146 protein-coding genes, 2 tRNA genes, 3 pseudogenes and 1 riboswitch are annotated in these 178,566 nt (G+C 70.2%); of the genes and pseudogenes, 62 read left to right on the forward strand and 89 right to left on the reverse strand.

The window, feature by feature from the left end; all coding sequences use genetic code 11:
• Positions 1 to 425: 425 nt before the first annotated feature.
• Positions 426 to 1,433 (reverse strand): stage II sporulation protein M, encoded by a 1,008-nt coding sequence (locus JOC24_RS25615; protein ID WP_205022754.1) that lies wholly within the window; start codon positions 1,431 to 1,433, stop codon positions 426 to 428.
• 123 nt (positions 1,434 to 1,556) lie between these two features.
• Here JOC24_RS25615 and JOC24_RS25620 point away from each other — a divergent pair, with 123 nt between their 5' ends.
• Positions 1,557 to 2,498, forward strand: a complete 942-nt coding sequence (locus JOC24_RS25620) for an RDD family protein (protein ID WP_205022887.1) — start codon at positions 1,557 to 1,559, stop codon at positions 2,496 to 2,498.
• A gap of 130 nt (positions 2,499 to 2,628) precedes the next feature.
• Here the strand turns inward: JOC24_RS25620 and JOC24_RS25625 are convergent, their stop codons facing one another.
• The 9 genes from JOC24_RS25625 to JOC24_RS25665 form a co-directional block, all read right to left on the reverse strand.
• On the reverse strand, positions 2,629 to 3,288 hold the full coding sequence (locus tag JOC24_RS25625; protein ID WP_205022755.1) for a hypothetical protein: 660 nt from the start codon (positions 3,286 to 3,288) through the stop codon (positions 2,629 to 2,631).
• A gap of 124 nt (positions 3,289 to 3,412) precedes the next feature.
• Positions 3,413 to 4,870, reverse strand: coding sequence for an adenosylhomocysteinase (gene ahcY, locus JOC24_RS25630; RefSeq protein WP_205022756.1), 1,458 nt, complete (start codon positions 4,868 to 4,870; stop codon positions 3,413 to 3,415).
• A gap of 262 nt (positions 4,871 to 5,132) precedes the next feature.
• Positions 5,133 to 6,128 (reverse strand): cation diffusion facilitator family transporter, encoded by a 996-nt coding sequence (locus JOC24_RS25635; protein ID WP_205022757.1) that lies wholly within the window; start codon positions 6,126 to 6,128, stop codon positions 5,133 to 5,135.
• Between the two features lie 86 nt (positions 6,129 to 6,214).
• A complete protein-coding gene (gene manA / locus JOC24_RS25640) occupies positions 6,215 to 7,393 on the reverse strand; it encodes a mannose-6-phosphate isomerase, class I (protein ID WP_205022758.1) in 1,179 nt (392 codons plus the stop codon).
• A 56-nt stretch (positions 7,394 to 7,449) separates the two neighbouring features.
• On the reverse strand, positions 7,450 to 8,589 hold the full coding sequence (locus JOC24_RS25645; RefSeq protein WP_205022759.1) for an SIS domain-containing protein: 1,140 nt from the start codon (positions 8,587 to 8,589) through the stop codon (positions 7,450 to 7,452).
• 40 nt (positions 8,590 to 8,629) lie between these two features.
• A complete protein-coding gene (locus JOC24_RS25650; RefSeq protein WP_015577430.1) occupies positions 8,630 to 8,812 on the reverse strand; it encodes a Trm112 family protein in 183 nt (60 codons plus the stop codon).
• Between the two features lie 482 nt (positions 8,813 to 9,294).
• Entirely contained in the window at positions 9,295 to 10,662 is a 1,368-nt protein-coding gene (locus JOC24_RS25655) for a phosphomannomutase/phosphoglucomutase (protein WP_205022760.1), read from the reverse strand.
• A 62-nt stretch (positions 10,663 to 10,724) separates the two neighbouring features.
• On the reverse strand, positions 10,725 to 12,341 hold the full coding sequence (locus tag JOC24_RS25660; RefSeq protein ID WP_205022761.1) for an L-lactate permease: 1,617 nt from the start codon (positions 12,339 to 12,341) through the stop codon (positions 10,725 to 10,727).
• A 207-nt stretch (positions 12,342 to 12,548) separates the two neighbouring features.
• Positions 12,549 to 12,920, reverse strand: a complete 372-nt coding sequence (locus JOC24_RS25665; RefSeq protein WP_205022762.1) for a DUF3499 domain-containing protein — start codon at positions 12,918 to 12,920, stop codon at positions 12,549 to 12,551.
• Between the two features lie 319 nt (positions 12,921 to 13,239).
• Between JOC24_RS25665 and JOC24_RS25670 the strand changes: the two genes are divergently transcribed.
• Positions 13,240 to 13,668 carry a metallopeptidase family protein gene (locus tag JOC24_RS25670; RefSeq protein ID WP_205022888.1) on the forward strand — a complete coding sequence of 143 codons (429 nt, stop codon included), beginning with the start codon at positions 13,240 to 13,242 and terminating at the stop codon, positions 13,666 to 13,668.
• Between the two features lie 21 nt (positions 13,669 to 13,689).
• On the opposite strand, the gene JOC24_RS25675 is transcribed toward JOC24_RS25670, so the two are convergent.
• The 3 genes from JOC24_RS25675 to JOC24_RS25685 all read right to left on the reverse strand — a co-directional run bounded on the left by JOC24_RS25675 (position 13,690) and on the right by JOC24_RS25685 (position 19,516).
• Positions 13,690 to 15,219 (reverse strand): DUF5719 family protein, encoded by a 1,530-nt coding sequence (locus JOC24_RS25675; RefSeq protein WP_205022763.1) that lies wholly within the window; start codon positions 15,217 to 15,219, stop codon positions 13,690 to 13,692.
• Positions 15,216 to 18,974, reverse strand: a complete 3,759-nt coding sequence (locus JOC24_RS25680) for a glycosyltransferase (protein WP_205022764.1) — start codon at positions 18,972 to 18,974, stop codon at positions 15,216 to 15,218. The genes JOC24_RS25675 and JOC24_RS25680 overlap by 4 nt, the downstream gene beginning before the upstream one ends.
• Positions 18,975 to 19,252: 278 nt before the next feature.
• Entirely contained in the window at positions 19,253 to 19,516 is a 264-nt protein-coding gene (locus tag JOC24_RS25685; protein WP_031093859.1) for a WhiB family transcriptional regulator, read from the reverse strand.
• 654 nt (positions 19,517 to 20,170) lie between these two features.
• Between JOC24_RS25685 and JOC24_RS25690 the strand changes: the two genes are divergently transcribed.
• The 3 genes from JOC24_RS25690 (at position 20,171) to JOC24_RS25700 (ending at position 23,086) form a co-directional block, all read left to right on the forward strand.
• A complete protein-coding gene (locus JOC24_RS25690) occupies positions 20,171 to 20,710 on the forward strand; it encodes a cysteine dioxygenase (protein WP_205022765.1) in 540 nt (179 codons plus the stop codon).
• 100 nt (positions 20,711 to 20,810) lie between these two features.
• Entirely contained in the window at positions 20,811 to 21,767 is a 957-nt protein-coding gene (cofD, locus tag JOC24_RS25695) for a 2-phospho-L-lactate transferase (protein WP_205022766.1), read from the forward strand.
• A complete protein-coding gene (locus tag JOC24_RS25700; protein WP_205022767.1) occupies positions 21,764 to 23,086 on the forward strand; it encodes a coenzyme F420-0:L-glutamate ligase in 1,323 nt (440 codons plus the stop codon). Before cofD ends, JOC24_RS25700 begins: the two co-directional genes overlap by 4 nt.
• Before the next feature lie 9 nt (positions 23,087 to 23,095).
• Here the strand turns inward: JOC24_RS25700 and JOC24_RS25705 are convergent, their stop codons facing one another.
• The 3 genes from JOC24_RS25705 to JOC24_RS25715 form a co-directional block, all read right to left on the reverse strand.
• On the reverse strand, positions 23,096 to 24,094 hold the full coding sequence (locus tag JOC24_RS25705; protein ID WP_205022768.1) for a DNA-3-methyladenine glycosylase family protein: 999 nt from the start codon (positions 24,092 to 24,094) through the stop codon (positions 23,096 to 23,098).
• A gap of 145 nt (positions 24,095 to 24,239) precedes the next feature.
• Positions 24,240 to 25,331, reverse strand: a complete 1,092-nt coding sequence (locus JOC24_RS25710) for a mannose-1-phosphate guanylyltransferase (protein WP_205022769.1) — start codon at positions 25,329 to 25,331, stop codon at positions 24,240 to 24,242.
• 78 nt (positions 25,332 to 25,409) lie between these two features.
• On the reverse strand, positions 25,410 to 26,849 hold the full coding sequence (locus JOC24_RS25715; protein WP_205022770.1) for a peptidoglycan recognition protein family protein: 1,440 nt from the start codon (positions 26,847 to 26,849) through the stop codon (positions 25,410 to 25,412).
• Positions 26,850 to 26,986: 137 nt separating this feature from the next.
• On the opposite strand from JOC24_RS25715, the gene JOC24_RS25720 reads away from it, so the two are divergent.
• The 4 genes from JOC24_RS25720 (at position 26,987) to JOC24_RS25735 (ending at position 32,966) form a co-directional block, all read left to right on the forward strand.
• Complete coding sequence (locus JOC24_RS25720) at positions 26,987 to 27,739, forward strand: TIGR03089 family protein (protein ID WP_205022771.1); 753 nt, start codon at positions 26,987 to 26,989, stop codon at positions 27,737 to 27,739.
• Between the two features lie 186 nt (positions 27,740 to 27,925).
• A complete protein-coding gene (locus JOC24_RS25725; RefSeq protein WP_205022772.1) occupies positions 27,926 to 29,299 on the forward strand; it encodes an LCP family protein in 1,374 nt (457 codons plus the stop codon).
• 240 nt (positions 29,300 to 29,539) lie between these two features.
• Positions 29,540 to 31,240, forward strand: coding sequence for an LCP family protein (locus tag JOC24_RS25730; protein ID WP_205022773.1), 1,701 nt, complete (start codon positions 29,540 to 29,542; stop codon positions 31,238 to 31,240).
• A 64-nt stretch (positions 31,241 to 31,304) separates the two neighbouring features.
• The gene (locus JOC24_RS25735; protein WP_239580999.1) at positions 31,305 to 32,966 is read left to right on the forward strand and encodes an LCP family protein; all 1,662 of its coding nucleotides are present in this window, start codon (positions 31,305 to 31,307) and stop codon (positions 32,964 to 32,966) included.
• A 76-nt stretch (positions 32,967 to 33,042) separates the two neighbouring features.
• Here JOC24_RS25735 and JOC24_RS25740 read toward each other — a convergent pair whose 3' ends face one another.
• A complete protein-coding gene (locus tag JOC24_RS25740) occupies positions 33,043 to 34,065 on the reverse strand; it encodes a glycosyltransferase family 2 protein (RefSeq protein WP_205022775.1) in 1,023 nt (340 codons plus the stop codon).
• Between the two features lie 322 nt (positions 34,066 to 34,387).
• On the opposite strand from JOC24_RS25740, the gene JOC24_RS25745 reads away from it, so the two are divergent.
• Positions 34,388 to 35,752: an LCP family protein gene (locus JOC24_RS25745; protein WP_205022776.1), complete on the forward strand. Its 1,365-nt coding sequence runs from the start codon at positions 34,388 to 34,390 to the stop codon at positions 35,750 to 35,752.
• Between the two features lie 116 nt (positions 35,753 to 35,868).
• Here JOC24_RS25745 and JOC24_RS25750 read toward each other — a convergent pair whose 3' ends face one another.
• Positions 35,869 to 36,417: an acyl-CoA thioesterase gene (locus JOC24_RS25750; protein WP_205022777.1), complete on the reverse strand. Its 549-nt coding sequence runs from the start codon at positions 36,415 to 36,417 to the stop codon at positions 35,869 to 35,871.
• 119 nt (positions 36,418 to 36,536) lie between these two features.
• On the opposite strand from JOC24_RS25750, the gene JOC24_RS25755 reads away from it, so the two are divergent.
• The 3 genes from JOC24_RS25755 (at position 36,537) to JOC24_RS25765 (ending at position 45,365) form a co-directional block, all read left to right on the forward strand.
• Positions 36,537 to 37,805 carry an LCP family protein gene (locus JOC24_RS25755; protein ID WP_205022778.1) on the forward strand — a complete coding sequence of 423 codons (1,269 nt, stop codon included), beginning with the start codon at positions 36,537 to 36,539 and terminating at the stop codon, positions 37,803 to 37,805.
• A 148-nt stretch (positions 37,806 to 37,953) separates the two neighbouring features.
• On the forward strand, positions 37,954 to 41,196 hold the full coding sequence (gene drmD, locus JOC24_RS25760; RefSeq protein ID WP_205022779.1) for a DISARM system SNF2-like helicase DrmD: 3,243 nt from the start codon (positions 37,954 to 37,956) through the stop codon (positions 41,194 to 41,196).
• Positions 41,196 to 45,365, forward strand: a complete 4,170-nt coding sequence (locus JOC24_RS25765; protein ID WP_205022780.1) for an Eco57I restriction-modification methylase domain-containing protein — start codon at positions 41,196 to 41,198, stop codon at positions 45,363 to 45,365. Before drmD ends, JOC24_RS25765 begins: the two co-directional genes overlap by 1 nt.
• A gap of 52 nt (positions 45,366 to 45,417) precedes the next feature.
• Here the strand turns inward: JOC24_RS25765 and JOC24_RS25770 are convergent, their stop codons facing one another.
• Entirely contained in the window at positions 45,418 to 45,627 is a 210-nt protein-coding gene (locus JOC24_RS25770) for a DUF397 domain-containing protein (RefSeq protein ID WP_205022781.1), read from the reverse strand.
• Positions 45,624 to 46,502, reverse strand: coding sequence for a helix-turn-helix domain-containing protein (locus tag JOC24_RS25775; protein ID WP_205022782.1), 879 nt, complete (start codon positions 46,500 to 46,502; stop codon positions 45,624 to 45,626). Before JOC24_RS25775 ends, JOC24_RS25770 begins: the two co-directional genes overlap by 4 nt.
• A 163-nt stretch (positions 46,503 to 46,665) precedes the next feature.
• Between JOC24_RS25775 and JOC24_RS25780 the strand changes: the two genes are divergently transcribed.
• From JOC24_RS25780 to JOC24_RS25790, 3 genes are all read left to right on the forward strand, one after another.
• Positions 46,666 to 47,091 carry an ATP-binding protein gene (locus tag JOC24_RS25780; RefSeq protein WP_205022783.1) on the forward strand — a complete coding sequence of 142 codons (426 nt, stop codon included), beginning with the start codon at positions 46,666 to 46,668 and terminating at the stop codon, positions 47,089 to 47,091.
• A 282-nt stretch (positions 47,092 to 47,373) separates the two neighbouring features.
• Positions 47,374 to 48,435 (forward strand): helix-turn-helix domain-containing protein, encoded by a 1,062-nt coding sequence (locus JOC24_RS25785; RefSeq protein ID WP_205022784.1) that lies wholly within the window; start codon positions 47,374 to 47,376, stop codon positions 48,433 to 48,435.
• Positions 48,436 to 48,473: 38 nt separating this feature from the next.
• Positions 48,474 to 49,346 (forward strand): hypothetical protein, encoded by an 873-nt coding sequence (locus JOC24_RS25790; protein WP_205022785.1) that lies wholly within the window; start codon positions 48,474 to 48,476, stop codon positions 49,344 to 49,346.
• 199 nt (positions 49,347 to 49,545) lie between these two features.
• Here JOC24_RS25790 and JOC24_RS25795 read toward each other — a convergent pair whose 3' ends face one another.
• The 5 genes from JOC24_RS25795 to JOC24_RS25815 all read right to left on the reverse strand — a co-directional run bounded on the left by JOC24_RS25795 (position 49,546) and on the right by JOC24_RS25815 (position 54,629).
• Positions 49,546 to 50,391, reverse strand: a complete 846-nt coding sequence (locus JOC24_RS25795; protein WP_205022786.1) for a hypothetical protein — start codon at positions 50,389 to 50,391, stop codon at positions 49,546 to 49,548.
• 128 nt (positions 50,392 to 50,519) lie between these two features.
• Complete coding sequence (locus JOC24_RS25800) at positions 50,520 to 52,277, reverse strand: alpha/beta hydrolase (protein WP_205022787.1); 1,758 nt, start codon at positions 52,275 to 52,277, stop codon at positions 50,520 to 50,522.
• On the reverse strand, positions 52,274 to 52,717 hold the full coding sequence (locus JOC24_RS25805) for a hypothetical protein (protein ID WP_205022788.1): 444 nt from the start codon (positions 52,715 to 52,717) through the stop codon (positions 52,274 to 52,276). Before JOC24_RS25805 ends, JOC24_RS25800 begins: the two co-directional genes overlap by 4 nt.
• A gap of 77 nt (positions 52,718 to 52,794) precedes the next feature.
• Positions 52,795 to 53,958, reverse strand: coding sequence for a hypothetical protein (locus JOC24_RS25810; protein WP_205022789.1), 1,164 nt, complete (start codon positions 53,956 to 53,958; stop codon positions 52,795 to 52,797).
• Complete coding sequence (locus JOC24_RS25815) at positions 53,955 to 54,629, reverse strand: DUF4365 domain-containing protein (RefSeq protein WP_205022790.1); 675 nt, start codon at positions 54,627 to 54,629, stop codon at positions 53,955 to 53,957. The genes JOC24_RS25810 and JOC24_RS25815 overlap by 4 nt, the downstream gene beginning before the upstream one ends.
• Before the next feature lie 134 nt (positions 54,630 to 54,763).
• On the opposite strand from JOC24_RS25815, the gene drmA reads away from it, so the two are divergent.
• Genes drmA through drmC form a run of 3 tightly spaced genes read left to right on the forward strand, consistent with a single transcriptional unit; the run spans position 54,764 to position 60,977 of the window.
• Positions 54,764 to 58,378, forward strand: coding sequence for a DISARM system helicase DrmA (gene drmA / locus JOC24_RS25820; protein WP_205022791.1), 3,615 nt, complete (start codon positions 54,764 to 54,766; stop codon positions 58,376 to 58,378).
• A complete protein-coding gene (drmB, locus tag JOC24_RS25825) occupies positions 58,375 to 60,237 on the forward strand; it encodes a DUF1998 domain-containing protein (RefSeq protein WP_205022792.1) in 1,863 nt (620 codons plus the stop codon). The genes drmA and drmB overlap by 4 nt, the downstream gene beginning before the upstream one ends.
• Entirely contained in the window at positions 60,234 to 60,977 is a 744-nt protein-coding gene (drmC, locus tag JOC24_RS25830; RefSeq protein WP_205022793.1) for a DISARM system phospholipase D-like protein DrmC, read from the forward strand. Before drmB ends, drmC begins: the two co-directional genes overlap by 4 nt.
• Before the next feature lie 303 nt (positions 60,978 to 61,280).
• Here the strand turns inward: drmC and JOC24_RS25835 are convergent, their stop codons facing one another.
• Complete coding sequence (locus JOC24_RS25835; protein ID WP_205022794.1) at positions 61,281 to 62,063, reverse strand: isoprenyl transferase; 783 nt, start codon at positions 62,061 to 62,063, stop codon at positions 61,281 to 61,283.
• A gap of 173 nt (positions 62,064 to 62,236) precedes the next feature.
• Positions 62,237 to 63,394, reverse strand: coding sequence for an acyl-CoA dehydrogenase (locus tag JOC24_RS25840; protein WP_205022889.1), 1,158 nt, complete (start codon positions 63,392 to 63,394; stop codon positions 62,237 to 62,239).
• A gap of 186 nt (positions 63,395 to 63,580) precedes the next feature.
• Between JOC24_RS25840 and JOC24_RS25845 the strand changes: the two genes are divergently transcribed.
• The gene (locus JOC24_RS25845; RefSeq protein ID WP_205022795.1) at positions 63,581 to 64,924 is read left to right on the forward strand and encodes a UDP-glucose dehydrogenase family protein; all 1,344 of its coding nucleotides are present in this window, start codon (positions 63,581 to 63,583) and stop codon (positions 64,922 to 64,924) included.
• 31 nt (positions 64,925 to 64,955) lie between these two features.
• Here JOC24_RS25845 and JOC24_RS25850 read toward each other — a convergent pair whose 3' ends face one another.
• Positions 64,956 to 65,480, reverse strand: coding sequence for a CGNR zinc finger domain-containing protein (locus JOC24_RS25850; protein ID WP_205022796.1), 525 nt, complete (start codon positions 65,478 to 65,480; stop codon positions 64,956 to 64,958).
• Positions 65,481 to 65,605: 125 nt separating this feature from the next.
• On the opposite strand from JOC24_RS25850, the gene JOC24_RS25855 reads away from it, so the two are divergent.
• Positions 65,606 to 65,968, forward strand: coding sequence for a VOC family protein (locus JOC24_RS25855; protein ID WP_205022797.1), 363 nt, complete (start codon positions 65,606 to 65,608; stop codon positions 65,966 to 65,968).
• Between the two features lie 78 nt (positions 65,969 to 66,046).
• Here the strand turns inward: JOC24_RS25855 and JOC24_RS25860 are convergent, their stop codons facing one another.
• The 3 genes from JOC24_RS25860 to JOC24_RS25870 are packed head-to-tail and all read right to left on the reverse strand — an operon-like array spanning position 66,047 to position 68,941.
• Complete coding sequence (locus tag JOC24_RS25860) at positions 66,047 to 67,249, reverse strand: dipeptidase (RefSeq protein ID WP_205022798.1); 1,203 nt, start codon at positions 67,247 to 67,249, stop codon at positions 66,047 to 66,049.
• A 7-nt stretch (positions 67,250 to 67,256) separates the two neighbouring features.
• On the reverse strand, positions 67,257 to 67,793 hold the full coding sequence (gene purE / locus JOC24_RS25865) for a 5-(carboxyamino)imidazole ribonucleotide mutase (protein ID WP_205022799.1): 537 nt from the start codon (positions 67,791 to 67,793) through the stop codon (positions 67,257 to 67,259).
• Positions 67,790 to 68,941 carry a 5-(carboxyamino)imidazole ribonucleotide synthase gene (locus JOC24_RS25870; protein ID WP_205022800.1) on the reverse strand — a complete coding sequence of 384 codons (1,152 nt, stop codon included), beginning with the start codon at positions 68,939 to 68,941 and terminating at the stop codon, positions 67,790 to 67,792. Before JOC24_RS25870 ends, purE begins: the two co-directional genes overlap by 4 nt.
• A gap of 167 nt (positions 68,942 to 69,108) precedes the next feature.
• On the opposite strand from JOC24_RS25870, the gene JOC24_RS25875 reads away from it, so the two are divergent.
• Complete coding sequence (locus JOC24_RS25875) at positions 69,109 to 69,627, forward strand: GtrA family protein (protein ID WP_205022801.1); 519 nt, start codon at positions 69,109 to 69,111, stop codon at positions 69,625 to 69,627.
• Positions 69,628 to 69,737: 110 nt separating this feature from the next.
• Here JOC24_RS25875 and JOC24_RS25880 read toward each other — a convergent pair whose 3' ends face one another.
• Both JOC24_RS25880 and JOC24_RS25885 read right to left on the reverse strand, forming a co-directional pair.
• The gene (locus tag JOC24_RS25880) at positions 69,738 to 71,006 is read right to left on the reverse strand and encodes an ATP-binding protein (protein ID WP_205022802.1); all 1,269 of its coding nucleotides are present in this window, start codon (positions 71,004 to 71,006) and stop codon (positions 69,738 to 69,740) included.
• 14 nt (positions 71,007 to 71,020) lie between these two features.
• On the reverse strand, positions 71,021 to 71,698 hold the full coding sequence (locus tag JOC24_RS25885) for a response regulator transcription factor (RefSeq protein ID WP_099177243.1): 678 nt from the start codon (positions 71,696 to 71,698) through the stop codon (positions 71,021 to 71,023).
• Between the two features lie 488 nt (positions 71,699 to 72,186).
• On the opposite strand from JOC24_RS25885, the gene JOC24_RS25890 reads away from it, so the two are divergent.
• Complete coding sequence (locus tag JOC24_RS25890; protein ID WP_205022803.1) at positions 72,187 to 73,677, forward strand: oligopeptide:H+ symporter; 1,491 nt, start codon at positions 72,187 to 72,189, stop codon at positions 73,675 to 73,677.
• Positions 73,678 to 73,769: 92 nt separating this feature from the next.
• Here the strand turns inward: JOC24_RS25890 and JOC24_RS25895 are convergent, their stop codons facing one another.
• Together JOC24_RS25895 and JOC24_RS25900 are read right to left on the reverse strand one after the other, a co-directional pair.
• Positions 73,770 to 74,261: an ATP-binding protein gene (locus JOC24_RS25895; protein WP_205022804.1), complete on the reverse strand. Its 492-nt coding sequence runs from the start codon at positions 74,259 to 74,261 to the stop codon at positions 73,770 to 73,772.
• A 201-nt stretch (positions 74,262 to 74,462) separates the two neighbouring features.
• A complete protein-coding gene (locus JOC24_RS25900; RefSeq protein WP_205022805.1) occupies positions 74,463 to 74,831 on the reverse strand; it encodes an STAS domain-containing protein in 369 nt (122 codons plus the stop codon).
• A gap of 293 nt (positions 74,832 to 75,124) precedes the next feature.
• Here JOC24_RS25900 and JOC24_RS25905 point away from each other — a divergent pair, with 293 nt between their 5' ends.
• On the forward strand, positions 75,125 to 76,108 hold the full coding sequence (locus JOC24_RS25905) for an RNA polymerase sigma factor SigF (protein WP_205022806.1): 984 nt from the start codon (positions 75,125 to 75,127) through the stop codon (positions 76,106 to 76,108).
• A gap of 84 nt (positions 76,109 to 76,192) precedes the next feature.
• Here the strand turns inward: JOC24_RS25905 and hutI are convergent, their stop codons facing one another.
• The 4 genes from hutI to hutU form a co-directional block, all read right to left on the reverse strand.
• On the reverse strand, positions 76,193 to 77,374 hold the full coding sequence (hutI, locus tag JOC24_RS25910) for an imidazolonepropionase (protein WP_205022807.1): 1,182 nt from the start codon (positions 77,372 to 77,374) through the stop codon (positions 76,193 to 76,195).
• 138 nt (positions 77,375 to 77,512) lie between these two features.
• A complete protein-coding gene (locus JOC24_RS25915; RefSeq protein WP_205022808.1) occupies positions 77,513 to 78,883 on the reverse strand; it encodes a formimidoylglutamate deiminase in 1,371 nt (456 codons plus the stop codon).
• Positions 78,874 to 80,097 carry an allantoate amidohydrolase gene (locus JOC24_RS25920; RefSeq protein WP_205022890.1) on the reverse strand — a complete coding sequence of 408 codons (1,224 nt, stop codon included), beginning with the start codon at positions 80,095 to 80,097 and terminating at the stop codon, positions 78,874 to 78,876. Before JOC24_RS25920 ends, JOC24_RS25915 begins: the two co-directional genes overlap by 10 nt.
• A 92-nt stretch (positions 80,098 to 80,189) precedes the next feature.
• Positions 80,190 to 81,854: a urocanate hydratase gene (hutU, locus tag JOC24_RS25925; RefSeq protein WP_205022809.1), complete on the reverse strand. Its 1,665-nt coding sequence runs from the start codon at positions 81,852 to 81,854 to the stop codon at positions 80,190 to 80,192.
• A gap of 326 nt (positions 81,855 to 82,180) precedes the next feature.
• Here hutU and JOC24_RS25930 point away from each other — a divergent pair, with 326 nt between their 5' ends.
• The 4 genes from JOC24_RS25930 (at position 82,181) to JOC24_RS25945 (ending at position 84,391) form a co-directional block, all read left to right on the forward strand.
• On the forward strand, positions 82,181 to 82,585 hold the full coding sequence (locus tag JOC24_RS25930) for a hypothetical protein (protein ID WP_205022810.1): 405 nt from the start codon (positions 82,181 to 82,183) through the stop codon (positions 82,583 to 82,585).
• A complete protein-coding gene (locus tag JOC24_RS25935; protein WP_205022811.1) occupies positions 82,582 to 83,388 on the forward strand; it encodes a helix-turn-helix domain-containing protein in 807 nt (268 codons plus the stop codon). The genes JOC24_RS25930 and JOC24_RS25935 overlap by 4 nt, the downstream gene beginning before the upstream one ends.
• A gap of 38 nt (positions 83,389 to 83,426) precedes the next feature.
• The gene (locus tag JOC24_RS25940) at positions 83,427 to 83,891 is read left to right on the forward strand and encodes a roadblock/LC7 domain-containing protein (protein WP_205022812.1); all 465 of its coding nucleotides are present in this window, start codon (positions 83,427 to 83,429) and stop codon (positions 83,889 to 83,891) included.
• A 125-nt stretch (positions 83,892 to 84,016) separates the two neighbouring features.
• A complete protein-coding gene (locus JOC24_RS25945) occupies positions 84,017 to 84,391 on the forward strand; it encodes a hypothetical protein (RefSeq protein ID WP_205022813.1) in 375 nt (124 codons plus the stop codon).
• Between the two features lie 159 nt (positions 84,392 to 84,550).
• Here JOC24_RS25945 and JOC24_RS25950 read toward each other — a convergent pair whose 3' ends face one another.
• Positions 84,551 to 85,399 carry a MurR/RpiR family transcriptional regulator gene (locus JOC24_RS25950; protein WP_205022814.1) on the reverse strand — a complete coding sequence of 283 codons (849 nt, stop codon included), beginning with the start codon at positions 85,397 to 85,399 and terminating at the stop codon, positions 84,551 to 84,553.
• A gap of 178 nt (positions 85,400 to 85,577) precedes the next feature.
• Between JOC24_RS25950 and JOC24_RS25955 the strand changes: the two genes are divergently transcribed.
• Complete coding sequence (locus JOC24_RS25955) at positions 85,578 to 86,159, forward strand: thioredoxin domain-containing protein (RefSeq protein ID WP_205022815.1); 582 nt, start codon at positions 85,578 to 85,580, stop codon at positions 86,157 to 86,159.
• Positions 86,160 to 86,185: 26 nt separating this feature from the next.
• Here the strand turns inward: JOC24_RS25955 and JOC24_RS25960 are convergent, their stop codons facing one another.
• Entirely contained in the window at positions 86,186 to 86,983 is a 798-nt protein-coding gene (locus tag JOC24_RS25960) for an SAM-dependent methyltransferase (protein WP_205022816.1), read from the reverse strand.
• A 111-nt stretch (positions 86,984 to 87,094) separates the two neighbouring features.
• On the reverse strand, positions 87,095 to 87,898 hold the full coding sequence (locus tag JOC24_RS25965; RefSeq protein ID WP_205022817.1) for a maleylpyruvate isomerase family mycothiol-dependent enzyme: 804 nt from the start codon (positions 87,896 to 87,898) through the stop codon (positions 87,095 to 87,097).
• Between the two features lie 126 nt (positions 87,899 to 88,024).
• On the opposite strand from JOC24_RS25965, the gene JOC24_RS25970 reads away from it, so the two are divergent.
• Positions 88,025 to 88,459 (forward strand): hypothetical protein, encoded by a 435-nt coding sequence (locus JOC24_RS25970; RefSeq protein ID WP_205022818.1) that lies wholly within the window; start codon positions 88,025 to 88,027, stop codon positions 88,457 to 88,459.
• 301 nt (positions 88,460 to 88,760) lie between these two features.
• Here JOC24_RS25970 and JOC24_RS25975 read toward each other — a convergent pair whose 3' ends face one another.
• The gene (locus tag JOC24_RS25975) at positions 88,761 to 90,164 is read right to left on the reverse strand and encodes a cystathionine beta-synthase (RefSeq protein ID WP_205022819.1); all 1,404 of its coding nucleotides are present in this window, start codon (positions 90,162 to 90,164) and stop codon (positions 88,761 to 88,763) included.
• A gap of 155 nt (positions 90,165 to 90,319) precedes the next feature.
• On the opposite strand from JOC24_RS25975, the gene JOC24_RS25980 reads away from it, so the two are divergent.
• The 3 genes from JOC24_RS25980 (at position 90,320) to JOC24_RS25990 (ending at position 93,920) form a co-directional block, all read left to right on the forward strand.
• Positions 90,320 to 91,363 (forward strand): SGNH/GDSL hydrolase family protein, encoded by a 1,044-nt coding sequence (locus tag JOC24_RS25980; protein ID WP_205022891.1) that lies wholly within the window; start codon positions 90,320 to 90,322, stop codon positions 91,361 to 91,363.
• Positions 91,364 to 91,523: 160 nt separating this feature from the next.
• Positions 91,524 to 92,744 carry an acetyl-CoA C-acetyltransferase gene (locus JOC24_RS25985; protein WP_205022820.1) on the forward strand — a complete coding sequence of 407 codons (1,221 nt, stop codon included), beginning with the start codon at positions 91,524 to 91,526 and terminating at the stop codon, positions 92,742 to 92,744.
• Between the two features lie 336 nt (positions 92,745 to 93,080).
• Complete coding sequence (locus JOC24_RS25990; protein WP_239580990.1) at positions 93,081 to 93,920, forward strand: hypothetical protein; 840 nt, start codon at positions 93,081 to 93,083, stop codon at positions 93,918 to 93,920.
• On the opposite strand, the gene JOC24_RS25995 is transcribed toward JOC24_RS25990, so the two are convergent.
• Positions 93,917 to 94,246 carry a hypothetical protein gene (locus JOC24_RS25995; RefSeq protein WP_205022822.1) on the reverse strand — a complete coding sequence of 110 codons (330 nt, stop codon included), beginning with the start codon at positions 94,244 to 94,246 and terminating at the stop codon, positions 93,917 to 93,919. The genes JOC24_RS25990 and JOC24_RS25995 overlap by 4 nt on opposite strands.
• Before the next feature lie 100 nt (positions 94,247 to 94,346).
• Here JOC24_RS25995 and JOC24_RS26000 point away from each other — a divergent pair, with 100 nt between their 5' ends.
• Positions 94,347 to 94,577: a DUF4287 domain-containing protein gene (locus tag JOC24_RS26000; protein WP_205022823.1), complete on the forward strand. Its 231-nt coding sequence runs from the start codon at positions 94,347 to 94,349 to the stop codon at positions 94,575 to 94,577.
• Positions 94,578 to 94,658: 81 nt separating this feature from the next.
• On the opposite strand, the gene JOC24_RS26005 is transcribed toward JOC24_RS26000, so the two are convergent.
• The 8 genes from JOC24_RS26005 to JOC24_RS26040 form a co-directional block, all read right to left on the reverse strand.
• Positions 94,659 to 95,546: a Bax inhibitor-1/YccA family protein gene (locus JOC24_RS26005; protein WP_205022824.1), complete on the reverse strand. Its 888-nt coding sequence runs from the start codon at positions 95,544 to 95,546 to the stop codon at positions 94,659 to 94,661.
• Positions 95,547 to 95,841: 295 nt separating this feature from the next.
• A tRNA-Leu gene (locus JOC24_RS26010) sits at positions 95,842 to 95,925 on the reverse strand.
• Positions 95,926 to 96,176: 251 nt separating this feature from the next.
• On the reverse strand, positions 96,177 to 98,582 hold the full coding sequence (locus tag JOC24_RS26015) for a glycoside hydrolase family 2 protein (RefSeq protein WP_205022825.1): 2,406 nt from the start codon (positions 98,580 to 98,582) through the stop codon (positions 96,177 to 96,179).
• A complete protein-coding gene (locus tag JOC24_RS26020; protein WP_205022826.1) occupies positions 98,579 to 99,472 on the reverse strand; it encodes an ATP-binding cassette domain-containing protein in 894 nt (297 codons plus the stop codon). Before JOC24_RS26020 ends, JOC24_RS26015 begins: the two co-directional genes overlap by 4 nt.
• Entirely contained in the window at positions 99,472 to 100,416 is a 945-nt protein-coding gene (locus tag JOC24_RS26025) for an ABC transporter ATP-binding protein (RefSeq protein ID WP_205022827.1), read from the reverse strand. The genes JOC24_RS26020 and JOC24_RS26025 overlap by 1 nt, the downstream gene beginning before the upstream one ends.
• Positions 100,417 to 100,420: 4 nt before the next feature.
• The gene (locus JOC24_RS26030; RefSeq protein WP_205022828.1) at positions 100,421 to 101,311 is read right to left on the reverse strand and encodes an ABC transporter permease; all 891 of its coding nucleotides are present in this window, start codon (positions 101,309 to 101,311) and stop codon (positions 100,421 to 100,423) included.
• Positions 101,308 to 102,360: an ABC transporter permease gene (locus JOC24_RS26035; protein ID WP_307792758.1), complete on the reverse strand. Its 1,053-nt coding sequence runs from the start codon at positions 102,358 to 102,360 to the stop codon at positions 101,308 to 101,310. Before JOC24_RS26035 ends, JOC24_RS26030 begins: the two co-directional genes overlap by 4 nt.
• A gap of 27 nt (positions 102,361 to 102,387) precedes the next feature.
• Entirely contained in the window at positions 102,388 to 104,121 is a 1,734-nt protein-coding gene (locus tag JOC24_RS26040; RefSeq protein WP_205022829.1) for an ABC transporter substrate-binding protein, read from the reverse strand.
• 222 nt (positions 104,122 to 104,343) lie between these two features.
• On the opposite strand from JOC24_RS26040, the gene JOC24_RS26045 reads away from it, so the two are divergent.
• The 3 genes from JOC24_RS26045 to JOC24_RS26055 all read left to right on the forward strand — a co-directional run bounded on the left by JOC24_RS26045 (position 104,344) and on the right by JOC24_RS26055 (position 108,897).
• Positions 104,344 to 105,363 carry a LacI family DNA-binding transcriptional regulator gene (locus tag JOC24_RS26045; RefSeq protein ID WP_205022830.1) on the forward strand — a complete coding sequence of 340 codons (1,020 nt, stop codon included), beginning with the start codon at positions 104,344 to 104,346 and terminating at the stop codon, positions 105,361 to 105,363.
• Between the two features lie 125 nt (positions 105,364 to 105,488).
• On the forward strand, positions 105,489 to 106,301 hold the full coding sequence (locus tag JOC24_RS26050) for an ABC transporter ATP-binding protein (RefSeq protein WP_239580991.1): 813 nt from the start codon (positions 105,489 to 105,491) through the stop codon (positions 106,299 to 106,301).
• 58 nt (positions 106,302 to 106,359) lie between these two features.
• Positions 106,360 to 108,897, forward strand: coding sequence for an ABC transporter permease (locus JOC24_RS26055; protein ID WP_205022832.1), 2,538 nt, complete (start codon positions 106,360 to 106,362; stop codon positions 108,895 to 108,897).
• Between the two features lie 60 nt (positions 108,898 to 108,957).
• On the opposite strand, the gene JOC24_RS26060 is transcribed toward JOC24_RS26055, so the two are convergent.
• The 14 genes from JOC24_RS26060 to JOC24_RS26125 all read right to left on the reverse strand — a co-directional run bounded on the left by JOC24_RS26060 (position 108,958) and on the right by JOC24_RS26125 (position 126,000).
• Complete coding sequence (locus JOC24_RS26060; RefSeq protein ID WP_205022833.1) at positions 108,958 to 110,262, reverse strand: SAM-dependent methyltransferase; 1,305 nt, start codon at positions 110,260 to 110,262, stop codon at positions 108,958 to 108,960.
• 300 nt (positions 110,263 to 110,562) lie between these two features.
• The gene (locus JOC24_RS26065) at positions 110,563 to 111,966 is read right to left on the reverse strand and encodes an NAD(P)/FAD-dependent oxidoreductase (protein WP_205022834.1); all 1,404 of its coding nucleotides are present in this window, start codon (positions 111,964 to 111,966) and stop codon (positions 110,563 to 110,565) included.
• A 448-nt stretch (positions 111,967 to 112,414) separates the two neighbouring features.
• Positions 112,415 to 113,356, reverse strand: coding sequence for a Ppx/GppA phosphatase family protein (locus JOC24_RS26070; protein WP_205022835.1), 942 nt, complete (start codon positions 113,354 to 113,356; stop codon positions 112,415 to 112,417).
• Positions 113,357 to 113,390: 34 nt separating this feature from the next.
• Positions 113,391 to 113,933, reverse strand: a complete 543-nt coding sequence (locus tag JOC24_RS26075) for a DUF501 domain-containing protein (protein WP_205022893.1) — start codon at positions 113,931 to 113,933, stop codon at positions 113,391 to 113,393.
• A 94-nt stretch (positions 113,934 to 114,027) separates the two neighbouring features.
• Positions 114,028 to 114,498 carry an FtsB family cell division protein gene (locus tag JOC24_RS26080; protein ID WP_205022836.1) on the reverse strand — a complete coding sequence of 157 codons (471 nt, stop codon included), beginning with the start codon at positions 114,496 to 114,498 and terminating at the stop codon, positions 114,028 to 114,030.
• A 93-nt stretch (positions 114,499 to 114,591) separates the two neighbouring features.
• Positions 114,592 to 115,878 carry a phosphopyruvate hydratase gene (gene eno / locus JOC24_RS26085; RefSeq protein WP_014155837.1) on the reverse strand — a complete coding sequence of 429 codons (1,287 nt, stop codon included), beginning with the start codon at positions 115,876 to 115,878 and terminating at the stop codon, positions 114,592 to 114,594.
• A 313-nt stretch (positions 115,879 to 116,191) separates the two neighbouring features.
• Positions 116,192 to 116,884 carry a LysM peptidoglycan-binding domain-containing protein gene (locus JOC24_RS26090; RefSeq protein ID WP_205022837.1) on the reverse strand — a complete coding sequence of 231 codons (693 nt, stop codon included), beginning with the start codon at positions 116,882 to 116,884 and terminating at the stop codon, positions 116,192 to 116,194.
• Positions 116,885 to 117,056: riboswitch (cyclic di-AMP (ydaO/yuaA leader) on the reverse strand.
• A gap of 290 nt (positions 117,057 to 117,346) precedes the next feature.
• The gene (locus tag JOC24_RS26095) at positions 117,347 to 118,348 is read right to left on the reverse strand and encodes a LysM peptidoglycan-binding domain-containing protein (RefSeq protein ID WP_205022838.1); all 1,002 of its coding nucleotides are present in this window, start codon (positions 118,346 to 118,348) and stop codon (positions 117,347 to 117,349) included.
• A gap of 105 nt (positions 118,349 to 118,453) precedes the next feature.
• The gene (locus JOC24_RS26100; RefSeq protein ID WP_205022839.1) at positions 118,454 to 119,749 is read right to left on the reverse strand and encodes a cytochrome P450 family protein; all 1,296 of its coding nucleotides are present in this window, start codon (positions 119,747 to 119,749) and stop codon (positions 118,454 to 118,456) included.
• Positions 119,746 to 120,732: a nucleoside triphosphate pyrophosphohydrolase gene (locus JOC24_RS26105; RefSeq protein ID WP_205022840.1), complete on the reverse strand. Its 987-nt coding sequence runs from the start codon at positions 120,730 to 120,732 to the stop codon at positions 119,746 to 119,748. The genes JOC24_RS26100 and JOC24_RS26105 overlap by 4 nt, the downstream gene beginning before the upstream one ends.
• 29 nt (positions 120,733 to 120,761) lie before the next feature.
• The gene (locus tag JOC24_RS26110; protein ID WP_205022841.1) at positions 120,762 to 121,418 is read right to left on the reverse strand and encodes a SurA N-terminal domain-containing protein; all 657 of its coding nucleotides are present in this window, start codon (positions 121,416 to 121,418) and stop codon (positions 120,762 to 120,764) included.
• Between the two features lie 171 nt (positions 121,419 to 121,589).
• A complete protein-coding gene (locus JOC24_RS26115; protein WP_205022842.1) occupies positions 121,590 to 123,146 on the reverse strand; it encodes a serine/threonine-protein kinase in 1,557 nt (518 codons plus the stop codon).
• Positions 123,143 to 123,793 (reverse strand): hypothetical protein, encoded by a 651-nt coding sequence (locus JOC24_RS26120; RefSeq protein ID WP_205022843.1) that lies wholly within the window; start codon positions 123,791 to 123,793, stop codon positions 123,143 to 123,145. The genes JOC24_RS26115 and JOC24_RS26120 overlap by 4 nt, the downstream gene beginning before the upstream one ends.
• Before the next feature lie 98 nt (positions 123,794 to 123,891).
• Entirely contained in the window at positions 123,892 to 126,000 is a 2,109-nt protein-coding gene (locus JOC24_RS26125; RefSeq protein WP_205022844.1) for an N-6 DNA methylase, read from the reverse strand.
• A gap of 191 nt (positions 126,001 to 126,191) precedes the next feature.
• On the opposite strand from JOC24_RS26125, the gene JOC24_RS26130 reads away from it, so the two are divergent.
• On the forward strand, positions 126,192 to 127,007 hold the full coding sequence (locus JOC24_RS26130; RefSeq protein ID WP_205022845.1) for a DUF4352 domain-containing protein: 816 nt from the start codon (positions 126,192 to 126,194) through the stop codon (positions 127,005 to 127,007).
• Between the two features lie 235 nt (positions 127,008 to 127,242).
• Here the strand turns inward: JOC24_RS26130 and JOC24_RS26135 are convergent, their stop codons facing one another.
• Together JOC24_RS26135 and JOC24_RS26140 are read right to left on the reverse strand one after the other, a co-directional pair.
• On the reverse strand, positions 127,243 to 127,569 hold the full coding sequence (locus JOC24_RS26135; RefSeq protein ID WP_205022846.1) for a hypothetical protein: 327 nt from the start codon (positions 127,567 to 127,569) through the stop codon (positions 127,243 to 127,245).
• Positions 127,570 to 127,602: 33 nt separating this feature from the next.
• Positions 127,603 to 128,076: pseudogene (locus tag JOC24_RS26140) on the reverse strand (HNH endonuclease family protein); the annotation flags it as partial.
• Between the two features lie 91 nt (positions 128,077 to 128,167).
• Here JOC24_RS26140 and JOC24_RS26145 point away from each other — a divergent pair.
• The 3 genes from JOC24_RS26145 (at position 128,168) to JOC24_RS26155 (ending at position 132,113) form a co-directional block, all read left to right on the forward strand.
• Positions 128,168 to 129,322, forward strand: a complete 1,155-nt coding sequence (locus JOC24_RS26145) for a tyrosine-type recombinase/integrase (protein ID WP_205022847.1) — start codon at positions 128,168 to 128,170, stop codon at positions 129,320 to 129,322.
• 119 nt (positions 129,323 to 129,441) lie between these two features.
• A complete protein-coding gene (locus JOC24_RS26150) occupies positions 129,442 to 131,520 on the forward strand; it encodes a tyrosine-type recombinase/integrase (RefSeq protein WP_205022848.1) in 2,079 nt (692 codons plus the stop codon).
• On the forward strand, positions 131,517 to 132,113 hold the full coding sequence (locus JOC24_RS26155; protein WP_205022849.1) for a DUF6262 family protein: 597 nt from the start codon (positions 131,517 to 131,519) through the stop codon (positions 132,111 to 132,113). The genes JOC24_RS26150 and JOC24_RS26155 overlap by 4 nt, the downstream gene beginning before the upstream one ends.
• A 34-nt stretch (positions 132,114 to 132,147) precedes the next feature.
• Here JOC24_RS26155 and JOC24_RS26160 read toward each other — a convergent pair whose 3' ends face one another.
• The 4 genes and pseudogenes from JOC24_RS26160 to JOC24_RS26175 form a co-directional block, all read right to left on the reverse strand.
• Positions 132,148 to 133,500 (reverse strand): tetratricopeptide repeat protein, encoded by a 1,353-nt coding sequence (locus tag JOC24_RS26160; RefSeq protein WP_205022850.1) that lies wholly within the window; start codon positions 133,498 to 133,500, stop codon positions 132,148 to 132,150.
• A 74-nt stretch (positions 133,501 to 133,574) separates the two neighbouring features.
• Complete coding sequence (locus JOC24_RS26165) at positions 133,575 to 134,345, reverse strand: HNH endonuclease family protein (RefSeq protein ID WP_205022851.1); 771 nt, start codon at positions 134,343 to 134,345, stop codon at positions 133,575 to 133,577.
• A gap of 82 nt (positions 134,346 to 134,427) precedes the next feature.
• Positions 134,428 to 134,643 (reverse strand): annotated as a pseudogene (locus JOC24_RS26170) (hypothetical protein); the annotation flags it as partial.
• Positions 134,644 to 134,806: 163 nt separating this feature from the next.
• Positions 134,807 to 135,673 (reverse strand): SCO6745 family protein, encoded by an 867-nt coding sequence (locus JOC24_RS26175; RefSeq protein WP_205022852.1) that lies wholly within the window; start codon positions 135,671 to 135,673, stop codon positions 134,807 to 134,809.
• Positions 135,674 to 135,778: 105 nt separating this feature from the next.
• Here JOC24_RS26175 and JOC24_RS26180 point away from each other — a divergent pair, with 105 nt between their 5' ends.
• Positions 135,779 to 136,360, forward strand: coding sequence for a TetR/AcrR family transcriptional regulator (locus tag JOC24_RS26180; RefSeq protein ID WP_205022853.1), 582 nt, complete (start codon positions 135,779 to 135,781; stop codon positions 136,358 to 136,360).
• Here the strand turns inward: JOC24_RS26180 and mfd are convergent.
• The gene (gene mfd / locus JOC24_RS26185; protein ID WP_205022854.1) at positions 136,338 to 139,868 is read right to left on the reverse strand and encodes a transcription-repair coupling factor; all 3,531 of its coding nucleotides are present in this window, start codon (positions 139,866 to 139,868) and stop codon (positions 136,338 to 136,340) included. The two genes, JOC24_RS26180 and mfd, sit on opposite strands and share 23 nt — an antisense overlap.
• Positions 139,869 to 140,050: 182 nt before the next feature.
• Here mfd and JOC24_RS26190 point away from each other — a divergent pair, with 182 nt between their 5' ends.
• The gene (locus JOC24_RS26190) at positions 140,051 to 140,293 is read left to right on the forward strand and encodes a type II toxin-antitoxin system Phd/YefM family antitoxin (protein WP_205022855.1); all 243 of its coding nucleotides are present in this window, start codon (positions 140,051 to 140,053) and stop codon (positions 140,291 to 140,293) included.
• Positions 140,293 to 140,667, forward strand: coding sequence for a type II toxin-antitoxin system VapC family toxin (locus tag JOC24_RS26195; protein ID WP_205022856.1), 375 nt, complete (start codon positions 140,293 to 140,295; stop codon positions 140,665 to 140,667). The genes JOC24_RS26190 and JOC24_RS26195 overlap by 1 nt, the downstream gene beginning before the upstream one ends.
• A gap of 84 nt (positions 140,668 to 140,751) precedes the next feature.
• On the opposite strand, the gene JOC24_RS26200 is transcribed toward JOC24_RS26195, so the two are convergent.
• Together JOC24_RS26200 and JOC24_RS26205 are read right to left on the reverse strand one after the other, a co-directional pair.
• Entirely contained in the window at positions 140,752 to 143,331 is a 2,580-nt protein-coding gene (locus JOC24_RS26200) for an ABC transporter permease (protein ID WP_205022857.1), read from the reverse strand.
• Complete coding sequence (locus JOC24_RS26205) at positions 143,328 to 144,116, reverse strand: ABC transporter ATP-binding protein (protein ID WP_205022858.1); 789 nt, start codon at positions 144,114 to 144,116, stop codon at positions 143,328 to 143,330. Before JOC24_RS26205 ends, JOC24_RS26200 begins: the two co-directional genes overlap by 4 nt.
• A 338-nt stretch (positions 144,117 to 144,454) precedes the next feature.
• On the opposite strand from JOC24_RS26205, the gene JOC24_RS26210 reads away from it, so the two are divergent.
• Complete coding sequence (locus JOC24_RS26210) at positions 144,455 to 146,071, forward strand: MFS transporter (protein WP_205022859.1); 1,617 nt, start codon at positions 144,455 to 144,457, stop codon at positions 146,069 to 146,071.
• 24 nt (positions 146,072 to 146,095) lie between these two features.
• Here JOC24_RS26210 and JOC24_RS26215 read toward each other — a convergent pair whose 3' ends face one another.
• The gene (locus tag JOC24_RS26215; protein WP_205022860.1) at positions 146,096 to 146,716 is read right to left on the reverse strand and encodes an XRE family transcriptional regulator; all 621 of its coding nucleotides are present in this window, start codon (positions 146,714 to 146,716) and stop codon (positions 146,096 to 146,098) included.
• Between the two features lie 333 nt (positions 146,717 to 147,049).
• Between JOC24_RS26215 and JOC24_RS26220 the strand changes: the two genes are divergently transcribed.
• A complete protein-coding gene (locus JOC24_RS26220) occupies positions 147,050 to 148,495 on the forward strand; it encodes an NCS2 family permease (RefSeq protein ID WP_205022861.1) in 1,446 nt (481 codons plus the stop codon).
• Between the two features lie 308 nt (positions 148,496 to 148,803).
• On the opposite strand, the gene JOC24_RS26225 is transcribed toward JOC24_RS26220, so the two are convergent.
• The 3 genes from JOC24_RS26225 to JOC24_RS26235 all read right to left on the reverse strand — a co-directional run bounded on the left by JOC24_RS26225 (position 148,804) and on the right by JOC24_RS26235 (position 153,395).
• Positions 148,804 to 149,700: a cellulose-binding protein gene (locus JOC24_RS26225; RefSeq protein ID WP_205022862.1), complete on the reverse strand. Its 897-nt coding sequence runs from the start codon at positions 149,698 to 149,700 to the stop codon at positions 148,804 to 148,806.
• Positions 149,701 to 149,904: 204 nt separating this feature from the next.
• Positions 149,905 to 152,412, reverse strand: coding sequence for an SUKH-4 family immunity protein (locus JOC24_RS26230; protein WP_374104525.1), 2,508 nt, complete (start codon positions 152,410 to 152,412; stop codon positions 149,905 to 149,907).
• Positions 152,413 to 152,417: 5 nt separating this feature from the next.
• On the reverse strand, positions 152,418 to 153,395 hold the full coding sequence (locus tag JOC24_RS26235; RefSeq protein WP_205022864.1) for an SMI1/KNR4 family protein: 978 nt from the start codon (positions 153,393 to 153,395) through the stop codon (positions 152,418 to 152,420).
• Between the two features lie 237 nt (positions 153,396 to 153,632).
• On the opposite strand from JOC24_RS26235, the gene JOC24_RS26240 reads away from it, so the two are divergent.
• Together JOC24_RS26240 and JOC24_RS26245 are read left to right on the forward strand one after the other, a co-directional pair.
• Positions 153,633 to 154,154: a YwqJ-related putative deaminase gene (locus JOC24_RS26240; RefSeq protein WP_205022865.1), complete on the forward strand. Its 522-nt coding sequence runs from the start codon at positions 153,633 to 153,635 to the stop codon at positions 154,152 to 154,154.
• A 10-nt stretch (positions 154,155 to 154,164) separates the two neighbouring features.
• Positions 154,165 to 154,683: an SUKH-3 domain-containing protein gene (locus tag JOC24_RS26245; RefSeq protein ID WP_205022866.1), complete on the forward strand. Its 519-nt coding sequence runs from the start codon at positions 154,165 to 154,167 to the stop codon at positions 154,681 to 154,683.
• 6 nt (positions 154,684 to 154,689) lie between these two features.
• On the opposite strand, the gene JOC24_RS26250 is transcribed toward JOC24_RS26245, so the two are convergent.
• Positions 154,690 to 156,006, reverse strand: coding sequence for a sensor histidine kinase (locus JOC24_RS26250; protein ID WP_205022867.1), 1,317 nt, complete (start codon positions 156,004 to 156,006; stop codon positions 154,690 to 154,692).
• Between the two features lie 155 nt (positions 156,007 to 156,161).
• Here JOC24_RS26250 and JOC24_RS26255 point away from each other — a divergent pair, with 155 nt between their 5' ends.
• The 7 genes from JOC24_RS26255 (at position 156,162) to JOC24_RS26285 (ending at position 161,864) form a co-directional block, all read left to right on the forward strand.
• Positions 156,162 to 157,034 carry a hypothetical protein gene (locus JOC24_RS26255; RefSeq protein ID WP_205022868.1) on the forward strand — a complete coding sequence of 291 codons (873 nt, stop codon included), beginning with the start codon at positions 156,162 to 156,164 and terminating at the stop codon, positions 157,032 to 157,034.
• 12 nt (positions 157,035 to 157,046) lie between these two features.
• Positions 157,047 to 157,117: transfer RNA gene (locus JOC24_RS26260), tRNA-Gln, on the forward strand.
• A gap of 162 nt (positions 157,118 to 157,279) precedes the next feature.
• The gene (gene glmU / locus JOC24_RS26265; protein ID WP_374104526.1) at positions 157,280 to 158,713 is read left to right on the forward strand and encodes a bifunctional UDP-N-acetylglucosamine diphosphorylase/glucosamine-1-phosphate N-acetyltransferase GlmU; all 1,434 of its coding nucleotides are present in this window, start codon (positions 157,280 to 157,282) and stop codon (positions 158,711 to 158,713) included.
• 119 nt (positions 158,714 to 158,832) lie between these two features.
• Positions 158,833 to 159,810, forward strand: coding sequence for a ribose-phosphate diphosphokinase (locus JOC24_RS26270; protein WP_031098642.1), 978 nt, complete (start codon positions 158,833 to 158,835; stop codon positions 159,808 to 159,810).
• A gap of 216 nt (positions 159,811 to 160,026) precedes the next feature.
• Positions 160,027 to 160,614, forward strand: coding sequence for a 50S ribosomal protein L25/general stress protein Ctc (locus JOC24_RS26275; RefSeq protein WP_205022870.1), 588 nt, complete (start codon positions 160,027 to 160,029; stop codon positions 160,612 to 160,614).
• 110 nt (positions 160,615 to 160,724) lie between these two features.
• Complete coding sequence (gene pth / locus JOC24_RS26280; RefSeq protein WP_205022871.1) at positions 160,725 to 161,318, forward strand: aminoacyl-tRNA hydrolase; 594 nt, start codon at positions 160,725 to 160,727, stop codon at positions 161,316 to 161,318.
• Positions 161,319 to 161,393: 75 nt separating this feature from the next.
• Positions 161,394 to 161,864, forward strand: a complete 471-nt coding sequence (locus tag JOC24_RS26285) for a hypothetical protein (RefSeq protein WP_205022872.1) — start codon at positions 161,394 to 161,396, stop codon at positions 161,862 to 161,864.
• A gap of 34 nt (positions 161,865 to 161,898) precedes the next feature.
• Here JOC24_RS26285 and ppc read toward each other — a convergent pair whose 3' ends face one another.
• Positions 161,899 to 164,628 carry a phosphoenolpyruvate carboxylase gene (ppc, locus tag JOC24_RS26290; protein WP_205022873.1) on the reverse strand — a complete coding sequence of 910 codons (2,730 nt, stop codon included), beginning with the start codon at positions 164,626 to 164,628 and terminating at the stop codon, positions 161,899 to 161,901.
• A gap of 327 nt (positions 164,629 to 164,955) precedes the next feature.
• Between ppc and JOC24_RS26295 the strand changes: the two genes are divergently transcribed.
• From JOC24_RS26295 to JOC24_RS26305, 3 genes are all read left to right on the forward strand, one after another.
• On the forward strand, positions 164,956 to 165,942 hold the full coding sequence (locus tag JOC24_RS26295) for an acyl-CoA desaturase (RefSeq protein ID WP_205022874.1): 987 nt from the start codon (positions 164,956 to 164,958) through the stop codon (positions 165,940 to 165,942).
• The gene (locus JOC24_RS26300; protein ID WP_205022875.1) at positions 165,939 to 166,625 is read left to right on the forward strand and encodes a TetR/AcrR family transcriptional regulator; all 687 of its coding nucleotides are present in this window, start codon (positions 165,939 to 165,941) and stop codon (positions 166,623 to 166,625) included. Before JOC24_RS26295 ends, JOC24_RS26300 begins: the two co-directional genes overlap by 4 nt.
• 101 nt (positions 166,626 to 166,726) lie before the next feature.
• Positions 166,727 to 167,329: a Uma2 family endonuclease gene (locus JOC24_RS26305; protein ID WP_205022894.1), complete on the forward strand. Its 603-nt coding sequence runs from the start codon at positions 166,727 to 166,729 to the stop codon at positions 167,327 to 167,329.
• 3 nt (positions 167,330 to 167,332) lie between these two features.
• Here the strand turns inward: JOC24_RS26305 and JOC24_RS26310 are convergent, their stop codons facing one another.
• On the reverse strand, positions 167,333 to 167,698 hold the full coding sequence (locus JOC24_RS26310; RefSeq protein ID WP_205022876.1) for a VOC family protein: 366 nt from the start codon (positions 167,696 to 167,698) through the stop codon (positions 167,333 to 167,335).
• Entirely contained in the window at positions 167,695 to 168,501 is an 807-nt protein-coding gene (locus JOC24_RS26315) for a trans-aconitate 2-methyltransferase (protein WP_205022877.1), read from the reverse strand. Before JOC24_RS26315 ends, JOC24_RS26310 begins: the two co-directional genes overlap by 4 nt.
• Positions 168,502 to 168,589: 88 nt before the next feature.
• Here JOC24_RS26315 and JOC24_RS26320 point away from each other — a divergent pair, with 88 nt between their 5' ends.
• Positions 168,590 to 169,087 (forward strand): MarR family winged helix-turn-helix transcriptional regulator, encoded by a 498-nt coding sequence (locus tag JOC24_RS26320; RefSeq protein ID WP_205022878.1) that lies wholly within the window; start codon positions 168,590 to 168,592, stop codon positions 169,085 to 169,087.
• Here the strand turns inward: JOC24_RS26320 and JOC24_RS26325 are convergent.
• Positions 169,046 to 169,846: a response regulator transcription factor gene (locus JOC24_RS26325; protein ID WP_205022879.1), complete on the reverse strand. Its 801-nt coding sequence runs from the start codon at positions 169,844 to 169,846 to the stop codon at positions 169,046 to 169,048. The genes JOC24_RS26320 and JOC24_RS26325 overlap by 42 nt on opposite strands.
• Positions 169,847 to 170,116: 270 nt before the next feature.
• On the opposite strand from JOC24_RS26325, the pseudogene JOC24_RS26330 reads away from it, so the two are divergent.
• Positions 170,117 to 170,554: pseudogene (locus JOC24_RS26330) on the forward strand (GNAT family N-acetyltransferase); the annotation flags it as partial.
• Here the strand turns inward: JOC24_RS26330 and galK are convergent.
• Genes galK through galT form a run of 3 tightly spaced genes read right to left on the reverse strand, consistent with a single transcriptional unit; the run spans position 170,544 to position 173,736 of the window.
• On the reverse strand, positions 170,544 to 171,719 hold the full coding sequence (galK, locus tag JOC24_RS26335; RefSeq protein WP_205022881.1) for a galactokinase: 1,176 nt from the start codon (positions 171,717 to 171,719) through the stop codon (positions 170,544 to 170,546). The pseudogene JOC24_RS26330 and the gene galK overlap by 11 nt on opposite strands.
• On the reverse strand, positions 171,716 to 172,696 hold the full coding sequence (gene galE, locus JOC24_RS26340; protein WP_205022882.1) for a UDP-glucose 4-epimerase GalE: 981 nt from the start codon (positions 172,694 to 172,696) through the stop codon (positions 171,716 to 171,718). Before galE ends, galK begins: the two co-directional genes overlap by 4 nt.
• Positions 172,693 to 173,736, reverse strand: a complete 1,044-nt coding sequence (gene galT / locus JOC24_RS26345; protein ID WP_205022883.1) for a galactose-1-phosphate uridylyltransferase — start codon at positions 173,734 to 173,736, stop codon at positions 172,693 to 172,695. The genes galE and galT overlap by 4 nt, the downstream gene beginning before the upstream one ends.
• 237 nt (positions 173,737 to 173,973) lie before the next feature.
• On the opposite strand from galT, the gene JOC24_RS26350 reads away from it, so the two are divergent.
• Both JOC24_RS26350 and JOC24_RS26355 read left to right on the forward strand, forming a co-directional pair.
• On the forward strand, positions 173,974 to 175,644 hold the full coding sequence (locus JOC24_RS26350) for a sodium:solute symporter family protein (protein ID WP_205022884.1): 1,671 nt from the start codon (positions 173,974 to 173,976) through the stop codon (positions 175,642 to 175,644).
• 15 nt (positions 175,645 to 175,659) lie between these two features.
• Positions 175,660 to 175,947: a hypothetical protein gene (locus tag JOC24_RS26355; protein WP_205022885.1), complete on the forward strand. Its 288-nt coding sequence runs from the start codon at positions 175,660 to 175,662 to the stop codon at positions 175,945 to 175,947.
• Between the two features lie 35 nt (positions 175,948 to 175,982).
• Here JOC24_RS26355 and JOC24_RS26360 read toward each other — a convergent pair whose 3' ends face one another.
• Positions 175,983 to 176,675 (reverse strand): helix-turn-helix transcriptional regulator, encoded by a 693-nt coding sequence (locus tag JOC24_RS26360; protein WP_205022895.1) that lies wholly within the window; start codon positions 176,673 to 176,675, stop codon positions 175,983 to 175,985.
• Between the two features lie 246 nt (positions 176,676 to 176,921).
• Positions 176,922 to 178,566: outer membrane protein assembly factor BamB family protein (locus JOC24_RS26365; RefSeq protein WP_205022886.1), on the reverse strand; the 1,645-nt coding region annotated here is incomplete at its 5' end.

Raw genomic sequence — 178,566 nt, forward strand, 5'->3', positions numbered from 1 at the left:
ACTCTATCAGACTCTTTCGTGTCCGATTCCCGGCCGAAGCGGGATGCTGCTTTTTCGCTTTCCAGTTCTTCGCTTTCGCGTTTCCCTTTCCGGCGGTTCCGACTTTACCAGACTCTTTTCCGTACCGTTTCCGGCCCGAATTTGATTCCGGCGACCTGTGGAGTGGTCTTTGCCTTTCGGCTGACTCGACTTTATCAGAAGCAATTCGGCCGAAGCGAACCCGGCGTTTTGCTTGAAGAGAAGAATCGATCGGCTCTGCGAGGAGCGCGTCCTCTGCACGAGCGAGATGAACTTTAGACGTTCACGAGCGAGCTGTCCAGCTCGTTCTAACCGTTAAAATCTACCTCTCCACGCGAACTGTGTCAACAGTTTTTGTGGGCGACGAGCAGACTAGCAGCTCAGCGGCCTCACTCGCACATCGGCTCTCAGGCCGCGGTGGGAAGCTCTGCGCTTCGCTCCTCAGGTGCCAGATCTCCGGTGTCGCCGGCGCGCGCGGCCCGGCCCCCGAGAACGTAGACGTAGGCGAGAAAGGCCAGCTCAGCCAGGATGCCGATGGTGATACGGGCCCAGGTGGGGAGGCCCGACGGGGTGACGAAGCCTTCGATGACACCGGAGACGAACAGGACCAGCGCCAGGCCGATGGCCATGCCTATCGCGGCTCGGCCCTGCTGGGCGAGGGCCGAACGCCGGGTGTGGGGGCCGGGGTCGATGACCGTCCAGCCGAGGCGGAGGCCGGTGCCCGCCGCGACGAAGACAGCGGTGAGTTCGAGCAGACCGTGCGGGAGGACGAGCCCGAGGAAGGTGTCCAGCCGGCCGGCCGAGGACATCAGGCCTATGCCGACAGCGAGGTTCAGCACGTTGACGAAGAGGATCCAGATCACCGGTATGCAGAGGAAGGCCCCCAGCACCAGACACATGGCTGCCGCCTGGGCGTTGTTCGTCCAGACCTGAGCGGCGAACGAGGCGGCGGGGTGGCTGGAGTAGTACGTCTCGTACTCCCCGCCGGGCCGGGTCAGCGCGCGGAGGTCCTCCGGTGCGGCGATGGACGCCTGGACCTCGGGGTGTGTACCGATCCACCAGCCGATGACGGCCGCGAGCAGCGTGGAGAGCACAGCAGTCGGAATCCACCAGTGCCGCGAGCGGTAGACGGCGGCCGGGAACCCGGCGGTCAGGAATCCTGCGGCGTCGCGCCACGAAGCGCGGCGGGTACCCGTCACGGTGGAGCGAGCGCGGGCCACGAGCTGCGTGAGACGTGCGACCAGCATGGGGTCCGGGGCGCTGGACTGGATCAGGGACAGGTGTGTGGCGGTGCGCTGGTAAAGGGCGACCAGTTCGTCCGCCTCGTCGCCTGTCAGGCTGCGTCCGCGACGCAGGAGGTGGTCCAGGCGGTCCCACTCGATGCGGTGGGTGGTCACGAAGACGTCGAGATCCATGGTCGGCTGCTGCTCCAGGCATGGGTGCGTACGGGTCCGTACTACGGCGGCGCGCTGCGGGGTCAGCTTGGCAGACTGTGGTGCCCGGGGGCAGGGAAGGGCGGCGACGAGGGGTGGCTGGCGATGAGTGAGCTCGTGACAGGGGAAGCGGTCGTACTGGGGTTGCAGCCGGCGAGGCTGCCCAGCCGGGCGTTGGCTGTGGCTATCGACCTCGCGGTGCTTCTGACCGTTTTCGTGCTGCTGTCCATCGGTCTGGCCGTGGCTGCCGTGACGCTCGACGAGGCCGCGGTCGCCGCGATCTCCGTCGCCTCGTTCCTTCTGGTGCTGGTGGGCGGGCCGGTGGCGGTCGAGACGCTCAGTCATGGCCGTTCGCTCGGAAAGCTTGCCTGCGGGCTCCGAGTGGTACGCGACGACGGCGGGCCGATCCGGTTCCGGCACGCGCTCGTGCGTGGGGCGATGGGGGTGGTCGAGATCCTGGGGACGTTCGGAGTGGTGGGCTGTATCGCCTCGTTGGTGTCAGCCCGTGGCCGCCGGCTCGGCGACGTGTTCGCGGGAACCCTCGTCGTGCGTGAGCGGGTGCCGGCCGGGCGGGCGCTCGCGGTACCGCCTCCTCCTCCCTGGCTCGTGGGCCGCTTCGCCCAGCTGGATCTTTCGGGCGTCCCCGAGGGTCTCTGGCTGGCCGTACGGCAATACCTGACCCGCATGAACCAACTCGACGTCACGGTGCGTGGATCCATGGCCGAGCGGCTGTCCTCGGACCTCGCCGCGCACACCGGCGTTCCGGTGCCCCAGGGGGTGCCGGCGGCCGCCTACCTGGCCGCAGTGGTGAACGAGCGCCAGGCCCGGGATGCCCGGCGGGTGGCCGCGGCAGCGGTCCGCGGCGGGCAGGTACCGGCGCCCTCACCTGTATCCATGGATCGCGAGTTCTCGGGTCACCACGAGCTCTCCGGTCATCGGCCGGCGGAGGGACGGACGGGAGAGGCCGGCACATCGGCGTCGGCTGCCACCGCCATGGACACGGGCACAGCCGCGCCGCGGACGACAGGGTTCGCCCCACCTTCCTGAGCTCCAGTCCCTGAACCCGCACCTTCCTGAGCCCTCACCCGGCACAGCCCGGGCCGCTCGGGCCTCGGGAGCCCAAGCCTCTTGAACCACCGACGTCCGAGGTCCGGGTCCGGCCCGCGTCCTCAGGTCGTCAGGAGGCTTCGGTGCGGCGGGGCATGGCTGAGGGCGGCGATTCGAGGTGCTCGAGCTCGATCCCCGGCGCCGCGAGCACCACGTCGCCCGCGATGTGCACGGCGTACTGATCACCGGTGTCCAGTGCCGTGACCTGGTACTCGTCCACGATCAGAGGCCCGTTGTCAGTGGCGTGCGCTTCACTGTTCAGCAGCGACCAGGACTGGTCGACGGTACGGGGGGCGAGAACCGGGTCCGTGAAGGTGACCAGACGGACACGGGTCGCGGAAGAAGTGGGGGGATCGGAGGGAGCGGGGGAATCAGGAGTGAGGCGCAGGAGCCGGGCGGTGGCGACGAGGAAAGCGGGGGATGTGCCGGAGAAGGTGTGGGCGCGGACGTTGCCTTCGGTGGCGTGAGCGCCGGTGGGATCGGTTCGCACCCAGGTGACCCCGTCCAGGGCGGCACCGCGGATCTGCCAGCTCGCGGCGTGCAGTTCGAGGCGGATGGGGCGGCCGAGCTCGTCCAGAGCCAGATCGACGGAACCCAGGTGGGCGCCCGAAGGGGCCGTGGTCTGGGAGACGTAGCGCCAGCCCGAGGGGCCGGGCGCGCAGTGAAAGTGTTCTTCGCCGAGGGGGGTGTGGTCGTGGACATCGTGGAGCGAATAACGGCCGCGGGGCATGGGGTCCTTCGGGTTCCTCGAGCTGTGCGGGTGAGGTACGGCGCAGGCCCCCGACACGGGGGTGCGGGGGCCTGCGCTCCGACCTGCTGCTGAGGACTGCGCCGGCCGGTGGCCGACGGTCGGCTCAGTAGCGGTAGAGGTCGGACTTGTACGGGCCCTCGACCGGGACACCGATGTAGTCGGCCTGCTCCTGGCGCAGGGTCGTGAGCTTCACGCCCAGCGCGTCGAGGTGAAGGCGCGCGACCTTCTCGTCCAGGTGCTTCGGCAGCACGTAGACATCGGTGGGGTACGCCTCGGGCTTCGTGAACAGCTCGATCTGGGCCAGGGTCTGGTCCGCGAACGAGTTGGACATGACGAACGAGGGGTGACCGGTGGCGTTGCCGAGGTTCAGGAGACGACCCTCGGACAGCACGATCAGGACCTTGCCGTCGGCGAACGTCCAGGTGTGGACCTGCGGCTTGACCTCGTCCTTGACGACGCCGTCGATCTTCGCCAGGCCGGCCATGTCGATCTCGTTGTCGAAGTGACCGATGTTGCCGACGATGGCCTGGTGCTTCATCCGGGCCATGTCGGAGGCCATGATGATGTCCTTGTTGCCCGTCGTCGTGACGAAGATGTCCGCGGTCTCCACCACGTCGTCCAGCGTCGTGACCTGGTAGCCGTCCATCGCGGCCTGCAGGGCGCAGATCGGGTCGACCTCGGTGATGATCACCCGGGCGCCCTGGCCACGGAGGGACTCCGCACAGCCCTTGCCCACGTCGCCGTAGCCGCAGACGACGGCGGTCTTGCCGCCGATCAGGACGTCGGTGGCGCGGTTGATGCCGTCGATCAGCGAGTGACGGCAGCCGTACTTGTTGTCGAACTTCGACTTGGTGACAGCGTCGTTGACGTTGATCGCCGGGAAAAGGAGGGTGCCGTCGCGGTGCATCTCGTAGAGCCGGTGGACACCGGTGGTGGTCTCCTCGGTCACGCCGCGGATCTCGGACGCCAGCTGGGTCCACTTCTGCGGGGACTCGCCGAGGGTGCGGTTCAGCAGGGTGAGGATGTAGGCGTACTCCTCGCTGTCCGCGGTGGACGGGTCCGGAGCTTCGCCGGCCTTCTCGAACTCGACGCCCTTGTGGACGAGGAGGGTGGCGTCACCACCGTCGTCGAGGATCATGTTCGGGCCGCCGGTGGGGGTGTTCGGCCAGGTCAGAGCCTGCTCCGTGCACCACCAGTACTCCTCCAGGCTCTCGCCCTTCCAGGCGAAGACCGGGACGCCGGCGGGGGTGTCGGGGGTGCCGGTCGGACCGACCGCGATGGCGGCGGCGGCGTGGTCCTGCGTGGAGAAGATGTTGCAGGAGGCCCAGCGGACCTCGGCGCCCAGCGCGACGAGGGTCTCGATGAGTACAGCGGTCTGCACCGTCATGTGCAGCGAACCGGTGACCCGGGCGCCGGCCAGCGGCTGCGTGGCGGCGTACTCCTTGCGGATCGACATCAGGCCGGGCATCTCGTGCTCGGCGAGGGTGATCTCCTTGCGCCCGAAGGCGGCGAGGGAGAGGTCTGCGACCTTGAAGTCCTGGCGATTGGCGGCCGTCGTCATAACGGGCTGCTCCTCGTAGTGGGTCGAGGGTGGGCTGGCTGGCTCTGCGGCGATCACGGGCACACGAATGCCCGGGCGATCCGCAGTGCAGTCCGTCGGAGGCCCTCTCTCCCTCGGCCGGCCCGCTTCCGCGAACCGATCGACCGCCATCAGCAGCGACGTCTGGTACTTCCCCGAATCTACACCGAACGGCCCAGTGAGCCCCAGCCCGCCTGTGCGGCGGCGTGGGTCACAGGGCCGTTCGGGGCTGATCCTCAGCAGGTCAGTGGCCGGATCCGGCCGGTACGCCGTCGGGGGACGCGGGGCCGCCCGGGGCCTTGCCGGGGTTGCTGCCGGCCGCCGCGGCTGCCTCGTCGTAGATGTCGGGTTCGAGGTAGATGACCCGGGCGATCGGGACCGCCTCACGGATCCGGTTCTCGGCGGCGTTGATCGCGTCCGCGACCTCGGCGGCGGACTCCTCGGCACGCACCGCGATCTTGGCTGCGACCAGAAGCTCTTCCGGACCGAGGTGGAGCGTGCGCATGTGGATGACGCGGGTGACGGTGTCCCCGTCGACCACCGAGGCGTGGATCTTCTCGACGTCCTCGATACCGGCCGCCTCACCGAGCAGCAGTGACTTCGTCTCGGCGGCGAGGACGATCGCGATCACGATCAGCAGGATGCCGATGCACAGGGTGCCGATGCCGTCCCACACCCCGTTGCCGGTGCCCAGTGCGAGGCCGACGCCTCCGAGAGCCAGGATCAGGCCGACGAGCGCGCCGAGGTCCTCGAGGAGGACGACCGGGAGCTCGGGTGCCTTGGCCCGGCGGACGAACTGCGTCCAGGTCAGCTTGCCGCGGGTCTGGTTGGACTCCGCGATGGCCGTACGGAAGGAGAAGCCCTCGGCGATGATCGCGAAGACCAGCACGCCGACAGGCCAGTACCAGGCCTCGATCTCGTGCGGGTCCTTGATCTTCTCGTAGCCCTCGTAGATGGCGAACATGCCGCCGACGGAGAACAGGACGATGGAGACGAGAAAGGCGTAGATGTAGCGCTCGCGCCCGTAGCCGAAGGGGTGCTGCGGGGTCGCCTCGCGCTTGGCCTTCTTGCCGCCGAGCAGCAGGAGTCCCTGGTTGCCCGAGTCCGCCAGTGAGTGGACGCTCTCCGCCAGCATCGACGACGAGCCACTGAAGAGGAACGCCACGAATTTGGCCACTGCGATCGCGAGGTTGGCGGCGAGTGCCGCCACGATCGCCTTGGTTCCGCCTGACGCGCTCATGAGTGCCTGGTGTCCCTTCCTCGGTGCTGCGGCACGGGCGCCGCTCACGGCCGGACATTGTTGCAGCCGCTGGTGCGGACCGTACGTCAGACCACCACGGTCGCGCGGAACAGTGTTCCCGTACCGGCCACTTCGACCGTTTCGTCCGCGGGGACGAACACGGATTCGCCGGGAGCGAGGCCGGTCTCCCCCACCCGCGGGGCACCTGCGGTGCAGAGCAGGATCTGCGGGGTGGCGGCTGTGAGGTCGGCGGGGGCGCCGCCGGACGGCAGGACGTAGCGCGACAGCCGGAATTCGTCGACCGGCGTCTCGTACAGCTCCTCGCCGGACGGTGACGCCTCCGGGCGCAGGATGCCGGGCTCGGTGGCTTCGAAGCGGACGATGCGCAGCAGTTCGGGGACGTCGACGTGCTTCGGGGTGAGGCCGCAGCGCAGCACGTTGTCGGAGTTGGCCATGATCTCGACACCCAGGCCGCCGAGGTAGGCGTGCGGCACACCTGCTCCGAGGAACATGGCCTCGCCGGGCTGGAGTTGGACGTAGTTCAGCAGCATGGCCGCGATGACGCCCGGGTCGCCGGGGTAGTGGTGGGCGATCTGGGCGTACGGGGCGTGGGCACCGCCGAGCCGCTCTGCGGCCGTGGTGGCGTCGGCGACGGTGTGTGCCATCTCGTCGGGGTCCGCGGTGAGGATCGCCGTGAGGACCTCTCGCAGCGCCCCGTCCTCGGGACGCGCGCGGAGCAGGTCCACGTAGGGCTTGAGGGAGTCGACGCCGAGGGCCGCTATCAGGTCGGCGGCCTCGGCGGGCCGGCGGAACCCGCACAGCCCGTCGAAGGGCGTGAGCGCGCAGATCAGCTCGGGCTTGTGGTTGGCGTCCTTGTAGGTGCGGTGCGGCGCGTCCACGGGGACGCCCCGGCGCTCCTCGTCCGCGTATCCCTCCTGCGCCTGCGTGAGGTCGGGGTGCACCTGGAGGGACAGCGGGGCGCCCGCGGCGAGCAGCTTGAGCAGGAAGGGGAGGCGGGGGCCGAAGGCGCGGACCGCGGCGGGTCCGAGTTCTCGCTCGGGGTCGGCCGCGATGACGTCCGTGAGGGGCCGCTCCCCCGGTCCGCTCGGTCCGGCCGGGCGGGTCAGCCGTGAAGGGGCTCCCGGGTGGGCTCCCATCCACATCTCGGCTTGCGGTTCGCCGGTCGGGGCTGTGCCGAGCAGCTCGGGGATGGCCGTGGTGGAACCCCAGGCGTAGGGGCGCACGGTGTTGGAGAGCCGGTCCATGGAGATGAGTCCTCGTGGGATGCGCGGGGCGTGGGTGCCCAGGGGCGAGTGGGCGGTCAGGTCCGGTTGTCGGAGGCCAGGGAGGCGTAGACGGCCGCGAAATCCGTGACCGCGAGGAGTTCGGCGAGGGCTTCGAGCTCGCTGCTGCCCTCCTCCGGTTCGAGTTCGCTGATGGCCGTGTCGTGGCTCAGGGCCAGCTCACGGGCGGCCGGGCTCGCGGTCAGGCCGCCGGCGGGCCGGTCGCGGAGCAGGACGACCCGGGCCCGCATGGCCTCGGGCTCGTCCACCCGGTCCCGGAAGAAGTCGTCGGGGTCGGCTCCCGCGGCGAACGCTCCGGCGAGCAGCCCCCCGTGGGAGGGCAGCGCCTGCGGGAGCTCGGCCACGAGCGCCGGGCGCCCGGCGAGCTCGGCCAGGACGGCGGCGAACCGGCGCCCGACGGGGCCGGCCGCGTCGCCCTCCGTCCAGACGAGGGGCAGGCTGTCGGCGAGCTCCGCGGCGAGGGTCTTGGCCGGGTTGCTGTACGTGGCGATGGCGGGTCCGCAGCGCTCGGCGGTGCGGTCGAGCCGGTCTGCGACCTTCTGCAGCTTGTCCGGGGGCGCGTCGATCAGGCCCACCCGGTCGAGCAGGGCGAGCAGCGGGGTGAGCAGCGCCCAGAGCGTGCCGGGTCCGGCCGCCGAGGTCTCGGCGTCGTACTCGCCGTGCGGAGCGGCCGCCATGGGTACGACGAGTCCATGGACCCCGTCGACGGCCTTGCGCAGCGGGGACCGGACGGGTGCGACGGCGACGACGGTGCAGCCGCGGCGGTACGCCTGCTCGGCGAGCAGCGCGAGGCCGGGTTCCGAACCGTCGGCCGTCGCGATGAGCAGCAGATCCACGGAGCCGGCCCAGCCGGGCAGCGTCCAGCGCAGCGCTCCCGCGGCTGCGGCGACCCCGGTGGGGCGGATCGCGGTGACGGGTGCGGAGGCCCCCGCGAGGGCCCCGATCAGGTCGGCGACGCCTGACGCGGCGGTGCCGGGTCCCGCGACGAGGACGGCGCGGGGCCGGCCTTCGGGGGCCAGGGCCCCTATTCCCGCCTCGGCGGCGTGCCGGGCGGCGGTGCGGACGCGGGCCCCGGCCTCGGCGGCGCCGCGCAGCAGATCCCGCCGGTCGGCTCGGGCCAGGGCGTCCGGTGCGTCGAGCAGCGACTCGTCGAGCATGGTGGTGGGCCTCCGATCACCGTGCTGATCAGGGTGCGGGTTACGCGGGGCGGCGTGCCTCGTCGACCAGGAGCACCGGGATACCGTCCCGGACCGGGTAGGCGAGCCCGCAGTCCGTGCCGGTGCAGACCAGCTCGGGGCTTTCGGCCGCGGACCGGTCGTCGAGCCCGGCGTGGCAGGCCGGGCAGGCGAGGATCTCCAGGAGGCCGGCTTCGAGCGGCATGGGGTGGGTCCCTTCGGGCATGCGGTGCGGATCCGGTCCGGACCCGGTGTGGGTCCGCCCAGCTTGGAGCGTGGTCAGCCTACCGCCGGGCCGGTTCGGTCGCGGCCCGGCGGGCCCCGCCCGACGGCGCATGCGTCGGTGGCATGCACGCGGCGGACACCGCGGGCGGTACGGACGGTGCGGGTACTAACGGTGCGGGTACTACAAACACCGCAGGCTCTGCGGGGACACCGTAGGCACTACAGACACGGCGGACACTGCCGAAGCAGCAAGGCACCTTGGACCCTGCCGAGCACAACAGGCACTGCACGCACAACAGGCACTGCACGCACAGCACGCGCGGCAGGCACAGCAGCCACAGCAAGCGCTGCGGGCCACAGCAGGCACCCTGGGCAGCGCGGGCGCATCGGGCCGCGCACGCAGGTCGCATGACCCGGGCATGCCCGGGCGCCCACGGTGCGTCTGCCCGCGGTGCCCGGCGGTCAGGCGCGGACGAGGGCGAGGACCTCGTCGCGTACCGCGGTCATGGTCTTCTCGTCCCGTGCCTCGACGTTCAGCCGCAGCAGCGGTTCGGTGTTGGAGGCGCGGAGGTTGAACCACCAGTCGTCGCCGGTCACCGTGAGCCCGTCGAGTTCGTCGAACCGCACGTCGTCGCGGCCGTCGTACGCCGCCCTGATCGCGGCGAGGCTGTCCGCCTGGTCGGCGACGGTGGAGTTGATCTCCCCGGAGCCCGCGTAGCGGTCGTACCGGTCGAGGAGCCCGGAGAGCGGGCCGTCCTGGCCGCCGAGCGCGGCCAGGACGTGGAGGGCGGCGAGCATGCCCGTGTCCGCGTTCCAGAAATCACGGAAGTAGTAGTGCGCGGAGTGCTCGCCTCCGAAGATCGCGCCGTGCTCGGCCATCTCGGCCTTGATGAAGGAGTGGCCGACGCGGGTGCGGACGGGGGTCCCGCCGTTCTCGTGTACGACTTCGGGGACCGACCAGGAGGTGATCAGGTTGTGGATGACGGTGCCCTTGCCGCCGTTGCGGGCCAGTTCGCGGGCGGCGACCAGAGCCGTGATCGCGGAGGGGGAGACGCCTTCACCCCGCTCGTCGACGACGAAGCAGCGGTCCGCGTCACCGTCGAACGCGAGGCCGAGGTCGGCACCCTCTGCCAGGACGCGGGCCTGGAGGTCGACGATGTTCTTCGGGTCCAGAGGGTTGGCCTCGTGGTTGGGGAAGGTCCCGTCGAGCTCGAAGTACATGGGTACGAGGTCGAGGGGGAGGCCCTCGAAGACGGTGGGGACGGTGTGGCCGCCCATGCCGTTGCCCGCGTCCACGACGACCTTGAGCGGCCGGATACCGGAGAGGCCGACGAGGCCCAGGAGGTGTGCGGCGTAGTCGGAGAGGGTGTCCCGCTCGGTGACCCTGCCCGGGGTGGTGACGGCGGTGGCGGGCAGACCGTGCTCCGACCACTGCTCGACCAGCGTGCGGATCTCGGTCAGACCGGTGTCCTGCCCCACGGGCGCGGCACCGGCGCGGCACAGCTTGATGCCGTTGTACCGCGCCGGGTTGTGCGAGGCGGTGAACATCGCGCCGGGCAGGTCCAGAGCCCCGGACGCGTAGTACAGCTGGTCCGTCGAGCAGAGCCCGATGAGGGTCACGTCGGCGCCGCGTGCCGTCGCCCCGCGGGCGAAGGCGGCGGCCAGACCGGGTGAGGACGGCCGCATGTCGTGCCCGATCACGATCGCGTCCACGTCGGTGACCTGGACGAAGGCCGCGCCGAAGAGTTCGGCGAGCGGCTCGTCCCACTGGTCGGGCACGACTCCGCGCACGTCGTACGCCTTCACGAGCTGCGACAGGTCAGCAACCACGGCCGGTCCTCCTGGGGGTCTTTACGGACCGCCCAAACTACCCGGCGGCCCGGGGACGCCCGTCAGGGGAGCATCCAGCCCAGCACGGCCGTGCTCTGCGCCATGACCACCAGGCACATCACCAGCAGCAGGCCGAGACTCCAGGGCAGGACCTTGCGCAGCAGATCCCCTTCCCGCCCGGCGAGCCCGACGGCGGCGCAGGCGATCGTCAGGTTCTGCGGGGAGATCATCTTGCCCAGCACTCCCCCGGAGCTGTTCGCGGCCGCGAGCAGCTCGGGCGAGAGGCCGGACTCCCGTGCGGCGGAGACCTGGAGTGCGCCGAAGAGAGCGTTGGCCGAGGTGTCGGAGCCGGACACGGCGACGCCGAACCAGCCGAGCACCGGCGAGAGGAAGGCGAGACCCGCCCCGGCCGCGGCGACGAACTGGCCGATGGTGGCGGCCTGTCCGGAGAGGTTCATGACGTAGGCGAGGGCGAGCACGGACGTCACGGTGAGGATGGCGTAGCGAAGTTCGTGCACGGTGGCCGCCCACTCCCGGGCCGCGGTGCCGGCCCGTACCCCGAGCACGACGGCGGTGACCAGGCCGGCGAGGAGGACGAGGGTGCCGCCCGTGCCGAGGAGCGGAAGGGTGAACACGTTCGCGCCGACCGGTTCGCCGTCGGGCCCCGCGACGTCGAGGAACGGCCAGTCGAAGACCTGCGTGGCCTCGGCCAGCAGCCGCTTGACGGGCGGGATCTGGGCGACGGAGAAGACCGCGACGATGAGTGCGTACGGGGCGTAGGCGCGCAACACCTCGCGGCGCGGATCCTCGACGTCCAGGTCCTCGCTCCGCGCACCCGTCAGGACGGCAGCGCGTACGGGTTCGTCGGCGGGCCTGCGGGCGCCGGGAAGGGCGATCAGCGCACCCGCGCCCACCAGCGCCGCCGCGATGTCCGCGAGTTGGGCGGAGAGGAAGTTGGACGCGGCGAACTGCGCGACCGCGAAGGCGACTCCGCAGACGAGCGCGGGCAGCCAGGTCTCCCGCAGTCCCCGCCTGCCGTCGACGAGGAAGACCAGGATCAGCGGGACGACGAGCGCGAGCAGCGGCGTCTGGCGGCCGACGACCGTGGCGACGTCGTCGAGCGGGAGTCCGGTGACCTGGGCGAGCGTCACCACGGGTGTGCCCATGGCGCCGAAGGCGACGGGCGCGGTGTTCGCGACCAGGGACACGACGGCCGCCTTCACCGGGTCGAAGCCGAGCGCGACGAGCATGACCGAGCAGATCGCGACGGGCGCTCCGAAGCCGGCCAGCGCTTCCAGGAGCGCGCCGAAGCAGAAGGCGATGACCAGAGCCTGGATGCGTGGGTCGTCGGAGATCCGGCCGAAGGAGCGGCGCAGGATGTCGAAGTGTTCGGTGCGGACGGTCATCCTGTACACCCAGAGGGCGTTGACGACGATCCACATGATGGGGAAGAGCCCGAAGAGGACGCCCTGTGCCCCTGCGGACAGGGTCTGCCCGACGGGCATGCCGAACGCGAGCCAGCCGACCAGCACGGCGACGGCGAGGCCGATGAGCCCGGCGCGGTGGGCCTTCATGCGGATGGCGCCGAGCAGAACCAGGACGGTCACCAGCGGCAAGGAAGCGACAAGAGCGGACAGGACGAGCGAATCGGCTACGGGTTCGAGTTGCTGGACAAACACACAGGCCTCCCCGGATTCCGTGATGCGGAAGCGATCTCTCACGGGTGGGGGAATGGTCGTGTCCGCGACAAGCCACCGTCAATGCTCCGCACCGGAAAACTTCTTCCGGACGCGGACCGGGCGCAGACCGGTCACGGACCCCTCACGAACCGGACGGAGGCCGGGCGGAGTGGGTGACGGGCGAGACCCGACGGGGCGGAAGGTGTGTCAGGAGTCCGGGGAGCGCAGCACCCGGAGATGCCCCCGGCGCGCGACCTCGACCGGGTCGGCCGCCCGCGGTCCTCTACCGCTTTGCTGCCGGTCCTGAGGTCTGGCAGCCTCTCGCACGGCGTTGGCGAGCGCTTCGAGGTCGTCGCCGCTCGGGCGCGTGGGGGCGGACGGGTCGGAGAGCCGGACGACCTCCCAGCCGCGTGGCGCGGTGAGCCGCTCACCGTGCTCGGCGCAGAGGTCGTAGCAGTGGGGCTCGGCATAGGTGGCGAGCGGGCCGAGGACCGCGGTCGAGTCGGCATAGACGTACGTCAGTGTCGCGACGGCGGGACGGCCGCACGCGGTTCGCGAACAGCGACGTACAGGGCTCACGATGTTGGACGGTACCGCACTCTTGAGCGGGCTGCGACGACTCTCCCCCGGCTCACCCCCTCGTGTCGCCCCCGGACCGGTCCCGTGCGACGGTCGCGCAACCCTTCCGACCAGGGCCGCAGCCGGGACACGCCGGTGCGTACGGGCCCGGTCGTGGTGGCCGGGGAGGACACAACCGGTCATTCGGCGGAGCTTCAACGATCGGACCAAGGGCAGGAAACGGACTCTCCCCGGCCGCGATGTTCATCTTGGGACATCCGGCGGACCTGCGGAGAAGCCGTGATCGACCGGGCCCGAGGAGGGCTACGCTGCGTCGGTGATGGACAGTCCCGTACCGCCCCACCCGTCCGAGCCGCGGCCCCGGCGCCGTGACCGCCATGGCCGCGGCATGCGCGGACCGGTCGCACCGCCCCAGGTGCCGCTGTCCGTCAGCAGGGCCGAGAGCTTCCGCGATCTCGTCCAGGACTCCGTGGAGCGACTGGAGCGTCGCTGGCCGCAGCTGACGGATGTCGACTTCCTGGTGCTCGACGTGCCGGGTTCGCTCGAGGAGACCGTGCCGCTGGGGCGCGCACTGTCGGCGGCGAAGGGGCAGCCCGCGCAGATCGTCGTCTACCGGCGCCCCATCGAGATCCGTACCAAGAGCCGCGACGAGCGCGCTCTGCTGGTGCACGAGGTCGTGGTGGAGCAGGTCGCGGAGCTGCTCGGCCTCTCGCCGGAGTCGGTCGACCCGCGCTACGGGCAGGACTGAGGCCGCCCGCGGCGCCGGGCCTCAGTCGTCCAGGACCGACAGGTCCTGTTCCGCCGCCGGCACCTCGACCGCGCCCCCGTCATCCGGCATCGTCTGCACGGTGAACATGTCGACCCCGCCTTCCGTGAGCTGGAGCGTGCGGGAGGCGTACACCGGGCCGCCCGACTCGGTCTCCACCGTCAGGGCGTAGCCGCCCTTGAGGCCGGCCGGGGTCTCGGGCGTGAACTGGAGCGTCGTACCGCCCTTGACCGTGTACGTCTTGACGGTCGCCTCGCCGCCCCCACTGCCCGCCGACGCCGTGACCTTGACCTCGGCCGTTGCGCCCGGGGCTGCCAGGGAGAGCATCGAGCCCTTCGCCCGGTTGTCGGCCACGCTCGCCCGTTCGCCCACGGGGCCGGTCGCCGGGATGAAGGCGATCTCCTGCTTGGCCCCGGTGCCGCGCACCACACGCAGCGCGGCGACGACCGGCGTCCCGCTGCCGTCGGCGGGGGACAGCCGGATCGAACCGGGCTCCCCCCGTGTGACGTTCTTGAGGTCGACACTCGCGGTCATCTGCGACTTGATGTGCAGGGTGTCGTTCCCCGCCGGTGAGAACGCCCCGCCCTTGCCCAGGAGCTGGATCTTCACGTCGGCGTCGTCCTCCCCCGGGGCGAAGGCGACCAGGCGTACGGAGGTGGCGTCGGCCGGGATCCCGGGCAGGATCTGGGTGGCCGCCGGGTCCTCGGAGGAGGCCAGCCAGTCGCTGCCCACCTCGTCCTCGGCGGCGCTCACGGCCGCGCCGACGCGTCCCGTCCGGGTGGTGACGTGGACGGTCACGTTCTCGGCGGCCTCGTCGGTCAGGGTCGAGATCAGCATGGGGACGCTCGACCTCGCGGGGACCTTGATGCCCTCCCCCACATCGGACTCGAGGGGGCCCTCGGCGCCGTACAGCTCGATGTCGGCGACGGCGGCGGTGTCGTCGGGGTTGGTCAGGTGGACGTAGTCCTGACGAGCCTCCCCGGTGCTCGCGCCCGGAAACCAGAAGTCCGTGTCGGGGGCGGTGCAGCTGACGCCGAGCAGGCCACGGGCACCGCCCGCGGCGGCCGTCGTGGTTTGCTGGGCGGTCCAGCCGGGAGCGAACCTCCCGGTGGCGGTGCCGACCAGGGCGGGGGCGCCGGCGTCGGAGGTGTCGGCGGTGGCGGGCCGGCCCAGGTCCTTGAGGGACACGACGGGCTTGCCGTCCGCCGCCTTCTCCTTGTCCTTGGCGTCCTTCCCGTCCTTCTCCTTGTCCGCCGAGGCGTCTTCGGCGGACAGGGTGTCGGCCGGCTTCAGCTCTGCGGCACCGGCTTCTCCGCCGCCCTTCCCCGCCGGGGTGAAGGACGTGTACGTGGTATCCGCCAGGTCGGACGTGCTCGGCGCCGGGCAGAGCAGGCTGGAGCGCTCGACCGGAAGCCGGGCAGCGGCCTTCGCCTGGACCGGGCCCTCGTCGCCGGGCGCGGTGAGCGCGGCGAAACCGGTGACGGCGGCGAGGGCGACGACGCCCGCGATGAGGGACAGGGGGGTGGACTTCACTCGGACTCGCCTCGCGATGCGTTGCCGTTGCCGTTCGGCCACGGGCCCTGGCCCGGGGTCGCGTTCTCGTCGTGCCCGTCATGCCCTTCGTACGGGGCGGCTTCGCCCGTCCCCGTGGCGTAGGGCTGCTGTTGGGCGTAGCCGTACGGGTCGTAGGCGCCCTGCTGCTGGTACGGGTCCTGCTGGTAGGGATCGGCCTGGTAGTACTGGCCGGCGTCCTGCCCGCCCTGGTACTGGCCGTAGTCGGTGCCCTGGTACTGCTGCGCGCCCCACTCCCCGTAGTTCTCCTGCGGCACCGGCGCGTACGTACCCGTGCCGTCCTGGCCCGTCTGCACCGACGCGTACGGATCGGCGCTCTGCTGCGCCGGGATGTACTCCCCCGGCGACTGCCCCGGAACGCCGGGGGCCGCCTCGCCGGGTCCGGTCGGCGCGCCGTCCTCCCCGTACGCCGCGACTGCGGGGTCGTCGCCCGCGGCCACCGCTTCCGCCTGGGCGGCCGCGCGCAGCCTGCGTGCCCGGCGGCCCTCCCCTGCGACCGGCTCGGCCGCCACGGCCTCGGTCTCCTCGGGCAGGTCGTCGTCGATCTCCCGACGGCGGCCCGGCAGGGCGAGCACGACCAGGACGACGCAGAGTGCCACCTGCGTCCAGACCCAGGCGGTGTGGGTGACGGGGGTGTCGTAGGTGAGGTCCAGCGTGCCGCCCTCGGTGGGCAGTTCGAAGCCCTGCGCCCAGCCGTCCACGGTCTTCGGGGTCAGCGCCCGGCCGTTCAGTGTGGCCTGCCAGCCCGGGTCGGCCACGTCCGCGACGCGCAGCACCCGGCCCGCGTCACCCTCGGGAATCTCGGTGTGGGCCTCGACGGAGAGCGATCCGACCGGGACGGGCTCGGCGCCCGCACCGGAGGGGACGATCGCCAGACGGGAGACCTGGCGGTCGACCCGCCACAGAGCGCTGCCGTCCAGCTGGCTGAGCCGGCTCAGGCCCGGGGTCGAGTCCAGCACCCGGCCCATCTGCCGGGGCGCCCCGTCCCGTACGAGGACGTAGCGGATGGCGAAGCCGCTGAGCTGGCTGCCCTGGTCCGCGCCGGAGCCCGCGACCAGGTTGGCGACGACCTTGTCGAGGTGGCTGTTGCTGCCCCCCGCCTCGGTCAGTTCGGCGTCGCCCAGACGGGCGCCGGACCCCCGGACCAGGCTGTAGGAGACTGCGGCCGGGGACGTGCCCCCGAGCACCAGGGTGCGGGCCTGGTCACGGGTGCTGCTCTCCTCCGCGACGAAGGCGGGCACCTGCACGGGGTCGCGGCGCTCCACCGGGCCGGCGGCACCGCCGATCATCCAGCTCGCCGCGGCCAGGACCGGGGCGAGCCCGGCGGCCAGGGCGATCAGCGCGGCGACCGGCTGGCGCCAGCCGAAGCTCAGCGCGGCGACCCGCACCCGGGCGCCGTCCGCGCCGAGCAGTGCGGCGGCGAGCAGCGCGATGCCGTAGACGAGGGTGGCGGGCCCGGCCCAGGTGGAGCCGTTGGAGATGCCCGCGAAGACCAGGGAGACGAGGACGACGACCCAGGCGGCACGGATCGCGAACTGCCGCTCCCCGCGCAGCAGTGCGGCCAGCGCCGCCAGCACGATGCCCAGCAGGAGGACGCCGCCGGCGGCCTTGGGGCCTCCGGGGCTGATACCGAGCAGGTCGAGGGCCGACGCCGTACCCGTACCGATGTCGAGCCCCGCCTCCTTCAGGAAACCGGACGGGCTGGTCAGCAAGGACAGTGACCAGGGAGCGAGGACCAGGATCGGGGTGCCGGCCGTAGCCAGGAAGCGCAGTCCGTACGCGGCGATGTCGCTCCGGCGCAGCACGAGTACGCCGATGCCGAGCACCACCGCGAGCGGCCACACGACCGGTGTGAAGGCCGTCGTGAAGGTGAGCAGCAGGGTGTACGCCCAGGTGGCGCGCCAGCTGCCGCGTGCGGTGGAGCCGTCGCCCCGCAGCCCGTGCGCGGCGACGGCCGCGCGGGCGATCAGCGGCAGCAGGACGGCCAGGACGGCCGTGCCGAGGCGCCCGGTGGCCAGCGCTCCGGTGGCCGCGGGCAGGAAGGCGTACGCGACGCTCGCCCAGGCCCGCAGGAGCCTGGACTCGATCAGCGGCCGTGAGGCGAAGTACGCGGTGAGCCCGGCCAGCGGGACCGAGCAGACGAGCAGAAGGGTGAGCGCGAAGCCCGTGGAACCGAGGAACAGCGCCGCCAGTGCGGCGATCACACCGAGGTAGGGCGGTGCAACCTGGGTTCCGCCGGTCCCGACGGGGTGCCAGCCGTCCGCGTAGCGCCCCCAGAGGTCGGAGACGTCCGCGGGGGCGGGCAGCAGTGCGCCACCCGCGAGGGCGCCGCCGGACAGGAGACCCCGACAGGCCACCAGCGAGATGATGAGGAGGAGAGCGAAGAGCACCGGGCCGGGCTTGCGTCCGACCTTCTTGAGCCGCGCGAACTGTTCGATCTCCAGGAAGTCGGCGTCGTCGCCGCCGGGCCCGGACTCGACCGCTCCGTGCCGTGAGCCGCCGGAGTCGGATTCGGTGCGGTTGCCGAAGTTGCCCGCGACCTGTTCGACGGTGGCGCGGACCGTGGCGCCGGGCGGCGGGAAGAGCGATCGCAGCTCTGCCGCGTCCACCACTCCTCTGCCGCGCGCGCGGCGCGCGGCGATGATCCTCCCGGGACGCAACAGGGTGCCGAAGAGCCCGGCTACCTCGTCGAGCGCCTGTCCCGGCACCTTGCCGACCAGGTAGGCGAGGGTGCGCAGCAGGGTGCCGACGACAAGGCGGAACAGGGCCCACGGCAGTTGCTTGCCCCGGGCGTTGACGAGCATCGTGTAGACGGCGCCCGCCTTGTCGACGCGGTGCGGGCTGGTGACCGAACGCCCGGCGCAGTCGATGGGGCGGCGTTCCCGGGCGGAGGCCTCCGCGTGCCGCAGGACCGCGTCGGGCGCGACGAGCACCCGGTGGCCGGCCATGTGGGCGCGCCAGCAGAGGTCGACGTCGTCACGCATCAGCGGGAGCCGGCGGTCGAAGCCGCCGAGCTCCTCCCAGACGTCGCGGCGGACCAGCATTCCGGCCGAGGAGACCGAGAGCACCGTACGGACCTGGTCGTGCTGGCCCTGGTCCTGCTCACGGCGGTCCAGTCCGGTCCAGCGGCGTCCGCTGTTGGCGATGGAGACGCCGACCTCGAGGAGTTGCTTGCGGTCGTACCAGCCTCGCAGCTTGGGTCCGACGATCGCGGCGTGCTTGTCGTTGTCGACGACGCGGAGCATCTCGGCGAGCGCGTCCGGCTCGGGGGCGCTGTCGTCGTGCAGCAGCCAGAGCCACTGGACGGGTTCGCCGTGCGGGAGCTCCGGCAGGTCGTAGGCGTCGTCACGCCAGCTCCGGGTGACCGGGTCCCAGCCGCTGGGGCGCTTCAGGTACGGCAGGTCGTCGGGGGTGAGGACCCCTGCGCTGCGGGTGGCCTCCTCGACGGCGGTGCCGAAGCTCGTACGCCGCGCCAGGTGGAGGACGCGCTCACCGCCGAGTGCCTCGGTGACCAGACGGGCGGAGTCGTCGGCGCTGCCGGTGTCGGCGGCGACGACGTTCTGCACGGGGCGCTCCTGCCCCAGCAGTCCGGCGAGCACGCGGGGCAGCCAGCGTGCGCCGTCGTGCGAGACGAGCACGGCGGTGACGACGTGCCGGGGGAACTCTGGGGCGGCGGCGGCCTCGTTCGGCGCCGGCGAGTGGCTGTGCACGGACATCGGGGTAGGGGCCCTCCGGCCGGGTCCGGAGGGGGGTCCCCCCGGGGGCTGCATCGGTGTACACGCGCGCCCCGGCGGGGCGTTGACGCGTCTCTCGGACGGGGCCCCACACTAACGGTACGGATGTCCGCCCCGCGCCGAGCGGTTGACCGGCGGGAACCGGAGGCGGCCGAAGGCGACGGAGACGGCCCGGCACAGCGATGGCCCGGGGGCCGCACCCTTGCGTACAGGATGCGGCCCCCGGGCCGAGACGTCTGAGGCGCCCGGAGGGCACGGCGTCAGATGGCCGCCTTCTTCAGACGGCGCCGCTCGCGCTCGGAGAGACCGCCCCAGATCCCGAACCGCTCGTCGTTGTTGAGGGCGTACTCGAGGCATTCCGAGCGGACTTCGCAGGCGAGACAGACCTTCTTGGCCTCGCGGGTGGAGCCGCCCTTCTCGGGAAAGAAGGACTCGGGGTCGGTCTGGGCGCACAGCGCGCGCTCCTGCCAGCCGAGTTCCTCGTCCGCGTCCTCGACCAGCAGTTGCTGGAACAGCTCGGTCATGTGCGCCCCTCGTCTGTCTCGTGCGTCCCCGTGATGCGGCCGTTACCGCTGCGGCCGAACGACACGAGTGAAATTACAAGTGTGTAGCTTCGGGCCAGTCAAGCGGAGATCTGCTATTGACCCCGGTATTCACCCTTCGGAACCAAGCGTAAGCGGAAAGTGTCCAAATCACCAAAAATCTGACATATGCCACCGGTGTCGCCCACTGCCACTTCTCATCGAGTGAGACGAGCGAGGCCGTCCGGATGTTTCGATTCGATCACTGAAGCGACCAAGATCACAGTAGGGTCACGAGCCCTCAACCACGTTTACGGACACAGTTGATGCGCCACCTTGCCTCTCCGGTGGCCGCTAAAACCTTTCTTCACCATCAGCAACCGGATGGAGTGAAACAATGCCGCCAAATCGGGCATCGGGTTGACAGGAGACGGACCGAACCGGTCTTCTTGGCCGTATGCACGCGACCGCAGCGACGTACACGACCCACAGCCGTGGGTTCCGTACGGCTGTCCAGGCCCGCTGTTGCTGTTCCAGCTGTCACAGCTGTTGAAGCCCTGACGCTCCAGCTCTGATCCAGCTCCGTTTCACCGCATTTCGGTCTCCGCGTCACCACCCCCCGCACGCGCATCCACCTGCCGAGGAACCACCGCACCCATGAACAGCGACAGCGACCTTTCGATCGCCGGCGACATCCTTGAGGTCCAGCACCTTCTGCAGCCGGCCAGCCCCCATCCCTCCACCGTGGCCGGGTTCGTCGGACTCGCCCGCTCCATCGCCGCCGACCGCGCCCGGTGGGCCCCGCTCGTCCGGTACGACACCACCACCCGCTGGTACCACCGGTTGCAGACCGTTCCCCAGGCTCACGGCTCCGATCGAGCCGGGGAGGCCCCGATCGGCTACGAGGTGTGGCTGCTCAGCTGGGTCCCCGGACAGGGCAGCGGACTCCACGACCACGGACTCTCGTCCGGCGTACTCACAGTCCTGGAGGGCGAGTTGACCGAACGCACGGCGCGCGGCGCGCAGTCACTGGGTCCGGGCGCCCAGCGCGTCTTCGCCCCCGGCTACGTCCACGAGGTCGTCAACGACTCCCTGGAACCCGCCGTCAGCCTGCACGTCTACTTCCCCGGCCTCACCGACATGCCGATGCACTCGGCACAGTGCGCTCCCGCCGTCCAGGACGTCGTACCGGCCTGACCGCCGACAACCACGCCGCGACCAGGCTCCGCCCGACAGACCCACCCGTCGCCCACCACCACCCCCACAAGGATCAGGCTCCGCCTGACAGACTGTTGGTATGCGCATTGTGGTTCTGGCCGGCGGTATCGGTGGTGCTCGTTTCCTGCGTGGCCTCAAACAGGCCGCGCCCGACGCGGACATCACGGTGATCGGCAACACCGGCGACGACATCCATCTGTTCGGACTGAAGGTCTGTCCCGACCTCGACACCGTGATGTACACCCTCGGCGGTGGCATCAACGAGGAGCAGGGCTGGGGACGTACCGACGAGAGCTTCCGGGTCAAGGACGAACTCGCCGCCTACGGCGTGGGTCCCGAGTGGTTCGGTCTCGGCGACCGTGACTTCGCGACCCACATCGTCCGTACGCAGATGCTCGGCGCGGGTTATCCGCTGAGCGCGGTCACCGAGGCGCTGTGCGCGCGGTGGAAGCCGGGGGTCCGGCTGATCCCGATGTCCGACGACCGGGTCGAGACGCACGTGGCGGTGGACGTCGACGGCGAGAGCAGGGCCGTGCACTTCCAGGAGTACTGGGTGAAGATGCGCGCCTCCGTGGCCGCGCAGGCCGTGGTACCCGTGGGAGCGGAACAGGCCAAGCCCGCGCCGGGCGTCCTCGAGGCCATCGCCGAGGCCGACGTCATCGTCTTCCCGCCGTCGAACCCCGTCGTGTCGGTGGGCACCATCCTCGCCGTGCCGGGCATCCGGGAGGCGATCGCCGAGGCCGGGGTCCCCGTCGTCGGGCTCTCCCCCATCGTCGGCGACGCGCCTGTGCGGGGCATGGCCGACAAGGTGCTCGCCGCGGTGGGCGTCGAGTCCACCGCCGCCGCGGTCGCCCGGCACTACGGTTCGGGCCTGCTCGACGGGTGGCTCGTCGACACCGTGGACGCCGGAGTGGTCGACGAGGTCGAGGCGGCCGGCATCCGCTGCCGCGCCGTACCGCTGATGATGAGGGACGTGGACGTCACCGCGGAGATGGCCCGGCAGGCCCTGGCGCTGGCGGAAGAGGTACGCGCATGAGCGGCGGACCGGCCGACGGTGCGCCCTCCTACCGGGTGTGGGCACTGCCCGGGATGCCCGAGGTCCGGGAGGGCGACGACCTCGCGAAGCTGATCGCAGCCACGGAGCCGGGTCTGGTGGACGGCGATGTCCTGCTGGTCACCTCGAAGATCGTCTCCAAGGCGGAGGGCCGGATCGTGGAGGCCACGGACCGGGAGGCGGCGATCGACGCCGAGACCGTGCGGGTGGTCGCCCGGCGCGGGACGCTCAGGATCGTGGAGAACCGTCAGGGCCTCGTCATGGCCGCTGCCGGGGTCGACGCCTCGAACACCCCGGCCGGGACGGTCCTGCTGCTGCCCGAGGACCCGGACGCCTCGGCGCGACTGATCCGGGACGGGCTGCGGGACACACTGGGGGTCGAGGTCGGGGTCGTGGTCACCGACACCTTCGGCCGCCCCTGGCGCAACGGCCTGACGGACGTCGCGATCGGCGCCGCGGGCGTCAGGGTCCTCGACGACCTGCGGGGCGGTACCGACGGCCACGGCAACCCGCTGAGCGCCACCGTCGTGGCCACCGCCGACGAACTGGCTTCGGCCGGTGACCTGGTGAAGGGCAAGGTGTCCGGACTACCGGTCGCCGTCGTGCGAGGGCTCCCCCATGTGGTGGCGGTCGCGTCCGAGGACCAGGGCGCCCGGGCGATGGTGCGGGTCGCGGCCGACGACATGTTCCGGCTGGGTACGTCCGAAGCGGTACGGGAAGCACTGAACCTCCGCCGCACGGTGAGGGAGTTCACGGACGAGCCGGTGGACCCCGGAGCCGTACGGCGTGCGGTGGCGGCGGCGGTGACGGCCCCGGCGCCCCACCACACGACCCCCTGGCGCTTCGTCCTGCTGGAGTCGGCACCGGCACGTCACCGGCTGCTCGACGCCATGCGGGACGCGTGGATCGCGGATCTGCGCGCGGACGGACGCAGCGAGGAGTCGGTCGCCAAGCGGGTACGGCGGGGCGACGTCCTGCGCAACGCTCCTTACCTGGCGGTGCCGTGCCTGGTGATGGACGGCTCGCACACCTACGGGGACGAGCGCCGGGACACCGCGGAGCGCGAGATGTTCGTGGTCGCGGCAGGCGCGGGCGTACAGAACTTCCTGGTGGCGCTGGCGGGTGAGCGGCTCGGCTCGGCGTGGGTGTCCTCGACGATGTTCTGCCGGTCCGTGGTGCGTGAGGTGCTGGACCTGCCGGACTCCTGGGATCCGCTGGGCGCGGTGGCCGTGGGGCACCCGAAGGGGACACCGCCGGCGAGGGCCGCCCGGGACGCGGGGGCGTTCATCGCGGTGCGCTGAGGCGGACGGCTACAACCGGGCGATGTCGCGCGGCGTCATCTTGGGGGCCCGACGGGACGGGGTCCGACCCGACAGCATGATCAGCCGGGTCGCGCGGTGGCGCTGGCCCTCGTACGGCGCGAGGAGCGCCAGCATCTCCTCGTCGTCGGCGTTCCTGTCGCCCGCGAGCGCGTGGCCGACGATGCCCGGCAGGTGAAGGTCGCCGACGGTCACCGCGTCCGCCGCGCCGTTCGAGCGCTGCAGGGTCTCCGCCGCGGTCCACGGGCCGATGCCCGGGATCAGCTGCAGCCGTTCCATCGCCGCGGTGAGCTCCATCGCGGCGGCTTCCTCCATGCGCCGGGCCACCCGGACCGCGCGCAGGATCGTGGCGGAGCGCTTCGCGTCCACGCCCGCGCGGTGCCACTCCCAGGACGGGATCAGCGACCAGGTCCTGGCGTCCGGCATGACGTACAGGCCGTGCGAGCCGAACGCCGCGTCGCTGGGACCGGGGGCGGGGGTGCCGTAGGTGCGGAGCAGCAGCCGCCAGGCGCGGTAGGCCTCGTCGGTGGTGACCTTCTGTTCCAGGATCGACGGGATCAGCGACTCCATGACCAGCCCGGTGCGCAGCAGGCGCAGACCGGGCCGGCTGTGCTGGGTCAGGGCGAGCAGCCGGTGGCGCGGGCGGAAGTCCTCCGGCACGTCGTCGGCGCCGAGCAGTGCCGGGAGCCCGTCCAGCAGCCACTGCGCGCCCGGCCCCCAGGCCGCGGCCGAGACCTGGCGGTCGGCGGACGCCGAGACGCGCAGGGTGCCGGGGCCGGCCGGGGTGCGGGTCGCCCGCCAGTGGGTTCCGTCGGGCAGCGCCCGGTAGGCGGGGTCCGCCGGACCCCGGCGCAGCGGGCTCAGCACGAGCCGCAGATCGACCGGGCCCGGTGGAGTCCAGATCCGGGTCAGTGCCGGGGCGGACACGTCCGCGGCCACCGGCTCCTGGCGGGGCACGGCGGTGGTGCGGGGTACGAAGCGTCCTGCCACGGGTGAGGTCCTCGGTCGTCGGGGGTGCCTGTCGAGGGTAATACCGACGCGGACCGACCACCGGCCGAAGCCGTCCCCGCAGAGGCCGGGACGGTCCCCCACCGGCCGGTGTGGACCGCTCACCGGCCGGTGGGGGGGGGACCGTTCACTGGTCGGACGAGAAGCGGACCGAGGCGTCCGGGAGGATCGCGCCGCACCAGACGCGGATGCCGTCGCGCAGTTCGTTGTCGGCGCCGACCCGGGCTCCGTCGCCGATGACCGCACCCGTGAGGACCGAACGGCTGCCGATGCGGGCGCCCGCTCCGACCAGCGAGTCGGTGATGACCGCGCCCGGTTCGACGACGGCGCCGTCCAGCACGGTGGAGCCCGAGATCCTGGCGCCCTCGCCGATCAGGGCGCCCTCGCCGACGACCGTGCCGCCGGTGAGCTTGGCGTCGGCGGCCACGGAGGCGGTGGGCAGGACGAGCCGGTCACCGCAGCGGCCGGGGACCGCGGGGGACGGGGCGCGGCCCAGGACCAGGTCGGCCGAGCCGCGGACGAACGCCTGCGGGGTGCCGAGGTCCAGCCAGTAGGTGGAGTCCACCATGCCCTGGAGATGGGCGCCGGAGGCCAGCAGCCCCGGGAAGGTCTCGCGCTCCACGGAGACCGGCCGGTCGGCGGGAATCGTGTCGATGACCGACCGCCGGAAGACGTACGCCCCCGCGTTGATCTGGTCGGTGACTATCTCCTCGGGTGTCTGCGGCTTCTCCAGGAAGGCGGTCACCCGGCCCGTGTCGTCCGTGGGCACGAGCCCGAAGGCGCGCGGGTCCTCCACCCTGGTCAGGTGCAGGGAGACGTCCGCTCCGGAGGTGGCGTGCGCCGCGACCAGGGCCCGGATGTCGAGGCCGGTGAGGATGTCCCCGTTGAACACGATGACGGGTTCGTCCGGGCCGGAGACCAGGCGCGACGCCACGTTCCTGATGGCCCCGCCGGTACCGAGGGGTTCGTCCTCGGTGACGTACTCGATGGAGAGGCCGAGCGACGAACCGTCACCGAAGTACGGCTCGAATACCTCCGCCAGGTAGGACGTCGCGAGCACGATGTGCTCCACCCCGGCCGCCCGGGCACGCGCCAGTTGGTGCGTGAGGAACGGCACCCCCGCCGCCGGGACCATCGGCTTGGGGGTGTGCACCGTGAGCGGACGCAGCCGGGTGCCCTTGCCACCGACCAGGAGGATCGCTTCTTTTGCCTCTGTCACAGCACTGTCTCTGCTTCCTGCTGGGGCCGGGCCTCGTTTCGGCTGGCCAGTGTATGCAGACCGTTCGGAGCCTCCCGGTCAGCGGCCCTGCAGCTTCGCCGAACTGGTGCGGGCGGTGCCGAGCTTCTTGTAGAGACGGATTCCGGGGCATTCGGTTGCGAACCCGTCGCGGTGCCCGGAGATGACGTTGAGTCTGGCCTTCGCGCCCTTCTTGTACTTTCCGCTGCCGCCGGAGACGAGCGTGACCTTTCCCTTGGGATTACGGCCGAACAGGCCGAGCTTCCAGGCGGTGAGCTTGGCGATCGCCGTGACCGCGGCGGCGGGCGGGTTCTTCGAGCTGTACGTCCCGAGTACCGCGATGCCCATGCTGTTCGAGTTGAACCCGAGGGTGTGGGCCCCGAGGACCGGCTTCGTCACGCCCCCCGCCCTCCCTTCGTAGATCTTTCCGCACTTGTCGACGGCGAAGTTGTAGCCGAAGTCGCGCCAGCCGCTGCTCTTGACGTGGTAGCGGTAGATGCTGCGCAGGACGGAGGGCGCCTGGGCGCAGGTGTAGTTGTTGCCGGTGGCGCTGTGGTGCACGAAGGCGGCCTTGACGGTCGAGGTGTAGGCGAAGGCGCGCTCCCGCAGGCTCTCGTCGGCGCCCCAGCCCTTGCGCGTGACGATCCCCGGGCGCGGTCCCACGAAGGGCTTGGCTCCCGCCCCGACGACCGCCTGCTCCTCCGACTCGGCCTTGCTCAGAGCGGTGATCTCGGTGGCGCCCAGCGGGGCGAGGTCGGCGTTGACCGCGGAGCTCTCGGCCGCGGCCATGGTGAGACCGGCGGACTCCGGGAGCACGGCCGTCGCGGGCGTCGCGCTGCCGGCCGACGAGGTACCGGCGGTGACGGCGGACGAGGTGCCGGGGGCCGGGGTGCCCTCGGCGCGCGGTTCCACGGGGTCCTCGCCCGGGTCGACGAGTTCCACCTGGAGGCCCGCGGGGAGGGGGGAGGTGTCGGGGGCGCCGCTTCGCGGTCCCGCGTTCTCGGAACGTACGCGCACCTCGACGCCGTCGGAGTCGCCGACCCAGAGGGGGGCGGTGGAGCCTCGCACCCTGCCCGAATCGCGTTCGGGGGTGCCGGGGTCGGCGGCGTGGTCGGTGTTGTGGGTCTCCAGTGACTGCCACCCGGACCACTTGGCGGTGCCGGTCGCGCGGGTGCGGACCTGGACGGTGCCGTGCAGTTCGGCGTCGGCGTCGTCCCAGACAACGCCCACGAGCGAGAAGCGGTGCGCGTCACGCCGGAGCAGCCCTCGTGCGGCCGGAGGCGTCATGGACTCGGTGGGTCTACCGGTGGCCCGGGGGGTCGCGTCGGCGAGTGGCCGAAGCGGCAGGGACTGGGTCGAACCCGCGGGTTCGGCGGGGGCGGCCGCGGGCGCCTGTGCGACCGGGGAGAGGGCGGGGGCGGCGGGGGCGGGTGCGGCGAGCGGGAGGGTGAGTGCCGTCGCACAGGTGACGCCGATCGAAGTTGCAAGAAGTGCACGCATATAGGAAATCTTTGACAGAGTCCGGCAATCCCGGCTACTGGAGTAAAGCCGCTCCAGCTGACGCACCGTCTGCCGAACCGGTGTACGGGGCACCCGTCACCCCGGCCGGGCCGCGGGCGCCGCGTACCCTTGCGCGGATGAACGCCAGTGATCGCACCCCGGCCGACCTGCTGCGATCCGCGCTCGCCGCGGACCCCGCCCGCCCCCTCGTCACCTTCTACGACGACGCAACCGGAGAGCGCGTCGAACTGTCGGTGGCCACCTTCGCCAATTGGGTGGCCAAGACCGCCAATCTGCTCCAGGGCGACCTGGCCGCCGAGCCGGGTGACCGGCTCGCCCTGCTGCTCCCGGCCCACTGGCAGTCGGCCGTCTGGCTCCTCGCCTGCTCGTCGGTGGGCGTCGTCGCCGAGGTGCAGGGCGACCCGGCGGCGGCCGATCTGGTCGTGAGCGGGCCGGACACGCTCGACCGGGCCCGCGCCTGCCGCGGCGAGCGGGTCGCGCTGGCCCTGCGGCCCATGGGAGGCCGGTTCCCGCAGCCGCCCGAGGGGTTCGCGGACTACGCGGTGGAGGTGCCGGGCCAGGGCGACCGTTTCGCGCCGTACGCCCCGGTGGACCCGGGTGCACCCGCGCTGACCGTCGGCGGTGCCGGCCTGACGGCGGACCAGCTGGTGGCACGGGCCCGCGAGGACGCGGCCGGTCTGGGACTCGGCCCGGGCTCCAGGCTGCTGACGGGCCGTACGTACGACACCTGGGAGGGTCTGTCCGCCGGGCTCTTCGCGCCGCTGGCGGCCGGGGGCTCCGTGGTCCTGTGCCGTCACATGGACCACCTGGACGGCAGCGGTCTGGCCAAACGCGTCGAGAGCGAGCGGATCACCGCCACCGCGGTATGACAAGCACCCCGAGGGCCACTCGTCCGGCCCATGGCGGGCCGAGCCCCCGGGACTGAGCTCCGACGGCGGTACATGATCGTGCGGTACGGAGCACCGCCGGGAACGTCGTCCGGATGCACAACCAAGCGTGAGGTTCAGCCGTCTACTTCTGCGACCGGCGGCCCATCGCGCCGCCGAACGTGAAGGATGGACGCAGACGTGAGCGACAGTCCCGGCACCCCGTCCGAGCCGGACCGCCCGGAACCCCCGGCCGGGGGCGGGCCGGACGGGCCGCGGGACGTATCCGGTTCGGCCCCCCGGGACGACGCCCCCGCCGGGGCACCGGGGGCCGACGGCAACGGACCGGAGCCCGGGGCCGACGGCGGCTCCGCGCCCGGGACCTGGGGTGAGCGGCCCGAGCGCGGAGCTGGGGACGGCGGGCGCCACTGGCTCCGCTGGGGCGCTCTCGCCGCCTCGTTCCTCGTGCTGGTCGCGGCCGGGGCCGGCTGGTGGCTGTACAAGAAGCTCGACGGCAACATCACGACCGACACGAGCGCCGCGGCCGAGCTCAAGGCGTACGAGAAGGAGCGACCGCTGCCGATCGCGCGGGACGCCAGGAACATCCTGCTCATCGGCTCCGACACCCGCTCCGGGGAGAACAGCGCCTACGGGCGTGACGACGGTGGCAGCCAGCGCTCGGACACCACGATCCTCCTGCACCTCGCGGCCGACCGCCGGAGCGCGACGGCGGTGTCGATCCCACGCGACCTGATGGCCGAGATCCCGAGCTGTCACACGGACGACGGCAAAACGACGAAGAAGCAGTTCGCCCAGTTCAACTGGGCCTTCGAGCTCGGCGGCACGGCCTGCACGATCCGTACGGTCGAGAAGATGACGGGCATCCGCGTCGACCACCACATGGTGATCGACTTCAACGGCTTCAAGGACATGGTCGACGCCGTGGACGGTGTCGAGGTGTGCCTCAAGGAGCCGGTCGACGACGACGACGCCCATCTCAAGCTCCCCGCGGGGCGCCAGAAACTCGACGGCGAGGAAGCCCTGGGGTACGTACGGGCCCGCAAGTCGATCGGCGACGGCAGCGACACCGAGCGCATGGACCGTCAGCAGAAGTTCCTGGGGGCCCTCGTCAACAAGATGCAGAGCAACGGCGTGCTGCTGAACCCGACACGGCTCTACCCGGTGCTGGACGCGGCGACCAAGTCGCTGACCACGGACCCGGGCCTGGACTCGCTGAGGGACCTGTACGACCTCGTGCGCGGCATGCGGAACGTGCCGACCGAGAAGGTGCAGTTCCTGACCGTGCCCCGGACGGCGTACCACCTCGACCCGAACCGCGACGAACTCGTGCAGCCGGACGCGGAAAGGCTGTTCACCCAGCTGCGCAAGGACGAGCCCGTCGCGGTCGTCCCCCCCGACACGAACGACGCCGGGGATGCACAGGCGGATCACAGCTCCGAGACGGATCCGTCCGGCGGGAAGCCCGGCGACACGGACGGAAGTCCGACCCCCGCCCCCACCTATTCGGGGTCGAATGCGGCGGACGACCTGTGCGGCTCGTAAAACAATTGCCAAGCCATGGACGGCAATCGGAGCGGAATAGGCGTAATGCCCGGTTGTAAGGAGCGTGGAATGTGTCACGCGCGCCCCCTGTGGCCTATTCCGCCGGATAGTGTGACGCGATCCGGTGCTCACGGCCATCAGGCCGCGCCTGGCCATCAGGCCGCGCACGGCCGGAACGAGCCATCGAGCGCCCTGAAGGGGGCGCGCCTCGCGTGGCACCGACGGAGGATTCAGGCAACCGTGGACGCGCATAGCCGTGGGCGGGCGGACGAGACCGATCCCGCCGACCAGTGGGTGCTCAACCAGCAGACCGGCAATTACGAATTGCGACCGAACCACTCCGGAGGAGAGTCGCCCGGTCCTTCCCGCACACCGCGCCGGTCCGGTGGCCGGGGTGAATTCGTGACGCCCCCCGGCGAGGTGCCCGCCCAGCGGGCCCGCCGTCCCGCCGGGAACGGCCGCGGCCACGGGTCGCCGGACGCCCGCCGGGGCCGCGTGCAGCCGAAGTCGCGCCGGCGGAAGGCCCTGCTGGTGTCCGGCGGAGTCATGGCCTTCGTGATCGTCGCGGGAACGGCGGGGGCCTACGCGCTCTACCAGAAGCTCAACGGCAACCTCGACACCGTCGACGTCGGTGACGCGGGCAGCAAGAACATCGCGTCCGACGGTCCGCTCAACATCCTGATCATCGGCACGGACAAGCGAACCGGCGAGGGCAACGAGGGCTACGGCGACAAGGGCAGCACGGGCCACGCCGACACCAACATCCTCTTCCACGTCTCCGCCGACCGCACCAACGCCACGGCGATGAGCATCCCCCGGGATCTGATGACGGACATCCCGGACTGCGCCACCAGGCAGGCGGACGGTTCGGAGAAGGTCGTACCCGGCTCGCGGAACGTGCGTTTCAACGTCAGCCTCGGCCAGGAGGGGCGCGACCCGGGCTGCACGATGCGCACGGTCAAGAAGATCACCGGTCTGTCGGTCGACCACTTCATGATGGTCGACTTCAACGCGGTCAAGACGCTCTCCACGGCCGTCGGCGGCGTCGAGGTCTGCCTGGACAAGGCGGTCAAGGACCCCGACTCGCACCTCGACCTTCCGGCGGGCGTGTCCACCGTCGAGGGGGAGGACGCGCTGGCCTTCGTCCGCACCCGGCACAGTTTCGGGAACCAGAGCGACCTCGACCGGATCAAGGTCCAGCAGCAGTTCATCGGCTCGATGATCCGCCGGATGAAGTCCGACGACACACTGACCGACCCGGGCAAGCTCTACGATCTCGCCGACGCGGCGACCAAGGCGCTCACCGTCGACTCCGGCATCGGGTCGATCAAGAAGCTGACGTCGCTCGGCCAGGAACTCGGCAGGATCGACACCAAGAACATCACCTTCGTCACCATGCCGGTGAAGGACAACCCGGCCGAACCGACGCCGGTCACCGTGGTCGTGGATCCGCGGAAGTCGCGGCAGCTCTTCGCGCTGATGCGCTCCGACACCTCCCTCACGGAGGTGAAGAAGAAGGAGAAGGCGGAGAAGAGCAAGCGGGAAGCGGTCCTCGATGGCAGCAGGGCCGAGGCCGCGGACATCCGTGTCGACGTCCTCAACGGCGGGGACATCGCCGGTGCGGCGAGCGCGACCGTCACCTGGCTGCAGAACGAACAGGGTGTCCCGCAGGCGGCGAACAAGGCGAACGCCCCGGCGAAGATCGAGAAGACGACGCTGGCGTACGCGCCGGGGCAGGCGGACCGGGCCCGCACCCTCGCGGACATCATGGGGCTGCCCGCCTCCGCGCTCAAGCAGGGAACAGCCGGCACCGGGCTTCAGGCGATGGTGCTGACCCTGGGAGCGGACTACGAGGGCGTGGGGGTGCCCCTCACCGGTTCGGCGGAGGCGCCGGAAGACATGCAGAGAGCAAGCGCCGACAAGGCGGAATGCGCGAAGTGACGACGGGTCGTCGCGCCACAGCGGAATTCTGAGGAGCAGGGGGGTCCTGGTGGGACGGAGCAGCATGCGCGGGGAGGGGACACGGGCGCGCGGCAGGCACGACGGGCCGCCGGGCGACGGCGGCGACGCGTCGGCCGCCCGGGCCGGGCAAAGCGGTCACGGCCGGCGGGAGCGGTCCGCCGCGCCGGAGGGCGGACATCCCCCCTCCGGACCCAACCGTCGTGCCCGGAGGGCGGCCGCGGGCGGAAAGCGACGCGTACTGCGCTGGGTGGCTTCCGTGCTCGCGCTGCTGATACTCGGCACCGGCGGCGCCGGTTACCTGTACTACAAGCACCTCAACGGCAACATCAGGAAAGAGGATCTGACTCTCGGCGACAAGGAGATGGCCGACCACAAGGCCAACGCCGCCGGACAGACACCCCTCAACATCCTGCTCATCGGATCGGACGCCCGGGACTCCAAGGCCAACCAGAAGTTGGGCGGCGCGAAGGAGACCTTCGGAGGCACGCCGCTCGCCGATGTGCAGATGCTGCTCCACCTGTCCGCGGACCGCAGCAACATCTCGGTCATCAGCATGCCGCGCGACACCATGCTGAAGATGCCCAAGTGCACCGACCCCGACACCGGTGACGTCTACCGGGCCAGCACGGTCGACGTGCAGACCAACGAGAGCCTGGGGCGCGGCGGCCCGGGGTGCACGGTGGCCGCCTGGTACGAGCTCACCGGCATCACCATCGACCACTTCATGATGATCGACTTCGCGGGCGTGGTCTCCATGGCCGACGCGGTCGGCGGCGTCCCGGTCTGTGTCGACGCCAACATCTACTCGCACACCAGCCAGGGCAAGGGGTCCGGGCTGAAGCTGAAGGAGGGCACCACCTCCGTCAAGGGCAAGCAGGCCCTCCAGTGGCTGCGCACCCGCTACGGCTTCGAGGACAACACCGACCTCGGCCGGACCAAGGCCCAGCACCAGTACCTGAACTCGATGGTCCGCGAGCTGCGCAAGGGCACCAAGCTGAGCGACCCCGGAAAGCTGATGGACCTCGCCGAGGCGGCCACCAGCGCGCTGACGGTCGACAAGGGCCTCGACACGGTCAAGAAGCTGTACGACCTGGCCGAGGAGCTCAAGAAGGCCCCGACCGACCGCATCACCATGACGACCATGCCGAACGTCTACGGCACGGGGCAGTTCAGCGGTCGGGTGTACCCCAAGGCCGACGAGGCGGAGCAGGTCTTCCGGATGATCCGCGAGGACATCCCGCTGGACGGCAAGGCGTCAAAGCGCAAGACGCCCGTCGTCGCGGACCGGGCCGCCCCGGACGCCGAGATAGCGGTCAGCGTGCGCAACGCGACCTCCACGGACGCCCTCGGCCCGGCCCAGGGCCGGGCGAGCACGGTCAAGGACCTGCTCACGGAGGCGGGCTTCGCCAGGGCCTCGGTCGACTCGCAGAACGTCGAACCGGTAGCCAGAACCGGCGTCCTGTATCCCAGCGCTGACCTGGAGGGAGACGCGCAGGCGGTCGCGAAGGCGCTCGGGATCCCGGTGTCCCAGGTGAAGAAGTCGACCGACGTCTCGGGCGTCGTCCTGTCCGTGGGAGCCGACTGGCGCAAGGACGAGGCGTACCCGGCCAAGGCCGCGGAGGAGAAGACGCCGGACTCGGCGAACCCGCTGAACGGCGCGGACGAGAAGGCCTGCATGAAGGTCAACCCGGGCTTCACCTTCTGACGCACGTGGAGGGGGAGGGCCCCGCCGGCGACGGCGGGGCCCTCCCCCTCCACGTAGGACTCCGTGTGTGCGGCGGTCAGACCGTCTGCTCCCGGACGGCCGGACGACGGCTGGCGATGACCTTCTTCGCCAGCGAACGGGGGCTGGTCAGGAAGCCGTATCCCCACGACATGTGCATGGTGGCCAGGGCCACCGGGATCTGCGCCCGCGCCTTCAGCGACAGGCCCTTCCCGGCCGGCAGCGAGCCGGCGACGATCGCCGCGGCGTACCCGACCGGCACGACGAACGCCCACGGGGTGACGGCGGCACCCACGACGATTCCGGCCGCTATCGCGCAGACGGCGGCCGGCGGGGCCAGGTAGCGCAGGTTGATCGAGCCGGAGTGGTAGCGGGCCACGACGTGGCGCCAGCGGCCGTACTCTTTGTACTGCTTGGAGAGGGCCCGGACGCTGGGCCGCGGGCGGTACTGCACCTTCAGCTCCGGCGAGAACCAGATCAGGCCGCCGGCCTCGCGGATGCGGAAGTTGAGCTCCCAGTCCTGGGCGCGGACGAACTCCACGTTGTAGCCCTCGGCGCGCTCGAGCGCCTCGCGGCGGAAGACCCCCAGATACACGGTCTCGGCCGGGCCCGCCTTCCCTCCGGTGTGGAAGGCCGCGTTGCCGACGCCGATCTTCGACGTCATCGCGGCGGCGACGGCGTCCTCCCAGGCGTTCTCGCCCTCGGCGTGCATGATGCCGCCGACGTTCTGCGCGCCGGTCTCCTCCAGGAGCCGCACGGCGGTCGCGATGTAGTTCGGCGAAAGCATGCCGTGGCCGTCCACCCGTACCACGATCGGGTGATGTGACGCCTTGATCGCGGCGTTGAGCGCGGCGGGGGTGCGGCCGGTCGGGTTGGGGACGGTGTGGACCCGGGAGTCCTCCCGGACCAGCTCGGCAGCGATTTCGTCCGTACGGTCGTTCGAGGGGCCGAGGGCGATCACCACCTCCATCTCACCGGCGTACTCCTGCTCCAGGATGTGCCGGACCGAGTTCCTGAGATGGCGTTCCTCGTTGAGCACCGGCATGATCACGGAGACGGCGGGGTACTGCGCGGCAGACATGTGGTCCTCGGGGGTCCTCGGGGGTCCTCGGGGGATTTCGCACCCCGGGAGGCGGCGTGATTCGGCCGCCACGTTACCGCGAACGGGGGACAGCGGCGCGCGCCGCCGTACCTCATCCCGGTCCGCAGATCGTATGGGCCTACCGTGCGAAAGTCCTACTCGCACCGCGGAGGTGTCCCTCGTGCCCACGCCGCACCGATCGCCCCGTCCCCCACACCCCCGCACCGCTCCCCCGCAGCGCAGAGCTCCTCGGCAGCCCGCGTCCGGCGACCGGAAACGCAGCCGGGCCGGCAGCGGGCGGAAGCCGCCGCCCCGGTGGGGCATGCGGGTCGTCACCGGGCTGTCCGTGCTGGTGCTCGGCGCCGGCGGGATCGGCCATGCCGTCGTGAGCGGTCTGGAGACGGGGATCGACCGGGTCGACCCGTTCAAGGACATGAAGAACCGCCCCCGCGGCGGCCACGGCATGAACTTCCTGCTCGTCGGTACCGACGGCCGCGACAGGATCAGTCCGGAGGAGAAGAAGAAGTACAAGCTGGGCGGCGCCCCCTGCCACTGCACAGACACCCTGATGCTCGTGCACCTCTCCGCCGACAAGCAGCGGGCCAGCGTCATCAGCCTGCCGCGTGACAGCTACGCCGAGCTCCCCGCCCACACCGACGGCACCACCGGCAAGGAGCACTCCCCGCACCCGGTGAAGCTGAACGCCGCCTACGCCGAGGGCGGGCCTCAGCTCACGGTGCGGACCGTCGAGCAGATGACGGGCGTCAAGATCGACCACTACCTGGAGGTCGACTTCACCAGCTTCATGAAGACGGTCGACACCCTGGGCGGGGTGGAGATCTGCACCGCCAAGCCGCTCAAGGACTCCTACACGGGACTGAACCTGGCGGCAGGCACCCACAGGCTCGACGGCGGGCAGGCCCTCCAGTACGTGCGCTCCCGGCATCTCGACGGGGCGGCCGACCTGGGCCGGATGCAGCGCCAGCAGAAGTTCATGGCCGCGCTGATCAAGCAGACGACCAGCAGCGGTGTCCTGATGAACCCCATGAGATTCCATCAGGTGGCCACGTCGATGCTCGAGTCGGTCCGCGCCGACAAGGGCTTCGGGACGGAACAGATGCTCGGGCTCGGCAAGGCCCTGCGCGGCTTCACCCCTGCCTCGTCCGAGTTCGCCTCCGTCCCCTTGGAGGAGAAGGGTTTCCAGGTCAAGGGGATCGGCTCCACGGTGAAGTGGGACGCCGTGAAGTCGAAGAAGATGTTCCAGGCGCTGCGCGAGGACAGATCGCTCGCCCCGCACCAGCCGAAGCAGCCCGAGGCGACGCTCGTCGACGTGGCCCCGGAGCAGATCCGGGTGCAGGTCTACAACGGGACGCCTAGGGACGGGCTCGGCCAGGACGTCGACGCGGCGCTGCGCGGAACCGGTTTCGACACCACCCGCGCCCCGCTGAACGGCGGACCGAAGGATCTCCGACGGACGCTGGTCAGCTACGACCCGCGCTGGGACCGGTCGGCGAAATCCCTGGCCACCGCACTGCCCGGGTGCGAGTTGAAAGCGGTGCAGGGGCAGGGCGGGACGATGAAGGTCACGGCGGGCTCGGACTTCACCAAGGTGCAGCGGGTGAAGGCCGAGGATCCGCAGCGCGGCGAGTTCGGCACCGTGACGGGCGACCAGGTGGTCTGCCCCTGACGGTCCGTGGGGCGGCGTCGTCGGTGGGAGGTTACGGACATCATCGTGCCCGGTATGCACCACTTTGACAGTCCGTAACCGTCCACCGGTCGAATCGATCGGGATCGGGACGGCCCTCAGTCGTCGATGCCCTCGGCGGCACGCCGCTCACGCAGCTCCTTGATGGCACGCCGCCTGGCGAGGCGGTGCGTGCGCCGGATCTGCGCCTCCTGGTAGCGGCGCTTGTCACGCTCGGTCTCCGGGGCCACCTGCGGTACGCGGCGCGGCTTGCCCTCCTCGTCGACCGCCGCGAACACCAGATAGGCACTCCCGACCTGCTGCGCCGGGGTCGACTCGTTCCACCGCTCCGCCATGACGCGGACGCCGACCTCCATCGAGGAGCGGCCGGTCCAGTTCACCTGGGCTCGGACGTGAACAAGGTCACCGACGCGCACCGGCTCCAGGAAGACCATCTCGTCCATGGAGGCCGTCACGGCCGGGCCACCGGAGTGCCGGCCCGCGACCGCCCCCGCCGCGTCATCGACCAGCTTCATGATCACACCGCCGTGCACCGTACCCAGGAGGTTGGTGTCGTTGCCGGTCATGATGTGGCTGAGGGTGGTCCGGGAGGCCGAGGTCGGCTTGACCGGAACATCACCCTCCGGTGTCTGGGGCTGATCTGTCATGCCGTCCACCTTATGCGGGGGCTTGCACCCGTCCGCATTGCATCAGCTTCGCAACAGCCGTGCCCCGATCTCCCGTACACCCTGTAAGAGGCACTGGTCGAGACGGCACACTGGTCGGCATGAGCGATTGGCCCGAAGGACGCAACGGCGGACCCGACGAGCGCTACGGACGTGGCAGTGCGAGCCCGCGGCCCGAGAGCGCCCGCGCCATGCCGCACGTCCGGCGGCGCCCCGCGCCGCCGCAGTCCCCGCCCCACATCCCGCCCCAGCAGGGCCAGGGGTACGGCGGTCACGGCGAGGCCCCCGGCTACGACAGCGGCTACAACACGGGCCAGGTCTACGGCGGCGGCGGTCAGGGTGGCGGCGGCCGTGGCGGTGACAGCGGTTACGTCCAGCCCCGCCCCGCCCCGAACTGGGGCCGGCGCCTCAAGGTCGGCACCCTGACCCTCGTGGTCGCGCTGCTCGCGGTCTCCATCGGCACGTACTTCTGGGCCGACGGCAAGCTCAAGCGCGAGGTCGACCTCTCCAAGGTCATCGAGCGCCCCTCCGAGGGCGACGGCACGAACTACCTGATCGTGGGCTCCGACAGCCGCGAGGGCATGACGGCCGAGGACAAGAAGAAGCTGCACACCGGCTCCGCCGAGGGCAAGCGGACCGACTCGATGATGATCCTGCACGACGGCTCCAACGGCCCGACGATGATCTCCCTGCCCCGCGACTCCAACGTCGAGATCCCCAGCTTCGTCGGTTCCGAGTCCGGCAAGAAGTTCGTGGGGACGGGCCGCACGACGAAGCTGAACGCCGCGTACGCCGAGGACGGCCCGGAGCTGCTGGTCCGCACCGTCGAGTTCAACACCGGGCTGCGCATCGACCACTACGTCGAGATCGGCTTCGGCGGCTTCGCCAACATCGTGGACGCCATCGGCGGCGTCGAGATGGACATCCCCAAGGCGTTCAAGGACAAGAAGTCCGGCGCCGACTTCCAGGCCGGCAAGCAGACGCTGAACGGCGAGCAGTCCCTCGCCTTCGTCCGCACCCGGTACGCGTTCGCCGGCAGCGACCTGGACCGCACGAAGAACCAGCAGAAGTTCCTCGCGGCCCTGGCCTCCCAGACGGCGACCCCGTCGACGATCCTCAACCCGTTCAAGCTCTACCCGACGATGGGCGCCGGCCTGGACACGCTGGTCGTGGACAAGGACATGTCGCTCTGGTCGCTCGGCAACATGTTCTTCGCGATGAAGGGCGTCACGGGCGGCGAGGGCACGTCGATGAACATCCCGCTCTCGGGCCAGAGCGTGAACGGCAACCTGGTCTGGGACAAGGACAAGGTCAAGCAGCTCGTGGAGCAGCTGAAGAACGACGAGAAGGTCACGGTCAAGGGCAGCTGACCGGCGGTACGCACAGGATCCGGACGGTCCGCCGTCCGGATCTTCCTGTTTCTCCAGCGCGTCTGTTTTTGCCCTCTAAGCTTCCCCGGAGGGGTCGGCTACGCAGCGTTTCTCGCGCAGCCGTGAGACGAGATCAGGGGTGCCATCGATGACGGACGTGACCGTAGGGGCAGCACAGCCCGAAGCCGACATCGACGGGGAACCGACCGTGCCCGCCCACGGTCAGCTCGTCACCGTGCGGAACCGCCCCTGGGTCGTCACGGAGGTCTCCCGCTCCGCCGTCTCCTCCGAGGACCCGGCCCGTACGGCGGGAGCTTCGGCACCGCATCTGGTAGCCCTGGTCTCCGTCGAGGACGATGCCCGGGACGAGGAGCTCCGGGTCGTGTGGGAGCTGGAGCAGGGCGCGGTGGTCCACCAGCAGTACGAACTGCCCTCCCCGGCCGCCGGCATCGATGCCCCCGACCGTCTGGACGCGTTCCTCGACGCGGTGCGCTGGGGCGCGATCGCGTCAGCCGACAAGACCGCCCTTCAGGCACCCTTCCGGTCCGGTGCCGAGATCCAGGACTACCAGCTGGCGCCCGTCGTCCGTGCCCTCTCCATGCCGCGTACGAACCTGCTGATCGCGGACGACGTCGGTCTCGGTAAGACCATCGAGGCCGGCCTGGTCATGCAGGAGCTGATGCTCCGCCACCGGGCCCGCACGATGCTGATCGTCTGTCCTTCCGGTCTGACCCTGCAGTGGCAGGACGAGATGCGGGACAAGTTCGGCCTGGACTTCCGCATCGTCAACAGCGCGCTGCTCAGGGAGCTCCGCCGCACGCACGGCCCGTACACCAACCCCTGGACCCACTATCCGCGGCTGATCGTCTCGGTGGACTGGCTGAAGCGTGACCGGCCGCTGCGCATGTTGCGGGAGGTCCTGCCGCACCTTCCCGAGTACCCGCGCGCCTTCGACATGCTCGTCGTCGACGAGGTGCACACCTGCGCACCGTCCGGGACCGGCCGGTACGCCGTCGATTCGCAGCGTACGAACGCGATCCGCACCCTCGCGCCGCACTGCGAGCACCGTCTCTTCCTCTCCGCGACCCCGCACAACGGCTTCCTGGAGTCGTTCACCGCCCTCCTGGAGCTCCTGGACGACCACCGTTTCGCCCGTGGGGTGAAGCCCTCCGACGAGCAGTTGCGCCGCGTCATGGTGCGGCGTCTCAAGTCGGAGCTACCGAAGACGTGGGACGGCAAGGCGCGCTTTCCGGAGCGGGTGCCGCACGCCCTTGAGGTGCGGTACGCGGACGAGGCGCGCGCCGCGTACGCGAAGCTGTCGGCCTACGCGCGCTCCCGCCGCGAGGCCGGTGACGGCGCTGCCGCCCGCACGGCCTCGGACTTCGTGACGACCCTGCTCAAGAAGCGGTTCCTCTCCTCCCCCAAGGCTTTCGCCGAGACGATCGACGTCCACCTGGAGACGATGACGAAGGGGCCGAAGGCCGAGCAGGCCCCGAGCGAGAAGGTGCTGCGTCCGCTCATCGAGCGGGTGGAGGAGACCGCGGAGAGCGACGAGGACCACGCCGAGGCGGCCGAGCGGGCGCTGACCGCGGTGCGCCAGGCCTCGCGCACGCTGTCCACCGCCGAGCACACCCAGCTGAAGGAGCTGTCGGTGTGGGCGCGTACGGCCACCAAGCGGCCGGACGCCAAGTTCGTCGCCCTGCGCGGCTGGCTCGACTCCATCGTCTGCAAGAACGGTCCGGCCGGGGACTGGGAGCCGGACCGGGTGATCATCTTCACCGAGTACCGCGACACCCAGCGCTGGCTCTTCGACCGGCTGATCGCCGCCGGATACCCGGCGGACCGGATTGCCCAGCTGTACGGCGGCCAGAAGCCGGACGAGCGCGAGCACATCAAGACGGTCTTCCAGGAGGACCCGTCCCTTTCGCCGGTCCGCATCCTGCTCGCCACGGACGCCGCCAGTGAGGGCATCAACCTCCAGGCCCACTGCCACCGGCTCCTGCACTGGGAGATCCCGTGGAATCCCAACCGCCTGGAGCAGCGCAACGGCCGTATCGACCGGCACGGGCAGCGGGCGGACCAGGTGGACGTCTTCCACTTCGTCCCCGAGGGCTGGCAGGGGTTCAGCGCGGCCGAAGACGACGACCCGAACTCCCGGCACGAGGACGGCACCCTGGAGGACGAGCTCCACTTCCTGGCCGTCGCCGCACGCAAGACGGAGCAGATCCGCGAGGACCTCGGCAGTGCCGGTGAGGTGATCGCCGCGCAGGTCGAGCAGAAGATGCTGGGCCGGCGCTCCGACTGGACCACGGCCGACGCCGAGATCAGCAGGCGCTCGGGGCAGGCCGTCCTCAAGGTGGACCGGGACCTCGCCAAGGAGCTGGAGAAGCTGGTGGCGGAGCTCGCCGGCAGCCGCGACACCCTGCACCTCACGCCCGAGACCGTGGAACGCGTCGTGCGAACGGGCCTTCAGCTCGCGCACCGCAAGGACCTCACCGAGATCCCCGACCCCGCGGGCGGCGACTCCCCCGCGCGCTGCTTCCGGCTCCCCGAGCTCCCCGGCGCCTGGGCGCACGCCCGCAACGACGGGCTGCGCCATCCGCTGACCGGCCGGGAGCGCCCGGTGGTCTTCGACGAGCGGGACGCCCGCCGGCGCACGGACGTGGTCCTGCTGCACCTGGGCCACCGCCTCGTCCAGATGTGTCTGCGGCTGCTTCGCGCCGAGCTGTGGTCGGACGGCCGGAGAGCAAAGCTGTCCCGGGTCACCGCCCGCGTGGTCCCGGGTGATCTGCTGCGTACGCCCGCCGTCGTCGCCCATGGCCGGGTGGTCATCTCCGGTCGTGGCGGCACCCGCCTCCACGAGGAGATCATTACCGCCGGGGGTGCGATCACCGGCGGCAAGCTGGAGACCGCACGGCAGGAGGAGCTGGATGCCTGGCTCGCCGCCGCGTCCGAGGAACTGCCCGCAGCGGACGTGACCGACCGGCTCACCGAGCTCTGGCCGGACCAGCTGAGGGACCGGCTCTCCCGTGCCCTGCGCAACCGTGCCCACACCAGGTTCCGCTCGGTGGAGAAGCTCCTCGCCACCCGGTGCGAGGAGGAGGTGGAGGGCGTACGCAAGGTCCTCGCCGAGCTGGAGCGCTCCATCCGTGACCGCCTCGACGATCACGGATACTGGGAGCAGGGCTCGCTCTTCGACATCGACGACGAGCGCCGCCAGCTCCGCGCCGACCGCGAGGCGCTGGCCGAGCGCCGGGACGCCATCCCCGCGCTGGTCGAGTCCGAGACGCAGGCGCTCCGCAGCCGCTGGGCCGACCCGACGCCCCGCTGGTTCCCCGTCTCCGTCACCTTCCTCGTCCCGTCCGCCCTCGCTCGTGGAGACCGTCGCTGATGCCCCCCGCCAACCGCCGCGCCCCCGTGACGGGACACATCCCCACGCCTGCCGAGCAGCATGAGGAGTGGCTGCGGCTGCTCCGCCCGGACGGTCCGTTCGTCTCGCTGCCGGTTCTGACCGACGTGTTCCCGCAGGGCCTGGACACCGTGCCGCCGGAGACCGTACGGCGGATGCGCCAGGCCTGGGAGGAGGTGCAGGAGGACCCGGCCCTGCTGCGTCATGGCTGGGAGCGGCTGATCCTCGGCGAGCTGCTGGGCTGGACGCCGGGCCTGCGCGAGGGTGCGGCGCTGCCGGAGTCCGTGAGGGCCGGTGCGAACACTCCCGACGCGGTGCTGGTCGGACCGGGCCCGGACGGCTTCTCGGCGCGTGTCCTGTTCTTCCGGACCCCGGAGTGGGGCGGTTCACTGACCCGCGCGAAGGGCGAAACCCCCTCCCTCGTGGACCGGGCCGCGGACCTCGCCCGCTGGCGGGACGTCCCGCTCTCCGTGGCCACCAACGGACGGGAGTGGGCGCTGGTCCACGCCCGCCCCAAGGAGGCCACCACCGTCGCCGTCTTCGACGCCGACCTGTGGCTGGAGGAGCCCCTGCTTCTGCGGGCCTTCGCGAGCCTCCTGCACGTCCGCCGCGCCGCCCTCCCTGCCCTGGACGCCCAGGGTGCGCACACCTTCTCGCTCGCCGCACTGTTCGCCCGGACGGCCGCCCAGCAGGCGGACGTCACCGACACACTCGGCAAGCAGGTCCGCGCGGCCGTCGCGCTGCTGGTGGCCGAGCTGTCCCGCCTGGACCGCGAGGCGAACGGCGAACTGCTCGCCGACGTCGACGCCAAGCCCCTGTACGACAGTGCGCTGACCGTCATGATGCGGCTGGTCTTCCTCCTCTGCGCGGAGGAGCAGCGGCTGCTTCCCTCCGACATCCGCCTCTACGCGAAGTCGTACGCCGTCGCCCCGCTGCACGAGGCCCTGGACGCCGAGCGCTCCCTCCACGGCGGCGAGCTCGGCGACCGCCGGGCTTCCGCCTGGCCGCAGCTGCTCGCCGTCTTCGGAGCGATCCACGGCGGTTCGACCCATGACGAGCTGTGGATTCCGGCGTACGGGGGTTCACTCTTCGATCCGTCCCGATTCCCGTGGCTGGCGGGGGCGAAGGTCACCGACCGGGTCGTGCACAAGATCCTCGACGCGCTCCTCGTCCTGCGCCGCAAGGGCAAGGGCCGCGAGGCCATGTCCTACAAGGGCCTGGACGTCGAGCAGATCGGCCATGTCTACGAGGGTCTACTGGAGTACGGCTGCGAGCGCGCGCACCAGCCGTACGTGGGCGTGGTCCTCGGCCGTGACGGGCAGTACGAGGCGGTGCTGCCGCTGGCCGAGCTGGAGGAGTGGCAGGCGGCCGGGTCGATCGAGCGTGAACTGAAGGAGGCGACGGGCGTCACGTCCGTCGCGCAGGTCCGCAAGGCCCTGGACAAGGCGGGGACCGTCACCGCCGAGCTGCACGCCTCGGCGGGCAACGACGACGAACTGGCGGCGCGCATCGCCCCGTTCGCCGGCCTGGTCGGCGACGACCTGCGCGGCGAGCCGATGGTGTTCCCGGCCGGCTCCATGGTGATGGTCCGCTCCGGCAACCGCCGCAACACGGGGACGCACTACACCCCGAAGAAGCTCGCGGAGGAGGTCGTCGAGCACACGCTCGCGCCGCTGTGCTTCTCCCCGGGCCCGGCCGAGGGTGCAGCCGTCGGCGTGTGGAAGGCGAAGCCGGCCGAGGAGCTGCTGAAGCTGCGGGTGCTGGACCCGGCGATGGGCTCCGGCGCGTTCCTGGTCTCGGCCTGCCGGTATCTCTCGGACCGGGTGGTGGACGCCTGGCTGCGGGACGGCCTGCCGAACGAGGTCCGCCGCGATGTGGGCGAGGACGACCGGGACGAACTGCTGCGGGTGGCACGTCGGCTGGTGGCCGACCGGTGCCTGTACGGGGTGGACCGGGACCCGATGGCGGTGGAGCTGGCCAAGCTGTCGCTGTGGCTGGTCACGCTGGCGAAGGGGCGGCCGTTCTCGTTCCTGGACCACGCGCTGCGCAGTGGGGACTCACTGGTCGGCGTCATCGACGTGGAGCAGATCAAGGCGTTCCATCTGGAGTCGGGCGCACGCCAGTTGAGCCCGGAGGTGTCGCGGGCGTTGGACATCACGGAGACGGTGCTCTCGGAGGCAGCGGCGCTGCGTCGGGAGATCGAGGCGACGCCGGTCCACGACATCCGGAGTGTCCACGCGAAGACGGAGAAGCTGCGGAAGGCGGAGGCGCTGTCCGAGCAGTTGCGGCTGGCGGCCGACGCGGTGGTGGGCGCGGCCCTGGCGGCGGAGGGCATCTCCGACGAGGAGGCGTCCGACCTGACCGGTGAGGAGAAGGTGGGCGGCAAGCGAGGCGCTGCACAGTTCCGGGACGCGAAGGAGAGCGCGAAGGAGCGGGCCTACAACGACCGGCTGGAGTCGGTCGCGGGGCTGGTGGCGACGGCGCTGGAGAAGGAGCGGGCCGATGACAGCCCCGGGACCGGGTGGTCGTACGAGGGCCAGCAGGCGCGGGAGGTGGTGGATCGGTGGCTGAAGGGCGAACGGGCCGCTGCGGTGAGGCCGTTGCACTGGCCGCTGGAGTTCCCGGAGATCATGGGGGTGGGGGGCGCGTCGGGGTTCGACGCGATCGTGGGGAACCCGCCGTTCATCGGGGGCAAGAAGCTCACGGGAGCGCTGGGAACTGACTACCGGGAGTACTTGGTCAACCGGCTGGCCGGCGGAACTCGGGGGCACGCTGATCTGTGCGCGTACTTCTTGCTGCGGAATCTCGCACTGGCTCCGGGGCGCCGAACGGGGATCATCGCTACGAACACCATTGCTCAGGGGGATACGCGGGAGGTTGGGCTGGATCGGGCCGCAGATGCTGGGTGGGCGGTTTACCGGGCAATCAAGTCGAAGCCTTGGCCGGGAACGGCCGCGTTGGAGGTGTCGCTACTGTGGCTGGGGCGCCCAGACGGGAGCGAGGTCCGGGTGCTTGACGAAGGCCCCGTGAGAGGGATCACCACAGGGTTGGACCCGCAGTCACGAGTTGCTGGCAGGCCTCACCGATTGGTCGCAAACGCGGACCAGTCCTACCAGGGTTCGATCGTCCTTGGGAAGGGATTCATCCTTCAACCTGAGACCGCCCTTGCCCTGATCGAGAAGGACCCGCGCAACAGGGACGTGCTCTTCCCCTATCTCAACGGGGAGGACCTGAACTCGCGACCGGACTACTCGGCCAGCCGGTGGGTGATCAACTTCCACGACTGGTCAGAAGAGACGGCGGCGAGCTATCCGGACGTGTTCGCTATTGCCGAACGAGAAGTGAAGCCGGTCCGGCAGCGAGTCAAGGAGAACGGCACTTACGTACTGCGCAAGCCACTTCCGCATCGCTGGTGGCAATACGCGGACAAGCGACCCGCCTTGGTCAAGGCAACTACTGAATTGACGCAGGTAATTGTGATCGCGCGAGTCAGCAAGACCGGTATCCCTGTGCGCATCCCAACCTGCCAAGTAACAAGCGAGCAGATCATCTCGTTCCCTACCGACAACTCGGCGCAGCTCGCGATCTTGTCAAGCTCCATGCACTACTGGTGGGCCCTTCGGTACTCAGGGGACATGCGCGGCGATCTCCGCTACGCCCCCTCCGACGTGTTCGAAACCTTCCCGCGCCCGCGCGAGACTGCCCGCCTGACCGCAGCGGGAGCGTCGCTAGAGAAGGCTCAGCGCGATGCCATGGCCTCCCGCGCCATCGGCTTGACCAAGCTCTACAACCTGGTTCACTCCGAGGCCGAGCAAGCAAGCGACATAGACGCTGTCCGCGCCGCTCACATCGAAGTGGACGCGGCCGCCGCCGAGGCCTACAGGTGGGGCGGTCTTACTCTGGTGCACGGAGTTCAGGAGACTCCGCGCGGCCCTCGGTTCACCCTCACGCCTGCCCTCCAGACCGAGGTCCTGGACCGCCTCCTGGAGCTGAACCACACTCGTTACCAGGAGGAGCAGAAGGCTGGTCTCCACGTGCCCGGGGCCAGAAAGAAGTCCGCTCCGAAGCGAAAGCCCGCAGCGAAACCGGATCCAACGCCCGACGAAGGCTTCCAGGACGGCTTGTTCGCCCAGCCCGGAGGACTCTTCTGACAACACTGCGGCCCCCGCTGCCGGGCTCAAGCTCGGCAGGGGCGTGAGCTGTTCAGCTCCCAGCCGCGTACGCCACGAAGTCAGCCCATGCAGTCGCCCCGAACCTCGCTCGTGGGCCCGGCACGTTCTTGGAGTCACGCACGTGCACCATGCCCGTGGCAGTCGCGACCTCGACGCAGTCGCCTTCGTTGCCGTCGCTGCTGTAGCTGCTCTTGACCCAGGTCAACTCAGAAACGTTTTGCGTGGAAGCCCTGCGGATCATGTCTCTCCCAGCATTTGCTCGATGAGGGCCAGGGTCTCTCGGGGCGTGAGAGCTTCGGCCCGGATGATGCCATACCGCAACTCAAGGATACGGAGCTGCTTCGGATCGGTCACCCTGCGCCCGTTGAAGGCCCCGTGCGACCATCCCACCGCCGAACCGTCCTTGAACTTCAACACTCGGATGTCCCCGTCCATGCCGGGGTGCGCCTCGCGATGCGTAGGCATCACTTGCAGAGTGACACTGCGCAACTGACCGATTGCCAGCAAGCGTTCAAGCTGTCGCTGCCACTCCATCGTGCCCCCAATGGGCCGCCTGAGTGCCGACTCCTCCTGCACGAAACTCATTGCAGGCCCAGGCGATCGCTCGAAGATCGACTGGCGCGCGATGCGTGCGGCCACCATCCGCTCCACCTCGTCCTGCGAGTACGGGGGCTGCCGAGCCGCGAACAGCGCACGCGCATGGCCCGGGGTCTGCAACAGCCCATGCAGACCGTGCGCCGCGTAGGCCGCGATCTCGACCGACTTGGCTTCCACGCCCGCCAAGTCCCGCACCTTCTTCGGGTAACGGATCTGCGCCACATCCTGCTTCATCGCAGCGATCTTGCCGCCCGCGCCGCACACCTCGTCCGCCCTGTCCAAAAACTCCGGCCGAGGAATCCGCCGCCCGCCCTCCACCTTGTAGACCAGGTCCTCCCCGTACCCGATGGCGGCCCCGAACTCGCCGGCCCGCATCCCGGCCGCCTCCCGCCAGGCCTTGATCTGGCGGCCCACCGCAGCGACCACTGCCACCCCCGACTCGTCGTCCGGGTCGACGTCCCAGCCGGGCTCGTCCGCTCCGCCGTCCCCGTGCTCCGTACCGACCCCATCCACGCTCATCCGTACCCCACTTCCGACGCGCATGCCGTTCCTGCTCAACCCTGGTCGTCCCCAGCACGTCACCCCGGACAGCCGGGACAGCACTGGACAAGCGCTGGACAATGACCGTACGTAAGCGCCCTGTCACTGTTCACGGTACGCACGCGCGGCCACGCTGAGTGACGTGACCCAAGAAATCACCCGAACCGAACATTCCGCTCCCACCAGGCAGTTCACCGTGCTGCTCTCCTCCACCCGCCGGGCCGCCAGGCTCGCGCGCCTCCTCACCACGGCACATCTGGGCGACTGGGGGCTCCCCACGGAGTCGGCCGCGCACATCGTCGCCGAGCTGGCCGCGAACGCCATGCTTCACGGCCGCGTACCGGGCCGGGACTTCCGACTGAGCCTCGCGGTCCACGACGACAGGCTTCTGCGCATCGCGGTGACCGACACCCTGGGCGAGCGGCTACCGCTCCTGGCACCACCAGTCGAGGACGCGGAATTCGGGCGCGGCCTGCTGATCGTCGAGGCGCTCGCGGACCGCTGGGGCGTGGACGTCGGGCCCGTCCCGCGCAAGACGGTCTGGGCCGAACTCGACCTCGTACCGTGACCGCCGCCACCGGGTCGCGGAAACCCACGACCCGGTGGGCCGCGACGCGGTGCCCCACGACGCATAAAGCTTTGAAGTACCTGGAGAAATTACCTTCCCCACCCCAACCCGACCCGGCCCGCTCCCACTCACTCGCGCGGGTGACATAGGGCAACTGAGCTGGATTTGGGGTGGCTTGCCAGGCATATGCTCACCCCGACCACCACAGACATGAGACGGCCCCCGGCCGGGACTGCGAATCCCGATCGAGGGCCTGACCACCGAGGAAGAAGACGCTTCCCGATGGATACCCAGCAGATTACCGCGCCCCCGTGCGCCCGGCCCGTTGCCGCCAGGGGCCCCGCGCCGTCGTCCGGCGTCGTCCACGTCAACGTCCGGCACACCGGCGGCTTCACCGTCATCGGCAACCACCTGGCCCAGCACCGCGGCCTCTCCCTCGTCGCGATCGGCCTGGCCGCGCACATCCAGTCGCTGCCCGCCGGGGCAAGGATCGGCATCAAGCGCCTCGCCGAGCGCTTCCCGGAGAGCGAGACCCGTATCGCCGCCGCCCTGCGGGAGTTGGAGGCGACGGGTTACCTGCACCGCAGCCGCTTACGCCTCGCCGACGGCCGCGTCGTGACGCGCACGGTCTCGTACAACCAGCCCGGCGCGGACTCACCCGCTGCCACACCCCGGCCGCAGACCAGGCCCAGGCCATCCGCGCCTCCGCCGCACGCGGCCCGTCCGAGCGAGCCCGTCCACGCACCCGAGCCGCCCCGGGCACTCCCAGAACCCGCAGGAGCCTGTTCCCCCGGTCAAGCTCCGAAGCCGCCCGCAACTCTCCCGGTCACCACGCCCCAGCCGGAACCCGCAGCACCTGCCACACCCGCACCGCAAACGCAGCCCGCCCCCGTCCTCGTACCGCCTCCGACCGCACGCATCGCCCCACCCCCGCCGCTGCCCCAGCCCCAGGCGCCCACACAAGAGCTCCAGCGGGCGGCCTCCTCGCTCCTCGCCGACCTGCGCCGCCACTCACCCCAACTCACGCTCTCCGAGCACGACATCAACATCCTCGCCCCCGGTGTCGCGGTCTGGCTCGAACGTGACGCCCACCCCGACACCATCCGCCACGCCCTCACCCACGACCTGCCGGTCCCGCTCAGGCATCCGGCGAAGCTCATGCGCCACCGCATCACCGCGCTCCTGCCGCCCCCGCTCCCCGGAGCCCAGGACCTCGCGCCACCCGCCCGCCCCGGCGCGCTCGTCATCCCGCTCCAGAACTGCGACCGCTGCGACCGCGCCTTCCGCTCCCGCCATCCCGGCCACTGCCGCGACTGCCGCACCGACCTTCCAGCAGCCGCTTGACCAGCAGTTACACCAATCCACGATCCGAATGGGCCTTCATGGTCAGCTCACCCCACGAAGCGATGCATCGCATCTTCCAGGAACACCCGAGCCTCTTCTCCCGCCTCTCCGAAGTCCTCGGCATCGACACCGGACCATGCTCCTCGGCCGATGTCATGCCCACAGACCTCACCGAGAGCCAACCGCTGGAGCGCCGCGTCGACACCCTCCTACGCATCGAGACGGAGACCGGCAGCCCCTTCCTCCTCGCCATCGAGGCCCAGGGCAGGAAGGACCCCGAGAAGCCCGCGACCTGGGCCTACTACTACACGCACCTGCTGAACAAGTACCGCATGCGGACTCTGCTCCTGGTCGTCTGCCAGAACCGTTCCACCGCCGAATGGGCCGCACGCCCCACTCACTTCGGAAGCCCGGAACACGCGGTCATCACACTGCGTCCTCTGGTCGTGGGGCCGCACAACATGCCGGTGATCACCGAGGTGGCCGCAGCCCGCAAGGACCCGGCGTTCACCACACTCGCCCTCATCACACACGCCGACGATCCGGACATCGGTGCCATACTGAAAACACTGTCGACCGCCCTGCGGGACACACCGGAAGCCATCGCGAACCCGCTCGTAGAACTCACCGCACAAGGCCTGGGCAACCGCCCCGCCGCACGACAATGGAGGAACCTGGTGGCCGTGGACCTCTCCTTCTACACCTCACCCCTCTCCGAGGAGATCCGGGACGAAGGCCGGGCAAAGGGTCGGGCCGAAGACATTCTGCGGCTGCTCGAACTGCGCGGCGTCGCCATTCCCGACGAGGCGCGAGAGAAGATTGCCGACTGCGACGACCTGCACCTCCTGGACCGGTGGTTCAGCCGCGCCGTCACCGCCACCACCGCGGAGGACGTCTTCACCGAGGAGTAGGCCGATCCGGTGGCCGCACACGCTCCCAGGCCCACCGGTAGGTCCGTCACCCCGACGAACCCGGCGAGGTGCGACGGCGAGCAAGAGCAGCGGCCCGGAAGCCGAGCGCGGAGCACTGCGCTTCCAGTGGGGCCACGCGCTTCTGAACCCGGTCGAGAGGGCAGTGTCATGCCGGCCGCACGTGGCGGCCAGGCCCGTCCTACTGACCGTTCCCTCGCATGTAGGGAGGCGGCCACTCACGTTCCCACGCGGCGGAAATTCTGATGACGGCGTCTCCGCGGTTCCGCGTCACCCCGGCCCCCGCCTCATGGTCGTCCGGTGTCCGGGCTACCACAGCGTCGCCATCCTGCGCCGCCTCCTCTGCGATCGGCTCCCGCACCTGCCAACCGCGCTCCCCCAACAACCGCGCCATGTCCCGGAAGGCTCGCTCCGCGGACGGAGCGTCCTCGCATGTGTACGTCCACTGGTGATCGGCGTAGCACGAACCATCCTGCAGACGCACAAGAATGGTCGGCTCTTCGCCGGAAGGTCGTCCGCCGGCGAGACTGTCCAGAATCTGGCTGGAAACGGAGCGTACTCCGCTCATTGCTTCCTGCCGCTCCTGCAGCTCGGCATCGGTCCGGGGAGCCGGATAGCCCAGGGACGAGGACACCGGTTCCTCGTCCCAGAAGCAGGGGGAGGTGACGCCGACGCTCAGTTGGCCGCCCAGCCCCATCGCCACCTGCATGAGGAAATCGTCCGGCTTGCTTCGCAAATTGGCAGCGACCACTCGCCGTTCGTAGTCCGGCGCGGCATCAACGACGTGGCCGGCCTCCTTCCAGTTCCCGAAGACCTTGCGGACGACATCTTTTGCCTCCTCGCGAGGAATTCCCTTGAGCCAGTAGTTTCGCGTCAGGGTGACGCGGTCCTCGGATCCACCGTCACTGGGTTCCTGACAGGACTTCACGCCCCCACCGAATGACTCAAGAGTCGGCTCAGGACTCACTCCGCGAATCGCTTCCCGGATCAGTGACTCAGCGGTGCGCTCCGCCTGATTCATATCCATTTTCGCACCTCCGTTCTGAGAAGTGGAACCGCTCGATTCATTGCGCCCTGCCGATTCGCCTCCACTTGCCCCGCACCCGACTGCAAGGAAAGAGAGACTGACGAGAAGACAGAGTAGACGCCCAGCCTTCACTGCGATTCCGCTCCACTCATCGGATACTCACCATTCACGATCAGCGCCATATTCTTCAGGGATTCGGAGTTCTCGTCCCAGTACAGGCTGTGCGCAGCGAACGGGGGCCACTTGCTTCCGTCTTGCACACCGAACTGCTGCCCGCCAAAACGCGGATCCGTGGGATCGACCCCGAAAGGCCGTTCGCCCCAACTCCACGGGTTGTAGACGGACCGCGCCGGAAGGCTCGCCACCAGGTCGTTCCGAGATTTCCCCGCCCACACGTTCTCGGGCGGAATGTTGAGGTCAGCAGCGTGATCCACTCCGACTCCCGGACTGCCCACGAATATAACGGCATCGACGGGCGGAGTCTCATCCCCGGAAAGCATCTTCCCAGAAACAAGCGACCCATAGCTGTGCCCCAGCAGGGTGTCATTTGCGGGCGCCCCTTGATGCGAGACCTGCAACCCGTCCAGAAAGTCGTTGAGGACCGGCGACCCCTGATTCGCCAAATCCTCTTTGGCTACCGCTACCGGATTCTGCGGGGCGTCATATCCGAGCCACATCAGCGAGGCGTACTTCTTGTCCGGATCACCCAGCGCAATCGACTGACTGTAAAGACTCTCGGCTCTCTCGATATCACTTCCGATCGTTTCGAGCTTTGTGTTCATGCCAGGCACATACGTCGTCACGTTATCCGCCTCATCGGGGTTTCCGACAGAGACAATGGCGTGCCCATTCTTCTCGGTATCGATACCGAGAAGATACAGCTCCGGAATGCTCTTCTCACCTGTGGAGTCGAGGTGCTGCTGCACCTGGTTCAAGCCGGCCAATTTCTTGTCGATATCTCTGATCTTACTCGCGATGGAACTACTCGCGTATCGGCCGTCCGGGGAGATCATGTCTCGCATCAAAACTAATCGCTCGCGTTCCATCTCCCACCGGGCAGTGGAAGCACGCAAGGTGTACCGATTCCCCTCGTCGCGGATCTCCGAAGGTAGCCCGTCGAGCGTCCCGACCGTGGCAAGATTGAGTGAAACGTAATCACTCCTTTGTTCCTCGGTAAGCCCGTCCCACCACTTGGCGTTCTCTTCGGGAGTCCCCTCCTTGGGCGGTTCGAGAATGAGGTTCAGGTAGTCTTCAGCACCCTTGAGTGTGCTCCTCATGTCATGCCGAGTGTTGATCCAGTCGCGATCAGACACCGTGAGGTCGTCATCCGCTTCGAGGTTCTTCAGCTTCGCCGACCACTTCGTATCCACCTCCGTGGCCTCCTTGACGGCCTCGGAGATGCGGTTGGCATAGGTTTGGGCCGCATTGTGATTCGGATTGATCCCCGGCCCCTGTACCAGTGGCGTGCCACCCGACACGATGCCGCCAGGGATACTCACGCTTCCTGGCTGCCCGTTCCAGGCCGCGTAACTGATCGAACCGTCGTCCCGAACCTGTAGGTGCGCATCCGTCGCATCACCTACCGCCAGATCAAGCTTGACTTTTGCCAGCCGCAACTCCAGAGCGAACGCATTGAGTGCGGCACTGATCAAGCCGCACTCGACCTGTGCGTACTGGAAATTCTTGGACAACTCCCGCAGCTGCCTGACAGCTGCGTCCAGAGCTTCCCCTCGGAGGGACTTCTGCATCCCGGGAATCACCTGGTTGTAAAGATCGTCCTTGGCCTGGCTGGCCATGCTGCCGGCCTTGCGGTATCCGTCCGCCGCGTTCTCGAAATCAGAGGGCTTGAGAGCTTTGAGGGTTGCGTAGTCCACAGCCAGGATCACCGCACCTGACTGTCGCGGCCGTCATCATCGGTATCCTTGTACTTTTTGGCCAACCCATCGAATGCGGCGCGAATCGCGTCGTCGTTCTTGAATTGGTCGTTTCCTGTTTTCTCCAAAAGACCTTGCAGAGCACCGCATCGGTCACGCACTCGCGTGAGGTACTCACTCCAGGACTGGTAGACGTCTTTCTGCGCTGCACCGCTCAGTACATCAGCGTTGACCGCGGTACCCGTCTGTTCCTGCTTCAGGGCCGACAGGACCTTCTGGACGTTCCCCGACAGTTTGCCGACGCCCTCACCCGCTCGCGTCCACGAAGCCTTGCTCGACTGAACTCCCCCAAGGCCGCCACCGGGGTCCTCGGACACCTGGTTGAGCCGCATCTGCACCGAATGCCTCTCAGTTACCTCGGCCTTGAGCTCTTCCCACTCGTCCCACGCCATCCCCGCACCCCTTGAAGTATCTGCGCCCCCGAGCCCTGACGACCCAGGGGGCACCCGTGCACCAATTCCGCAAGCACTCACTCGGACACACGTCGCACGACGAACGACCGGATGTTCTCCAGACGCGCAGCGTTGCCCAAGGCGGTCAGATCCCCTTGCACCAGCACCTCGTCCCCCCGGCGATGCGCCTCGGCGGCCTTGCTGTATTCGTGCTGGTCAAGCGTCATCCTGACCCGGCGTAGTCGGCCTCTGTCCCGGTCCTCGAAGGATCCGGCAACGGTCACGGCTCCTGGCCCATGGGGAAGCTCCCGGTGCAGACGCACCACCGAGCCATGCAGGGTCATGCCCCGATTCCCCAGCCGGGCCCGTAGGTCCTTGGCCCCGGCGTCCAACGCGGTGAGTTGCGGGCGGGCCAGCCTGATGCGCTCGGTCGGGCGCTCCATCGGCAGATCGGAGGACCAGGTGAAGTCGAGGGAGAAGCCCGGCCCTTCGTCTCCGCCGATCCGGACCAGGGCCTCGCAGAGATTCGCCGACAGGCCGCCGGGAACGTAGGGCGCGAAGTCGGCCACCGCATCGTCGCGCAGGCTGGTCTCGGCTGCCTCCCGAGCGCAGACGAGCGCCGCGTACAGCCTCCTCGAGACCCGCCTGGCAAAGGGCTCACTACGGGTATCGTCGTCGAACAGATAGCCCTGGGCGGGAAGTTCGGGAAGCGGCGTGTGAACCGCGACCACATAACTGCCCACCCTGGTCTGGTCGAGCCTCACCGTAGCCACATGATCCTTGACCAGCTGTGGCTTCTGGGCCGGCTGTACCGGCTGCGGCTCGGGGGACGCCTCGGCAGCCGCAGCAGACGTCATCAGGTCCTTCAGCCCCGCAAGGGCGGGTACCACTTCGGTCAAAGGGACGGTGCCTGCGGGGCCGGGCGGAGTGAGCCGGAGGAACTGCCAGTCCGCAGACGGCAGCGACATCTCGCGCAGGACGTCGGCCGGGCTGCGAGCCTCCACCACGGACAGGGTTTCCACGAGGTCGGCGACCCGGTCTGCGTAGTCGCGTGGCGTCCGGTCCAACGGGACCAGCACCTCATACGGTTCGCCCGAGTCACCGGTGACGGGCAGCACCCACAGTTGGCCACGCCCGTAGTTCCGCGAGGGGGACCAGCCACGTCCGCGCAGATAGCGAAGCAGGGAGGTCGTGGCCAGGTCCTTCGCCCGGCTGAACTCGGCCTCGGAGATCGCAATCATGAAACCCCCAGCTTCTCTTGGAACTCAGGGCCGAAGAGATCGTGCAAGGTCTCCGTCGTCAGCAGATTGGCCTTCGGGACGGACACCGTCAGGCTGTTGTTCCTGGGCCGGTCCGTGAGGTCGTTGTCATGGAAGCAGGCCCAATAGGCGGCATGCCGGAGGAGCAGGCCCTCGTGGGTCGCCTCGACCCACTCACCGGGATCCTCCGGCACGACGACGAGGAACAGGAAACGCGGCACATAGAAGTCCCGTCCGGACAACAGGTTGTAGTTGTGCACACGCAGCGGATAACGCCAGGATTCACCGGTTTCGTCCGGCCGGTTCCAGCACTTCACCTGGGCGTGGATCTGAGGGAACTTCCTTGTGCCGCCCCGCCCCGGGTAGGTCAGTTCCCAGTCGATGCCCAAACGGTCGCGTGAACTGGACACGTTGAGATTCGCCGCCGTGGCGAGCGCTCGGACGAACTGCTCGCCGAAATCGCCCTTGTGGTTGGTGTCACCCATGGCAACAGGCTCAAGCCAGGGCTCGGTCGGCGCACCCGCCGCCGCGGCAGGTTCCGTGGGATGGGGGAGCGCTGCGGATGCCGGGGTGCCCGTCGCATCCCACTCGCCGGAATCCCCTTGCACCGGCACGCCGTAGTAGTGACGACGTGCCGCCGGACGCTCGTTCATCCACACCCCCATGTCGCGCTCGGCTCCGACCGGTCGCACAGAGTATCCGTGGCCCCCGACGACCCGAAACGGTGTGATCGGATTCCGGCCCGATTCACCTCCCTGTGTCAGCGGCCGCGCCTATCGTGAGCGGGGTGAGCCAGCGACCCGAATCTCCGTCCCGGACCGGCAGCACGAACGCCGGGCCCGTCCTCGACGCACCCAGTCCGCAGAAGCTTCGCGACGAGCTCGCAGATCTGGTGGTCACGGACCTGCTCGGACCGATCGGGGGTCCGGAGGAAGAGCTCAAGGGCAATCCCGCCGAGCACTACATCATCGGGCGCCTGGCGCCTGGCGGCGTCGTCGTGGGCGGAGAGACACGGCTGTCCGGCATGCCTGTGGAGCCGGCCCAGGTCGACGAAGCTCCCCTTGCCGGCGTACCGGACGCCGAGGAGGGTGATCCGGATCCAGCCTCGCCCAACGTCCCCAGCCTCCAGCCGTCCAGCCTCGGGCTCACGTTCCGCGTCGACGGGGACGTGGACGAACTGCAAGTGCACTGTTCCTGGGCCCAGTACAAGCCTGGCCCGTCCAAGGACCCCGAATACACCGGCAACCGCGCCGTCTGGCACCGGACGGCACATACGGGAACCGTGCCCGTGAAGCTGCTCGCCGACGGCACGATCGAGACGCGGGAAGTGCTGCCCGAGGCGTTTCCCGGGGTAGTGGTCCGCGGTCGAGCCCGGATGTATGAGGGCGATCGACTCATTTCGATCTTCCTCGTCAACGCCCAGGACGTGCAGGGCGGTTCGCGCAACTGGTTGTTCCAGGCCGAGCTCACGGTCAGCGGGCCACCTGGTAGCGCCCCCTTCCTTCCCCGTCGTGCCACGGTGCGCTCCGGCAGCGATCCCGCGGAGCGCGCGGAGCGACGCTCGCTTGCCATGGGGTACCGCTTCCTCCCCGAGTTCGCGGTCGGTCACGGCACGGGGGTGCACTCCGAACCCAGCCAGGACGACCCGATGCGGGCTTCGGTGATCACGACCGCCGCAGCGCCGAGCTACGAGATCCCCCACACCGACGTACCCGACCCACTCGGCCCACAGGACAAGGACCTGGTCGAACTACAGGGCCTCGTCCTCGACATGCAGGTCCTCTCCGAACTCTCCTCCGACGCGTTGCACGGCGCTCTGCTTCCTCTCGTGGACGGATACCGCGCCTGGATCGAGCGGACCCGCCAGGACATCGATAACCCCGAGGCCCGGCTCGAAGGGTTCGAGGTCGAAGCCCGTCAGAACCTCGGACGTGCCGCAGAGGCCGCCGACCGCATCGAGGCGGGAATCCGGCTGCTCCACGACGGTCCGGGCCTGGACGCGTTCCGGTTCGCCAACCGGGCCATGTGGCAGCAGCGCGTCCACACGATCGCTGCGGCCGACCGGCGGCGTGACCCCGACCTGCCCCTCGACGCCGCGGTGCTCGCCGCCGATCAGCCCCGGAACCGGAGCTGGCGCCCGTTCCAGCTGGCATTCATCCTGCTCAACCTCCCCTCCCTCGCCGACCCGGGCCACTCCGAGCGCACCGACGAGGGGAGGGCGGCCCTCGCCGATCTCCTGTGGTTCCCCACCGGTGGTGGCAAGACGGAGGCGTATCTCGGCCTCACCGCGTTCACCCTGGCCATACGCCGCAGGCTGCCCGACCTGGGCGGGCTGGACGCCGAACACGGTGTGGCCGTCCTCATGCGCTACACGCTGCGGCTGCTCACCATTCAGCAGTTCCAGCGCGCGGCCGCCCTCATCTGCGCCTGCGAGACGATCCGCCGGACGGACCCCACTCTGTGGGGCACCGTCCCCTTCCGGATCGGCCTGTGGGTCGGCGGAAGCGTCACCCCGAACAACACCGACCAGGCGAGCACCTGGCTCAAGGACCGCCGCAAGGACAAGGGACGCGGCCGGCGCAGCCGCTCCGGATCACCGCATCAGCTCACCAGCTGCCCCTGGTGCGGCACCAAGATGGACGCCGGCCGGGACATCACCGTCGACACCACTCTGCGCCGGACCTTCATCACGTGTCCCGATGTCTTCGCCTGCCCGTTCGGAGACGGTGCCTTCGGTGTTCCCGCCGACGAACGCGGGCTTCCCGTCCTGGTAGTCGACGAGGAGATCTACCGGCTGCCTCCCAGCCTCGTCATCGCCACGGTCGACAAGTTCGCCCAGCTCCCGTGGAAGGGCGAGACCCAGACGCTGTTCGGCCAGGTCTCCAAGCGCTGCACCCGCCACGGTTACGTCACGGCCGATGCCGCGGACAGCGAATGGGAGCGCCACAGCCATCCCGCACACCCCCACCACCCGGCCGCCACGACGATCGAGGTCTCCCGGGTGCGCCCGCCGGACCTCATCGTCCAGGACGAGCTCCACCTGATCTCCGGCCCCCTCGGCTCCCTGACCGGGCTCTACGAGGCCGCGATCGACCGACTAGCCAGTTGGGACGTCGAGCCGGGGCGGACCGTAAGGCCCAAGGTCATCGCCTCCACCGCCACGGTGCGCCGGGCCGAACGCCAGATCAACGACCTGTTCAGCCGCCGGACCGCAGTCTTCCCACCCCCCGGACTGAGTGCGGACGACAACTTCTTCGCCCGCCGCCGGGACACCAAGGACAAGCCCGGCCGCCGCTACGTCGGCATCTGCGCGCAAGGAGTACGGACCAAGTCCGTGGCGATCCGGGTGTATGTCGCCCAGCTCGCCGCGGCCGAGCTGCTCCACAAGCGATACGGACACACCGACCTCACCGACCCGTACATGACACTCGTCGGCTACTTCAACAGCCTCCGCGACCTGGGCGGCATGCGCCGGCTGGTGGAGGACGACATCTCCACCCGGCTCACCCGCGCCGACAGGCGCAGCCTCGCCACCCGCTACATCGGCGAACCCGCCGAGCTCACCTCACGGATGTCCTCGGACGCCATCCCCGACATCCTCGAGAAGCTCGAACTCACCTTCACTGGTACGAGGAAGAGGGGCGCGGCACGCCCCATCGACGTGTTGCTCGCCACCAACATGATCGCCGTCGGAGTCGACGTCTCACGGCTCGGTGCAATGGTGGTCAACAACCAGCCCAAGTCCACGGCCGAGTACATCCAGGCCACCAGCCGAGTGGGCCGCCGCGCCCCGGGGTTGGTCTTCACCGTCCTCAACTGGGCCCGCCCTCGCGACCTGTCCCACTACGAGACGTTCGAGTCCTTCCACGCCACCATCTATCAGCACGTGGAAGCACTCTCCGTCACACCGTTCGCGGACCGCGCCCTCGACCGGGGCCTCACCGGGGTACTGACATCCCTGGTCCGCAACCTGAAGCAGCAGTACAACGGCAACCGGGGAGCCCAGTCCTTCGACATCCGCGGCGAACTCGCCGACCACGTCGTGCGCTCCCTCCAACGGCGTGCCGAGGACGTCACGGACACCACGCACACGGCGCAGGAGCTCGTCCTACGCCTCAAGCAGAGACTCGACCACTGGGATCACCGGCGCAAAGCCCCCGGTGCCGTCCTCGGCTACACCACCGTCTCGCGCCAGGCCGACGTCACCTCACTGCTCAAGAAGCCCGACGGCACTCGATGGCAGCTCATGACCTGTCCCACCTCGCTCCGTGAGGTGGAACCGCCTGTGCAGCTCATGTTCGTCGGTGATGTCGGACAGGACCCGGTCACCGAACCGCCGTTCGTGCCGCGTCCCGCGAACGACACCTCCGACAGCACCGAGACACTCTGGGGACAGCCGTGAGCACACCGTCCAACGGAGCACTGCGGGTGGGCGAGCTCCGCCCGAGCCAGCTGCTGCACACCTACGGGGTGGGAGCGGTGGCGGACCTGCCCAATCTCTCCACCATGATCCTGGGCCTGGACCACTGGGAGCTCGTACAGGCCACGCAGCTCACCGAGGACCGCCTACTCGCCGCCGTCCGCAGACGCCTGGGATCCCAGGTCACGACTCTGCGGACCCCGCCGCAGATGCAGGAGTCTTCCGACCCCTTCGGGGAATGGACCCGCGTGGGTGTCCCGGTGGCGCTCTTCCCTCGGTGGCTGCGCTGTTCACGTGAGCAGTGCAACCAACTGTCGCCCGCCTCCTCCGGGCTGTTCGAGCTCGAAGAGCACGTCTACCGCCCCGAGAACACCCGCTACGTCCACACCTGCTTCGGCACCGGCCGCCGACGGCCCACTGCCGTCCCCGCCCGGTTCCTGATCGCCTGTCCTGACGGGCACATGGACGACTTCCCCTGGCAGTACTTCGTCCACCGAGGTGGTAAATCCGCGCACGACTGCACGCTCAGTCTCGTCGAACGCGGCACCACAGGTGAGGCCGCCAACATCTTCGTGCAGTGCTCCTGCCCGAACGTAGCCGACCGCTCCATGGCGGAGGCCATGGGCAAGCGCGGTGAGAAGGAACTGCCCGCGTGTCGGGGCCACCACCCCCACCTGGGTACCTTCGAAGCGTGCAGCGAGAAGGTGCGCACGATCGCGCTCGGTGCCACCAACAGCTGGTTCGCATCGCAGCTGAGGGTTTTCAGCCTGCCCAGGGCCGATGAACCACTGACTCAGGCCGTGCGTGAGCATTGGAGGCTGCTGGCCCCTCTCGCCCCCGTCCCCGCCGAGGCCGCCAAGATGCTCCTTCCCACTCAGTCGTGCTGGCCGATGCTGGAGGAGTACGGGGTGGACAGGGTGTGGAAGGCGGTCACCGATGAGGCTGCCTCCGCAGCCGCGCCCTCGGGTGGTCCCGTCCCCGACGACGAGGGCTTCGATCTGGCGACACCCGAATGGGAGGCGTTCACCGCACCGCACCGCTACGAACTCCCCGACTTCACCACTGAGCCCGAGAAGGTTCCCGCCACCGCAGCCCCGTGGCTGGAGCGGGTCATCCTCGTCCACCGCCTGCGCGAAGTCTCCGCACTCACCGGCTTCACCCGGATCGACGCCCCGGAATGGCTTCCGCTGGACCATGACGACGATCCGGTCGTCAAGGCTGCGTCTCTCTCCAAGGAACCTCCTACCTGGGTGCCCTGCGCAGAGCTGCGGGGGGAAGGGGTGTTTCTCGCCTTCCGGGAAGAGCGGCTGGAGGAGTGGGAGAAGCGGCCCGACGTCCTCGCCCGCGAGAAGGTCCTCAAGGCCGCACACGTGACGTGGTGTCTGGCGCGCGGACTCGATCCCCAGTGGCCCGGCATCCGCTACGTACTCCTCCATACGTTCGCCCACGTCCTGATACGAGGGTTCGCCCTGGAATGCGGCTACGGCGCGTCCGGAATCGCGGAGCGGGTGTACGCCCGCTCCGGCAAGAACCCCATGGCGGGCATCCTTCTCTACACGGCAGCCCCGGACAGCGAGGGCACCCTGGGAGGCCTCGTCTCACTCGGGCGGAGGGACAGGCTCGGACCCGTCATGGAACAGGCTGTCGAAGAAGCACGGCTCTGCAGCTCGGACCCCATGTGTGCCGAGCACGACCCTCGCGTCCACGGGCGCCTGCACGGGGCGGCCTGCCACGCCTGTCTCTTCGCCGCCGAGACGTCGTGCGAACGCGGTAACCACTACCTGGACCGTGCTCTCCTCGTGGCGACCCTCGCGGGAGACCTCGGCGCGTTCCTGTCGTGACCGACCGGCTGCCGGAACTTCTCGCGGCGCTCGGCAAACGTCTTCCAGCGGCCCAACTGACGGACCTCTGTGCCTGTCTACGTGCTGCTGACGGCCCGAGCGACTCCCTCCTGGACCGCTGGTCCGCGGACCACCCGGCAGCCGGCCTTCCCGCAGAGCTGAACGCGATCAGGGAAGGGTGGAGGGATGGAGCACCTCCCCTCCCCGGGGCGGCACTCGCGCTGTCCCTGGCCGTCGCTGCAGCGGCCGCGTCAGGCAACGTGCCGCCCACGGAGCTCGTCGTGAGCGGCCCGACGAGCTCCGCCATTCCCATCCGCCTCACCAGCGGCATAGCGATCGACGTCATACGCTCGTCGCGAACCTCACTGCTCATCGCCAGCTTTGCCGCCTACGGCATCGCCGAAATCGTGACAGAGCTTCGAGCTGCTGCTGGGCGCAACGTTCGAATCGACCTGATCCTCGAGGAGTCGACCTCGTCAGCTCAGGCATTCGCTCCTCTAGGAGACCGCGTCCGGATCTGGCATCGTGCGCACAACTCCGCACGCAGCACTCTGCACGCCAAAGTGATTGCCGCCGACCGCCACACCGCGCTCCTGGGGAGCGCCAACATGACCGGGCGTGCACTGAGCGACAATGTCGAGATCGGTGTCATCCTGCGGGACCCGGCAGTGGTCGGCCGGCTGGTCGACCACCTCCACTGGCTCACCGGCCCAGAGGCCCGCTATCTGCGACGAGGGTGACACAGGACGGGTACGCCGTGGTCTCCAGGACGTCCGCCTTACCGTCACAGAACTGCCAGACCGCCGTCCTCGACGTCGAGAGCCCATCCAGCTCCTTCAGCCCTGGGCGAGAGTGGCTTTGCTTGAGTTGGGACCCCAGATCGCCGCGCTGTCCGAGGTCTGTCGCAACGGAACTGGTCGACGAGGGCGTTCACCCCCCTGAACGGGCACGGTGAACACGAGCAACAGCCCGTTGTTCTCGAAGGCCCCACCCCCGTCACGAGTGAGGGGCCTCGGGCGTTCCGGTCGGCGCCGGCACCGCCGTCACTTGCCGAACCGGCGCTGCCGTCCCGCGTACGAGCGGATCGCGCGCAGGAAGTCCACGCGGCGGAACGCCGGCCAGTAGCAGTCCACCCAGTGCATCTCCGCGTAGGCGGACTGCCAGAGCAGGAAGCCCGACAGTCGCTGCTCGCCGGACGTCCGGATGATGAAGTCGGTGTGGTCGGCGGTCGGCGAGTACAGGTGCCGGGAGATGTCGTCGATGTCGAACCGCTCGGCCAGCTCGGCGGGGTCGCCGCCGGCCGCGATGTGCGCCGCGAAGGCGCTCTTGACCGCGTCGACGATCTCCCGCCGTCCGCCGTAGCCGATCGCGATGTCCACCTTGAGTCCGGTGCGCCCGGCCGTCGTGGCGGTGGCGTCCTTGAGGACCTCGGCGGTGGCGCCGGGCAGCAGGTCGAGCGAGCCGATCACCTGGACCTCCCAGGGACGGCCGGCGGCCGTGATGTCCTGGACGGTCTCCTTGATGATCTCGATCAGTGGACCGAGCTGTTCGGCGGGGCGTCCGAGGTTGTCGTCGGACAGCATGAACAGGGTCACGCGCTCGATTCCGGCGGCCGTGCACCAGTCCAGGAACTCGGTCGCCTTGGCGCCGCCGGCCCGGTACCCCTCACGGAGGTCCGTGTGGCCCGCCTGGCGGGCCCAGCGCCGGTTGCCGTCGAGCATGACCCCGACGTGCTGCGGGCGTGGCAGCCCCACCAGCGTGGAGGCGAGTCGGCGCTCGTACACCGCCTCTATGGGCCGTCTGAGGAACAGCGGGAGCAGCTTCACGAACCAACTCCATCACGTCGCGGTCAGCCTCCGCGGACCTTACCAGCGGCGTACGGCGCGCTCCCACCGAGCCCCGACCGCCGTGCCCCACAGGCCACTTGGCACCCGCCGCACCCATGGGTACGGCCCCCGGCTCGAGGCCGGGGGCCGTCGCACGCACAGCGAGGTGGCGATTACGGCAGGTTGCGGGCCATGACGATCCGCTGGACCTGGTTCGTGCCCTCGTAGATCTGCGTGATCTTGGCGTCGCGCATCATGCGCTCCACCGGGTAGTCCCGCGTGTAGCCGTAGCCGCCGAGCAGCTGGACGGCGTCCGTGGTGACCTCCATCGCGACGTCGGAGGCGAAGCACTTGGCCGCGGCACCGAAGAAGGTCAGGTCGCCGTCGAGGCGCTCGGACTTGGCGGCCGCCGAGTAGGTGAGCTGACGGGCGGCCTCCAGCTTCATCGCCATGTCGGCGAGCATGAACTGGATGCCCTGGAAGTCGCCGATCGGCTTGCCGAACTGCTTGCGCTCCTGGACGTAGCCCTTGGCGTAGTCGAGGGCGCCCTGGGCGATGCCGAGCGCCTGGGCCGCGATCGTGATTCGGGTGTGGTCCAGGGTCTTCATCGCCGTGGCGAAGCCGGTGCCCTCCTCGCCGATCATGCGGTCGGCGGGGATGCGGACGTTGTCGAGGTAGACCTCGCGCGTCGGGGAGCCCTTGATGCCGAGCTTCTTCTCCGGGGCACCGAAGGAGACGCCCTCGTCGGACTTCTCCACGACGAACGCCGAGATGCCCTTGGAGCGCTTCTCCGGGTCCGTCACGGCCATGACCGTGTAGTACTCGGACTCGCCCGCGTTGGTGATCCAGCGCTTCACACCGTTGAGGACCCAGAAGTCACCGTCGCGGACGGCCTTGGTCTTCATGCCCGCCGCGTCCGAGCCGGCGTCGGGCTCGGAGAGGGCGTACGAGAACATCGCGTCGCCCTTGGCGAGCGGGCCCAGGTACTTCTTCTTGAGGTCCTCGGAGCCGGAGAGGATCACCGGGAGCGAGCCCAGCTTGTTCACGGCCGGGATGAGGGAGGAGGACGCGCAGACACGGGCCACCTCCTCGATCACGATGACCGTGGCGAGCGCGTCGGCGCCCGCGCCGCCGTACTCCTCCGGGACGTGGACCGCGTGCAGGTCCGAGGCGACCAGTGCGTCCAGGGCCTCCCGCGGGAAGCGGGCCTCCTCGTCCACCGCGGCGGCGTGCGGGGCGATCTTCGCCTCGGCGAGCGAACGGATCGTCTCGCGGAGCATGTCGTGCTCCTCGGCCGGACGGTACAGGTCGAAATCGGTCGAACCCGCCAAGACGCTCACTCCCCAAGAATGCTAACTACCGTTAAGTAACCCAATTTTAGTGTCACCGGCGGGCGGAGGCATACGGGCGGGGCACGTGAGCTTGCCGACAGCCGCGGAAGCCGTCTCGGAACAGGTGCTCCGCAGGCCCCGGATATGCTCGGTCCGCACGTCTGTCCGCATCGTTCAGGAGCACCCATGGCCCTCAGGATCACCGTGATCGGCACCGGCTACCTCGGCGCCACCCATGCCGCGGCCATGGCGGAACTCGGCTTCGAAGTCCTCGGGCTCGACGTCGTGCCCGAGAAGGTCGAGATGCTCTCGGCCGGGCGGGTGCCGATGTACGAGCCGGGGCTCGAGGAGATCCTGCAGAAGCACGTCGCGGGCATCGAGGGGTCCACCGGGCGGCTGCGGTTCACCACCTCCTGGGAGGAGGTCGGCGCGTTCGGCGATGTGCACTTCGTCTGCGTGAACACTCCTCAGAAGCACGGCGAGTACGCCTGCGACATGAGTTACGTCGACAGCGCCTTCGCGTCGCTGGCCCCACAGCTGACCCGTCCCGCCCTGGTCGTGGGCAAGTCCACCGTCCCGGTGGGCTCCGCCGCCCGGCTGGCGGCGCGGCTCACCGAGCTGGCCCCGGTGGGTACGGGCGCCGAGCTGGCCTGGAACCCCGAGTTCCTGCGCGAGGGCTTCGCGGTGAAGGACACGCTGCACCCGGACCGGATCGTCGTCGGCGTGGAGAGCGAGCGGGCCGAGAAGCTGCTGCGCGAGGTCTACGCGGGCCCGATCACCGAGGGGTCGCCCTTCGTCGTGACGGACTTCCCCACCGCCGAGCTGGTGAAGACCTCCGCCAACTCCTTCCTCGCGACCAAGATCTCCTTCATCAACGCCATGGCCGAGGTCTGCGAGGCCGCCGACGGCGACGTCGTGAAGCTCGCGGAGGCGATCGGCCACGACGAGCGCATCGGGAAGAAGTTCCTGCGGGCCGGGATCGGCTTCGGCGGGGGCTGCCTGCCCAAGGACATCCGGGCCTTCATGGCGCGCGCCGGTGAGCTGGGCGCGGACCAGGCGCTGACCTTCCTGCGGGAGGTCGACTCCATCAACATGCGCCGGCGCGGTCACATGGTGGAGCTGGCCCGCGAGGCCGTGGGCGGCGGGTCGTTCCTGGGCACGCGCGTCGCAGTGCTGGGCGCCACCTTCAAGCCGGACTCGGACGACGTACGCGACTCCCCGGCCCTGAACGTCGCCGGGCAGATCCACCTCCAGGGCGGCCAGGTCACCGTCTTCGACCCGAAGGGCATGGACAACGCCCGCCGCCTCTTCCCGACGCTCGGTTACGCGGACACGGCGCTGGACGCGGTGCGCGGCGCGGACGTGGTGCTGCACCTGACGGAGTGGCGCGAATTCCGGGAGCTGGACGCGGCGTCGCTGGGTGAGGCCGCGGGGAAGCGGATCATCCTGGACGGCCGCAACGCGCTCGACCCGACCGTGTGGCGCGAAGCCGGGTGGACGTACCGGGCGATGGGCCGCCCGAAGGCCTGACGCGCCAGGGCCGCGGCCGGACGGATCCGACTCAGCCCGCTTCCGTGTCCTGCCGGGCCCGGTACATACGCATCTTGGCGCGGGCTCCGCACACCGACATGGAGCACCAGCGGCGGCGCCCCGCCGGGCTGCGGTCGTAGTACGCCCAACGACAGTCCTCGGCCTCGCACGCCTTGAGCCGTGCCCAGGTGCCGTCGGCCGCGGCCTCGGCGACGGCCGCGGCGACCCGGGCCGTCAGCCCCGGAGACTCGGCGACCGGACGCAGCGCGGCGCCACCGGCGGCGTCCACGGCGACCCGGAGCGGTGCGGCGGCGAGGAGCCGGTCGAGCGGGGGCGCCGCCGAGCCCTCCGGCGGGCGGTGTCCGGCGTGCGTGAGGCAGACCGCGCGCAGCGCCTCGCGCAGTATTCGCGCTTCCGCCACGTCGGCCTCGGTCAGACCGAAGGCCGCGCGCCCTTCCTCCGTACCGAGGGTGTCCGCGCCGGTCTCCACGTCCAGCGTGTTGACCAGGCTCTCCATCAAGGCGAGTCCCCCGGGGGCAGCCGCCTTCTCATTCATGCTTGCGAGGTTACCGCCTTTGCGGGAGCATGCAGTAACCGTTACCTGTTGAGAGCCTGAGCCGGTAACAGGGTGGCGGCGGTCCGCCGCTCCCCGTCGCGGTTCCGATCCGAGAAGGAGACGTCATGACCGTCGCCAAGCTGGGTACCGTCGTCCTGGACTGCCCCGACCCCGTCGCCCTGGCCGGTTTCTACGCCCAGGTGCTCGGCGGCAGGACCGAGGACAGCGGCGAGGGCTGGGTCGACCTGAAGACGGACGACGGCACGGCGCTGGCCTTCCAGGCCGCGCCCGGTCACGTACCGCCGCAGTGGCCGCGGGCCGAGGCCCCGCAGCAGTTCCATCTCGACCTGACGGTGGAGGACCTGGACGCGGCGGAGCGGGAGGTGCTGTCCCTGGGGGCGACGCTGCTGGAGGCGGGCGAGCCGTCACGCGCCTGGCGCGTGTACGCCGACCCCGCGGGGCACCCGTTCTGTCTGTGCGCCTGCTGAGGACCGGTCCACGCAAGCGGCGGGGCGGCAGGGGCCGTGTCAGCCCCCGCCGCCCCGCCGCCCGGTCCGGTCAAGACGTCAGCGCAGCGGCCCGTCCAGCTCGCCGATCGTCGCGTGGGACGGACCGACACGCGCGCTCAGGTCGCGGGACACCGCTTCCGCTTCACGCAGGACCCGCACGGCGTTCTGCCACGTCAGCTTGGCCACGTCGGTGTCCGACCAGCCGCGCGTGAGAAGCTCCGCGATCAGGTACGGGTAGCCCGAGACGTCCTCCAGCTCCAGCGGGAGGAACGCCGTGCCGTCGTAGTCGCCGCCGATGCCGATGTGGTCGATCCCGGCGATCTCGCGCATGTGGTCGAGGTGGTCCGCGATCGTCGCCACCGTGGCCATCGGGCGCGGGTTGAGCGCTTCGAAGTCCGCGTGGATCCGCATGGCGGCCGGAGTCGTGTCCAGGTGGTGCAGGCCGTGTTCCCGCATGTTGCGGTCGGCGGCGAGCGTCCACTCGACGGCCGCCGGCAGGACGAACTTCGGTACGAAGGTCGCCATGGCCAGGCCGCCGTTGGCGGCGAGCATCCGCAGCACGTCGTCGGGGATGTTGCGCGGGTGGTCGCAGACCGCCCGGGACGAGGAGTGCGAGAAGATCACGGGCGCAACGGAGGTGGCGAGCGCGTCACGCATCGTGGTGGCAGCCACGTGCGAGAGGTCGACCAGCATCCCGACGCGGTTCATCTCGCGTACGACCTCACGGCCGAACTCCGACAGGCCGCCGACGCGCGGGGAGTCGGTCGCCGAGTCCGCCCAGTCGGTGTTGTCGTTGTGCGTGAGCGTCATGTAGCGGACGCCCAGGGTGTGCAGCGCCCGCAGGGTGGCGAGGGAGTTGTTGACCGAGTGGCCGCCCTCGGCCCCCATCAGGGAGGCGATACGGCCCTCGGCACGGGCCTTCTCCATGTCGTCGGCGGTCAGTGCGCGCCGCAGGTCGTCCGGGTAGCGGGCCAGCATCTCGCCGACCACGTCGATCTGCTCCAGCGTGGCGCTGACCGCGTCGTCGCCGGTCAGCCGGGTGGAGACGTAGACGGACCAGAACTGCGCGCCGACACCGCCGACGCGCAGCCGCGGGATGTCGGTGTGCAGGATGCCGGTCTGGTCCCGGGAGATGTCGCGGGCGTCGAGGTCGTAGCCGACCTGCTCGCGAAGGGCCCAGGGAAGGTCGTTGTGGCCGTCGACGACGGGGTGGGCGGCCAGGAGGAGGCGGGCCCGGTCGAGATTCCGAGGACTGGTCACGGGGCGCCTACTTCCCGAAGCCGAAGGAGTCCGCACCCTGGGTCTTGGCGCGCAGGCGCTTGCCCTTCTCCGTCGCCTGGTCCTTGAGCTCCTGCTGGAAGTCCTTCATCCGCGTGAGCAGCTCGCCGTCGTGGGCGGCGAGGATACGGGCGGCGAGCAGACCGGCGTTACGGGCGCCGCCGACGGAGACCGTGGCGACGGGGACCCCGGCCGGCATCTGGACGATGGACAGCAGGCTGTCCATTCCGTCGAGGTACTTCAGCGGCACGGGGACGCCGATCACGGGGAGCGGGGTGACGGAGGCGAGCATGCCGGGCAGGTGTGCCGCTCCGCCCGCTCCCGCGATGATCGCCTTCAGGCCGCGGTCCGCCGCCGACTCGCCGTACGCGATCATCTCGTGCGGCATGCGGTGGGCGGAGACGACGTCGACCTCGTAGGGGATCTCGAACTCGCCGAGGGCCTTCGCGGCCGCTTCCATCACGGGCCAGTCGGAGTCGGAACCCATGACGATGCCGATGACGGGGGCGGAACCTGGTGCGGTCATTCGGTGATCGTTCCTCGCAGGTAGTCGGCCGCGTGCCGGGCGCGCTCCCGCACGTCCGCCAGATCGTCGCCGTAGGTGTTGACGTGGCCCACCTTGCGGCCGGGCTTCACGTCCTTGCCGTACATGTGGATCTTGAGCTGCGGGTCACGGGCCATGCAGTGCAGATACGCCTGGTACATGTCCGGGTAGTCGCCGCCGAGGACGTTGGACATGACCGTCCAGGTGGCGCGCGGACGGGGGTCACCGAGCGGGAGGTCGAGGACGGCCCGCACGTGGTTGGCGAACTGCGAGGTGACCGCGCCGTCCTGGGTCCAGTGCCCGGAGTTGTGCGGACGCATCGCGAGCTCGTTGACGAGGATGCCGGGCTCCCCGTCGGGTCCCCGCGTCTCGAAGAGCTCGACCGCGAGGTGGCCCACCACACCGAGTTCGGCGGCGATCCGCAGGGCCAGCTGCTGGGCTTCGCCGGCGAGGCGTTCGTCGAGGTCGGGCGCCGGGGCGATGACGGTGTCGCAGACACCGTCGACCTGGATGGACTCGACGACCGGGTAGGCGACGGCCTGGCCGTGCGGCGAGCGGACGATGTTGGCCGCCAGCTCGCGGGTGAAGTCGACCTTCTCCTCGGCGAGGACGGGGACACCGGCCCGGAAGGGCTCGGCGGCGTCCGCCTCGGAGCGGACCACCCAGACGCCCTTTCCGTCGTAGCCGCCGCGGACCGTCTTGAGGATCACGGGGAAGCCCCCCACCTCGTCGGCGAAGGCGGCGGCGTCGGCCGCGTCCTTCACGATGCGGTGGCGGGGACAGGGCGCGCCGATCTCCGTCAGCCTGGCGCGCATCACCCCCTTGTCCTGGGCGTGCACGAGGGCGTCGGGGCCCGGGCGGACGGGAATTCCGTCCGCCTCCAGAGCCCGCAGGTGCTCGGTCGGCACGTGCTCGTGATCGAAGGTGATCACGTCGCAGCCGCGTGCGAAGGCGCGCAGTGTCTCCAGGTCGCGGTAGTCGCCGACGACGACTTCGCCGACCACCTGGGCGGCCGAATCCTGGGGGGTGTCACTGAGGAGCTTGAATTTCAGGCCGAGGGGAATACCCGCCTCGTGGGTCATTCGGGCGAGCTGGCCGCCGCCGACCATGCCGACTACAGGAAACGTCACCTGTCCAGGGTATCGGGCGTGCGGGGGCTCCCCTCTCCCGCCGGTCCCCGGCAGCTCCCAGGGGCCGGGCTCATCACGTGGTCGGGCAGGCACACGGGCATCGCACGGGAGGGCTGGTTAGCATGGCCGGGTTGACGAAACCGACCGGACGGGGCTGAGCGATCACCATGAGCGAACGGGGCGCACTGCGGACCCGGCTTGAGCTGCTGGCCCGGGAGGTCGCCAAGTTCGGCGCGGTCGGCGCACTCGGGCTGGTCGTCAACATGGTCGTCTCCAACCTGATCTGGCGCACCACGGAGATCCCTGTGGTGAGGGCCGGGCTGATGGGGACGGTCGTCGCCATCCTCTTCAACTACGTCGGCTTCCGTTACTGGACCTACCGGGACCGCGACAAGACCGGCCGGACGCGGGAACTGATGCTGTTCCTGCTGTTCAGCGCCGTCGGCGCGGTGATCGAGACCGGCGTGCTCTACGTGGCGACGTACGGCTTCGGGTGGAACAGCCCGGTCCAGAGCAACGTCTTCAAGATCGTCGGAATCGGCATCGCCACACTGTTCCGCTTCTGGTCGTACCGCACCTGGGTGTTCAGGGCGCTGCCGGCCAAGGAGGCCGTGCTCAGCGCGGAACGGTTTCTGGAACAGCGGCGACCCTCCGACGAGGTAGCGCCCGGCCCTGTGCCCCGCTGACGCCGGGCGCACCGGCCGTACGGATCACCTGAGGCCGGCGATCCCTTCGGCGCACCGGCCGTAGGGATCCCTGACGCCCGTCGGACCCGGCCGTACGTGGCCCCGGGCACTCAGCGCACCGGCCGTACGGATTCCCTGCGGTTCGGCGCGACCCGGCTGAGGAAGAGGGCGAAGACCGGTGGCTGCTGCTGGAGCAGTTCGAGCCGGCCGCCGTCGGCCTCGGCGAGGTCCCTGGCCACGGCGAGTCCGATCCCGGTGGAGTTGCGGCCGCTGATGGTGCGCTCGAAGATCCGCGCCCCGAGGTCGGCGGGGACTCCCGGTCCCTCGTCCGTGACCTCGACGACGACCTGGTTGCCGGTGACGCGGGTACGCAGCGCGACCGTGCCGCCACCGTGCATCAGTGAGTTCTCGATCAGCGCGGCGAGCACCTGGGCGACGGCGCCCGGGGTGCCGACGGCCTCCAGTCCGTGCTTGCCGGAGCAGACGACGGCGCGGCCGGCGCTGCGGTAGGCCGGGCGCCACTCCTCGATCTGCTGCTTGACGACCTCGTCGAGGTCGAAGACGACGGCGGAGCCGGTGCGCGGGTCGCGGGAGTTCGTCAGCAGCCGCTGCACCACGTCCGTGAGCCGCTCGACCTGGGTGAGCGCGATGTTCGCCTCCTCCTTCACCGTCTCCGGGTCGTCGGTGACGGAGATCTCCTCGATCCGCATGGAGAGGGCGGTCAGAGGTGTGCGGAGCTGGTGCGAGGCGTCCGCGGCGAGGCGCCGCTCAGCGGTCAGCATCCGGGCGATCCGCTCGGCCGAGGAGTCCAGGACATCGGCGACCCGGTCCAGCTCCGTCACCCCGTACCGCTTGTGCCGGGGGCGCGGGTCGCCCGATCCGAGGCGTTCGGCGGTCTCGGCGAGGTCGGTGAGCGGGGAGGTCAGCCGGTCGGCCTGGCGTACGGCGAGGAGCACCGCGGAGATGATGGCGAGCAGCGCCACCGCGCCGATGATCAGCAGGGTCCGGCCGACCTCACGGGTCACGGCCGAGCGGGACTCCTCGACGGTGACCTTCTCGCCCTGCTCCCCCGTCTCCGTGGCGCGGGTGACGTCGCTGTCCGTGGGACGCTCGCCGACCTCGATGGGGGACCGCCCGGGGATCTCGACCCGGGCGTAGCGGCTCGGGTCCACCTGCTCGGCGAGGACCTGCGGGGTGATCCGTTCGGCGCCGAGCAGCCGGCTCTCGACGACGCTGATCAGCCGGAAGGCCTCGGCGTCGACGCTCTCCTGGGCGCTGTTGCTGATGGTGCGGGTCTCGACGATGACGAGGGAGACGCCGAAGACGGCGATCACGACGAGCACCACGGCGAGCGTGGAGTTGATCAGTCGACGGCGCATGAGTGTTCTGTACGTCAGCTCTTCTCGAACCGGAAGCCGACGCCCCGGACGGTGGCGATGTAGCGCGGATTGGCCGCGTCGTCGCCGAGCTTCTTGCGGAGCCAGGAGATGTGCATGTCGAGCGTCTTGGTGGAGGACCACCAGGTGGTGTCCCAGACCTCACGCATCAGCTGGTCGCGGGTGACGACCCGGCCGGCGTCCCGCACGAGCACCCGCAGCAGGTCGAACTCCTTGGCGGTGAGCTGGAGTTCCTCGTCCCCCATCCACGCCCGGTGCGACTCGACGTCGATCCTCACGCCGTGCGTGGCGGGCTGCGGCGCCGGCTCCGTGGCGCCGCGGCGCAGGAGGGCCCGGACCCGGGCGAGGAGTTCGGCGAGGCGGAAGGGCTTGGTGACGTAGTCGTCGGCCCCGGCGTCCAGGCCGACCACGGTGTCGACCTCGTCGGCCCGGGCGGTGAGCACCAGGATCGGCACCGCGTGGCCGTCGGCCCGCAGCCGCCTGGCGACCTCCAGGCCGTCCATGCCGGGCAGCCCCAGGTCGAGGACGACCAGGTCGATGCCTCCCTGGAGTCCGGCGTCGAGTGCGGTCGGGCCGTCCTCGCGGACCTCGACCTCGTAACCCTCACGACGCAGGGCGCGGGCCAGTGGCTCCGAGATGGAAGCGTCGTCCTCGGCGAGCAGTACACGGGTCATGCAGTGATGGTAGTCCGCGCGGGCCTGCCGGGGTGAAGCACTGGTCAGGCCCTGCGGGTCAGGGCCACGAATCGGTCATCCTCCTTCGAATATGCGAACGTGGTTCCACGTACACCTGTGATCCATGTCTCAAGTCCTTCCATATCCCCGCGTGTCGTGTCGTATGGTTGCTCGACGCCTGTTGCACCACCGAAGGACCTTTGGGCAGCTTTTCGCGCCAAGGGTCTCTTTTGTGTACGGGTCGGTTCCCGCCGGCCCCGATCAGTGAATGACCTGTGGGCCGGGCCCGGAACGCGAGAACGCGCGCCGGGCGTGGATCCCGGAGCGGTCTGTCCCACGACCCCGCCCCCGAACTCCTCACGGAGCGGGTGGCCGGATCGGATCCCCTCGAGGCGTCAGGGGTGGGGCGCGTCCGCCCGGTGCCGGCCACCCCCCACCGGGCGCGTACGGCTCACGAGGCGGCGCGTCCCGACCAGCAAGGATCGACCATGGCGTCCAGCCTGACGAAGGACTCGGCCAGTACTCCTGGTTCGGAGAAGACCTTCTTCGGCCACCCCCGCGGCCTGGCCACTCTCTTCATGACGGAGATGTGGGAGCGCTTCAGCTACTACGGCATGCGCGCCCTCCTCCCGCTCTACCTGATCGCTCCCAACGGGCTTCACATGAACCCCGCCACGGCCACGGCGATCTACTCGGTCTACCTGTCGCTGGTGTACCTGCTCGCCATGCCCGGCGGCTGGTTCGGCGACCGCGTCTGGGGCCCCCGCAAGACCGTCGCCATCGCGGGCGGCGTCATCATGCTCGGCCACCTGACGCTGGCGCTGCCCGCCGAGGGCACCTTCTTCGCCGGGCTCGGCCTGGTGGCCATCGGCTCCGGTCTGCTGAAGTCGAACATCTCGACGATGGTCGGCCACCTCTACGACGGCCCGGACGACCCGCGCCGTGACGGTGGCTTCACGATCTTCTACATGGGCATCAACATGGGTGCCTTCGCGGCGCCTCTGGTGATCGGCACCGTGGGCGAGAACGTCAACTGGCACCTCGGCTTCGCCCTGGCGGCGGTCGGCATGGGACTCGGCGTCGTCCAGTTCCTGCTCGGCACCCGCCACCTGAACGAGCGCAGCCTCGTCGTGCCGAAGCCGCTCTCCGCCGACGAGCGCGCGTCCACGCTGCGCAAGTCGATGATCTGGCTGGGCATCGCGGCCGTCTTCTACATCGGCACCGTCGTCACCGGCGTCTACACGCTGAACTGGCTGCTGGTCCCGATCACGATCGCCGGCCTGGTCATCCCGGTCATGGTCCTGACGCGCATCAAGCGCGACAAGGAGCTCAGCGAGACCGAGCAGAAGAAGATGTCCGGCTACATCTGGTTCTTCGTGGCCGCCGCCATCTTCTGGATGATCTACGACCAGGGCGGTTCGACCCTGGCGATCTTCGCCGACTCCTCGGCGGAGAACTCGGTCCTCGGCTGGAACTTCCCGGTCTCCTGGTACCAGTCGGTCAACCCGGTCCTGATCATGGCGCTGGCCCCGGTCTTCGCCGCCTTCTGGATGGCGCTGAACCGGCGGGGCAAGGAGCCGAGCACGGTCGTGAAGTTCAGCTCCGGCCTGGTGCTGGTCGGTGCGTCGTTCTTCCTCTTCCTGGCGCCGCTGACCATCGCGGGCGACGGCCACAAGGCCGCCGCGATGTGGCTGGTCGCGATCTACTTCGTCCAGACGGTCGGCGAGCTGACGCTGTCCCCGGTCGGCCTGTCGGTCACCACGAAGATGGCCCCGGCCAAGTACGCCAGCCAGATGATGGGTGTCTGGTTCCTGGCCGTGACCGCCGGTGACTGCACCACGGGCCTGCTGTCCCTCGCGGGTGTCGAGCTCAACGGCACCGGGGTGGTGGCACTCCAGGCCGCGCTCGCGGTCGCCGCGGGTGTCGCGATCTTCATGTACCGCGGCAAGGTCAAGACGCTCATGGGCAACGTCCGCTGACACGGACGCCGCCTCCACGACTCAGGCCCCGCACCGGTGACCGGTGCGGGGCCTGAGTCGTACGCGTGGAGGGACGTGCGCGGAGCCGAAGGCTACGCGGGCGCCGCGAGCTCCGCCCAGACGGTCTTGCCGGGCTGCTCGGGCGTACGCGACACACCCCAGTCGAGGCAGAGCCGCTGCACGATGAACATGCCGTGCCCGCCGGGACGCCCCGCGCGGTGCGGGGTACGCGGCGCCGGCTGTCCCGCACCGCCGTCGACGACCTCAACCCGGAGCTTCTTGGACAGGAGGGCGATCCGGAGCTCCTCGGGTCCGTCCGCGTGCAGGCAGGCGTTCGTGACGAGCTCGGAGACGACCAGCAGGACGTCCTCTGCCGCCGCCCGCCGGTCGGCGCCCGACGCGGGCAGCCAGCCCCAGTCGTGGAGTGCCTGCCGGGCGAAGTCGCGGGCCGTCGGCACGATGCCGCTGGCCTCTCTCAGCGAGAGCGTGCGCCACTGCCGTTCAGCGGGCACGGCAGGGGCGGGGCCCGTACCGTCCGGCTCGCGGCCGAGGTCGCCCGGCGGATGCTGCCGGGTGGTGCCCATCAGCGCTTCACCTCACCGATTCACCGTGTGTTGCCATCGAACAGATATTGATCAGATACAGAGCGTGAGGGCTTCACGACCTCGACGGGGTGTCTCCTGCCCGGCGGATCGGTGACGACACCCACTTCGTTCACGCCATGAGCGTGACTCGCGCGATAGACGGGGTCCCGGGGCTTCGGATGCGCCCGGGAGACGCCGCTGTCAGCTGTTCAGCGCCTCGTCGAGCGAGGCGTGGACGGTGAAGACCGCCTCCGCCCCCGTGATCTCGAAGACGCGCGCCACCACGGGCTGCATTCCGGCCAGGTGAACCCCGCCGCCCGCGGCCTCCGCCCTCAGGCGGGCACCGAGCAGCACGTTGAGCCCGGTGGAATCACAGAAGTCGAGTCGCGAGCAGTCGACCACCAGGCGTGTACGCCCTTCGTCGACCGCGCTCTCCAGAGGCTCGCGCAGCAGATCTGCGGTGTGGTGATCCAGCTCACCCACCGGCGTCACGACTTCACTTCGGCCCTCGGTCCGGACGTCGACCTGAAGCCGACCCCGGTTCGCGCTGCCGACCGTCCCGCGGTCCATGCCCGTCCCTCTTCGCCGTCCGTCACTACCCGCGCCCCTGGTGTGCGCGGCATCATCGTGGCTACCCCCGACGTGGATGAAACATTACGCGTTTCCCTCGCCACACGGTAGTCGAAGAACTCCACAAACCGGACATACAGGCCGATTTGGCGCTTGTAACTCGTGGCTGGAAGCGGGTAAGGGTAGAAGAGACATCTGCACCAGGAATTGCGATCGGCTTCGGAGGCGCCGCTTCACCGCAGGAACACTTATGGGCATCGGCAGCCATATGCCGAGAACGATGGAGGAGAACCATGTCACCCCGGCTCGACGTATCGCGTACCCACATCGCGACGTCGGCATGTCCTCAGGGACCGACCGATTCCGACTCCGCTGCCGCGATCGCCGTACCCGGCCCGCGCACCAGCACCGGCACCACCACCGACCCGACCTCCGACGACCACCTTCCGAGCGAGGGGTTCGAGGGTCTCGAAGAACTCCCCGAGATCCCTCCCTACGCCGAGGTCGGCGCGGTGGACGCCAGGGCCCTGTCGAAGACGCTCTTCGCGCGGCTCGAAGCCCTCGACGAGGGCACCCACGAGTACGCGTACGTCCGCAACACGCTCGTCGAGCTCAATCTGGCCCTGGTCAAGTTCGCCGCCGCGCGGTTCCGCTCACGCAGCGAGCCCATGGAGGACATCGTCCAGGTCGGCACCATCGGCCTGATCAAGGCGATCGACCGCTTCGAGCTCAGCCGGGGCGTGGAGTTCCCGACGTTCGCGATGCCCACCATCGTCGGCGAGATCAAGCGCTTCTTCCGTGACACCAGCTGGTCCGTCCGCGTCCCGCGCAGGCTGCAGGAGCTTCGGCTGGACCTCGCCAAGGCGGGTGACGAGCTGGCCCAGAAGCTGGACCGCGCGCCCACCGTCGTCGAACTCGCCGAGCGCCTCGGCCTCAGCAGGGACGAGGTCGTCGAGGGCATGGCCGCGAGCAACGCGTACACCGCGAGCTCGCTGGACGCCAAGCCCGAGGACCACGGCGACGGCGGCGAGGCCGCCCTCGCGGACCGCCTCGGCTACGAGGACCACGGCATCGAGGGCATCGAGTACGTCGAGTCCCTCAAGCCGCTCATCGCCTCGCTCCCCCTGCGCGACCGCACGATCCTCTCCATGCGCTTCGTCTCCAACATGACGCAGTCGGAGATCGGCGAGGAGCTCGGCATCTCGCAGATGCACGTGTCCCGGCTCCTGTCCCGGACTCTGGTCAAGCTCAGGAAGGGCCTGACCGTGGAGGAGTGACCCGGCGTCACCGGCATTCCCGGTACCCCCTTGCGGAAGGACCTGCCCAGGCCGACGGGCGGGTCCTTCCGCGTTGCCGACCTGTCACACGGCCCTCCTCCCGCCCCGCCACACCGCGCCGACGAGCGGGACTCCGGGCCGGTAGGCGAGGTGGACGTGGCTCGGCGCGTCGAGGATCACCAGGTCGGCGCGGGCACCGGGGGTGATGCGTCCGATGTCGGAGCGGCGCAGCGCGGCGGCACCTCCGGCGGTGGCGGACCACACCGCTTCGTCGGGCGTCATGCCCATGTCCCGTACGGCGAGGGCGATGCAGAAAGGCATGGAGGAGGTGAAGGAGGAGCCCGGGTTGCAGTCCGTGGACAGCGCCACCGTGGCGCCCGCGCCCAGGAGCCGGCGGGCGTCGGGCCAGGCCGCGCGGGTGGAGAACTCGGCGCCGGGAAGGAGGGTGGCGACGGTGCGGCCCTGGCCGAGCGCGTCGAGGTCGGCGTCGTCGAGGTGCGTGCAGTGGTCGGCGGACGCCGCGTCCAGCTCGACGGCGAGCCGGACCCCGGGGCCGTGGCCGAGCTGGTTGGCGTGGACGCGGGGGTGCAGGCCCCTGGCCAGACCCGCGGTGAGGACCGTGCGCGCCTGGTCCTCGTCGAAGGCCCCCCGCTCGCAGAAGACGTCGATCCAACGCGCGTACGGGGCACAGGCGTCGAGCATCGGCCCCGTGACGAGGTCCACGTAGGCGGAGGGGTCGTCGGCATGCTCGGGGGACACGATGTGGGCGCCTAGGAAGGTGACCTCGTCGGTGTGCCGGGCGGCGATGCGCAGGGACCGTGCCTCGTCCTCGACGGTGAGGCCGTAGCCGGACTTGGTCTCGAAGGTGGTGGTGCCCTGCCGGAGCGCCTCGGCCAGATAGCGGGCGACGTTGGCGGAGAGCTCCTCGTCGGAGGCGGCCCGGGTGGCGGCCACGGTCGTGCGGATGCCGCCTGCGGAGTAAGGGCGTCCGGACATACGGGCGTTGAACTCGGCGGTGCGGTCACCCGCGAACACCAGGTGGGAGTGGGAGTCCACGAAGCCGGGGATCACGGCGCGGCCGCCCGCGTCGACGGCGTTGTCGGTGGCGGGTGCTCTGCCGGATTCACCGGTCCAGACGACGTGGTCGCCCTCGATGACGACGGCCGCGTCCCGGATCAGGCCCAGGGGGGTCCCGTCGCCGAGGGAGGGGTCGTTGGTGACCAGGTTCGCGATGTGGGTGATGGCGGTCGTGGCTGTCGTCGTCATCCGAGCACAGCTTTCGTCGGGTTCGCCCGGCTGGACTGCCGGGGGTGTCGGCCGGGGGTCTTCGTCCGGCGAGGGGAGACGGCCGGGTCTCCGGGGCGTGGCCGGGCAGGGGTTCCGGTGCCGGGTCCCGCCGGCCGCTCAGCCCTGCAGGGCGGCGACGGCCGAGGCGAGCGCTCCGGGCACGTCCTCGATCCGGGTGTGCCGGCCGTCCCGGACGATGTGCCGGCCCGCCACCACGGTGTGCCGCACATCGGCTGCGGTGGCGGCGAACACGGCCGCTTCGGCTGCCAGCCGCGGCACCGGCCCGGCCGTTCTGACCGAGTCCAGCGCGACGGTGGCGAGATCGGCGGGCGCGCCCGGCTCGAGCACGCCCGCGTCCGGCCGGCCGAGCGCGGCGTGGCCCTGGGCGGAAGCGGCCCTGAGCAGGGCCCCCGCCGTCCAGTGACCGCGCACATGGGTGCGCAGGCGTTCGTTGAGCTCCATCGCCCGGGCCTCCTCGAAGAGGTCGATCACGGCGTGGCTGTCGCTGCCCAGCGAGAGGGGGGAACCCGCGCCCTGCAGCGCGGTGGCGGGCCCGATGCCGTCGGCGAGGTCGCGTTCGGTGGTGGGGCACATGCAGGTACCCGTCCGGGAGGAGCCGAGCAGTTCGATGTCCTCGGCCGTGAGGTGTGTGTTGTGGATGCCGGTGGTGTGCGGGCCGAGCACCCCGTGGTCGGCGAGGAGCCGGGCGGGGGTGCGGCCGTGGGCGGCGAGGCAGGCGTCGTTCTCCGCGGTCTGCTCGGAGAGGTGCACGTGGAGCGGGGCGGTCCGCTCCCGGGCCCACCGCGCGACGGTGGAGAGCTGCCCGGCCGGGACGGCGCGGACGGAATGGATCGCGGCGCCGATCACCACCAGGTCGCCGTCGCCCTTGAGGCGGGAGGCGCGCTCGGCCCAGGCGTCCGCGGTGGTGTCGGAGAAGCGCAGCTGGTGCCGGCTCGGCTTCTCCCCGAACCCGGCGGCCAGATAGGCGGTGTCGAGCAGGGTGATGCGGATGCCGGCCTCGGCCGCGGCGGCGATGAGTGCCTCGCCCATGGCGTTCGGGTCGTCGTAGGGAGTACCGCCGGGCGCGTGGTGCAGGTAGTGGAATTCGCCCACCGCCGTGATGCCCGCCAGTGCCATCTCGGCGTACGTGGCGCGCGCCAGGTCGTAGTAGGTGTCGGGGGTGAGACGGGCGGCCGTCCGGTACATCAGCTCGCGCCATGTCCAGAAGGTGCCGGAGCCCACCTGGACAGTGGAGCGCAGCGCGCGGTGGAAGGCGTGCGAGTGGGTGTTGGCCAGTCCGGGGACGGTCAGCCCGTGCAGCGCGGTGGCGCCGGGCGGCGGCGCGTCGATGCCCGTCCGGACACCGGCGATGCGCCCGCCGGCCACGTCCAGGAGGACGCCCGGCTCGACGTGGGTGCCGAGCCAGGCGTGCGACATCCAGTAGGTCGCGGTGACCGGTGTGCCCGTCGGTTGCGTCGTCAGCTGCACGCGAGACCTTCCAGTACGTCGGCGAGTGCCCTCACCCCGGCCACGCAGTCGTCCTCGGCGGCGTGCTCGGCGGGTGAGTGCGAGATCCCGGTGGGGTTCCGTACGAACAGCATGGCGGTCGGCACGGAAGCGGACAAAATACCCGCGTCGTGTCCTGCCCCCGTGCCGAGCAGGGGCACGGTGCGCCCGCCACGGTCAGCGCCGCCACCGCCCCGCTCCTCCAGCATCAGGCGGATCTCGTCCCGCAGTGCGTGCTGGAAGTCCACCACCGGTGTGAACGACTCGCGTACGACGTCGATATCGATACCGGCCCGCTCGGCGTGCTCCCGCGCGGCCCGCTCGACACCGCTCACGACGGCGTCGAGAGCGGCCTGGTCGGGTGCCCGGGAGTCGAGCCAGCCCCGCACGAGGGAGGGGATCGCGTTGACCCCGTTCGGCTCGACGGCGATCTTGCCGAAGGTCGCGAGGCCTCCGGCGAGCTCCGCCTCACGACGGGCCGCGAGCACGGTCTCGGCGTAGGTGAGCATCGGGTCCCGCCGGTCGGCCAGCCGCGTGGTGCCGGCGTGGTTGGCCTCGCCCCGGAAATCGAACCGCCACCGGCCGTGCGGCCAGATGGCCGAGGCGACCCCGACCGGGTCACCGCTCAGGTCGAGGGCGCGCCCCTGCTCCACATGGAGCTCGACGAACGCACCGATCCGGGCGAGGCGTTCGGGATCCGGCCCGATGGCGTCGGGGTCGTGTCCCGCGGCCTCCATGGCCTGCGGCAGCGAGACGCCGTCCGCGTCGCGGAGCCGGTGCGCGTCCTCGACGCCCAGTCGGCCCGCGGCGAGCCGCGAGCCGACGCAGGCGAGCCCGAAGCGCGCCCCCTCCTCGTCCCCGAAGTTGACGATGGCGAAGGGCTTGTCGAACTCCGCTCCCCTGCGGCGGAGTTCGTCGAGGGCCGCGAAGGAGGACACCACACCGAGCGGACCGTCGAAGGCGCCACCGTCGGGCACGGAGTCGAGATGGGAGCCGGTGACCACGGCGTCCCCGGCAAGCGGATCGCCCAGCCAGGCCCACTGGTTGCCGTTGCGGTCGGTCTCGTGGACGAGCCCGCGCGTCTCGGCCTGGGCGCGGAACCACTCCCGGCACTCCTGGTCGGCACCGGTCCAGGCGTACCGGCGGTAGCCGCCGCTGCCCGCGTCACGGCCGAGCGGTCCGAGGCCGCGCCACATCGCGTCGAAGGACTCGGTCTCGCCGGGCCGGCGCGAGGCATCCGCTCCCCTGCCCGACACGGACGTGCCCGGACCGTCGTCCACCGCGCCGGTCAACGGACTTCGTCCTCCGCCATCGGGACCCGCACGCCCTTGTCCGAGGCGACGGACTCCGCGATGTCGTAACCCGCGTCCACATGCCGGATCACGCCCATCCCGGGGTCGTTCGTCAGCACCCGCCGGATCTTCTCCCCCGCGAGCGCCGTGCCGTCCGCGACCGAGACCTGCCCCGCGTGGATCGAACGCCCCATTCCGACACCGCCCCCGTGGTGCAGCGACACCCAGGACGCGCCCGAGGCCACGTTGACCATGGCGTTGAGCAGCGGCCAGTCCGCGATCGCGTCCGAGCCGTCCAGCATGGCCTCGGTCTCGCGGTAGGGCGAGGCGACCGACCCGCAGTCCAGGTGGTCACGCCCGATGGCCAGGGGCGCGGCGAGCTCCCCGCTCGCCACCATGTCGTTGAACCGCTCACCGGCCCGGTCGCGTTCGCCGTAGCCGAGCCAGCAGATCCGGGCCGGCAGCCCCTGGAAGTGGACCCGCTCCCCCGCCATCCTGATCCAGCGGTGCAGCGATTCGTTCTCGGGAAAGAGATCGAGCAGGGCCTTGTCCGTCTTGTGGATGTCCGAGGCCTCGCCCGACAGAGCCGCCCACCGGAAGGGGCCCTTGCCCTCACAGAAGAGCGGCCGGATGTAGGCGGGCACGAAGCCCGGGAAGTCGAACGCCCGCGCGTATCCGGCGAGCTGGGCCTCGCCCCGGATCGAGTTGCCGTAGTCGAAGACCTCGGCCCCCGCGTCCATGAAGCCGACCATCGCCTCGACGTGCGCGGCCATCGACTCGCGGGCGCGCAGGGTGAAGTCGGCGGGCTTCTCGGCCGCGTAGGAGGCCATGTCGTCGAAGTCGACGCCGACGGGCAGATAGGCGAGAGGGTCGTGGGCGCTGGTCTGGTCGGTGACGATGTCGACGGGTGCGCCCTCGGCGAGCATCCGGGGCAGCAGCTCCGCGGCGTTGCCGAGCAGGCCGATGGAGAGCGGGCGCCGCGCGTCGCGGGCCTCGACCGCCAACTGGAGCGCGTGTTCGAGGGAGTCGGCCCGCACGTCCAGGAAGCGGTGCTCGATCCGGCGCTCGATGGCGCGCGGGTCGCAGTCGACGCAGAGGGCGACGCCGTCGTTCATCGTGACGGCCAGCGGCTGGGCGCCGCCCATGCCGCCGAGCCCGGCCGTCAGCGTGATGGTCCCCGCCAGTGTCCCGCCGAACCGCTTCGCGGCGACCGCGGCGAAGGTCTCGTAGGTGCCCTGGAGGATGCCCTGGGTCCCGATGTAGATCCAGGAACCCGCGGTCATCTGCCCGTACATGGTGAGCCCGAGGGCCTCCAGGCGGCGGAACTCCTCCCAGTTCGCCCAGTCGCCGACCAGGTTGGAGTTGGCGATCAGGACGCGCGGCGCCCATTCGTGGGTCTGCATGACGCCGACCGGCCGCCCGGACTGGACGAGCATCGTCTCGTCCTGCTTGAGCGTCCGGAGGGTGCGGACCATGGCGTCGAAGGACCGCCAGTCGCGGGCGGCCTTGCCCGTGCCGCCGTAGACGACGAGTTTGTCGGGGTGTTCGGCGACCTCGGGGTCGAGGTTGTTCTGCAGCATGCGGAGGGCGGCTTCCTGCTGCCATCCCAGGGCGCTCAGTTCCGTACCGCGCGGTGCCCGTACGGGGCGGGGTCCTGACATGGGGGATGCCTCCTCGCGTCTGTGACTCTCCTATTCACATCCTGGACGCCTGAATACTCCTAGTCAACAGGCTCGCCCGGGTCCGGCCCCGGGCGAGCCGTCGGCCGACGACCGCAAGCGGCTCCGCGGCGGACGAGGACGGGCAGGAGACGGCCGTGGACGGACGGCCGCCGGACATGTTCCGGCCCGTTCCGCGCACCCACCTGCCGCCCTTTACACGGCCGGCCGCATGTACCTGTGGAAAATGCCAGAACTCCCACCAGGCGCGCACACGTTGCGTAGCCTCTCCATTACATCCGTACACCACGTCGGGAGGGGAGTCCGAGTTGCCCGGAATCGACGAGTGCCTGGTCGAGGTCATGAGGCTGCCCGGTGCCCGGGGTGCCGCAGTCGTCGACTGGACCAGCGGTCTCGCGCTCGGCACCATCGGCGAGTCGCCCAACGGCGATCACGAGGCGACTGCCGCCGAGACGGCGGAGGTGGCGAGGATGGCCGCCGAACAACCCGTGTTCGCCCAGGCGGACGCGCCCACCGGCGCACCGGGCCCACCCGCCCCGGCCGTCGAGGACGTCATCGTCACCACAGCTCCCGGGTACCACATCCTCCGCTTCGTCCGGACGGACTTCGACAGCAGCGTCTTCCTCCACCTCTGGCTGGACCGCGCGGAAGGCAACCTCGCCCTGGCACGCATACGGCTCGGCGAGATGGCGGAGCGGCTGGTCCTGGCATGAGCCCCTCCGTCACCGCCCGGCCCGGCTTACCCGAACAGGCGACGCCCTCACCGATGTTGCAGCGGCTCGCGGCGGAGCGCGCGACCGGCGCGCTGATGCGCGACCGCGGCACCCTGTATCTGGCCGACGGCCAGGTCGTCCACGCGGAGAGCCCCGCGACCCCCGGGATCGACGTCCTGCTCACCACGGGCGGGGCCCTGCGCTCCGAGGGCTGGTGGGACGCGGTCGCCCAGGCGGGTGCCGGACAGCGGGTCGGCCGTTACCTCGTGGACAGCGGCCGGGTCCCCGGCGGCGCGCTGGAGCTCTGTCACCTGGGCGCCTTGTACGACGCGGCCTTCTTCGCACTGGCCCCCACGCACACACCGGCCCGCTTCCGCTACGGGGTCTCGCACTGGATCGGCCCCGTCCGGCCCGTGCCCGTCCACTCCGTCCAGCGCGAGACGCTCCGGCGCCGGGAGCTCCTGGACCGGATCTGGCCGGACGCGCTCACCGACAGCGCGCCGCTCGCCCCCACCACCCACCGGGTGGACGCCCCGGTCCCCCCACGCCAGCGCCGTGTCCTGGATCTGGTGAACGGCGAGCGCACGGCGACGGACATCGCCCAGGAGCTGGGCCGCTCGGCCTTCCACACCCTGGTCGACCTGCGCCGGCTGACCGCCGCCGGACTGGTCGAAGCGGTCCGCCCGGCAGCCGCCGGGTCCGCGTCGGCGTCCGGGCGGAGCCGCATCGCACTGCCCGAGGTCACGGCCGACCCCGACGTCGACCTGTTGCGCCGGCTCAGAGACGCATTGGAGGCACTGTGATACGCGCGCTCAGACAGCGTGCCGGGAGGAGACAGCTGATGGTGCCCGAGGCAGAGGTACAGGATGTCCTCGACGAGCTCCAGCGGTTACGCGCCCGGGTTCCGCTCCTGACCGGCGCACTGGCCGCCAGCACCGACGGCCTGGTCGTCGCCCACGACACCCCGGGGATCGAAGCCGAGGGAGTAGCCGCGCTGACAGCCGCCGCGCTCGGTGTCTCCATCCGAATGGCCGACGCCACCGGACGAGGGGACTTCCGTGAACTCCTGATCCGCGGCGAGAACGGCTACATCGCCACCTACGCGGCGGGCTCCTCCGCCGTCCTCACACTGCTCGCCGAGGACCGGATCAACGTGGGCCGCCTCCACCTCGAAGGACGTCGCGCGGGCGCACGCATCGGCGAAGTGGTCGATGCCGCACAGACCGACGCCGACCGCCCCGTGCCGCCGCCACGCACGCCGCAGTCCCGGGCCCTGCCCCGCCGCACCACACCGGATCCCACGTGACACCCGCATCCGGCGACGCGTCCGCCACGAGCGGACAGCGCACCGGCCGGCAGCGCACCACCCAGCAACGGACGACCCAGCAACGGACCGGCCACCGGGCCGGCCAGGGAAAGGAAACGAGCACTATGGGCAACACCGAAACGTCACTGAAGAACGCGATGGCGTCGATCGAGGGCACCGTCGGTGTCGCACTCGTCGACTACACCAGCGGCATGGCTCTGGGCACGCTCGGCGGAGGCAAGGAGTTCAACCTGGAGGTCGCGGCGGCCGGCAACACCGACGTCGTCCGGGCGAAGCTCCGGACCATGGAGCATCTCGGCATCAAGGACGAGATCGAGGACATCCTGATCACCCTCGGCACCCAGTACCACCTGATCAGGCTGCTCAAGACCCGTGGCGGCAACGGCCTGTTCCTCTACCTCGTACTGGACGGCGGCAGAGCCAACCTCGCGATGGCGCGCCACCAGCTGCGGAAGATCGAAGCGGAGCTGGAGGTCTGACCCGGAGTGCTCACCGGCGGTGACGCCGCGCCCGACGGGTGCGGCGTCCCGCCATGGGGCCGGTGGTCCGGCATGCCCACCCGCTTGCCCGTGGGCCGGCCCGCTCCACCCGCTCGGCAGGGCCCGGCCCGGACGTCCTCCAGGCCACCACGACCGCTGCTACTCGACGAACAGCCCCCGCGCGGCGGCCCTCGCGTCGAACTCCTCGAGCCGGGCCTGCGCCTCGGGCAGTCCGTCGCACATGGCCTCCAGCAGCGCCCGCCCCAGCAGCATCGGCGCACACGCGGTGTCGAAGGCCAGCCCGGTCCCCACCGCGGCCGGGATCAGCAGATCGCTGTGGGCCGCCACCGGGGCGAACGCCGAGTCGGCCACGGTCACGACAATCAGCCCCTGCTCCCGCGCGTATGCCAGCGCGTCCACGGCCTCACGCGGGTGCCGCGGCAGTGCGAAGCACATCAGGGCACTCGCGCCCGCCCGCCTGGCAGCGTCGATGCGGTCGTGCAGCATGCTGCCGCCCTCGTCGACGACCCTTACGTCCGGGTGCACCTTGGCCGCGAAGTACCCGAACCCCCGGGCCTGCGAGGACGCGGCCCGCAGCCCGAGGACGAGCAGGGGCCTGGACCCGGCGAGCAGCCGTCCGGCCCGCTCCACCGGGGACGGGTCGGCGAGCAGTTCGGACAGCTGCCGCAGATTCTCGATCTCGGCCCGCACCGCCTGCTGGTACTCGTTGAGACTGTCCTCCACGCCGCCCCCGCCGGCCGCTCCGGCAGGCGTCACCTCCCGCAGGTGTCTGCGCAGCGCGGGGTACCCGTCGAAGCCGAGCGCCACGGCGAAGCGGGTGACGGACGGCTGGCTGACCCCGGCCAGCTCGGCCAGCTCCACACTCGACAGGAACGGGGCGTCGGCGGCCCGCCGCACCATGGAGTGGGCGATCCGCCGCTGGGTGGGCGTGAGCCGCCGCCCCTCGAAGAGCCGCTGCAACCGCGCAGCCGGGCTGCTCCCGCTCATGCTGTCCCCTCCAGGGATCCGTCAGATCTGTCGGACCGGTCCGTCACCGAGGAATCCATTCAGCCAGTCGGCGGTCTGCATGTCCATATACAGCCCACGGTCCGGACACGGCCGCCGCCGGCGTGCCGGGCGGGCTCCTCGCATTGCGGGACCGCGCTCCCCTGCCGACCCTGGGATCATGATCCCAGCCAATACGAGAGGGCCGGGCGGCGTCATCGTCCGCTACGGCGACACCGATGCCGCGCACGTGCTGAGCGTCTACGCCGATCTGCGGTGCCCCTACTGCAAGCGCATGGAGCTGGGCCTCGGAGCCGTGATGGAGCGCGCCGCCGACGAGGGCAGATTCGCCGTGGACCACCATTTCGGCACGTTCATCGACGACTCCTCGGGCGGCAGCGGCTCCCTGGAGGCGCTGGCCGCGCTGGGAGCCGCAGCCGACGAGGGGCAGAAGCCGTTCATGCTCTTCCTGCGGGCGCTGTACGCCGATCAGCCCAGCGAGGACGTCGACGCCTTCGCCGACCGGGACTTCCTGCTCCGGCTGGCCGGCGAGGTCGAGGCGCTGCACACCGACGCCTTCCGGCAGAAGGTCATGGAGCGCACCTATCTGCCCTGGGCGGCACAGGTGGCGGCGGCGTTCGAAGCGAGCGGTGTGCGGTCCACGCCCACGGTCCTCATCGACCGGGCCCCGGTCCCCGTCATCAACTCCCTGGGATACGCGGTCACGCCCGAGGCGTTCCTCGCCGAGGTGACTGCCGGGTGAGGGCCCGGTGAGCGCTGGGCCGGCCGTCAGGCCTTGCGCGCGACCCCGCTGAACATGGCCACCTCGTCCGGCAGGCCGCCGCCGTCCGGCTCGGCGCGCCACCGGCTGCACGAGACCACTCCGGGCTCGAGGAGCTCCAGACCGTCGAAGAACCGGTTGATGTCGGCGGGCGTCCGCTGCGTCAGCCTGGGCGTGCCGTTCTCGTTCCAGAACGCGACGGCCGCGTCCACGTCGGGCATCGACGGGTCGGTGATCGTGTGGGAGAGGACGAGGTGGCTCCCGGACGGCAGGGCGTCCATGAGCCGGCGGACGAGACCGTACGCCTGGTCGTCGTCCTCGATGAAGATGACCACGCCGAGCAGGACGAGGGCGACCGGTCGGCTGAGGTCCAGGGTCTTCGCCGCGTGCTCCAGGATGACGTCGACGTTGCGCAGGTCCTCGTCGAGGTAGTCGGTCCTGCCCTCCGGCGTACTGGTGAGCAGCGCGCGCGCGTGGGCGAGCACCAGCGGGTCGTTGTCGACGTAGACGATGCGGGACTCCGGCGCCAGCCGCTGGGCGACCTCGTGGGTGTTGTCCGCCGTCGGCAGGCCGGTGCCTATGTCGAGGAACTGCCGGATCCCGAGGTCTGCGACCAGATGGCGCACCGCCCGTCCGAGGAACAGCCGGTCCGCCTGCGCGTAGTCGCCGATGCCCGGGTGCAGCGTACGGATGTGGTCACCGGCCGCCTGGTCGACCGGGTAGTTGTCCTTGCCGCCCAGCCAGTAGTTCCAGATCCGGGCGGTGTGCGGCTGCGACGTGTTGATCCGGTCCGCCTGTGCGGGCACTGGTCCTCCTGGGGGAGTCGAGCTGGGCGCATCGTCAACACGCAGCCTACAGAGCCTTGTTACGCCTGCCGGGCCAGGCCGGGGCAGCTCGACGCGGTGTGCCGGCGGTCGTCAGAACATGACACGGGCGGCCAGCAGGGCGGCCTGGGCCGTCGGCTCGCCCTCCAGCTCCGGACGGCCCCGTGCGGGCCGCCCCGACAGGTGCCTGGCGAAGTCGACCGCGTCCGCGTGGAGAGTGGCCGCCGGGGTGCCGATGCCCAGCAGACGGCGCCCGCCCGCCGGCCCGTGGAGGTCGATCTCCGCCGCGGGACCCGTCCAGGCGAGGGCCAGGTCCAGCACCACCTGGTCCACGATCTCCCGGTCGTGCCCGTCGAGGACCGGCTCGGCCCCGGTGGCGTCCGCGAGGTCCATGCGGTGCATCCAGGTGTCCCGGACCACGAGGACGTTGCCGAGGTAGTCCACCGAGTCGTCGGGCAGGGCCTTCGCCTCCGGGTAGAGCAGACTCAGCCGTGTCCTGCGCCGGACCGGTGCGGGCACACGGCGCAGGGCGATCAGGCCCTGGGGCGCGAAGTGGGCCAGTGCTCCGATCAGTTCCCTCCCCGGGACGGCCTGCCGGTCCTCGATCTGAACCTCGTTGTGCCCGTCGAGCCGGCCGAGATGCGGGTGGGTCCGCGCGGCCCGCCGGATCCGGCGCACGGCGACCCAGGGGCGCGGCAGTTCCTCGTACTGGCCGACGGTGTGGGCGAGCATGTCCCGGACCGTCCAGCCGGTGCAGACGGTCGGGCGCCGCCAGTCCTCGTCGGAGAGCTCACGGAACGTCGAGAGCGTCGCCCGCAGCTCCGCCTCGTTGACCCGGCGCGCCCTCACCCCGTACGTGCGGGGGATGGCGCGGGCGGACGTCGTCGTGGTGGCCATGGGCGCCTCCCGTCTTCCGGCAACAACGCTACGCCGACGGGGCACGGCCCGCCCTGCGCGGGAGCCCCCGAAACAGGGGGGCTGACCCCACTGACGCGGGCGTCCGGGGTTCGTAATGTGAGGCGCATGGAAGCCCGTGACCCTGAGCTCAGGCGAGAGCTGGACGCCACCCTGAAGGCCCGCAGCGAGCTGGGGCCGGAGTACGAGTCCGCGCTCATCGACTCGTTCCTGGAGAAGGTCGACCAGCGGCTGGCCGGGACGCACGACCGGGGGACGCACGACCGGCGGGCGAGGCGGCACCTCGCCGAGCGTCGGACGGCCGCCGCCTGGGACGGTCAGCGGCCCGCCGGGCCGGACGGGACCTTCGGGGAGCGCTTCGGCTTCGGGGCCGTATCGCTGGTCCTGGCCATCCCCCTGTCCGCGATCGGCGTCGCGAACGCCGGGATCGACGGGCTCGTGGTGGCCTGGCTGGGGATCTTCGGCGTGAACGCCGTGCACTCCGCACGCGTGTGGCCGTGGACCGGGAGGAGGCGGCGGACCTCGCCCCACCGGGACGACTGAGACGGACGGCAACGGCAGGAACGCCCGCACGGGTGAATAGTCGCGGGGACCGCCGCACCCCCGGTCGCCCGGGGGGCGGGACGACGGCGGTCCCCGCGAGGGACGCGGTCCCCGGGTCAGGGCCGGGTGCCGCGTCCGGGCGACGGTGGAGGTCCGGGAGCCGCTCCGTAGTCCGTGTCGCCGTATGTGGTGCCGGCGGGTTTCCCTGCCGACACCCATCACTCTGCCGGAGCCGTGTTAAGCCGGTGCTGCGTCGACGTGTCGCGCTCGTACCGTTTTCGCGAAGCCCCGGGAACCGTGCTCACTGCTTGGGTGCGGCGTCCTTCGCCAGGAAGGCCAGCAGGTCCTGCCTGCTCACGACGCCCGTGGGCTTGCCCTCGACGAGGACGATCGCCGCGTCGGCACCGTTCGTACCGCCGAGCACGGCCATCAGGTCCTCGACCGGCTCACCGGAACCGACCTGCGGCAGCGGGGCCGACATGTGTTTCTCCAGCGGGTCGGTCAGTGTGGCCCGCTGGGTGAACAGCGCGTCCAGGAGCTCACGCTCCACGACGGAGCCGATGACCTCGGCGGCCATCACGTCGGGGTGCCCGGCGCCCGGCTTCACGATCGGCATCTGGGAGACGCCGTACTCCCGCAGGACGTCGATGGCCTCGCCTACCGTCTCCTCGGGGTGCATGTGGACGAGTGAGGGCAGCGGCCCCTCCTTGAAGTCGAGGACGGCGCCGACCCGCGCGGACGGGCCGGTGTCCTCGAGGAAGCCGTAGTCGGCCATCCACTCGTCGTTGAAGATCTTGCTCATGTAGCCGCGGCCGCTGTCCGGCAGCAGGACGACCACCACGTCCTCGGGACCGAGGCGCTTGGCGACCTCGAGGGCCGCGACGACCGCCATGCCGCAGGAACCGCCGACGAGCAGCCCCTCCTCCTTGGCGAGGCGCCGCGTCATCTGGAAGGAGTCCTTGTCCGAGACCGCGACGATCTCGTCCGTGACCGTGCGGTCGTAGGCGCTCGGCCAGAAGTCCTCGCCGACGCCCTCCACGAGGTACGGACGTCCGGAACCGCCGGAGTAGACGGAGCCCTCCGGGTCGGCGCCGATGACCTGCACGCGGTTCTCGCTGACCTCCTTGAGGTAGCGGCCGGTGCCACTGATGGTGCCGCCCGTGCCGACGCCGGCGACGAAGTGGGTGATCCGCCCCTCCGTCTGCTTCCAGAGCTCGGGGCCCGTCGTCTCGTAGTGCGAGCGCGGGTTGTTGGGGTTGGAGTACTGGTCGGGCTTCCAGGCCCCCGGTGTCTCTCGGACCAGGCGGTCGGAGACGTTGTAGTACGAGTCCGGGTGGTCCGGGTCAACGGCCGTCGGGCAGACGACGACCTCCGCGCCGTACGCGCGCAGCACGTTGATCTTGTCCGTGGACACCTTGTCCGGGCAGACGAAGATGCACTTGTAGCCCTTCTGCTGGGCGACGATGGCCAGGCCGACGCCCGTGTTGCCGCTGGTCGGCTCCACGATCGTGCCGCCGGGCAGGAGCTCACCGCTCTCCTCGGCCGCCTCGATCATGCGCAGCGCGATGCGGTCCTTGACCGACCCGCCGGGGTTGAAGTACTCGACCTTGGCCAGGACCGTCGCCTGAATGCCTGCCGACACATTGCGCAGCCTGACCAGCGGGGTGTTGCCGACAAGACTGATCATCGAATCGTGGAATTGCACCGTGTACTCCGGGGTCTCCGAGATGGTCAGGCAAGAGTATGCGTACGGGCAGGAGATTGGACGAAGCGATTGAGTAACGCCCTCCACGGGGCAGGTAGTGCTGTGTACGGCTGTACGGCACGGAGGAGGTGGACCGGACTGTGTCGAGAGCGAGGGTGGCACGGCGGATCGCAGCGGGTGCGGCCTACGGGGGCGGCAGCGTCGGGCTGATCGGGGCCGCGACCGTGGGTCTGGTACTGGCCGAGGTGCAGTTGGCGAAACGGCAGGTGGGCGGCGGCAAGGCACCGGTCCCGCCGAGCGCCGACGGACGGTACGGGGTGGCCTTCGCCGGCCCTTCGCACCCGCTGCGCTTCGTGATGCTGGGTGACTCCACGGCGGCGGGCCAGGGCGTGCGCAGGGCCGGACAGACGCCGGGGGCGCTGCTGGCGTCCGGGCTGGCCGCGGTCGCCGAGAGGCCGGTGGATCTTCGGAACGTGGCCCTGCCCGGTGCCCGCTCGGACGACCTGGAGCGGCAGGTGTCCGTGGTGCTGGCGGATCCCTCGGGGGTGCCGGACGTCTGCGTGATCATGATCGGCGCGAACGACGTGACCAACCGGATGCCCGCGACACTGTCGGTGCGCTGTCTGGGCACGGCCGTACGGAGGCTGCGCACGGCCGGCGCGGAGGTGGTCGTCGGCACCTGCCCGGACCTGGGCACGATCGAGCCGGTCTACCAGCCCCTGCGGTGGCTCGCCAGGCGGGTGAGCCGGCAGCTGGCCGCGGCCCAGACGATCGGCGCGGTGGAACAGGGCGGACGGACGGTCTCGCTGGGCGACCTGCTCGGCCCCGAATTCGAGGCGAACCCCCGGGAGCTCTTCGGCCCCGACAACTACCACCCGTCGGCCGAGGGGTACGCGACCGCCTCGATGGCCATGCTGCCGACCCTGTGCGCGTCCCTCGGCCTGTGGCCGGAGTCCGACCGGCTGGACGGCTCGCGCCGCGAGGGCATGCTGCCGGTCGCGAAGGCGGCGTCCAGGGCGGCCCGGGAGGCGGGCACCGAGGTGACGGCGGCGCGCGCCCCATGGGCTCTGCTCAAGCACCGCAGGCGCCGGCGCCTGCCCGCCCATACGGAACCGGTGCCGCACGAGGACGGCGGAACGGACACGGACGGCGGACCGGTGCGCGGACACGGGTCCGGGGCGACGTGGCGGCGGGCATGACCGTGATCCCCCACCGCCGGAGGAACAATGCGGGCGACTGAGCGGTTGCTTAGAAAAGAGGTCCGCATCACATCACCTGTTGGGTGACCTCAGCTATACGTCCGGGTAACTTCCAAAGCAGCCCAGCCTTCCTGCCTTCCAGCCCTCATGGAGCCGCGTGATGCCCGAAGCCGTGATCGTCTCTGCTGCCCGTTCGCCGATCGGCCGGGCCTTCAAGGGGTCCCTCAAGGACCTGCGCGCGGACGACCTGACCGCGACCATCATCCAGACCGCGCTGGCCAAGGTCCCCGAGCTGGACCCCAGGGACATCGACGACCTGATGCTCGGCTGCGGCCTCCCCGGCGGCGAGCAGGGCAACAACCTGGGCCGCGTCATCGCCGTACAGATGGGGATGGACCACCTTCCCGGTTGCACGGTCACGCGCTACTGCTCGTCCTCGCTCCAGACCAGCCGCATGGCGCTGCACGCCATCAAGGCAGGCGAGGGTGACGTGTTCATCTCCGCCGGTGTCGAGATGGTGTCCCGGTTCGCGAAGGGCAACTCCGACAGCCTGCCGGACACGCACAACCCGCTGTTCGCCGACGCCGAGGCCCGCACGGCGGCCCGTGCCGAGGAGTCCGGGACGAGCTGGACCGACCCGCGCGAGGAGGGCCTGGTCCCCGACGCGTACATCTCAATGGGGCAGACCGCCGAGAACCTCGCCCGGATCAAGGGCGTCACCCGCCAGGACATGGACGAGTTCGGCGTGCGGTCGCAGAACCTCGCCGAGGAAGCCCTCAAGAACGGCTTCTGGGAGCGCGAGATCACTCCCGTGACCACGCCGGACGGCACGGTCGTCTCCAAGGACGACGGCCCCCGCGCGGGCGTCACCCTGGAGGGCGTGCAGGGCCTGAAGCCCGCGTTCCGCCCCGACGGGCTCGTCACCGCGGCCAACTGCTGCCCGCTCAACGACGGCGCCGCCGCGCTCGTGATCATGTCGGACACCAAGGCGCGTGAGCTGGGCCTGACCCCGCTGGCCCGGATCGTCTCGACCGGCGTCTCCGGCCTGTCCCCCGAGATCATGGGCTACGGGCCGGTCGAGGCCAGCAAGCAGGCGCTGAAGCGCGCCGGGCTGACCATCGACGACATCGATCTGGCCGAGCTCAACGAGGCGTTCGCCGCCCAGGTCATCCCGTCCTACCGGGACCTCGGCCTGCCGCTCGACAAGGTCAACGTCAACGGCGGCGCGATCGCCGTGGGCCACCCCTTCGGGATGACGGGCGCCCGCATCACCGGCACGCTGATCAACAGCCTGCAGTTCCACGACAAGCAGTTCGGCCTCGAGACGATGTGCGTGGGCGGCGGCCAGGGCATGGCCATGGTCATCGAGCGGCTGAGCTGAGCCGTAGCGGAGGGCAGGGGGACCCCCGGCCGAAGGCCGGAGGAGAGCCGCCCGAGGTGGACGCCCTTCCGGGCACGGCACCCGCCCCTCCCTCCCGCGCGAGGGCCCGCTCGAACCGGCCCGAGGTCCGATCGTGACCGAATCTCCCCCAGGATGTGATCTGCATCCCGGGGGAGAGTTGTTTTCGCAGGTCACACCAGCCACAAGACTAAACACCGGGCCCAAAGTCCTGTCCAATTCGTGACGTAATGCACTGACAGCAGGTGTCGGCACAGGACAAGCTGATGTAGGAAGTCGGGGGTGTCGATTGAAACCGGGAGTATGTCAGTGAGCGCCATGCCGTTTGCCCTGTTGCTGACCACCGCCGCTGCCACGGCCGTCGGCGCCGCCGCTCTGCACGCTGCTCACGGGCTGCGCAAGCAGGTCGCCGCCCTGCGCACGGAGCTGGCGGAAGGACGGAGCCTCCACGCATCCGTGCCCGAACAGCAGAACCGGAGCTCCGGGACACCCGCCGAGGAGATACGCGCGGCGGTCGCCGACGCGCTCGCCGAGGAGCGGGAGCGTGAACTCGCCGAGGCCCGCGCCTTCTGGGCGGCCCAGGAGGCGCGCGACGCCGCCGACGCCCCGTCACTGCTGGGCGGGCTCGGCGACGAAGTCCCGTTCTTCATGCCCCGGCAGGCGGACTTCGCCGGCCTGGAGGCGATGGACCTCGAAGCCACCGAGGCCCTGGACGAGCTGGCGGAGCTGGCCGAACTCACCGACCTGCCCGAGGTGGTCGAGTACGCGGAGTTCGCCGAGGACTCCCCCGAGCTGGCCGCGGCCCGCCGCCGCCACCCGTCGCACCCGGACTTCGTCCCCGCACAGGCACCCGTGGTCACCGACCATGAGCGTACCGTGAACCGCCTGGAGCGGCTCGCCGATACCGCCACGGAACTCACGGACGTGCGCCCCGGCCCCCTCGGGACGCTCGATGTGTACGTCTTCGCCGACGGCACCACGCTCTGCATGACCCCGGGCCACCGGGAGACCGCCGAGCGGCTCGCGGACTCGCTGCGCTCCGGTGAACAGCCGGTACTGCTGGGCGGTTCCGGGGTCTCCGGCGCCTACGCGCTGACGTTCTCGTGCGGCAGGGAGAACGTCTACATACTCGCCGACCGCGTCATCGCCTCGTTCTAGCGCGGCCCGGGTGCGAACGCCCGACCCGCCGCCTCCTCGACACGACGCACGGCCTCGTCCAGCTCCTGGGACGAGGCCGTTTCCAGTGCCACGGCCAGGTCCCGGCCAGCGACCGCGAGCTGGTCACCGACGGCGAATATCCCGACGTCCGGCATGATCCTCGGCTCCCGGTCCGGCGCTTCGGCGCGCTGGGCCCGGGCGGACAGCTCCCTGGCCGTCACCAGGGCCTCTGCGGCCACGCCGCGCTGCAGCCGGCTCTGCGGAGTGCTCCGCAGGCGGTCGGCGAATCGGTCCACGGCGGCGATCAGGGGGGTCGTATCGAGCACGCCGTGACCCTACGCGCCCCCACCGGATGGTTGCCAACGCCGCGGTGCTCGGGCACGGTGTCGGGAAGGAACAGCAACGCGTACTGCGTCGGAGGCGCCGATGTCTCAAGTCTTCTCCGAAGAAACCCATCGCAACCTGCTCTCCCGGATCCCCCACTGCACCGGTCGCGACATCGCGGACTGGCTCCGCACCGTCGACGAAGGCCCCTCTCTCTTCCGCTTCGAGGAGAAGGTCAGCTGGCTGCGCAGCGAACACGACCTCACCTACGGCCACGCCAAGGCGATCATCCATGAGTACGACCTGAGACGGGCCGCCCGCAAGCTCATCTGAGGACGGCCCCCTCCCCGCGACATACGGAACGGCCCGCAGGCAGGGCCTGAGGGCCGTTCCGTCGTCGTCGCGCCTACGGGGTCAGTCGTCCCCGTTGAGGATGGAGAGCAGACGCAGCATCTCCAGGTAGATCCACACCAGGGTCATGGTGAGGCCGAAGGCCGCCAGCCATGCCTCCTCACGCGGTGCGCCGAAGTTGACGCCGTCCTCGACCTGCTTGAAGTCCAGGGCCAGGAAGCACGCACCGAGGATGATGCCGATGACGCCGAAGAGGATGCCGAGGCCGCCGCTGCGGAAGCCCAGGCCGTCACCGCCGCCGAACACGGAGAACAGCAGGTTGACCATCATCAGGAGCACGAAGCCCATGGCCGCGGCCATCACGAAGCCGTAGAAACGGCGCGTGACGCGGATCCAGCGCATCTTGTACGCGATGAGGACACCGGCGAAGACACACATGGTGCCCATCACCGCCTGCATCACCGTGCCGGGGCCGATGTAGGTGCTGACCGCGCTGGAGATCACTCCGAGGAAGACACCCTCGAAGGCCGCGTACGCGAGGATGATCGCCGGCGAGGCCTTGCGCTTGAACGACTGGATCATCGCGAAGACGAACGCCACCAGGGCGGCGCCGATGGCGATGCCGTACGACTTGCCGAGATTGGCCTCGTCGACCGGCAGCAGGGCCCAGGAGAGCGCGGCGGTGAGCACCACGGTGCCCAGCGTCATCGCCGTACGCGTGACGACGTCGTCGATCGTCATCGCACCGGAGCGCGCCGGCGCCTGCGGGGCGCCGTACTGGGTGTCCTGCTGGGCGTAGGGGTTCGTGGCGTACGGGTTGGCGGCGGTGCCCTGCGCGTACGGGTTGGCACCCGCTGCGGGGGCCCCGGCCTGCGGCACCGCGTTGAAGCCCGCGTGGCCGTTGTCGCGGCTGAACCCCCGTCGCGAGAAGACCGGGTTGCTGCTCCTCATTTCACTCCTCCATGGCCACCGTGCGCGGCCTTGCGTCAAGAGTAATGGGTAGGCAAAACAATCACCCTAGTGCCAGAGGAGGATCTTTACGGAAGCCTGAGGCCCCGGAGCCTCGGCACGGGTACCAGACCCTCGTACCCCCGGGGCGGCCCGGTGAAAAGCCGGCCGGGCCGCCGGGAGCAGCCGACGTACGGCAGGATCTCGTCACCCGCCGTGTTCGTCTCATGAGTGACATCGTGTCTCGGAACGGCTTCCGCTCCTCCGGGCCTCACGCACCCACGCCCCTGCGAGCGCGTGCCCGGAGCCGGACTCGAACCGGCACGCCCCCGAGGAGGCAGCGAGGTTTAAGCTCGCCGTGTCTGCATTCCACCACCCGGGCGTGGGCGCGCGGCTCCGCGTTTGGCACATGACCCTATCCGTGGGTCTCCCTCGAACAGCGGAACATCCACTCGATGTTGTCTTATTTTATTGATCGTGTGAGGGTCCGTCAGACACCTGCCACCGCATCAGCACAAGCCCTGCCCGGCCGAGGGGGACGAACCGCGGCAAACGGGAATGACGGAAACTCGACGCACCGGTACGGCCCCCCGCGCCATGGGTCGCGCCACCGCTCGCCAGGGCTCCGCCACCTCATCCGTCGACGGTGTCGTTGACGCAGCGCAGGACGGGCCGTGAGCCCAGCGCCCCGGGGTCCTTCAACACCGCTCCCGTGACGTGGAAGGCGGCGCTCTCGCCGGGCAGCAGGGTGACGAGCATGTCGTCGACCTCCGCCGCCGGATCCAGTCGGTCGGGGAAGAGCGCGAGGTCGCGCAGCAGCGTCCGCGCGGTCACCGTGACCCGGTAGCCGATCCCGGATTCGTCACCCTGGGTGACCGCGACGTCGTACAGCGCCGGCGGCAGCGCGAGACGGGTGTCCTCCTCGTAGAACTCGACCGTCCGCAGCTCGCCCAGCTCCGCCACCAGCACCTCGCGGGTGCTCTCGTCCGGCTCGGCCACCGAGGGGGGCAGGGGCACCCGGGTGACCCCGCGGGCAGCGGTGCCCACCGCGACGGTCTCCTCGGCCAGGACGGCACCGTCCAGGGAGCGCCGGGTCAGCCGCAGCGTGCCCTCCCAGAGGCGGGGGGAGTCGTTCACCAGGTGCAGGGCGCCGTCCCGTACCGCCATGAGCCGGTCCGCGTACGCCCTGCGCAGGGCGTACCAGAGCGGCTTGCGGCGGCCGTCACCGTCCACCGCCGACCAGGACACGACCGGCCAGCAGTCGTTGAGCTGCCACACGATCGCGCCCGTGCAGTACGGGCCGTGCGAGCGGAAGTGGCGGATGCCGAAGGCGACCGCGCGGGCCTGGTTGAGCTGGGTGAGCCAGTGCCAGTCGTCGAAGGACGCGGGCTGCGGGAGATGGTCGCCCAGGCCGCGCAGCAGCTTCGCGTCGCCGTCCTCCGCCTTCTGGTGACGGGAGACCAGCGGGGCGTCCTGACGCAGCGGACCGCTGACGGCGCGGCGCAGGGTGGCATACGCGGGCGGGCCCTGGAAGCCGAACTCCGCCACGAAGCGGTGCGCGGTGTCGGCGTAGTGCGTGTAGTCGACCCGGTTCCACACGTCCCACAGGTGGACCGTGCCCAGGGCCGGGTCGTTCGGGGGCAGTTCCGGGGAACCGGAGTAGGGCGACCCCGGCCAGTAGGGACGGGTGGGGTCGGTCTCGGCGCACAGGGCGGGCAGGAGTTCGTGGTAGTAGCCGTGGCCCCAGGTGCGGCCCTCCAGCTTCTCCTGCCAGCCCCAGTCGGCGTGGCCCTCCAGGTTCTCGTTGTTGCCGCACCACAGCACCAGCGAGGGGTGCGGGGCGAGCCGGACGAGGTTCTCGCGGGCCTCCGCGGCCACCTCGTCGTACAGCGGCTGCTCCTCCGGGTAGGCGGCGCAGGCGAACGGGAAGTCCTGCCAGACCAGCAGCCCCTTCTCATCGGCCAGCTCGTAGAAGTCGTCGCTCTCGTAGAGCCCGCCGCCCCAGACGCGGACCAGGTTGACGCCCGCGGCGACCGCCTGGTCGAGACGGTCGGAGACCCGCTGCCGGGTGACCCGCGCCGGGAAGCAGTCGTCGGGGATCCAGTTCACCCCGCGTACGAAGACGGGCTCGTCGTTGACGGAGACGCGGAATGCCTCGCGCTCCAGGCCGACGCCCCGGAAGCCCGTCCTGCCGTTCCACGCGTCGTCGCCGAGGCGCACCGTGACGTCGTACAGCGGCTGCTCGCCGTGGCTGTGCGGCCACCACCGCGCGGCTCCGGGGACGGAGAGGGTGACGGCGCCGCGGTCCTGGCCGGCCGGGACGGTGAACACGGCGCGTTCCCCGGCCACCTCCACCGAAGCCTCCAGGGGCCCGCCCGCTGACCGGTCGGCATCGAGGGTCAGCGAGAGACGCGGCACCCCGTCCCCGTCGAGGTCGGCGAGGACCTTCACCTCGGCGATGCGGGGACCGGTCCAGGACTCCAGCGCGACCGGCCGCCAGATGCCGGAGGTGACCAGGGTCGGGCCCCAGTCCCAGCCGAAGTTGCAGGCCATCTTGCGGATGAAGGCGTACGGCTCGGTGTAGGCGCCGGGCCGGTCGCCGAGCTTGTCGCGGAGCGCCTCGGCGTAGGTGTAGGGGGCGGTGAAGCGCACGACGAGGGTGTTGGCGCCCTCGCGCAGGAGCGGCCGGACGGGGAAGCGGTGGCTGCGGTGCTGGTTGGCGGTGGAGCCGATCTCGGTGCCGTTGAGCAGGATCGTGGCGACGGTGTCGAGGCCGCCGAAGCACAGGTCGGTGAACTCGTGACCGTCGGCCGACCACACGAAGTCCGTGCGGTAGGTCCAGTCGGTGCGGCCGATCCAGCCGAGCCGGGTCTCGTTGTCGTCGAGGTAGGGGTCGTCGATCAGTCCGGCGGCCATCAGGTCGGTGTGTACACAGCCCGGCACGGAGGCCGGGACACCGTCCGGGGGGAGCCCCACCGGCACGGGGCCGTCGGCGAGGAGCGTCCAGCCTTCGTGCACGGGCAGGTGGCGAGGGGTCACGCTGAGGTCCTTCCGCAGTCGGGCAGTCCGGCGCAGGCGACGAAGTGGTCGGGCTCGGTCTCGTACAGGTCGGTGTCCCGCGCGTCCCCCTCGTGGTAGGCGCAAGCCTCCACGGGTTCGGCGGACGTCCAGGGTTCGTTCAGCCGGGGCACCGCGGCCAGGAGCGTGCGGGTGTAGGGGTGGAGGGGGTTGCCGAAAACCTTCTGCGTGTCGCCGCGTTCGACGACACGGCCGTTCCGCAGCACCACCGTCTTCTCGGCGAGATAGGTGCCGAGCGAGAGGTCGTGGGTGATGTAGAGGACGCCGAGGCCGCGTTCCTTGAGACCGGCGAGGAGGTTGAGCACGTCGATGCGGGTGGAGGCGTCGAGCATGCTGGTGATCTCGTCGGCCACCAGGAAGCGCAGGTCGAGCAGGAGGGCGCGGGCGATGAGCAGGCGCTGGAGCTGTCCACCGCTGAGCTGGTGCGGGTAGCGGCCGAGCACCTGCCCGGGGTCCAGGCGTACGTCGCGCACAGCCTTCTCCACGCGCCCGGCCCACTCCTTGTCGGAGACGCCCGGGTGGTAGCCGCGGCGCACCAGCGCGAAGACGCGGTCGGCCTTGAAGACGGGGTTGTAGCAGCTGAAGGGGTCCTGGAAGACGCCCTGGACGCGGCGGTAGAAGTCCTTGCCGGGCCGGACCTGTTCGCCGTCCAGGGTGAGGCTGCCGGAGCTGACCTGGGTCAGGCCCAGCACCATGCGGCCGATGGTGGACTTGCCGCTGCCGCTCTCGCCGATGAGGGAGACCAGTTCGCCGGGCGCCGCCTCGAAGGACACCTGGTTCACCGCGGTGACGGAGCCGCCGCCGAAGGCGCCGGCCCTGAAGGTCTTGGTGACACGGTCGAGGGTCAGCATCAGGCCGCCTTCCAGCATGCGACGGTGTGGCGGGGGGCTATCTCGACGACCGGCGGTTCCTCGGCGCACCGGGCGTCGGCGAGGGGACAGCGGTCGCGGAAGCGGCAGCCGGCCGGTGGATTCAGCAGGGAGGGTGGGGAGCCCTCGATGCCGCTGAGCGGCTTGTCCTTGTAGCGGGCGCCCACCTGGGGCAGCGAGCCGATCAGCATCTTGGTGTACGGGTGGCGGGGCCCGTTCGTCAGGACCTTCGTGGGGGCCTTCTCGGCGAGCTTGCCGGCGTACATCACCATGATCGAGTCGGCGATGTGCGAGGTGAGCCCGAGGTCATGGGTCACGAAGATCATGCTGGTGACCAGGCCCTTGTCGCGGAGCCCCGTGAGGGCGCCCACGACGGCCTGCTGGTTGGAGACGTCCAGTGCCGACGTGACCTCGTCGGCGATGAGGACGGACGGGTCGAGCAGCGTGGAGATCACCATGACGGTGCGCTGCTTCATGCCGCCGGACAGCTCGATCGGGTAGCGGTCCAGGACGCCGGGCTCCAGGCCGACCAGTGCGAGCCGCCGGTGGAGTTCGTCCGTGTCGACGGTGACGCCGCGCGAGGCGAGTAGCTCGCGGATCATGCGTCCGAAACGGCGGGTCGGGTTGAGCGCACTCATCGAGTACTGGGGGACGAGCGAGATCTTGTGGAAACGGTAGGCGTTCATCGCCCGGTCGTCGGACAGCGGCAGGTCGTCGCCGTCCAGCGTCACGGTGCCGCCGACGTGCCGCATCCGGCCGTCGAGGCGGATGAGGGACTTGCCCAGGGTGGTCTTGCCGCAGCCGGACTCGCCCGCCAGGCCCAGGATCTCGCCGTCCGCCAGGTCGAAGCCGACGCCGTCCAGGGCCCGGACCTCGCCGCGCAGCGTGCGGTAGTGGACCCGCAGGTCGTTGACGGTCAGGGTCATGCGCTCACGACTCCCTCAGCTTCGGGTTGAAGACCTCGTCGAGGCCCACGTTGGCGACGTAGAGCGCGCCGACGATCGCGGTGATCCCGGCGCCAGGGGGGACGAACCACCACCACATGCCGAGTTGGAGCGCGCTCCACTGCTGCGCGCTCTGCAGCATCAGGCCGAGCGAGACGCCCTCGGTCGGGCCGAGACCGATGAAGTCCAGCGACGAGGCGATCAGGATGGACCCGCCGAAGAGCAGGATGAACGTCATGAAGAGGTACGAACTCATGTTGGGCGCGATCTCGCGGAAGACGATCCGCCAGGTGCCGCTCCCGCTGAGCCGGGCCAGGTCCACGAACTCCCGGGTGCGCAGCGAGAACGTCTGCGCCCTGATCGCCCGCGCCGCCCAGGGCCACGAGGTCAGGCCGATGAAAAGACCCTGCACGGCGACGCTGCGCACCCCCATGTAGGCGTTGATGATCAGCAGGACGGCGAGGGCGGGGATCACCAGGACGACGTTGGTGAGCATGTTGAGGATCTCGTCGACGACTCCGCCCCGGTAGCCGGCGAGGAAGCCGACGACCATGGCGATGACGGCGGCGATGGCTCCGCCGACGACGCCCACCAGGAAGGTGGCGCGCAGCCCGTGTACGAACTGCGCGTACACGTCCTGCCCGAAGGTCGTGGTCCCCATCCAGTACGTGCCGTCCGGCGCGGACGCCTGCGGGCCCACGTATTCGTTGGGGTTGCCGTTGTCGAGCAGCATCGGGCCTACGACGCCGACCGCCAGCAGGATCGCGACCAGGGTCACGCCGATGATCAGCTTGGGGTTGCGCACCGCGTAGTGCAGCGACTCGCGGCCCGCTCGGGCCACGGGCGCCTCGGGTGCCGCGTCCGGCAGTGTGCTCATGACGTGCCTCCTGCCATGCCCGTACGGGTGCGGGGATCGACGACGACGTACACGATGTCGATGAGGAAGTTGGCGATCAGTACGCCGATGACGATGAACAGGAACGCCCCCTGGAGCAGGAAGAAGTCCTGGTTCTGGATCGCGGCCAGGATCAGTGAGCCGAGCCCCGGATAGGCGAAGACGATCTCGGTGACGAGCGCTCCGGCGACCAGCACCCCCAACTGGAGGGCGAGGCCGGTGATCTGGGGCAGGACCGCGTTGCGGAACGCGTAGCGGCGGATGAGGCGCTGCGGTGCGCCGAGGGCGGAGAGATAGGAGGAGTAGTCGGACTCCAGCTCATAGATGATCATGTTGCGCATGCCGATGGCCCAGCCTCCGAGGGCGACCAGGAACAGCGAGAGGAACGGCAGCACCCAGTGGTGCAGCGCGTCCAGCGCGAAGTCGGCGCTCCAGCCGGGCTGGATGTCCAGGCTGTAGCCCCCCGATATGGGGAACCAGCCGGCCTTGGCACCCAGCGCCCAGGCGAGGATGACGGCGATCCACATGTAGGGCATGGCGGTCAGCAGATAGCCGGCCGGCAGCACGGTGTTGTCGAGGACCTTGCGGCGGGCTGACAGCGCACCGATCCAGTTGCCGACGAACCAGCTGAGCAGGACGGCCGGGATCATCAGCCCGAGCGTGTACGGGAGCGCGCCGAGCAGGACGTCGCCGACGGGCGTGGGGAAGACGAAGATGGAGATCCCGAAATCGCCCTGGAGCAGCGCGCCCCAGAAGTGCCCGTACTGCTGCCACAGGGGTTCGTCGAAGCCGAACAGGTCGTTGTAGTAGGTGCGCATCGCCTCGGCGGCCTCCGGCTGGGAGACCCGGGCACGGGCGACCATGGCGGAGACGGGGTCACCGGGCATGAAACGCGGGATCATCCAGTTGACGGTGACGGCGACGACGAAGGTCAGTGCGTAGACGACGAGTTTGCGGGCGAAATAGCGGCGCAAGGGTGCTCCCCTGGTGGAGAGCCCCGCCGTGCGCGCACGGTCAGGTGGTGCGCGCACGGCGGGGCGGTCATGGAGTCGGCGGCGTCACTTGGCGGGCTTCAGCTGCGTGAGCGTCTCGAAGCCGCCCATCTCCAGCCAGTTGCGCCACAGGGCGGGTGCCGTCTTCGGGGCTCCGGGGGCGCTCGACGGCCAGTTCGTCCAGGTGCCGGAGGTGGACTGCGACCAGAGGCCGTTGTACCAGAGCGGGATGATGGGCATCTCGGTCAGCTGGATGTCCTGGATCTTCGAGACGGCGGCCTTCATGCCCGCGGTGTCGTCGGTCCTGACCCCGCCGAGTTCCTGCACCAGCTTCCATGCCTCCTCGTTCTCGTAGCGCCCGAAGTTCACCGTGTTCTGCTGCTTCTGGACCGGCAGCTGGAACATGTACTCGTAGTACGTCCACGGGGTGTTGGACAGCTGGCGCTCGTTGTTGATGACGAGGTCGAACTCACCCTTGCCGCGCTGCTCGCCCAGGGCGTTCTGGTCCGGGAACTCGGTGCTGACCTTGATGCCCGCGTCCTTGGCCCCGGCGGCGATGACCTTGGCCGCTTCCATCCAGTCGGTCCAGCCCGAGGGCACGGCAAGCTTCAGGGCGAGGGCGGAGCCGTCCTTGTTCTCGACGAAGCCGTCGCCGTCCTTGTCCACGTAACCGGCGTCCGCGAGCTCCTTCTTCGCCGCGGCGGCGTCGTGCGTGAAGCCCTTCTCCTCGATGAGGGCCTTGTCGTCGAACTGCTCCCACTGCGGCAGCAGACCGGACGGGGAGGCCGGCTTGACCAGGTCGCCGTACACGCCCTTGACGATCTTGCCGGTGTCGACGGACGCGGCGAGGGCCCGGCGGAAGGCGGCGTCGTCCATCGGCTTCCTGGTGGTGTTGGGCACCAGCCAGGCGGTGTTGGCCGAGAGCATGTAGGGGGCCTCGTCGTAGTACGACACGACCTTCTTGCTCTTGATCAGCGAGGACGCGCCGGGCAGGAAGTTGTTGCTGAGGTCCAGCTGGCCCTGGCCCAGCTGGCCGATGACCACTTCGTTGCTCGGGTTGGAGACGTCGACGATGTAGCGGGGGGCCGGCGTCATGCCGAGTGCCTTCGTTCCCCACCAGTCGTCGCGCCGCTCCCAGACGACCCGGTCCTGGGACTTGCTCTTCAGCTTGTACGCTCCGGTGCCGACCGGCTTGTCGTTGACGCCGTTGAGGACGTCCTCGTCGGTGCGCGAGCCCCAGACGTGCTCGGGGACGATCGGCTGGCCGTAGAGGATGTAGTCCCACTCCTGGTAGCGGGCCTCCTCGAAGGTGAAGCGGACCGTGGTGTCGTCCACCGCCTTCGCGTCGGAGAGCCAGCTCCACAGCGAGTGGAAGGCGGAGGCCTCGATCTTGCCGAGACCGTAGGAGTACGCCACGTCCTTGGCGGTCAGCGGCTTGCCGTCGGCCCAGGTGATGCCCTGGCGCAGCTTCAGCTCGTACGTCTTGTCATCGGTCCAGCTGCCCGACTCCGCGAGCCAGGGAGTCAGCTCGCCCTCGTTCGGATCGAAGTGGAACAGGGTCTCGTAGACCAGGCCCTTGGTGCCGGTCGCGTGGTCCCAGTTGCGCAGCGGGTTGTAGTTGGCCGGAGGCCCCCACTGGGTGCCGGTCGTGTAGAGCGTCTCGTTGCGCGGCAGCGATCCGCCCTTGCCGGCCGGGCCGCCGGTGCCGCCCGTCCCGGAGCCGCCCCCCGTGCACGCGGTCGCGGCGAGTGTGAACACGGCGAGAGCGGTCGTGACCCGCAGCCGGGTACGCGTACCCATAGCCCCTCCTTTTCCCCGCCGTCCCTGCCGAGCGGAGTTACTGAACCGGGTAAGTGCCCGTGAAGGTATGGGCGCCTCCGGGTGAAGTCAAGAGAGCGGGAGCGCTCCCATGCCTCTTTCTGCGAGGAGTTGCCGAGAGGTCTGGACCACGAAGAGGAAGACGGAGGTCAGGGGCCTGCGGCTAGGATGTGTCACGAACACGAACCGGTTAAGCGAGGTCCCATGCCCAAGCACCGCCCCACGATCGCCGACATCGCGCGCCGCGCCGGGGTGTCGAAGGTCGCGGTGTCGTACGCGTTGAACGACCGCCCCGGGGTCTCCCCCGCCACCCGCGCCTCCATCAAGGCCATCGCGGTGGAGATCGGCTGGCGGCCCAACAGCGCGGCCCGCGCCCTCACCCACGCCCGGGCCGACACCGTGGGACTCGCACTGTCCCGGCCGGCCAGGATGCTCGGGGTCGAGCCGTTCTTCATGGAACTGATCAGCGGCATCGAGACCGAACTGTCCGCCCGGGGCTGTGCCCTCCTGCTCCAGGTCGTCACCGACCCGGCACAGGAGTTGGAGATGTACCGCCGCTGGTGGGGCGAGGGCCGGGTGGACGGGGTGTTCCTCGCCGACGTCCGCTGCCCCGATCCGCGCATCGAGGGCATCGCCGAGCTGGGCATGCCGGCCGTCGTCATCGGCCACCCCTCGGCCGCCGGTCCGCTCACCCCGGTGTGGTCGGACGACTCGGCGGCACTGCGGGACACCCTGACGTACCTGGCCGCGCTCGGCCACCGCTCCGTCGCCCGGGTCGCCGGGCTGCCCGAGCTGGCCCACACCCGGCTGCGCGACCGCGCCCAGCGCGAGATCAGCGCCGAACTCGGCCTGGACGAACCGGTGGTGGTGCACACCGACTACTCCGGCGAGGAGGGCGCGCACGCCACCCGGCGGCTCATCAGCTCGGCCGCGCGGCCGACCGCCGTCATCTACGACAACGACATCATGGCCGTCGCCGGGCTCTCGGTCGCCCAGGAGATGGGCCTGGACGTGCCCGCCGACCTCTCGCTCGTCGCCTGGGACGACTCCCAGCTCTCCCGCGTCGTACGTCCCCCGCTGACCGCGCTGAGCAGGGACATCCCCGCGTACGGCACCCATGCCGCCCGCACCCTGCTGACCATGGTGGCCGAGGGCTCGGCTCCCGGATTCGAGGACGCGGCGGCCCGCCTGGTGCCCCGCGGATCCACCGCCCGGCCCCGCTGACCGACCGGCGGGACTCGGGGTCGGCCTCCTCCCTCAGGACTACGCGGCCGCCCGGCGGGTGCGACTCAAGAGGGCCCCGGGAACGGGCACGAGGGCTGACGACCCGGGACCGTACGGCGGCGAGGATGGAGGAGTCCCCACGCACCCTCGTCCGAACCAGGAGTCCCCCTGTGACCACCACCACCGTCCACCGCACCACCGCGGTCGCCGCCCGCGCCACGGAGCTGTCGAAGGTCTACGGCCAGGGTGAGACCCAGGTCGTCGCCCTCGACCGGGTGACCGTGGACTTCCCGCAGGGGGAATTCACCGCGATCATGGGCCCCTCGGGTTCCGGCAAGTCCACGCTGATGCACTGCGTGGCCGGTCTCGACAGCTTCAGCAGCGGCTCCGTGCGCATCGGCGACACCGAACTGGGGACGCTGAAGGACAAGCAGCTCACGCAGCTGCGCCGGGACAAGATCGGCTTCATCTTCCAGGCCTTCAACCTGCTGCCGACGCTGACCGCGCTGGAGAACATCACCCTGCCGATGGACATCGCGGGCCGCAAGCCCGACGCCGCCTGGCTCCAGAAGGTCATCGACATGGTGGGCCTCTCCGAGCGGCTGAAGCACCGCCCCACGGAGCTCTCCGGCGGACAGCAGCAGCGCGTCGCCGTCGCCCGCGCCCTGGCATCGCAGCCGGAGATCATCTTCGGTGACGAGCCGACCGGGAACCTCGACTCCCGCTCCGGCGCCGAGGTCCTCGGCTTCCTGCGCAACTCGGTGCGTGAGCTCGGCCAGACCGTCGTGATGGTGACCCACGACCCGGTGGCAGCCTCGTACGCGGACCGCGTGGTCTTCCTCGCGGACGGCGCGGTCGTCGACCAGATGATCCACCCCACCGCGGACGGGGTCCTCGACCGGATGAAGGCGTTCGACGCGAAGGGCCGCACCAGCTGACGCGGCGTCCGCCGCATCACCCGTCCCCCTTCCGGAACCCATCCCAGGACACACAGACATGTTCCGTACCGCCCTGCGCAATGTGCTCGCGCACAAGGCCAGGCTGCTGATGACCGTGCTCGCCGTCATGCTCGGCGTAGCGTTCGTCTCCGGCACCCTCGTCTTCACCGACACCCTCGGCAACGCCTTCCGTAACCAGTCGGCCAAGAGCTACGACGACGTCGCCGTGGCCGTCAAGACCTGGGCCCAGCGCGGCGACGACCAGGCCGACGGCATCGACGAGGCCACGCTCGAGAAGATCCAGGACCTCGACGGGGTGGCCGGGGCCACCGGCCGCGTCTCCGGGTTCGCCGGCGTCGCCGACACCGGCGGCAAGCTCATCGGCGACGGCTGGTCCAACACCGGATCCAACTTCTCCCCCGGGTCCGGCGGCAAGGACCCGCAGTACACGTTCGCCGACGGCTCGGGGCCGGTGGAGGCCGGCCAGGTCGCCCTCGACAAGGAGACCGCCGCCAAGGGCGAGTACCGCGTGGGCAAGCCGGTGCGGGTCGCGACGAACGGGCCGGTGAAGGAGTACACCCTCTCCGGGATCTTCACCACCGAGGACGGCGCCGTGAACGCGGGCGGCAGCCTCGTCCTCTTCGACACCGAGGTCGCCCAGAAGCTGTACCTGAAGCCCGGCGAGTTCAGCGACGTCACCGTGGCCGCCACGGCGGGAACGTCCGACCAGAAGCTGCTGGACGCCGTGAAGCCCCTCATCCCCGAGACCGCCGAGGCCAAGACGGGCGCGGACCTCGCGGACGAGGAGGCGAAGATGACCGAGTCCGGTCTCAAGAGCCTCAACGCGATGCTGCTCGCCTTCGCGGCCATCGCGCTCTTCGTCGGCGTGTTCCTGATCGCCAACACCTTCACCATGCTGATCGCCCAGCGCACCAAGGAACTCGCCCTGATGCGCGCCGTCGGCGCCTCCCGCAGGCAGGTCAAGCGGGCCATCCTGCTCGAAGCCGGTGTGGTCGGCCTGGTCGCCTCGGTGATCGGCTTCGCGCTCGGTGTCGCCCTCGCGGTGGGCCTGCGCTCCGCGATGGGCATGTTCGGCGGGAAGATCCCGGCCGGTCCGCTGGTCGTCTCCCCCACCGCGGTCGTCTCCGCATTCGCCGTCGGCGTGCTGATCACCGTGTTCGCCGCGTGGCTGCCCGCCCGCCGGGCCGCGAAGATCCCGCCGGTGGCGGCGATGAGCAGCGTGCACGCGGTGGCCACGACCAAGTCGCTGGTCGTACGGAACTCCTTCGGCGCCGTGCTCACCCTCCTCGGTTCCGCCCTGATCGTGGCCGGTGCCGCCCAGGGCGACGAGAACGGCCGGTGGCTCCTCGGTGGCGGAGCCTTCCTCGCCCTCGTCGGTGTCATCGTGCTCATCCCGCTGCTCTCCCGGCCGGTGATCGCCCTGGCGCGCCCGCTGCTGCGGAAGCTCTTCGGGGTCTCCGGCAAGCTGGCCGCGCAGAACGCGGTCCGCAATCCGCGCCGCACCGGGGCCACCGCCTCCGCCCTCGCGATCGGGCTGACCCTGGTCACCGGTATCTCCGTGCTCGGTGTCACGCTCGGCCAGGCCATCGACAAGATGACGACGGACAACATCCGGGCCGACTACATGGTCTCGATGGCCAGCGGGGACTCGCTCGACGAGTCGGCGCTCACCGCGCTGCGCAAGGCCGACGGCGTCGCGGCGGCCTCCCCGCAGCGGTCCGTGTGGCTCACCGTCGGCGGCAAGGGCGAGGAAGGCGTCTCGGCCTCCGGCGTCACCCCGGGAGACGTCGAGAAGGTCTTCGACCTCAAGACGGTCTCCGGGTCGCTGTCCTCGCTGAAGGACGGCGAGATCGTGGTCGACCGCAAGACCGCGAAGTCGCACGGCTGGAAGACCGGCGACAGTGTCCCCGTGACGTTCCAGGACGAGAAGAAGGAGACCCTGAAGGTCGGGGCGCTCTACGAGGGCAACGAGTTCCTCTCCCCGGTCCTGATCTCCGAGACCGTCGTCACCCCGCACGAGAGCGCCGCCGACATCCGCGAGGTGTGGCTGACCATGGAGGGCGGCCAGAGCGACGCGAACGAGGCGGCCGTGGTCAAGGCACTCGGTGACAACCCCGCGATGAGCATCATGGACCGCCAGGGCATCCGGGACATGTTCGGCGGGTTCATCAACACCGCGCTGAACATCATGTACGGGCTGCTGGCGATGGCCCTGGTGATCGCCGTACTCGGAGTGGTCAACACGCTGGCCATGTCGGTCTTCGAACGCCAGCAGGAGATCGGCATGCTGCGCGCGATCGGTCTGGACCGGCGCAGGGTCAAGCGCATGATCCGGCTGGAGGCCGTCGTCATCTCGCTCTTCGGAGCGGTGATCGGAGTCGCCCTCGGAACGTTCATCGGCTGGGCGATCGGAAAGAGCCTGTCCGCCGACATCCCCGGCTACGCGTTGGTCATCCCGTGGGACCGGCTCGCGCTCTTCCTGGTGCTGGCCGGGCTCGTGGGGGTGCTGGCCTCGCTGTGGCCGGCCCGCAGCGGCGCGAAGCTGAACATGCTGACCGCGATCAAGACGGAGTAGCCGTCCGCGGGAGGGGCCGGTATCCGCGGTGGCGGGTACCGGCCCTTCCGCGTTCCCAAATCAGCCGTTCGCGGACGCCGTCCATTCACGGGCCCTCAGCGGCATGGCCGCCGCGCCGTCCTCCCGCGGACGCACCGCGAGGATCTGGTTGACACCGATCTTGTTGTGCTCGAAGGAGAGAGCGGAGGCGGCCATGTAGAGCCGCCACACTCTGGCGCGTCCGGGCGAGGTGGCCCGCACGGCCTCCTTCCAGTCCTTCTCCAGGTTGGTCACCCACCGGCGCAGGGTCAGTGCGTAGTGCTCACGGATCGCCTCGACGTCCCGGGTCTCGAAGCCGGCCTCCTCCAAAGTGGCGACGGTGCGGCCCACCGGGGCGAGTTCGCCGTCGGGGAAGACGTAGGCGTCGATGAAGTCGTCGACGTGGTAGGCCGACTCGTCCTTCTCGGGGCGGCGGGCGATCTGGTGGTTGAGCAGCCGGCCGCCGGGCTTGAGGAGGGCGTAGAGGTCGTCGGCGTACTCGCGGAAGCGCACCGAGCCGACGTGCTCGGCCATGCCGATCGAGGAGACCGCGTCGTACGGGCCGTCCCTGACGTCCCGGTAGTCCTGGACCCTGATCTCGATCCGGTCGGTGAGGCCTTCCTCGGCGATGCGCTTGCGTGCGAAGGCGGCCTGTTCGGCGGAGAGGGTCACCCCGGTGACCCGGGCACCGAACTCACGGGCGGCGTGGATGGCCATGGAGCCCCAGCCGCAGCCGACGTCGAGGAGGCGGTCGCCCTCCTTGATCGCGAGCTTGCGGCAGACGAGGTCGAGCTTGTCGCGCTGGGCCTCCTCGAGGGTGGCACCGTCCTGCCAGTAGGCGCAGGAGTAGACCATGGACGGGCCGAGGACCAACGCGTAGAAGTCGTTGCCCACGTCGTAGTGGTGGCTGATGGCTTCCTTGTCCCGGCGCCTGGTGTGGAGCGTGCCGGCGCGGCGGCGGATCTCCTCGGTGGGCGGGGGCGGCGGGGGCCAGGGGCCGGCCAGTCGCAGGAGGCCGCCGGCGAATGCCCGTACCTTCGGGTCGCGGACGGGGTGGACACGGTCCTTCGCGTCGGCGCCGCGTTCCCAGAGCAGCGAGGCCAGGGCGTCGAGGGCGGCGTACAGGTCTCCGTCGACGTCGATCTCGCCGGCCACCCAGGACCGGGCCAGGCCCAGTTCGCCCGGCTTCCAGAGCAGTCGGCGCAGGGCACGGCGGTGACGCAGGACGAGAGTGGGCGCACCCGGCGGCCCCGACTCGCTGCCGTCCCAGGCCCGGATCCGGACCGGCAGGGGCTCTCCCAGCAACTCTGCGGCGAGCGCGGTCAGCCGCGATGCGGCGTCGGCCATGGTGCACACCTCCGTGGTGGTGTTTCCGAACGTGCCTAAATTCGCATATACGCATCCGAACCGGGCCGCGACACCTCGGGGCCACGGCGAGGTACACCGGCGTCAACACCCCACCGCACCCACGCCATCCCTCTCGGGGGCAACGGAACGGCAAAATACCTGCACTAGCCATCTAGTTGCGGAGGGCCGGACCGCCGCGAGAGGGCACGGACCGCAGTACGGAGTCCCGCAGGTCCGGGTACGCCGAAGGGGCCGTCCGCACCACGGATGGCGGACGACCCCTTCGGTGACGTACAGGCGCTAGGAGGCGCTCGCCTTCTCGCCGGACTTGCTCTTGTCGCCGTCGGCCATGGCCGCGACGGGCGCGGGGCTCGGCTTGGCGGCCTCGTAGAACTCCTCGCGCGGAGTCTCCATGGCGCCGAGCGAGACGACCTCGCGCTTCAGGAACATCGCCAGCGTCCAGTCGGCGAAGATCCGGATCTTGCGGTTCCAGGTCGGCATGGCCATGCCGTGGTAGCCGCGGTGCATGTACCAGGCGAGACGGCCCTTGACCTTGATCTTCACCTTGCCCATGACGATCATCGCGACGCCCTTGTGCAGGCCGAGACCGGCGACCGCACCCTTGTTGGCGTGGCTGTACTCCTTCTGCGGGAAGCCCCGCATGCCGGAGATGACGTTGTCACCGAGGACCTTGGCCTGACGCAGCGCGTGCTGGGCGTTGGGCGGGCACCAGGCGTTCGGGTTGCCGGCGCGGCGGCCGACCATGTCCGGCACCTGGGCGTTGTCGCCCGCGGCCCAGATGTAGTCGGTGCCCTGCACCTGGAGCTTCTCGGAGGTGTCCACGTGACCACGCGGGCCGAGCGGCAGGCCGAAGCGGGCCAGCGCCGGGTTCGGCTTCACGCCGGCCGTCCACACGATCGTGCTGGAGTCGACCTCGAGGCCGTTCTTCAGCACCACGTGGCCGTCGACGCAGGAGTCCATGGAGGTCGAGAGGTAGACCTCGACACCACGGCTCTCCAGGTGCTCCTTGCCGTACGCGCCCAGCTTCGGGCCGACCTCGGGAAGGATCTTGTCGGCGGCGTCGACCAGGATGAAGCGCATGTCCTCGCGCTTCACGCTCGTGTAGTACTTGGCCGCGTCGCGCGCCATGTCCTCGACCTCACCGATGGTCTCCGCACCGGCGAAGCCGCCGCCCACGAAGACGAACGTCAGCGCCTTGCGGCGGACGTCCTCATCGGTCGTCGAGTCGGCCTTGTCCAGCTGCTCGAGGACGTGGTTGCGCAGACCGATGGACTCCTCGATGCCCTTCATACCGATGCCCTGCTCGGCGAGGCCGGGGATCGGGAAGGTACGGGAGACCGCGCCCATCGCGATGACCAGGTAGTCGAAGGGCAGCTCGTAGGCCTCGCCGACGAGCGGCGCGACCGTGGCGACCTTGCGGTCCTGGTCGATGGTCGTGACACGGCCGGTGAGAACCTCTGCCTTGGGCAGCACGCGTCGCAGCGGGACGACGACATGCCGAGGCGAGATGCTGCCGGCAGCAGCTTCGGGGAGGAAGGGCTGGTACGTCATGTACGAGCGCGGGTCGACGACCGTGACGGTCGCCTCTCCATACCGCATCTTCTTCAGAATGCGACGAGCTGCGTACAGGCCTACGTACCCACCGCCTACAACGAGGATCCTGGGACGCTCCGTGGTGCTCATGCCATCGAGTATCCACCCCCCTCGGGGGGCATGCTCGTGAGCCCCTTCACAAGGTATCCGCCGCCCTCTGCTACACTTCGCCGCCCGCGTGACCGAGGTCATGGTCCGAGTGGGGAACCACGAACCCCTGGCGAACGTTGTTCACCACTTGTGAGCTGGCCCTTGAGCAGCCATCCGGGACGAACCACCGTCCCGGGACACGTCCCCGCCACACCCCCGAAACGCCCCGGCGCCCCCCTCGCGCGCAGCCGCGGGCGTCCCGCACGGCCCCTCGGAGGCAGAACTTCGCCCGGTGGGGCCGAATTCCTTGTGAAGAAGTTCACGAAGTTCGCCGCGGCGTCTCGCGCAAGGCCCCTCCGAACGGGTCCGGAGGGGCCTTGCGCGGGCTCAAAGGTGCAGGCGGGAATGCGTTTGAGCGACGTCTCACCGCGCCCCGACCGCGCTGTGATCAGGCGGTCGACCAGGCGATCCCGTCGAGGATGTCGTGCTCGCTGACGACGACCTCACGGGCCCCCGACCGTTCCATCACGGCGAGCAGGACGAGGGCGCCGGACGCGATCACGTCGATCCGGCCCGGGTGCATCGCGGGGATCGCCGCGCGCTCCTCGTGCGTCGAGGCGAGCAGCCGTTCGGTGATCTCCCGGACCAGCTCGAGCGAGACCCTGGAGTGGTGGATCGCCTCGGTGTCGTACTCCTCCAGCCCGAGCGCGATCGCGGCCACGGTCGTGACCGTCCCGGCGAGGCCGACGAGCGTCGCGGCCGAGGAGATCGGCACGGTCGCCTCGGCCAGGTCCAGGGCGGCGCCGATGTCCGCACGTATCGCGGCGATCCGCTCGGGCGTGGGCGGGTCCACGACCACCCCGTCCTGGACCAGGTGACGCTCGGTCATGCGTACGCAGCCCATGTCCACGGACCGGGCGGCGCGGACACGGTCGTCACCGACGACGAACTCGGTGGAGCCGCCGCCGATGTCCACGACGAGGTACGGCTTCTCCAGGTGGTCGCTGCCCACCAGTTCCTTCGTGGCGCCGTCGAAGGAGAGCTGCGCCTCCTGGTCGCCCGTGATGACCTCCGGCTCGACGCCCAGGATGTCCAGGACCCCCCGGACGAAGGTGTCGCTGTTCTCCGCGTCGCGGGAGGCGGACGTGGCGACGAACCGGATCCGCTCGGCTCCGAGCTCCTCGATCGCGGCCGCGTACTCACGGCAGGCCTCGAAGGTGCGCTCGAGCGCCTCGGGGGCCAGCCGGCCGGTCCGGTCGACGCCCTGGCCGAGCCGGACGATCCGCATCCGGCGGTCGAGCTCGGTGAAGCCACCTCCGGCGGGGTCCACGTCCGCGACGAGCAGGCGGATGGAGTTGGTACCGCAGTCGATGGCGGCAACGCGGGTCATGGGGCTCCTGTGGTTGTACGTGTTCCGCGCGGGGTCAGGACGCGTCGGGTCCGGCGTCGGAGCCGCACGGGGTGACGCACGGCCCCTTGGCCCACCACTCCGGCAGCATCGCGATCGCCTCGTCGCCCAGCGGGTTCACCCCGGGGCCGGCGGCCAGCGAGTGGCCGACCAGGACGTGCAGGCACTTGACGCGGTCCGGCATGCCGCCCGCGCTCGGGAAGCCCTCAAGCACCTCGATGGCGTCGCGGCGCGCGACGTAGTCCTCGTGCGCGGCGCGGTAGGCGGCGGCCAGCTCCGGATCCGTCGTGAGCCGCTCGGTCATCTCCTTCATGACCCCGTTGGCCTCCAGCGTGCCGATCGCGGACGCGGCACGCGGGCAGGTCAGGTAGTACGTCGTCGGGAACGGCGTGCCGTCCTCCAGACGGGGCTGCGTCTCGACCACGTCCGGGTTGCCGCACGGGCAGCGGTGCGCGATGGCGCGAAGCCCGCGCGGCGGCCGGCCGAGCTGGAGCTCGAACGCGGCGATGTCCGCGTCGGTCGGCGTGGTGGATTCGGTCTGCGGAGGGGGCGTGTCCATGCCTGCCTTGAATGTCATCGGTCGGACTGTATGAATCGGTTCGGGAACGGAGCACTGCGGGTGCGCCGGATCCCGGACCGCTGCGGGGAGGGGGTCATTCGCGGTCGGCGCTGTCGACGCCGTCCCAGAGGTTCGAGTGCCAGGGCCGCCCCGTCGCCCCCGGCTCACCCCGGCGCACCTCGGCCGCGTCCGGGTCGACCACCGTATAGCCGGTCTCGCCGGGCAGCACGTAGTGCAGGTGCTGGCGCGCGAGACGGCGGATGTACGCGTCGTCCTTGAGCCGCGCCTTCTCGTCCCGCAGCTCCTCGGTCCGCTCGCGGGCCTCCTGCGACAGCCTCTCCTGTTCCGCGATCTGGTCGCGCTGGGAGACGTACTGCCGCATGGGGTACGCGAGGGCGACCACCAGGGAGCAGACGATCAGAGCGAGGAACGCGGCCCGGCCGGTGAGCCGGGAGCGACGAGCCTGACGGCGGTTCTGGGACCGGTAGACGCGGGCCGCCGTCTGCTCACCGAGCAGTCGCAGCCTGGTCGCGGTGGAGAACCGGTCGCGGTCCTTCCCGGCCATGTCTCACGCCTCCCCGTTACGCACGTCCGTCCCCGCACACGGTACGGGACCGGATGCGGGGACGGACGGAGGCTGTGCTCCGGACTCGGGCCGTCAGCCCTCGAAGCGGAACCGCGGGAACGCCGAACGCCCGGCGTACACCGCGGCGTCGTCGAGGATCTCCTCGATGCGCAGCAGCTGGTTGTACTTGGCGACGCGGTCCGAGCGGGCCGGTGCACCGGTCTTGATCTGACCGCAGTTCACCGCGACGGCGAGGTCGGCGATGGTGACGTCCTCGGTCTCGCCCGAGCGGTGGGACATCATGCACTTGAAGCCGTTGCGCTGGGCCAGCTCGACGGCGTCCAGGGTCTCGGTCAGCGAACCGATCTGGTTGACCTTGACGAGCAGGGCGTTGGCCGAGCCCTCCTCGATGCCGCGGGCGAGGCGCTCGGGGTTGGTGACGAACAGGTCGTCACCGACGATCTGCACCTTGGAGCCGAGCTTGTCGGTGATGACCTTCCAGCCCGCCCAGTCGTCCTCGTACAGCGGGTCCTCGATGGAGACCAGCGGGTAAGCGGAGACGAGCTCCTCGTAGTACTCGGTCATCTCGGCGGCCGAGCGGGACTTGCCCTCGAACTCGTAGACGCCGTCCTTGTAGAACTCGGACGCGGCGACGTCGAGCGCGAGCGCGATGTCGCGGCCCGGGACGTAACCGGCCTCCTTGACGGCCTCGAGGATGAGGTCGAGGGCGGCGCGGTTGGACTCGAGGTTGGGGGCGAAGCCGCCCTCGTCACCGAGACCGGTGGACAGGCCCTTGGTCTTCAGGACCTTCTTCAGCGTGTGGTAGATCTCCGCACCCCAGCGCAGGGCCTCGGAGAACGACTCGGCGCCGATCGGCGCGATCATGAACTCCTGGATGTCCACGTTGGAGTCGGCGTGCGAGCCGCCGTTCAGGATGTTCATCATCGGAACGGGCAGCAGGTGCGCGTTCGGGCCGCCGAGGTAGCGGAACAGCGGGAGGTCGGAGGCCTCGGACGCGGCGTGCGCCACGGCCAGCGAGACACCGAGGATGGCGTTGGCGCCGAGGGAGCCCTTGTTCTCGGTCGCGTCCAGGTCGAACATCGCCTGGTCGATGAGGCGCTGCTCGGTGGCGTCGTAGCCGACGAGCTCCGGGCCGATCTGCTCGATCACGGCGAGGACGGCCTTCTCGACGCCCTTGCCCTGGTAGCGGTTGGGGTCACCGTCGCGAAGCTCAATGGCCTCGAACGCACCGGTGGAGGCGCCGGACGGAACAGCAGCACGTCCCGTGCTGCCGTCGTCGAGGCCAACCTCGACCTCGACCGTGGGGTTGCCCCGGGAGTCGAGGATTTCCCTGGCTACGACGACGTCGATGGACGGCACGAGGCATCTCCTTCTGGGATCTGACACTGGTTGTGCAGGGTCACTGTGGCCTTGCGCCACGAGCCTAACCGGCTCGGCCCGCTCCGTCGGCCGTCCGCCCGTCACCTGGGACGAAAAAGGACCCAAGGACCTGCATAACGGGCGAAGCAGCAGAATCTTACTGGCAAGTAACCACAACAGTTGAACGCTCACCCCCCGCCGGCGAGCCTGCCGCGCACTCGACCGCGGGGTCCGGACACGACTCCGGCCCGGCGTGCGGGGGGTCAGCACGCCGGGCCGGGCCTCCGGGGCGGGAGGAGGAAACGACCCCGGACTACTTCAGGTGGAGCTGCTGACCCGGGAAGATCAGGTCGGCCTCGTCGACGATGTCGTCGTTCAGCTCGAACAGCTTCTCCCAGCCGCCCTTGACCTTCTTCGCGTCAGCGATCTTGCTGAGGGTGTCGCCGGACTTGACCTTGTACTCACCGTCACCCTTCTCGACCTTGTCGCCGGTCGGGGTGGTGACCGTCTCCTTGGGAGCCGTGCGCTTCTCACTGCGCGTGGTGGGCTGCTCGGCCTTGCGCTCCGGCGCGGCCTGCGGGGCCGTGTCGCCGTTCTTCTCCGAGCCGGTGTCGACACCCGGGTCCACGCCGTCGTTCGTCAGGCCGCCGGCACCGGCGCAGGCCCAGGCACCGGGGCCCTGCAGGTCGAGGAGCTTCTCGGCGGCGGCTATCTGCTGGTCCTTGCTGGCCAGGTCGGCGCGGGCGGCGTACTGCGTGCCGCCGGCGGCCGCCCAGCTGGACTGCGAGAACTGCAGGCCGCCGTAGTAGCCGTTGCCGGTGTTGATGGACCAGTTGCCGCCGGACTCGCACTGGGCGACGGCGTCCCAGGTCTCGACGGAGGCGGCCGAGGCGCCGGTCGCTCCCATGAGCGGTACGGCCACGGCGGCACCGGTGACGCCGGCCAGGGTCGCGATGCGGACGGCCTTGGACGGGCGACGGTGCTTGCCCTTGCTGGAAAGCAGCATGGTTCTCCTCACCGACGCCTACGAGGTGAGCTGTCGGGTTCGGGCCTGTGAGTTGCCCGGACGCCCGCTCCCGCGGACATCTTCACCCCTAGCCGTCCCTTCGCCCGTCTCTCGACGACCGGGTCCGGCGCTTACCTGGGTCCCCCGCTCCTGCCTACGGCGCTTTACGCGTCGGTCCCCTTCGTCCGACGGCAGGATTCGGCGTGACGGTCGAAGGTGCCCGCGGTGCGAGCGGCTCCGACCGTAAACACACGCAACCCCCACATTCAAAGATGGACATAACGGCTAATCAGCGCGTAACGGTCCGGGACTTGTGCGCGTTTTCGCAGGTCGGAGCCAATATGGACGGATCGGGCGGACCAGGCGCGCCAGTTGAAGCAAAGAGACCCATGTCTCACTTACGCATAAGTGGACATAGGCCTCTGAACTGCCCCTGCATTCGGGGCGTTTTCCCGCTTTTGATCAGTTGGCGGCGGCGGTCTCCGCCTGGGCGGCGGGGGCATCCGCCCCGAGGCCGAGGTCCAGGCTCTGGCCGGGAAGGATCAGGTCCGGGTCGGAACCCAGCTCACCCTTGTTGGCCTCGTAGAGCGCGGTCCAGCCACCGGGGAGCTCCTGCGAGTCCGCGATCGCCCAGAGGTTGTCGCCCGTGCGGACGGTGTACGTCCCCTCGGCTCCCTGGCGCGCCTCGGAGTCGCCGCGCGACGCGTGCCGGCCGGACTCGCGCCCGTCCTCCAGGTCCGTCCCGGCACTCGCCTCCGGAGCCGGGGTGCCGCGGTGCTTCCCGCCCTTGGCCTTGTCACCCTTCGAGGCGCCGCCCTTCGCCGCGCCGGACGCCCCGGACGCCTCGGACGCCTCGGGGGACGGAGTGGCGGACGGCGCCGCGTCGGTGCTGCCCGCGTCGTCGCTCGCGTCCGCCGTGTCGCCGGTGGCCTTGCCCTTGGACTCGCCCTTCGGGTTCGCGTCGTCCTTCGAGTCCGCGTCGTCCGTCGATCCGGCCGGATCCGACGCCTCGGAGGAGGGGGTCTCGGTAGCCGTTTCGGAGGGCTCCGCCGACGTCTCGTCGCCCGGATCGACACCCGGCAGCGCGCCGTCCAGGGCGAGCCCGGAGATCACCGCGCAACTGGCCCACGCCTGCGGCCCCTTGTCGTCCAGCACCTTCTCCGCGACCGCTATCTGCTGCGAGCGGCTGGCCAGGTCCGCGCGGGACGCGTACGCCGTACCGCCGTAGGCCGACCACGTCTCCTGCGAGAACTGCAGGCCGCCGTAGTAGCCGTTGCCGAGGTCGGCACTCCACATGCCACCGCTCTCGCATTCGGCGACCCGGTCCCAGGTCGTGGCCTCTGTGGCCTGCGCGCCGCCCGCTCCGAGCAGCGGGATGGCGATGGCCGACCCCGTGACGCCTGCGGCGACGACGATGGCGGGTGCCTGACGAGGGCGACGGTGTCTGCCGTTCGCGGAGCCCATGGGATTGCCTTCCGTGTGACTGACATGTGACGGGTGAGTCGAACGGTGAACCTAGCCCTACTCGAACGTGTGTCACAAGTCGATGCAGCGGAGATCACGCGAAAGTCACAGAGTTGACAGGCTGTCACCTTTTTCGTCCGGGCGTCCCGGACCGAACTCCACCGGAAGCGTGCGCAGTCCGCGCATGATGAGCCCGCCGCGCCATCGCAAATCGGCAGGTTCCGCAGCGAGCCGCAGGTCGGGGAGGCGCCGCAGCAGTGTCGCCAGCGCCACCCGGCCCTCCAGCCGGGCCAGCGGCGCACCCACGCAGTAGTGGATGCCGTGGCCGTAGCCGAGGTGCTGGTTGTCACTCCTGGCGAGATCCAGGGTGTCCGCATCCTGGAATCTCTCCGGATCACGATCGGCGGCGGCCAGCACCACGAGAACGGGGTCCCCCACCGCGATGTCCTGTCCCCCCAAGGACACGGGCTCGGTGGCGTAGCGCCAGGTCGCGAGCTCCACCGGGCCGTCGTAGCGCAGCAACTCCTCGATGCCCGTCGCGAGCAGATCCGTCTCCCCCGCCGCCAGGGAGCGCTCCAGGCGTTCGCGCTGGGGCGGGTTGCGCAGCAGGGCGTAGGTGCCGTTGCCGATGAGATTCACCGTCGTCTCGAAACCGGCGAACAGGAGGATGAAGGCCATGGCCGCGGCCTCGTTCTCGCTGAGGTGCTCGCCGTGGTCGCTCGCCCGGATCAGTCCCGAGATCAGGTCGTCGCCGGGGTTCTCCCTCTTGCGGTGGATGAGTTCGGCGAGATAGCCGCGCATCTTCTTGACCGACCTGGCGACCCCGCCGCGCGGCCCCCCGCCGTGCCGGATCATCATGCCCGCCCAGTCGCGGAAGTCGTCCTGGTCCTCGCGCGGTACACCCAGCAGGTCGCAGATCGCGTAGATGGGGAGCGGGAAGGCGAAGTCGTGGATGAGGTCCGCCTTCCCCTCCTCGATGAAACTGTCGATGAGGCGGTCCGTGAGTTCCTGCACGCGCGGCGCGAACTCCGCGACCCGGCGCGGGGTGAACGCCTTGGACACGAGCCGGCGCAGCCGGGTGTGGTCCGGTGGATCGATGTTCAGCAGATGCGTCATCAGCTCCGCCTGACGCTCCCCCGGAATGCCCGTCCGGCCCTTGGCGTTCGCGGACCCCGCGTGGTGGGCGGGGTTCTTGGAGAGCCGGGTGTCCGCGAGTGCCTGTCTGGCATCGGCGTACCGGGTCACCAGCCAGGCCTCGACGCCGCTGGGCAGCGCCGTGCGGTGCACCGGGCTGTGCTCGCGGAGCCACGCGTAGGCCGGGTAGGGGTCGGTGGCGAACTCCCAGGTGAAGAGTTCGGGCGCTGCGTCGGGCGCGGAGGACGTGTCGGGGCTGTCGTTCACTCCTCGACGCTATCCGGAGTGGTACCGAGCCCCTCCGCCGCCCGGATCGCGTCCCGGTAGGCGCGGGCGGCGGCCCGCAGGGCGGCCTCCGGGTCGGTGCCGTCCTGTTCGGCCCGTACGGCGAGGGCGAGCAGGCGGTACCCCACCCCGTCGCCCTCGGGGAGCGCGGCGTCGAGGTCCGCGGCGCGGGCCCGGCTTCCGAGCTTGGCCGCCAGTGCCAGGCCGGGCTGGCCGAGCGGCACCCCGTCGGTGACCGATTCGCGCTGCTTCTCGATCGCCTTCGTCCGCAGCCAGTGCGCGTGGACGTCCTCCGGGGTCTCGGCGGTCTCGTCGCCGAACACGTGGGGATGCCGGTGGATCAGCTTCTCGACGATCGTGGCCGCGACGTCGTCGATGCCGAACGGCTCCTCCTGGTCCTCCTGCGCGATGCGCGCGTGGAAGACGACCTGGAGCAGGACGTCGCCGAGCTCCTCGCGCAGTTCCCCGCGGTCGCCGTCCTCGATGGCCTCGACCAGTTCGTACGCCTCCTCGATGGCGTACTTCGCGAGGCTCCTGTGTGTCTTCTGCGAGGTCCACGGGCATTCGCGCCTGATCCGGTCCATGACCTGGACCAGGTCCAGGAGCCGGGCGCCGGGCAGGTCGTACGAACCGGGCAGCAGCTCCAGGTCCGGCATCTGCACCCGGCCCGAACCACCGAGCCGGGCCAGGCCGTCGGTGAGCGGCTGGTTTCCCTCGCCGCCCACCAGCACCACCACGGTGCGGCCGCCCGCGCAGTCGTCCACCAGTTCCTCGGCCGACGGCGCGGTGTGGTCGACGACGACCCCCGCCTCCCCCAGATAGGGCAGCTGCGGATGGTCCCGCTCGGCGCACAGCACCCGGTCGGCGGCGTGCAGCGTCTGCCACGCGGGCCAGGACAGCAGACCGGGAGCGACCCGGTGGCTGGCGGTGAGCAGGACGATACGACCGGGGTCTTCAGCGTTCACACCCCGAACCTACCCGTGGAGGGGCCGGGTCAGGCGCCGGCCTCGGGGTCCTGGCCCCGCACGGGGGTGACCTGGGTGATCCACGGGGCCTTGTACGTGCTGAGCTGGACCTTCTGGTTGTCCCAGCTGCCGTAGCGCGGGTTGACGTCGATGCGGAGCGCCTTCGACGCCTCGGTGAGGGACTGCCCCACGGCCTTCACCCCTGCGGGGCTCTGCAGGTCGGCACCGAGCGCCCGGGCCAGCTTCTGGAGCTGTACCTCCTGGCGCAGGCTCGCCTCGATCTGGCCGGGCGCCACCCAGCGCTGCTCCAGCATCAGCGTCCGCACTCCCTCGTCGCCTCCGGACTGCGCGGAGGCGTCACTGCGGATCTGCTGGACCTCCTTGCGGCTGACGCTCACCCCTGCGTCCTTCGCGGCCCGGTCCAGGACCCGCCCGAAGATCAGGCCGGACAGCTTGACCCGGTTCAGCTGGCCCGACTTCGCCACCAGTTCAGCGGACTGCTCCGACTCCTGCTGCGCACTGCGTACGTCGGCCGCCTCCGCCTGGACCGTGGCCACGTCGATCCTGTCGCCGCCGACCACGGCCGCGGCACCGGGATGGGCCTCGCTGCCACAGGCGGACAGGAGCGGCACCGCGACGAGCGTTGCGGCGGAAAGGGCGAGCGCGGTGCGACGACGGCGGTGCAAAGGGAGCCTCCCGGGGAGAGTTTGTGCATCAGTGCACAAAGCCTTGCGGTGATCGATGTTAGGCAGTGGACGTGATTCGGGCCACTGCTTCGACCAACGATTTCCGGACGGGTCAGTGTGGGGTACGGGACGAAATCCCTTCCGGCTCGCCCATTTCGGCCCTCCCCGGCCTCACATCGAGCCGCGTACGTCCTGGTGGTGGGTCAGTTGCCTGCGGAGCTCGGTGGGGAGCGGGTGGTGCGGACCGTAGGTGCGCTCCGTGTCGTGGAGAAGGGCCTGCAACTGTGCGCGGCCCGCCGTGTGGTCGCCCACGCCCAGCAGGAGGTGGCCGATCCGGTGGCGGATGTCGAAGGCCCGGCCGGGGCCCACGGAGGTCGCGTAGCCGTTGTCGTAGTAGGGGAGGACGGCGCGGTACTCGGCGAGCGCGGCGGCCGCCTCGCCGAGCTGCTCCAGGCACAGCGCGGCGTCGTAACGGAACTGCAGGGTCTGGGAGTCGGCGGGGCCGGCTGCCGCCGCACGGTCGTCGGCGAGGCGGCGGAGCTCGGGGAGAGCGCGGCGGTACTGGCCGTCGTCCATCAGCGTGGCCGCGTACTGCTTGCGCAGGATCCGTACGACCGGTGAGTGCTCGCCGTGCTCCTGGGCGGCGGCGGGCAGGATTCCCCCGAGGATGTCGACGGCCTGGGTGATGCGGCCCTCGCCGAGCAGCCGCTTCACGTCGTCGACGGCCTGCGCGACGTTCGGCCGGGACGGCGGCTGCTGGGCCGGGGCGGGTGCCTGCTGGGCGGGGACGGGCGCCGGCGCCGGGACCGTCGCCCGGTCGGGCCAGGGCGCCTGTGGGCGGAGGAAGGGGCGGGTCGGGTCGAGGGGCCCGGACGGTGTTCCGCCCGCGGGCAGCAGGGGCCGCAGCGACTCGTAGACCTCCTGGGCGGAGGCGGGGCGGTCCTGCGGATCCTTGGAGAGCAGCCGCAGGACGAGTGCTTCGAGTGCCTCGGGGACCTCGGGCCTGAGATGACGGACCGGGAGGGGCGGCTCGTAGAGGTGGCGGTGCAGGACGCCCAGGGCGGTGGACCCGGCGAACGGCACGTTCCCGCTGAGCAGTTCGTGCAGCAGGACACCGAGGGCGTACAGGTCGGTGTAGGGGCCGACGGCGCCGCCCATCGCCTGCTCGGGAGCCATGTAGGCCGGTGAACCGATGGGTGACCCCGTGTGCGTCAGGCGGGTGGTGTCGGTGTCCATGACGGAGGCGATGCCGAGATCGAGCACCGTGAGGGTGCCGTCGGGTTTCACCATCGCGTTACGCGGCTTGAGGTCGCGGTGGACGATCGGCACGGCGTGGACCGCGGAAAGCACCGCGCACAGCTGGGCGGCGATCGCCACGGCCCAGGGCCACGGATAGGGGTCGTGCTCGGCGAGGTGGTCGGCGAGGTCGGCGCCCTCGACGTACTGCATGACGAGGTAGAGGTCGTCGCCGTCGCTCCCCGCGTCGTGCACGGTGACCAGGCCCGGGTGGTCGACCTGTGCGGTGACCCTGCACTCACGGACGAACCGGCGGCGCAGATCCTCCGCGGCCACACTGTCGGAGGGGCCGGCGACCCGGTCGGGGCGCAGGAGCTTCACCGCGACCCTGCGGTCGAGGCGCTGGTCGTACGCCGTCCAGACCTGCCCCATGCCTCCCTGGCCGAGAATCGTCGCCAGCTCGTAACGACCGGCGATGACACGTCCGTTCACCTGCTGTCCCCCTCCTTACGGAGGTAGTCGCTCAACTCGTCGAGCTCGGCACGCACCTGGTCGAGGCGCTGGGGGGCGGCGGGAGCGGCCGGCGTGGCAGGGCCCGGTGCGGAGGACGGGGGTGGTGTGGCAGCGGGACTCCGCTGCGGGGCGGGCGGGTAACCGTAGGACGGGGGCGCCGGGGTCGCGGTCCGGCCCGAGGCGTACCCGGGGGACGGGAACGCCGCCGGGTGCTGCCCTGCGTACGGACCCGCGTACGGCCCCGCGTAGGAACTCCCCTGCGGAACGCCGTACGGGCCGAAGTGCCGTATCTCCGTGTACAGGTAGTAGGTGACCGTGCCGACGAAGACGACCAGCATCCAGGACAGCATGATGATCGCCTGCCCGTCCGTCATCGTCTCCTCCTCCGGTGGCAGCGAGCCGAGGTAGGCGACCAGTCCGGCGTTCAGCGCCAGCACGAGGCCGAACAGCCACCAGTCGCGCTGCTTACGGGTGACGATCGCCAGTCGCAGCATGGCCGCCCAGGCGAGGAATCCACAGCTCAGCAGGGTGAGCGCCACGAAGACCACGCGCAGCGTGACGAGCGTGGACGAGGACGGACGACGCGTCGGCCGCTGCTGCTCCGGCGGATAGCCGTAGCCGTGCATGTGCTGCTCCCGGAGGGCGTGGATCGGACGTGTGCAGTGAGCGTATACACCGACACGGACAACCGGCTCCAGGTTGTGCACAACCGTTGTGCTTCACGTCACTCCGGAGCGACCGACCCGTCCGTGAGCCCGTCGTACATCCCCTGCACCAGCTGCCCGCCGAGCCGCCCCGCCGAGCGCAGTGCGTCCTCGAACGCGGCGAGGGCGCTGAACTGCTCGCCGTATCGGCGCTGTTCAGCCAGCGGCAGGCGCGGCACCTGGAGGCGTCGGGCGTCGAGCCGTGCCGCGGTGGAGGCGTAGCTGCTGGCCTGCCGGTTGTTGGCGGTGCCGCGCAGGAATCCGGCGAGGAACCAGGGGTCCAGGGCCGCCGGGTCGGGACGGAGCAGCTGGAGGTTGCGGCCGAGGGCGGCACCGGCGGTGGCGTCGTCGACGACCCTGGCGACCGAACCGCCTCCGACCACGGGCACGATGACGTCTCCGGCTTCGAGGAGGAGCGGTTCGCCCTCGGGGGGCGCGGCCGGTGCGTGGGGTGTACCGCTGGGGGCCGTGCCGGCGAGCACGTCGTGCTCGGTGAGGACCGGCACCGTTCCGTCGCCTGCCCCGGAACCGGTCCGCAGGTGAAGGGCGCCGGCTCGCGCGAGTTCACCGACCGTGGTGAAGGGCCGCCTGACCGGTTCGCGGGCCGCCGCGGGCGGTGGCGTGAGCCGGGCGGTCAGCTTCAGGGTGTCGTCCAGCCGCTCCCGTACGCGGACGAGTTCGGCCGCGCCGCCGCCCGCGGCCGGGGGCGGCAGATGGCGGGCCGGGGCCAGGTCCACGTCGTCGTCGAGGAGTTCGATGACGGGGACGGCCCGGCTGGTACCCGGGTGTTCCTCGACGGGATCACGGCGCCCCGGCACGTCGAACGGGGTCCATGCGTCGAGCACCGCGGCGCGCACCGCCGGCCAGTCCAGCCGGTCCCGGCCGGACGTGACGCCTGCGGCCTCGGGCCCCGCCGTGTCGACGAAGAGCAGTTCGGGCGCCGGGGGCTGCTCGGCGCCCGGTTTGCGGAGGATCCAGATGTGGAGCGGGATTCCGTACGGGGGTGCGGCGCCGGCCGGGAGCGCGATGACGGCTCGGAGGGCACCTCGGCGCAGCAGGTCCGCGCGGATCCGGCGTCCCGAACGGCGGGAGGCCGCGGTGGGGGGCATCAGCACCACGGCTGTCCCGCCCTCGCGGATGCGGGCGAGGGAGTGCTGCACCCAGGCGAGTTCGGACTCGGTGCGGGCGGGGAAGCCGTACTCCCAGCGCGGGTCGTAGGCCAGCTCGTCGTGGCCCCAGTCCCGCTCGTTGAACGGCGGGTGGCAGAGCACCGCGTCCGCGGCGAGCTCGGGGAACGCGTCTGCGCGCAGGGTGTCGCCGGCACGCACCGCCAGCGTGGGTCCGCCGGCTTCGCCGCCCTCGGGGCCGAGCGCGAGACGGAGCGCGGTGAGCGCCGCCAGGTCCGGATCGGCCTCCTGTGCGTACAGGGCCGTGGGCCGGCTGACGGCGCGCAGCAGGGCGCCGGTCCCGGCGGCGGGGTCGAGGACCGTGCGGGAGCCGCGCCTGCCGGTCCGCCGGGCGGCGTCTAGGGCCGGCTGCGCGAGGTCGGCCATGAGCGTGGCGAGGCCGGGGGGTGTGAGCGTGTACTGGCGTGGGTTGGCGTCCAGTTGGCGGCCGAAGAGGAAGTCGAAGGCCTGCCGGGCGCCGGTCTCCGCCGCCAGTTCGGCCGCGGCGCGCAGCAGCGGGACGGACGGCAGGAGAGCGGACGCCGTGGGTGTGGGGACCGCGTGCTCCGTTCCGAAGCGGTCGGCGAGCACGTGGTCCACGGCTCCCGGCAGCACGCCGGCCATCCGCGCGTCGGAGGCGGCGGTGATCTCCAGCCAGGCGGTGGGCCTGTCACGGACGAGCAGCAGGGCGCAGCCCGTGTGGATCAGTGCGGTCACGGCACCGTCGGGATGGCCCGCCAACTGCTGCCAGACCCGCTCGCGCAGCGGTACCTCGGCGAGTTTGCCCTGTTCACGCAACCACTGTTCGACCTCGGGGAGCGCGAAGGAGGGGCTGGCCTCGGTCCCCCCGACGGGTTTCGGGAATCCGGCGTGCCGACGGCGCCAGTTGCTGACGGCGGCGCGGCCCACACCGGCGAGTCTGGCGATCTCGGCCGCGGTCACCTCTGTCGAGTCATCCGGCACTGGCCTTCTCCCGTTCCACGCGCATCGGTGTCGCCTGCTGTGTGTGGGTGAGCATACCGATTCCGCGAGCTTTCCGGTTCACACAAATATCTGTGTTGACTCGGTTCACAGCACCTGTTCTTATTGACCCACCGCACACCGCTTCGGCGGACAGCCCGTTCACACCTCGTTCTTCCCGGAAGGGCACAGCCATGTCCCAGTACACCCAGCCCCAGCAGCCGTACGCCCCCGCACAGACACCGGGTTCGCGCCCCGCCCGCAACGGCCTCGGCACCTCCGCCCTCGTCCTCGGCATCATCGGGACGGTGTCGGGGCTCATCCCCTTCTTCTTCTGGCTCGCCGGAATCCTCGGTCTCATCGCACTGATCCTGGGCCTGGCCGGGCGGGGCCGCGCCAAGCGCGGCGAGGCCACCAACAAGGGTGTGACGACGTTCGGCGCCGTCCTCGGCCTGGTCGCGCTGGTCCTGTCGGTGGTCGGGGCCGTCCTGACCTTCAAGGCGGTGGACGACGTGGTGACCGACATCAACAAGGCGGTCGCGGACAGCTCGGCCTCCGCGAAGCCGGCGGCCGACGGCGGGGCGGCCGGAGGGACCGCCGGCGACGCCGAGGACAAGGACGACATCCTGAGAGAGGGTGACTCCGCCGCGTACGACGACGGCCTGGAGGTCACCGTGAACGCCCCGGCCGCCTACACCGCCGACGAGTTCGCCGTCGGCCACACCAAGGGCAACAGCGCCTACACGGTCTCGGTCGTCATCGAGAACAAGGGCAAGGAGAAGTTCGACGCGGCGCTCGTCACCGTCGACGCCCGCGCGGGCAAGGACGGCGTGAACGCCGAGCAGATCTTCGACGGCACGGTCGGCGAAGGCTTCACGGGCACCGTCCTGCCGGGGAAGAAGATCACGGCGAAGTACGCCTTCGACGCCCCTGCCGACGCCAAGAACCTGACCGTCGAGGTCGCCCCCGGCTTCGAGTGGGACGCGAGCCAGTGGGAGCTGAAGCTCTGAGGGGCACCGCCCCCTCCCGGACCGTGACCCCCGGCCTCACGCACCTGCCCCCGCACCGGTCGTCCCCAGGCAGGGACCGACGGTACGGGGACGGGTGCGCCCGTACGTTCCGGGCCGGGCGGCGGTCGGGCATCTCCTCGAGCGCCACGGCCGGCTCCGGCCGCCCGGCAGGTGTCGCGATCTGCGGGTCCACGCGGTCACGGTACGCACCGCCCCGGCCGACGCACTCCCCTGTTCACACGACCGAACCGACGGCGACCGCCCACACGGGCCAGAGCGTGAGCAGCACACCGGCCGTCCAGTACGTGCCCCGCGACAGCGCGGCCCGGCGCTGCACCCAGTCGTTGGCCAGCCACCAGATGATCCCGAACACCGCCACCACGGGCACGACGATCACCAGCCACAGCTGCATGCCGTCGTTCTCGGTCGGTTCACGGGAGGTCCAGCCGGCATCCGCGAGCGGCCCGTTCGACAGGTAGTACCAGATCAGGAACATCGGAACGACGCCGGGAACCCCGAGCAGCAGATTCATCCCCGCAGCCGTCAGCCGCCACTTCCACATGCGCCCAGTATCCACACCCCGGTACGGGCGCCGTCAACGCGTGGGTGCCTCGGTCGGGCTGCCGCCCGTGGGCAGCTTCTCGGCGGGACAGGCGGACAGCACCTTGCGCATGGCCTCCCGCTCGGCCGTCGTCACCCAGAGCCCGTACTTGCTCTTCACCGACACCTGCCCCGCAACGTACGTGCATCGGTAGTCCTTGTTGGGAGGCAGCCAGGTCGCGGTGTCCCCGTCCCCCTTGCGGCGGTTGGTGGACGAGTCGGCCGCCACGAGGTTCAGCGGGTCGTTGGCGAACGCCCGCCTCTTGCCCTCACTCCACTGCTGGGCGCCCTTCTGCCAGGCGTCGGAGAGGGCGACGAGATGGTCTATGTCCACCTTGCTGCGTCCGCGTTCGAAGGCGATGCGGGTCCCGGTGTACGGATCGGGGTCCAGCACACCGCTGAGCACCTTGCAGCCGTCGGCGTCCCGGGAGACGTCGTCGAGCTGGTCGGCGAGTATGTCGTCGCGGGTTATCTGCATGCCCTTGTTCCCTGTGAGAGACATGAGTGACAGCCGTGTCCTCTCGTTGTACCTCGCCGTTATCAGTCATACCAAGAGGCACATGAGCGACATGCTCAGACAAGGGGAGGAATCGGCGATGCTGCGCACGGAGAAGGCTGTCTCACCCACCACGGGAGAGGTCACCTGGTTACTCGTCGACGAGGAAACCTACCGGCCTCATCCCGAGGTACGGGAGTTCTCGCTCTACCTGCGGGGCGCCGGACGCTCGCCGCAGACGCAGCGCGCCTACATCCCCCGGATCGGGCGCTTCCTCAACTGGTGCGCCGGACGGGCTACCGACTGGAAAACCGCCGGCCTCGGCGACATGACAAGGTTCAAGTTCCATATCGAGCGAACACCCTCCCGGCAGGGGCAGTTGCCCTCGGGGAGGACCGTCAATGCCGTTCTGACCGCTGTCTGCGAGTTCCTGCGGTTCTGCGCCGTCCAAGGTCATGTGGAGCATGAGGTCGCCGCACGCCTGAGTGAACCGCGCTTCCTGACCTCGCCGCCGAGCGGCTTCGACCCGGGGGAAGGCGGCCAGCACCTCGTGATCAAAGCTCGCGTCCTGAAGGCGCCGGAGATCGAGACAGCACCCGCAATTCTCACCCATCTCCAGGTCAGGGAGGTGATGGAGACAGCCCGCTCAGCCCGGGATCGGCTGCTCCTAACGGTGCTCGTCGAAGGGGGCCTGCGGATCGGCGAGGCTCTCGGCCTGCGACGGGAGGACATGCACCTGTTGCCCGACTCGACGCATCTGGGCTGCCGTACGGGAGGCGCGCATCTCCATGTCCGCCCCAGGCAGGACAACGTGAACGGCGCACGAGCGAAGGCAGGCCGCCATCGGATGGTGCCACTGGCTGAAGTTGCCGTGCACAGGTACCGCGCCCATCTCTCGGAGCGGGAGAACGTGCCCGAAGCCGTCAGCTGCGACTACGTGTTCGTGAACCTCGCCGGGCCGTACGCGGGCAGGCCGATGACGTACTCCAATGCCAAGCAGATCGTCGAGCGGATTGGAAAGCGCTGCGGCTTCCGCGCCCGTCCACACATGATGCGGCACACCGCAGCAACGCGCTGGATTCGCTGCGGAGTCTCACCAGACGTCGTCCAGACGCTGCTGGGCCATGCCTCATCAGCGAGCACCGCTGTCTATCTGCACGCCCAGGACGAGGAGCTCCGAGCTGCCGTCGAGCGTGTCTCGCCGGAGGCGATCCGATGAGGCAGGGGGCCGGCTCGGCTGTCGTCGCGCTGCCACTCCAGGCGGATACGTCCTGGGCTTCGTGGCTCGCGGAACGCCTGGTGCCCGGGTGGCGAGCGTCCGAGTGGGACGAGGGCTCAATGCTATTCACCGCAGTCCCCGGCAACCCCGCGACCAGCGTATTCATCTGCAGGGTGGCGGCGTGCTCCACGCACGTCGCCCATAACGGCGGCCGCTGCAGCGCCTGCATCAGAGCACGCTGGTCGCGGGCGAACCCGTCCGACTTCGACACAACCTACGTACCCGACACCGCACGCCGTCGCCCCAATGTCTCGACCGGGTCCCTCCCTGGAGTTTCCCAGTTCTCGCTCAGCGAAGTCCCCGCGGCCGTACGGCGGGAGATCCAGTACGGGATTCAGCAACGCGACGCCGCGGGGATCAACCTCGTGCCCCAGCGTGTCCGGCGTATGGTCGCCGCTCTCCCCTCCCCATTGCCGACGCTCCTGGATCTGGACGAGTCGTTCGTACGAGAGCTGCCGGCAGAACTCGCGGGGATGCTGAACGGGATCCTCCAACACGTCCGACGTGCGCGCTTGGAGTACGCGGGCACCGATCCGACATCGGGGGATGTCTGGGAATGCTCCCTTGTGGGACTCGCCGCCGGTCCAGGGCGCACGTACACGGCCATGCACGGCGTGATCGACTTCCGTCCGGTCCGCCAGCCATGGCTGCGTGAACTGGTGAAGGACTACGGCCGTGCGGTGCGCCCCAATGTCATCGAGTTCCGGCAAACCGTGTACGCCACGACGCTCGCCTCAGCCGCGCTGACCGATCGCCCCTACGGTGATACACCGGAGAGGCTGTCGATGGCGGACATGAGCGCCGTGGTGGACGCGTTCCGCATCGCCAAGCGTCCGGATAACGGTCGCGACTACTCAACGAGCCACCGGCGGTCGCTGCTGCGCCTATGGCGTGCGTTCCTCGAGTACGCACGACAGGCCGGGATGATGGACCACATTCCCGGCGGCTTCGCGCTGAACCCGAAATTCCACACCATCGCTGCGGTCGAGATCTCCGAGGACGAGATCGGCCGCGCCATCCCGGAACATGTCATCTCACAGCTCGACGCTCACATCGAACTGCTCGGCACATCGACAGCGTACGAAAGCGGTGGCTGGACTGCCGCGGACTTCGCGCGGATGTACCAGGTTGCTTACAAGGTCCTTCGAGACACCGGTCGGCGCCCTGGCGAGGTCACTAGCCTGCGCCGCGACTGTGTGCAGTGGATCGACGGCAAACCGACTCTGATCTACGACAACCACAAGCGACGCCGACACGGCCGCCGCTTGCCCATCACCGAGGCGACGGCCCAGGAGATCGAGTCCTGGCAGAAGGCGCTTCAGCGGTTGCCACCGGTACCTGCATGCGAGCAGTGGTTGTTCCCGTCACCAGGTCAGCGCAACCGGCCCCGGCGTGGTCACCTCACCCCTGCGCAGTTCTGCAACAGGATCTTCCGTGCCTGGGTCGACGAGGTCATTCCCGTGCTCGCTGATGAGCGCCTCGGCGACGACGGTGAGTCTCTCCCCTACGACCGCACCCAGATCGTGCCGTACGGATTCCGGCACGCCTACGCCCAACGCCACGCGGACGCGGGTACTCGCCCCGATGTCCTCCGGGAACTCATGGATCACCGGTCGCTGGACGTCACCATGGGGTACTACAAGGTCTCCCTCAGCCGAAAACAGGAAGCCGTACGGACGGTCGCGGCGCTCGCCGTCGACCGGAACGGGGAATCCCGTGGCTTCAGCGACCCACTGGCCTACGAAGTGGAGAGCGTCGGAGTTCCGTACGGCGGCTGCACCGAACCGAGCAACGTCAAGGCCGGAGGCGGGCACTGCCGCATCCGCTTCCAGTGCGCGGGCTGCGACTTCTACCGGCCCGACCCCTCCTACCTGCCGACCATGGAACAGCAGATCGCGGACCTGCGTGCCGACAAGGAGGCCGCTTTGGCGATGGAAGCCGCGGACTGGGTCGTGCGCAATCTCGACGACCAGATCCGCGCGTACTCGAAGTCGGCCGACGAGATGCGGAGGAAGCTCGAAGCGCTGCCTGCCGAGCAGCGCGCGGTCGTCGAATCCGCCTCGCGCGAGCTGCGCAAGGCCCGCTCCGCAGCAGCCTTCGTCCCCTTGCAGGCACTGACGACGCGGAGCCCAGAATGAAAAGTCCTGCCGCTTCCGGCAGTAATGACCGGAACTCACGGGTCGAGCGCCTGCGCGCCAGCCGTGCCAAGGACAGCGAGGACAAGACCAAGCGCGCGCTCGATGCAGTGAACGGCCTTCTCCGCTCGGGACGACGCATCACCGTCAGCCAGGTGGCGCGGGACGCGGCGGTGTCCACGTGGTTCGTCTACAACCAGCCCCAGGTGCACCAGGCCGTTCAGAACGGCATCACCGCCCAGCAAGGGCAGGTACAGGGCGCCCCCGTTCCAGCGGCGCGACAGGTGTCTCCTGCCGGGCTGCAGACGGACCTCGCCCTGGCGCGTGAAGAAATCAAGGAGCTCAAGAGGGAACGCGACCGTCTCCAGAACCGGGTCCGGCTCTCTCTCGGTGCCGAGTTGGACGAGGTGGACCGAAACGAGCTGGTCGAACGGGTGCAACAGCTGGAACAACGGAACACGGTTCTGAGGCAGGAACTGTCGGAGGCCAGGGACAGGATCCTCGCTCTGGAGGGCCGGCTGCGGGAGACGGAAGACGATCTCACGGCCGCGCGCGCCGGTCTCCGCCGTGCGATGCGAGCCGTGCCGTCTCAGTAACCCGTGCCGAACCACCACACGGCAGACTGTCCGTTCAGAATGGGGGATCGTTGAAGAGCGAGCCGGTCCAGACAGGTGAGACCGGCGCGGAATCGCGCTGCTGAAGGAGTACGCCGGCGTCGTTGACGCGCCCCAGTTCAATGAGATGGCCGGCAAGGTCGCTTCTGTTCGCGGGGACGTGCTGTTCGAGAACGGCGACAGCCTCCTCGATGCGTCCGGCGCCGGCGAGCAGCTCGGCGATGTGCGGCGCAGCGTACGAGGTGCCTCCCTCGGAGTGGGAGCGGGCCTGTGCGACCGCTACGTCGACGCCGGCGCGGGCGGCGATCAGCGGCAACCGTATCCAGTACAGATCCCAGGCCTCCTCGCGCCCACGGGCGGCGGCGAGAGCGTCAAGGAGCGCCAGGCCGTCCTCGGGACGGCCTTGGTCGAGGCACAGGCTGGCCCACGTATGCAGGATCCAGTCGTCCCCGTTATGAGCCTCGGCCAGCTCCCGCAGCACATCGACGGCTTCGCCCCCTCGGCCATGCCGTGCCAGGAGCTCCGCCAGTCGCACCGTGCCGTGGCACCGGAAGTCCTGCGAGCCGCCCGACTGCCGGTACACGGCGATCGCGCCTTCCACGTCATGTCGCTCCTCCAGCACCTCGGCCAAGCGCTGCGCAGCGTGACCGTGGCACTCGGTCACCGCGTACGCGCGAAGTTCCTCGATCCGATCGTGTCTCGCCAGCAAGTCGGCCAGCTGATCCCGGTTGTTGACGGATGTGATGTGCCGGGTGTGCAGCAGGGCGATCGCTTCGTCGACGCTGCCACTGCGTTCGCGGATCGTGGCAAGCAGCCCGATGGCGCTGTCGGGGTCCAGGCCGCTGCAGCACCACGGGCTGTCACACTGGTGCTGGTCGGGGATCCGGGCAGCCAGCAGCGCGGCGACGGCTTCGTCCCGGCCTGTTCCTTCGGCGATGTCGACCAGAGCGGCGGCAAGAAGCGAGTCCTCGATTCCGGCGCTCAGCCGAGTGATCGCCTCGTCCGTATGCCCGTGCCGGGCCAGCAGGCGCGCGAAGAACTCCAGCCGGAGTCCTCCCGTACTCGCATACGGGCGGGACAGCGCGATCGCCTCCTCTGCCCGCCCCCAGCTCTCCAGCAGTTCCGCCTGGGTCTGGGCTGCCGGCCACCAGCCCGTGGCAACGTAGGGAGCGAGCACCTCCAACGCCTGACTTTGCCGACCCTGGTCACCGGTCAGCCGCGCCCATGCCCGCGCGCAGAACCATTCCCCACAACGGGCCTGGACCTCCACCTCGTCATCGTGGCCGAGCTCAAGAAGCCTGGTGACCAGGAACGGAGGGATGCAGCCGGACAATGTCCGGGCCTGACGGTCGAGATCGGCAGCGTCCATGATTGCGCACCTTAACCACCCGGTCCGACAGGAACCCCGCAGCCCACGGGGCCAGGACAGTCATCGGGATGCTGTCAGCCCTGGCACTGCTTCAGCATCGTCGCCCTATCTGCCGTTGTCACCGGGAGCTCGTACTTGTCGGCGACCTGAGCGAACCGCACCACGTAAGAGCACCGAATTCTCTTGTTCGGCGGCAACCAGGACGCAGGCCCCGAGTCACGCTTCGCCGAGTTGGCGCGCCCCTCGACAGGAAGCAGATTGAGCACGTCGTTCGCCAGTTGCTTGCGCTTGCTCTCCGGCCATCGGGCGGCGCCCATCTGCCAGCTGTAGGAGAGAGGAACCACGTGGTCTATCTGCACCTCGGTGGCCTTCGCCTTCTTCCAAGCGATGTCCTTGCCGGTGTACGGGTCATACAGGTCCATCGCAACAACCACGCAGTCGGAACCTGAACGGAACTGCACGTGCCGCCCATGGAGTTTCAACAAGTCGTTCCGCGTGTCACAACCATTTCTCGCCAGCGGAACCCCGTCCGCCGTGTCCATCCACGCATAGCCGAACTCGTCCCTTTCGTAGCCCGTCTTCGGTCCACGACCCTTTGTGGCAAGTCCTTGGATGAGCTTGCGTGCGTTGACCTTGTCCGCTTCCGACGTGAGCGCGGCGAGCCCCGGCTTCGTCCCGTCGGGATTCGTCATCGGGCTCACCGCCTGGCCGGCAGCTGTGTCCGGTCCGGGTCCTGCGGAGCTTCCACCCGGCTCCAGGCCATCACAGCCCGTAAGGAGAGCGGCGGCAACGGCAACCGTAAGGAAGGCCCCCTTCCTACGAGTCGACAAGGTCCTGTGACTCATGTGCCTCTCGCTACGCACAGCCGACCACACCCTGCATACGCTGCGAGAACAGTCCCATCGCAGCGCGAAGCATAGAGATAACGCGGGTGCCGCAGCCGTTGCGGTCGGTGTCGACCCATGCAGATCCGAACTCGTCACGGTCGTAACCGGTCTTCGGGGCCCGGCCCTTGACCGTGAGGCCCTCGGCCGCCTGCAGCGCGCTGCCGCCGGGCGCCGGTGCCGCCTCGGAACGCGTGGGGTCCGGCAGTTCGTCGAGGGAGTCGCACCCGGTCAGGGCCAGAGAACCCGTCAGGGCCACGGTCACCAGGGCGAGGAGGCGGTTTCGGGGGCTCGCTGCGTCGATAGGCTTCACAGCGGACCAGATTAGGCGCAGGTCCGGCACCACGGCACGGGTGTCTCCACCCGTCGCGACCCGGCCGGCCCGTCCCTTCCCGCTCCGGCGTCCCCGCGGCCCCGTCGGCTCACACCTTCCCGATGCCCAGCGTCGTCTCGGACGGGAGCAGCCCCGAGCCGATCACGTCCACCCACAGCGGTCCCAGCAACTCCACGAGCCGGTCCCGCTCCCCGGGACCGAGCGCCCGCCAGGGCTCCGCCGCACTCTCGTCCGTACGTCGTTCCACCTCCGCGCGCAGCGCGCGGCCCGCGAGCGTGGCCGCCCCGTCCTCCTCCAGCAGCCCCCTCGCGGCCAGCCGGGCACGGGCCGACTCCCACTCCTCGCCGCTCCAGCCCCGGCTCGCGAACACCTCCGGTCGGGCGGCGCCGACGGCCGCGAAGGAGACCAGCGACTCCACCGGGTCGAGGCCCGCCGCGACAAGCGCCGCCACATGACCGTCCCCCCGGTGCTCCCGCAGGATCGTCGCCGCGTGCCAGAGCGCCAGGTGCGGCGCCTCGGGCCAGGGCAGGGCGGCAACGGCCCCGGCGAGGGGCCGCCCGGTCACGTCCGCCGCCGACGCCGCCCGCCGGGCCAGCTCCGCGGCCTCGGCCAGCTCGGGGCCGTGCACCCGGTCCCCGAACAGCGCCCGGTACGCCCGGTCCACCGCTTTCGCCCTGGCCCCGAGCACCGCGTCCGGGGAGGCCACGGACCAGACGGCCGGCACGTACGCGTCGATCATCCGAGGGCTGAAGCTGTGAAATGTCCCGGCCACCCGGTCCGCGCCCACCGCCCCGAGCGGCGCGGCACGCCAGGCGAAGTAGCTCGGCCACCGCTCGTCCGTGGCGTATCCCAGCGCGGCGGCCTCCTCGAAGGTCTCCGGCGCGTAGTACACGACGGCGTGCAAGGGCTCCAGCAGGTGCCACATCTGACGCACGCGACCCCATTCGTCGGACATCTCCCGACCTCCCGCTCCCCGGTCAATCTTGTCACTGACTAGATGTTCAGAGTGCGCCACTCCCTCGAACTTGTCAATGACTAGATTCCGCGTACCGTACGCCCTATGACCAGCGAACGCGCCTACCACCACGGTGACCTGCGAAGGGCCCTGCTCACCGCCGCCCTCGACGTCATCACCCAGGACGGCCCGGACACCCTGTCCCTGCGCGACCTGGCACGCCGCGCGGGCGTCTCGCACGCCGCACCGGCCCATCACTTCAAGGACCGCACCGGCCTGCTCACCGCCGTGGCCGCCGAGGGCTACGGCCTGTTCGCCGACGCCCTGGCCGGCGCCCCGGACCTACGGGAGCGCGGCGTCGCCTACGTGCGCTTCGCCGCAGAGCACCCCGCGCACTTCCAGGTCATGTTCCGCCCCGAACTGCACCGCGCCCAGGACGTGGCCCTGCTCGCCGCGAAGGACCGCGCCACCGAAGAACTGCGCGCGGGTGTCGACGGACTCCCCGGCACGGGCGACGACAACGCCAGGACGGCCGGCATCGCGGCCTGGTCCCTCGCCCACGGCTTCGCCACCCTGCTGCTCACCGGCAATCTGGACGGGCCCGTCGACGGCCGGGACCCCGCGGAGTTGTTCCGGTCCGTCGCCGGATTCCTCTCCAGCCCTCCTACGACCCCAGAATCGTCGTGAGGAACTCCCCGGTCCACGACAGGAGTTCGCGCCCCACCACGGGCTTCCCGCCGATCCGGCCGGCCGTCGGCCGAGGCACGAGGATCTGGTGGGCCGCCGGCTTGAAGATCGTCTTCGGATGGAGCCGCTTCAGCCGCAGCTCCTGCGACTCCCGCAGCTCCACGGGCGCGAAGCGGATGTTCGGCCCCTGCAGCACGATCTCGCCCACCCCGCAGGCCCGGGCCAGCATCCGAAGGCCCGCCACCAGCAGGAGGTTCTCCACCGGCTCCGGCAGCTTGCCGTAGCGGTCGGTGAGCTCCTCGCGCACCGCCCGGATGTCCTCCTCCGAGTTCGCGGAGGCGATGGCGCGGTACGCCTGCAGCCGCAGCCGCTCCCCCGGCGCGTAGTCGTGCGGGACGTGCGCGTCGACCGGGAGCTCGATCTTGACCTCCAGCGGCGGCTCCTCCTCGACCCCGCCGTCCACCGCCGCCCGGTAGTCCGCCACCGCCTCGCCGACCATCCGGATGTACAGGTCGAAGCCGACACCGGCGATGTGCCCCGACTGCTCGCCGCCGAGCAGGTTTCCCGCGCCGCGGATCTCCAGGTCCTTCATCGCCACGTACATGCCCGCACCCATCTCGGTGTGCTGGGCGATGGTCGCCAGACGCTCGTGCGCGGTCTCCGTCAGCGGCTTCTCCGGCGGGTACAGGAAGTAGGAGTAACCCCGGTCCCGGCCACGGCCCACACGACCGCGCAGCTGGTGCAGCTGCGAGAGACCGAAGTTATCGCCGCGCTCCACGATCAGCGTGTTGGCGTTGGAGATGTCGATGCCGGACTCGACGATCGTCGTGGAGACCAGCACGTCGAACCTCTTCTCCCAGAAGTCGACGACGACCTGCTCCAGCCGGCTCTCCCCCATCTGCCCGTGCGCCGTCGCGATCCGCGCCTCCGGAACGATCTCGCGCAGCCGCGCCGCGGCCCGGTCGATGGACTCGACCCGGTTGTGGATGTAGAACACCTGGCCCTCACGCAGGAGTTCACGCCGCACCGCCGCGCCGATCTGCTTCTCCTCGTACGGGCCGACGAAGGTGAGGACGGGGTGCCGCTCCTCGGGGGGCGTCGTGATCGTCGACATCTCGCGGATGCCCGTGACGGCCATCTCGAGCGTACGGGGGATGGGCGTCGCCGACATCGTCAGCACGTCCACGTTGGCCCGGAGCTTCTTCAGCTGCTCCTTGTGCTCGACACCGAAGCGCTGCTCCTCGTCGACGATGACCAGGCCCAGGTCCTTGAACTTCGTCTCCGACGAGAACAGCCGGTGCGTGCCGATGACCAGGTCCACGGACCCGTCCTTCAGCCCCTCCAGCGTCGCCTTCGACTCGGTGTCCGACTGGAAGCGGCTCAGCGCCCGGACGTTGACGGGGAACTGCGCGTACCGCTCGGTGAACGTGCCGAAGTGCTGCTGGACCAGGAGCGTCGTGGGCACCAGCACCGCGACCTGCTTGCCGTCCTGGACCGCCTTGAAGGCCGCGCGCACCGCGATCTCCGTCTTGCCGTAACCGACGTCGCCGCAGATCAGCCGGTCCATGGGGACGGACTTCTCCATGTCCTCCTTCACCTCGGCGATCGTGGACAGCTGGTCGGGGGTCTCCGCGTACGGGAAGGCGTCCTCCAGCTCGCGCTGCCACGGGGTGTCCGGGGCGAAGGCGTGGCCGGGCGCGGCCATCCGCGCCGAGTACAGCTTGATCAGGTCGGCGGCGATCTCCTTGACCGCCTTCTTGGCGCGCTGCTTGGTCTTCGTCCAGTCGGCGCCCCCGAGCCGGTGCAGGGTCGGGGCCTCGCCGCCGACGTACTTGGTGACCTGCTCCAGCTGGTCGGTCGGGATGTACAGCCGGTCGCCGGGCTGTCCTCGCTTGGCGGGGGCGTACTCGACCAGGAGGTACTCACGGGTCGCGCCCTGCACCGTGCGCTGCACCATCTCGATGTAGCGGCCCACCCCGTGCTGTTCGTGGACGATGTAGTCGCCCGCCTGGAGGGTCAGCGGATCGACGGACTTACGGCGGCGGGCCGGCATCCGGCCCAGGTCCTTGCTGGCGGTGCGCTGCCCGGTCAGGTCCGTCTCGGTGAGCACGGCCAGCTTCAGCGCCGGGTCGACGAAGCCGTGGTCGATGGCTCCGCACGAGACGTGGACGAGCGACGGTGTGATCTCGGCCAGGTGCTGGTCGAGGCGGGCCGGGATGCCCTCGCCCCCCAGCACCTCGACCGTGCGGGAGGCGGGGCCCTGCCCCTCGGTGACGTACACCGTGCGCCAGCCGTCGGCCAGCCACCCCTTGGTGTCGGCGAGCGCCCGGGCGGTGTCGCCCCGGTAGGCCTCCGGGGCGTGCATCCCGAGCTTGAGGGTGTCCCCGTCCAGTTCCTCGTCGGCGGCGAACGGGGAGGTGGACCACCACATCATGCCCAGCTCACGGGCCCGGTCCCGGACATCGGCGATGCCCCACAGGGAGGCCGCGCCGACGTCGATGGGGGCCACGCCGCCGCCCGCCGTGGCCGCCCAGGACGCCTGGAGGAACTCCTGGCTGGTCGCGACCAGGTCCGCCGCCCGGGTACGCACCCGCTCCGGGTCGCAGACCAGCGCCATCGACCCCTTCGGCAGGACGTCGAGCAGCAGCTCCATCTCGTCCACGAGCACCGGGGCCAGCGACTCCATGCCCTCGACGGCGATCCCCTCGGCGATCTTCCCCAGCAGCTCACCCAGCTCCGGGTGCGCCTCGGCAAGGGCCGCCGCCCGGGTTCGTACGTCCTCGGTGAGCAGCAGCTCGCGGCAGGGCGGGGCCCACAGCCCGTGTTCGGCGACCTCCAGGGACCGCTGGTCGGCGATCTTGAAATAGCGGATCTCCTCGACGTCGTCGCCCCAGAACTCCACCCGGAGGGGGTGTTCCTCGGTCGGCGGGAAGACGTCCAGGATCCCGCCGCGCACGGCGAACTCCCCGCGCTTCTCGACCAGCTCGACGCGGGCGTACGCCGCTGCCGCGAGCGCGTCCACGACCTCGCCCAGATCGGCGGTCCGCCCGCTGCTCAGCGCGACGGGCTCCAGGTCGCCCAGGCCCTTGACCTGCGGCTGGAGCACGGAACGCACAGGTGCGACGACCACGCTGACCGGCCCGGTCTCCGGGTCGTCCTGTCGGGGGTGAGCCAGCCGGCGCAGCACGGCGAGGCGACGGCCCACGGTGTCCGAGCGGGGTGAGAGCCGCTCGTGGGGCAGGGTCTCCCAGGAGGGGAACTCCGCCACGGTGTCGGGGGGCAGCAGGGTGCGCAGCGCGGCGGCCAGGTCCTCGGCCTCGCGGCCGGTCGCGGTGACGGCCAGCACGGTGCGCCCGGCCTCGCGGGCCAGCGCGGCCACCGCGAAGGGGCGTGCGGCGGGCGGGCCGACCAGGTCGACGTGGGCCCGGTGGCCGTCGGATGCGGCCTTCACCGCTTCGGAGAGCGCCGGGTCGGTGACGACGACGTCCAGCAGACCGTGCAGGCTCATGAAGGGTTCCGTCCGGTGGGGCGAGTGAGCAACGCGAAGGACCCGACACGTGGGACGGGCCGGGGTCTCCAGCGTACGACGCCGGTGTGTCACCCGCGCGAGGGAACGCCGTTGTCCGTACGGCGGCAGCGGGGCTAGCCTTAGTCCAGCAGCTAGTCCACCCTTGGTCCGAGCGAGGCGTCATGGAAGCAGCCCGGCAGTACAACGTGCACGAGGCCAAGACACACTTCTCACGCATACTGCAACAGGTCGAGACCGGCGAGGAGGTCGTGATCAGCCGGGCCGGGGAGCCCATCGCGAAGGTCGTGCCCCTTCATCCGAAGGTACGGCGGACCGGTCGTGGATCCCTCCGGGGACGGATCCACATCCCCGACGACTTCGACGAGCTTCCGGACGACATCGCCGACGCCTTCGGGATGCGCTGATGCGCCTCCTGCTCGACACCCACATCGCCCTGTGGTGGCTCGACGACTCCCCTGAGCTCTCCGACGAGCTGAAGGACCTCATCGACACGGAGCCCGCCGTCTACCTCAGTGCCGCGACTCCGTGGGAGATCGCCATCAAGCAGTCGGCCGGAAAGTTGGCTGGTCCCGATGACCTGGCCGAGCGGGTCCGCGACTGCCAGCTGACCAGTCTCGCGGTCACCGCTGGGCACGGCGTCAAGGCGGGCCGCCTCCCCCCGCTCCACCGTGATCCCTTCGACCGCGTCCTCGTCGCCCAGGCCCAGACCGAAGGGCTGACGATCGTCACCCGCGACAAGTGGATCCCCCAGTACGACGTACCGGTCATGCACGCCTGAACCGACAGCCGAACGAACGCGGTCCGGCCCCGGGCGCTCGGAGGAGCGCCCGGGGCCGGACCGGTCAACCTACGTCCGACACCGTCACCCGTCCGTGGCGATCGCGTTGAGGACGTTCATCCGGCCGGCCCGGAAGGCCGGGACCAGTGCGGCGAACAGTCCGACGAAGGCCGAGGCGACGAACACCGTGATGATCGTCGGCCACGGGATCTCCAGGACGCCGAGCCCCTCCAGGGCCAGCAGCTTCTGGGCCGAGGTGCCCCAGCCCATGCCCAGGCCGAGTCCGAGCAGCGCGCCGAACAGGGCGATCACCACGGACTCCAGCCGGATCATGCGACGCAGCTGGCGTCGGGAGAGGCCGATCGCACGCATCAGGCCGATCTCCCGGGTCCGCTCGACGACCGACAGGGCGAGGGTGTTCACCACACCGAGCACCGCCACGACGATCGCCAGGGCGAGCAGCCCGTACACGATGTTCAGCAGCTGACCGACCTGGTCCTTCAGGTCCTCCTTGAAGTCGGCCTGGTTCTGCACCTTGTACTGCGGGTAGGCGGCGAGCTCGCTCTTGAGGGCGGCGTACGCCTCCTTCTCCTTGCCGTCCTGCGCCGAGGCGAACATGATCATGTTCGTGGGCATCCTGTCGGCGGGGACGTAGCGCTCGGCGGTCGTGGTGTTGATGTACATCGCTCCCTGGTCGACGGTCGTGTCGTCCGAGGTGATCGCCGCGACCTCCAGCTTCGCGGTCTCGCCGGCCTTGAACGCGACGGTGATCTCGTCCCCCGCCTCGATCCCGTGCAGCGCGGCGTAGTCCGAGCCGACCGACATGGCGTTCTCGCCGTACGCCTTCGCCAGGTCGCCGGCCACGGTCGTGCGCCGCAGGTCCTGCGGGTAGGTCGGGTCGGCGGCGGTGACGTGCTCGTCGACGGTCGAGCCGTCGGGGTTGGTGAGCTTCGCGGCGAGGACCTTGTAGTCGGTGACGTGCTCGATGCCCGGCACCTTCCTGATGGCCGCCGCGGCCTGCGGCACGATCAGCTGGCCGGTGTTCGACTGGACGATGAAGTCCGTGCCGACCGACTTGTCCAGCTCGTCGGTGGCCGAGGCCACCATGGAGGAGCCGACGACCGAGAGGCACGCCACCAGCGCCAGGCCGATCATCAGGGCGGCACCGGTCGCTCCCGTACGCCGAGGGTTGCGGAGCGCGTTGCGCTCCGCCAGGCGTCCGACGGGGCCGAACAGCCGCAGGACGACGAGGCCGAGGCCCCGCACGACCGCACCGGCGAGCAGCGGGCCGATCACGATGAAGCCGATCAGGGTGAGGACCACGCCGATGCCCAGGTAGAGCGAGCCCTCGCTCGCGTCGTCGACCCGGGTCGTCGCCCACAGACCCGCGGCACCGGCCCCGGTGAGGAACAGACCCAGCACAGCCCGGACCCAGCCGGACCTGGCGTCCGCCGGGGTGCCGGCGTCACGCAGGGCGGCCATCGGGGAGACCTTGCCCGCCCGGCGGGCCGGAACGTACGCGGCGAGGACGGTGACGACGATGCCGAGCGCCAGCCCGATCGCCGGGGTCGTCCAGGCGATCGTGAGGTCCTTGGTGGACAGTTCCATGCCGATGGCGCCCATGAGCTTCATCAGCCCCACGGCGAGGCCGATGCCGGCGGCGACACCCAGGACCGATCCGACGATGCCCAGCAGGACCGCCTCGACGAGCACGGACCGGTTGACCTGCTTGCGGCTGGAGCCGATGGCCCGCATCAGGCCGATCTCCCGGGTGCGCTGGGCGACCAGCATCGAGAAGGTGTTGACGATCAGGAAGATGCCGACGAGGAAGGCGATCCCGGCGAAGCCGAGCATCGCGTACTTCATGACGTCCAGGAAGGAGCCCATCGAGTCCTTGTTCGCGGCGGCGGCCTCCTTCTGCGTCTGCACCTTGTACGCCGCCGAACCGCCCAGGGCCGAGGCGACGTCCTTCTTCAACTCGGCGTCCCCGACACCCGCTTCCGCGGTGACCGAGATGTGTGAGAAGACGTCGGGAGCACCCAGCAGCTTCTGCTGCGCGGTGGTGGTGTCGAGGTAGACGATGGCGGCGCCGGGGTTCGTGACGGTGAACGCCGCGATACCGGTGATCTTCGCCCTGATGTCACCGGTGACGGCGATGGTGCGCACCTCGTCACCGAGCTTCAGGCCGTGCTTCCCGGCCGTGTCCGCGTCGATCATCGCTTCGGTGGGACCGCGCGGGGCGTGGCCGGAGGTGATCTCCATGGACCGCAGGTCGTTCTCGGTCCAGTTGGCCGCGATGGTCGGGGCACCGGTGTCCGAGCCGAGGTTCCTGTCGCGGCCGTCGACGAGCGTGACGGCCATGCTGATGACCGCGCCCTCGGCCTTCCTCACCCCGCCCACACCTGCGACCTCGGCCACGAGCGACGCCGGCAGCGCCTCGGGCCTGCCGTTCTCCGGGACGTCGTCGGTCTCGGCCGTCCTCGGGCTGACCGTGACGTCGGCGGAGGTCGCCGCGAAGAGCTTGTCGAAGGTGGTGTTCATCGTGTCCGTGAAGACGAGCGTGCCGCTCACGAACGCCACCGACAGCAGGACGGCGACGGCGGAGAGCGCCATCCGCCCCTTGTGCGCGAGGAAGTTGCGCATCGAGGTCTTCCACACCGTCATGACGTCCGCCCGCGCGCGTCGAAGTCCTTCATGCGGTCCAGGACCTGCTCGGCCGTCGGGTTCTTCATCTCGTCGACGATGGAACCGTCCGCGAGGTAGAGGACCCGGTCCGCGTAGGAGGCGGCCACCGGGTCGTGGGTGACCATGACGATGGTCTGGCCGAGCTCGTCGACCGACTTGCGGAGGAAGGACAGCACCTCGGCGCCGGCCCGGGAGTCCAGGTTCCCCGTGGGCTCGTCACCGAAGATGATCTCGGGGCGGGCGGCGAGCGCCCGGGCCACCGCGACGCGCTGCTGCTGACCGCCGGAGAGCTGGGTGGGCCGGTGCTTCAGCCGCTCGGAGAGGCCGACGGTCTCCACGACCTGTCGCAGCCATCCCTCGTCGGGTCTGCGGCCCGCGATGTCCATCGGCAGCGTGATGTTCTCGAGGGCGTTGAGCGTCGGGAGGAGGTTGAACGCCTGGAAGATGAAACCGATGCGGTCCCGGCGCAGCTGTGTGAGCTTCTTGTCCTTGAGGCCCGTGATCTCGGTCTCGGCGAGGTGGATCTGCCCCGAGGTCACCGTGTCCAGGCCGGCCAGACAGTGCATCAGGGTCGACTTGCCGGACCCGGACGGACCCATGATCGCCGTGAACTGCCCGCGGACGATGTCCACGTCGACGTGGTCGAGTGCCACGACCCGGGTCTCGCCCGCCCCGTACGCCTTGACGACCTGCCGCGCCCGCGCAGCTACGGCCGTACGCCCTCCAGTGTCCCCGTGCCTGGGAATGGTTACAGCCGTTGTCACGGTTTTTCTCCTATGTCGGTCGATGCGCGGACGTCTCTGTGTACGTTCCGAGTCTCGGATGGGAAGGGGGTCCGGCGCGCTGGTGCCCGGCGCAGTCTTCGAGGGGGGTTTCCCCCACCCCGTTCCCTGTGGCCGGCCGCATCGGCGGTGCGGTAACACGCTATGGAAAGGGACACACCCGTCACGTCCTCCGGCGGGAGGAACGGCCCCCGGGCACAACTCCGTAGCTCCCCCTAAGGGTCCAAGCCCCAAGGGCGAGACCCGAGTAGGGGTCTCACGCCTCGGCCCGCGGTTCCCGCGGGACCGCGGGTGGTGGGACAGTGACCCCCAAGAAATAGATGCATAGGGAAGGGACCCCTGTGGGCGGCACGAACGGCACCGGCGGCATGGACAGCCCCGAAGCGGTGCACGGGGCAACTCCCCCCGTGGCGGCCCCGGACACCGACCGCGCCCGCCGCCCGGTCGCCGCGGCCCTCATGCTCGGCATGGGCCTCGCCGCCATCGACGGGACGATCGTCGCCACCGCCGTCCCCCAGATCGTCGGCGACCTGGGCGGCTTCTCCGTCTTCTCCTGGCTCTTCTCCGGCTACCTGCTCGCCGTGACCGTCACCCTGCCGGTGTACGGGAAACTCTCCGACACCTTCGGCCGCAAGCCCGTCCTGATCGCCGGCATCGTCCTCTTCCTGGCCGGCTCCCTGCTCTGTGCCACCGCCTGGAACATGGCGGCCCTCATCGCCTTCCGCGTCGTCCAGGGCCTGGGCGGCGGCGCTCTCCAGGGCACGGTGCAGACCATCGCCGCCGACCTGTACCCGCTCAGGGAACGGCCCAGGATCCAGGCGAAACTGTCCACCGTCTGGGCCACCTCCGCCGTGGCGGGGCCCGCTGTCGGCGGGCTTCTCGCCGCGTACGCCGACTGGCGCTGGATCTTCCTGATCAACCTGCCGGTCGGTGCCGTCGCCCTCTGGCTGGTGGTCCGTCACCTCCATGAACCCGCCCGGCCGCGCCCCGCCGCCCGCCCCCGCATCGACTGGGCGGGCGCCCTCGCGGTCTTCGCCACCGGCGCGCTCCTGCTGACCGCACTCGTCCAGGGCGGCGTCGCGTGGCCCTGGCTGTCCGTGCCCTCACTCGGACTGCTGGGGGCCGCCGCCGCACTCGCCGGCCTGACCGTCGTGATCGAGCGCCGCGCCGCCGAACCCGTCATCCCCGGCTGGGTCTGGCGGCGCCGCACCATCGCCTCGGTCAACCTCGCCCTCGGTGCGATGGGACTGCTGATGGTCGCGCCGACCGTGTTCCTCCCGACGTACGCCCAGTCGGTCCTCGGACTCGGCCCTATCGCCGCCGGGTTCGTCCTGTCGGTGATGACCCTGAGCTGGCCCGTCGCCGCCGCCCTCTCCGACCGGGTCTACAACCGCATCGGCTTCCGCCGCACCGCCATCATCGGCATGTCGGGGGCCCTGCTGGCCCTGCTCTGCTTCCCCCTGCTGCCCTACCCCGGCGCCGCCTGGCAGCCCGCCCTGCTCATGCTGCTGCTCGGCGCGACGCTCGGCCTCTTCCAGCTCCCGCTGATCATCGGCGTACAGTCGACGGTCGGCTGGACCGAGCGGGGTACGACGACGGCGTCCGTGCTCTTCTGCCGTCAGGTCGGCCAGAGCGTGGGGGCCGCCCTCTTCGGCGCCGTCGCCAACGGGGTGCTCGCCTCCCGGCTGGCCGACGCCCCCGTGCCGGGACTGCCGGGCGACCTGGACGCCGTGTCCCGCGCGCTGGAGGACCCCGCGGCCCTCTCCGCCGCGGCGACGAACCACCTGCGGCGTGCCGTCGACACCGCCACCGACCATGTCTTCACCGGTGCGGCCGTGGCGGCCGGACTGGCCCTGCTGGTCCTGGTCTTCGTCGCCCCGCGCCGCTTCCCGGTGCTGGCCGAGCACGAGGACACCGCCCCGGCCCCCAGAGGCTGAACCGGCCCCTCCCCGCCCGGGCGGTCACGCCTGATCCGGGAGCCGGTCCCAGAAGTGGTCGACGATGTCGTCGAGGTAGCGCCGCCCGTCCTCGCCGGAAGCGGTGCTGCCACCGGCCCGGCTGAGCGTGGCAGCCATGAGCGCCTGGTACTCGTGGTACATGGAGTCCAGCGGGTCGTGCAGCGCCTTGCGCTCCACGGAGATGAGCTTGGCTATCGCGCGGACGTGGGCCTGCCACCGCGTGGTGACGGCCTCGGTGAGCATGCGTGCGAGTTCGTCCTCCAGCCCGGTGACGGCGACGAAGTCACGCGGGGGCAGCCTGAGCACACTGCCGAGTTTCGCGGACTGCCTCTTGTCCCCGCTCCACCGGCCGGCCTCCTCCATGCGGACGTAGGCGTCCAGTGGCACACCGGTGCCGCGGGCGACGTCCTCGGCGGCGACCCCCTGGGCGATGCGGTGCTCGCGCAACGTCCGCGGACGTCCCATCAGTTCTCGGGGATGGCACCACAACGCCCCCGCCAGAGCCGCCAGCTCACCCGCACTGGGCAGAACGGTGCCGCCTTCCCAGGCGGCGACGTGCTCAGGCGTGACGTAGGCCGTTCCGAAGGAGGCCCGCATGCCGTAGGCGACGTGACCGTGGGCCATCCCGAGCTTCTCACGCAGGGCTCGGGCAGCACGCGCATTGAAAGGGAGTGGTGGGTGCACGCACAGAACGTAAGGGGAGTGTGACTGGAAAGCCATGGTCGCTGTCGCCTGCATCACGGTTTGACGCAATAGATCACCGGCGATTCCGTAGGAACCGACAGGCAGATTTCGTCCCGTAACTCGCTTTCCAAACAGGGCACTTGATGGTCACACCTCGGCACGTATGATCCGCTCCCAAGGTGCCGCATGTGTGTTCGCACAACTGCCTGCAAGCCATACCGGGCAGCGGCGGTTCCCCGTCCCCCATCGACCGCAGGCCCAGGAGACGTCGTCATGCACCCCAGCAAGACCAGCCCGGCCGAGATACCACCGACCAGATCCGGTGGCGCGCTCGACAGGTTCTTCCGCATCACCGAACGCGGATCGACCTATGGCCGGGAAGTACGTGGTGGATTCGCCACCTTCTTCACCATGGCGTACATCCTCGTGCTCAACCCGATCATCCTCGGTGGCGCGGAGGACAAGTTCGGCAACCAGCTGGACACCGTCCAACTGGTGACCGCCACCGCCCTGGTGGCCGCGGTGATGACCCTGATCATGGGCGTGGGCGGCAACCTCCCGCTCGCCCTGGCCGCGGGCCTCGGCATCAACGCCGTCGTCGCCTACCAGGTCGCCCCCCTGATGGCCTGGGACGACGCGATGGGCCTCATCGTGCTCGAGGGCCTGCTGATCTGCGCACTGGTGGCGACCGGCCTGCGCGAAGCGATCATGTACGCCATCCCGCAAGCCCTCAAGCAGGCCATCAGCGTCGGCATCGGCCTCTTCATCGCCTTCATCGGCTTCGTCGACGCCGGATTCGTCACCCGCATCCCGGACGCAGCGGGCACCACCGTGCCCGTCCAGCTCGGCACCGGCGCCCTCACCGGCTGGCCCATGCTCGTCTTCTGCCTCGGCGTGATCCTCACGGTCGTGCTGCTCGCCCGCCAGGTCAAGGGCGCCATCCTCATCAGCATCGTCCTGATGACCGTCCTGTCCATCGTCGTCAACCAGCTCGCCGAGGTCAGGTCCTGGGGCCTGACCGCCCCCTCGGTCCCCGACTCCCCCGTCGCCGCACCCGACTTCGGGCTGCTCGGCCAGTTCGACCTGTTCGGCTCGTTCGGGCAGATCAGCGTCCTGACCGTCGTCCTGCTGATCTTCACCCTCATCCTGTCGGACTTCTTCGACACGATGGGCACCGTCGTCGGCGTCACCGCCGAGGCCGGACTCCTCGACGAACGGGGCCAGGTCCCCGGCCTCGGCCGCGTCCTGCTCATCGACGGTGCGGCCGCCGTGGCCGGCGGCGCCGCCTCCTCCTCGTCCGCCACCACCTACATCGAGTCCGCGGCGGGCGTCGGCGAAGGCGCCCGTACCGGCTTCGCCAACCTCATCACCGGTGGCCTGTTCGCCCTGGCCCTCTTCTTCACCCCGGTCCTGACCATCGTGCCGATGCAGGCCGCCTCCCCCGCGCTCGTCGCGGTCGGATTCCTGATGATGACGCAGGTCAAGCACATCGACTGGGACCGCTACGAACTCGCCGTCCCCGCGTTCCTCACCATCGTCGTCATGCCGTTCACCTACTCCATCACCAACGGCATCGGCGCCGGCTTCATCGCCTACGTGATCATCAAGGCGTGCCTGGGCAAGGCCCGGGAAGTCCACTGGCTCCTCTGGGCCACCGCGGTGCTCTTCCTCGTCTACTTCGCGATCGACCCGCTGGAACAGCTCCTCGGGATCAAGTAGCACGAAGACCCGCCGCCGACGCGGTCCCCGGGGTGCGAACCACACCGCTCCGGGGGACCGCCGTCGCGGGCACCACCCGCCGGGGCGCGGTCGCGTCGTGCGCTCCGACTCCACGCCATCGAGCGCGCCCGGACCCCCACGGCTCGCCCCATGGCCGGGCCCCACGGCAGGGGACGCGGCAGACCGCAGCACACCGCACGAAGACCCGCGGGACCCGGTGAGGATCCGCTAAGCGCGGGGCCCGGGCCGCCGACGGCCCGGCACCCGACGTACGCATCGGCCCCGACGCCACACCCCGGGGCCGAGAGCTACTCCACCGGACCCGCCACCTCGCGCCCCGTCAGCGTCGCCAGCGAACTACGCACATGCGCCATGTGCGCCTGCACCTCCTCGCGACCCTCCTCGTGCTCCCGCAGGACACGCTCCGTCTCCCGCACCACACGCTCCTCCGCCGTCCTCGCCCCCGACACCAACTCCGCGGCCCGCGCCTCCGCGTCCTCCTGCCCGTGCCGGGCCGCCTCCTCCGTCTCCGCAAGCTCCCGCCGCGCCCGCGCGAGCAGCGCCTCCCCGCGCGCCGTCAGCTCCGCCTCACGCTCCGCCGCGGCAGCCTCCGCCCCGGCGATCTCCGCGTCCGCCGCCTTGCTCCGCTCGGCATGCTCCTGCTCCTGATGCGCCAGCACCCCCGCCGTACGGCGACGCGTCCCTTCCATCTCCGCCTCCGCGGCCCCACGCACCTCACCCGCATCCTGCCGCGCCTCGGCCACCAGCGCCGCGGCCGCGACCCGCGCCGCCGCCAGCTCCTCCTCCGCACGCGCCTCCGCCGCGGCACGCACCTCCCCCGCCCGCGCACGCGCCGCCTCGCGGGCCTCCCGGCCCGCCGCGTCCGCCGCGTCACCCAGCGACTGAGCCTCCTCCAGCGCCGCACCCCGCGCGGCCTCCGCCTCGGCCTCGGCCAGAGCCAGGATCTGCTGCGCCCGCTCCCCCAGCGACTGATACGTCTGCGGCGCGAGCGAGGCCACCACCTCACCCAGCCGCGCCGACTCCTCCGCCAGCTCCTGGGCCAACCCGGTCAGCCGCGAGAGGCGCTCCAGAGCCCCGTCCCGCTCCGCCGACAGCGAGGCCACCACGCGGTCCACCTGCTCAGGGCGGTAACCACGCCCCCGCGAGCCGACAAAACCGTGCGCGGACACCGGTCCACCACTCATCCCTGAAGCCCTCTTCCCGCTCTCCGACTCCCCGACCATGAAGCAATAAGCCAAGGATGCGGCAATTCGCCCGGAAGTCGGAATCGATCAGTTGCTTTCAGGACGGAAGCGACCCGCATCACAGAACCTGACACAAAAGGCGCCCACCCCCACCAGGGGACGAGCGCCTCTCGCACACAACAGATCAGACCCGATCCGAACGGATCACAGCAGTCCGTCCCACATCTGCTCCAGCAGAACCGACCACCAGCCGTCCGGCGAAGCGAGCGCCGCCGGATCGACAGCCACCAGCTGCGCCTGGAAATCGACCGTCCACCGGCCCGCCTGCTCCGGATTCAACCCGAACCGCAACCGCCACATCCGGCCCAGCAACGCCATCGACCGCACGAACTCGGGCAGCCCCGTGTTCACGAACTGCGGCGGCACCGGCTGACCACCGGGCCCCGCCTCCACCGGAACAGCCACGATGTTCGCCGTCCCGTACTGCACACAGATGGCCCGGCCGAAGTCCGAACCCATCACCAGATACGAACCCGCGTCCGACGCCGGCTGCACCTGCCGCTGCGCCGCAAGCTCCGCCAGCGTGGGCACCACCGGATGCCCCGGCTGCGCCCAGAAGAACGGCCCGAAGTCAGCCGGCAGACCCGCCCACACCAGCGTCCGCGCCACCACCTCGGGCACACCCTGACGCGACACCGCCCGCTGATCGAAACGCAGCACACCAGGACCGAACGCCCCGTGCAACTCCTCCGCCAGCGCCTCCGGCGGCAACACCGCCGCGGGCGGCATCTGCGGCAAAGGCGCCCGCACCGGAGCCGGCCGCGCCGGACCGTCCGCCACCTGATGCAGCTCACCCTGATGCGTCAGCAGATGCTGCATGCCCTGCTGCCGACTCGCGTGATCCGTACCGTACGGCGCCACACTCGTGATCCTGACCTGCGGCCACGTCTCCCGGATCATCCGAGCGCAGTAACCACCCGGAAGCTCGCACGACTCCAGCTCCGTGTGCAGCTCGATCACCTGCTGCGGCGGCACGTTCATCGCACGCAGCTCATGCAGCATCTGCCACTCCGGATGCGGAGTACCCGGCGCCGAACGCCGGATCAGCTGCTGCTCACTGCCGTCGGCCGCGCGGAAACGCAGCACGGCCTGGTACCCCGGACCGACCGTCGGCCGGCCCGTCGCCTGCTGCGGATAGCCGTACGCCCCGGGAGGCGGCGGAGTGTGCGGACCCTGACCCGGCATACCGGGCGGACCAGGAGGCCCAGGAGGACCGGGCGGAGGCGTCGCACCGAGACCGACCTGCCCCGGAGCCGCCAGCATCGTCGCGGCGTGGTGCACCCCGCCCCCAGGAGGAGGGGTCGCGCCCGGAGGCGGACCGGGAGGACCGGGCGGACCGGGCGGAGGCATGGAGCCGGGCGGAGCCGGCGGCGCCATACCCGGAGCACCAGGAGGCCCGGGAGGAGCCGGAGGGCCGGGCGGGCCCGGAGGACGCGGCGCGTTCGGGCCACCGATGCTCGCATCGGCGAACATCGTCGCGGCGTGATGCATCCCGCCCCCCGGAGGCGGCGTCGAACCGGGAGGACCCGGCGGCCCGGGAGGGGCAGGCGGCGCGGGCGGTCGCGGCGCACCCGGAAGGCCCTGCTGCGAGAACTGCGTCGGCGCGTACCCGCCCACCGGCGCACCCGGACCCGCAGGCGGCGGTGTCGCCCCCGGTACACCCGGCGCCCCGGGCGGCGGCGGAGTAGCCGACCCCGCCCCCCGAGCACCCCGCGGCGGCACGACGGCCTTGCTCGTCGCCGCGTCCGCGATGTCCCCGGCCCCCGGCGCGGCAGGAGCCCCAGCGGAAGCAACACCCGGCGGCGGCGGCGCCAGCGGGTCAAGCCCCGGACGGACCGCGGTCGGCGGCAGCTGACTGCCGCCCGACATCAACGCCGTGGGCGCCTCCGCGGAAACGACCGGCGGCCGAGCCCCGTCATCGTCCGACCCCGAAATCGGCGGCGCGAACACCGTCGCGGGCAACGGCACCGCACCCTCGTCCGCCCCGGCATTGGTATCCGTACCCGCCCAGGGAGTCCCCCCGGCCGGCACCCCGTCGTTCGCCGTCGGCTCATGATCCCCCTGCCCACCGGCAGCAGGCCACGCGGCACCCGAATCCGGGGACTCCGACGCCGAAGCCGAAGGAGAGGGGGAAAGCGGAGCGGGACCGGAGGACGACGACTCGGGCGGCACAGCGGACGCGCCGGAGGAGGCGGACCCAGCAGACTCCGCGCTCCCGGCAGAAGAAGCGGACCCTGCAGAAGAGGACGACGACCCGTCCGCCTCCGCACGCCTGTCCGGAATCCCCAACTTGTCAGCCGCCTCCTGCAACCACTCCGGCGGAGTCAGCAGGAACGACGTCTGATTCAGATCAATGCGCTCCGGCGGCTCCGGAGCAGCACCCGCCTCCGCGGACGCCCCGTAGTCCTCCTCGTACCGCCGTATCACCTCACCCACCGGCAGCCCCGGCCACAACGTGGCCTCACCACTGTCCCGGGCGATCACCAGCCGCTGACGGCCCCCGTCGGAACGAGGACCCTCCGCACGGTCCTCGGCCCACACCACGAAACCCAGCTCGAACTCACGGACCCGGACCTCACGGTGCTGATACGCCGGCACATCACCGTTGACCCACTCATCCGCACGCTCCTGCGCCTGCGCGAACGTCACCACTCCGCTCACCCCTCCACCGGGACGGCCCGCGCGAAGCCACCGTCCACCATCAGGTTCGCCACCGTCTCCAGCTCCGGCGGATTCCCCGCGAGACGCTGAAGGAAAGCATCGAAATCCTCACCGCACGGCAACAGGAGCCGGTCGACCCGCTCCTGCACACCCCAGCCGTCCTGATCCCGCGCGTCGTCGTACGCACAGAACCACACCGACCCCACACCGGTGCCACGCACCTTCACCGCCAGGATCCCGCCCTGGACGAAACCCACACCCAGGAAATCCTTCGTGAAGTGATCACGCAGACACTTGTTGACGTAGACCAGATCGTTCACAGCCGCTTCCTCACGCACCGTGAAGAACGGCTGTTCGACCAGCAGACCCAGCTCCGCGTCCAGCGCCGCACCCACCGGAGCCGAACCACCCGCCGCCTTCAGGAACGACCGGTACGCACCCGGAAGCCGGTACCCCAGGTCCTCCTCGACGCCCAGGACCTGCTGCTCACCCACCGCCACAGAACCCTTCGGCAGCCGGAAGTGAGCCGGCCGGGTCTCCTGCAGCGGCCGCGTACCCCGACGGTCCTGATCCACCGCGGTCGTCGCCAGCCCACCGTGATGACGCAGCAGCGCCTTCACCTCGACGGGCACCAGCTCCATCCGCCGGCCACCCGCCACGTGGTGCCACGTCCAGCCGTGCGGGGTCGCCACCGCGGGAATCGTGTCCCACAGCTCATGACCACTCGCCGCCAACGCCGCGTTCGCCGACACGTAGTCCGTCAACCGCAACTCGTCGATACCGAAACCCGGAGGAGGATCCGCGATCTCCGCGGCCGCACGCGCGTACGGCGAAAGCACCGGAAAGCCGTTCCCGTCCACGCGCACACCCCTGGGGTGGCGGGACGCCCGGACAGGATCCGGGAAATGCACGACCTGCCCGGCATAGGCCGCATTCGGTGGCGCGGCTTGCTGCCCGAGCCGACCTGTCGTCATGGCGTCTGCCCCCTGCTGCGTCTGGTGTTCCGCACAGCCTATGCGGTGGCGCAACAACGCCCCCCGCCCCCGCACCCCCGCTCACCGAACGTCACCACCGTGTGACGGACACGCGACAGCCGGCCCCCCGGCCGCGACACGAAGACACGATTCACCCACCCCGCTTCCCCACCACCCTGCACATTTGGCAGGCTGTCCCCGCAACTCGGGGGATTGCACGGGAGGGACACCGACACCATGCACACAGCACAAGCAGTCACATCCGGAGACCCGCGACTCAGTTGGAGCACCACCGAACCCAACCGCGCACCCCACCTCCAGCACCGCCGCGACGGCATCCTGCCCGCGGTGGCCGCAGCCCTGTCCGTACGCGGAGAGACACTCACCTGCACCGCGGGCAAAGGCGACCAGCCGCCCGTCCTCCACCCACTCGTACAGGACTTCCTCGACACCCTCACCAGCAACCAGCGCGAACGCTTCACCGGGCGCTGCCCCGAAGCCATACTCCTGTCACGCCAGCTCACCTCGGCCGACGACAGCCGCTCCAAACGGGCCCAGCGCAAACCCCTCACCAACAGCGAGGCCCGCCGCGCCCTCAAACACGCCCGCCTCACCGCCCGCCGCATCCGCGAGGACGGCGACCCCCTCCACGGCAGCTACGCACCCCCCTGCCGCTCCTGCACGGTGATGCTCGCCCACTTCGGCGTACGCCCCGTCGACCTCACCACGAGTGCGGCGACCACCGCCGAGAAGGACTGAGCGCACCACCATGCACAACCGGACCGACGTACCCGGCCAGCAGAGCCGCACCTCCACCACCCGCTTCCCCGTCGCCGTCGACGCCGCACTCCGCGACGCCGGATGGCAACCCGGCCGCTGGGACATCCGCCAGGCCGAGGAATGGGCCGACGCCCTCCGCTCCCACTCCTCCCCCGCCGGCCACCAGCACGCCGTCTTCCCCGCGGCCGTCGAAGCCTGGGCCGAATTCGGCGGCCTCCGCATCACCTCGACCGCACCGGGCCGCCAGATCGCCACCGCCACCGTGCGCATCGACCCGCTCAGCGGACTCCACCTGGCCCGCACACTCGCCGACCTCGGACGCGCACTCGACACCGAAGTCGCCCCCCTGGGCGAAGAAGGCGACGGACAAGCGGTCCTCGCCATCGACAGCGAAGGCCGCGTCTACTCCATCGACCACACCGGCGACTGGTACCTCGGCTCCGACATCGACCGCGCCCTCGAAACCCTCATGACGGGCGTCCAGCCCGCACGCCTCACCTCGGGCTGAGCCCCCTCACGCCTCCCCGGCGTCCGGCAGCACCGCCGACACCCGGAAACCCCCCGCGTCCGTCGGCCCCGACACGAACACACCCCCGAGCCCCAGCACCCGCTCCCGCATCCCCACCAGACCGTTGCCACCGCTCGGCAGCCCGGCATCCGCCGTCACACCGTCCGTCGGACCGTTCTCCACCTGCATCGCCACCTCGGCACCCCGATGCGCGAGCCGCACCCACGTCCTCGCACCCGCCGCGTGCTTGTGCACGTTCGTCAACGCCTCCTGCACCACCCTGTACGCCGTCTGCTCCACCTCCGGCGCATACGGACGCAGCACCCCCTCCACCGAAAGCTCCACCGTCATCCCCGCCTCACGGGACTGCGCGACCAACGCCTCCACCTCACACAACCGCGGCCCGTCCTCCACCGCCACGACCGCGGCAGCGGAAGCCACCCGCCCCACCGAGGCCAACGGCACCCGGCCCGCCCGCGGAGCCACCGACGCGTCCCCGCTCCGCAGCACCCCGAGCATCTCCCGCAGCTCCGTCAACGCCTGCCGGCCCATGTCCCCCACCAGCGCCGCGTTACGCACCGCCTTCGCCGGATCCTTCGGAGCCACCGCCTGCAACGCCGCCGCGTGCACCACCATCAGGCTCACCCGGTGCGCCACGACGTCATGCATCTCCCGGGCGATCCGGGTCCGCTCCTCCGTACGCGCCCACTCGGCCCGCTCCTCCGCCCGGTCGGCCAGCAGCGACAGCTCCCGCTCCAGCGAATCCGCACGCTCCCTCAAGCTCTCCATCAGCCTGCGCCTGGCCCCGATGTACAGACCGAACAACACCGAGGGCGCCGTCAGGCCCAGCGACATGAACAGCGACACCACCGGGACGTACCAGACACCCGGCCCGAAATCGACCTCGGCGTCCACGCTCTGCCGCAACCGCACGTACGACACGATGAAAGTGCCGACCAGCGTCATCCCCGTCAGCACGACCGTGATCCGCCGTGGCACCTCGGACGCCGCCAGTGTGTACAGCCCGACGATCCCCATCAGGAAGCCCATCTCGGCCGGCGTCGTCGCTATCGACACCAGCACCACCGCGATCGGCCAGCGCCTGCGCAGCACCAGCACCGACCCCGCCAGCAGCCCGAACAACACCGCGAGCGGCACCGGAAGCCCGGTGTCCCGGGCGAACTCCACCCCCTCCAGCGCACACTCCAGCGCGGAAACCAGCGCCAGCCCGACGTCCAGGGCGACACTGCGCCGCCGCTCCCACCACCAGTAGCCGCGGGTGGTCGGACCCGCCGCTTCCCGGTCTGCCCCCGTTGCGGTCATGGCATCCAGCCTACGGGCGGGCGCATCTCATTTTCGGGAGACTCCGTCAGCACGGAAAGTGACCGGTCATGCCGCAAACAGAGGCAGATCGCACGATCCGGTGAACCGAGCATCCTTTCGACCCGGACGTCCGTATTCCGGACGACGCTGTCCGTATGACACATGCCGGGGGCAAGTACGCGGACTTCGAGGGACTGCGCGAGAAGGCGGTCGCGCTGCGGCGGGAGGGGTTGAGCCGCCGACAGATCCGGGACCGACTGCACGTCGACAACAACGACATCCTCAACCGCCTACTGGAGGGCGAGCCCGCCCCGGACTGGACGAAGCGCCCGCGCGCCAAGGACGACCTGCGCGCGAAGGCTAGGGACCTTCGACTCCAGGGCATGACCTACGACCAGATCCAGGTGGAGCTCGGGTGCTCGAAAGGGTCGATCTCGTTGTGGGTACGGGATCTACCGAAGCCGGAGCGCAGGCGTACCGCGGAGCAGGCCTCCGAGATCGCACGCCGGGGCTGGGCCGTAACCCTTCAGCGGCGCGAGGCCGAACGAGTACGGACGAAAGAAGCGACGGCGACCGAGGTCGGCGCACTGAGTCCACGTGAACTCTTCCTGGTGGGCGTGGGCCTCTACTGGGCGGAGGGATCCAAGTCGAAGCCACACCGCCAGCAGGAGAGGGCCACCTTCGTCAACAGCGACCCGGACATGATCTCGGTCTATCTCGCTTGGCTGCACCTCCTGGGCGTACCACCGGAACATCTCCGGTTCCACGTGCACATCCACGAGACCGCCGACGTTCCAGCCGCGGAGCGCTACTGGGCCGACCTCACAGGCGCCACGACCTCGGCGTTCGGCAAAACCTCGATCAAAAGACACTCCCCGAAGACCAACCGGAAGAACACAGGCGAGGGTTACCAGGGTTGCCTTGTGGTCCGAGTTCTGAAAAGTGCGGACCTGTACCGTCGCATCGAGGGCTGGTGGTGCGGCATAGTAGGGGCTGCGAAATGCACCGATCAAGAGAATCGGACATAACGCCATACACCATCCCGGGTCGTCTAATGGCAGGACAAATGGTTTTGGTCCATTGAATGAGGGTTCGATTCCTTCCCCGGGAGCCCTGAGCGCGGGCCCCGACCTCACCGGTCGGGGCCCGCGCTCGTTTCGGGCATATACGCCCCCGGTATCCTGCGGGTGTCCACCACCCGAAGCCGAAGGGCAATTCCGTGAGCGTCCACCTTCCCCAAGTTCTCGGCTCCGCTCGAACAGGGGATGCCCCACTGGCCGCCGTCGTCGTCCTCGCAGCGGGTGAGGGAACCCGCATGAAGTCGAAGACACCCAAGGTCCTGCACGAGATCTCCGGGCGCTCGCTCGTCGGACATGTCGTCGCCGCCTCCCGCGAGCTCGACCCCCAGCACCTCGTCGTGGTCGTCGGCCACGCCGCCGAGCAGGTCACCGCGCACCTCTCCGCCGGCGAGACCCCCGTGCGCACCGCCTTCCAGGCCGAGCAGAACGGCACCGGTCACGCGGTCCGCATGGGCCTGGAGGAGCTCGGCGGCACCGTCGAGGGCACCGTGATCGTGGTCTGCGGCGACACCCCGCTGCTCTCCGGAGAGACCCTCTCCGCGCTCGCCACGACCCACGCCGCCGACGCGAACGCGGTCACCGTGCTGACCGCCGAGGTCCCGGACTCGACCGGCTACGGCCGGATCGTCCGCGACGCGGCCACAGGGGCGGTCACCGAGATCGTCGAGCACAAGGACGCCACCGACGCGCAGCGCGCGATCCGGGAGATCAACTCCGGGGTCTTCGCCTTCGACGGCCGTCTGCTGAGTGACGCCCTGGGCAAGGTGCGTACGGACAACAGCCAGGGTGAGGAGTACCTCACCGACGTGCTGTCGATCCTGCGCGAGGCCGGGCACCGCGTGGGCGCCTCGATTGCCGGCGACCACCGGGAGATCCTGGGCATCAACAACCGGCTCCAGCTGGCCGAGGCGAGGCGGCTGCTCAACGAGCGGCTCCTGGAGCGCGCGATGCTGGCGGGTGTGACGGTCATGGACCCCGCGTCCACGCTGATCGACGCGACGGTGACGTACGAGCGGGACGCGATCGTGCACCCGGGGACCCAGCTGCTGGGCGCGACGCACCTGGCGGAGGACGCCGAGGTGGGCCCGAACTCCCGGCTCAAGGACACCGTCGTGCACGAGGGCGCGCGCCTGGACAACACGGTCGCCGACGGTGCCGAGGTGGGCCCGGGGGCAAGCGTCGGTCCGTTCGCGTATCTCCGGCCGGGTACGCGGCTGGGCGCGAAGTCCAAGGCGGGTACGTACGTCGAGATGAAGAACGCGACGATCGGTGAGGGCACGAAGGTCCCGCACCTGAGTTACGTCGGTGACGCGACGATCGGTGACCACACCAACATCGGTGCGGCGAGCGTGTTCGTGAACTACGACGGGGTGGCGAAGCACCACACCACGATCGGGTCCCACTGCCGGACCGGGTCGGACAATATGTTTGTGGCGCCTGTCACGGTCGGGGACGGCGTTTACACCGCGGCGGGTTCGGTCATCACCAAGGACGTACCGTCCGGTTCGCTGGCCGTGGCACGGGGCCAGCAGCGGAATATCGAGGGCTGGGTCGCCCGGAAGCGCCCCGGGAGCGCGGCGGCTCAGGCCGCTCAGGCGGCCACGCAGGCGACCGACGGCGAAAGCTGACCGGAAACAGGTGCGCCAAAGGCGGCGTACCGTGATAGATGCTCACCCATTTCGGCTGGCTCGTCGCAGATCGGGACTCATGCGTGCGGTGCCAGATACACGTCTGAGGAGACTGTGCTGTGACCGGGATCAAGACGACCGGCGAGAAGAAACTGATGCTCTTCTCCGGCCGCGCCCACCCCGAGCTGGCCGAGGAGGTCGCACATCAACTGGGTGTCGGTCTCGTGCCGACGAAGGCCTTCGATTTCGCCAACGGTGAGATCTACGTACGGTTCCAGGAGTCCGCTCGCGGCGCCGACTGCTTCCTGATCCAGAGCCACACGGCTCCGATCAACAAGTGGATCATGGAGCAGCTGATCATGCTGGACGCGCTGAAGCGCGCGTCCGCCCGGTCCATCACGGTGATCGTGCCGTTCTACGGCTACGCGCGCCAGGACAAGAAGCACCGTGGTCGTGAGCCGATCTCGGCGCGCATGGTCGCCGACCTGATGAAGACGGCGGGTGCGGACCGCATCCTCACCGTGGATCTGCACACGGACCAGATCCAGGGCTTCTTCGACGGCCCGGTGGACCACCTGTTCGCGCTGCCGATCCTGGCGGACTACGTGGGCGCCAAGGTGGACCGTTCGAAGCTGACGATCGTGTCGCCGGATGCCGGCCGGGTACGCGTGGCCGACCGCTGGTGCGACCGTCTCGACGCGCCGCTGGCGATCGTCCACAAGCGCCGCGACAAGGACGTGCCGAACCAGGTGAGCGTCCACGAGGTCGTCGGTAACGTCGAGGGCCGGGTGTGTGTTCTGGTCGACGACATGATCGACACGGGTGGCACGATCTGTGCCGCCGCCGACGCGCTGTTCGCGCACGGCGCCGAGGACGTCATAGTGACGGCCACGCACGGTGTGCTGTCCGGCCCCGCCGCGGACCGCCTGAAGAACTCGAAGGTCAGCGAGTTCGTCTTCACGGACACGCTGCCGACGCCGGGTGAGCTGGAGATCGACAAGATCACGGTTCTCTCGATCGCGCCGACCATCGCGCGTGCGGTGCGTGAGGTCTTCGAGGACGGTTCGGTGACGAGCCTCTTCGAGGAGCAGGGGTGATCCACCTCGGGTGACCGCCTTCGGAGGGTTGCCTCCGGGTGATCGACTTTGGGCGCGGCCTCCCCGCCGGGTAGACTGGACAAGTTGCTCGGCGAGGGAGGCCGTTCTCATGCGTGGTCATGGGAGTCGGTGGTCCGTTATCGACGCGCTCTTCGTAGCAGGCCTGTCGTGGGCCGGGTGACCATCGGTTTTTCGTCACCTTACGAGGAGTGCAGCATGGCTGAGATCAAGCTCGACGCAACGGTCCGCACGGAGTTCGGCAAGGGCGCTGCCCGTCGCACCCGTCGCGCCAACCTGGTTCCCGGGGTCGTCTACGGCCACGGTGCTGAGCCGGTTCACATCAACCTGCCGGGCCACGAGCTGCTTCTCGCCCTGCGTACCGCCAACGTCCTGATCGGTCTGGAGATCGACGGCAAGGACGCCCTGGTGATCCCGAAGGCCGTGCAGCGCAACGCCATCAAGGGCAACATCGAGCACGTCGACCTGCTGACCGTGAAGCGCGGCGAGAAGGTCAACGTCGAGATCGCGGTGCACGCCGAGGGCGACCTGGCGCCGGGTGCCAACCTGCTGGAGTACGTGCAGAACACCCTGCTCGTCGAGGCCGAGGCCACCCACATCCCCGAGTCGGTCACGGTCTCCGTCGCCGGTCTGGACGCGGGTGACTCGATCGCCGCCAAGGACATCACGCTGCCGAAGGGCGCCGTGCTCGCCGGTGACGAGGACGCCATCGTGCTGCAGGTCGTCGCCGCGCAGGCCGAGGAAGCGCCTGCCGAGGGCACCGAGACCGAAGGTGCCGAGGCCTGAGCCTCGCCCCACCTGCTTGACTGACGGGGTGGCGGTTCCCTTCCGGGGTTCCGCCGCCCCGTTTCTCTGTTTCGACCGGTATGTACGCACTGCGAGGAGACCGCGTTCTGATGTCCGATGCCACCGACCCCTGGCTGATCGTGGGCCTCGGTAATCCCGGCCCCGACTATGCGGCGAACCGGCACAACGTGGGTTTCATGGTGGCCGATCTGCTGGCGGAGCGGGTCGGCGGGAAGTTCAAGCGGGCGCCGAAGGCGCAGGCGCAGGTGCTGGAGGGGCGGATCGGTCCGCCCGGGCCGCTGAGCCGTCGTGTGGTGCTGGTGAAGCCGATGTCGTACATGAATCTGTCGGGTGGTCCGGTGACGGCGCTGCGGGACTTCTACAAGGTGCCGACCGATCACGTGGTGGCGGTCCATGACGAGTTGGACATCGATTTCGGCATGCTGCGGTTGAAGCTGGGCGGGGGTGACAACGGGCACAACGGGCTGAAGTCGATGACGAAGGCGATGGGTCCGGATTATCACCGGGTGCGGTTCGGGATCGGCCGGCCGCCGGGGCGGATGCAGGTCGCGGACTTCGTGCTGAAGGACTTCTCGGCGGCGGAGCGCAAGGAGCTCGCGTATCTGGTGGACAGGTCGGCGGATGCGGTGGAGTCGTTGGTGGCGGAGGGGCTGGAGCGGGCTCAGTCCGCGTACAACTCCTGACATTCCCACTGCTTCTCGGGTGTTCTTCGGCCACGGGTTGACCGAGGGCAGGGCTCTGCCCAAGGATCTGCCCCCATGAAACGGAGTTCCTCGCACCGGCTGCTGGCCCGTGCCCGTACGTTCGCCGCGGGCTGTGTCGCCGTGTTGCTGCTGGTCGCGGGCGTGTGGTCGTCGTGGGAGAACGCGCACCACATCGTTCTGGCCAAGGGTCGTGAGCACGGGACGATGTCGGTGACGGTGTGCGGTGAGGACGCGTGCACGGGGTCGTTCTCGCCTGACGCGGATGCGCGGGAGCGGGCGTCGGTGACGATCGAGCGGTCCGTCGCGGCGCGGAAGGGGGACCGTTTCCCCGTGGTGGTGAAGCCCGGGTCCGGTGATGTGGTGCGTACCGGGACTCCGGGTCTGCTGCATGCCTGGGTGCCGTTGGGTGGTGCGCTGCTACTGGCCGCGCTCGTGATCGGCGGCGGGATGCGGCTGACGCGGATCGCGTGGGGTGCGGGGGTCGCGGGTGCGGCCCTGCTGACGGCGACGTTCGTCGCCCTCTGACAGGACCGCACCGGTCGGCTTCCCCGGGTGTGGGTCAGCCGGTGTTGCGGAGGCCCGCTGCCACACCGTTGACGGTGAGCAGCAGGGCGCGGGCGAGGAGCGGATCGGCTTCCTCGCCGCGCTCGGCGGCCTGGCGCTGGCGGGCGAGCAGGGACACCTGGAGGTAGGAGATCGGGTCCAGGTAGGCGTCGCGGATGGCGAAGGTCTGCTGGAGCACCGGGCTGGTGCCGAGGAGTTCCTTGCCGCCGGTGACCTTGAGGACTTCCTGCACGGTGAGCTCGTGCTCGGCCTGGATGACGTCGAAGACGTGCTTGAGCTCGTCGGGCACGAGGGTGTCGACGTAGTGCCGTGCGATGCGCAGGTCGGTCTTGGCGAGGGTCATCTCGACGTTGGAGAGGAAGTTCTGGAAGAAGTGCCACTGTTCGTGCATCTCGTCCAGGACGGTGTCGAGGCCGGCTTCGCGCAGTGCCTTGAGGCCGGAGCCGACGCCGAACCAGCCGGGGACGATCTGCCGTGACTGGGTCCAGCCGAAGACCCACGGGATGGCGCGGAGGCCGTCGAGCGAGACGCCCGAGCCGGGGCGGCGGGAGGGCCGGGAGCCGAGGTGCAGGTCGGCGAGCTGGTCGACCGGGGTGGATGCGAGGAAGTACGCGGGCAGGTCCGGGTCCTCGACGAGCTTGCGGTAGGCGTCGTGGGCGGCGTCGGAGACGGTGTCCATGGCCGCGTCCCAGCGGGCCAGCGCCTCGTCGGACTGGCGGGGTGCGGTGTGGAGCGCGGAGGCCTGGAGGGTGGCCGCGACGGTCAGCTCCAGGTTCTCGCGGGCGAGGGCGGGGATGAGGTACTTGTCGGAGATGACCTCGCCCTGCTCGGTCACCTTGATCTCGCCCTCGAGGGTGCCCCAGGGCTGCGCGAGGATCGCGTCGTGGGAGGGGCCGCCGCCTCGGCCGACGGTGCCGCCGCGGCCGTGGAAGAGGCGCAGGCGTACGCCGTAGCGGTGGGCGACGTCGCGGAGCCGGCGCTGGGCGCGGTGGATCTCCCACTGGGAGGTGGTGATGCCGCCGAACTTGGAGGAGTCGGAGTAGCCGAGCATGACCTCCTGGACGTCGCCGCGGAGCGATACGAGCCGTCGGTAGGAGGGGTCGGCGAGCATCTCGTCGAGGATGACGTCGGCGGCCTTGAGCTCGTCGGTGGTCTCCAGGAGCGGCACGATGCCGATCTTGGCCCAGCCGCCGTGGAGGTCGATGAGTCCGGCTTCGCGGGCGAGGACGGCGGCGGCGAAGACGTCGTCGGCGCCCTGGCACATCGAGATGATGTAGGACTCGATGACTTCGGGGCCGAAGCGTTCGAAGGCCTGCTTGATGGTGTGGAAGACGCCGAGGGTCTTCTCGCCGGCGGCGTCGAGGGGTGCCGGGGTGGGTGCGAGGGGGCGGCGGGAGCGGAGTTCCTTGGCGAGGAGCTTCTGCCGGTAGTCGCGGGGCATGTCGGTGTAGCGCCAGGACTCCTCGCCGAGGCGGTCGAAGAGCTGGCCGAGGGTGTGGTGGTGGGCGTCGGCGTGTTCGCGGACGTCCATGGTGGCGAGCTGGAGGCCGAACGCGGTGAGCGTGCGGATGGTGCGGTCCATGCGGCCGTCGGCGAAGAGTCCGCCGCGGTGTTCGCGCAGGGAGGTCTGGATGAGGGCCAGGTCGGCGATGAGTTCGGCGGTGCCGAGGTAGTCGCAGCCGGGTCGGTGGGGGGTGCCGGAGGCGAGGCGCTCGCGGGTGTTGACCAGCTTCTGGCGGACGCATGTGGCCTTGAGCCGGTAGGGCTCCTCGGCGTTCAGCCGCTTGTAGCGGGGGCTGATCTCGGGGAGGCGCTCCAGGTCGGTCTGGAGCGAGGTGAGGAGCTCGTCGGTGGCTCCGGTGTAGCGGATGGAGTTGGAGAGCAGTCCGCGCAGCTGGTCGACGAGTTCGAGGGCGTCGGTGATGCCGTGCTCGTGCTGGAGGATGAGCACGTCCCAGGTGACGGTGGGCGTGACGTTGGGGTTGCCGTCGCGGTCTCCTCCGATCCAGGTGCCGAAGGTGAGCGGGCGGGTGCCGGCGGGCAGTTCGACGCCGACGCGCTCCAGCTCCGCGGCCAGGTCCTCCAGGACGTCGCCCACCGCGTTGGCGTGGAGTTCGTCGAGGTAGTAGATGGCGTTGCGGGCCTCGTCGGCGGGCTCCGGGCGGACGACGCGGAGTTCGTCGGTCTGCCAGATGAGGTCGATGTTCTCGGCCAGCCGGATGTCCTGGCGTCGGCGGTCGGCCTCGATGACCGGGGTTTCGAGGAGTTCGGCGATGCGGCGGAGCTTGTTGAGTACGGAGCGCCGTGCGGCCTCGGTGGGGTGTGCGGTGAAGACGGGCCGGACGTTGAGGTTCTTGACCGTCTCGCGCAGGTGTTCGGGGTCGGCGTCCTTGAGGCGGTCGGCGGTGCGGGCGAGGAGTCCGCCCTCGGCGGACCGGCGGTCGCGCATCTCGTGGGCGCGGTGGACCTGCTCGGTGACGTTGGCGAGGTGGAAGTAGGTGGAGAAGGCGCGCACGAGTTGTGCGGCGGTCTCCAGGTCCGTGTCCCCGAGGAGCTCCGCGGCTGCCTCGCCGTCGGTGCGGGTGAGGGCACGGACGCGCTCGACGAGGTCGAGGAGGTCCTGGCCCTCCTGTCGTACGAGGGTCTCGCCCAGGAGGTCGCCGAGGCGGCGGATGTCGGCCCGCAGTTCGGTGTTGGCGGCAGGGGTCTGGTCGGCACTGCTCACAGTGTGCGGCTCCTTGCAGTGGTTGAGCACGTCTGTCAGGGGGGCCGGGGCGCTCGCGGTGCTGACGGGTCACCCCGGATGTGCAGAGTGCGGACCGCGCTGTCCGACGCACCCAGGATAGGTGTCCGGGGGTTCGGCGTGCTCGCTGCCCTGCGGGGCGGTGCGGATCCGGGGCGTACGGAGGGGTGGGGCCCGGCTGTGCGGAGGTTGTCGCGGCGGCGCTCTCGTGTCCTGGCCCTGTTCGCTGCCATACTTACGTTGCCGTAGGTTACGGAAGCGTAGACCGCTCATACCATCATATTTCCTCACCTCACAGGGGACTCCCCAATGCCCACCAGCCCCGATGTGATCGACGACGGCCTGCCGACGGCGGCAGGCGACTCCGCAGCCCGCTCCGCCACGCTCGGCGGCGACAAGAAGCGTTCGGTCGAGCAGATCGCGCTGCTCCTGTTCATCGTGGTGCCGTTCGCGGCCCTGGTCGCGGCGGTGCCGCTGGCCTGGGGCCGCGGTGTCAGCTGGCTCGATCTGGGCCTGCTGGTCGCCATGTACTACTGGGGCTGCCACGGCGTGACGATCGGCTTCCACCGGTACTTCACGCACGGCTCCTTCAAGGCGAACCGCGCGCTGCGCGTCACCCTGGCCGTCGCGGGTTCGATGGCGGTGGAGGGGCCGCTGGTGCGCTGGGTGGCCGACCACCGCAAGCACCACCGGTTCTCGGACGCCGAGGGCGACCCGCATTCGCCGTGGCGGTTCGGCGAGAACCTCCCGGCGCTGATGAAGGGCCTGTGGTGGGCCCACATCGGGTGGATGTTCAACGAGGAGCAGACTCCGCAGCAGAAGTACGCCCCCGACCTGGTCAGGGACCCGGCGATCCGCGCGATCTCGCGTCACTTCCTCAGCTTCACGGTCCTCTCGCTGGCGATCCCTCCCCTGGTCGGCGGCCTGGTCACCATGTCGTGGTGGGGTGCGTTCACCGCCTTCTTCTGGGGTTCGCTGGTCCGTGTCGCGCTGCTGCACCACGTGACGTGGTCGATCAACTCGATCTGCCACGCGGTCGGCAAGCGGCCCTTCAAGTCCCGTGACCGGTCAGGGAACGTGTGGTGGCTGGCGGTGCTCTCCTGCGGCGAGTCCTGGCACAACCTGCACCACGCGGACCCGACGAGCGCGCGGCACGGGGTGATGAGGGGGCAGATCGATTCCAGCGCCCGGCTGATCCGCTGGTTCGAGAAGCTGGGCTGGGCGCACGACGTCCGGTGGCCCGACGCCTCACGTATCGCCTCCCGGCGCAAGCCCGCGGCCGCCGACCCGGCATGATTGACGACGTGGCGACCGACGGAAGCACCAGCGGCGAGAAGAGCATGCCTGTTCCCACCCGACGGGCCCGGCGGGTCCGTATGACGGGCAAGGAGCGGCGCGAGCAACTCCTGGACATCGGCCGCACCTTGTTCGCCGACAAGGGCTTCGAGGGCACCTCGGTGGAGGAGATCGCGGCGCGCGCAGGGGTGTCCAAGCCGGTGGTGTACGAGCACTTCGGCGGCAAGGAGGGCCTGTACGCCGTCGTGGTCGACCGTGAGATGCGCCAGCTGCTGGATCTGGTGACGGGGGCGCTCACGGCGGGGCATCCGCGTGAGCTGCTGGAGCAGGCGGCGTTCGCGCTGCTCGACTACATCGAGACGTATACGGACGGTTTCCGGATCCTGGTCCGTGATTCGCCGGTCGCGCAGTCCACGGGCACCTTCGCGTCGTTGATCAGTGACATCGCGACGCAGGTCGAGGACATCCTGGGCCTGGAGTTCAAGGCCCGGGGCTTCGACGCGAAGCTGGCCCCGCTGTACGCCCAGGCCCTGGTCGGGATGGTGGCGCTGACCGGCCAGTGGTGGCTGGACGTGCGGAAGCCGAAGAAGGCCGAGGTAGCCGCCCATCTGGTGAATCTGGCGTGGCACGGGCTGGAGAACCTGGAGTCGAAGCCGCGGCTGATAGGCCACCGGAAGAGCTGATCGGCGTCGGTGGGCGTGTGATCACTCGTTGTGATGACGCCTGCTGGTTCCCGGCCGTAGGGTGGTCGGCAGGGCACAGGATCCCGTCCATGGGAGGAACCATGACCGCCGAGCCGATCACCGGGCACAGCAGCCGCTGGCCGGTGCCCCCGCAGGACGGATACACCGTGGACGACCTGTTCACGCTGCCCGATCTCCCGCCGCACACGGAATTGCTCGACGGGAGCCTGATCTTTGTGAGTCCGCAGCGCATTTTTCACAGCCGGATGATCGACCTGCTGACCTACGGGTTGCGCAGCGGTGCGCCGCGTGAGCTGAAGGTCGTACGGGAGATGACCGTGGCCCTCGACCGGCGCAATGCTCCCGAGCCGGACGTCTCCGTCGTCCGTGCGGCAGCGGTCACCGGGCGGGAGCTCACGCGCTTCGATGCGGCGGACGTACTCCTCGCCGTCGAGGTGGTCTCACCGGACTCCGAGGCCCGCGACCGTGACACCAAGCCGCAGAAGTACGCCGCGGCCGGCATCCCGAACTTCTGGCTGGTCGAGATGGCCGGGAGCGACCGGCACCCGGTCGTGCGGGTCTATGAGCTGGACCCCGTGAACAAGGCGTACGCGCTGACGGGCATCCATCACGACCGGCTGAAGACCGGGGTTCCGTTCCCTGTCGACCTCGACATCTCGCCGGAGGAGCTCGACGCGCTGTGACGCTCACCCGGTGACCGGCTCCAGGAACTCCAGCCGGTTGCCCACCGGGTCCTGGGAGTGGAAGCGGCGGTGGCCGGGGAGGTTGTCGTCCCACTCGACGGGGGCGCCGTGTTCGGCCAGCCGGGCAGCGTAGGCGTCGATGCCGGTGACGCGCAGGCCCGGGTGGGCCTTCCTCGCCGCACGGAAGTCCTCCTCGATGCCCAGGTGCAGCTGGACCGGGCCGGTCCCGAACCAGCAGCCGCCGCGGGCGGCGAGGGCAGGGGGCGTGGGGAGCTCCGTGAGCCCGAGGACGTTCACGTAGAGGGCCCGCAGGGCGTCCTCCGATGCGGGCGGGGCGGCGAGCTGGACGTGGTCGACGGCGGTGATCACAGCTGCTCCTCAGAGGTGCGGACGACCGCGAAGATCCGGCGGAACGGGAAGACCGTGCCGTGCGGGCCGGCCGGGTAGGCGGTGCGCAGCAGGTCGCTGTACTCGGCGACGAAGGCTTCCAGCACCTCGGGGTCGTCGGCGAGGGCGTCCAGGAGGGGCCGCAGGCCGGTGCCCTTGACCCAGTCGAGGACGGGGTCCTCCCCCTGGAGCAGCTGCAGGTAGGTGGTCTCCCAGACGTCGACGGTGCGCCGGGGCCCGGTGAGGTGCTCCAGGTAGTGCGCCGGGGTGTGTACGGCGTCACCGTGGCGCAGGAGGCCGCCGAGGCGGTCGTACCAGCGGGGGGACGCGGCGAGTTCCCGCATGAGGGTGTGGCTGGGGGCGTCGAAGTTGCCGGGGACCTGGAAGGCGAGGGTGCCGCCGGGGGTCAGGGCGTCGAGCCAGTGGGGGAAGCGGGCGGTGTGGCCGGGAACCCATTGGAGGAGGGCGTTGGAGACGATGAGGTCGTACGTCTCGGCGGGCACCCAGGTGCCGGCGTCCGCCTCGGCGAAGTCCAGGAGGGGGCCGGCGTGGGTGCGGGCGCTTTCGAGCATCCGGGGGGAGCTGTCGTAGCCGGTGATGCGGGCGCCGGGCCAGCGCTCCGCGAGGACGGCGGTGACGTTGCCGGCGCCGCAGCCGAGGTCGGCGATCCTGGGAGCCTGTCCGTGCGGGAGGGGGCCGATCCGGGCCAGGAGGTCGAGGAAGGGGCGGGTGCGGTGGTCGGCGTGGCGGAGGTACTGCTTCGGGTCCCAGGTGGGTGCTGGCATGGGTCCAGGATCACCAGGAATATATCTTGATGTCAAGACACTTGAATTCAAGAGACTTCATGTCGAGGGACCCTCTACACTGATCGACATGGAGGACGAGGTCGACCGACTGGTCGCTGCATGGCGCCGGGAGCGCCCCGACCTCGACGTGGAACCACTCGAGGTCCTGAGCCGTGTCTCCCGCCTGGCCAGGCATCTGGACAGGGCCCGCAGGATCGCCTTCGCGGAGCACCAGCTGGAGCCCTGGGAGTTCGACGTCCTGACGTCCCTGCGCCGCGCCGGCGCCCCGTACCAACTCTCCCCCGGCCAGCTCCTCACCCAGACGCTGGTCACCTCCGGCACGATGACGAACCGCATCGACCGGCTGACCAAGAAGAACCTGGTGGAGCGGCTGCCCGACCCGAGTGACCGCCGTGGTGTGCTGGTCCGGCTGACCGACCTGGGCCGCGACAAGGCCGACCAGTCGCTGGCCGGGCTGCTCGACCAGGAGCGGGCCATCCTGGGTGAGCTCTCCCGCCCGCAGCGGTCCGAGCTCGCCGGCCTGCTACGCCGGCTGACCGCCCCGTTCGACAACATCCCCGGCTAGCGCGGCCGGGCCCACCCCCGCCCTGCGTGCCAGTGCAACCGCGGCCAGGGTCGAGTGCACCCCCAGCTTCCCCAAGACGTTCTGCATGTGCGTGCGCACCGTGTGCGGGGACAGGAAGAGGCGCTCCGCGACCGCCTTGCGGCCCAGGCCCGCCACCATGCAGCGCAGCACCTCGCGCTCGCGCGGTGTCAGCGACTCGACGAGCTGCTCGCTCTCGGTGCGGTGCTTGCGAGCAGCCGTCAGCTCGCGCAGGACACCGGTCAGCAGGGCGGGCGGCAGATGCGTCTCGTCGCGCAGCACGCCGCGTACGACCGTCAGCAGGCGCTGCAGCGAACAGTCCTTGGCGACCCACCCCGAGGCTCCGGCCTGCAGCGCCGTCGCGGCGCGGCGGGGGTCGTCCCTCTCGGCGAGCACCACCGTGCGCAGGTGCGGATGGGTCGAACGCACCCCGCCGACCAACGAGATGCCGTCCACGGGGAAGCTCAAGCCGCCTCCGCCGTCCGGTGCGGGGCGCGGCGCGGGAACGGTGTGTGCGCCGCCCGGGGCGGCGAGGACGCCCAGTTCGGCGTCGACCAGCATCACGTCGTAGCGTCGCCCCTCGGCGGTCGCGCGCTCCAGACACCGCAGCGCGGCGGGGCCGCTGCCTGCGGCGGACACGTCGACGTCCGGTTCGGCCGCGAGGGCCGCCGCGAGGGATTCGGCAAAGATGCGGTGGTCGTCGACCACCAGAACCCGGATACGAGCCACAGACACCCCCATGCTGTGTGTGCTCCTGGGGCGTCCTGTTCCTGGCCGGCCCCCGACTGGGACGGACCGCGGCGGACACGACGCCCGCACTCCGGTGAACCGCCGGTACGCGGCCGCCGCCGCGTGCCCGGACGGCACCCGGCCCGGGCGTCGTGTCCGACTGTCTCGTCCCCTGAAACGGCACCGGCCCCCACCGGTGCTGCGCATCAGCGTACGGCGGGCGGTGGGCGCCGGAAGGCGATTCGCGGAACTGATCGCCCATGGATGTTTAGGGTGTTGTTCATGTTCCGTCTTGAGACAGAAGTGGACAGGGAACGTCGTATTCTGCTGGGCCGTCGGCTGCACGACGACAACTGGGACGGATCGCCGGAGCTGCGCGCCCTGCGCTCCACCACCGCTGAGCACGAAGTGCCCCTGGAGGTCTGGCTCCTGGACGACGCGGGAGAACTGGCCGGCGGGATGAGCGGGCGGACCTGGGCCTACTGGCTCCATGTGGACCTGCTCTGGGTGGATGCCCACCACCGCGGCCTCGGTCTCGGCTCGCGGCTGCTGGCCGAGGCGGAGCGCCTCGCCCGCGCCGACCGGGCCTGCACCCGCTCCCGGCTCGAGACCTGGGGCTTCCAGGCCCCGGACTTCTACCGGAAGCAGGGGTACGAGGTGGTCGGCGAGGTCGAGGACTATCCGCCCGGCGTCTCGGAGTTCATCCTGGTCAAGCGGCTGGAGCGACCCGCCGGCCGCCCGCCGAGGGGACCGCGGGGAAGATTCCGGGGGCGGCGTGACCGGCCGAGGTGAACGCCTCGGTGACGGCCTTGGCGACGGTGTCCGCCATCGCTTCCTCCACCAGGACGATCGCCGAGCCGCCGAAGCCGCCCCCGGTCATCCTGGCCCCGAGCGCCCCGGCCGCGTCCGCCGTGGAGACCACGAGGTCCAGCTCCTGGCACGAGACCCGCAGATCGTCACGCAGTGAGACGTGGCCCTCGTTGAGGACCGGCCCCGCCGCGCGTACGTCACCGGCGTCCAGCAGCGCGATGACCTGCTCCACCCGGTGGTTGTCGCTCACCACATGGCGGACGTAGCGCACCACCGACTCGTCCTCCCCGGCCGCGGCGAGGGTCTCCAGCGCTGAGGCCAGGTCCTCGTACGGAAGGTCGCGCAGCATGTCGACGCCGAGCGCCCGCGCGCCCGCCTCGCAGCCGGCCCGGCGCTCCGCGTAGGCGCCGTCGCCCAGGGCGTGCTTGACCCGGGTGTCGACGACGAGCAGCCGCAGCCCGTGTGCGGCCAGGTCGAAGGGGACCTGGCGCTGGGTGAGGTCGCGGGTGTCGAGGTACAGGGCGTGGCCCTCGGTGCAGCAGGCCGAGGCCATCTGGTCCATGACGCCGCAGGGCACGCCGACGAAGTCGTTCTCGGCGCGCTGGCCGAGCACGGCGATCTCCGGTGCGCTGAGCCCCAGCTCGAAGAGGTCGTTCAGGGCGAGCGCGGTGACGACCTCCAGGGCGGCCGAGGAGGAGAGTCCGGCGCCGACCGGCACGGTGGAGGTGAGCTGGATGTCCGCACCGGTGACCGCGTGGCCGGCCTCCCGGAGCGCCCAGACGACCCCGGCCGGGTAGGCCGCCCAGCCGTGGCCGGAGTGCGGGACCAGTTCGTCGACGCGGAGGGAGACGACGCCGCCCGGCACGTCGGTGGAGTGCAGTCGCAGCTGTCCGTCCGTGCGACGGGCGACGGCCGCGCGGGCGTGGTGCGGGAGGGCGAGCGGCATGACGAAGCCGCCGTTGAAGTCGGTGTACTCACCGATCAGGTTCACCCGTCCGGGTGCTGCCCAGATCCCTTCCGGGGCGTTCCCGTACAGCTCGGTGAAGGAGGCGGTCAGCTCGGCGTTGTCGGTCATGGTGCGGTGGGCTCCTCTCGGCGGGCGAACGCCCACGCGTCGGCGACGATGGCGGCCAGGTCCGCGCGCGACGGCTGCCAGCCGAGCCGCTCCCTGGCGGTGGCGGCGGAGGCGACGAGGACGGCGGGGTCCCCGCCGCGCCGTGGCGCGGCGGTCTCGGGGACCGGGTGGCCGGTGACCTGGCGGACGGTCTCGATGACCTCGCGTACGGAGAAGCCGTTGCCGTTGCCGAGGTTGCAGATGAGGTGCTCGCCCGCGGTGGCCGCTTCCAGGGCCAGCAGGTGGGCGTCGGCGAGGTCGGCGACGTGGATGTAGTCGCGTACGCAGGTGCCGTCCGGGGTCGGGTAGTCGTCGCCGTAGACGGAGATCGACTCGCGCTGTCCGAGTGCGACCTGGAGGACCAGCGGGATGAGGTGCGACTCGGGGCTGTGGCGCTCGCCGCAGCTGCCGTAGGCGCCCGCGACGTTGAAGTAGCGCAGGGAGACGGCGGCCAGGCCGTGGGCGGTCGCCTCGCCGGTGATCATGTGGTCGACGGCGAGCTTGGAGGCGCCGTACGGGCTGGTGGGGGCGGTGGGGTCGGTCTCCGTGATGGGGCTGGAGACAGGCTCGCCGTAGGTCGCGGCGGTGGAGGAGAAGACGAGGGTGCGCACCCCGGCGTCGCGCATGGCGGCGAGCAGGGCGGTGGTGCCGCCGACGTTGTTGACCCAGTACTTCTCCGGGTCGACGACGGATTCGCCGACCTGGGAGTACGCGGCGAAGTGCAGCACTCCGTCGTAGGAGGCGTCCAGCCACTTGGCGGCGTCCTGGATGCGCCCCTCGATGAACTCGGCTCCCTGGGGGACGCCTTCACGGAAGCCGGTCGACAGGTCGTCGAGGACGGTCACGGTGTGACCGGCCTCCAGCAGGTGTGCGGCGACGACACTGCCGACGTATCCCGCGCCGCCCGTCACCAGGTACTTCTTGCCGGTGTTGCTCACTCGCTCGCTACCTCTCGCAGTCGCTGGGCCGCGGCCTCCGGCGGCACGTCGTTGATGAACACGCCCATGCCGGACTCGGAGCCCGCGAGGAACTTCAGCTTGCCGGTGGTCCGCCTGATGGTGAAGAGCTCGAGGTGCAGCGCGAACTCCTCCCGTCCGGGGACCCTGAAGGGAGCCTGGTGCCAGGCGGAGATGTACGGGGTCGGCGGCTCGCCGGGTCCGAAGATCCGGTCGAATCGCCTCAAGAGTTCCAGATAGACCTGTGGGAACTCCGTGCGGGCGGCCTCGTCCAGTTCCCGCAGGTCCGGGACGCGGCGGCGCGGGTGGAGGTGGACCTCGTAGGGCCAGTGCGCGGCGTACGGCACGAAGGCGACCCAGTGCTCGCCCTCCAGGACCACGCGCTCCCCGTCGGCCAGCTCCCGGGCGACGACGTCGTCGAAGAGGTTCCGGCCGGTATCGGCGCGGTGGGCCTCCATCGAGCGGAGCATCTGCTCGGTGCGCGGGGTGACGAAGGGGTAGCCGTAGATCTGTCCGTGCGGGTGGCCGAGGGTGACACCGATCTCGGCACCCCGGTTCTCGAAGCAGAACACCTGGGCGACCTGCGGGAGCTCGGCGAGGTCCGCGGTGCGGTCGGTCCATGCCTCCAGGACCAGGGCGGCCTGGTCGTCGGTGAGGCCGGCGAACGACACGTCGTGGTCGGAGGTGAAGCAGACGACCTCGCAGCGGCCCGAGTCACCGGCGAGGGAGGGGAAGCGGTTCTCGAAGACGGCGACGTCGTAGTCGGTGTCCGGGATCTCGCTGTGCCGGCCCTCCCGCGAGGGGCAGAGCGGGCACTCGTCGGCCGGCGGGTGGTAGGTGCGCCCCTGCCGGTGCGAGGCGATGGCCACCGAGTCGCCGAGCAGTGCGTCGTGGCGGATCTCCGACGACGTCGAGACGGCATCCAGCGGCCGGGGGTCGACGGCGTCGCGGACGGTGTCGTCCGCGGAGTCGTAGTAGATCAGCTCACGGCTGTCGGCGAGGGTCGTAACCGTCTTCTTCACCAGGCTCCTCCATGTAACGCCCTCTAAACAGAACCGCACATAACTAATCACAACTCAACAGAGGCGTCAATGCCGACGAAGCCTGTGACCGGACTGTGCAGATGGAGCGACCAATCCAGACATATCAACCCGCGCGATCACGATCAAACAAAGAACACCACTCGAACTGTTCAGTTTCTGAACACAAAGGCGTAGGTTCCCTCGAGTTCAGTTCGCGCAACGAAGCGAGTACCCCCCATGCAATATCTGGCCGAAGGGCTCCGGCTCCCCACGAACGGGCTCGATTACACAATCCTGGCGATCTACTTCGTCGTGGTGCTCGGCATCGGCTTCGCCGCCCGGGCCAGTGTGAAGACGAGTCTCGACTTCTTCCTCTCCGGACGTTCGCTGCCCGCCTGGGTGACCGGTCTGGCCTTCGTCGCGGCGAATCTCGGGGCCACCGAGATCCTCGGCATGGCGGCCACCGGCGCGCAGTACGGCGTCGCGGTCGTCCACTGGTACTGGATCGGCGCCATCCCCGCCATGGTCTTCCTCGGCCTGGTGATGATGCCCTTCTACTACCGGTCGAAGGTCCGCTCCGTGCCGGAGTTCCTGCTCCAGCGCTTCGACAGGTCGGCACACCTGCTGAGTTCCATACTCTTCGCCTTCGCGGCGATCCTGATCGCGGGCGTGAACCTCTACGCCCTGTCGATCGTCGTGGAGGCGCTGCTGGGCTGGGAGCGCTGGGTCGCGATCGTCGTCGCCGGTGTGTTCGTCCTGCTCTACATCACGATCGGCGGGCTCTCCTCCGCGATCTACAACGAGGTGCTGCAGTTCTTCGTCATCCTCGCCGCGCTGATCCCCCTCACCATCCTGGGCCTCAAGCGCGTCGGCGGCTGGGACGGCCTCAGCGGCTCGCTGGAGAAGCAGCACGGCGCGGACTTCATGTCCGCCTGGGGCGGTACCGGCATCGGTGACGCCAACCCCCTCGGCGCCAACTGGCTGACGATCATCCTCGGCCTCGGCTTCGTGCTCTCCTTCGGCTACTGGACGACCAACTTCGCCGAGGTGCAGCGCGCCCTGTCGGCGAAGAACCTCTCGGCCGCCAAGCGCACTCCGCTGATCGCCGCCTTCCCCAAGATCTTCATCGTCTTCGCGGTGATGATCCCGGGCCTGGTCGCCGCCGTCGTCGTCCCGAACATCGGGTCGAAGGAATCCGGCCTCACGTACAACGACGCCATCCCGCTGCTGATGCGGGAACTGCTCCCCAACGGTGTGCTCGGTATCGCGGTGACCGGTCTGCTGGCCGCGTTCATGGCCGGTATGGCGGCCAACGTGTCGTCGTTCAACACGGTGTTCACCACGGACATCTGGCAGCGGTACGTGAAGAAGGACCAGTCCGACGAGTACTACCTGCGCTTCGGCCGGGTGATCACCGCGGTGGGTGTGCTGGCCTCGATCGGCACGGCGTTCATCGCGGCCAGCTTCTCCAACATCATGACGTACCTGCAGACGCTGTTCTCGTTCTTCAACGTCCCGATGTTCGTCGTCTTCATCATCGGCATGTTCTGGAAGCGCGCCTCGATGAAGTCGGGTGTCTGGGGCCTCGTCGCGGGTACCACGGCCGCGATGGTGAACTACTTCCTCTTCTACGAGCAGGGCATCATCGACATCCCGTCCGACCAGGGCGCCAACTTCGTCTCCGCCATCGTCGGATTCGTGGCCGGCGCGGTCGTCATGGTCGTCGTCACCCTCTTCACCGCACCCAAGCCCGACGCCGAACTGGCTGGCCTGGTCTACGGGACGGAATCCCCGGACGCCGACGAGGCTCCGGAGGAGGGCGACGGCGCCTGGTACCGCAAGCCCGCACTGCTCGGCTGGGGCGCCATCGTCCTCGCCGCCCTCTGCTACCTGCCCTACTCGCTCTGATCGGAGGCACTCACCATGTCCGACCTGCACAAGGAAGTCTCCGAACTGGAGCGCACGTCCGCGACCGCGGCCCGGCTCTTCGACATCCGACGGATCATCGGCGGTCTCTTCGTGGTCTACGGAGTGATCGTCACCATCGCCGGGATCAACCCCTCCGAAGCCGACCTGAAGAAGGCCGAGGGCGTCCACATAAACCTCTGGACCGGCCTGGCCATGCTGGCCCTGGGGCTCTTCTTCCTGATCTGGATGAAGTTGCGCCCCGTCCAGGTGCCGCATGGGGCCCCCGGCACGCCGGAGGGCTGACCGGCACCACCTCTCGGGGCCGGGCGGTCACGTGATCACGCGTGGCCGGCCGGCCCCCGAGGCGTTCCCGCCGCCCTGTCGAGCAGCCCCGTACGGGCCGCGAGCGCGGCGGCCTCGAGCCGGGAGCCGACACCCAGCTTCATCAGCACCCGCTGCACATGCGTGCGCGCGGTGCTCGGCGCGATCCTCATGCCGGCCGCGATCAGCCGGGTGTCCTCCCCCTCGGCGACCCGCACCAGCACCTCGACCTCACGGGGAGTCAGCATCCGCAGAAGCCGCTGCCCTTCGTCGTCGGGCTGGACCGCCGGGTGCAACAGCTCCGCGAACGCGCCGCGCAGCAGCTGCGGGGCGACCGCGCTCTCTCCCGCGCGGGCCTTGACCATGGCGCGTTCGACGCCCTCTATGCGTTCGTCGTGGCGGACGTAACCGGCGGCTCCGGCGGCGAAGGCCGCGGCGATCCCGCGCGGGCTCGGCACCGGGCCCAGCACCACCACGGCCACCTGCGGTCGCTCCCGCCCGATCCGTACGATCGGGTCGAACGCCCCGGGTTCGGCCGGCGCCGACGTGCCGAACAGGCAGACCTCAGGCGCCCTGCTGACGACGAGTTCCGCCGCCCCGGACGTCGGCGCGGCCGCCGCGAGCACCCGGTGCCCCCGCAGCTTCAGCGCCGAGGCGAGTGCCTCGGCGAGCAGACGGTGGTCATCGACCACCATGAGCCGCACGCCCATCGGAAAAGCCCCCATGTGTACAGCGCAGCCCCGCTGCGTCACCCTGAACAGGCCCCCCGGCCCCTCTGACCCGGCAAGCTACACGCTTGTTCGACGTGGCGCGCCCTCTACCGGGCAGAAGCCCCCCGGATTGCCGAATTCTGCTCCGTCCAGGGCTTTCTGTACGTCGGAAAACGATCGGCCCTGCCGGTCGGATGATCGACCGGCAGGGCCGTTACCGCCCGGCCCGCAAAGGGGCCGGAGGGGTCAGACGGTGCTGAAGGAGACGACGAGGTACTGCTTGTCGTCCAGCGAGCTGGACTTGCTGGGCTCACTGACCATCTTCTCGGAGATGAACAGCCGCCCCTTCTCGTAGATGAACTCCGCGTAGTCGATGGAGAAGCTGGTCTCCGCCTCGCGGACCGACTCGTCGTCCGGGTTGACCATCAGGACGGTCTCCTTGAACGTGGAGCCGTTGATCGAGACGATCTGGCCGCCCTTGTCGTACGGGGGACGCTTGTACGCGATGAGGTTGGAGCCGTCCATGCGCAGCGGGGTCAGCGTGTAGCTGTCGCCGGCGTCCGCCCTGCCTCCGACGAGCTTGCCGGTAGTGAGGTCGAAGGCGACGATCTCGTTGGTGTCGCCGTACTCGCCGCCGCCCTCGTGCTCCTCGGTCGGTACGTAGAGCTTGTTGTTGCCGACGGCGAGGGAGGAGCACTGCTCGACCTCGGTGGAACCGCAGTCCGCGGCGTACTTGTCCGCGTCTGCCGAGATCCGGACGATCAGCTTGCCGGTGGCCGCGTCGATGGAGAAGAAGTCCGAGATGCTGCTGCCGTCACCGGCGGTGTCGCCGACGTCGGCTGCCACGACGAGCGGCTTGGTGGAGACGATGCTCGCGTAATCGACGCCGGGCGGCATGTTGTACGAGGAGAGCGGTGCGCCGGTGGTCGGGTTCAGTGCCTGGACGGTGAGCTGCGGGTCGTCGTAGCTGCCGCATTTGCGGACCACGGCGAGGGCCTCGCCGCCGCCGTAGCCCATGTCGTAGCAGTTGTTGGTGTCGGCCTTCGGCTTCCAGAGCTCGGCGCCGTTCGCGAGGTTGAAGGCGGCGCCGCCGCTGGTCCCGCCCGCCGCGACCGTGGAGCCGCTGAGCGTGACCTCGCCGAACCTCACGGGCTCGTCGCCGCTGGAAGCGGAGGTGACGGACTTGCTCCAGATGAGCTTGCCGGTGGCCAGGTCGAGGGCACCGATCTGGGTGCAGGAGGGGTACTTGTCCTTGGCGCTCGGCTTGCCGTCCTGGAAGGCGATGGCCGTCTTGTAGTCCTTGCTCATGTGGCGGGACGCGGCGCAGACCTGGCCGGTCAGCGGAATCGACCAGACCTTGGTGCCCTTGGCGAGGTCGTAGCCGGCGACCTCGTACACACCGGTCTTCACGTACACCTTGTCCGTGACCCAGGACCCGTCGACGACCGTGGTGTCGGTGACCTTCGGGTGAGGGAGCTGGAAGCCGACCTTGGACTTGGTGTCGGACGGGGCCTTCTCGGTCCCGCCGGCCAGGCCGTCGCCCTCGCCGCCCTTGCCCTCGCCGCCGCCGGCGGAGGCCACGCCGTCCTGCTTGCCTCCCTCGTCACCGCCGCTGGAGGCGTAGATGACCCCGCCGCCGACGATCAGCACGACGGCCACGACCGCGGCGACGATGATCTGCATCTGGGTGTTGAACTTCTTGCCGCCGCCGGGCTGCGGGGTGGCGTACTGCGGGTGCATGGGCGCGGTCGGGTAGCCGTACCCCTGCGTGGGCATGCCTGGCTGACCGGGCTGCCCCTGCGGGAAGCCGTAGCCGGGCTGCGTCGGCGGCTGACCGGGCGGCGGGGCCTGCGGGAAGCCGTAGCCGGGCTGCGTCGGCGGCTGACCGGGC

Origin of the sequence: Streptomyces sp. HB132 (genome assembly GCF_016909575.1) — a bacterium.
GTDB lineage: Bacteria > Actinomycetota > Actinomycetes > Streptomycetales > Streptomycetaceae > Streptomyces.

Coding starts and splice junctions, on each gene's coding strand:
- JOC24_RS25615 (WP_205022754.1), bottom strand. CDS start 1,433: ATGGATCTCGACGTCTTCGTGACCACCCACCGCATCGAGTGGGACCGC.
- JOC24_RS25620 (WP_205022887.1), top strand. CDS start 1,557: ATGAGTGAGCTCGTGACAGGGGAAGCGGTCGTACTGGGGTTGCAGCCG.
- JOC24_RS25625 (WP_205022755.1), bottom strand. CDS start 3,288: ATGCCCCGCGGCCGTTATTCGCTCCACGATGTCCACGACCACACCCCC.
- ahcY (WP_205022756.1), bottom strand. CDS start 4,870: ATGACGACGGCCGCCAATCGCCAGGACTTCAAGGTCGCAGACCTCTCC.
- JOC24_RS25635 (WP_205022757.1), bottom strand. CDS start 6,128: ATGAGCGCGTCAGGCGGAACCAAGGCGATCGTGGCGGCACTCGCCGCC.
- manA (WP_205022758.1), bottom strand. CDS start 7,393: ATGGACCGGCTCTCCAACACCGTGCGCCCCTACGCCTGGGGTTCCACC.
- JOC24_RS25645 (WP_205022759.1), bottom strand. CDS start 8,589: ATGCTCGACGAGTCGCTGCTCGACGCACCGGACGCCCTGGCCCGAGCC.
- JOC24_RS25650 (WP_015577430.1), bottom strand. CDS start 8,812: ATGCCGCTCGAAGCCGGCCTCCTGGAGATCCTCGCCTGCCCGGCCTGC.
- JOC24_RS25670 (WP_205022888.1), top strand. CDS start 13,240: ATGGACAGTCCCGTACCGCCCCACCCGTCCGAGCCGCGGCCCCGGCGC.
- JOC24_RS25680 (WP_205022764.1), bottom strand. CDS start 18,974: ATGTCCGTGCACAGCCACTCGCCGGCGCCGAACGAGGCCGCCGCCGCC.
- JOC24_RS25685 (WP_031093859.1), bottom strand. CDS start 19,516: ATGACCGAGCTGTTCCAGCAACTGCTGGTCGAGGACGCGGACGAGGAA.
- JOC24_RS25690 (WP_205022765.1), top strand. CDS start 20,171: ATGAACAGCGACAGCGACCTTTCGATCGCCGGCGACATCCTTGAGGTC.
- cofD (WP_205022766.1), top strand. CDS start 20,811: ATGCGCATTGTGGTTCTGGCCGGCGGTATCGGTGGTGCTCGTTTCCTG.
- JOC24_RS25700 (WP_205022767.1), top strand. CDS start 21,764: ATGAGCGGCGGACCGGCCGACGGTGCGCCCTCCTACCGGGTGTGGGCA.
- JOC24_RS25715 (WP_205022770.1), bottom strand. CDS start 26,849: ATGCGTGCACTTCTTGCAACTTCGATCGGCGTCACCTGTGCGACGGCA.
- JOC24_RS25720 (WP_205022771.1), top strand. CDS start 26,987: ATGAACGCCAGTGATCGCACCCCGGCCGACCTGCTGCGATCCGCGCTC.
- JOC24_RS25725 (WP_205022772.1), top strand. CDS start 27,926: ATGGACGCAGACGTGAGCGACAGTCCCGGCACCCCGTCCGAGCCGGAC.
- JOC24_RS25735 (WP_239580999.1), top strand. CDS start 31,305: ATGCGCGGGGAGGGGACACGGGCGCGCGGCAGGCACGACGGGCCGCCG.
- JOC24_RS25740 (WP_205022775.1), bottom strand. CDS start 34,065: ATGTCTGCCGCGCAGTACCCCGCCGTCTCCGTGATCATGCCGGTGCTC.
- JOC24_RS25745 (WP_205022776.1), top strand. CDS start 34,388: ATGCGGGTCGTCACCGGGCTGTCCGTGCTGGTGCTCGGCGCCGGCGGG.
- JOC24_RS25750 (WP_205022777.1), bottom strand. CDS start 36,417: ATGACAGATCAGCCCCAGACACCGGAGGGTGATGTTCCGGTCAAGCCG.
- JOC24_RS25755 (WP_205022778.1), top strand. CDS start 36,537: ATGAGCGATTGGCCCGAAGGACGCAACGGCGGACCCGACGAGCGCTAC.
- drmD (WP_205022779.1), top strand. CDS start 37,954: ATGACGGACGTGACCGTAGGGGCAGCACAGCCCGAAGCCGACATCGAC.
- JOC24_RS25765 (WP_205022780.1), top strand. CDS start 41,196: ATGCCCCCCGCCAACCGCCGCGCCCCCGTGACGGGACACATCCCCACG.
- JOC24_RS25770 (WP_205022781.1), bottom strand. CDS start 45,627: ATGATCCGCAGGGCTTCCACGCAAAACGTTTCTGAGTTGACCTGGGTC.
- JOC24_RS25775 (WP_205022782.1), bottom strand. CDS start 46,502: ATGAGCGTGGATGGGGTCGGTACGGAGCACGGGGACGGCGGAGCGGAC.
- JOC24_RS25785 (WP_205022784.1), top strand. CDS start 47,374: ATGGATACCCAGCAGATTACCGCGCCCCCGTGCGCCCGGCCCGTTGCC.
- JOC24_RS25790 (WP_205022785.1), top strand. CDS start 48,474: ATGGTCAGCTCACCCCACGAAGCGATGCATCGCATCTTCCAGGAACAC.
- JOC24_RS25795 (WP_205022786.1), bottom strand. CDS start 50,391: ATGGATATGAATCAGGCGGAGCGCACCGCTGAGTCACTGATCCGGGAA.
- JOC24_RS25805 (WP_205022788.1), bottom strand. CDS start 52,717: ATGGCGTGGGACGAGTGGGAAGAGCTCAAGGCCGAGGTAACTGAGAGG.
- JOC24_RS25810 (WP_205022789.1), bottom strand. CDS start 53,958: ATGATTGCGATCTCCGAGGCCGAGTTCAGCCGGGCGAAGGACCTGGCC.
- JOC24_RS25815 (WP_205022790.1), bottom strand. CDS start 54,629: ATGAACGAGCGTCCGGCGGCACGTCGTCACTACTACGGCGTGCCGGTG.
- JOC24_RS25845 (WP_205022795.1), top strand. CDS start 63,581: ATGGCCCTCAGGATCACCGTGATCGGCACCGGCTACCTCGGCGCCACC.
- JOC24_RS25850 (WP_205022796.1), bottom strand. CDS start 65,480: ATGAATGAGAAGGCGGCTGCCCCCGGGGGACTCGCCTTGATGGAGAGC.
- JOC24_RS25855 (WP_205022797.1), top strand. CDS start 65,606: ATGACCGTCGCCAAGCTGGGTACCGTCGTCCTGGACTGCCCCGACCCC.
- purE (WP_205022799.1), bottom strand. CDS start 67,793: ATGACCGCACCAGGTTCCGCCCCCGTCATCGGCATCGTCATGGGTTCC.
- JOC24_RS25875 (WP_205022801.1), top strand. CDS start 69,109: ATGAGCGAACGGGGCGCACTGCGGACCCGGCTTGAGCTGCTGGCCCGG.
- JOC24_RS25880 (WP_205022802.1), bottom strand. CDS start 71,006: ATGCGCCGTCGACTGATCAACTCCACGCTCGCCGTGGTGCTCGTCGTG.
- JOC24_RS25885 (WP_099177243.1), bottom strand. CDS start 71,698: ATGACCCGTGTACTGCTCGCCGAGGACGACGCTTCCATCTCGGAGCCA.
- JOC24_RS25890 (WP_205022803.1), top strand. CDS start 72,187: ATGGCGTCCAGCCTGACGAAGGACTCGGCCAGTACTCCTGGTTCGGAG.
- JOC24_RS25895 (WP_205022804.1), bottom strand. CDS start 74,261: ATGGGCACCACCCGGCAGCATCCGCCGGGCGACCTCGGCCGCGAGCCG.
- JOC24_RS25900 (WP_205022805.1), bottom strand. CDS start 74,831: ATGGACCGCGGGACGGTCGGCAGCGCGAACCGGGGTCGGCTTCAGGTC.
- JOC24_RS25905 (WP_205022806.1), top strand. CDS start 75,125: ATGTCACCCCGGCTCGACGTATCGCGTACCCACATCGCGACGTCGGCA.
- hutI (WP_205022807.1), bottom strand. CDS start 77,374: ATGACGACGACAGCCACGACCGCCATCACCCACATCGCGAACCTGGTC.
- JOC24_RS25920 (WP_205022890.1), bottom strand. CDS start 80,097: ATGTGGCGCGGCCTCGGACCGCTCGGCCGTGACGCGGGCAGCGGCGGC.
- hutU (WP_205022809.1), bottom strand. CDS start 81,854: ATGTCAGGACCCCGCCCCGTACGGGCACCGCGCGGTACGGAACTGAGC.
- JOC24_RS25935 (WP_205022811.1), top strand. CDS start 82,582: ATGAGCCCCTCCGTCACCGCCCGGCCCGGCTTACCCGAACAGGCGACG.
- JOC24_RS25940 (WP_205022812.1), top strand. CDS start 83,427: ATGGTGCCCGAGGCAGAGGTACAGGATGTCCTCGACGAGCTCCAGCGG.
- JOC24_RS25945 (WP_205022813.1), top strand. CDS start 84,017: ATGGGCAACACCGAAACGTCACTGAAGAACGCGATGGCGTCGATCGAG.
- JOC24_RS25950 (WP_205022814.1), bottom strand. CDS start 85,399: ATGAGCGGGAGCAGCCCGGCTGCGCGGTTGCAGCGGCTCTTCGAGGGG.
- JOC24_RS25955 (WP_205022815.1), top strand. CDS start 85,578: ATGATCCCAGCCAATACGAGAGGGCCGGGCGGCGTCATCGTCCGCTAC.
- JOC24_RS25965 (WP_205022817.1), bottom strand. CDS start 87,898: ATGGCCACCACGACGACGTCCGCCCGCGCCATCCCCCGCACGTACGGG.
- JOC24_RS25970 (WP_205022818.1), top strand. CDS start 88,025: ATGGAAGCCCGTGACCCTGAGCTCAGGCGAGAGCTGGACGCCACCCTG.
- JOC24_RS25985 (WP_205022820.1), top strand. CDS start 91,524: ATGCCCGAAGCCGTGATCGTCTCTGCTGCCCGTTCGCCGATCGGCCGG.
- JOC24_RS25990 (WP_239580990.1), top strand. CDS start 93,081: ATGCCGTTTGCCCTGTTGCTGACCACCGCCGCTGCCACGGCCGTCGGC.
- JOC24_RS26000 (WP_205022823.1), top strand. CDS start 94,347: ATGTCTCAAGTCTTCTCCGAAGAAACCCATCGCAACCTGCTCTCCCGG.
- JOC24_RS26005 (WP_205022824.1), bottom strand. CDS start 95,546: ATGAGGAGCAGCAACCCGGTCTTCTCGCGACGGGGGTTCAGCCGCGAC.
- JOC24_RS26020 (WP_205022826.1), bottom strand. CDS start 99,472: ATGCTGACCCTCGACCGTGTCACCAAGACCTTCAGGGCCGGCGCCTTC.
- JOC24_RS26025 (WP_205022827.1), bottom strand. CDS start 100,416: ATGACCCTGACCGTCAACGACCTGCGGGTCCACTACCGCACGCTGCGC.
- JOC24_RS26030 (WP_205022828.1), bottom strand. CDS start 101,311: ATGAGCACACTGCCGGACGCGGCACCCGAGGCGCCCGTGGCCCGAGCG.
- JOC24_RS26040 (WP_205022829.1), bottom strand. CDS start 104,121: ATGGGTACGCGTACCCGGCTGCGGGTCACGACCGCTCTCGCCGTGTTC.
- JOC24_RS26045 (WP_205022830.1), top strand. CDS start 104,344: ATGCCCAAGCACCGCCCCACGATCGCCGACATCGCGCGCCGCGCCGGG.
- JOC24_RS26050 (WP_239580991.1), top strand. CDS start 105,489: ATGGAGGAGTCCCCACGCACCCTCGTCCGAACCAGGAGTCCCCCTGTG.
- JOC24_RS26055 (WP_205022832.1), top strand. CDS start 106,360: ATGTTCCGTACCGCCCTGCGCAATGTGCTCGCGCACAAGGCCAGGCTG.
- JOC24_RS26060 (WP_205022833.1), bottom strand. CDS start 110,262: ATGGCCGACGCCGCATCGCGGCTGACCGCGCTCGCCGCAGAGTTGCTG.
- JOC24_RS26065 (WP_205022834.1), bottom strand. CDS start 111,966: ATGAGCACCACGGAGCGTCCCAGGATCCTCGTTGTAGGCGGTGGGTAC.
- JOC24_RS26070 (WP_205022835.1), bottom strand. CDS start 113,356: ATGACCCGCGTTGCCGCCATCGACTGCGGTACCAACTCCATCCGCCTG.
- JOC24_RS26075 (WP_205022893.1), bottom strand. CDS start 113,933: ATGGACACGCCCCCTCCGCAGACCGAATCCACCACGCCGACCGACGCG.
- JOC24_RS26080 (WP_205022836.1), bottom strand. CDS start 114,498: ATGGCCGGGAAGGACCGCGACCGGTTCTCCACCGCGACCAGGCTGCGA.
- JOC24_RS26090 (WP_205022837.1), bottom strand. CDS start 116,884: ATGCTGCTTTCCAGCAAGGGCAAGCACCGTCGCCCGTCCAAGGCCGTC.
- JOC24_RS26095 (WP_205022838.1), bottom strand. CDS start 118,348: ATGGGCTCCGCGAACGGCAGACACCGTCGCCCTCGTCAGGCACCCGCC.
- JOC24_RS26120 (WP_205022843.1), bottom strand. CDS start 123,793: ATGCACGGCTACGGCTATCCGCCGGAGCAGCAGCGGCCGACGCGTCGT.
- JOC24_RS26130 (WP_205022845.1), top strand. CDS start 126,192: ATGTCCCAGTACACCCAGCCCCAGCAGCCGTACGCCCCCGCACAGACA.
- JOC24_RS26135 (WP_205022846.1), bottom strand. CDS start 127,569: ATGTGGAAGTGGCGGCTGACGGCTGCGGGGATGAATCTGCTGCTCGGG.
- JOC24_RS26145 (WP_205022847.1), top strand. CDS start 128,168: ATGAGCGACATGCTCAGACAAGGGGAGGAATCGGCGATGCTGCGCACG.
- JOC24_RS26150 (WP_205022848.1), top strand. CDS start 129,442: ATGCTATTCACCGCAGTCCCCGGCAACCCCGCGACCAGCGTATTCATC.
- JOC24_RS26155 (WP_205022849.1), top strand. CDS start 131,517: ATGAAAAGTCCTGCCGCTTCCGGCAGTAATGACCGGAACTCACGGGTC.
- JOC24_RS26160 (WP_205022850.1), bottom strand. CDS start 133,500: ATGGACGCTGCCGATCTCGACCGTCAGGCCCGGACATTGTCCGGCTGC.
- JOC24_RS26165 (WP_205022851.1), bottom strand. CDS start 134,345: ATGAGTCACAGGACCTTGTCGACTCGTAGGAAGGGGGCCTTCCTTACG.
- JOC24_RS26175 (WP_205022852.1), bottom strand. CDS start 135,673: ATGTCCGACGAATGGGGTCGCGTGCGTCAGATGTGGCACCTGCTGGAG.
- JOC24_RS26180 (WP_205022853.1), top strand. CDS start 135,779: ATGACCAGCGAACGCGCCTACCACCACGGTGACCTGCGAAGGGCCCTG.
- mfd (WP_205022854.1), bottom strand. CDS start 139,868: ATGAGCCTGCACGGTCTGCTGGACGTCGTCGTCACCGACCCGGCGCTC.
- JOC24_RS26190 (WP_205022855.1), top strand. CDS start 140,051: ATGGAAGCAGCCCGGCAGTACAACGTGCACGAGGCCAAGACACACTTC.
- JOC24_RS26195 (WP_205022856.1), top strand. CDS start 140,293: ATGCGCCTCCTGCTCGACACCCACATCGCCCTGTGGTGGCTCGACGAC.
- JOC24_RS26200 (WP_205022857.1), bottom strand. CDS start 143,331: ATGACGGTGTGGAAGACCTCGATGCGCAACTTCCTCGCGCACAAGGGG.
- JOC24_RS26210 (WP_205022859.1), top strand. CDS start 144,455: ATGCATAGGGAAGGGACCCCTGTGGGCGGCACGAACGGCACCGGCGGC.
- JOC24_RS26215 (WP_205022860.1), bottom strand. CDS start 146,716: ATGGCCCACGGTCACGTCGCCTACGGCATGCGGGCCTCCTTCGGAACG.
- JOC24_RS26220 (WP_205022861.1), top strand. CDS start 147,050: ATGCACCCCAGCAAGACCAGCCCGGCCGAGATACCACCGACCAGATCC.
- JOC24_RS26225 (WP_205022862.1), bottom strand. CDS start 149,700: ATGAGTGGTGGACCGGTGTCCGCGCACGGTTTTGTCGGCTCGCGGGGG.
- JOC24_RS26235 (WP_205022864.1), bottom strand. CDS start 153,395: ATGACGACAGGTCGGCTCGGGCAGCAAGCCGCGCCACCGAATGCGGCC.
- JOC24_RS26240 (WP_205022865.1), top strand. CDS start 153,633: ATGCACACAGCACAAGCAGTCACATCCGGAGACCCGCGACTCAGTTGG.
- JOC24_RS26245 (WP_205022866.1), top strand. CDS start 154,165: ATGCACAACCGGACCGACGTACCCGGCCAGCAGAGCCGCACCTCCACC.
- JOC24_RS26250 (WP_205022867.1), bottom strand. CDS start 156,006: ATGACCGCAACGGGGGCAGACCGGGAAGCGGCGGGTCCGACCACCCGC.
- JOC24_RS26255 (WP_205022868.1), top strand. CDS start 156,162: ATGACACATGCCGGGGGCAAGTACGCGGACTTCGAGGGACTGCGCGAG.
- JOC24_RS26275 (WP_205022870.1), top strand. CDS start 160,027: ATGGCTGAGATCAAGCTCGACGCAACGGTCCGCACGGAGTTCGGCAAG.
- pth (WP_205022871.1), top strand. CDS start 160,725: ATGTCCGATGCCACCGACCCCTGGCTGATCGTGGGCCTCGGTAATCCC.
- JOC24_RS26285 (WP_205022872.1), top strand. CDS start 161,394: ATGAAACGGAGTTCCTCGCACCGGCTGCTGGCCCGTGCCCGTACGTTC.
- JOC24_RS26295 (WP_205022874.1), top strand. CDS start 164,956: ATGCCCACCAGCCCCGATGTGATCGACGACGGCCTGCCGACGGCGGCA.
- JOC24_RS26300 (WP_205022875.1), top strand. CDS start 165,939: ATGATTGACGACGTGGCGACCGACGGAAGCACCAGCGGCGAGAAGAGC.
- JOC24_RS26305 (WP_205022894.1), top strand. CDS start 166,727: ATGACCGCCGAGCCGATCACCGGGCACAGCAGCCGCTGGCCGGTGCCC.
- JOC24_RS26315 (WP_205022877.1), bottom strand. CDS start 168,501: ATGCCAGCACCCACCTGGGACCCGAAGCAGTACCTCCGCCACGCCGAC.
- JOC24_RS26320 (WP_205022878.1), top strand. CDS start 168,590: ATGGAGGACGAGGTCGACCGACTGGTCGCTGCATGGCGCCGGGAGCGC.
- JOC24_RS26325 (WP_205022879.1), bottom strand. CDS start 169,846: ATGGGGGTGTCTGTGGCTCGTATCCGGGTTCTGGTGGTCGACGACCAC.
- galK (WP_205022881.1), bottom strand. CDS start 171,719: ATGACCGACAACGCCGAGCTGACCGCCTCCTTCACCGAGCTGTACGGG.
- JOC24_RS26350 (WP_205022884.1), top strand. CDS start 173,974: ATGCAATATCTGGCCGAAGGGCTCCGGCTCCCCACGAACGGGCTCGAT.
- JOC24_RS26355 (WP_205022885.1), top strand. CDS start 175,660: ATGTCCGACCTGCACAAGGAAGTCTCCGAACTGGAGCGCACGTCCGCG.
- JOC24_RS26360 (WP_205022895.1), bottom strand. CDS start 176,675: ATGGGCGTGCGGCTCATGGTGGTCGATGACCACCGTCTGCTCGCCGAG.